The 226,586-nt window shown below is 71.5% G+C and carries 213 protein-coding genes and 6 tRNA genes (2 of these 219 only partly in view); 76 read left to right on the forward strand and 143 right to left on the reverse strand.

The genetic code is table 11. The features are described 5' to 3' along the window. The 4 genes in view from BLT21_RS05420 to BLT21_RS05435 are tightly spaced (at most 53 nt apart) and all read right to left on the reverse strand, a layout consistent with a single transcriptional unit that may run on beyond the window. Positions 1–653, reverse strand: partial view of an SDR family oxidoreductase gene (locus BLT21_RS05420; RefSeq protein WP_091500192.1) — the 5' portion only. The gene continues 244 nt to the left of window position 1, outside the view; the window shows 653 of its 897 coding nt (coding positions 1–653); it begins with the start codon at positions 651–653; the stop codon falls past the left edge of the window. Positions 654–706: 53 nt separating this feature from the next. Next, positions 707–1,591: an SMP-30/gluconolactonase/LRE family protein gene (locus tag BLT21_RS05425; RefSeq protein WP_091500194.1), complete on the reverse strand. Its 885-nt coding sequence runs from the start codon at positions 1,589–1,591 to the stop codon at positions 707–709. Beyond that, positions 1,581–3,371 (reverse strand): glycoside hydrolase family 15 protein, encoded by a 1,791-nt coding sequence (locus tag BLT21_RS05430; RefSeq protein WP_091500197.1) that lies wholly within the window; start codon positions 3,369–3,371, stop codon positions 1,581–1,583. The genes BLT21_RS05425 and BLT21_RS05430 overlap by 11 nt, the downstream gene beginning before the upstream one ends. Beyond that, positions 3,368–3,727 carry a hypothetical protein gene (locus BLT21_RS05435; RefSeq protein ID WP_091500200.1) on the reverse strand — a complete coding sequence of 120 codons (360 nt, stop codon included), beginning with the start codon at positions 3,725–3,727 and terminating at the stop codon, positions 3,368–3,370. Before BLT21_RS05435 ends, BLT21_RS05430 begins: the two co-directional genes overlap by 4 nt. Positions 3,728–3,870: 143 nt before the next feature. Here BLT21_RS05435 and BLT21_RS05440 point away from each other — a divergent pair, with 143 nt between their 5' ends. From BLT21_RS05440 to BLT21_RS05450, 3 genes are all read left to right on the forward strand, one after another. Further along, positions 3,871–4,836 (forward strand): DUF368 domain-containing protein, encoded by a 966-nt coding sequence (locus tag BLT21_RS05440; RefSeq protein WP_091500202.1) that lies wholly within the window; start codon positions 3,871–3,873, stop codon positions 4,834–4,836. 62 nt (positions 4,837–4,898) lie between these two features. Then, positions 4,899–6,218, forward strand: coding sequence for a cytochrome P450 (locus tag BLT21_RS05445; protein ID WP_091500205.1), 1,320 nt, complete (start codon positions 4,899–4,901; stop codon positions 6,216–6,218). A 602-nt stretch (positions 6,219–6,820) separates the two neighbouring features. Next, complete coding sequence (locus tag BLT21_RS05450) at positions 6,821–7,363, forward strand: SRPBCC family protein (protein WP_091500207.1); 543 nt, start codon at positions 6,821–6,823, stop codon at positions 7,361–7,363. Positions 7,364–7,434: 71 nt separating this feature from the next. On the opposite strand, the gene BLT21_RS05455 is transcribed toward BLT21_RS05450, so the two are convergent. The 5 genes from BLT21_RS05455 to BLT21_RS05475 form a co-directional block, all read right to left on the reverse strand. Then, positions 7,435–7,508, reverse strand: a tRNA-Met gene (locus tag BLT21_RS05455). 23 nt (positions 7,509–7,531) lie between these two features. Further along, positions 7,532–7,603, reverse strand: a tRNA-Thr gene (locus BLT21_RS05460). 63 nt (positions 7,604–7,666) lie between these two features. Further along, the gene (locus tag BLT21_RS05465) at positions 7,667–8,863 is read right to left on the reverse strand and encodes a M23 family metallopeptidase (protein WP_256335922.1); all 1,197 of its coding nucleotides are present in this window, start codon (positions 8,861–8,863) and stop codon (positions 7,667–7,669) included. 302 nt (positions 8,864–9,165) lie between these two features. Then, positions 9,166–9,963, reverse strand: a complete 798-nt coding sequence (locus BLT21_RS05470) for an inositol monophosphatase family protein (RefSeq protein WP_176786816.1) — start codon at positions 9,961–9,963, stop codon at positions 9,166–9,168. Positions 9,964–10,008: 45 nt separating this feature from the next. Next, complete coding sequence (locus BLT21_RS05475; RefSeq protein WP_091500212.1) at positions 10,009–10,863, reverse strand: hypothetical protein; 855 nt, start codon at positions 10,861–10,863, stop codon at positions 10,009–10,011. A 173-nt stretch (positions 10,864–11,036) separates the two neighbouring features. Between BLT21_RS05475 and BLT21_RS05480 the strand changes: the two genes are divergently transcribed. After that, positions 11,037–11,705, forward strand: a complete 669-nt coding sequence (locus BLT21_RS05480; protein ID WP_091500215.1) for a response regulator transcription factor — start codon at positions 11,037–11,039, stop codon at positions 11,703–11,705. A gap of 121 nt (positions 11,706–11,826) precedes the next feature. On the opposite strand, the gene BLT21_RS05485 is transcribed toward BLT21_RS05480, so the two are convergent. The 5 genes from BLT21_RS05485 to BLT21_RS05505 all read right to left on the reverse strand — a co-directional run bounded on the left by BLT21_RS05485 (position 11,827) and on the right by BLT21_RS05505 (position 15,576). Then, positions 11,827–11,908 (reverse strand) — tRNA-Tyr (locus BLT21_RS05485). 117 nt (positions 11,909–12,025) lie between these two features. Continuing rightward, a complete protein-coding gene (locus tag BLT21_RS05490; RefSeq protein ID WP_091500218.1) occupies positions 12,026–12,517 on the reverse strand; it encodes an FBP domain-containing protein in 492 nt (163 codons plus the stop codon). A gap of 48 nt (positions 12,518–12,565) precedes the next feature. Beyond that, the gene (locus BLT21_RS05495; RefSeq protein ID WP_091500221.1) at positions 12,566–13,948 is read right to left on the reverse strand and encodes a hypothetical protein; all 1,383 of its coding nucleotides are present in this window, start codon (positions 13,946–13,948) and stop codon (positions 12,566–12,568) included. After that, positions 13,945–15,123, reverse strand: coding sequence for a DUF2510 domain-containing protein (locus tag BLT21_RS05500; RefSeq protein WP_256335923.1), 1,179 nt, complete (start codon positions 15,121–15,123; stop codon positions 13,945–13,947). Before BLT21_RS05500 ends, BLT21_RS05495 begins: the two co-directional genes overlap by 4 nt. A 126-nt stretch (positions 15,124–15,249) precedes the next feature. Further along, positions 15,250–15,576 carry a hypothetical protein gene (locus BLT21_RS05505; protein ID WP_091500223.1) on the reverse strand — a complete coding sequence of 109 codons (327 nt, stop codon included), beginning with the start codon at positions 15,574–15,576 and terminating at the stop codon, positions 15,250–15,252. 55 nt (positions 15,577–15,631) lie between these two features. On the opposite strand from BLT21_RS05505, the gene BLT21_RS05510 reads away from it, so the two are divergent. Continuing rightward, on the forward strand, positions 15,632–16,120 hold the full coding sequence (locus BLT21_RS05510; protein WP_091500226.1) for a YajQ family cyclic di-GMP-binding protein: 489 nt from the start codon (positions 15,632–15,634) through the stop codon (positions 16,118–16,120). 22 nt (positions 16,121–16,142) lie between these two features. On the opposite strand, the gene BLT21_RS05515 is transcribed toward BLT21_RS05510, so the two are convergent. From BLT21_RS05515 to BLT21_RS05540, 6 genes are all read right to left on the reverse strand, one after another. Then, complete coding sequence (locus BLT21_RS05515; RefSeq protein WP_091500228.1) at positions 16,143–17,120, reverse strand: alpha/beta hydrolase; 978 nt, start codon at positions 17,118–17,120, stop codon at positions 16,143–16,145. Between the two features lie 67 nt (positions 17,121–17,187). Then, positions 17,188–17,550: a hypothetical protein gene (locus BLT21_RS05520; protein WP_091500708.1), complete on the reverse strand. Its 363-nt coding sequence runs from the start codon at positions 17,548–17,550 to the stop codon at positions 17,188–17,190. 10 nt (positions 17,551–17,560) lie between these two features. After that, positions 17,561–18,934: an FAD-dependent oxidoreductase gene (locus BLT21_RS05525; RefSeq protein ID WP_091500231.1), complete on the reverse strand. Its 1,374-nt coding sequence runs from the start codon at positions 18,932–18,934 to the stop codon at positions 17,561–17,563. Between the two features lie 53 nt (positions 18,935–18,987). Further along, positions 18,988–20,043: a polyprenyl synthetase family protein gene (locus tag BLT21_RS05530; RefSeq protein WP_256335924.1), complete on the reverse strand. Its 1,056-nt coding sequence runs from the start codon at positions 20,041–20,043 to the stop codon at positions 18,988–18,990. Positions 20,044–20,091: 48 nt separating this feature from the next. Beyond that, the gene (locus tag BLT21_RS05535) at positions 20,092–20,829 is read right to left on the reverse strand and encodes a class I SAM-dependent methyltransferase (protein ID WP_256335925.1); all 738 of its coding nucleotides are present in this window, start codon (positions 20,827–20,829) and stop codon (positions 20,092–20,094) included. An 80-nt stretch (positions 20,830–20,909) separates the two neighbouring features. After that, positions 20,910–21,440: a DUF402 domain-containing protein gene (locus tag BLT21_RS05540; RefSeq protein WP_371113429.1), complete on the reverse strand. Its 531-nt coding sequence runs from the start codon at positions 21,438–21,440 to the stop codon at positions 20,910–20,912. A gap of 28 nt (positions 21,441–21,468) precedes the next feature. On the opposite strand from BLT21_RS05540, the gene BLT21_RS05545 reads away from it, so the two are divergent. Then, positions 21,469–22,758 carry an isochorismate synthase gene (locus BLT21_RS05545; protein WP_256335970.1) on the forward strand — a complete coding sequence of 430 codons (1,290 nt, stop codon included), beginning with the start codon at positions 21,469–21,471 and terminating at the stop codon, positions 22,756–22,758. 49 nt (positions 22,759–22,807) lie between these two features. Here BLT21_RS05545 and menD read toward each other — a convergent pair whose 3' ends face one another. Beyond that, positions 22,808–24,649, reverse strand: coding sequence for a 2-succinyl-5-enolpyruvyl-6-hydroxy-3-cyclohexene-1-carboxylic-acid synthase (gene menD / locus BLT21_RS05550; protein WP_091500235.1), 1,842 nt, complete (start codon positions 24,647–24,649; stop codon positions 22,808–22,810). A 1-nt stretch (position 24,650) separates the two neighbouring features. Further along, positions 24,651–25,055, reverse strand: a complete 405-nt coding sequence (locus tag BLT21_RS05555) for a PLD nuclease N-terminal domain-containing protein (protein WP_091500237.1) — start codon at positions 25,053–25,055, stop codon at positions 24,651–24,653. 53 nt (positions 25,056–25,108) lie between these two features. Between BLT21_RS05555 and BLT21_RS05560 the strand changes: the two genes are divergently transcribed. Next, positions 25,109–25,369: a DUF4229 domain-containing protein gene (locus BLT21_RS05560; protein WP_091500239.1), complete on the forward strand. Its 261-nt coding sequence runs from the start codon at positions 25,109–25,111 to the stop codon at positions 25,367–25,369. A gap of 12 nt (positions 25,370–25,381) precedes the next feature. On the opposite strand, the gene BLT21_RS05565 is transcribed toward BLT21_RS05560, so the two are convergent. Genes BLT21_RS05565 through BLT21_RS05575 form a run of 3 tightly spaced genes read right to left on the reverse strand, consistent with a single transcriptional unit; the run spans position 25,382 to position 28,423 of the window. Beyond that, positions 25,382–26,350, reverse strand: a complete 969-nt coding sequence (locus BLT21_RS05565) for a 1,4-dihydroxy-2-naphthoate polyprenyltransferase (protein ID WP_091500241.1) — start codon at positions 26,348–26,350, stop codon at positions 25,382–25,384. Positions 26,351–26,361: 11 nt separating this feature from the next. Beyond that, positions 26,362–27,522, reverse strand: a complete 1,161-nt coding sequence (locus BLT21_RS05570; protein WP_091500244.1) for an AMP-binding protein — start codon at positions 27,520–27,522, stop codon at positions 26,362–26,364. A gap of 1 nt (position 27,523) precedes the next feature. Beyond that, on the reverse strand, positions 27,524–28,423 hold the full coding sequence (locus tag BLT21_RS05575) for a 1,4-dihydroxy-2-naphthoyl-CoA synthase (RefSeq protein WP_091500247.1): 900 nt from the start codon (positions 28,421–28,423) through the stop codon (positions 27,524–27,526). A gap of 47 nt (positions 28,424–28,470) precedes the next feature. On the opposite strand from BLT21_RS05575, the gene BLT21_RS05580 reads away from it, so the two are divergent. Next, entirely contained in the window at positions 28,471–29,460 is a 990-nt protein-coding gene (locus BLT21_RS05580) for an o-succinylbenzoate synthase (protein WP_091500712.1), read from the forward strand. A 21-nt stretch (positions 29,461–29,481) separates the two neighbouring features. Here BLT21_RS05580 and BLT21_RS05585 read toward each other — a convergent pair whose 3' ends face one another. Beyond that, positions 29,482–30,099: a TetR/AcrR family transcriptional regulator gene (locus tag BLT21_RS05585; protein WP_091500250.1), complete on the reverse strand. Its 618-nt coding sequence runs from the start codon at positions 30,097–30,099 to the stop codon at positions 29,482–29,484. Positions 30,100–30,221: 122 nt separating this feature from the next. Here BLT21_RS05585 and BLT21_RS05590 point away from each other — a divergent pair, with 122 nt between their 5' ends. Continuing rightward, entirely contained in the window at positions 30,222–33,053 is a 2,832-nt protein-coding gene (locus BLT21_RS05590; RefSeq protein WP_091500252.1) for an MMPL family transporter, read from the forward strand. Further along, positions 33,050–35,101 carry a YhgE/Pip family protein gene (locus BLT21_RS05595; RefSeq protein ID WP_091500254.1) on the forward strand — a complete coding sequence of 684 codons (2,052 nt, stop codon included), beginning with the start codon at positions 33,050–33,052 and terminating at the stop codon, positions 35,099–35,101. The genes BLT21_RS05590 and BLT21_RS05595 overlap by 4 nt, the downstream gene beginning before the upstream one ends. A gap of 141 nt (positions 35,102–35,242) precedes the next feature. Here the strand turns inward: BLT21_RS05595 and ccsB are convergent, their stop codons facing one another. The 6 genes from ccsB to BLT21_RS05625 are packed head-to-tail and all read right to left on the reverse strand — an operon-like array spanning position 35,243 to position 40,949. Further along, on the reverse strand, positions 35,243–36,310 hold the full coding sequence (gene ccsB / locus BLT21_RS05600; RefSeq protein WP_091500257.1) for a c-type cytochrome biogenesis protein CcsB: 1,068 nt from the start codon (positions 36,308–36,310) through the stop codon (positions 35,243–35,245). Between the two features lie 5 nt (positions 36,311–36,315). Beyond that, a complete protein-coding gene (locus tag BLT21_RS05605; RefSeq protein ID WP_091500259.1) occupies positions 36,316–38,091 on the reverse strand; it encodes a cytochrome c biogenesis protein ResB in 1,776 nt (591 codons plus the stop codon). Then, positions 38,072–38,932 (reverse strand): cytochrome c biogenesis CcdA family protein, encoded by an 861-nt coding sequence (locus BLT21_RS05610; protein ID WP_091500261.1) that lies wholly within the window; start codon positions 38,930–38,932, stop codon positions 38,072–38,074. Before BLT21_RS05610 ends, BLT21_RS05605 begins: the two co-directional genes overlap by 20 nt. Then, positions 38,929–39,537, reverse strand: a complete 609-nt coding sequence (locus tag BLT21_RS05615) for a TlpA family protein disulfide reductase (protein ID WP_091500264.1) — start codon at positions 39,535–39,537, stop codon at positions 38,929–38,931. The genes BLT21_RS05610 and BLT21_RS05615 overlap by 4 nt, the downstream gene beginning before the upstream one ends. After that, positions 39,537–40,178 carry a histidine phosphatase family protein gene (locus BLT21_RS05620; RefSeq protein ID WP_091500266.1) on the reverse strand — a complete coding sequence of 214 codons (642 nt, stop codon included), beginning with the start codon at positions 40,176–40,178 and terminating at the stop codon, positions 39,537–39,539. The genes BLT21_RS05615 and BLT21_RS05620 overlap by 1 nt, the downstream gene beginning before the upstream one ends. Before the next feature lie 51 nt (positions 40,179–40,229). After that, a complete protein-coding gene (locus BLT21_RS05625) occupies positions 40,230–40,949 on the reverse strand; it encodes a DedA family protein (RefSeq protein WP_091500268.1) in 720 nt (239 codons plus the stop codon). Positions 40,950–41,048: 99 nt separating this feature from the next. On the opposite strand from BLT21_RS05625, the gene aspS reads away from it, so the two are divergent. After that, entirely contained in the window at positions 41,049–42,389 is a 1,341-nt protein-coding gene (gene aspS, locus BLT21_RS05630) for an aspartate--tRNA(Asn) ligase (protein ID WP_091500271.1), read from the forward strand. Positions 42,390–42,479: 90 nt separating this feature from the next. Further along, positions 42,480–43,661 (forward strand): mechanosensitive ion channel family protein, encoded by a 1,182-nt coding sequence (locus BLT21_RS05635; RefSeq protein ID WP_091500274.1) that lies wholly within the window; start codon positions 42,480–42,482, stop codon positions 43,659–43,661. A 30-nt stretch (positions 43,662–43,691) separates the two neighbouring features. On the opposite strand, the gene BLT21_RS05640 is transcribed toward BLT21_RS05635, so the two are convergent. From BLT21_RS05640 to BLT21_RS05665, 6 genes are all read right to left on the reverse strand, one after another. Then, on the reverse strand, positions 43,692–43,994 hold the full coding sequence (locus tag BLT21_RS05640; protein WP_091500277.1) for a Dabb family protein: 303 nt from the start codon (positions 43,992–43,994) through the stop codon (positions 43,692–43,694). Next, positions 43,991–44,278, reverse strand: coding sequence for a glutaredoxin family protein (locus BLT21_RS05645; protein WP_091500280.1), 288 nt, complete (start codon positions 44,276–44,278; stop codon positions 43,991–43,993). Before BLT21_RS05645 ends, BLT21_RS05640 begins: the two co-directional genes overlap by 4 nt. 16 nt (positions 44,279–44,294) lie before the next feature. Beyond that, on the reverse strand, positions 44,295–44,588 hold the full coding sequence (locus tag BLT21_RS05650; RefSeq protein WP_091500283.1) for a rhodanese-like domain-containing protein: 294 nt from the start codon (positions 44,586–44,588) through the stop codon (positions 44,295–44,297). Positions 44,589–44,706: 118 nt separating this feature from the next. Further along, complete coding sequence (locus BLT21_RS05655; RefSeq protein ID WP_003792170.1) at positions 44,707–44,805, reverse strand: 30S ribosomal protein bS22; 99 nt, start codon at positions 44,803–44,805, stop codon at positions 44,707–44,709. 83 nt (positions 44,806–44,888) lie between these two features. Beyond that, positions 44,889–45,080, reverse strand: a complete 192-nt coding sequence (locus BLT21_RS05660) for a helix-turn-helix domain-containing protein (protein ID WP_091500713.1) — start codon at positions 45,078–45,080, stop codon at positions 44,889–44,891. 100 nt (positions 45,081–45,180) lie between these two features. After that, positions 45,181–45,588, reverse strand: coding sequence for an ArsR/SmtB family transcription factor (locus tag BLT21_RS05665; protein WP_091500285.1), 408 nt, complete (start codon positions 45,586–45,588; stop codon positions 45,181–45,183). A gap of 99 nt (positions 45,589–45,687) precedes the next feature. Between BLT21_RS05665 and BLT21_RS05670 the strand changes: the two genes are divergently transcribed. Continuing rightward, positions 45,688–47,130, forward strand: coding sequence for a TrkH family potassium uptake protein (locus tag BLT21_RS05670; protein ID WP_091500288.1), 1,443 nt, complete (start codon positions 45,688–45,690; stop codon positions 47,128–47,130). Next, positions 47,123–47,794, forward strand: a complete 672-nt coding sequence (locus BLT21_RS05675; RefSeq protein WP_091500290.1) for a potassium channel family protein — start codon at positions 47,123–47,125, stop codon at positions 47,792–47,794. Before BLT21_RS05670 ends, BLT21_RS05675 begins: the two co-directional genes overlap by 8 nt. A gap of 26 nt (positions 47,795–47,820) precedes the next feature. Here BLT21_RS05675 and proC read toward each other — a convergent pair whose 3' ends face one another. Beyond that, positions 47,821–48,663 (reverse strand): pyrroline-5-carboxylate reductase, encoded by an 843-nt coding sequence (proC, locus tag BLT21_RS05680; RefSeq protein ID WP_091500293.1) that lies wholly within the window; start codon positions 48,661–48,663, stop codon positions 47,821–47,823. A 114-nt stretch (positions 48,664–48,777) separates the two neighbouring features. On the opposite strand from proC, the gene BLT21_RS05685 reads away from it, so the two are divergent. Further along, the gene (locus BLT21_RS05685) at positions 48,778–49,896 is read left to right on the forward strand and encodes an alpha/beta fold hydrolase (protein ID WP_091500296.1); all 1,119 of its coding nucleotides are present in this window, start codon (positions 48,778–48,780) and stop codon (positions 49,894–49,896) included. A 15-nt stretch (positions 49,897–49,911) separates the two neighbouring features. Here BLT21_RS05685 and BLT21_RS05690 read toward each other — a convergent pair whose 3' ends face one another. Then, positions 49,912–50,343, reverse strand: coding sequence for a nucleoside deaminase (locus BLT21_RS05690; RefSeq protein WP_091500714.1), 432 nt, complete (start codon positions 50,341–50,343; stop codon positions 49,912–49,914). A gap of 86 nt (positions 50,344–50,429) precedes the next feature. Between BLT21_RS05690 and upp the strand changes: the two genes are divergently transcribed. Continuing rightward, positions 50,430–51,065 (forward strand): uracil phosphoribosyltransferase, encoded by a 636-nt coding sequence (gene upp, locus BLT21_RS05695; protein WP_091500299.1) that lies wholly within the window; start codon positions 50,430–50,432, stop codon positions 51,063–51,065. A 15-nt stretch (positions 51,066–51,080) separates the two neighbouring features. Here upp and BLT21_RS05700 read toward each other — a convergent pair whose 3' ends face one another. After that, on the reverse strand, positions 51,081–54,593 hold the full coding sequence (locus tag BLT21_RS05700; RefSeq protein ID WP_091500302.1) for a TM0106 family RecB-like putative nuclease: 3,513 nt from the start codon (positions 54,591–54,593) through the stop codon (positions 51,081–51,083). A gap of 70 nt (positions 54,594–54,663) precedes the next feature. Between BLT21_RS05700 and BLT21_RS05705 the strand changes: the two genes are divergently transcribed. Beyond that, the gene (locus tag BLT21_RS05705; RefSeq protein ID WP_091500305.1) at positions 54,664–56,733 is read left to right on the forward strand and encodes an NAD(+) synthase; all 2,070 of its coding nucleotides are present in this window, start codon (positions 54,664–54,666) and stop codon (positions 56,731–56,733) included. 6 nt (positions 56,734–56,739) lie between these two features. Here BLT21_RS05705 and BLT21_RS05710 read toward each other — a convergent pair whose 3' ends face one another. Next, entirely contained in the window at positions 56,740–57,321 is a 582-nt protein-coding gene (locus tag BLT21_RS05710; protein WP_091500308.1) for a hypothetical protein, read from the reverse strand. 143 nt (positions 57,322–57,464) lie between these two features. On the opposite strand from BLT21_RS05710, the gene BLT21_RS15795 reads away from it, so the two are divergent. Together BLT21_RS15795 and BLT21_RS05715 are read left to right on the forward strand one after the other, a co-directional pair. Then, on the forward strand, positions 57,465–57,596 hold the full coding sequence (locus BLT21_RS15795; protein WP_256335927.1) for a hypothetical protein: 132 nt from the start codon (positions 57,465–57,467) through the stop codon (positions 57,594–57,596). Position 57,597: 1 nt separating this feature from the next. Then, positions 57,598–58,158, forward strand: a complete 561-nt coding sequence (locus tag BLT21_RS05715) for a phosphorylase family protein (RefSeq protein WP_091500311.1) — start codon at positions 57,598–57,600, stop codon at positions 58,156–58,158. Here the strand turns inward: BLT21_RS05715 and BLT21_RS05720 are convergent. The 8 genes from BLT21_RS05720 to BLT21_RS05755 all read right to left on the reverse strand — a co-directional run bounded on the left by BLT21_RS05720 (position 58,146) and on the right by BLT21_RS05755 (position 65,694). Continuing rightward, a complete protein-coding gene (locus BLT21_RS05720) occupies positions 58,146–58,328 on the reverse strand; it encodes a hypothetical protein (RefSeq protein ID WP_091500315.1) in 183 nt (60 codons plus the stop codon). The genes BLT21_RS05715 and BLT21_RS05720 overlap by 13 nt on opposite strands. 9 nt (positions 58,329–58,337) lie before the next feature. Next, positions 58,338–61,340, reverse strand: coding sequence for an AAA family ATPase (locus tag BLT21_RS05725; protein ID WP_091500317.1), 3,003 nt, complete (start codon positions 61,338–61,340; stop codon positions 58,338–58,340). Then, entirely contained in the window at positions 61,337–62,485 is a 1,149-nt protein-coding gene (locus BLT21_RS05730) for an exonuclease SbcCD subunit D (protein ID WP_091500320.1), read from the reverse strand. Before BLT21_RS05730 ends, BLT21_RS05725 begins: the two co-directional genes overlap by 4 nt. Positions 62,486–62,548: 63 nt before the next feature. Next, positions 62,549–64,012 carry an MFS transporter gene (locus tag BLT21_RS05735; protein WP_091500322.1) on the reverse strand — a complete coding sequence of 488 codons (1,464 nt, stop codon included), beginning with the start codon at positions 64,010–64,012 and terminating at the stop codon, positions 62,549–62,551. Positions 64,013–64,145: 133 nt separating this feature from the next. Next, positions 64,146–64,505, reverse strand: coding sequence for a hypothetical protein (locus BLT21_RS15800; protein ID WP_256335928.1), 360 nt, complete (start codon positions 64,503–64,505; stop codon positions 64,146–64,148). After that, the gene (locus BLT21_RS05745) at positions 64,502–64,735 is read right to left on the reverse strand and encodes a hypothetical protein (RefSeq protein ID WP_091500325.1); all 234 of its coding nucleotides are present in this window, start codon (positions 64,733–64,735) and stop codon (positions 64,502–64,504) included. The genes BLT21_RS15800 and BLT21_RS05745 overlap by 4 nt, the downstream gene beginning before the upstream one ends. 101 nt (positions 64,736–64,836) lie before the next feature. Next, complete coding sequence (locus BLT21_RS05750; RefSeq protein ID WP_091500327.1) at positions 64,837–65,130, reverse strand: GNAT family N-acetyltransferase; 294 nt, start codon at positions 65,128–65,130, stop codon at positions 64,837–64,839. Between the two features lie 9 nt (positions 65,131–65,139). Then, the gene (locus tag BLT21_RS05755; protein WP_256335929.1) at positions 65,140–65,694 is read right to left on the reverse strand and encodes a P-loop NTPase family protein; all 555 of its coding nucleotides are present in this window, start codon (positions 65,692–65,694) and stop codon (positions 65,140–65,142) included. A gap of 401 nt (positions 65,695–66,095) precedes the next feature. Between BLT21_RS05755 and BLT21_RS05760 the strand changes: the two genes are divergently transcribed. The 4 genes from BLT21_RS05760 to BLT21_RS05775 all read left to right on the forward strand — a co-directional run bounded on the left by BLT21_RS05760 (position 66,096) and on the right by BLT21_RS05775 (position 69,854). After that, entirely contained in the window at positions 66,096–66,788 is a 693-nt protein-coding gene (locus BLT21_RS05760; RefSeq protein ID WP_091500331.1) for a winged helix-turn-helix domain-containing protein, read from the forward strand. A gap of 67 nt (positions 66,789–66,855) precedes the next feature. After that, positions 66,856–67,836 carry a DNA-3-methyladenine glycosylase family protein gene (locus BLT21_RS05765; protein WP_091500334.1) on the forward strand — a complete coding sequence of 327 codons (981 nt, stop codon included), beginning with the start codon at positions 66,856–66,858 and terminating at the stop codon, positions 67,834–67,836. Positions 67,837–67,881: 45 nt separating this feature from the next. Further along, positions 67,882–68,100, forward strand: coding sequence for a hypothetical protein (locus tag BLT21_RS05770; protein WP_091500336.1), 219 nt, complete (start codon positions 67,882–67,884; stop codon positions 68,098–68,100). A gap of 80 nt (positions 68,101–68,180) precedes the next feature. Further along, positions 68,181–69,854: a cellulase family glycosylhydrolase gene (locus BLT21_RS05775; protein ID WP_091500339.1), complete on the forward strand. Its 1,674-nt coding sequence runs from the start codon at positions 68,181–68,183 to the stop codon at positions 69,852–69,854. A gap of 115 nt (positions 69,855–69,969) precedes the next feature. On the opposite strand, the gene BLT21_RS05780 is transcribed toward BLT21_RS05775, so the two are convergent. Genes BLT21_RS05780 through BLT21_RS05795 form a run of 4 tightly spaced genes read right to left on the reverse strand, consistent with a single transcriptional unit; the run spans position 69,970 to position 73,747 of the window. Next, a complete protein-coding gene (locus BLT21_RS05780) occupies positions 69,970–70,728 on the reverse strand; it encodes an iron ABC transporter ATP-binding protein (RefSeq protein ID WP_091500342.1) in 759 nt (252 codons plus the stop codon). Then, positions 70,725–71,735 (reverse strand): iron chelate uptake ABC transporter family permease subunit, encoded by a 1,011-nt coding sequence (locus tag BLT21_RS05785; RefSeq protein ID WP_256335930.1) that lies wholly within the window; start codon positions 71,733–71,735, stop codon positions 70,725–70,727. The genes BLT21_RS05780 and BLT21_RS05785 overlap by 4 nt, the downstream gene beginning before the upstream one ends. Before the next feature lie 4 nt (positions 71,736–71,739). Then, complete coding sequence (locus BLT21_RS05790) at positions 71,740–72,717, reverse strand: ABC transporter permease (protein WP_091500347.1); 978 nt, start codon at positions 72,715–72,717, stop codon at positions 71,740–71,742. 49 nt (positions 72,718–72,766) lie between these two features. Next, on the reverse strand, positions 72,767–73,747 hold the full coding sequence (locus BLT21_RS05795; RefSeq protein ID WP_091500350.1) for a siderophore ABC transporter substrate-binding protein: 981 nt from the start codon (positions 73,745–73,747) through the stop codon (positions 72,767–72,769). A gap of 99 nt (positions 73,748–73,846) precedes the next feature. Here BLT21_RS05795 and BLT21_RS05800 point away from each other — a divergent pair, with 99 nt between their 5' ends. The 4 genes from BLT21_RS05800 (at position 73,847) to yidC (ending at position 76,389) form a co-directional block, all read left to right on the forward strand. Beyond that, on the forward strand, positions 73,847–74,632 hold the full coding sequence (locus BLT21_RS05800; RefSeq protein WP_091500352.1) for a siderophore-interacting protein: 786 nt from the start codon (positions 73,847–73,849) through the stop codon (positions 74,630–74,632). A 119-nt stretch (positions 74,633–74,751) separates the two neighbouring features. Continuing rightward, entirely contained in the window at positions 74,752–75,291 is a 540-nt protein-coding gene (locus tag BLT21_RS05805) for a DUF805 domain-containing protein (protein ID WP_091500355.1), read from the forward strand. Then, complete coding sequence (locus BLT21_RS05810; protein WP_091500357.1) at positions 75,291–75,575, forward strand: DUF6412 domain-containing protein; 285 nt, start codon at positions 75,291–75,293, stop codon at positions 75,573–75,575. The genes BLT21_RS05805 and BLT21_RS05810 overlap by 1 nt, the downstream gene beginning before the upstream one ends. A gap of 88 nt (positions 75,576–75,663) precedes the next feature. After that, entirely contained in the window at positions 75,664–76,389 is a 726-nt protein-coding gene (gene yidC, locus BLT21_RS05815; protein WP_091500360.1) for a membrane protein insertase YidC, read from the forward strand. Between the two features lie 74 nt (positions 76,390–76,463). Here yidC and BLT21_RS05820 read toward each other — a convergent pair whose 3' ends face one another. The 3 genes from BLT21_RS05820 to BLT21_RS05830 all read right to left on the reverse strand — a co-directional run bounded on the left by BLT21_RS05820 (position 76,464) and on the right by BLT21_RS05830 (position 80,298). Further along, the gene (locus BLT21_RS05820) at positions 76,464–78,542 is read right to left on the reverse strand and encodes a S9 family peptidase (protein ID WP_091500362.1); all 2,079 of its coding nucleotides are present in this window, start codon (positions 78,540–78,542) and stop codon (positions 76,464–76,466) included. Positions 78,543–78,568: 26 nt separating this feature from the next. Further along, on the reverse strand, positions 78,569–79,399 hold the full coding sequence (locus tag BLT21_RS05825) for an aldo/keto reductase (protein WP_091500365.1): 831 nt from the start codon (positions 79,397–79,399) through the stop codon (positions 78,569–78,571). 95 nt (positions 79,400–79,494) lie between these two features. Continuing rightward, positions 79,495–80,298, reverse strand: a complete 804-nt coding sequence (locus BLT21_RS05830; protein ID WP_091500367.1) for a Cof-type HAD-IIB family hydrolase — start codon at positions 80,296–80,298, stop codon at positions 79,495–79,497. Positions 80,299–80,418: 120 nt separating this feature from the next. On the opposite strand from BLT21_RS05830, the gene BLT21_RS05835 reads away from it, so the two are divergent. The 4 genes from BLT21_RS05835 (at position 80,419) to BLT21_RS05850 (ending at position 84,694) form a co-directional block, all read left to right on the forward strand. Further along, positions 80,419–81,687 carry a sensor histidine kinase gene (locus BLT21_RS05835; RefSeq protein WP_143024944.1) on the forward strand — a complete coding sequence of 423 codons (1,269 nt, stop codon included), beginning with the start codon at positions 80,419–80,421 and terminating at the stop codon, positions 81,685–81,687. Further along, positions 81,675–82,352, forward strand: coding sequence for a LuxR C-terminal-related transcriptional regulator (locus tag BLT21_RS05840; RefSeq protein ID WP_091500368.1), 678 nt, complete (start codon positions 81,675–81,677; stop codon positions 82,350–82,352). The genes BLT21_RS05835 and BLT21_RS05840 overlap by 13 nt, the downstream gene beginning before the upstream one ends. Beyond that, on the forward strand, positions 82,349–83,230 hold the full coding sequence (locus BLT21_RS05845) for a hypothetical protein (protein ID WP_091500369.1): 882 nt from the start codon (positions 82,349–82,351) through the stop codon (positions 83,228–83,230). The genes BLT21_RS05840 and BLT21_RS05845 overlap by 4 nt, the downstream gene beginning before the upstream one ends. A gap of 249 nt (positions 83,231–83,479) precedes the next feature. Then, the gene (locus BLT21_RS05850; RefSeq protein WP_256335931.1) at positions 83,480–84,694 is read left to right on the forward strand and encodes an MFS transporter; all 1,215 of its coding nucleotides are present in this window, start codon (positions 83,480–83,482) and stop codon (positions 84,692–84,694) included. On the opposite strand, the gene BLT21_RS05855 is transcribed toward BLT21_RS05850, so the two are convergent. From BLT21_RS05855 to aztB, 6 genes are all read right to left on the reverse strand, one after another. Beyond that, positions 84,666–86,045, reverse strand: a complete 1,380-nt coding sequence (locus BLT21_RS05855; RefSeq protein ID WP_305367298.1) for an MFS transporter — start codon at positions 86,043–86,045, stop codon at positions 84,666–84,668. The two genes, BLT21_RS05850 and BLT21_RS05855, sit on opposite strands and share 29 nt — an antisense overlap. Positions 86,046–86,103: 58 nt before the next feature. Then, the gene (locus BLT21_RS05860; protein WP_143024945.1) at positions 86,104–86,934 is read right to left on the reverse strand and encodes a hypothetical protein; all 831 of its coding nucleotides are present in this window, start codon (positions 86,932–86,934) and stop codon (positions 86,104–86,106) included. 104 nt (positions 86,935–87,038) lie between these two features. Beyond that, positions 87,039–88,223 (reverse strand): zinc metallochaperone AztD, encoded by a 1,185-nt coding sequence (gene aztD / locus BLT21_RS05865; RefSeq protein WP_091500373.1) that lies wholly within the window; start codon positions 88,221–88,223, stop codon positions 87,039–87,041. A gap of 29 nt (positions 88,224–88,252) precedes the next feature. After that, complete coding sequence (locus tag BLT21_RS05870) at positions 88,253–89,161, reverse strand: metal ABC transporter substrate-binding protein (RefSeq protein WP_091500374.1); 909 nt, start codon at positions 89,159–89,161, stop codon at positions 88,253–88,255. After that, complete coding sequence (locus BLT21_RS05875; RefSeq protein ID WP_091500376.1) at positions 89,158–90,393, reverse strand: hypothetical protein; 1,236 nt, start codon at positions 90,391–90,393, stop codon at positions 89,158–89,160. Before BLT21_RS05875 ends, BLT21_RS05870 begins: the two co-directional genes overlap by 4 nt. Next, positions 90,390–91,271 (reverse strand): zinc ABC transporter permease AztB, encoded by an 882-nt coding sequence (gene aztB / locus BLT21_RS05880; RefSeq protein WP_091500378.1) that lies wholly within the window; start codon positions 91,269–91,271, stop codon positions 90,390–90,392. The genes BLT21_RS05875 and aztB overlap by 4 nt, the downstream gene beginning before the upstream one ends. Before the next feature lie 54 nt (positions 91,272–91,325). Here aztB and aztA point away from each other — a divergent pair, with 54 nt between their 5' ends. Together aztA and pgi are read left to right on the forward strand one after the other, a co-directional pair. Then, entirely contained in the window at positions 91,326–92,078 is a 753-nt protein-coding gene (gene aztA / locus BLT21_RS05885) for a zinc ABC transporter ATP-binding protein AztA (protein WP_256335932.1), read from the forward strand. A gap of 4 nt (positions 92,079–92,082) precedes the next feature. Further along, on the forward strand, positions 92,083–93,768 hold the full coding sequence (gene pgi / locus BLT21_RS05890; protein WP_091500719.1) for a glucose-6-phosphate isomerase: 1,686 nt from the start codon (positions 92,083–92,085) through the stop codon (positions 93,766–93,768). A gap of 110 nt (positions 93,769–93,878) precedes the next feature. Here pgi and BLT21_RS05895 read toward each other — a convergent pair whose 3' ends face one another. Then, complete coding sequence (locus BLT21_RS05895) at positions 93,879–94,433, reverse strand: helix-turn-helix domain-containing protein (RefSeq protein ID WP_091500379.1); 555 nt, start codon at positions 94,431–94,433, stop codon at positions 93,879–93,881. A gap of 66 nt (positions 94,434–94,499) precedes the next feature. Between BLT21_RS05895 and BLT21_RS05900 the strand changes: the two genes are divergently transcribed. Next, positions 94,500–96,068, forward strand: a complete 1,569-nt coding sequence (locus BLT21_RS05900; RefSeq protein WP_091500380.1) for a bifunctional NAD(P)/FAD-dependent oxidoreductase/class I SAM-dependent methyltransferase — start codon at positions 94,500–94,502, stop codon at positions 96,066–96,068. Between the two features lie 83 nt (positions 96,069–96,151). Here the strand turns inward: BLT21_RS05900 and BLT21_RS05905 are convergent, their stop codons facing one another. The 4 genes from BLT21_RS05905 to BLT21_RS05920 form a co-directional block, all read right to left on the reverse strand. Next, positions 96,152–98,242 carry a glucose PTS transporter subunit IIA gene (locus tag BLT21_RS05905; protein WP_091500382.1) on the reverse strand — a complete coding sequence of 697 codons (2,091 nt, stop codon included), beginning with the start codon at positions 98,240–98,242 and terminating at the stop codon, positions 96,152–96,154. An 88-nt stretch (positions 98,243–98,330) separates the two neighbouring features. Next, positions 98,331–99,827 carry a PepSY-associated TM helix domain-containing protein gene (locus tag BLT21_RS05910; protein WP_091500384.1) on the reverse strand — a complete coding sequence of 499 codons (1,497 nt, stop codon included), beginning with the start codon at positions 99,825–99,827 and terminating at the stop codon, positions 98,331–98,333. Between the two features lie 78 nt (positions 99,828–99,905). Next, positions 99,906–100,550: a hypothetical protein gene (locus tag BLT21_RS05915; protein ID WP_091500386.1), complete on the reverse strand. Its 645-nt coding sequence runs from the start codon at positions 100,548–100,550 to the stop codon at positions 99,906–99,908. Between the two features lie 20 nt (positions 100,551–100,570). Next, positions 100,571–101,044 (reverse strand): S-ribosylhomocysteine lyase, encoded by a 474-nt coding sequence (locus tag BLT21_RS05920; protein ID WP_091500388.1) that lies wholly within the window; start codon positions 101,042–101,044, stop codon positions 100,571–100,573. A 228-nt stretch (positions 101,045–101,272) separates the two neighbouring features. Here BLT21_RS05920 and BLT21_RS05925 point away from each other — a divergent pair, with 228 nt between their 5' ends. Beyond that, on the forward strand, positions 101,273–102,292 hold the full coding sequence (locus BLT21_RS05925) for an aggregation-promoting factor C-terminal-like domain-containing protein (RefSeq protein ID WP_176786818.1): 1,020 nt from the start codon (positions 101,273–101,275) through the stop codon (positions 102,290–102,292). A 102-nt stretch (positions 102,293–102,394) separates the two neighbouring features. Here the strand turns inward: BLT21_RS05925 and BLT21_RS15610 are convergent, their stop codons facing one another. Further along, the gene (locus BLT21_RS15610; protein WP_176786819.1) at positions 102,395–102,568 is read right to left on the reverse strand and encodes a hypothetical protein; all 174 of its coding nucleotides are present in this window, start codon (positions 102,566–102,568) and stop codon (positions 102,395–102,397) included. 135 nt (positions 102,569–102,703) lie between these two features. Between BLT21_RS15610 and BLT21_RS05930 the strand changes: the two genes are divergently transcribed. The 3 genes from BLT21_RS05930 to BLT21_RS05940 all read left to right on the forward strand — a co-directional run bounded on the left by BLT21_RS05930 (position 102,704) and on the right by BLT21_RS05940 (position 105,534). Then, positions 102,704–103,138: a VOC family protein gene (locus BLT21_RS05930; protein ID WP_091500721.1), complete on the forward strand. Its 435-nt coding sequence runs from the start codon at positions 102,704–102,706 to the stop codon at positions 103,136–103,138. 23 nt (positions 103,139–103,161) lie between these two features. Beyond that, positions 103,162–104,397 carry an amidohydrolase gene (locus BLT21_RS05935; RefSeq protein WP_091500390.1) on the forward strand — a complete coding sequence of 412 codons (1,236 nt, stop codon included), beginning with the start codon at positions 103,162–103,164 and terminating at the stop codon, positions 104,395–104,397. 72 nt (positions 104,398–104,469) lie between these two features. Further along, positions 104,470–105,534 carry a sodium:calcium antiporter gene (locus BLT21_RS05940; RefSeq protein ID WP_091500391.1) on the forward strand — a complete coding sequence of 355 codons (1,065 nt, stop codon included), beginning with the start codon at positions 104,470–104,472 and terminating at the stop codon, positions 105,532–105,534. Between the two features lie 69 nt (positions 105,535–105,603). Here the strand turns inward: BLT21_RS05940 and BLT21_RS05945 are convergent, their stop codons facing one another. Continuing rightward, positions 105,604–105,936: a hypothetical protein gene (locus BLT21_RS05945; protein WP_091500393.1), complete on the reverse strand. Its 333-nt coding sequence runs from the start codon at positions 105,934–105,936 to the stop codon at positions 105,604–105,606. A 354-nt stretch (positions 105,937–106,290) separates the two neighbouring features. On the opposite strand from BLT21_RS05945, the gene BLT21_RS05950 reads away from it, so the two are divergent. Continuing rightward, entirely contained in the window at positions 106,291–106,722 is a 432-nt protein-coding gene (locus tag BLT21_RS05950; protein ID WP_091500396.1) for a MarR family winged helix-turn-helix transcriptional regulator, read from the forward strand. Between the two features lie 220 nt (positions 106,723–106,942). Continuing rightward, positions 106,943–108,217, forward strand: coding sequence for an HNH endonuclease signature motif containing protein (locus BLT21_RS05955; RefSeq protein WP_256335933.1), 1,275 nt, complete (start codon positions 106,943–106,945; stop codon positions 108,215–108,217). Positions 108,218–108,321: 104 nt separating this feature from the next. Here the strand turns inward: BLT21_RS05955 and BLT21_RS05960 are convergent, their stop codons facing one another. Both BLT21_RS05960 and BLT21_RS05965 read right to left on the reverse strand, forming a co-directional pair. Further along, positions 108,322–108,747 carry an Hsp20/alpha crystallin family protein gene (locus BLT21_RS05960; RefSeq protein WP_091500400.1) on the reverse strand — a complete coding sequence of 142 codons (426 nt, stop codon included), beginning with the start codon at positions 108,745–108,747 and terminating at the stop codon, positions 108,322–108,324. Between the two features lie 149 nt (positions 108,748–108,896). Beyond that, positions 108,897–110,297, reverse strand: a complete 1,401-nt coding sequence (locus BLT21_RS05965; protein WP_091500403.1) for an L-serine ammonia-lyase — start codon at positions 110,295–110,297, stop codon at positions 108,897–108,899. Between the two features lie 89 nt (positions 110,298–110,386). Between BLT21_RS05965 and BLT21_RS05970 the strand changes: the two genes are divergently transcribed. Then, on the forward strand, positions 110,387–111,457 hold the full coding sequence (locus tag BLT21_RS05970) for an FUSC family protein (protein ID WP_091500405.1): 1,071 nt from the start codon (positions 110,387–110,389) through the stop codon (positions 111,455–111,457). 242 nt (positions 111,458–111,699) lie between these two features. Here BLT21_RS05970 and BLT21_RS05975 read toward each other — a convergent pair whose 3' ends face one another. The 4 genes from BLT21_RS05975 to BLT21_RS05990 all read right to left on the reverse strand — a co-directional run bounded on the left by BLT21_RS05975 (position 111,700) and on the right by BLT21_RS05990 (position 114,320). Then, a complete protein-coding gene (locus BLT21_RS05975; protein WP_091500407.1) occupies positions 111,700–112,953 on the reverse strand; it encodes an FAD-binding protein in 1,254 nt (417 codons plus the stop codon). 115 nt (positions 112,954–113,068) lie between these two features. Beyond that, positions 113,069–113,141, reverse strand: a tRNA-Arg gene (locus BLT21_RS05980). Positions 113,142–113,228: 87 nt separating this feature from the next. After that, positions 113,229–113,846, reverse strand: a complete 618-nt coding sequence (locus tag BLT21_RS05985; RefSeq protein WP_091500409.1) for an asparagine synthase — start codon at positions 113,844–113,846, stop codon at positions 113,229–113,231. Positions 113,847–113,891: 45 nt separating this feature from the next. After that, positions 113,892–114,320 carry a YdeI/OmpD-associated family protein gene (locus tag BLT21_RS05990; protein WP_091500411.1) on the reverse strand — a complete coding sequence of 143 codons (429 nt, stop codon included), beginning with the start codon at positions 114,318–114,320 and terminating at the stop codon, positions 113,892–113,894. 237 nt (positions 114,321–114,557) lie between these two features. On the opposite strand from BLT21_RS05990, the gene BLT21_RS05995 reads away from it, so the two are divergent. Further along, positions 114,558–114,971: a DUF4383 domain-containing protein gene (locus BLT21_RS05995; protein WP_091500414.1), complete on the forward strand. Its 414-nt coding sequence runs from the start codon at positions 114,558–114,560 to the stop codon at positions 114,969–114,971. Continuing rightward, positions 114,971–115,516 (forward strand): hypothetical protein, encoded by a 546-nt coding sequence (locus tag BLT21_RS06000; RefSeq protein WP_091500416.1) that lies wholly within the window; start codon positions 114,971–114,973, stop codon positions 115,514–115,516. The genes BLT21_RS05995 and BLT21_RS06000 overlap by 1 nt, the downstream gene beginning before the upstream one ends. Positions 115,517–115,586: 70 nt before the next feature. Here BLT21_RS06000 and BLT21_RS06005 read toward each other — a convergent pair whose 3' ends face one another. The 4 genes from BLT21_RS06005 to BLT21_RS06020 form a co-directional block, all read right to left on the reverse strand. After that, positions 115,587–116,522 carry an aldose 1-epimerase family protein gene (locus BLT21_RS06005; protein WP_176786820.1) on the reverse strand — a complete coding sequence of 312 codons (936 nt, stop codon included), beginning with the start codon at positions 116,520–116,522 and terminating at the stop codon, positions 115,587–115,589. A gap of 47 nt (positions 116,523–116,569) precedes the next feature. Then, positions 116,570–118,072, reverse strand: coding sequence for an L-arabinose isomerase (gene araA, locus BLT21_RS06010; protein ID WP_091500422.1), 1,503 nt, complete (start codon positions 118,070–118,072; stop codon positions 116,570–116,572). Positions 118,073–118,116: 44 nt separating this feature from the next. After that, on the reverse strand, positions 118,117–119,730 hold the full coding sequence (locus tag BLT21_RS06015; RefSeq protein ID WP_256335934.1) for a xylulokinase: 1,614 nt from the start codon (positions 119,728–119,730) through the stop codon (positions 118,117–118,119). An 83-nt stretch (positions 119,731–119,813) separates the two neighbouring features. Beyond that, positions 119,814–120,827, reverse strand: a complete 1,014-nt coding sequence (locus BLT21_RS06020) for a LacI family DNA-binding transcriptional regulator (RefSeq protein ID WP_256335935.1) — start codon at positions 120,825–120,827, stop codon at positions 119,814–119,816. Positions 120,828–120,944: 117 nt separating this feature from the next. Here BLT21_RS06020 and BLT21_RS06025 point away from each other — a divergent pair, with 117 nt between their 5' ends. Beyond that, positions 120,945–121,571, forward strand: coding sequence for a hypothetical protein (locus BLT21_RS06025; protein WP_091500427.1), 627 nt, complete (start codon positions 120,945–120,947; stop codon positions 121,569–121,571). A gap of 6 nt (positions 121,572–121,577) precedes the next feature. Here BLT21_RS06025 and BLT21_RS06030 read toward each other — a convergent pair whose 3' ends face one another. Continuing rightward, complete coding sequence (locus tag BLT21_RS06030; RefSeq protein WP_091500429.1) at positions 121,578–122,177, reverse strand: PadR family transcriptional regulator; 600 nt, start codon at positions 122,175–122,177, stop codon at positions 121,578–121,580. Between the two features lie 64 nt (positions 122,178–122,241). Continuing rightward, entirely contained in the window at positions 122,242–123,318 is a 1,077-nt protein-coding gene (locus BLT21_RS06035) for an FUSC family protein (protein ID WP_091500431.1), read from the reverse strand. A gap of 68 nt (positions 123,319–123,386) precedes the next feature. Here BLT21_RS06035 and BLT21_RS06040 point away from each other — a divergent pair, with 68 nt between their 5' ends. Beyond that, a complete protein-coding gene (locus BLT21_RS06040; RefSeq protein ID WP_091500434.1) occupies positions 123,387–123,878 on the forward strand; it encodes a DnaJ family domain-containing protein in 492 nt (163 codons plus the stop codon). A gap of 24 nt (positions 123,879–123,902) precedes the next feature. Here BLT21_RS06040 and BLT21_RS06045 read toward each other — a convergent pair whose 3' ends face one another. From BLT21_RS06045 to BLT21_RS06055, 3 genes are all read right to left on the reverse strand, one after another. Beyond that, positions 123,903–125,057, reverse strand: a complete 1,155-nt coding sequence (locus tag BLT21_RS06045) for a cystathionine gamma-synthase (protein ID WP_091500436.1) — start codon at positions 125,055–125,057, stop codon at positions 123,903–123,905. Then, positions 125,054–126,058, reverse strand: coding sequence for a pyridoxal-phosphate dependent enzyme (locus BLT21_RS06050; RefSeq protein ID WP_091500438.1), 1,005 nt, complete (start codon positions 126,056–126,058; stop codon positions 125,054–125,056). The genes BLT21_RS06045 and BLT21_RS06050 overlap by 4 nt, the downstream gene beginning before the upstream one ends. 144 nt (positions 126,059–126,202) lie before the next feature. Next, positions 126,203–127,021, reverse strand: coding sequence for a nitroreductase family protein (locus tag BLT21_RS06055; protein WP_218125715.1), 819 nt, complete (start codon positions 127,019–127,021; stop codon positions 126,203–126,205). A gap of 98 nt (positions 127,022–127,119) precedes the next feature. On the opposite strand from BLT21_RS06055, the gene BLT21_RS06060 reads away from it, so the two are divergent. Then, the gene (locus BLT21_RS06060; protein WP_371113421.1) at positions 127,120–128,478 is read left to right on the forward strand and encodes an O-acetylhomoserine aminocarboxypropyltransferase/cysteine synthase family protein; all 1,359 of its coding nucleotides are present in this window, start codon (positions 127,120–127,122) and stop codon (positions 128,476–128,478) included. An 80-nt stretch (positions 128,479–128,558) separates the two neighbouring features. Beyond that, positions 128,559–129,128 carry a flavin reductase family protein gene (locus BLT21_RS06065; RefSeq protein WP_091500724.1) on the forward strand — a complete coding sequence of 190 codons (570 nt, stop codon included), beginning with the start codon at positions 128,559–128,561 and terminating at the stop codon, positions 129,126–129,128. Positions 129,129–129,251: 123 nt separating this feature from the next. Here BLT21_RS06065 and BLT21_RS06070 read toward each other — a convergent pair whose 3' ends face one another. Beyond that, positions 129,252–130,109 (reverse strand): sulfurtransferase, encoded by an 858-nt coding sequence (locus BLT21_RS06070; RefSeq protein WP_091500443.1) that lies wholly within the window; start codon positions 130,107–130,109, stop codon positions 129,252–129,254. 150 nt (positions 130,110–130,259) lie between these two features. On the opposite strand from BLT21_RS06070, the gene BLT21_RS06075 reads away from it, so the two are divergent. From BLT21_RS06075 to BLT21_RS06085, 3 genes are all read left to right on the forward strand, one after another. Continuing rightward, positions 130,260–131,618 carry an O-acetylhomoserine aminocarboxypropyltransferase/cysteine synthase family protein gene (locus tag BLT21_RS06075; RefSeq protein WP_091500445.1) on the forward strand — a complete coding sequence of 453 codons (1,359 nt, stop codon included), beginning with the start codon at positions 130,260–130,262 and terminating at the stop codon, positions 131,616–131,618. Further along, positions 131,615–132,940: an NtaA/DmoA family FMN-dependent monooxygenase gene (locus BLT21_RS06080; protein WP_091500446.1), complete on the forward strand. Its 1,326-nt coding sequence runs from the start codon at positions 131,615–131,617 to the stop codon at positions 132,938–132,940. The genes BLT21_RS06075 and BLT21_RS06080 overlap by 4 nt, the downstream gene beginning before the upstream one ends. Positions 132,941–133,011: 71 nt before the next feature. Beyond that, positions 133,012–133,638: a response regulator gene (locus tag BLT21_RS06085; protein ID WP_091500447.1), complete on the forward strand. Its 627-nt coding sequence runs from the start codon at positions 133,012–133,014 to the stop codon at positions 133,636–133,638. An 81-nt stretch (positions 133,639–133,719) separates the two neighbouring features. On the opposite strand, the gene BLT21_RS06090 is transcribed toward BLT21_RS06085, so the two are convergent. Then, positions 133,720–134,310: a DoxX family protein gene (locus tag BLT21_RS06090; RefSeq protein WP_176786821.1), complete on the reverse strand. Its 591-nt coding sequence runs from the start codon at positions 134,308–134,310 to the stop codon at positions 133,720–133,722. Positions 134,311–134,521: 211 nt separating this feature from the next. On the opposite strand from BLT21_RS06090, the gene BLT21_RS06095 reads away from it, so the two are divergent. Next, on the forward strand, positions 134,522–134,977 hold the full coding sequence (locus BLT21_RS06095; protein WP_091500448.1) for a CinA family protein: 456 nt from the start codon (positions 134,522–134,524) through the stop codon (positions 134,975–134,977). Positions 134,978–135,001: 24 nt separating this feature from the next. Here BLT21_RS06095 and BLT21_RS06100 read toward each other — a convergent pair whose 3' ends face one another. From BLT21_RS06100 to BLT21_RS06110, 3 genes are all read right to left on the reverse strand, one after another. Beyond that, positions 135,002–135,295 (reverse strand): hypothetical protein, encoded by a 294-nt coding sequence (locus tag BLT21_RS06100; protein WP_091500449.1) that lies wholly within the window; start codon positions 135,293–135,295, stop codon positions 135,002–135,004. A gap of 81 nt (positions 135,296–135,376) precedes the next feature. Continuing rightward, a complete protein-coding gene (locus BLT21_RS06105) occupies positions 135,377–136,333 on the reverse strand; it encodes a Gfo/Idh/MocA family protein (protein ID WP_091500450.1) in 957 nt (318 codons plus the stop codon). Between the two features lie 56 nt (positions 136,334–136,389). Then, positions 136,390–136,686, reverse strand: a complete 297-nt coding sequence (locus tag BLT21_RS06110) for a hypothetical protein (RefSeq protein WP_091500451.1) — start codon at positions 136,684–136,686, stop codon at positions 136,390–136,392. Positions 136,687–136,860: 174 nt separating this feature from the next. On the opposite strand from BLT21_RS06110, the gene BLT21_RS06115 reads away from it, so the two are divergent. Continuing rightward, positions 136,861–137,160 (forward strand): DUF7882 family protein, encoded by a 300-nt coding sequence (locus tag BLT21_RS06115; RefSeq protein WP_091500452.1) that lies wholly within the window; start codon positions 136,861–136,863, stop codon positions 137,158–137,160. 2 nt (positions 137,161–137,162) lie between these two features. Here BLT21_RS06115 and BLT21_RS06120 read toward each other — a convergent pair whose 3' ends face one another. The 4 genes from BLT21_RS06120 to BLT21_RS06135 form a co-directional block, all read right to left on the reverse strand. Continuing rightward, complete coding sequence (locus BLT21_RS06120) at positions 137,163–137,609, reverse strand: MarR family winged helix-turn-helix transcriptional regulator (RefSeq protein WP_091500453.1); 447 nt, start codon at positions 137,607–137,609, stop codon at positions 137,163–137,165. Between the two features lie 89 nt (positions 137,610–137,698). Next, entirely contained in the window at positions 137,699–139,153 is a 1,455-nt protein-coding gene (locus tag BLT21_RS06125) for a phytoene desaturase family protein (protein ID WP_256335936.1), read from the reverse strand. Next, complete coding sequence (locus BLT21_RS15805) at positions 139,150–139,590, reverse strand: SRPBCC family protein (RefSeq protein ID WP_091500455.1); 441 nt, start codon at positions 139,588–139,590, stop codon at positions 139,150–139,152. The genes BLT21_RS06125 and BLT21_RS15805 overlap by 4 nt, the downstream gene beginning before the upstream one ends. A gap of 51 nt (positions 139,591–139,641) precedes the next feature. Continuing rightward, entirely contained in the window at positions 139,642–139,857 is a 216-nt protein-coding gene (locus tag BLT21_RS06135; protein WP_091500456.1) for a hypothetical protein, read from the reverse strand. Positions 139,858–139,961: 104 nt separating this feature from the next. On the opposite strand from BLT21_RS06135, the gene BLT21_RS15810 reads away from it, so the two are divergent. Next, positions 139,962–140,084 (forward strand): hypothetical protein, encoded by a 123-nt coding sequence (locus tag BLT21_RS15810; protein WP_256335937.1) that lies wholly within the window; start codon positions 139,962–139,964, stop codon positions 140,082–140,084. A gap of 77 nt (positions 140,085–140,161) precedes the next feature. Here the strand turns inward: BLT21_RS15810 and BLT21_RS06140 are convergent, their stop codons facing one another. Further along, positions 140,162–140,671, reverse strand: a complete 510-nt coding sequence (locus tag BLT21_RS06140; RefSeq protein ID WP_091500457.1) for a MarR family winged helix-turn-helix transcriptional regulator — start codon at positions 140,669–140,671, stop codon at positions 140,162–140,164. Between the two features lie 179 nt (positions 140,672–140,850). Between BLT21_RS06140 and BLT21_RS06145 the strand changes: the two genes are divergently transcribed. Then, positions 140,851–141,207, forward strand: a complete 357-nt coding sequence (locus BLT21_RS06145; protein WP_091500458.1) for a DUF7882 family protein — start codon at positions 140,851–140,853, stop codon at positions 141,205–141,207. 82 nt (positions 141,208–141,289) lie between these two features. Here the strand turns inward: BLT21_RS06145 and BLT21_RS06150 are convergent, their stop codons facing one another. From BLT21_RS06150 to BLT21_RS06160, 3 genes are read right to left on the reverse strand one after another with little or no spacing between them, the layout of a single operon-like run. Continuing rightward, the gene (locus BLT21_RS06150) at positions 141,290–142,117 is read right to left on the reverse strand and encodes a PRD domain-containing protein (protein ID WP_091500459.1); all 828 of its coding nucleotides are present in this window, start codon (positions 142,115–142,117) and stop codon (positions 141,290–141,292) included. Between the two features lie 44 nt (positions 142,118–142,161). After that, a complete protein-coding gene (locus BLT21_RS06155) occupies positions 142,162–143,613 on the reverse strand; it encodes a family 1 glycosylhydrolase (protein WP_091500460.1) in 1,452 nt (483 codons plus the stop codon). After that, complete coding sequence (locus BLT21_RS06160) at positions 143,600–145,504, reverse strand: beta-glucoside-specific PTS transporter subunit IIABC (RefSeq protein WP_091500461.1); 1,905 nt, start codon at positions 145,502–145,504, stop codon at positions 143,600–143,602. Before BLT21_RS06160 ends, BLT21_RS06155 begins: the two co-directional genes overlap by 14 nt. 220 nt (positions 145,505–145,724) lie before the next feature. Between BLT21_RS06160 and BLT21_RS06165 the strand changes: the two genes are divergently transcribed. The 4 genes from BLT21_RS06165 (at position 145,725) to BLT21_RS06180 (ending at position 149,512) form a co-directional block, all read left to right on the forward strand. Further along, positions 145,725–146,420, forward strand: a complete 696-nt coding sequence (locus tag BLT21_RS06165; protein ID WP_091500462.1) for an SDR family oxidoreductase — start codon at positions 145,725–145,727, stop codon at positions 146,418–146,420. A gap of 8 nt (positions 146,421–146,428) precedes the next feature. Beyond that, positions 146,429–147,886: a glycosyltransferase gene (locus BLT21_RS06170; protein ID WP_143024946.1), complete on the forward strand. Its 1,458-nt coding sequence runs from the start codon at positions 146,429–146,431 to the stop codon at positions 147,884–147,886. 85 nt (positions 147,887–147,971) lie between these two features. Then, entirely contained in the window at positions 147,972–148,274 is a 303-nt protein-coding gene (locus BLT21_RS06175; RefSeq protein ID WP_091500464.1) for a DUF7882 family protein, read from the forward strand. Continuing rightward, on the forward strand, positions 148,271–149,512 hold the full coding sequence (locus tag BLT21_RS06180) for a glycosyltransferase family 4 protein (protein WP_091500465.1): 1,242 nt from the start codon (positions 148,271–148,273) through the stop codon (positions 149,510–149,512). The genes BLT21_RS06175 and BLT21_RS06180 overlap by 4 nt, the downstream gene beginning before the upstream one ends. Here BLT21_RS06180 and BLT21_RS06185 read toward each other — a convergent pair whose 3' ends face one another. The 4 genes from BLT21_RS06185 to BLT21_RS06200 are packed head-to-tail and all read right to left on the reverse strand — an operon-like array spanning position 149,513 to position 153,571. Then, on the reverse strand, positions 149,513–150,322 hold the full coding sequence (locus tag BLT21_RS06185; RefSeq protein ID WP_218125718.1) for a glycosyltransferase family 2 protein: 810 nt from the start codon (positions 150,320–150,322) through the stop codon (positions 149,513–149,515). It abuts the gene before it with no gap. Then, positions 150,319–151,332 (reverse strand): glycosyltransferase, encoded by a 1,014-nt coding sequence (locus tag BLT21_RS06190; RefSeq protein ID WP_091500467.1) that lies wholly within the window; start codon positions 151,330–151,332, stop codon positions 150,319–150,321. Before BLT21_RS06190 ends, BLT21_RS06185 begins: the two co-directional genes overlap by 4 nt. Beyond that, positions 151,329–152,447, reverse strand: a complete 1,119-nt coding sequence (locus BLT21_RS06195) for a glycosyltransferase (RefSeq protein WP_091500468.1) — start codon at positions 152,445–152,447, stop codon at positions 151,329–151,331. The genes BLT21_RS06190 and BLT21_RS06195 overlap by 4 nt, the downstream gene beginning before the upstream one ends. After that, positions 152,444–153,571 (reverse strand): glycosyltransferase, encoded by a 1,128-nt coding sequence (locus tag BLT21_RS06200; RefSeq protein ID WP_256335938.1) that lies wholly within the window; start codon positions 153,569–153,571, stop codon positions 152,444–152,446. The genes BLT21_RS06195 and BLT21_RS06200 overlap by 4 nt, the downstream gene beginning before the upstream one ends. 116 nt (positions 153,572–153,687) lie before the next feature. On the opposite strand from BLT21_RS06200, the gene BLT21_RS06205 reads away from it, so the two are divergent. Then, entirely contained in the window at positions 153,688–154,728 is a 1,041-nt protein-coding gene (locus BLT21_RS06205) for a glycosyltransferase family protein (RefSeq protein WP_091500469.1), read from the forward strand. Next, positions 154,725–156,008 carry a glycosyltransferase gene (locus tag BLT21_RS06210; protein WP_091500727.1) on the forward strand — a complete coding sequence of 428 codons (1,284 nt, stop codon included), beginning with the start codon at positions 154,725–154,727 and terminating at the stop codon, positions 156,006–156,008. The genes BLT21_RS06205 and BLT21_RS06210 overlap by 4 nt, the downstream gene beginning before the upstream one ends. A 15-nt stretch (positions 156,009–156,023) precedes the next feature. Here BLT21_RS06210 and BLT21_RS06215 read toward each other — a convergent pair whose 3' ends face one another. Both BLT21_RS06215 and BLT21_RS06220 read right to left on the reverse strand, forming a co-directional pair. After that, positions 156,024–156,998 (reverse strand): squalene cyclase, encoded by a 975-nt coding sequence (locus BLT21_RS06215; RefSeq protein ID WP_091500728.1) that lies wholly within the window; start codon positions 156,996–156,998, stop codon positions 156,024–156,026. A 62-nt stretch (positions 156,999–157,060) separates the two neighbouring features. Next, a complete protein-coding gene (locus BLT21_RS06220; RefSeq protein WP_091500470.1) occupies positions 157,061–159,127 on the reverse strand; it encodes a beta-galactosidase in 2,067 nt (688 codons plus the stop codon). A gap of 62 nt (positions 159,128–159,189) precedes the next feature. On the opposite strand from BLT21_RS06220, the gene BLT21_RS06225 reads away from it, so the two are divergent. Together BLT21_RS06225 and BLT21_RS06230 are read left to right on the forward strand one after the other, a co-directional pair. Beyond that, positions 159,190–159,813 carry a TetR/AcrR family transcriptional regulator gene (locus BLT21_RS06225; protein ID WP_091500471.1) on the forward strand — a complete coding sequence of 208 codons (624 nt, stop codon included), beginning with the start codon at positions 159,190–159,192 and terminating at the stop codon, positions 159,811–159,813. 134 nt (positions 159,814–159,947) lie between these two features. Beyond that, entirely contained in the window at positions 159,948–163,031 is a 3,084-nt protein-coding gene (locus BLT21_RS06230; RefSeq protein ID WP_091500472.1) for a chitobiase/beta-hexosaminidase C-terminal domain-containing protein, read from the forward strand. Positions 163,032–163,044: 13 nt separating this feature from the next. Here the strand turns inward: BLT21_RS06230 and BLT21_RS06235 are convergent, their stop codons facing one another. The 4 genes from BLT21_RS06235 to BLT21_RS06250 all read right to left on the reverse strand — a co-directional run bounded on the left by BLT21_RS06235 (position 163,045) and on the right by BLT21_RS06250 (position 166,542). Next, positions 163,045–163,854: a sugar nucleotide-binding protein gene (locus BLT21_RS06235; RefSeq protein WP_091500473.1), complete on the reverse strand. Its 810-nt coding sequence runs from the start codon at positions 163,852–163,854 to the stop codon at positions 163,045–163,047. A 44-nt stretch (positions 163,855–163,898) separates the two neighbouring features. Beyond that, on the reverse strand, positions 163,899–164,975 hold the full coding sequence (locus BLT21_RS06240) for an alanine racemase (RefSeq protein ID WP_091500474.1): 1,077 nt from the start codon (positions 164,973–164,975) through the stop codon (positions 163,899–163,901). 60 nt (positions 164,976–165,035) lie between these two features. Then, positions 165,036–165,124: transfer RNA gene (locus tag BLT21_RS06245), tRNA-Ser, on the reverse strand. A 95-nt stretch (positions 165,125–165,219) separates the two neighbouring features. After that, positions 165,220–166,542, reverse strand: a complete 1,323-nt coding sequence (locus tag BLT21_RS06250) for an LCP family protein (protein WP_256335939.1) — start codon at positions 166,540–166,542, stop codon at positions 165,220–165,222. Between the two features lie 365 nt (positions 166,543–166,907). On the opposite strand from BLT21_RS06250, the gene BLT21_RS06255 reads away from it, so the two are divergent. Beyond that, the gene (locus tag BLT21_RS06255; protein WP_176786822.1) at positions 166,908–168,569 is read left to right on the forward strand and encodes a helix-turn-helix transcriptional regulator; all 1,662 of its coding nucleotides are present in this window, start codon (positions 166,908–166,910) and stop codon (positions 168,567–168,569) included. Here the strand turns inward: BLT21_RS06255 and BLT21_RS06260 are convergent. After that, on the reverse strand, positions 168,512–170,143 hold the full coding sequence (locus BLT21_RS06260) for a RecQ family ATP-dependent DNA helicase (RefSeq protein WP_371113422.1): 1,632 nt from the start codon (positions 170,141–170,143) through the stop codon (positions 168,512–168,514). The genes BLT21_RS06255 and BLT21_RS06260 overlap by 58 nt on opposite strands. A 202-nt stretch (positions 170,144–170,345) precedes the next feature. Between BLT21_RS06260 and BLT21_RS06265 the strand changes: the two genes are divergently transcribed. After that, on the forward strand, positions 170,346–172,814 hold the full coding sequence (locus tag BLT21_RS06265; RefSeq protein WP_091500478.1) for an acyltransferase family protein: 2,469 nt from the start codon (positions 170,346–170,348) through the stop codon (positions 172,812–172,814). Positions 172,815–172,865: 51 nt separating this feature from the next. On the opposite strand, the gene BLT21_RS06270 is transcribed toward BLT21_RS06265, so the two are convergent. The 3 genes from BLT21_RS06270 to serS form a co-directional block, all read right to left on the reverse strand. After that, a tRNA-Ser gene (locus BLT21_RS06270) sits at positions 172,866–172,953 on the reverse strand. A 48-nt stretch (positions 172,954–173,001) separates the two neighbouring features. Next, positions 173,002–173,946, reverse strand: a complete 945-nt coding sequence (locus tag BLT21_RS06275) for an HAD family hydrolase (protein ID WP_091500479.1) — start codon at positions 173,944–173,946, stop codon at positions 173,002–173,004. Next, positions 173,943–175,208 (reverse strand): serine--tRNA ligase, encoded by a 1,266-nt coding sequence (gene serS, locus BLT21_RS06280; protein WP_091500480.1) that lies wholly within the window; start codon positions 175,206–175,208, stop codon positions 173,943–173,945. The genes BLT21_RS06275 and serS overlap by 4 nt, the downstream gene beginning before the upstream one ends. A 329-nt stretch (positions 175,209–175,537) precedes the next feature. Here serS and BLT21_RS06285 point away from each other — a divergent pair, with 329 nt between their 5' ends. The 3 genes from BLT21_RS06285 (at position 175,538) to BLT21_RS06295 (ending at position 179,180) form a co-directional block, all read left to right on the forward strand. Continuing rightward, a complete protein-coding gene (locus BLT21_RS06285) occupies positions 175,538–176,539 on the forward strand; it encodes a diacylglycerol/lipid kinase family protein (RefSeq protein WP_256335972.1) in 1,002 nt (333 codons plus the stop codon). Positions 176,540–176,717: 178 nt separating this feature from the next. Beyond that, positions 176,718–178,082 carry a cryptochrome/photolyase family protein gene (locus tag BLT21_RS06290; protein WP_091500481.1) on the forward strand — a complete coding sequence of 455 codons (1,365 nt, stop codon included), beginning with the start codon at positions 176,718–176,720 and terminating at the stop codon, positions 178,080–178,082. Between the two features lie 51 nt (positions 178,083–178,133). Beyond that, positions 178,134–179,180, forward strand: a complete 1,047-nt coding sequence (locus BLT21_RS06295; RefSeq protein WP_091500482.1) for an LLM class flavin-dependent oxidoreductase — start codon at positions 178,134–178,136, stop codon at positions 179,178–179,180. Between the two features lie 216 nt (positions 179,181–179,396). On the opposite strand, the gene BLT21_RS06300 is transcribed toward BLT21_RS06295, so the two are convergent. From BLT21_RS06300 to BLT21_RS06310, 3 genes are all read right to left on the reverse strand, one after another. Next, the gene (locus BLT21_RS06300) at positions 179,397–180,785 is read right to left on the reverse strand and encodes a pyridoxal phosphate-dependent decarboxylase family protein (protein WP_091500730.1); all 1,389 of its coding nucleotides are present in this window, start codon (positions 180,783–180,785) and stop codon (positions 179,397–179,399) included. Between the two features lie 201 nt (positions 180,786–180,986). After that, positions 180,987–181,949 (reverse strand): prephenate dehydratase, encoded by a 963-nt coding sequence (gene pheA, locus BLT21_RS06305; RefSeq protein ID WP_091500483.1) that lies wholly within the window; start codon positions 181,947–181,949, stop codon positions 180,987–180,989. Continuing rightward, the gene (locus tag BLT21_RS06310; RefSeq protein WP_091500484.1) at positions 181,946–182,842 is read right to left on the reverse strand and encodes an EamA family transporter; all 897 of its coding nucleotides are present in this window, start codon (positions 182,840–182,842) and stop codon (positions 181,946–181,948) included. The genes pheA and BLT21_RS06310 overlap by 4 nt, the downstream gene beginning before the upstream one ends. A gap of 72 nt (positions 182,843–182,914) precedes the next feature. On the opposite strand from BLT21_RS06310, the gene BLT21_RS06315 reads away from it, so the two are divergent. Both BLT21_RS06315 and pgm read left to right on the forward strand, forming a co-directional pair. Then, on the forward strand, positions 182,915–183,835 hold the full coding sequence (locus tag BLT21_RS06315; RefSeq protein WP_091500485.1) for a LysR family transcriptional regulator: 921 nt from the start codon (positions 182,915–182,917) through the stop codon (positions 183,833–183,835). Positions 183,836–183,968: 133 nt separating this feature from the next. Next, positions 183,969–185,609 (forward strand): phosphoglucomutase (alpha-D-glucose-1,6-bisphosphate-dependent), encoded by a 1,641-nt coding sequence (pgm, locus tag BLT21_RS06320; RefSeq protein ID WP_091500486.1) that lies wholly within the window; start codon positions 183,969–183,971, stop codon positions 185,607–185,609. Positions 185,610–185,732: 123 nt separating this feature from the next. On the opposite strand, the gene BLT21_RS06325 is transcribed toward pgm, so the two are convergent. Continuing rightward, positions 185,733–186,227, reverse strand: coding sequence for a MarR family winged helix-turn-helix transcriptional regulator (locus BLT21_RS06325; protein WP_091500487.1), 495 nt, complete (start codon positions 186,225–186,227; stop codon positions 185,733–185,735). Positions 186,228–186,321: 94 nt separating this feature from the next. Here BLT21_RS06325 and BLT21_RS06330 point away from each other — a divergent pair, with 94 nt between their 5' ends. Next, on the forward strand, positions 186,322–187,251 hold the full coding sequence (locus BLT21_RS06330) for an NADP-dependent oxidoreductase (RefSeq protein WP_091500488.1): 930 nt from the start codon (positions 186,322–186,324) through the stop codon (positions 187,249–187,251). 151 nt (positions 187,252–187,402) lie between these two features. Here BLT21_RS06330 and BLT21_RS06335 read toward each other — a convergent pair whose 3' ends face one another. From BLT21_RS06335 to BLT21_RS06385, 11 genes are all read right to left on the reverse strand, one after another. After that, entirely contained in the window at positions 187,403–188,038 is a 636-nt protein-coding gene (locus BLT21_RS06335) for a bifunctional 4-hydroxy-2-oxoglutarate aldolase/2-dehydro-3-deoxy-phosphogluconate aldolase (protein ID WP_091500489.1), read from the reverse strand. After that, positions 188,035–188,973 carry a sugar kinase gene (locus tag BLT21_RS06340; protein ID WP_256335940.1) on the reverse strand — a complete coding sequence of 313 codons (939 nt, stop codon included), beginning with the start codon at positions 188,971–188,973 and terminating at the stop codon, positions 188,035–188,037. Before BLT21_RS06340 ends, BLT21_RS06335 begins: the two co-directional genes overlap by 4 nt. Then, positions 188,970–189,806 carry a 5-dehydro-4-deoxy-D-glucuronate isomerase gene (gene kduI / locus BLT21_RS06345; RefSeq protein ID WP_091500490.1) on the reverse strand — a complete coding sequence of 279 codons (837 nt, stop codon included), beginning with the start codon at positions 189,804–189,806 and terminating at the stop codon, positions 188,970–188,972. Before kduI ends, BLT21_RS06340 begins: the two co-directional genes overlap by 4 nt. Positions 189,807–189,865: 59 nt before the next feature. Further along, positions 189,866–190,630, reverse strand: a complete 765-nt coding sequence (gene kduD / locus BLT21_RS06350; RefSeq protein ID WP_218125719.1) for a 2-dehydro-3-deoxy-D-gluconate 5-dehydrogenase KduD — start codon at positions 190,628–190,630, stop codon at positions 189,866–189,868. Next, entirely contained in the window at positions 190,627–191,481 is an 855-nt protein-coding gene (locus BLT21_RS06355; RefSeq protein ID WP_256335941.1) for a fumarylacetoacetate hydrolase family protein, read from the reverse strand. Before BLT21_RS06355 ends, kduD begins: the two co-directional genes overlap by 4 nt. Then, positions 191,478–192,722, reverse strand: a complete 1,245-nt coding sequence (locus BLT21_RS06360) for a glycoside hydrolase family 88 protein (protein ID WP_091500491.1) — start codon at positions 192,720–192,722, stop codon at positions 191,478–191,480. The genes BLT21_RS06355 and BLT21_RS06360 overlap by 4 nt, the downstream gene beginning before the upstream one ends. A gap of 19 nt (positions 192,723–192,741) precedes the next feature. Continuing rightward, a complete protein-coding gene (locus tag BLT21_RS06365; RefSeq protein WP_091500492.1) occupies positions 192,742–193,413 on the reverse strand; it encodes a DUF624 domain-containing protein in 672 nt (223 codons plus the stop codon). 4 nt (positions 193,414–193,417) lie between these two features. Continuing rightward, on the reverse strand, positions 193,418–194,338 hold the full coding sequence (locus BLT21_RS06370) for a carbohydrate ABC transporter permease (protein WP_091500493.1): 921 nt from the start codon (positions 194,336–194,338) through the stop codon (positions 193,418–193,420). Then, positions 194,338–195,273, reverse strand: a complete 936-nt coding sequence (locus BLT21_RS06375) for a carbohydrate ABC transporter permease (RefSeq protein WP_091500494.1) — start codon at positions 195,271–195,273, stop codon at positions 194,338–194,340. The genes BLT21_RS06370 and BLT21_RS06375 overlap by 1 nt, the downstream gene beginning before the upstream one ends. 93 nt (positions 195,274–195,366) lie before the next feature. Beyond that, positions 195,367–196,650: an ABC transporter substrate-binding protein gene (locus BLT21_RS06380; RefSeq protein WP_091500495.1), complete on the reverse strand. Its 1,284-nt coding sequence runs from the start codon at positions 196,648–196,650 to the stop codon at positions 195,367–195,369. Further along, complete coding sequence (locus tag BLT21_RS06385; RefSeq protein ID WP_256335942.1) at positions 196,647–198,665, reverse strand: DUF2264 domain-containing protein; 2,019 nt, start codon at positions 198,663–198,665, stop codon at positions 196,647–196,649. Before BLT21_RS06385 ends, BLT21_RS06380 begins: the two co-directional genes overlap by 4 nt. A 149-nt stretch (positions 198,666–198,814) precedes the next feature. Between BLT21_RS06385 and BLT21_RS06390 the strand changes: the two genes are divergently transcribed. Genes BLT21_RS06390 through BLT21_RS06400 form a run of 3 tightly spaced genes read left to right on the forward strand, consistent with a single transcriptional unit; the run spans position 198,815 to position 203,495 of the window. After that, the gene (locus BLT21_RS06390; RefSeq protein ID WP_091500497.1) at positions 198,815–200,734 is read left to right on the forward strand and encodes a heparinase II/III domain-containing protein; all 1,920 of its coding nucleotides are present in this window, start codon (positions 198,815–198,817) and stop codon (positions 200,732–200,734) included. Further along, complete coding sequence (locus tag BLT21_RS15740; protein WP_091500498.1) at positions 200,731–201,846, forward strand: substrate-binding domain-containing protein; 1,116 nt, start codon at positions 200,731–200,733, stop codon at positions 201,844–201,846. The genes BLT21_RS06390 and BLT21_RS15740 overlap by 4 nt, the downstream gene beginning before the upstream one ends. Then, positions 201,843–203,495, forward strand: coding sequence for an acyltransferase (locus BLT21_RS06400; protein WP_091500499.1), 1,653 nt, complete (start codon positions 201,843–201,845; stop codon positions 203,493–203,495). The genes BLT21_RS15740 and BLT21_RS06400 overlap by 4 nt, the downstream gene beginning before the upstream one ends. Before the next feature lie 58 nt (positions 203,496–203,553). Here BLT21_RS06400 and BLT21_RS06405 read toward each other — a convergent pair whose 3' ends face one another. From BLT21_RS06405 to BLT21_RS06470, 14 genes are all read right to left on the reverse strand, one after another. Further along, complete coding sequence (locus tag BLT21_RS06405; protein WP_091500500.1) at positions 203,554–204,681, reverse strand: glycerate kinase; 1,128 nt, start codon at positions 204,679–204,681, stop codon at positions 203,554–203,556. Between the two features lies 1 nt (position 204,682). After that, positions 204,683–205,717, reverse strand: a complete 1,035-nt coding sequence (locus tag BLT21_RS06410; RefSeq protein ID WP_256335943.1) for a LacI family DNA-binding transcriptional regulator — start codon at positions 205,715–205,717, stop codon at positions 204,683–204,685. Between the two features lie 9 nt (positions 205,718–205,726). Next, positions 205,727–206,611, reverse strand: a complete 885-nt coding sequence (locus BLT21_RS06415) for a sugar phosphate isomerase/epimerase family protein (protein ID WP_091500502.1) — start codon at positions 206,609–206,611, stop codon at positions 205,727–205,729. Further along, positions 206,608–207,810 (reverse strand): dihydrodipicolinate synthase family protein, encoded by a 1,203-nt coding sequence (locus BLT21_RS06420; protein WP_091500503.1) that lies wholly within the window; start codon positions 207,808–207,810, stop codon positions 206,608–206,610. Before BLT21_RS06420 ends, BLT21_RS06415 begins: the two co-directional genes overlap by 4 nt. 10 nt (positions 207,811–207,820) lie before the next feature. Next, positions 207,821–208,945: a Gfo/Idh/MocA family protein gene (locus BLT21_RS06425; RefSeq protein ID WP_091500734.1), complete on the reverse strand. Its 1,125-nt coding sequence runs from the start codon at positions 208,943–208,945 to the stop codon at positions 207,821–207,823. 187 nt (positions 208,946–209,132) lie between these two features. Then, on the reverse strand, positions 209,133–210,653 hold the full coding sequence (locus BLT21_RS06430) for an arabinosylfuranosidase ArfA (protein ID WP_091500504.1): 1,521 nt from the start codon (positions 210,651–210,653) through the stop codon (positions 209,133–209,135). Positions 210,654–210,716: 63 nt separating this feature from the next. Beyond that, a complete protein-coding gene (locus tag BLT21_RS06435; protein WP_091500505.1) occupies positions 210,717–211,997 on the reverse strand; it encodes an ABC transporter substrate-binding protein in 1,281 nt (426 codons plus the stop codon). Between the two features lie 71 nt (positions 211,998–212,068). Next, entirely contained in the window at positions 212,069–212,737 is a 669-nt protein-coding gene (locus BLT21_RS06440) for a hypothetical protein (RefSeq protein ID WP_091500506.1), read from the reverse strand. Positions 212,738–212,739: 2 nt separating this feature from the next. Then, positions 212,740–213,666, reverse strand: coding sequence for a carbohydrate ABC transporter permease (locus BLT21_RS06445; RefSeq protein ID WP_091500507.1), 927 nt, complete (start codon positions 213,664–213,666; stop codon positions 212,740–212,742). After that, on the reverse strand, positions 213,663–214,655 hold the full coding sequence (locus BLT21_RS06450; RefSeq protein WP_091500508.1) for a carbohydrate ABC transporter permease: 993 nt from the start codon (positions 214,653–214,655) through the stop codon (positions 213,663–213,665). The genes BLT21_RS06445 and BLT21_RS06450 overlap by 4 nt, the downstream gene beginning before the upstream one ends. Before the next feature lie 70 nt (positions 214,656–214,725). Further along, positions 214,726–216,024, reverse strand: a complete 1,299-nt coding sequence (locus BLT21_RS06455) for an ABC transporter substrate-binding protein (RefSeq protein ID WP_091500509.1) — start codon at positions 216,022–216,024, stop codon at positions 214,726–214,728. Positions 216,025–216,206: 182 nt separating this feature from the next. After that, entirely contained in the window at positions 216,207–217,229 is a 1,023-nt protein-coding gene (locus BLT21_RS06460) for a glycoside hydrolase family protein (protein ID WP_091500510.1), read from the reverse strand. 99 nt (positions 217,230–217,328) lie between these two features. After that, the gene (locus BLT21_RS06465) at positions 217,329–219,095 is read right to left on the reverse strand and encodes an ABC transporter ATP-binding protein (protein WP_091500511.1); all 1,767 of its coding nucleotides are present in this window, start codon (positions 219,093–219,095) and stop codon (positions 217,329–217,331) included. An 80-nt stretch (positions 219,096–219,175) separates the two neighbouring features. After that, positions 219,176–219,928 (reverse strand): hypothetical protein, encoded by a 753-nt coding sequence (locus BLT21_RS06470; protein WP_091500512.1) that lies wholly within the window; start codon positions 219,926–219,928, stop codon positions 219,176–219,178. Positions 219,929–220,117: 189 nt separating this feature from the next. Here BLT21_RS06470 and BLT21_RS06475 point away from each other — a divergent pair, with 189 nt between their 5' ends. Then, positions 220,118–222,139 (forward strand): DUF6807 family protein, encoded by a 2,022-nt coding sequence (locus BLT21_RS06475; protein WP_091500513.1) that lies wholly within the window; start codon positions 220,118–220,120, stop codon positions 222,137–222,139. 85 nt (positions 222,140–222,224) lie between these two features. Here the strand turns inward: BLT21_RS06475 and BLT21_RS06480 are convergent, their stop codons facing one another. Both BLT21_RS06480 and BLT21_RS06485 read right to left on the reverse strand, forming a co-directional pair. Continuing rightward, the gene (locus BLT21_RS06480) at positions 222,225–223,142 is read right to left on the reverse strand and encodes a carbohydrate ABC transporter permease (protein WP_091500514.1); all 918 of its coding nucleotides are present in this window, start codon (positions 223,140–223,142) and stop codon (positions 222,225–222,227) included. Continuing rightward, on the reverse strand, positions 223,132–224,064 hold the full coding sequence (locus BLT21_RS06485; RefSeq protein ID WP_091500515.1) for a carbohydrate ABC transporter permease: 933 nt from the start codon (positions 224,062–224,064) through the stop codon (positions 223,132–223,134). The genes BLT21_RS06480 and BLT21_RS06485 overlap by 11 nt, the downstream gene beginning before the upstream one ends. Positions 224,065–224,186: 122 nt before the next feature. On the opposite strand from BLT21_RS06485, the gene BLT21_RS06490 reads away from it, so the two are divergent. Both BLT21_RS06490 and BLT21_RS06495 read left to right on the forward strand, forming a co-directional pair. Next, positions 224,187–225,344, forward strand: a complete 1,158-nt coding sequence (locus BLT21_RS06490) for an acetylxylan esterase (RefSeq protein ID WP_091500516.1) — start codon at positions 224,187–224,189, stop codon at positions 225,342–225,344. A gap of 152 nt (positions 225,345–225,496) precedes the next feature. Beyond that, on the forward strand, positions 225,497–226,586 hold the 5' portion of the coding sequence (locus tag BLT21_RS06495) for an ABC transporter substrate-binding protein (RefSeq protein WP_091500517.1). The gene runs 191 nt beyond the window's last position; 1,090 of the gene's 1,281 nt are visible here — the first part of the coding sequence; its start codon is at positions 225,497–225,499; its stop codon lies beyond the right edge, outside the window.

The following is a 226,586-nucleotide window of genomic DNA, read 5'->3' on the forward strand; positions in this document are numbered from 1 at the left end:
GCGAGCGCCTTGGTGAAGGCGTTGATGGTCGCCTTGGTCGAGGCGTAGTCGACCAGCGTCTCCGACGGCGAGTAGGCCTGGATCGAGGTCGTGTTGATGATCGTCGCACCGGCAGGGAGGTGCGCGAGCGCGGCCTTCGTGATCCAGAACATCGCGTAGACGTTCGTCTTGAAGGTGTCGTCGAACTGCTCGTCGGTGATGTCGGCCAACTCGTACTGGAAGATCTGCTTGCCGCCGTTGTTGACGAGGATGTCGATGCCGCCCAGCGCCGACACGGCGTCGGTCACGAGCGAACGGCAGTACTCCGGGTCGCGCAGGTCGCCCGGCAGAGTCGCCACCGTCACGCCCGCATCCTTCAGGATGCCGGCGATGCGCTGCGCATCCTGCTCCTCCTCGGGCAGATACGAGATCGCGACGTCGGCGCCCTCGCGTGCGAACGCGATCGCCGTCGCCGCGCCGATGCCGGAGTCGCCGCCGGTGATGAGGGCCTTGCGGCCGGTCAGTCGACCGCTGCCGCGGTAGCTCTCCTCGCCGAGGTCCGCCTTCGGCGTGAGATCGGCGTCGAGACCCGGCTCATCCATCTGCTGCTTCTCGGGCTCGATGTCCGAGTAGAGCTCGGCGGGGTTGACGAAGGTGTACTGGTCGCGGGACATGGTGTCTCCTTGTATCGGTATTCCTTGTGGGTGGTGTGGTGCCGCGGCGCCGGTCATGAGACCGACGCGCTGCCGAACGTGTGGACGCCGCGGCCGGTGGCCTCGGGAGAGAGCCGCAAGATGCCGCCCGACAGCGGATGCTGCTGCAGCTGCTCCTCCGTGAGGTTCTCGCGCGCAGATCCGACCAGCAGCACGTCGAGCCGGGTGCCGACGAATGCGACCGAGGTGATGTTGGGCGCGGGCATCACGATCTCGTCGACGATGCTTCCGGCGGCATCCCACCGGACGACCGCCCCCTCGCCGTAGAGGCCGTTGAAGAACGACCCATCGGCGGCGCGGACGAGACCGTCGCTCGATCGCCCCACGAGGAACGGCTCGAGCTCGCCGAGCTCGCCGGTCGGGCCGTATGCGCCGCGATAGACCGTCGAGGTCGCGGTGTCGGTGATGTACATGGTGCGGCCGTCGTCCGACCATTCCATGCCGTTGGCCACGCCGTATCCCCCTCCGAGCACCCGGACCGCGCCGCCGTGGTCGACCGACCACACCGAGGCGTCGGCGTCGTCGGTGGTCAGCTCCATCGCGCCGACGATGAAGCGGCCGAACGGATCGACCTTCCCCTCGTTCAGGCGCATCCCCTGGTGGCGGTGCCGCAGCGGGGCGAGGTCGCGTTCGATGCGGCCGTCCGCGTCGAGCAGCACGACCCGGTCCTTGAGCGCAGCGACATAACCTCCGCCGACGGCGGGCTGCACCGACGAGAGAGGCGGCGGCAGCTCGACGACGCGATCGTCGCTGCCGTCGACGGCTCCCTCGAGGGGCCCCCGGTGCAGCAGGCCGGCGGTGATGTCGACCCACACGACCTCGTCCGTGCGCTCGTCCCACCAGATGCTCTCGACGAGCACGGCACGGGTGTCTCGGAACACCTCGACCTCACTTGCCACGGAGGGCCTCCTCGGGAACGACGTCGCGGATGGTCAGGACGGTCGCAAGGAACGCGAGGTGACTGAGGGCCTGCGGGGTGTTTCCCCATGCGGTGCCATCGTCGGCGTCGATCATCTCGGCGTAGATCCCGACGTCGTTCGCGAGGGCGACGAGCTGGTCGACCAGCTCGAGCGCTTCGTCGTGACGGCCGACGCAGGCGAGCGCCTCGGCCCGCCAGAAGGCGCAGGCGACGAAGGTCTTCTCCTCCGCCGAGACGCCGCTGTAGCGGTAGACCAGCGGTCCCGCGCCGAGTCCCGTCGTGATGGCGTCGATCGTCGTCGACATCCGTTCGCCGCGGTCGAACCCGGTCGGCGCGTGCAGCAGCACGGAGGCGTCCAGATCCTCGCTGCCGGCATAGAAGACGTAGGCCGACTGTGCTTCGGACCAGCAGTTCTCATCGACCCAGAGTCGGATGCGCTCGCGCTCCGCCTTCCACCGCTCGGCGCTGCCGGGGATCGCTCCGCTCTCGGCGAGCGCGACGGCGTCGTCGAGGGCCTTCCAGCAGCCCATCTTCGACGAGGTGTAGTGCCGCTCCTCCGGGAGCTCCCACATGCCCGAGTCGGGGTTGCGCCAGAGATCGCACGTGCGGTCGGCGACGCCGGCGAGCATGCGGGCCGTGCCGATGTCGAGGACGTTGCCGGCGTCGACGTACGTGCGGCAGATCGCCATGAGGTCGCCGTAGACGCCGAGCTGCAGCTGTTCGCGCGCAGGGTTGCCGGTGACCACCGGGCCGATCTCCTGCCACCCGGGAACGTGGTACTCGTGCGCATCGGGCACGAGCTCGCCGCCCAGGGTGTACATGACGTGCAGCTCCGGCCCGTGCTCGCGGATCGTGCGCAGCATCCACGACAGCGCGGCATGCGTCTCTTCGCGCAGGCCGAAGCGAACGAGCGCGTGAGCGGTGTATGCGAGGTCGCGCACCCAGGCGTAGCGGTAGTCCCAGTTCTTGCCGCCCGCCGGGTTTTCAGGCAGCGAGGTCGTCGCAGCAGCGGCGATCGCTCCGGTGGGGCTGAAGATGAGCAGCTTCAACGCGAGCGCGCTGCGCTGGATGCGCTCCTGCCAGGGGCCGTCGTACGAGAAGACCTCCGACCAGTGCTTCCAGTTCTCGATGGTGCGATCGATGCCGATGTCGACGTTGTAGGGATCGGGGAGGTGCAGGGGCTCGTCGTGGGTGGCGGCGATCGCGATGAGGTGACGTGAGCCGGCGGAGGTGCTGAACGAGCCCGTCAGGCGTGGGCCGCTCGTCCCGTCGGGGTCGGGTGCGTCGGGACCATGCTCGAAGCCCACCACGACCATCGCCGTCTTGCCGCTGCGGATGACGTCGCCGTGCTGCGTCCGCTCGATCCAGGGAGCGGCGGTCCGCAGCGATGTCCCCGGGTGGATGCGCCAGGCCATGGACACGTTGCCCTCGACGCCGTCGATCCGACGAGCGAGCTCGGCCCACGGCATCCGCCCCGCGACTCCCGACACCATCGCGTCGGTGACCGTCACCGAGCCGCCGGCAGTCGTGAACGTCGTCTCGAGGACGTTGGTGTCCGGGATGTAGCGGCGGGTGGTCTCGAACTCGTCGGTGGGGGCGAGTTCGAGGCATCCTCCGGTCTCGGGGTCGAGCAACCGTGCGAAGACAGGGGTCGAGGTCAGGTCGGGCAGCGGCAGCCAGTCGATGCTGCCGTCGAGGCCGATGAGCGCGACGGTACGGCCGTCGCCGATCGGAGCGTACGACTCGATCCCGGCGGTCACAGACCCTCGTCGGTGATGTCGCCTTCGCCGTCTTCGCCGAGCTCGGCCATGACGGGATCGTCGCCCTGGGTCTCGGGCTGCGCGTACTCCGTCGGCAGGTCCTCGGCGGGGATCTCGTCGTCGTCCGAGGGGATGTGAGCCGGGTCGTCGCTGGTTGCGGTCGCGGTGTCGAGCTCAGCGGGATCGACTCCGGCGTCGAGCGCCTCGTCGATCGCGTCGGTGCGGTCCCACTCGCGCTGCGCGGGGTCGAGCGAGGGGTCGGCCTCGCTGGTCGCATCACCGTCGCGCAGCGGCTGGATGCCGGCGTCCTCGGCAGCGGCGGGGCGGGCGAGGTCGTCGTTGAATGCGTTGGACATGACTCCACGATGCGCTCGGCGACCGAATCCGTCGAGCCACTTGCAACCGGCTCGGGGGCGCGGTAACGCGCCTCCATCACAGGTCGCTCAGGGGACGCCGGGTAGCCTGGGACGCTCCGTCGTCGTCATCTCGGAGGTCTGCCATGCCCGTTGCCCGCATGCTCGTCGATGCCGGTCGCGGCGCTCTGATCGGCACGGTCGAGATCATCCCGGGGGTCAGCGGCGGGACCGTCGCCCTCATCGTCGGCGTCTACGAGACCCTCATCGACTCGGCCGGGCACCTCGCCCGCGGCACGGCCTACACGGTCGCCGATGTGGCACGGGGTCGGGGCCTCGCCCGTGCACGGCGCGAGTACGGCGCGGTGCGCTGGTCCGTCGTGCTGCCCGTCGGCGTCGGGATGATCACGGCGGTGCTCGTCGCTTCGGCCGTGCTCGCCCCGCTCATCGAGGCCGAGCCCGTCGCCTCGCGCGCTCTCTTCGCGGGGCTCATCCTCGCGTCGCTCGTCGTCCCGATCCGGATGGTCGGCGGCCGATGGCGCGCGCGCGAGTACGGCGTCGCCGCACTCGGCGTCGTCGTCGGGTTCGCGCTCACGAGCCTTCCCCAGGTCGATCCGCTCGAGCCGCCGCTCCCGGTCGTGGCCCTGGCCGCGGCGTTCGCGGTGTGCGCCCTCGTCGTGCCGGGCGTCTCGGGGTCGTTCATCCTGCTCGCCGTCGGCATGTACGCACCGACGCTGGCCGCAGTGAACGAGCGCGATCTCGTCTACCTCGGTGTCTTCATCCTGGGCGCCATGCTCGGTCTCGGACTCTTCGTCTCGGTCCTGCAGTGGCTGCTCACGCATCGGCGCCGCATCATGCTCGCCACCATGACGGGGCTGATGATCGGTTCCCTCCGCGCGTTGTGGCCGTGGCAGGACGGCGGGAACGTCGAAGCGCCCGGGCCCGATCTCGTCCCCGTCCTCATGCTGGTCGCCCTCGGTGCGGGCGCGGTCGGCGGCGTGCTGCTGATCGAGTCGGCGATTCTCCGTCGGGCGGGCCGGCGCCTGGCGGCCGGCGCCGCGGGCGGCAGCCCCACAGCGCCCGACGGCCGGGACACTCCGCGCGAGGACTAGCACAGGCCGTTCCCTTCCGCCTCCCCCTCGGCTCAGACCAGCCGACGTGTGAGCGTGGACACATGGCTTCGTCGATCCGCGCCGCTGTCCGCACACTGAGCGATGACTCGCCGCAGCTCCTCCTGCGCGGATACGGCTTCGGCGACCGCATCTGGAAGCGGGTGCACGCCGGCGCCCGATCGGCGCCCATGGGGCTGCTGGGGGATCCGACGATCTTCGTGCGGGGCGCGGAAGGCGTCGATGTCTTCTATGACGAGACGCGGGTGCGCCGGCACGGCGCCATGCCGGGCATCATCCAGGAGACGCTCTTCGGTCACGGCTCGGTGCACAGCCTCGACGGCGACGAGCATCGGCATCGGAAGGCAACGTTCGTCGACGTCGCTTACGAAGATGCTCAGGTCGAGCGACTGCGCCCGCTGCTCGCGGACCAGTGGCAGATCGAGCTCGACGGGTGGCGCGATGGCGGCGGGCGGTCGGCGTACGACGCCGCCGTCGGCGCTTTCGGACGCGCCGTCATGCGATGGGCCGGCCTGCCCGGGACGGCCGCCGCTCAGACCCGATGGGCCGACCGTCTCGCGCAGATCGTCGACGGGTTCGGCGTGCCCTACTCCCCCGAGTACGCGCTCGCCTGGCTGAATCGTCGCTGGTCGGACCGCCACGCGCAGCACCTCATCGAGGCGGTGCGCGATGGCGACCTGCATCCGGAGGCCCAGACGGCCCTGCACTCCTGGGCGTGGCACCGCGATCGCGAGGGAGTGCTGCTGTCGTCGCGCCTCGCCGGCATCGAGCTGCAGAACAGCATGCGGCCCATGGTCGCTGTGGCCCGCTTCGTGGCGTTCGCGGCGAAGGAACTGCACGACCGACCGGAATGGCGCGAGCGCATCGCCGCCGAGGCGGCCGAGCGCGGGACGCTCGACGGCGGCCCCCTCGCCGTCGCGTTCGCGCAGGAGATCCGCCGCACCGCTCCGTTCGTGCCGATGCTGCCCGGCCGGGTCGTGGCCGACATCGAGCTCGACGGTCAACGCGTCGCCGAGGGAGGCCGCATCGCTCTCGACATCCTGGGCACGAACCTCGACGAGCGATCCTGGGAGCGGGCCGACTCGTTCGCTCCGGAGCGCTTCGTCGGCGTGGACGACTACGAGGCGCTCCCGGCCTTCGTGCCGCATGGTGGGGCGGGCGTCGCGACCGGCCATCGGTGCCCCGGTGAGAAGCTCGCGATCGCGGGCCTGGCGACCGCGGTCACCGCGCTCAGCCACCCCGATGTCACGATCCTCGGCGACGGGCTCGACGTAGACCGGCGGCGGCTGCCGACCAAGCCGGCCTCCGGCGGTCGGGTGCGCGGCACCGGCGAGGGCGCACGCTGTCCCTTCCACCGCCGCTGAGAGCGAGGCGGGCGACGCGCGGAGTGTGGGTCGCGAGCGTCGCGCGGGTCAGACGCCCGGCGACGCGCACCGTGTCCCCCGAAGAGCCGACTCGACGCGTGCGCGACGGCCCCGTAGCGTCGATCCCACAGTCGACGATCTCCCCCGGATCACAACGCGCCCCTCATCCTCGGATGACGGGGCGCGTTGGCATTTCAGGATGGCCACGCCCCGTCGGCGGGTGCGATCTCATCCGATCGGATGAAGTCTGCGAACGGATTGCCGGGCGACGCCACCCCCGCACGCGGTGGAGAACCGGCCCTTTCAGGCCCGTGACCGGCTTTTTTACCTCACATCGACCGGGCGCATCGCGCGAAGCGCTTTCCTGCCAACCGCGGCATGATCGAGGCGTCGGGCGCGATCCGGCGCTGCTGGGGAGCAGGGCGGGCCTGCTCGATCCCACGGCCGCGAGAAGGTCCTCGTTTCGCGTCCGACCTGCGCCCGGGGCTCTGGAGGGGCCCCGGGCGCCCTTTCATGCCGAAGACGGCTCGTGAGCGCAAGCACTGGTTTTCGTTGCGCGCAGGATGTCTTCTGGAAGCCTGCGACGACGAAAGAGGTCTTCGATGGCTGCCCGCAACTCCCGCCGCATGCGTTGCACTCCCGACGACGTCTTCGCGGTCCTCTCCGACGGCTGGCTGTACCCGGTGTGGGTCGTCGGGGCGACCCGCATGCGTGGCGTCGACCCGGGCTTCCCCCGTGTGGGCACTCGGATCCACCACTCCCTCGGCGTCTGGCCCGTCATGCTCCACGACGAGACCGAGATCGTCGAGTGGACCGCACCGCACCGCGTGCGACTCCGACCGAGCGCCAGTCTGCTCGGTCGCGGGGTCATCCGCATCGATGTGCGCCCGTACGGCGCCGACACCGCTGTCTCGATGATCGAGGAACCCGTGTCCGGTCTCGCGGCACTCCTCCCCCGATGGCTCTGGGCACCGGCGCTGCGTGTGCGCAACCACGAGTGCCTCGACCGGCTCGCCTTTCTCGCCGAGGGACGGGCCGCCGAGCGCGCTTCCGGCGAGCCCGCGTACCGCGCTTCCCTCATCGATCCCGAGGACGGCGTTGCGTCGAAGCAGGCACGCGAGGACGTCCACGAGAGCGGCATCTGAGCGTCGCGCGCTCGCGTCGAGCACGAACCAGAAGAGCCCCGGTGGAGACCGGGGCTCTTCTGAGATATCTGTAGCAGGAGCGGGGCTTGAACCCGCGACCTCACGATTATGAGTCGTGCGCTCTCACCAACTGAGCTACCCTGCCGCAACGCATCCGAAGATGCTGCGAGCCCCGAGTCAGGATTGAACTGACGACCCCTTCCTTACCATGGAAGTGCTCTGCCACTGAGCTATCGGGGCGTGCTGTCCGCGAGCGGGCAACTAGAAGAGGATACCATCTCGGCGGCCTCACATCGAACCGGGTCAGCTCTTCGTGTGCTCCTCGAGCCAGGCGATCGGGTCGGTCTGGGTGGTACCGCCCAGCAGCACCTCGAGGTGCAGATGCGCGCCCGTGGACTTGCCCGTGCTGCCCACCTTGCCGACGATCTGACCGGGCTCCACGGTGTCGCCGACCTCCACCTGCAGCGAGCCGTACTGCATGTGGCCGTAGCGGGTGGAGACGAGCTCGCCGTCGATGTTGTGATCGATGACGACCGTCACACCGTAGTCGCCGCCGGCCTCGGTCGCGATGCGGACCGTGCCCCCGGCGACCGCGTGGATCTCGGCCCCCGCGCCCGGCGTGAGGTCGACACCGCGGTGCGGGCGCGAGAACTGCGAGAGGTACGAGACGGACCCGAACTGGGCCGAGATCGGCACACCGACCGGGAAGGGCCACTGAATGGCCGCATTCGGATCGTTGACCCAGGTTCCGGCGAAGTTCGTCACACCCGAGTCCGCCGCGATCTCGGCGACGGACGTGACGTCGAAGCTGTCACTGCGATCGAAGGTGACGCCGGATGCCGACGACGAGACGTAGGCCTGGATCTCTTCGGGTTCGATGCTCGACGCGGCCCGCGGAGCATCGGCGGTGATGTCACGTCCGGTGTCGCCCGAAGCGAAGACGGCGGCGGCGGGGCTGGTCAGGCCGACAGCCAGCAGCCCCACAGCCGCGACGGCGCTCATCGAGACCGATGCGGCGGCAAACCGCTTGCCGACGCGTCGCAGACGGTTCGTGCGCGGAACGCCGACCTCGCGCGTGCGCTGGTGCTCGACGATCGCCTCGGCGGGCAGCTGGACGGGCGTCTGCGCGGTGAACGAGAACAGGCGAGCGGCGAACTCGAACTCGTCGACGTGCGGATCGTCCGAGTGCTTCCGGCCGTTATCGGCGATGGGCTCACTGACGGGGACCTCTCCCGCACCCGCGGCTGCGCTCGCGGCGGCAGGACCGAACGACTCGCCGTGCGGCGGCATGGGCTCAGCCTCGGGCTGCGGCCGGCGTCGACGCGACGGTGTGACGAGGTCGGGACCGGCGAAGGCATCGCCGTCCACGACGGTCAGGACCAGCTCGTCGTCCGGAGCGGACGCGTCGGCCGCGGCGATGCCATCCGCGGCGGCGGTGGGCTCGGGACCGACCGATGCGGGCTGCGGCTCCTCGCCCTCGGAACCATCGGCGTCATCCACCGTCGCCACGTCCGTTGCCGGAACGGCGGCGACCTTGGCCGCCAGCTCGGCTTCGGCGGCGAGACGCCGCCACTGCGCCCGTGTGAGACCCGTCGCCGAAGCGGAAGAAGAGCCCCCGGCCGAGGGTCGCGAGGACGCGGCCTCAGTGGGGATGGTCTCAGAAGTCAAATCGCAGGCTCTCGAAAACAGCGCGCGCGTACGCGGCGGATACATTCCGGGTGTCGTTCGAACCTCGGCTCGGGTTCCGAAGATAACGAACGGGTAAACACTAACGACTCCCGGCTGAGAATGCGATCCACGCGTCAGCTTTCGTGGACAACCCGTTCCGCGAGGCGGCTGTGGAGCGCCGGCGAGGCGGCGATGGTCATCGTCCGTCCAGGCCGTTCACCGGGCAGTCCCGTGACGACTCCCCCGGCTTCGGTGACGAGCAGGGCACCGGCGGCGTGGTCCCACGGCTGCAAACCTCGCTCCACGTAACCGTCGAGACGACCGGCCGCGACGTACGCGAGGTCGAGCGACGCGGCGCCGGCACGGCGGATGTCGCGCGCGATGGGCATGATCCGCCCGAGACGGGCCAGATCGCCCGCGTGAGTGGCGGGGTCGTAGCCGAACCCTGTGGCCAGCAGCGCCCCGGCATCCGTCGTCTCCGAAACGGCGAGGCGGGTGTCACCCAGCCATGCCCCGCTCCCGGCCGTCGCCCGGAACATCTCGTCGACGGCGGGCGAGAAGACCGCCCCGACCACCGCTTCCCACGCCTGCGGGTCGGGCTCACCCTCGACGACGGCGATGCTGACGGCGTAGTGCGGGATGCCGTAGGCGTAGTTCACCGTGCCATCGATCGGATCGACGACCCAGGTCAGTCCGCTGGCGCCGCGCTCGGCCCCCGATTCCTCACCGAGGAAGCCGTCGTCAGGTCGAGCGGCGGCGATGCGGTCGCGGATGAGCAGTTCCACCTCGCGATCGGCTTCGGTCACGATGTCGGCCAGCGCCGACTTCGTCGCGGCGATCGCGACGCCCTCGCTACGACGCCGACGTGCCAGATCACCGGCCTCCCGGGCGATCTCGACGGCCAGGTCTGTGAGCTCTCGGGCATCCACCATGCCCCCACGCTACGGGGTCGTCGGACATCCGCAGCGTGGGGACGTTCAGCGCGGGGCGACCGGACCGTCGGGCAGCGGCGGGGGCGGCGGGTAATCCTGGTAGCCGGGCTGGACCGGGCCGGTGGTCTGCGGAGCCGGCTGCTGCGACGAGTACGCGTACGCCTGCGGGTAGGTCGGTCGACCGGTGTAGTACGCCTGCCAGTCGGGCGATCCGTCGGCGAGCGCGGGCAGCGGGGTGCGACCGTCCGCGTAGGTCGGCCAGGCCGGCGCGGCCTGCTTGAGCGGCCGGGGCATGAGCAGCGCGTTGACGAGCGGCACGAGCGCGGTGCCGACAGCCGCGAGAATCGCGAGGGCGACGACGACGCGCCAGTAGATGGGGAGGAACGAGAACCACTCGCCGCCGACCAGCGGAACGATGAGCATCACGGCGACGATGCCGACGAAGGCGATCGTCACGTAGGTCACGATCGAGAGGAAGGTCGTCGGGTTGCGCAGGTAGGCCTTGGTGAACAGACGGAGGTGCAGCAGCGCGAGCTGGAGGATCAGCACGATCAGCAGGAACTTCATGAATCGCTCGTAGCCCCATCCGAACGACTCGTACGGGGTGGGCAGCCAGATCATCACGGCACCGACGAGGAGGGCGATGACCCACGTCACTATGCTGGTCAGCGAGAACCAGGCGGGGCGGCGCCCGGCCAGGTGCGACTCGAGGATGGCGATGCCGGCGAACCCGGCGAGCAGGAGCACCGTCATGAACGCACGGGCGACGATCCCGGTGCCCGAACCGATCAGCACCCACACGACGCACACGATCGCGGCGGCGATGAGCGCTCCGATCGCCACCCAGATGGCGGCGCGCAGCAGCTTGTTCGATTCCGGAGACGTGATGGGCTGACTCATCGACAGAGTTCCTTCCGCGGTGGATGCCCCCTCATCCTGGCACGCAAGGAGACGGCGCGCCCGGGGAGAAGGGGCGCTGTGGACGAGCCGCGGGGTCGAGCGCGATCGCGCCGGGCGCGGCACACTGTTCGCAGAGCCGACGCAACGACCGGTTCCTGGCAAGGAGAAACGGCATGAACCGTCCGACCGAACGCATCCGCGTTCTGATCGCCGACGACAACCGCGTCGTGCGGCGCGGTCTGCGGCTCCAGCTGGAGGGCGCCCCCGGCATCCACGTCGTCGGCGAAGTCGCCAACGGAGTGGATGCGGTCCGCATCGCGCGCGCGGAACGGGCCGACGTCGTGCTGATGGACATCCAGATGCCCGAGCTGTCGGGCATCGCCGCGACCCGTCTCCTCGCTCGCCCCGACGACGGGAGCACCGCGGTCTCGGTCATCGTCATGACCAGCTTCGCCGTCGAGGACTACGTCCGCGACGCCCTGGACGCCGGCGCCATCGGCTACCTCCTCAAGAGCCACGACTCCGATCAGCTGCTCGGCGCCGTCTACGCGGCCTCACGCGGTGAGGCGATCGTGTCGTCGCGGGTGACCGCGCCGCTGTTGCGCGAGTTCGTGCGACGGGGCGGCGAGGTCGAGGACCCCGAGGCGCAAGCGCGCCTCACCGCAGCCGAGCGTCGCGTCATCTCGGCGCTCGCCGGCGGGGTGACCAGTAACGAGGGCATCGCGGAGTCTCTGCAGGTCTCGGTTCACACGGTGCGGTCTCACCTGCATTCCGCGCTGCGCAAGCTCGAGCTCGCCGACCGTACCCAGCTCGCACTGTGGGGCGCTCGCAACCGCGTCTGACGCACGACGCGCTCATCCGTTCGGCTGAATTGCGGCGTCCGATTCAGCTGACCGCCGGACCCGCGCGGCGATCACGGGAGACGACGAGAGCCCCCGCTATGCGGGGGCTCTCGAGTCGCTGTGGCGAGTGAGGGATTCGAACCCCCGAATGCGATGCAGTCTGATTTACAGTCAGATCCCTTTGGCCGCTTGGGTAACTCGCCAGTGCGCACCTGCCCGGCTTGTGCAGTCGACCAGAGGCGCGAGAACCCATATTACCCCCCGTGAACCCGTGCTCCGAACCATGCCTGCGGGCTGAACGCCGGGCCGGGCGGAGGGCCTCAGGCCTCGGCGCTGACGACGCGCTCGACGAAGGCCTCGGCCCGGTGGCGCGTCCCGTCGATGCGTCGATCGACGCTCGCCCTCATCTCGCTCGGAGCGAGCGGCGCGGCGATACGGACGTTCTCGTGACAGCCCAGGTCGGAACAGAGGTAGGTGCCGACGGCGTCGCCCCGGTCGCCGGCATCCCCCGCTTTGCGCGCGGTGAAGAGCGCGACCTGGTCGCCCGGCTGCATCGTGTGGCAGATGTTGCACATCGCCGCACGCGCGCCGCTGCGCCCGTCGGCGCGACGCAGCACGATGCCTCGCGGCTCACCATCGAGCTCGGCCACGACGTACGCGCGCCCGCGCGTGCGGGGGTCGGGCCACGCGAGGAAGTCGAGATGATCCCACTCGACGATCGGGAAGTCGTGCGGGAGGGCGAGCTGTCGCACCTCGTCGGCAGCGGCGTTGACGAACACCGTGCGCACCTGGTCCTCAGTCAGAGCCTGCATGAATTCCAGTCTACGAAGGGGACGACGGCCACGGGCCGGCGGTCGTGATCACTGCTCGGCGACCCAGGCCTGCCAATCCGCCTCGGAGAAATCGACGCTGTCGTTGAAGAATCCCAAGGCCGAGACGGAGTCGACCGCCACGGTCCACACGTTGCCGTCGCGCGCATCGGTATAGGCGTAGAACGATCCTGCCGCGTCATACGCGAGGTTCGCGCCCGCGCTTCGCAACGCCTCGTCCGAGAAGGCACCCATTCCCTGCGCGGCGATCGCCTGCTTCACCTCGGGGCGGAGATAGCCGGGCTCCGAGCTGCCGGACTTCCACTCCACGAACCGGGCGAATCCTTCTTTGACGGCGATCGGCGGTGTGCCGAACGAACCCGGCGCGGCCGTGTTGTGCAGCGCGTGCGCGAACTCGTGGACGAACACGGTCTCCCGGCCCGATGTGCTGTCGGGCCCCATGACCACGAGTGTCCCCGACGTGTCGGACCCGGTCGCGATCGTCGGGTCGATCCACCGCTGCGCCATCTGCGGTCGCAGCGTGGGTCGCGCATAGCCGGCGACATCCATGTCCCAGGGCGTCCCCTTGCCGTACTGCCATCGCTCGAAGCGCACGCCGTCGTCGGTGATCGCGGAGAGGAAGCCATCCTGCGTCGGCTCACCGCCGAGGGCCCGGATCGTGTCGAGCGCGGTCACCGCCGACCGCTCCGCCGCATCGGCGTTCTGCTCGACGAGCTCCGCCTCGTCTGCCATGCCGAAGAGGACGACGTGATCGCGCTTGGCGACGTGGATCTCGCCTTCATCCCAAGGATTCGGCTCGCGCGCCGGCACGATCGAGGTGATCATGGCGGGCTCGGGCGGCTCGGTCTGCTCGTAACGGTCGAACGAACGGGTCGGTTCACTGCCGGGCTCGAACGTCACGGTATACGCGAAGCCCTGGATCAGATCGAGGCCCGCGTCCCTGTCGCCGTCCCCGCGCTCCGGCCTCGCCGCGAACCCGTACTGCGCCCCGAGGACCACCTCCATCGTCCCGGCTTCGTCGACATCGAAATCGGTCGGCGCGATCGCGGCGACATCCCACCCGATCGCCTCCGAGTTGTCCCACCACAAGGCGAGCTGCGCGGCCGCGTCGCCGGTGGCGTAGGCCAGGAACCTGTCGCGGTCCTTCTCGCGCATCGCGGCGTTCATCTCGGCGAACGTCGCGCTGGCGGGGGTGGCGAGCTCGTTGTCCGCCCACGGCGCCCATCCCACCGGCACGTCGGCGGTCGGGCCGGTCTCGGGCGTCCGCGGCCACAGGACCACGCCCGACGCCACGGTCAGCAGGAGCGCGCCGACACCGATCGAGGCGACGACGATCTGCATCGTGCGCGCCGCGCGGTTGCGGGGCTTCGCGCCGGCCGGCTTCGCGTCCGGCGCCTCTGTCGTGCCGGTCATCGGGTCTCCGCCTTCTCGATGAGGATGATGCGCCGTTCGGAGTCATTCGACAGCTCGCCCCCGACGCCGGTGGCTGCCAGCACGAAGACGTACTCCGTGTCACCCGAGGTCAGGCGATACTGCTCGAGCGGTGCGGGCGCATTGGGGTCGTTCTGCCACCCCATGAGGTCGGTGGCCATCGACTGCCGGGGGACGACGGGGAAGTCGGCGGCGAGCGCGTCGATGTCGATGTCGTCTCCGAAGCTCGTCGAGTCGCCACCGCTGAGGCAGACGGCCGCCAGGACGCCCCGGGTCCGCGCGATGTCGGACAGCTGCGAGAGCACCGCCTCGGAGTCATAGCAGGCCTGGTCGAGGCGCGGAGGCTCGAACGACGTGGTCGCGACGGCATCCTCTTCGTACGTCGCCGTCGGCGCCGCACCGGTGACGCGCCACGGTCCGATCGCCGTCGGCGTCTCGCCCGGCCGTACCGCCGACGGCACATCGTCTCCGTAGTAGTAGGGACGAGTCAGCCAGAGTTCACGCGTCGCCGTCGTCGTCTGCGGCGTCCCGTCGACGGTGAAGGTGTAGGTCATGTCGACGAGGGCCTTCGCGGCATCCGCCCCGCCGGGCGATTCCTCGCCCGCGGTCCCCTGCACGCCGTAGAGGATGTCGCGCGTCTCGTAGGTGATGGCGAGGTCGAGCGACGCGGCCGCGCGCGCGTCGCCGTACAGGGGCGTGGCCGGCCCCGAGACGGCGATGTAGCCGGGCGACGCGTATTCGGTCCAGCTCGGATCGTCGGCGGTGGCCGCCGCGAGAAAGTCCTCGACGACGTCGGGGGCCTCCGAGGTGACCGCGGCGTTGGCCGAGATCACGTTCCAGCCGACGAAACCCGCGGCCCCGCCGACGACGAGGACGGTCGCGGCCAGCACGATCCAGGTCCCACGCGTCATGACCTTCTGGCCCGGCTCGCAAGGGACGGGGGCTGCGTGTGGCATGGCCGACGGCTGCGACGCCTGCGGGCGAGCGGTGGCCGGAGCGGTCCCACCCTCGCCGTTCGCCTCGTGGCCCGCCTCGGGGTAGGGCGAGACGTGGTCGGTCCACTGCTGGCCGTCCCAGTACCGCAGCTGATGCTGACCCGAGGGGTCCGGATGCCAGCCGGCAGGCGCCGTCGGAACAGATTCCGGCACGTCGTTCACAAGCCCTCCTCGCCCGGCGGCGAGCACCGCCGGTGCGTGACGATGCTATTGGCTCGCGCGATATGGCTCGCAGACCTGTGTTCCGGCGTGTGATCTGCTATTGCCGGACGGTGCACCCGCCGCGGCTCAGACGAGCCAGCCGTCGAGCCATCCGTTCGCGACGACGACCTGCACGGCACCCAGCACGAGACCCGCGGCGGGCCACGCATATCCCCCGCCGTCGCTGCGTGCGACGACCAGCCCGATGATCCCGAGCACGCCGCCGACGGCGCCCGCGCCGATCGAGAACGGCAGTGCGACGAACAGCATCCATCCCCACAGCGGATCGACCGTGGCCGCCAGGAAGAACACCAGAACGATGGGGAGGATGCCGATGCTCGCGACGATCGTGGCGATGACACCCCATGCGCGACCACGGCGGCGCGGGCGCGGGCGGGAGACGTCGGCTGTCATGCGGGGAGCCTAGCTCCCCCGGCATCCGTCGACAGGCGCCGCTAGAGTATTCGGCATGGCAGATTCCTCGTTCGACATCGTCAGCAAGATCGATCGCCAGGAGGCCGACAACGCACTCAACCAGGCGCGCAAAGAGGTCGAGCAGCGCTACGACTTCAAGGGCACGGACGCCTCGATCGAGTGGTCCGGCGAGTCGATCCTCATCAAGGCGAACTCCGAAGAACGTGCCAAAGCCGTGCTCGACGTCTTCCAGACGAAGCTCATCAAGCGGGGCATCTCGCTCAAGAGCCTCGACTCGGGCGAGCCCACCGCCTCCGGCCGTGAGTACCGCATCGTGTCGACTCTGAAGGAGGGCATCTCGTCGGAGGATGCCAAGAAGATCAGCAAGATGATCCGCGACGAGGGCCCTAAGTCGGTCAAATCGCAGATCCAGGGGGACGAGCTGCGTGTCCAGTCGAAGTCGCGCGACGACCTGCAGGAGATCCAGCGGATGCTGAAGGCGGCCGACCTCGACGTCGACCTCCAGTTCGTCAACTACCGCTGACACTCTTCCGATCAGAGGCCGCTCAGCGGTCGAGGCCGCCCACGAACGACTCCAGCCGGTCGGCGGCCTCGGCCCGGGCGGCCTCTGCCGAGAGGAAGACGTCGTGCAGGGCGCCGTCGATCCGAGCGATCGTGACGGTCGCCGCGATGCGGGTGGCCGCCCGGGCGATGTCGTCGACGACGAGCACCGAGTCGGTCGAGGTCATGGTGTCGTTCCACCGCAGCGGCGAAGTCGACCGCGCCGAGAGCAGCACCAGCGTCGGCGCCCCGACGTCGACTCCCGCCGCAACCCGGGCGTGACCGGCGATCACCGCCGCGAGCCAGGCCGGGTGCGTCGGGAATCCTCGTTCCGGCCGCCACCCGTCCGGAGAGTCGGGAAGGCTTCCGACCTCTCTCTGGGCCCGAGAGTAGAAGCCGAGGTCGACGACCGGATGATTGCCGCGCGGATCGAACCGGGCGCGCACCTCGACCAGTGGCGCCACCGCCTGGCGACCGAGCGGCCCGAGCTGCAGTTCGAGCCACGGACTGTTCAGCACCACTGCGGCCGCACGACCCGGATGCCGCGCCGCCCAGAGCGTCACGGTCAGACCGCCGGTGCTGTGTCCGATCAGGACGAGCCGTCGCCCCTGACCCTCGGTACCCATCGCGTCGAGCGCCGCCGCGATGTCGTCGTCGTACACATCGAGGGAGGTGACGTAGCCGCGGGCCTGTCCCGGTCGGATGCTGCGCCCGTACTTGCGCAGATCCAGGGCATGGAAACGTGCGCCGCGATCGGTGAACAGCCGCGCGAGGTCCTTCTGGAAGAAGTAGTCCGACCATCCGTGGACGTAGAGCACGTCGACATCCCGCCACGCTCCGAACAGGCGCAACCCCGGATGGGGCACGGACCGCACCAGAGTCGCGACGACCTCGCCCTCGTCGTCCTGGCCGAGCGGCAGCGTCGTCTGCTCGAAGCCGGGACCCAGCACGTCCGGACCCCACGTCACCTCGTCCGCCCGCATGCCCCCACCCTAGGATGCGACACGCGCACGCGACCTCCGAGGATCCTGTGCCGCTGCGGGCGCGGCGTCAGTCCGGACGAAGCTCGTCGGCGTCGGCGGGGTCCTCGCCGACGAAGGCATGCGACTTGGTCTCGAGGAACGCGCAGAGCGCCGAGACCATCGCGAGCTCGGTCGAGAGTGCCAGAGCCCCGCCCGCGCCGAGACGCAGGTCGGTGTCGCGAGACTCGAACGTGATGCGCCACGTGTTGCCGCCGGGCACGTCGGGCTCGATGTAGGTCACCGTCTGGGCGTTCATCATCGTGATGCCGACGAGGCCGGTGTCACGCCCGAGGCTGCCGTCCTGGGGGATGACCTTGACCACGAGCGGGTAGCCGAATTGCTGGAACTCCTCGATCCACGCGTCGAGCGTCTCCTTGCTGCGGAAGGTCATCGTCGACGCCTCACTCACCGCGCGAGACGGCGACCATCTCGTCGCGATCGACGACCTTGACGCGCGCGCGCTCGGCCGGTGCACCCAGCGCGATCTCGTGCTCGTCGAGACGGTGCCAGCCGTCGAGATCGGTCCAGACCACGCCGCGCCCGGCGAGAAGATCGACGACCCCCTGCTCGGAGGGATCGGCCGGCTGCCACCACGAGCCCTGGTCGTTGATGACGTGACGCACGGTCTCCATGGCATCCGACTTGGTATGGCCGATGAGCCCGACCGGTCCGCGCTTGATCCAGCCCGTCGCATAGACGCCCGGGACACGCTCGTTCGAGTCCGCGTGCAGCACCTGGCCCTCGTGGTTGGGGATGACGCCGTGCGTGTCGTCGAAGGGCACCCCCGGCAGCGGCGACCCGAAGTAGCCGACCGCCCGATAGAGGCCCTGCAGCGGCACCTCGCGCAGCTCGCCGGTGCCCTCGACGCCGCCCACGCCGTCGGGACGCGTGCGCTCGTAGACGAGCGCGGCGACACGGCCGTCGGCATCCTGCTTCACCTCGACCGGCTTCGCGTAGAAGTGCAGGTGCAGCCGGCGCGACGCCTCTCCCCCGGCGCCGTTGACGCCCGGGCGCTGACGCCATGACTGCAGCACGCGATCGATGACCATGACCTGCTTGTTCGACGCGATGGCCGCCTTCGACGCCTCGTCGTAGTCGAAATCCTCGTCGTGGACCACGAGGTCGACGTCGCGCAGCTCACCGAGCTCGCGCAGCTCGAGGGGCGTGAACTTGACCTGCGCGGGGCCGCGCCGCCCGAAGACGTGGACATCGGTCACGGCCGAGGACCGCAGGCCCTGGTACACGTTGTCGGGGATCTCGGTCACGAGCAGGTCGTCGGCGTGCTTGGCGAGCACCCGCGCGACGTCGAGGGCGACGTTGCCGTTCCCGATGACGCCGACGGATGCCGCGTCGAGCGGCCACTCGCGCGGGAAGTCGGGGTGTCCGTCGTACCAGCTGACGAAGTCTGCCGCGCCGTAGGAGCCCTCCGCGTCGATGCCCGGGATGTCGAGCGCCGCGTCGCGCACGGCACCGGTGGCGAAGATGACGGCGTTGTAGTGGTGCTTGAGGTCGTCGAGGGTGATGTCCTCGCCGAAGCGCACGTTGCCGAACAGCCGGATGTGGCCGCTGTCGATGACGTCGCGGAGCGCGTTGATGATGCCCTTGATGCGGGGGTGATCGGGAGCGACGCCGTAGCGGACGAGACCGTAGGGCGCGGGAAGGTGATCGAAGAGATCGATCGAGACGTCGAACTTGCGCTCGGCCTTCAGCAGCAGATCCGCGGCGTAGATGCCAGCGGGTCCGGCTCCGACGATGGCCAGCCTCAGCTTGGTCATGGGTGTTCCTCGTTCCTGGTCGCGCCCGAGCGCGGGCGCAGCGGGGGTCTGTGTCAGCTCGCGCGGTCGACGACGACCTCGGCGAACCGGGTCAGCGCGTCGCGCACGGCGCCGGCGGGAAGCGGCGCGAGGGCCGCGACCGCGTCGTCGGCCCATTTCTCGGCGAGGCGGCGCGTCTCGGCGGTGACGGCGTGGTCGCGGAGGCGCGCGAGCGGCTCGTCGAGGATCGCGGGGTCGGCGCCCTCGGCGATCTCGGCGACACCGCGGTCGATCGTCTCGGCGAGCTCGCGCGAGGCGTCGTCGCTCGCGCGCGTGAGAAGCAGGTACGGCATGGTCGGAACGCCGGCGCGCAGATCGGTGCCCGGCACCTTGCCCGTCGCCTCGGGGTCGGCCGACAGGTCGATGACGTCGTCGAGCAGTTGGAACGCGACGCCGGCCTTCTCGCCGAACGACAGCAGCGAGTCGGCGTACTCCTCGGGCCCGCCCGAGAACAGCACGCCCACCTGAGCCGCAGCGGCGATGAGCGAGCCGGTCTTGTCGGCGAGCACCTGGATGTAGAACTCGACGGGATCGTCACCCGACTGGGCGCCGAGCGTCTCGTGCATCTGACCGAGAACGAGGCGTTCGAAGGTGTCGGCCTGGACGCGGATCGCCCGCTCTCCGATGCGCGCCATGAGCTGGCTGGCCCGGGAGAACAAGAGATCACCGGTGAGGATCGCGACGTTGTTGCCCCACACCTCGTGCGCACTGGGCACCCCGCGGCGCTTGTCCGCGCCGTCCATGACGTCGTCGTGGTAGAGCGATCCGAGATGCGTCAGCTCGAGGGCGGCGGCACCGGCGATCACGTCGTCGGTCGCGCCGTTGCCGAGCTGAGCGGTCAGCAGTGCGAGCATCGGTCGCAGCCGTTTGCCACCCGCCTCGTAGAGGTACCGCGTCTTCGCATCGACCAGGGAGTCGCTGACGGTGAGCTCATCGCCGAGGCGCTCCTCGACGCGCTCGAGCCCGGCTTCGACGGTCGCGAGCAGCTTGCGGGTCCGAGGACCGGCGAAGATGCGCTCGGTCATGCCGAGGTGCTTCGCCAGCCGCGGCGCGGAGGGGCTCGATGTCACGGGTCCAGCCTACCGGCCGGGCGACGGCGTCGATCCTCGCGAGCCGCTTCAGGCAGCAGGCTTGACAGCGCGGTGCAGAGCGACGATCCCGAACGACAGGTCGCGATGGGCCACGCCGTCCCAACCGGCGTCGCGGATCCACGCCGACAAGGTCCGCTGGTCGGGCCAGTCGCGGATCGACTCGTTGAGGTAGTCGTACGCCTCGGCGTTGGAGCTCACGAACCGGGCGACGACCGGCAGCACGCGGTCGTTGTAGAACCGGTACAGCCCGCCGAACGCGCGCGAGGGCGGCTGCGAGAACTCGCTGATCAGCAGGCGCCCACCGGGCTTGGTGACCCGGAGCATCTCGGCGAGCGCCTTCTTGGGCTCGTTGACGTTGCGCAGCCCGAACGAGATCGTGACGACGTCGAACTCGGCGTCTCCGAAGGGCAGGTCCGTCGCATCCGCTTCGACGAACGAGAGGTTCGGGATGCCGCCACCCGCGGCCCGCGGTCCGTACCGGCGCACGCCCTCGGCGATCATCCCCGGCGAGAAGTCGGCGGCCACGACCTCGGCACCGCTGCGGGCGAGCGAGACGGAGCTCGCCCCGGTCCCCGCGGCGAGGTCGAGGATACGCTCGCCCGGCTGCGGGTCGATCGCGCGCGTCGCCGCGATGCGCCAGAGCCGGTCCTGGCCGAGGCTCAGGACGTCGTTGGTGCGGTCGTAGGCGCCCGCGACCTGGTCGAACATGCCGCTGACGCGCGACGGATCCTTGCCGAGGTCGGCGCGGTTGGGCTCGCTGGTCACGGGTTCGAGTCTAGGCGCGAGCGGGCCCCCAGGCTCGCGTGCGGCCTCGGGCGGCGGGCGCGGGGCGCTCGGCGATCCGATCAGGCCGGCAGCGCGGCGAGGACGCCGAGCCAGTGGGCGGCCGTGGCCTCGTCGAAGGGCGGGCGGTGCGCGGTGACGGCGGTCTCGAGGTCGACGGCGAGCGCCTCGAGCTCGGCGACGACGTCGGCTGGGTAGCCGTAGGCCACGCGGTGCTCGTCCCACTCGTCGCGATCGTCGATCCAGATGCCGCGCGTGGCCGAGTCGACGACGTCCAGGTCCATGTCGACGGCCGTCGGCTCGCCGCCCGCGTCCCACCGGGCATCCCAGGCGATGTCGATGTAGACGCGGGTCGGGTGCGGCGGTGCGTTCATCGTCAGCACCCACTCGCCGACGGGCGGAAGCAGCATGATGCTCGGGTGCGCGACGACGAAGTCGCGCCCGGGACGGCTGCTGCGGTCGCCGGGCCGCTGGCCGAACCAGTCGCCGTGCTCGTCGCTCCCGAGGTAGATGCAGGCGTGCACCCAGTGCGTTCCGCCGTCCCACTTGCGCCAGCGGAAGGTCACCGGAGTTCCCGGCGCGGGACGGAGCATCACGCGCCGAGTCTAGGCTGGTCTGGTGATCGATTCTGCGCCCGCCGTCCGGCTGCGCGTTGTCACCCGCGAGATCGAGTCGGTCGACGAGATGCTCGTCTTCGCCGATCCCCACGACCCGACGGTCTGGTCTCGCCGCGGCGACGTCCTCGTCGCACGGGGCACCGCCGCCGCGTTCGTCGCGCCCGAGTCGGACACCGGGCCCGATGCGGTCGCCGCCTGGTGGCGCCGGACGATCTCGAGTGCCGAGATCGACGACCCCGTGCAGCTCCCGGGATCCGGGCTCGTCGCCTTCGGCGCCCTGCCGTTCGACCCCCACCGCCTCGGCACCGCCGATCCGTCGACCCCGCGCCTGCACTTCGCCGTACCGCAGGTCATCGTCGGTCGGCGTGGCTCCCGCTCGTGGGTCACCGCGATCACGGCGGACGGACGGACGCCGTCGGCGGACCTCCCCGAGACCACCGGGTTCGGGCCGCACTGGTCGGCCACGACCGGCCCCGGCGCTCTGACTCCAGATGGCTATCAGCGCATCGTCCGGGCCGGCGTCGAGGCCATCCGAGGCGGCGAGATCGAGAAGGTCGTCCTCGCGCGTGATCTCGCCGGCACCGTCCCGGCCGACGCCGATCTGCGCCGTCTCGTGCGTGCGCTCGCGTCCGCCTATCCCGACACGTGGGCCTTCGCTGTCGACGGCCTCATCGGGGCGAGCCCCGAAACCCTCGTGACGGTCTCGAAGGGCACCGTGACGGCCCGTGTCCTCGCGGGCACGATCGCCCGCGGCGCGGACGCGGACGCCGACACCGCGGCATCGCTCGCCCTCGCGACCAGCACGAAGGATCTCGACGAGCACGGGTACGCCGTGCGCAGCGTGCTCGACGCCCTCCGTCCCTCCACGTCATCCCTGGTTGCGGGCGAACAGCCGTTCATGCTGAAGCTGCCCAACGTCTGGCACCTCGCCACCGACGTCGAGGGCGAGCTCGCCGGCGACGCCTCGGCGCTCGACCTCGTCGCGGCGCTGCATCCCACCGCGGCCGTCGCAGGCACCCCGACGCCCGCGGCGCTGGATGCCATCCGGCGTCTCGAGCCCTTCAACCGCGGTCGCTACGCGGGACCGGTGGGGTGGATCGACGCGAACGGCGACGGCGAATGGGCGATCGCGCTCCGCTGCGCGCAGTTCCGTCCGCGTGACCGCCCCGCCGACGACGCGCCCATCCCGTTCACCGCATACGCGGGCGCGGGCATCGTCGGAGCCAGTGATCCGGAGTCGGAGATGCTGGAGACGCGCGTGAAGTTCCGTCCCATCATCGACGCGCTCGCCTGAGCGACCCGCCCGTCATCCCGGACGGCGCCGCGGATGCCGCATCCGTGCGTCAGCGCGTGAGCGGCACTTCGATGAGCTGCCGCCCGCCCACCGGCGAGGTCAGCGCCTGGTCGAGGGCCGACCTCGTCGTCACGCGCCGGTACTCCCACCCGTAGGCGAGGGCGAGCTGCTCGAGCCGCGTCTGATGAGGGGTGAACAGCACGCGGTCCGCGTCCTCTCGCGGCGCGGTGCGAGCGACCTCGAGACCGTCGAAGATCGTGCCGCCTCCGTCGTTCCCGACGATGACCTGGATGCGCGGCTCGTGCTCGGCGCCGGGCAGCAGCAGCGCCCCGACGTCGTGCAGCAGCGACAGGTCGCCGGTGAGCACACGGGTGACGCCCGCGCGGGCTTCGTCCTGGCTGGCGATCGCGATGCCGGTGCCCGTCGCGACGATGCCGTCGATGCCGGCGAGCCCGCGGTTCGCGTGCACCGGGATCTTCTTGCCGCCGAGCACCGCATCGGCGACCCGCACGAGTCGCGATGAGGCGAACAGCAGCCGGTCGTGAGGCCAGCTCGCTCGCCAGACGGCGTCGACGAGCGACGCACGATCGAGCGGGGCACGCAGCACGGCCATCTCGGCAGAGATCGCGTCGAGCCGCTCCCGCGGCACGTCCGACGCGAGGCCGTCGGCATCGGGAGCGGCGGGGCTGAGGTCGACGGATGCATCGCGCGACGCGCGCAGCCACGCGGCGAGCCATGTCCGATCGGTTTCACCGTCGTCGACGACGACCGTCGCCGCCGCGGTCGTGGCGCCGTTGAGGTTGAGCGGCTCACCCGGGCCGCGCACCGCGATGACCTCGAGCTCGGGACGCGCCAGCAGGGCGGCCACCTCCCGGCTGAGCGTCGGATGCCCGAACACCACGACCCGCTCGATGGCGTCGACGAGCTCGGCACGGCCCAGCACCTCCCGGTAGCCGTGCACGAGGTGGCGCCCGAAGCGCGCTCCGCTCACGATCTCGGCGACGAGCGGCCAGCCGCCCCGGTGCGCGAGGTCCTCGGCGGCGGGTCCGGCGTCGGCGCCCGCGACGACGAGGGTGCGCGGTCCGCGTGCGAGCCGCGTCGGCGCGATGTCGGCTGCGGGGTCCTCGGCCTCGCCGATGCCTCCACCGCCTTGATAGTGGGCGCCCGACGCCGTCGGGCCACCGGCGGCATCCGCCTCGTCGGCGGCGCCCGTTCCGGCCTGGCCGGCCGCGGTGGCGTCGCCCGGGGAAGCAGCGTCGGCCGTCTCGACGAGCCACGCCGGCAGCGCCCCCGACAGGGGATCGCGGTACGGCAGGTTCAGATGCACCGGGCCGGCGGCACGCGCCAGGTCGCCACGCGCCGCGGCCACGGCGTCCGCGGCGATGCCTGCGAGCTCGGCAGCCTGCGGGGCTCCCGGATCGGGGTCGACCGACTCCGGCGTGGGGGCGTCGAGCTCGAGCCGCACGAACCCCGCGAAGAGACCCGGTTGACGGGTCGCCTGGTTCGCACCGATACCCCGCAGCTCCGGCGGCCGGTCGGCCGTCAGCAGCAGCATCGGCACTCCGGCGTGATGGGCTTCGAGAACGGCCGGCATGAGATTCGCGACCGCGGTGCCCGAGGTGCAGACGACCGCGGCGGGGAGGCCGGTCTCACGACCGATCCCCAGAGCGGTGAATCCCGCGACGCGCTCGTCGATCCTCACGTGCAGACGGATGACGCCTCGTCGCTCGAGCTCCGCCGCCACGAGCGCGAGCGCCTGCGACCGCGATCCCGGGCTGAGGACCACATGCCGCACACCGCACGCGACGAGCGCACCGAGCAGAGCCGCGGCGGCGTCGGTCGCGGGGGCCCGGTCCACCGATCCGGCGCCGGCGTCGTCGACGACGCTCATGTCAGGCGAGAGGGCCGCGCGAGCCGGCCGGTCCCTCGGCGTCGTCGTCGCTCTGCGACGAGCGCGTCGGCGGAACGTCGCGGGGGTCGTCGGCCTCGGCGTCGAGAGCAGCGAGCTCTTCCTCGAGACGCCGGATGCGATCGTCTTGGTCTCGGGTCGATCCGAGGCTGCCGAGGAAGTCGGGATCGTCGTCCGGCGCACGTCGCACCGGAGCGGCCGAGCGTCGCGCGCGTCCGACGACGAACCAGAGGATGCCGCCGAGCACGGGCAGCAGGACCACGATGAGGATCCAGACGGGCTTGCTCACACCGCGATGACGGGTCGCATCCTGCAGCGCGCAGTCCACGATGCTGTACACCCAGAAGGCGAGTGCCAGCAGCACACCGATGAGCAGGAGCCGCGCCATCCTCCCATCCTAGGCGTCCGGCGGGCCGCCCGGCCCGGACGTAGACTGACGGGATGAATGCCCGCTCGGCCGTCCTCTACTCGGTGCTGCGGCTGCTCGCCTTCCTCGTTCCATTCGGGATCATGATGCTCATCCCGATCATGCGCGAGTACTACTGGCTGTCGGCGATCTTCGCCGCCCTCATCGGCCTCAGCCTGTCGATGATCTTCCTGCGCCGCCCGCTCGACGACGTCGCGACAGGACTGGCGGCGCGACGCACCCGGCGCAGCTCCGGCGAACAGGCCGATGCCGACGCCGAGGACGCTGCGTCCTGAGCGCCCGGGCGCTCAGCCCACGAAGGCCCAGAGCAGGAATGCTCCGAAGGCCACCGATGTCAGCGACGTGAGCGCCAGGGCGACGACCAGCTCGCGCGGCTGACGGTAGGTCCACACGATCAGGATGGCCGACAGCGCCGGCAGCAGTGCGAAGAGGGTGAGCCACGCGATCGGGTAGACGAGCGCGAGCAGGACGGCGATCGCGAACGGCGCCAGCACGAAGAGCGTGAAGACGATGCGCGTCGCCGTGCGGCCGATGAGCACGGACAATGTGCGCTTGCCCGCGATGCGATCCTGATCGATGTCGCGCAGATTGTTCGCCAACAGCACGGCACAGGCCAGCAGGCCCGCGCCGACGGCGCCGAACCAGGCCTCCTGAGGCACCGAGCCCGCCTGCACGAACGTCGTACCGACGGTTGCGACGAGACCGAAGAAGACGAAGACGAACAGCTCCCCGAGCCCCGCGTACCCGTAAGGGCGCTTGCCGCCCGTATAGAACCACGCCGCCACAACGCACGCAGCGCCCACGATCAGCATCCACCAGTGCCCGGTGCGTACGACGATGGCGACGCCTGCCGCCGCGGCGAGGCCGAAGAAGGCGAGCGCGACGATGAGCACCGTCCGGGGACGCGCGAGCCGCCCTCCGGTGAGGCGCGCCGGACCGACACGCACGTCGTCGGTGCCCCGGATGCCGTCGCTGTAGTCGTTGGCGTAGTTGACGCCGATCTGCAGCGCGACCGCGACCACGAGGCAGCACAGGGCGATGACCCAGTGCAGTTCGCGGTCGACGAGCATCGCCGCTCCGGTGCCGATGAGGACGGGCGTGATCGCGAGCGGCAGGGTCCGCAGCCGCGCGGCGCCGATCCAGTCGCGCGCGGTCGCCGTGCGCGGCGGCGGCGCGGCGACGAGGCCGCGCTTGGCGGGGTTGCCGCCACGGGACGCGGGACGGGACGATTTGGGAGAACCGGACGAACGAGCCACGAGGGATCAGTTTAGATCGCGAGCATGCGTCGGACGGCCGCGCGGTCGGGTTTGCCGCTCTCGAGCACCGGCATCCGCTCGACGGTGACGATACGGGCGGGGCGTGCGGGCTTGCCGAGACGGTCGGCGACCGCCTCACGCGCACCGGCGAGAAGCCGATCGGCATCGCCCCCGGTACCCGAGAGGGCCGCACGCGCGACGACGATCGCCGACGCCTGGCCCCACCGCTCGTCGGCGATCGGGACGACGACGGCCGCCTCGCAGCCGCGCTGCTCACGGACGACGGCCTCGACGCGGTCGAGCGAGACGTTCACCCCGCCCGAGACGATGACGTTGTCGATGCGCCCCGTCACCCGCAGTCCCGAGCCGTCGAACTCCCCGGCGTCGCCCGTGCGGTACCAGCGCGTGCCGCCGTCGACGACGAACGCCGTCGCGGTGCGCTCGGGCTCACCGCGGTACCCGTCCGCGAGCACAGGCCCCGACAGCTGCACCTCCCCGTCGGCGATGCGGACGCCGACGCCGTCGAGCGGGACGCCGTCGTAGACGCATCCGCCGCTCGTCTCGGTCGACCCGTAGGTACGCACGATCCGCGCTCCCGCGGCATCGGCCCGCTCCCGCTGCGCGACGGGCAGCGACTGCCCCCCCACCAGGATGGCCTCGTACGCCCGCAGCGCTCGTGCGACGGCGGCATCCGTCTCGGCGGCGTCGAGCAGGTCGGAGAGCTGGGCGGGCACGAGGGAGGTGAACATCGGCACCCGGTGCCCGCCGACGCTCGAGTGCATCGAGGCCGTCACGGCGGCGAAGGCCGTCGGCGAGAACGACCCCGCGAGGACCGCGGGCTCATGCCCCGCCAGCAGTCCGCGGACGATGACCTGCAGGCCCGCGACGTAGCCGGGGGCGAGGGCGAGCAGCCACCGCCCCTCCCCGATGCGGGCAGCCGTCGCCGTCGCGCTGGCGATCAGCGCCGACCGGCTGAGGACGACGCTCTTGGGCACTCCGGTCGAGCCCGAGGTCGTCACGACCGCGGCCGTCCCCGCCGGGGCCGTCGCTCCGGGAGCGGGCGCCGTCGCGGCACCGAGGGCGAGGGCGGGGCCGGCGCCGTCGAGGGTGAGCCGGAGCGCCCGGAGCACGTCGCGCGGCTCCGGGCCGACCGGCACCAGATCCACCGGCATGTCAGAAGTGGTACGGGTAGGGCGACCAGTCGGGATCGCGCTTCTGCAGGAACGCGTCGCGCCCCTCGACCGCCTCGTCGGTGCCGTAGGCCAGCCGGGTCGCCTCGCCTGCGAACACCTGCTGACCGACCATGCCGTCGTCGATCGCGTTGAAGGCGAACTTGAGCATCCGGATCGCGGTGGGCGACTTGCCGAGGATCGTCCGCGCCATCGCGATCGCCTCGCGTTCGAGCTCGTCGTGCGGAACGACCCGATTGACCGCGCCCATCTCGTAGGCGCGCGCGGCGGAGTACTCCTCGGCGAGGAAGAACACCTCGCGGGCGACCTTCTGCCCGACCTGGCGCGCCATGTAGGCCGAGCCGTAGCCGGCGTCGAAGGAGCCGACATCCGCATCGGTCTGCTTGAAGCGGCCGTGCTCGGCCGAGGCGATCGACAGATCGCACACGATGTGCAGCGAGTGGCCACCGCCGGCCGCCCACCCGGGGATGACCGCGATGACGACCTTCGGCATGAACCGGATGAGACGCTGCACCTCGAGGATGTGCAGGCGGCCTGCGCGGGCCGGGTCGGCCACGGCGCTCTCGTCGTCGCTGTACTTGTAGCCGTCGCGCCCGCGGATGCGCTGGTCGCCTCCCGAGCAGAACGCCCAGCCGCCGTCCTTCGCGCTCGGGCCGTTGCCCGTGAGCAGCACCACGCCGATCCTCGGGTCTTGACGAGCCGTGTCGAGGGCGCGGTACAGCTCATCGACCGTGTGCGGCCGGAAGGCGTTGCGCACCTCTGGGCGATCGAAGGCGATGCGGGCGATCCGTCCGTCGCGCGAGACGTGGGCGGTGATGTCGGTGTACGCGTCCGCTCCGGGGGCGAGCGACCATTCCGCGGGATCGAACAGTTCCGAGACCATGCCGCCAGCCTATGCCGCGGTGGCAGGATGAACGCGTGGACGACGCCCTGCCCCTACCCGCCCTGGCCGACCTGCTCGACCGGGCGCACGTCGTGGCGCTGCCGCTGACCACCCGCTTCCGCGGCATCGACGTGCGCGAGGCCCTGCTCCTCGAGGGGCCGCACGGATGGACGGAGTTCTCACCGTTCGTCGAGTACGACGACGACGAGGCGTCGACGTGGCTGTCGGCCGCGCTCGAGTTCGGGTGGTCTGCTCCCCCGGCGCCGCTCCGCGACACCGTGGCGGTGAACGCGACCGTGCCCGCCGTCGACGCCGGTCGTGTGGCCGCCGTGCTCGCCCGATTCGACGGATGCCGCACGGTCAAGGTCAAGGTCGCCGAGCGCGGCCAGGTGCTCGCGGACGATGTCGCGCGCGTCCACGCGGTGCGTGACGCACTCGGGCCGGAGGGACGCATCCGCGTCGATGCGAACGGCGGATGGAACCTCGACGAGGCCGAGCACGCGCTGCACGCCCTCGCGGAGTTCGACCTCGAGTACGCGGAGCAGCCCTGCGCGAGCGTGCCGGAGCTGGCCGAGCTGCGCCGACGGGTGCACTACATGGGCATCCCGATCGCGGCCGACGAGAGTGTCCGCAAGGCCGCCGATCCGCTCGCCGTGGCGCGGGCGGGTGCGGCCGACCTGCTCGTGATCAAGGCGCAGCCCCTCGGCGGGGTGCGCCGAGCCCTCGCGATCGTCGCGGAAGCCGGACTCCCCGCCGTCGTGTCGAGCGCCCTCGACACGAGCGTGGGGCTGTCGATGGGGGTCGCGCTCGCGGCATCCCTCCCCGATCTCGACTTCGACTGCGGGCTCGGCACGGCGTCGCTCCTCGAGCGCGACGTCGCCGCCTCGCCGCTGCGACCGGCCGCCGGCGCCCTGCCGGTCGGCCGAATACAGGTCGATCGCGCCGCCCTCGACGAGAGCGCCGCCCCGTCCGACCGCCGTCGATGGTGGCTCGACCGGCTCGGACGTTGCCACGCCCTGCTCGCGCAGGCCCGCTGAACGCCCGCGCGTCGAGCGCGCTCAGTCGACGAGCAGGGCGGTCGCGAGCTGCCCGATGCGCTCGTGCAGCCGCCGCGTGGTCTCCGCCTCGTCAGCGCCCTCGATGGCCGAGCGCTCGCACGTCGCGTCGGCGAGATCGACCATGAGGCGGGCGACTTCCACCGCAGGGATGCGGAACCGCAGCTCGTACACGGCCGTGATGTCGTCGACGATGCGGCGGACCCGTTCGACGATGCCGTCCTGCAGGGTCAGGTATGCGGCGGCGATCCGCTCGTCGCGGATGGCCTGCGCGCGCAGCTCCGACACGAGCCGGGGCTCCATCCCCGCCAGCGAGACTCCGACGATCTCGGGGACGAGGGATGCCGGGTCGGGCTGTGCCGAGCGGTCGAGAGCCCGCACCCGGTCGGCGACCGCGTCGAGCTTCTCGCCCGACGAGCGCTCGACGAGGGCGAGGAACAGCTCGCCCTTCGACGCGAAGTTCGAGTAGAAGGCGCCGCGCGAGAATCCCGCGCGGTCGCAGACGGCCTCGACCGAGGCGGCATCCAAGCCGACCTCGGCGAAGACCTCGGCAGCGGCATCCAGCAGCCGGGTGCGCGTGTTCTCGCGGCTGCGGGTGGCCGGGCGGGCCTCGGCGTCCATGGTGCTCCTCGGGTTCACATCGATCATCCAGGGTGATCGCGGGGGAATGAACCTAGGATACATTGGTGTATCGGATACAGCGCTGTATCGAAACCCTCTGACGATCATCCTCTGGAGCGCCCGTGTCCACACTCCTCTTCACCCTGGGACGTTGGTCGTTCCGCCACCCCTGGCGGGTGCTCGTGTCGTGGCTCCTGATCCTCGTCATCGCCGGCGGCGGCGCCCTCCTGCTGAACAAGGGCACCGACAACTCGTTCACGATCCCCGGCACCGAGGCTCAGGAAGGCCTCGAGCTGCTGAGCCGCACCTTCCCGCAGGCGAGCGGCACGAGCGCGCAGCTCGTCATCGTCGCGCCCGAGGGCGACAGCGTGCGCGACGAGCCGTTCGCGGGAGACATCGCCGACGCCGTCGCCGACTTCGAGGGCCTCGGCGACGACGTCGCCGCCGTGACCGACCCGTTCGACGAGACGGTGTCGGGTCTGGTGTCGGAGGACGATCGGGCGGCGATCGTGCGCGTCCAGTTCGACGGCGAGGCGACCGCCGTGAGCAGCGACACGACGGAGGCGCTCAGCGCCGTCGCCGAGCAGCTGCGTTCCGACCTGCCGGCCGGAACGCAGATCGCTCTCGGCGGCGACCTGTTCTCGACGTCGATCCCCGCCCTGTCGATCGTCGAGGTCATCGGCGTGCTCATCGCGCTGTTCGTCCTGATCATCACCTTCCGCTCTTTCGCGGTGTCGTGGTTCCCGCTCGTGAGCGCGCTCATCGGCGTCGCCCTCGCCACCGCGATGATCTTCGTCGCGACCCAGTTCGCCTCCGTCTCGTCGACGACCCCGCTCCTCTCGGTGATGCTCGGCCTCGCCGTCGGCATCGACTACTCGCTCTTCATCGCGGCGCGGCATCAGGATCAGGTGCGCGCCGGCATGGACCCCGAGGAGTCGGCCGCCCGCTCGACCGGTACCGCCGGGTCGTCGGTCGCGTTCGCCGGCGTCACGGTGCTCATCGCGCTCGTCGGTCTGAGCTTCGCCGGCATCCCGTTCCTGACGACCATGGGCATCGCCGCGGCCGTCGCCGTCGCGATCGCGGTCGTCGTGGCCGTCACCCTCACCCCTGCCCTGCTCGGCTTCGCCGGCGCGCGGGTCGCCGGCTGGCCGCGCCGCACGAAGCGCTCGCGGAAGACGGCACCCGCGGCACGTCGCTCGTTCGCCGAGCGCTGGGTCCGCGGCGTCACGCGGCATCCGCTCGTGACGACCGTCGCCGTCGTGGTCGGACTCGGTGTGGTCGCCATACCCTCGGCGAGCCTCACTCTCGCGCTCCCCAACGCCGGCGTGCAGCCGCCGTCGAGCGAGGCGCGACAGGCCTACGACCTGACGGCCGAGCACTTCGGCCCGGGTGCGAACGGCCCGCTCATCATGACCGGCACGATCGTGACCTCGACCGATCCGCTCGCCCTCATGCAGGACATCGGCGACGACATCGCATCCCTCCCCGGCGTGAAGGAGGTCGCCCTCGCGACGCCGAACGAGACGGCCGATACCGGGCTCGTCCAGATCGTCCCCGAGACCGCGCCGGACTCCCCCGAGACGGCCGACCTCGTGCGCGAACTGCGGGCACAGCACGACCGTCTCCTCGACGAGTACGGGGTCGACCTCAAAGTCACGGGCTTCACCGCGGTGGGCATCGACATCTCCGACCGCCTCGGCGCCGCACTCCTGCCGTTCGGCATCTTCGTCGTCGGCCTCTCGCTCATCCTGCTGACGATCGTGTTCCGGTCGATCTGGGTCCCGATCAAGGCCGCGCTGGGCTACCTGCTCTCGGTGCTCGCCGCGTTCGGCGTCGTCGCCGCGGTCTTCGAGTGGGGCTGGTTCGCCGACCTCCTCCACGTCACCCGCGAGGGACCGGTCATCAGCTTCATGCCGATCATCCTCATGGGCGTGCTGTTCGGCCTCGCGATGGACTACGAGGTCTTCCTCGTATCGCGTATGCGCGAGGACTACGTGCACGGTCGGCGCGATCGTGGCGGCCGCGCCGACCGCCACACCGCCGTCGGCGCCGTCCGCAGCGGATTCACCTCGTCGGCCCGCGTCGTCACCGCGGCGGCCGTCATCATGTTCGCCGTGTTCGCGGCCTTCGTGCCCGAGGGCGACTCGTCGATCAAGCCCATCGCGCTCGGCCTGGCGGTCGGCATCGCCGTCGACGCCTTCCTCATCCGGATGACGCTCGTGCCCGCGGTGATGGCGCTGCTCGGCGAGAAGGCGTGGTGGATGCCCCGCTGGCTCGACCGCATCCTCCCCCACTTCGACATCGAAGGCGAGGCGGTCGAACGCGAGCTGTCGCTGCGCGACTGGCCCGAGCGCAACACGTCCGCCGCCGTCGTCGGAGACGACGTCGCGGTCTACGCCGACGAGGACGGCCGCTCGGCGGTCTTCGCGGGCGCGACCTTCCGCCTCGAGCCCGGCGACACGCTCGTCGCCTCGCACCCGGACCCGCGGGTGGGGCGCGCGTTCGCCCTCGCCGTCTCCGGGCGCCTCCGGGTCGAGGGAGGCCGGCTGCGCGTCGGCGGGCACCTGCTGCCCGAGCGTGCGCCGTGGGTGCGTTCGCACGTCGGTCTCGCCCTCCTCGACACCGCCGGCGACCCCATCGCCGAACTGCGGCGGGCCGTCGCCGGGAGCACCACGATCGTGGTCGTCGACGGCCTCGACGCGGTGACCGGCGCCGAACGGGACCAGGTCGCGGCAGTGCTCCGAGACGCTGCTGCCTCTCTCGGCGACCGGAACGCCGGCGCGCGCGCCGGTGCGCTCACGGTCGTGGTCGTCGCGCGCCGCGAACAGGGCGTCCTCGACGTGCTCGCCGACGCCCACCGCACCGCTCCCCAGTCCCTCCCCCTCCACGACGGCTCCGCACCGGCGCCCGCGCCCCAGCCGTCGAACCCGACCTCCGAGGTGGTCTCGTCATGACTCTCCCCATCGAACGCGCCCGCTCGCGCCGACCCGTCACGTGGCTCACGATCGTCGGCGTCATCCTGCTGCCCGTCCTCATCGGCGGGGTGCTCGTCGCGGCGCTGTACAACCCCGTCGAGCGGCTCGACAACATGCGTGCGGCGATCGTCAACGACGACCAGGCGGTCGAGATCGATGGACAGCTGGTCCCCCTCGGCCGGCAGCTGACAGCGGGTCTCGTCGCCGGCTCCGACGACGTTCCGAGCAACCTCGACTGGGTCATCTCGAACGACGACGACGCTCGCACGGGTCTGGCGGACGGGACCTACGACGCCGTCGTGACGATCCCCAGCGGCTTCTCCGCGGCGGCGACGTCGACCGCCCCGGGCGGCACCCCCGAGAGAGCCACGATCCGAGTCGACACGGCACCCGACGGGCTCGTCGTCGATGATGCGATCACCGCTCAGATCACCCAGGCGGCCACCTCGCTCATGGGCTCGCAACTCTCGACGGTGTACCTCGAGAACGTGTTCCTCGGCTTCACGACGCTCGGCGACCAGCTCGGCGACGCCGCGAACGGCGCGCACCAGCTCGCCGACGGCGGTCGCACGGCCGCCGACGGCGCGACGCAGCTCGCCGACGGCGCGGGACAGCTCCAGACCGGCGCGGCAGCCCTGTCGGACGGCGTCGGGCAACTCGCCGGCGGCGCATCGCAGCTCGCCGACGGTGCCGGTGCGACGCAGTCGGGCCTGACGACCTGGGCGCAGGGAGCGCGCGAGCTCGCCGGCGGGACCGAGCAGTGGGCGACGGGCCTGTCGCAATCGCTGAGCGGCGTGACCGTGCCCGAGATCCCCGCCGATGCGGTGGCCGGGGCGCAGTACCTCGCTGAGAACTCCGACCGCATCGCCACGGGCGTGACCCAGGCCGCGCAGGAGCTCGCCGCGGTCGCCGCCAGCTGCGAAGCCGACGGCGGCACCCCGGAGGTCTGCGACGCGCTGCGCGCCGTCTCCGATCGCACGCAGACGGCACTGCCCGAGGTCACGGGCGTGATCGGCCAGTCCGGGCAGATCGCCGGGCAGATCTCCGGTCTGGCGACCTCGGCGCCCGCCCTCGTCTCGGGTCTGCAGCAGGCGGCGGACGCTGCCACGCGACTCTCGAACGGCATGACCGAGCTTGCGAACGGCGCCGATGCGCTGGCTGCCGGCGGCGGTCAGCTCGCCTCCGGTGCCTCGGCCCTCGCACCCGGGGCGTCCACTGCGGCCGATGGTGCCGCCCAGCTCTCGAGCGGCGCCGGCGACCTCGCGGGTGGTGCGGGCGAGCTGGCATCCGGCGTCGGCACGCTCGCCGACGGCACCGGCACCCTCGCCGACGGTCTCGACACCGCGACCGCGGCCCTCCCCTCGTACACGGATCAGCAGGCGACCGACCTCGCGAGCGTCGTCGCCGCGCCGGTCGGCGCCGAGGGACTGGGCTCCGAGCTGTTCGGCGCTTCGGCGATCCCGCTGCTGACCGGCCTCGCGCTCTGGCTCGGCGCGATCGGATCGTTCGTGGCTCTGCAGGCGGTTCCGCGCGGCGCACTGACCTCGCGGCGTCCATCGTTCCTGCTCGCACTGCGCGCCTTCCTGCCCGCCGCCGTCGTGGGCCTGGTCCAGGGCGTGCTGGTCGCCGTCGTCGTGCAGCTCGCGGCCTCGTACGACCCGTGGACGTGGGCCGCGTTCGCCGGGCTGTCGGCCCTGGCCGGCGTCGCCTTCGCGGCCGTGAACCAGGCGCTCGTCGCGCTGCTCGGGGGCGCCGGCCGCTGGGTGGCGGCCGGAGTCGCTGTGCTGGCCGTCGCGACGGGCGTCGTCTCGACGGTGCCCGGGGTGCTCTCGCAGATCGCTTCGCTCCTGCCGACCGCGTCGGCCTACCGCGGCCTGCTGTCGGTGCTCACCTCCGCCGGCGGCGGTGGTGCCGCCGTCGCGGGGCTGGTGATCTGGACCCTGCTCTCGCTCTTCATCACCGTCGTGGTCATCGCCCGCGCGCGCACGACCTCTGTGCGCGCCGTGCTCCATCCCGCATCCGCCTGAGGCGCACGCGTCGTCGCCGACCCTCACGCGCGAGGGTTCAGCTGGCAGCTCACGCCGCCTCGCGCGTCTGGAACGGGCGATTGCTGCCAGGCGAAGCAGGCGAAGGCCACGCCCGCCACGCCGCGCGAGCGCGGCGCGCGGTCAGCTCAGGCCGCTGTAGGCGTGCAGACCCTTGAAGAACTGGTTGACGATGATGAAATTGAACAGCACCGCCGAGAACCCGACGATCGAAAGCCACGCGCTGCGGTTGCCTCGCCAGCCGCGCGTCGCACGGGCGTGGATGTAGCCCGCGTAGAGCACCCAGATGACGAAGGTCCAGACTTCCTTCGTGTCGAAGCCCCAGTACCGCCCCCACGCGTCGTTTGCCCAGATGGCGCCGGCGATGAGGGTGAACGTCCAGAAGATGAAGCCGATGATCGCGAAGCGGTAGGCCAGCGACTCGAGCGCCTCGGCGCTCGGCAGCGTACGAAGGAATTGCGGCCCCTCACGCGGAGCACGCGGCGCCGGCGCGTCGTCGCCCGTCGCGCTGTCGGCGCCGACGCGGGCGATCGCGCGCACCTCGCGTCGCGCTTGCATGAGCTGGACGATCGACAGGGCGAACGCCAGGGCGAGGAACGCCGACGCCAGCGACGCGACGAACACGTGGATGACGAGCCAGACCGACTTCAGCGGATCAGCGAGCGGCACGACCACGACGTAGAAGCTGGTGGCGGCGCCACCGAGGAGCACCACGGTCAGTCCCGTGATGAAGGTGCCGAGGAAGCGGAGGTCGTAGCGGAAGAGCACGACGAGGTAGACCATGACGACGAGCAGGGTGCCGGTCATCGCGAACTCGTACATGTTCGACCACGGCACCCGTTCGGCGGCGATGCCACGCAGCACGGTCGCCGCCACGTGGAACAGGAAGCCGATCCACGCCAGCGCCGTGCCGATGCGCGCCCAGAGCAGGCGCGGGCGGTCGGCGGGTCGGGCGTTGAGGGCGAGCTCGGCCTCGGCCTCGGCCGCACGGATCTGCCCGATGGTCTGTCCGCCGGCAGCCACGAGGGCCGGCGCCGCGACGGCCGCGGGGGCGGCGTCCTTCGCTTTGAGCGCGAGGTCGGACCGGCGCGCCAGGTCGACGGCGTAGGCGATGAAGGACAGCGCATAGACAGCGACGGCCGTCCACACGAGCAGGACCGAGACGGCATCCAGCGACAGGTCTTCGGGCATGGTCCTCAGTCTACGTCGGGCGTGTGCACGCGGGCGGGGCGGGCTCGGCGGGGGCGTTCGACCTCCGGGGGCAGGTCGACCTCGTCGCGGCCGAGGGCGGCGAGGTGGGTGCGCGAGATGTCGGAGACCGCCTGCGCGATGGCCGGGTCCTCACCGCGGGCGAGGCCGGCGTACTCGAGGCGCAGCGCGCCGTCGACGGGGGTCGCCTTGACCCACAGCCGCCGGCGCGGCACGAACAGTCCCGCGAGCAGCCCGAGGGTCGCGAGGATCGCGAACACGAGCACGAACGGCGCGCCGATGTCGCGGTGGATCGACAGCGAGACGTAGCGCTTGACGGACTCGTCGGCTCCCGCGGCTCGCTGATCCTCGAAGGTCACGGTGCCGAGGCCGTTCGGGAGGTCGACGGTCTGACCGGGCTCGAGTTCGAGCGAGGCGAGGCCGGAGTCGCCGCCGGCGATCTGCTCCATACCGGTCGGGTCGAGCGTGTAGACCGAACGGGGCGTGCCGTCGTCGATGCCGAGGTCGCCCTCGTACACCCAGAACGTCACGAGCGGGTTCGTCAGGTCGCCGTAGGCCGAGCCGATCGCACCCGTGTTGAGGGTCGCAGCGGTCGGATAGAAGAATCCGACGAGCCCGAGCTGATCCGGCATACCGTCGGCGATCTTCACGACGCCCTGCGAGGTCATGTTGTTGTCCTGCGGCAGGAACGGCACGTCCTCGCTGAAGACCACGCCGCCGCTCGCGTCGCGCACCGTGATGGTCGGCGCGTAGCCGTTGCCCATCAGATAGATGCGGTCGCCCTCGATCTCGTAGGGATGGTTGACCCGCACCTCGCCGTTACGCGATTCCTGGCCCGGCTCCGCGACGGTGAGGTGGGCGAGGAAGTCGCCCGCCATCCCGTGGCCGGCCTCGCCGGTGAATGCGCCGTACGAGACGTCGAACTTGTCGAGGGTCAGCGAGTACGGCGGCATCTCGTCGGTGTCGACGAAACGTCCCGGGTTGAACGAGGTGTATCCGAGGCCGAGCGAGTTGACGAAGGTGTCGCCTTCGACGATGACGGTCTGGCCCGTGTAGGTCATGCCGCCGCCGATGCCGACCGAGAGCAGCACCCCGACGAGCGCGCCGTGGAAGACGAGGTTGCCCGTCTCGCGCAGGTAGCCGCGCTCGGCCGAGACCGACGCCGTTCCGCCCGTGTCGTACCGCTCGACCCGGTAGCCGGACTTGCGCAGCTGGCGCTGGGCCTCGTCGACGGCGGTCGCGGCCGCAGCCGCGGCATCCTCGTCTTCGGCGAGCGCCACGCCGACGGACCGATGGTCGGCGAGCCGCGACAACCGCGCGGGCGTGCGGGGCGGGCGCGACTTCAGCGCCTGCCAGTGGTGCTTCGTCCGCGGGATGACGCAGCCGATGAGCGAGACGAACAGGAGGATGTAGATCGCCGAGAACCACACCGAGGTGTAGACGTCGAACATCTGCAGCGCGTCGAGCACGGGGTAGAGGTCGGGGTTGTCGGCCCGCCACTGCGTCACGCCGTTCGGGTCGGCCCCGCGCTGCGGCACGATAGAGCCCGGGATCGCGGCGATCGCGAGCAGGAGCAGCAGCACGAGCGCCGTGCGCATGCTGGTGAGCTGACGCCAGCCCCATCGCAGCCAGCCCACGACGCCGAGCTGCGGTTGGACGATCGCACGGTCGGCGTCCGGACCCGTGGTGTCGGGTGCGTCGGAATGGTCTCCCGGTCGCAGCGGCGCCGAGGGGTCGGCCTGGTCAGAGGAAGGTCGGGACACCGGCCACCACTCCTTGGAAGACGGACATGATCGCGGTCCAGACGCCGGTGACCATCAGGACACCGAGGAGAACGAGCAGCACGCCGCCCGCGATGTTCACGACGCGGATGTGCCGGCGGACGAACGCGACCGAGCGGGTGGCCCAGCTCGCTCCGAGCGCCAGCAGGACGAACGGGATGCCGAGCCCGAGCGAGTACGCGACGGCGAGGATGCCGGCACGCGTCGGATCGGCTTGGCTGAGGGCGATGGAGAGGATGGCGGCGAGGGTGGGACCGATGCAAGGCGCCCAGCCGATGCCCATCGCGATGCCGAGCAGCGGGGCGCCGGCGATGCCCAGGTTCTGCCGCAGCTGCGGACGGTAGATGCGCTGCGCGAATCCGAAGAGACCCACGAAGACGAGCCCGAGGACGATCACGACGGCGCCGAGGACGCGGGTGATGACCTCCTGGTACTCGAGGAAGACCCGGCCGATCGTCCCGGCGAACACACCGAGGGTGAGGAAGACCAGGGTGAAGCCGGCGATGAAGAGGCCGACGCCCAGCAGCAGCCGTCCGCGGCCGGGACCTGCCGGCGCGCTCGGCGCGGCCGTGGTCGTCGCCGTCGGCGAGTCGACCGAGACGCGGACCGCTCCCCCCGCATCCTCCGAGGTGCGTGCGATCGCCCGAGAGCGGTCGCGCGCGGCGGCGGGCTCGCGCGGCGTGACCGCGCTGCCGAGGAAGCCGAGGTAGCCGGGGACGAGCGGGAGCACGCACGGCGAGAGGAACGAGACGAGGCCCGCGAGGACGGCGATCGGCACCGCGAGCCACAGCGCGCCGCCGAAGACGATCTCGCCCGGGTTCACGACGATCCCGCGCCGGCGTTCGCGGCATCCTCGACGAGGGTGCGCAGGATGCCGGCATCGCGCAGCTGTCCGACGATGCGCGCGGCGACGCGACCCTCCGTGTCGAGCACGAGCGTCGTGGGAGCCGCCTGCACGGAGGCGGATGCGGCGAGCGCGAGCTTCAGGTCGCCGTCGCCCTGCATCAGCAGCGAGGGGTAGCTGATGCCGTAGGTCTGCTCGAACGAGCCCGCCTGCTCGGGGCCGTCGTAGATGTTGATGCCGAGGAAGTCGGCCCCCACCGCCTGCGTGTCGGTGTAGACCTCTTCGAGGAGCGGCGCCTCGGCCCGGCACGGGCCGCACTGGGCGTACCAGAAGTTCAGGACCACCGGCTGGCCGACGTAGTCGGCGCTCGAGATGGTCGAGCCGTCGACGGCGGTGCCGGTGAACTCCAGCGACGCGCCCCGCTCCGACTCGGGGATCTCGGTGACGGTGCCGTCACCGGAGATGAAACCCTTGTTGTCGCCGTCGCGGTACTGGCCCGCGAGATCGTCGTTGGGGCTCGTGCAGGCGGCGAGCCCCGCCACCAGACCGAGGGCGAGGGCGGCGGCCATCAGGCGGCGCTTCATCAGACGGCTCCGACATCGACGGCGCCCGCGGTGGATGCGGGCTCGGCGTATGCGACCTCGCGCCAGACGGCGTCGTCTCCCCCGTCGCCGAGCTCGAAGCTCGTGACGCTCGACAGTGCGCAGCGACGGCGGCGCGGGTCATGCCGCAGCGGCTCGCCCGCGATCGCGAGGTGCGTGATCCAGATGGGCAGCTGGTGCGAGACGATCACGGCATCGCCAGACTCCGTGGCGTGCCACAGCTCGCGCATCGCGGCATCCATGCGCGCGACGATCTCGACGTAGGGCTCACCCCAGCTCGGGGTCGCCGGCGTGCGCAGATGCCGCCAGTTCCACGGGTTGACGAGGGCCTGGCGCATCCGGCGCCCCTCGAAGACGTTATGCGGCTCGATGACCCGCTCGTCGGTGACGGGCTGCACGCCGAACAGCTCGGTGAACGGCTCGGAAGACTCGCGCGTGCGCTGCAGGGGCGACGAGACGAGCGCCGTCACGGGGCGTTCGAGCGACGCGACGTGCTCGGCGGCCGAGCGGGCCATGCGCCGGCCGTCCTCGCTCAGACCGAAGTGCGGCAGCCGTCCGTAGAGCACGCGCCGGGGATTGTGGACCTCCCCGTGGCGCACGAGATGAAGACGGGCTGCAGGCACGGTCTCCAGTCTACGGCGACCACTCCTATGCGGACCCTGAGCGCGCGACGCTCACGGGCCCTCGACCGTGGGCTCCGGCGCACCGGCTCCCCCGGAACGCCGTTCGCGCCGTGCCGATCGCACGCGCGAGACCACGAACCAGACGATCAGCGCCACCACGACGACGATGACGATCGTCTGGAAGATCTCGGCGTACTGCTCGACGATGTGCCAGTTCTCGCCCAACAGGAAGCCCGCCATCACGAAGATGGAGTTCCAGATGAGGCTGCCCGCTGTCGTCAGCAGCCCGAACTTCCACCAGTGCATACGCGCGACCCCCGCGGGGATCGAGATGAGGCTGCGGAAGAGCGGGACCATGCGCCCGAAGAACACGGCGATCGACCCGTGCTTCTCGAACCACTGGACCGACCTCACCACGTCGTCGCCGGTGACCAGCGGCATCCGGTCGGCGATGCGGCGCAGCCGGTCGGCACCGAGCCACCGCCCGAGGAAGTAGAGGATGTACGCGCCGAACACCGACCCGAAGGTCGTCCACAGGATCGCCTCGGCGAGCGTGAACGAGCCGCGCGACGCCGCGAGCCCGGCCATCGGCAGCACGACCTCGCTGGGGATCGGCGGGAACAGATTGTCCATCCCCACCGCGATCGCCGCGCCCGCGGGACCGATCGTGTCCATGAGCGATACGGTCCAGTCGGCGAGGGTCGTCAGCCACGACCCGCCGTCCTCGGCGGACGCCCCGGACGCGAGGGCGGTGCGGGTCAGTTCGGTCATCGGGTGCCTTCGCGCTCGGTGATCGGATGCCCGAGCGGGCCCCGCGCACAGCCTAGGGCCGCAACGTCGGAGATGGCTGGACGCGTAGACTCTCCCCTCGTGAGTGAACGCGTTCTCGTCCAGCAGCTGCAGGCCCGCCCCGACGGCCCCGTGTCGGTGTCCGGATGGGTCGAGACCGTCCGCGATCAGAAGAAGGTGCAGTTCGTCATCCTGCGCGATGAGACCGGCGCCGTGCAGCTGGTCAACCCGGCGACGCGGCCCGCCGAGGACGGTACCGAGCAGGATGCCGCGGCCCTCGCGCTGACCGACCTCATCTCGAACCTCTCGACCGGCACCTTCCTCACCGTCACGGGTGAGCTCAAGCACGACGAGCGCGTCAAGCTCGGTGGCGTCGAGATCAAGATCGGCGACCTCTCCGTCGCCGCGGCGGCCCTCCCCGAGACCCCCATCGCCGCCGACTCCGGCCTCGACAAGCGCATGGACTGGCGCTTCCTCGACCTGCGTCAGCGCCGCAACAACCTGATCTTCCGCGTGCAGACGACGCTCGAGCACGCGATGCGCACCTACTGGATCGAGCGCGACTACATCGAGATCCACTCGCCCAAGCTCATGGCGTCGGCGTCGGAATCCGCCGCCGAGCTGTTCGAGGTTCCCTACTTCGAGGACAAGACCGCCTACCTCGCGCAGAGCCCCCAGTTCTTCAAGCAGATGGCGCAGTCGGCCGGGTTCGGCAAGATCTTCGAGATCGGCGATGTCTTCCGCGCCGACCCGTCGTTCACGTCGCGCCACGCGACCGAGTTCACCTCGATCGACGCCGAGATCAGCTGGATCGACTCGCACGAGGACGTCGCCGTCATGCAGGAGGAGCTGCTGCAGTTCGCCTTCCAGGCGGTCAAGGACAAGCACGGCTCCGAGATCTCGGAGCTCTTCGGTGTCGAGGTGCAGGTTCCGCAGACCCCGTTCCCGCGCATCCCGCTCGCCGAGGCCCGGGAGATCGTCGCGGCCCGCGGCTACGACATCCCGCGCACGGACGGAGACCTCGACCCCGAGGGTGAGCGCCAGATCTCGGCACACGTCCTCGAGACCTCCGGGCACCAGTTCGTCTTCATCACCGACTACCACCCCGAGATCCGCGCGTTCTATCACATGCGCGACGAGGAGACCGGGCTCACGAAGTCGTACGACCTGCTCTTCAACGGCGTCGAGATCACGACCGGCGCACAGCGCGAGCATCGCGTCGACGTGCTGATCGAGCAGGCGAAGGAGAAGGGGCTCGAGCCCGAGCACCTCGACTTCTACCTCGACTTCTTCCGCTACGGCGCCCCGCCGCACGGCGGCTTCGGCATGGGCCTCGCCCGCGTGCTGATGCTGCTGCTCGGCGAGTCGTCGATCCGCGAGGTCACCTACCTCTTCCGCGGACCGACGCGCCTGGCTCCGTAACACACGACCCCGCGCACCCGGCAAGTCCTCAGCGTCAGTCGCCCGTCGCCCGTATCGTGGCTCCTTCCGTGACGGACAGGAGCGAAGCGTATGTGGGACGGGTGGATGGATTTCGCCATCGCGGTGCTGGTGGGACTCGGGGTCGCGGCGGTCGTCGCCGTCGTCGCGCATCTCTCGCTGCGGATCGCGGCGAGACGGCAGCGATGGTCCGAGGTGCTCAGTCGGCGCTCCCGCGCGCCCTTCCGTTCCCTCCTCATCGCCGTCGCGCTCTGGGCGGCCGTCCAGACGGCCTTCCCCGATGAGCTGTGGCGATCGGTCATCGGCCAGATCCTGACGATCGCCATCATCGCGGCGAGCGCGTGGCTGCTCGCCTCTCTCGTGCTCGTCGTCACCGACGTCGCGCTGGGCCGGTACCGCATCGACGTTCCCGACAACCGCGTGGCCCGCCGCATCCGCACGCAGATGCTCGTCGTGCGCCGTCTCGCGGTCGCGATCATCATCGTGATCGGCATCGGCGCGGTGCTGCTGACGTTCGACTCGGTGCGCGCCGTCGGCGCGAGCGTGCTCGCATCGGCGGGCATCGCATCGGTCGTCGCCGGTCTCGCCGCGCAGTCGGTGCTGGCGAACGTCTTCGCGGGCCTGCAGATCGTCTTCAGCGACGCGCTGCGCGTCGACGACGTCGTCGTCGCGGACGGCGAATGGGGACGCGTCGGCGAGATCACCCTCAGCTACGTCGTGCTCGATCTGTGGGACGACCGCCGCCTGGTGCTGCCGTGCACCTACTTCACGACGACCCCGTTCGAGAACTGGACGCGGCGCGGCTCGGAGCTGCTCGGCGCCGTCGAGATGGACCTCGACTGGAACGTGTCGCCCGCCGCCATGCGGACCCACCTGCACGACGTCCTCGAGCAGACCGGCCTCTGGGACCGGCGTGCCTCGGTGCTGCAGGTCACGGATGCCGTCGCCGGCTACGTGCGGGTGCGCATCCTCGTCACGGCGAAGGACGCACCCACCCTGTTCGATCTGCGCTGCCTCGTGCGCGAGGCCATGGTCACGTGGGTGCAGCGGACGATGCCGCAGGCCGTCCCGGTGCAGCGCATCGTCATGTCCGACGCGACGGCCGCGAGCGCCGAGCGCCACATCACCCACGATCCGACCCCCACCAACGACGGACTGTTCACGGGGAGCGCCGAGGCCGAACGGCGCGCGAGCACCTTCACCAACGCCATCCCGATCGTGCGGACGGACGAGGGCGACGAGCGCCGCGACTGATCGAGCGCGCCCGTGGCGGTCGGACCCGGCTCAGACCTCGAAGTCGACGGCGATGCGGTCGGCCACGACGCTGCGGACGTAGGCCGCGACCTCCTGGTGGGCCGGGTGCACCTGGTACTCGTCGAGTCCGGCGAGGTCGTCGAAGTCGGCGACGACGGCCACATCGCCGTTCACCTCGGGATAGGCCGTGTTCGGCCCGATGCTCAGTGCGCGGATCGAGGGGACGACGCCCACGAGACCCTGGATACGGCGCGAGACTTCGGCGGCGTGCTCGGCGCGGGTCTCGACATCCTGGGCGGCGAGCTTCCAGGCGACGACGTGGCGGATGGTCATGCGGACTCCTCGGTCGGGGTGTTTCGGTCGGGGGCTTCGGTGAGGGCGGTGCGCAGCCGTTCCGCCGACAGGCGCCAGTGAGCGTGCAGACGGTCGTCGATGAGCACGACCGGGATCTTCTCCCACCACTGCTCGTAGAGCGTGGCGTCGTCGAGGATGGATCGCTCGACGACCTCGACGTCACCGCTTCCTTCGGGCAGGTCGGCGACGACAGCATCGACGATCTCGCGCGCGACGTCGCAGAGGTGGCAGTCGGGCTTGGAGATGAGTGTGAGCGTCGTCATGGTCGGACGCCGAGCCTCAGCGCTCGAGCTCGAAGCCGCGATCCGCCCACTCGCCGGTGCCGCCGGCGACGTTCGTGGCGTCGTACCCGCGGGCCTCCAGGGCGGCGACGACCTGCGCCGAGCGCCCCCCGGCCTGGCAGATGACATCGAATGCACCGTCGGGCAGCTCACCGATGCGGTCGCCGAGCTGCGACATCGGGATGCTGATCGCACCGGGCACACGGCCCGCGGCGAACTCGTGGTCCTCACGGACGTCGATGAGGGGGATGTCGCGGCCCGCGCGGAGCTCGTCGATCGTGATGGTGTTCATACTCGTGCCTCCCCCACCAGCCTAGGCCGCGGCCGGACCGCCGGGGCATCCGCGTCCGGAAAGCACGAAGCGCCCCTCGGCCGAAGCCGAACGGGGCGCTCAGTGACGTCGCCGCGACTTACTTCTTGTTGCGGCGCTGGTGGCGAGTCTTGCGAAGCAGCTTGCGGTGCTTCTTCTTCGCCATGCGCTTGCGGCGCTTCTTGATGACAGAACCCACGGAAAACCTCACTATGTCAGGGTCTGGACGCATCTCTTCTGCGTCCGGGAACAGGCACCTCGCGAAAAATGCCTCGGATCAGTCTAGCCGACGTCGGCGATCGGCCGTTGCACGACCTCGCGCACCGCCGACTCGAGCACGCGGTAGCTGCGACCGAAGCGGACGGCGGGCAGGTCGCCCGAGTGCACGAGGCGATACACCGTCATCTTCGACACCCGCATGATCTCGGCCACCTCCGCGACAGTCAGGAAGCGCACATCGGGCAGCTCGGCCATCGTCATCCCTTTCCCCGGACTGCGATCACTCTAGGGGTCGGGCGTGACGCGTGTAAACCGGTGTGACCGGTGTTGCGAACCGCCCCCGCGACCCCCACGGTCACCGCGCGGCGCGTTTGCCGAAGACGCTCGTGACCGCGTGCTTCGCGGATGCGGCGGCACGGCCGACCAGCTCTGCGGCGGCGACGGCCTGCTCGGGCAGGGCCGCGGCGGGCTCGTCGTCGTACGCTTCGGCCGTCAGGAACGGCACGAGCCAGTCGTCGACGGCGTCGAGAGGCTCCGGCGAGAGGCTGTAGTAGCGATGCTGACCCTCTTCGCGCACCGTGACGAGCTCCGCCTCGCGCAGCACCTTCAGGTGCTTCGAGATCGTCGGCTGGCTCACGCCGAGCTCACTCACGATCTGCGAGACGCTCGTCCCGGACGAGCGCGGGTCGGAGTCGCGATCGAGGAGAAGACGCAGGATGTCCCGACGGGTACCGTCGGCGATCACGTCGAAGATGTCCGCCATGCAATCAGGTTAGTCGCCGCGCGCGCCCGAGTACCATGACATCGGCGCCGACCTACTGCGGCGCCGTGAGCAAGAGCGGCATCGTGGGGAGGCACACGCATGGCGGATCGGTCCGTCGGCGCGATCGCCCTCCACCACCTGGGTGGCTTCGGTCGCAGCGCGTGGGATGCCGGACGGGATCTGGCCACCGCGTCGCCGTCGCGCTTCGCGGTGCTGATCTTCTCGACCCTCATCCTCGTCTTCACGACGCTGTTCTCGCTGCCCGCCGCGGCTGCATCGGGACGGGCCACCCCCTTCGCCGATGCACTCTTCACCGCCGTGTCGACCATCTGCGTCGCCGGCCTCGCGACCGTCGACATGGCCACGCACTGGTCGCCCTTCGGGCACGTGCTCATCTACATCGGGGTCAACGTCGGCGCCCTCGGCGTGCTCACGCTGGCGTCGATCCTCGGGCTCGTGATCTCCAAGCGTCTCGGACTGCGCGCCAAGCTCATCGCGGCCGGCGACAGCAACCCCATGCGCGCCCACGGGGGGCCCGTCAACGAGGGCCAGGCCGTCCGCCTCGGCGAGGTCGGCCTGCTGCTGCGCACCGTCGCCCTGTCGACACTCGTCATCGAAGCGGGGCTCGCGGTGCTCCTCTACCCCTCGCTGCTCATCGGCGGCGTCGACCCGCTGACGGCGCTGTGGGAGGCGCCCTACTACGCCGCGATGGCGTTCACCAACACGGGCTTCTCACCCAACGCCGAGGGGCTGCAGCCGTTCGCCCAGGATTACGTGATGCTGACGGTCCTCATGGCCGGGGTGTTCCTCGGCTCGATCGGCTTCCCCGTGATCTTCACGCTGTGGCGCCACCACTGGCACGTGCGCGCCTGGTCGCTCCACGCCAAGCTGACCATCATCACGACGATCGTGCTGTTCTTCGCCGGCGCGGCGATCTTCCTCCTCCTCGAATACGACAACCCCGCCACCTTCGGCTCGATGGAGGCGTGGGACACGACGTTCCAGGCGTTCTTCGTCTCGGCCATGACCCGTTCCGGCGGATTCTCAATCATCGACATGGGAGAGATGCACGGGTCCTCCCTCATCGTCGGCTCCATGCTCATGTTCGTCGGGGGCGGTTCCGCTTCCACCGCCGGGGGCATCAAGGTCACAACGCTCGCGGTGCTGGCTCTCGCCGTGTGGTCCGAGGCGAAGGGCCGCCCCTCGGTGCAGGCGTTCGGCCGCCGCATCCCGAGCGACGTCCAGCGCGTCGCCCTCTCGGTCGTCGCCTGGAGCGCGACCATCGTCGCCATCGGCACCGTGACGATCGCGCAGATCACGAAGGCCCCGGTCGACGAGGTGCTCTTCGACGTCATCTCGGGCTTCGCGACCGTCGGCCTCTCGACGGGTCTGACCGCCGAGCTGCCCGAGCCCGCCGTCTACGTCATGGCGCTCGTGATGTTCATGGGGCGCGTTGGTACAGTGACTCTCGCTGCGGCCGTGGCCGCGACATCCCGTTCGCAGTTGTACGCCCTGCCCGTCGAAAGGCCGATCGTTGGTTGAGCAGATCCGCGGAGACGCGCCCGTCCTCGTCATCGGGCTGGGCCGCTTCGGCGCGGCCTGCGCCGGCGAGCTCGACCGCCTCGACCGCGAGGTGCTCGCGATCGACGACAGCCTCGAGCTGGTTCAGAAATGGTCGGAACGCGTCACCCACGCGGTGCAGGCCGACGCCCGCAATCTCGACGCGCTGAAGCAGATCGGCGCGCAGGACTTCCAGGTCGCCGTCGTCGCGGTCGGCTCCTCGATCGAGGCCTCGGTGCTCATCACCGCGAACCTCGTCGACCTGAAGGTGCCGCAGATCTGGGCGAAGGCGGTCTCGCAGTCGCACGGCAAGATCCTCGCCCGCGTCGGCGCGAACCACGTCGTCTACCCCGAGCGCGAAGCCGGCGAACGTGTCGCGCACCTCGTCAGCGGGCGCATGCTCGACTTCATCCGCTTCGACGACGACTTCGTGCTCGCGAAGATGTACCCGCCGAAGTTCATCCGCGGCGTCGGGCTCAACGAATCCGGTGTCCGTACGAAGTACCACGTCACTGTCGTGGGCGTGAAGAGCCCCGGCAAGCCGTTCCGCTACGCCGAGGCCAACACCGTCGTGACCAACCACGACCTCATCATCGTCTCGGGCACGAACTCCGACATCGAGCGCTTCGCCTCCCTCGACCGCTGAGGCGTGACCGTCGCGGGCGGCGCCGGTCAGGCGCCGGCGGCGAGCTCGCGGGCACGGGCGAGGGCGGCGTCGGTCGCGCGGGCGAAGACGTCGTCGAGGCGCGCCTCCTGCAGCACGGCGACCGCCCGTTCGGTCGTGCCCTTCGGGCTCGTGACGCGGCGGCGGAGCTCCGCCGGGTCTTCGCCCGAGGCGTCGAGCAGGGCGGCCGCCCCGATGAAGGTCTGCTCGGCCATCAGGCGCGCCTCGGCGTCGCTGAAACCCTTGCCGATCGCCGCGCGGGTGAGCTCCTCGATGAGAAGGAAGACGTAGGCGGGGCCCGACCCCGAGATCGTCGAGAGGGCGTCGATCTGGTCCTCGGCGACTTCGACGACCGCGCCGCACGTCTCGAACAGCGCGCGTACGGTCGCGAGGTCGTCGGCGGACGCCGCGGGCCCCGCCGCCAGCCCCGTCACGGCCTTGCCGACGACGGCCGGGGTGTTCGGCATCGACCGGACGACCGCGACGTCGTCGCCGAGGATGCCCGCGAACGTCGCGATGGTGACGCCCGCCGCGAGGCTGACGACCACCGCCCCCGGGCGGAGCACGGGCGCGATCTCGCGGAGCAGGTCGGTCACCATCCCGGGCTTCACTCCGATGAGGACGACGTCGGCCACGGCGGCGGCATCCGTATTGCCCGAAGGCGTGTCGGCGAGCGTGAGGCTCGTGACCCCCGGCAGTTCGGCGAGAGAGGCGGCCTTCTCGGCGGTGCGGTTCGTGACGGTGACTCCACCCGCCGCGGCGCCCGACGCGACGAGGCCCGAGAGGATCGCACCGCCCATCGAGCCGGCTCCGAGGATGGCGATCGGGGGAAGCGTGACGGCGTCGGACATGCCGCCATCTTAAGTCCGGCCGTTTCCCAGCGGAGGGAACAGCCGCGAGGTAGAGTCGAAGCGTCCGCGGGCGCGGAGGCGCTCGCCGCGCAGAGCAGAGCGAAGGATCCCGCCATGCCCCTCTTCGACGGCATCACGCCACGCATCATCGAGACGTCGCGCCTGGCGGTGAACATTCTCGAACGCCCCGTCGACGACCCCGCGACACCGGCCGAGCGGACCATCGTGCTGCTGCACGCAGCCCCTGGATCGAGCCTGTTCTGGCAGGAGATCATCGAGGATCTGCCGGGCGACGTGCGCCCGATCGCGATCGACCTGCGCGGCTTCGGCGCAACCGAGCACCTGCCCGTCGATGCGACGCGCGGGGTGCGCGACTTCGCCGACGACGTCCGGGCGACGCTCGCCGAGCTCGACCTCGACGTCGTCCACATCGTGGGATGGGGGCTCGGTGCTGCCGTCGCGATGCAGTACGCCCTCGACCACGGCGCCCTCTCGCTGAGCCTGCTCTCGCCCATCTCGCCCTATGGCTTCGGCGGCACGCGCCTCGACGGCTCGCGGCTGACCGCCGACGATGCCGGATGCGGCGGCGGCGCCGTCAGCCGCGCCGTGATCGAGAGCATCACCGCCCGTGACGCCGGCGACGGCGAGGGGACGGCACGATCGGTCTTCCGCCAGACCTTCGTCTCGCCCGACTACGAGTCCGAGAACGAGGACACCTGGGTCGAGGCCATGCTCACGACGTCGACGGCCGAGGGCAACTACCCCGGAGACAGCGTGGCGAGCGAGAACTGGCCCGGCTTCGCGGCCGGGCGCCTGGGCGTGCAGAACGCGCTGGCACCGTCGAACTTCGACGTCTCGTCGATCGTCGGACTGGCGGCGGGATACGACGCGCCGCCCATCCTGTGGGTGCGGGGCGAGGCGGACGTGATCGTGGCCGACGGTTCGTTCGCCGATGCCGCTCATCTCGGTGAGATCGGTGCGCTCCCGGGGTGGCCGGGCGTCGAGGCCGCCCCCGCGCAGCAGATGGTCGCGCAGACCCGCGCGGTGCTGGATCGGTACCGCGAAGCTGGGGGGCAGGTGACGGAGGTCGTCATCGAGGGCGTCGGCCACGCGGTGCATCTCGAACGGCCGGGCAAGGTGCGCACCGCCATCCTGTCGACGATCGGCTACCTCGGCACGCCGCTCTCGCCCGCTCCCCCGACCGAGGCGATCATCCTCAGCTCCTGGGACTGACTCGTCGCGGAGAGGTCAGCGCTGCGCGGCGAAGAACGCCCGGAGGAGAGCGATCGACTGCTCGGACCGGACGCCCGCGACCACTTCGGCGCGCACCGGCAACCGTCGGTCGCGCACGAGGTCGTACTGCGACCCGACCGCACCCGCCTTCTCGTCCCAGGCCCCGAACACGACGCGTGAGACGTGCGCCTGCAGGATCGCACCCGCGCACATGATGCACGGCTCGAGGGTAACCGTCAGAGTGCACCCGGTGAGGTTCCACGACCCCGTCGCGGCCGCGGCGGCGCGCAGCGCCACGACCTCGGCATGCGCCGTCGGGTCGCCGGTCGCCTCGCGCAGATTCCGCCCCTCGCCGAGGACAGTGCCCGCGCCATCCGTCACGAGGGCTCCGACGGGGATCTCACCGGCGGCGGCGGCCGCCGCCGCGAGCTCGAGCGCTCGCGTCATGCTGCGGATGTCGCCAGCGGATGCCGTGAGGGTCACGACACCAGCGTAGGCCGAGGCGGTACGGGCCGTCCGCGTAGGATCATCACATGCGTGTTCACGTCGCCGACCACCCCCTGATCACCCACAAGCTCTCGGTGCTGCGCGACAAGAACACCTCGTCGCCGGTGTTCCGCCAGCTGACCGAGGAGCTCGTGACATTGCTCGCCTACGAGGCGACCCGGAACGTGCGCACCGTCGAGGTCGAGATCGAGACCCCGGTCACGCGGACGACCGGTCTCGCCATCGCGCGGCCGCGTCCCCTCGTCGTGCCCATCCTGCGCGCCGGACTCGGCATGCTCGAGGGCATGACGAAGCTCCTCCCGACCGCCGAGGTGGGCTTCCTCGGCATGGCCCGCAACGAGGTCACCTTCGAGCCGACCACGTACGCCGAGCGCCTTCCCGACGACCTCAGCGATCGTCAGTGCTTCGTGCTCGATCCCATGCTCGCGACGGGCGGCTCGCTCGGGGCCGCGATCGACTTCCTCTTCGCCCGCGGGGCGCAGGACGTCACGGCCATCTGCATCCTCGGTGCACCCGAGGGCCTCGCGGCGATCGAGAAGCAGGTGGGCGACCGTGACGTCACGCTCGTCCTCGGGTCGCTCGACGAGCGTCTCGACGAGCGCGGCTACATCGTGCCGGGTCTCGGCGACGCCGGCGACCGCCTCTACGGCACCGTCGACTGACGCCTCCGGCGAAGCTCAGACGGCCCGCACGAGACGGGCGAACGCGCTCATCCGCGCGACGCCCTCGGGCGTGCGGGGAAGGTCGTCGAGGATGCCGGTTCCGTAGACGATGTACGCCGTGTGCTGCGCGCGCGAGACGGCGACGTTGAGACGGTTCTGCAGGAGCAGGAACTCGAGCCCCCGTGGGGCGTCGCGACCCGAGGATGCCGCGAGCGACACGATCGCCACCGCCGCCTCCTGGCCCTGGAAGCGGTCGACCGTGCCGACCGGCACGTCGCCGAAGCCGGCCCCGGCGAGGGCCTCTTCGACGAGGACCTGCTGCGCGTTGTAAGGCGTCACCACGATGATGTCGCGCTGCCCCAGCGGACGCGCCGCGGCCGCCGGGTCGGGCAGCCACGCGCGACCGAGGAGGTCGGAGACGAGGCGCACGACGACCTCGCCCTCTTCGGGCGAGGCGGTGGCGTTCCGCCGATGGGCGACCGGCACCGGCACGACGCCCGCAGTGACGCCGTCGAGCTCGCGTTCCGCGGTCGAGGGGTGGGCGGCGAGCCTGCCGTCGTACGCCAGCACCGAGACCGGCTCTGCGACCTCCGGCCTCATTCGCCGGGTCTCGGCGAGGAAGTAGCCGCGGTCGTCCGAGATGACGTGCGCGCCGGCCATGATCCAGCCCAGCGCCGAGGTGTCGACGGGCTCGGGGTGCGTGCCCTGGCTGACCTGGGGCAGCTGTTGCGGGTCGCCCAGCAGCAGCAGCCGGGACGCCGCGACCGAGACCGCGATCGTCGAGGCGAGCGAGAACTGGCCGGCCTCGTCGATGACGAGAAGGTCGAGACTGCCGCGCGGGATGCGCCCGGCGTGGGTGAGATCCCATGCGGTCCCTCCGATGACGTACCCGTCGGGGTGCGCAGCCGTGAACTCGGCCACGCCGTTCTTCGGGATGACCGTGAAGGGCTCCTCCCCCGTCGGGTCGCCTTTCACGGCCTTCGCGATCCGATCGCGCGGCACTCCGGCCGCGGCGATGCGGTCGAGCATGTTCTCGACGACGGCGTGCGATTGGGCGACCACGCCGACGCGGTACCCGCGCTCACGGACGAGCCGAGCGACGACATGCGACCCGACATAGGTCTTGCCGGTTCCCGGGGGGCCCTGTACGGCGAGGTAGCTGCGGTCGAGGTCGGCGATCGCGCGGGCGATGTCGGCGACCGCATCCTCGCCGTCGCCGGCGAGCGTGCCCGACACCGTGCGCGGCGGTCGGCGCAGCAGCAGGTCGGTGGCGGGGTCGGCGGGCAACGCGGGCGCCGCCGCGATGACGCCGTCGGCCCAGGCCTCGATGGCCGCCTGTTGACTGCCGGCCTGCGGCGGCGCTGACGGCGTCAGGGCGATGGGGAGTTCCGACCACATGAACGCGCCGGACGCCAGCTCTTCGACGACCGCTCCGTCGTCGAGCACCTCGACCACCCGTACCCGACGGTCGGCGTGGATGAATCGCGGACGAGGCTCGACGGGGAACGGCGCTGGCGCCTCATAGATCGCGAACGGGGAGGAATCGACGCTCAGCCGCGTGCCCGGGGCGACGTCGCCGCGGAGCTCGATCAGCCGGCGGTCGGTGCGCGCCCCCTCGGGTCGGTGCCAGTCCTCGATGATCCGGCTGCGGTCGTGGGAGACCGCGACGACGTCACGGGTGTCCTCCCAGATCGAGAGCGGCTCTCGCAGGCGCAGGAAGTGCGCGGCCCAGAACGACTTCGCCTCGCGGGGGTAGTAGTCGATGGCCGCGGCTCCGAGGCGCAGGGCGGTCGCGGCGGGATCGTCGGCACCGGCGGACGCGTCGTCGGCCAGCGCGTTGGCGAGGCGCGTCAACGTGACCGCTCGGACGGACGGCTCGTACGCCCGCTCCTCCGGCTCGACGTCGGCCGACGGCCGCAGCTGAGCCTCGCGCGCCCGGTCGACGAGCCAGTCGCGCAGGCGCCGCGTCGAGACGCAGTCGTAGCGGTTGTAGTCCGCGAGGTCGGCCAGGATCGCGGCGGCGGCGTCCGCGTCACCGCCGTCGGCGAGCGCTCGAGCCTCGACGTAGCGGACGATCGAGTCGTCGCCCTTCTGGACATCGCTCGTGCGGACGTCGGCGCCCATGTACAGCGGTTCGAGCTTCTTGATCGAGTACGACCGCGATCCCACGCGCAGGGCCCGGCGGACGACCGGATAGAGGTCGACGAAGACGCCGTCGCGGAGCAGACGATCGACCTCGGCCTCACCGACCCCGTATCGCGCTGCCATCGCGAGCAGATGCGTGGGCTCGTAGGGGGCGTAGTGGTAGATGTGCATCCCCGGGTGCGCCGCGCGCTGGGCGGCGACGACCCGCAGGAACGTCTCGAACGCCCGTTTCTCCTCATCGAACGAGTGCGCCCAGATCGCGGAGTACTGCTCGCTCAGATCGACCCACCCGAAGAGGTAGTCGATGCCCCACTGCCCCGAGGCACCCTCGGTGTAGAGCGGGTCGCCTTCGAAGTCGAAGAACAGGTCGCCGAGATCGGGCCGCGGCAGTGCGGCGAGGGCCTTCGGGAAGACCACCTCGAAGGTGGGCACGGGGGCGGCGCCGGATGCTGAGCCGTCCGGACCGGCGACCCCCACGCCGCCGGCAGGGCTTTCGAGCTGGAGGCGGGCCTGCGTGCGGAGGCCCGCGAAGGTGTCCCACGACATGCGCGACGGGGCCTCGCGAGCTGCAGTCAGCTCATCGATGGTCGTCACGCCGGCCGCGCGCAGCCGTTCGCGCTGGATGGGTCGCATGCCCGCGACGAGAAGGAGGTCGCGCGCCGCGACGACCTCGAGGTCGCACGTGGCGCATCGCCCGCACGCGACGACCCGCAGCTCGCCGCGGTCGTCTCCCCAGGCGATGGCCGCGCCCGCCGCTGCGGCCGGTACGTCGCGATCGGCGATGAGGGAGCGCAGGCGCTCGCGGCGGAGCACGAAGACGGGGGCGATGTCGGCGCGGGCGTGCCGCGACACCGTGCCGTCGCCGAGGAGCAGCTCGACGTGATCCGCCACGTGCGCTCCAGCGCGATCGAGCTGCACCGCGTAGGCCTCGAGCTGCATCAGGGCCGTCACTCGAGCGCGTCGCGCGAGCTTGGTGTCCTGCACGATCCACCGACCGTCGTCGTCGCGCAGCAGGAAGTCGGCGAACCCGACGAAGTCGGTGTCGACGAACGCGGCCTGATAGATCACCTGCGCGTCGGACGCGAGAGCCTCGCGCGTGAGGGCCACGGCCCGGGCCAGCCCCGCGGCGTCCGACGATCGGGTCTCGGGGATCTCGACGACACGGTCGCCGAACCCTGCTCGATACGTCTCGAGCTGGCGCTGCTCGTGACGGTCGCCGAGACGGCCCGCCCGCTCGAGCGTGGGATCGTCGGGCTCATCGACCGCGTCGACACGGCCGAGCTTGGCGTCGATCGCGCGCAGCCAGGCGAACTCGCACTCGGCCGCCGCCTTCAGGTCGCTCGCGCTCCAGACGATCCGGCCTTCGTCCTCGATGTATCGCATGATCCCCTTCCGCTCAATGACCCTAACGGCGGGGTGCGACACCGCCGACGCCGATGCCAGACTGGGGAGGGTGAACGAGCCGCTCCCCTTCGCCAGCGCGTACGCCCACGGCTTCGCGCGGATCGCCGCCTGCACCGTGCCGGTCGCGATCGCCGACCCCGCGGCCAACGCCGACGCCGTGCTCGCCGAAGCGCGCACGTGCGATGCCGACGCGGTGGCGGTCGCGGTCTTCCCCGAGCTCTGCCTCACCGGCTACGCGATCGACGACCTCGTGCTGCAGGATGTCGTCCTCGATGCCGTCGACACCGCGATCGAGCGCATCGTCGCCGCATCCGTCGATTTGATGCCCGTGCTCGTCGTCGGCGCCCCGCTGCGGCATCGCAGCCGCCTGTACAACTGCGCCGTCGTGATCCACCGCGGCGAGATCCTGGGGGTGGCGCCGAAGGCCTACCTGCCGACGTACCGCGAGTTCTACGAGCGCCGCTGGTATGCGCCGGGCGAGGCGTGGGACGGCGAGAGCATCCGCATCGGCGAGCATGAGACGGTGTTCGGGACGAACCTGCTGTTCGACGTCCGCGACGTGCCCGGGCTCGTCCTGCACGCCGAGGTGTGCGAGGACATGTGGGTTCCGGTGCCTCCGTCGTCGCGGGCGGCCCTGGCCGGCGCGACGGTGCTTGTGAACCTCTCGGGCTCGCCCATCACCATCGGACGTGCCGACGATCGGCGCGCCCTCGTGCAGTCGCAGTCGCTGCGCTGCCTCGCCGCCTACGCGTATGCGGCGGCTGGTCTGGGCGAGTCGACCAACGACGTGTCGTGGGACGGTCAGACCATGATCTACGAGGGGGGCTCGCTGCTCGCCGAGACCGAGCGGTTCCCCGACGGACCGCGGCGCAGCGTCGCCGACGTAGACCTCGATCGTCTCCGCCAGGACCGGTACCGGCAGGGCACCTTCGACGACAACCGGCGCGACGTCGGGACCGACTTCCTGACCGTCGAGACGTTCCTGCGTCCCCCGGCCGAGGACATCGGACTGCGACGCACCCTCGATCGGTTCCCGTTCGTCCCCGACGACCCGGCCCGCCTCGATCAGGACTGCTACGAGGCATTCAACATCCAGGTGTCCGGTCTCGAGCAGCGGATGCGCGCGATCGGCGGCCCTCGCCCGGTCATCGGCGTATCGGGCGGGCTGGACTCCACCCATGCGCTGCTCGTGGTGGCGCGGGCGATGGATCGGATGGGGCGCCCGCGCAGCGACATCCTCGCGTACACGATGCCCGGGTTCGCGACGAGCGACCACACCAAATCGAACGCGGTCGCCCTCGCCGAGGCGATCGGCGCGACGATCGAGACCATCGACATCCGTCCCGCCGCGAACGAGCTGCTCCGCGGCATCGGCCACCCGTACGCGTCGGGCGAGCCGGTCTACGACGTGACGTTCGAGAACGTGCAGGCGGGAGTGCGTACCGACTTCCTCTTCCGGCTCGCGAACCGGCTGAACGGCATCGTCATCGGCACCTCCGACCTGTCCGAGCTCGCGCTCGGCTGGGCCACGTACGGGGTCGGCGACCACATGAGCCACTATGCGGTGAACGTCGGCGTACCGAAGACGCTCATGCAGCACCTCATCCGGTGGGTCATCGCGCACCGCGAGGGGACGGGCACCGATCTCACCGACGAGGCGGTGCGCGTGCTGCAGTCGGTGCTCGACACCGAGATCAGCCCCGAGCTCGTCCCCGCGGGCGAGGACGGCAAGGTGCAGTCGACCGAATCGACGATCGGGCCCTACGCGCTGCACGACTTCGCGCTGCATCACGTGCTGCGGTACGGGTTCCGCCCCTCGAAGATCGCCTTCCTCGCGCAGCACGCATGGTCGGACGCCGACGCCGGCGACTGGCCCGCCGGGTTCCCCCGCGACAGCCGCTATGCGTACGACCTCGCCGAGATCGCGCACTGGCTGCAGGTGTTCATCAAGCGGTTCTTCGGGTTCGCGCAGTTCAAGCGCAGCGCGATCCCGAACGGTCCCAAGGTCGCCGCGGCCGGATCGCTGTCGCCGCGCGGTGACTGGCGCGCGCCGTCCGACGGCAACCCCGCGGCTTGGCTGGCCGAGCTGCGCCGGGCACTCCCCGACCTCGTCGACTGACGTCGTTCAGACGGTGGGCAATGTGCCGTAGGCGAGCGTGATCAGCCAGCCGTCGCGCGAGACGTCGACGAGGCTGTACTTCATGTTGCGGTCGGGGATCCATCCCCGGTGACGGCCCGGGTCGAGACGGACCTGTTCCGGAGCGACCCGCACTCCGCGCCCGTCGGCCTCGAGGACGGCCTGCACGTGCACCCAGTGGTCGATGAGATCGAGCGTGTCGCCCGACGAGAACAGGCGCGAGTGCTTCCGCATCCGAGCGAGGTCGGCGGGCTCGGGATGCGCATCGCGGATGTCGATGCCGATCGGCAAGCCGGGATCGCTCACGGCGACGACGGTCGCGGCGCGGAAGCTCGCCGTGGTGATCGCCAGCGGCACCTCCACCCCGTCGCGCGAGGCGACGAGGCGCGTGTGATAGCCGAAGCCGCGGGGCGCCTCGCGCTCGATGCGGATGTCCTTCTCGTCGCAGCGCAGCACCTGAGCGACGACCTCGCGCGCGATCGTCCGGCGGCGCTGGTGCACCGTGATGGCGGGGTCCCAGCCGAGACGGGCGGTGATGCCCGCCGGTGTGTCGAGAAGTACCGTCTGCATGCCGCCGCTCCCGCCTGTCGATGGTCTGACCTCGGCCCGAGTCTAGCGAGCGGCGCACGCCGCACCAGAGGGGACCGCCGGGCTTAACCCGCCCGGCGACCGGGATCACGGCGCCGCGCGCACGCCTCGCCTAGGCTGGCGGGATGAGCCTCGACAACGGCGACGACAAGCGTCCGTCCTCGGCCCGCATCGCGATCTGGGTGGTGGTCGGCGGCATCGGCGCGTACCTGCTGATCTCCGGGGTCTTGGGCATCCTGGCCGGCGGCGGTGCCTGACATGCGCCGTCTCCTCGTCGTCGCGCACCGCGACGAGCTCACCGGGTTCCCCGACCACATCCCGGGGTTCGATATCCTGCTGACCGGTCCGGGAAAGCTGCCCGCCGCGCACGAGCTGACCCGCGCGCTCGACCGCTCTCCCTACGACGAGGTCGTCGTCGTCGGCACCGCGGGCGCCGTGGCAGGCGCCGTCGGTCCGGGCATCTACGAGATCGCGGATGCAGTGCAGCACGACGTCTTCGACCTCGCCGGTGTGCGCGGTCGCCACCTCTCCATGCCCGAGCGTGTCGAGACCGGCCGGGAGGGCGTCCGCATCGCAACGGGCGACGTGTTCGTCGACGACGCCGACGCCGTCGCCGTCATCCGCTCGCTCGGCGCTCAGCTGGTCGACATGGAGACGTACGTGTACATCTGGGTCGCCGAACGGTTCGGCGTTCCGATCCGCGTGCTCAAGGCGGTGTCGGACGACGCGCAGGACGGCGCGACGACCGGTTGGGACGACGCCGTCGCGGCGTGCAGCGCCGCGCTGTACGCGCGGATCCGCGCGGACTACGGCGTCTGATCGTCGCTGCGGACGAACAGCCGGCGCAGCAGCAGGAACACGACGACCGCGACGACCGCGACGAGCCCGAGCTTGACGGCGAAGACGGCGAGCCGCAGCACGACGTCGACGACCACCCATGCGATGAATATCGCGGCGATCACCCCGACGACGGTCCAGAAAGTCCTCACGCCTCCACCCTAATCGCGCCGGCTGTGGGCGTCCTGGCGGATCACGCTCGGCCCTTCGCGCGTGGCCTCGACGACGATCTGCGCCGCGAGCTGCTCCTTCATCCCCTCGACGTGGCTGATGACGCCCACGATGCGTCCGCCGACGCGCAGTTCGTCGAGCGTGCGCATCGCGAGCTCGAGGGTCTCGGGGTCGAGCGACCCGAAGCCCTCGTCGACGAAGAGGGTGTCGAGACGGATGCCGCCGGCGCGGCCCGTGACGACCTCGGCGAGTCCGAGCGCGAGCGCGAGCGAGGCGAGGAACGTCTCGCCGCCGGAGAGCGACTGCGGCGAGCGCAGGCGGCCCGTGTGCGCGTCGAGGACCTCGAGACCGAGACCTGAGGCGGCCCCCCGTGCCTGCAGCGCGTCGCTGTGGTGCAGCGTGTAACGACCGGACGACATGTCGCGCAGACGCAGGTTCGCCGCCGCGACGATCTCCTCGAGCTCGGCCGCCAGCACGAACGTCTCGAGATCCATCTTCCGCGTGTTGGGGGCGCGGCCGGCGACGGTGTCGGCGAGGCGCGTGACGATCGTCGCGCGGTCGGCGAGACCGGAGACCGCGGAGAACGCGTCGTCGATGCGGACGGTCAGCTCGTACAGCCGCTCGGCCGCGTTCACGGCGTCGCGGTGCGAGGCGATCGCCGAGGTGCGCGCGGCGTCGCCGGCGGCGACGGCGGCGGCCGAGGCGTCGAGGTCGGGAGCCTCGTCGGAGAGTCCCGCCGCGACGAGCTCGAGTTCGAGCAGCCGGGACCGTGTGGCCGACACTTCTGCCGCGTGCGCAGCGACACGACGGGCCGAAGCGGTCCGCTCCGCCTCAGGCAGCAGCGCGTCGTGCACCGCGGCGACGTCGGGGAACGCGGACGCGACGACGCGGGCATCACGGTCGGCGAGGGCGTCGAGGACGACAGCCTCGGCCTCGCGGAGCACCGCACGGGCGTCGAGCAGGGCGCGGGCACGATCGCGCCGTTCCGTCAGAGCGGCGATGCGATCGGCGACGGCGTCGAACGTCGCGCGGGCAGCCGCGACCTCGCGCTCGAGACGCGCGTGCTCCGTCGCGGCGACGGCCGACCGCTCCCGCGCGGTCGCGAGTGCAGCGTCGAGCCGGGCGCGCTCTCGGGCGGCATCCGCATCGAGGCTCTCGAGGGCATCACGCTGCCCGGTCAGCTCGACGACGAGCTCGATCGCGCGCTCTGCCGACGTCGACTCCTCGCGAGCGGTGCCCAGCAGCGCGGCGAGCTCGTCGCTGTCGCGTCCGCCGGCTCGGGCGGCCGTCGCCGCATGCTCGACGCGGAGCCCGGCGGCACGCTCACCCGCCTCCCGGGCGGCGAGGGCGGTGGCGTCGCGGGCGGACTCCGCGGCGACCAGGTGGTCGTCGCTCACACCGTCGTCGGCCGCGGGCGCCGGGTGCGGGTGCTCGAGCGAGCCGCAGACGGGGCATGGATCACCGTCGACGAGGTCGGCCGCGAGCTCTCCGGCGCGCCCCGCGACCCGGCGCCGGAGAAGGTCGGTCACCGCGACGGCGGCGGTGTCGGCGGCAGCACTCGCCCGAAGGTACTCGTCATCGGCCGCGGCCAGCGCGCGAGCCGTACGCTCGGCCTCGACCGCCGCGCTCGCCTGAGCGGCGAGCTCGCTCACGCGCTCTCGCAGGCCGTCGGCGCGCGCCGCCTCGGCCGCCGCCGCCGCGAGGGCCGTATCCAGCCGCTCGCGCTCGACCGGCAGGAGCGCGTGCTGCTCGGCGAGAGCGCGCGCCTCATCGGTCAGCCGCGCAATGTCGGCGGCGATCGCATCGCGCTCCGCGGCCGTGCGCGACAGTTGACGCTCGCGCTCGAGGGCATCCGAGAGGCGGGCGAGATCACCGGTCATCACCTCGACGACGCCCGCGATGTCGTCACCGTCGGAGCCGCCCACCGCCTGCCAGCGCGCCTCGGCGACGTCGGCGGCGCGGCGCGCTGTGCGTACCGCCTCGTCGGCGCGGTCGGCGCGCTCGAGCGTGGCACGCAGCGTCTCGGCGGCGCGGGCTCGATCGAGCCGCTGTTCCTCCTCGCGCGCCCCCGCGGCGGCGTCGTCGAGCTCGGCCAGTCGTCGCCGCGCGGTTACGAGCTCGTCGAGGACGCGCGCGCGTTCGACGAGCTCGGCGTGGGCGGCGATGAGTGCGGTATGACGCTCCTCAGCCTGCTGCCGCAGTTCGTGGGCCTGTTCGACGCGGTACTCGGCGCGGCGCAGCGCACGGTCGACCATCTCACGGCGTCCGCCGAGATCGGCTGCCGGCGGGGCCGCGTCGGTAGCCGTCTGCGTCTCGGGCTGACTGCGCATCGCCGCCGCCTCGGCGAGGTCGAGCAGCGTACGCACCTGCTCGGCGCCGGCATCGAGCTCGCGCTGCACCGATCGGCGGCGCTCCTCGAGGTCGTCCTTGTACTGCTCGAACCGCTTCGTGTCGAACAGCGTCCGCAGCAGCTGCTGTCGTTCGTCGTTGCGGGCGAGCAAAAAGCGCGAGAACTTGTTCTGGGCCAGCAGTATCACCTGCTGGAACTGCTGCGCGTTCAACCCGAGCACCTCGTCGAGGAGCAGAGCGGCCTCGCGGGGCTTCGCCGCGCGCCCGACCCAGTCGCCGTCGACGAACTGCTCGACCTCGGCTCGCGCGACCTCCGTCGTGAGCTTGTCGCCGCGCTTGGCCGGGCGCTCGTACTCCGGCGCGCGGGTGACGCGCCAGCGCTCGCCCCCGACGGTGAACTCGAGTCTGACCTGGGTGGGATCGCCGAGGAAGCTGTGGTCGCTGCGCAGCCGGCGCTCTCCGTTGTCGTACCGCGGAACCGAGCCGTAGAGCGCGAAGCTGACGCCGTCGAGGATGCTCGACTTGCCGGCGCCCGTGCGTCCCGAGATGAGGAACACCCCGTCGCGGTCGAAGGCGTCGAAATCGACGGTCTGGGTCTCGCGGAACGGCCCGAAGCCCGTCAGCTCGAGGCGATGCAGCTTCACGCGAGAGCCTCGACGCGCACCCGCTCGTCGAGGACGTCGGCGAGCAGGTCGCGCTCGCGCTCGTCGGCGCCCGCGCCGTCGCGGACGTGGACGAGGAAGGCCTCGACCAGCTCGGCGTCGCTGCGCGCCGCCCGCACCCGCTCCACGTAGGTCCGGCCGTCGCGCTCCCCCGTGATGGCAGGCGCGTGGACGACTTTGGCGCAGAAGGCGAAGCGCTCCTGCAACCGACGCATCGGGTCGCGTTCGGGCAGCGGGTCGGTGTATTCGACGCAGACCCAGGACTGCTCGTGCTCGACGAGTGCCGCGTCGGCGAGGACCTCGGCGAGGGGCCCGCGCAGCGTCACCACACGGCGGGGCACGGGCAGGTCGAGCCATGTGGTGTCGACGGATCCGTCGGGGGCGAGCTGTACGAGCCAGGAGCCCCGCGGCTTGTCGCCCTCGCCGAAGCTGTAGTGCAGCGGCGCCCCCGCGTAACGCACGGACGGGGCGAGCTGCTGGCGCCCATGGATGTGGCCGAGCGCCATGTAGTCGACCCCGGCGAACGTCGACAGGGGCACGACATCGAGGCCGCCCTGCTGGATGTCGCGCTCGAGATGCGGCGTCGGCTCGACGCCCGCCGCGAAGCAGTGGGCTACGGCGACAGCGCGTCCACCCCGCTCCGCGAGGTCGGCGCGCACGAGGTCCATCGCCCGCCCGAGCACTGCCGCCTGCGAGCGCGCCTCGGGCCACAGGTGGCGCAGCAGCGCCGGCTCGAGGTAGGGGATGCCGTAGAAGTGGACGGGTCCGTCGGCGTCGGAGATCGTCACCGGCGTGCCCACCGCGGCGGGGTCGGTCAGCACGTGGATGCCGTCGCGCAGCAGGCCGGCCTGGAAGCCGAGGCGCGCCGCCGAGTCGTGGTTGCCGCTCGTGACGATCACCCGCGCTCCGGCGTCGGCGATACCGAGGAGGACGTCGGAGAGGAGCGCGTAGCAGCCGGCGGCGGGAGCCGCGGAGTCGAACACGTCGCCCGCGACCACGACGACGTCGACCTCGTGCTCGCGCACCTGATCGACGAGCGTGCCGAGCACACCTCGCAGCGCGTCGAGCGTGGAGTGACCGTGGAAGGTCCGCCCGATGTGCCAGTCGGAGGTGTGGAGGATCCGCATGCCGACCAGGGTAGGAGGCGGCTCGGACATCGCCCGTGCGCCCCGCGGGGAAGCGACGAGACTCTAAGCGCGACGCGCGCGCCGGCGCCGTGACGACAGGTCGGTGACGCCGAGCACGAGGGCCACGGCGAGGAAGAGCCCCACCGAGATCATCCCGAGAGCGTAGGCGTCGTGGTACACGTCGATCGCCGGCGTTGCGCCGTCGTCCTCCCGGTACACCGTCGAGTAGAACAACGACAGGGCGACCGCCGTGCCGATCGCGGTGCCGATGCGCTGCACGAGCTGCCCGACCGATCCGGCCAGACCTCCCTGCTTCACCGGGATGTCGGCCAGGGTCAGGGTCTGGTTCGGCGAGATCACCAGGCCGCCGCCGAAGCCGCCCACGGTGAGCACCGCGGCCATGGCGAACTCCACGATCCCCGGCGGCACGAAGTAGGCCACGAGAGCGAGGGCGATGACCGCCGAGAGCATGATCACCAGGCCCCACACCACGAGCGGGCGGCCCACCCGGGTCACGATCCGGCCGCCCACGTAGGAGGCTCCCGCACTCGCGATGGCGAACCCGATCGACACCATCCCGGCGAACACGGGCGCGAGCCCGACCCCGAGCTGCAGGAACAGCGTCGTGAGCAGGAACATGGCCGGCAGCGCCATGAAGTAGACCGCCTGGATGAGGGTGCCGTTGCGATACGACGAGATCGCGAACAGGTCCAGAGGCACGAGGGGATGCTTGCCGGATGCCGCGTAACGACGCTCCCACCAGACGAACGCGGCCGTGAAGACGGCGAACACCACGAGCAGCCACCAGCGCTGCGGATCGTCGTCGGGCGAGCCGGTCGTGAGCAGGAAGGGCGCCATGAGGGCGACCACGACGAGCCCGAAGAGCAACAGCCCCACCGGGTCGAGCTGCAGTCTGGCCGGTCTCGACTCGCGCGTCTTCGGCAGGAGCCAGAGGACACCGGCGAGCACCACGATCGTCAACGGCACGTTCATCCAGAAGATGTACCGCCACCCGTCGTCGGCCCCGCCCAGGGCGATCATCAGACCGCCGAGGGTCGGCCCGAAGGCGGTCGAGATGCCGATCGTCGCGCCGAACAGCCCGAACGCCTTGCCGCGCTCCGCCCCCTGGAACATCTCCTGGGCGAGGCCGATCACCTGCGGCATCTGGATGCCGGCCGCGACGCCCTGCACGAGCCGCGCGGCGAGGAGGGTGCCGGTGTCGGGAGCGAGCGCGCACACGATGCTCGTCACGGTGAACAGCGACAGCCCGATGACGAAGAGCGCGCGTCGCGATCGCTGGTCGCCGATGCGGCCCGCCGGCACGAGCGTGAGACCGAACGTCAGCACGTAGCCCGAGACGATCAGCTGCAGCTCGGTCGAGCCGGCCCCGAAGGCCTGCTCGATCGACGGCAGGGCGACGTTGACCTTGGTCAGGTCGAGGATGGTCAGCGCGGCCACGGCGACGCAGACCCAGAAGGCCCGCCACCGTTGGTGCACCGACAGCGGGATGGTTGCCGTGTCGCTCATCGAGGTTCAGAGTATGCCTGCCGAGAGAGCACGGACTCGCTCTTGCGTTCGGCCCCTGCCCGCCGTACGTGTCGTCGGAGCCGGACGTGCGGATGCCCCGGGGAGTCGGGCCCCGGGGCATACGCACGACTCGTCAGCCCGCGGCGATGTCGTCCACGATCTCCGCGATGTCGCCGTCGTCGAGCGTCAGTCCGACCTGCGAGAGGCGCTGACGCACGCCGTGCTCGACGGTCGCACGGTTCTCGCCCGACAGATCGGCGCGCAGCTGCGCGACGAGTCCGTCGAGGCGCTCACGATCCGTCGTGTCGTGCATCGCGAGCGCGGGGCCGTCTTGCACGCCGGGAGGCGAGACCGGGGTGTCCGCGTGGGGCGGCGTCACGTCGCCCTCGGTCCCGGGGGATGCCGCCCGCGTTCCGCCGCGACCCGTCTCGGGGGCATCTTGCGTCGCGGGATCCGAGACGCTCGAGTCGATCTCGTCTGCGTCGCCGCTCATCGCGACTCCTCCTCGTCGGCCTGCTCGTCCGTGACGAGATCGGGGTCGAGCCCCTGCTGGATCTCGGCGCTCTCGACGAAGCCGTCGGGAGCATCGCCATCGGGCGCCGGCGCGGCGTCCGTGGGAGTGTCGGCATCGCGTACGGCGGCGTCCTCGGCCTCGCTCGCGGCGAGCGAGGTGGCGCCGGCGCCATCGGGGTCGACGACCCCCTCGGGAAGATCGCGGTTCATGACTGTCTCCTTCGATCGGTCGACCCAGTCTGGCCTCGCGGCCGTCCCACCATCACCGTCTTGACAGCCGCGCCCGGCCCGGCTTATCCGCGGCGCCGGGGTCACCCGCGTGACTGCAGAATGCCCGCACGCTCGGGGTGGGCCTCGAACCAGTCGGCGACGTACCAGCAGACGGGGCTGATCGACCGGTCACCGAGCGCCTCGATCTCGGTCACGGCGCGCTCGACGACCACCGCGGCGTAGCCGTGCCCGCGGAAGGTGGGGATCGTGTACGCACGGGTCAGCGCGACCGTCCGGCCGTCGTCGCGATAGTCGAGCACGCTGACGAGGTCGTCGCCGCGATGCAGCACGTAGCGGGAGGCGTCCTTCTCGTCGGTGAATGTCAGTTCGCTCATGCGCTCACGCTACGCCCGGCGCGGCGGCAGTGAGGCCACCCATCGATCGATCTCGGAGCGATCCCGCAGACGGACGATCCGCTCGCCCGCCGCGATGCGCTCGAGCATGCCCTCGCGCACGACGTGATGGTTCGTCCAGGCCCAGCGCACGATGTTCTTCTCGGGATGCCACCGGAGGAGATTGGCGGCGCGCTCGCGGTTGCCGTGCCAGAGCTCCTCGCGCCGCACGACCCGTCGGAGGGTGCGCCCGACGACCTGCCGCATGACACGGCGCCGCGGCAGGTCCAGCCACACGACGGTGTCCGCACCGCCGGGCGTGCCCGGATCGAGAATGTCGCCGAGACGCGACGTCCAGTTCCCGTCGGCCACCCAGCCCTGCGGGTGGTCGCGCACGAACGCGCGCACCCGGTCGCGCGCCTGGTCGAGGTCGCGCATGCGCCAGCCCTCGTCCCAGAAGACCGCGTCGAGCTCGAGCCGCGGCAGTCCCGTGTGCGCGGAGACCCGGTCGGCGAGCACGCTCTTCCCCGAGCCGGAGGTGCCGACGATGCGGATGCGCGATGCCACGATCGAGCACCGTACTGACGATTGAGCAATCTGTCACATTTCGTCATCGGACGACGCGGATCACCGACCTGTTTGACACATCGGGACACGGATCGTCATAATCGACCCCATGACTGACTTCGCACGCACTCTGTCCGCCCGGGAGGCGAACGGACCTGCTGACATCATGATGATGTCGGCGCGTGCTGTCATGTGTTGCCGAATGTGCCGCTGACAGGTGAACCCCGCCTGATCTGCCGCCGCTTCTGAACGCGGCCGCGGATCTCCGAGTTCCGATCGCCGGCCCACAACGCCGACATCCGGGTGCTCGCTCACCGGCCCCCGCTGGGCCTCACGCAACACACACCCGAACCCGCCTCCGGCCGAGCGCCCCGGGTTCACGTTCCGAGGACGAACCTCCCATGTCGAACACCGCTCTTCTCACCCCCGTCGCCCCCGCCCGCCACCTCCGCGCCGTCGAGAACCCTCCGGCCGCCCCCGCGCCCGCGACCTCCACCGCCCCCCGCGGCTTCGCCCTGTACGTCGGCATCGACGAGGCGAAGGCCGCGGCCGACGGCGTCTCGCTCTCGACTCTGGTCGAGGCACTGCGCCGTACGCTCGGCGAGCTCGCCCCGCACGCCGAGACGTACGCGACCGTCGCCCTCGCGCCCGTCGGCGCCGGAGGCCGTGACGTCGACGTCGTCCGACTCGCGCTGCACGAGCCCAGCGCCGTCGCGCGGACCAAGCAGGACGCCCCGGCCGAGGACCACGTGCCCGGAGGCGTGACCGTCGACATCTCGCGCAAGCGCGTCTTCATCGATGGCGAGTCGGCCGCCTTCACCTTCAAGGAGTTCGAGCTGCTGCAGTACCTCGTACTCCGGGAGGGGCGCACGATCGAGCGCTCCGAGCTCGTCGACTCGCTCTGGAGCAGCGGTTCCGACGACGAGGCTCCCGGCGAGCGCACCATCGACGTCCACGTCCGCAGGCTGCGCGCGAAGCTCGGCCGGTACGAGGACATCGTCCGCACCGTGCGGGGCGTGGGCTACCGTTTCGACCGGCACGCCGACGTCGTCATCCGCTACGGTCACGGCACGCCGTCGCCCGACCGCTTCTGACCCCGTCCGCTGGGGCGTTCGGCGCCGCCCCGACGTCGTGTCGGTGGTTCCGACGTAGGGTGTCGGCATGAGCGCGGTGACGACGGGACGCACGCCGGGTCGCCGCCGCGCGACACGCGATCTCCCCACGCCGACGACGACGCGTCCGATCGAAACGGAGTACCGTCCGAGCGCTCCGATCGACGCGGCACGGGCCGTGCTCCACCAGCAGCACGGCGCCCACGATCCGACGATGACGGTCGCGGGAGAGGTGATCTGGCGGGTCAGCCGCACCCCGCACGGCATCGCCACACTCGCACTGCGCATCGGCCGATCGGTCGTGCGGGCCGCGGCGTGGGGCCCCGGCGCCGAGTGGGCCCTCGATCAGCTGCCCCGTCTGTGCGGCGGCCAGGACGACCCCGAGGGCTTCGACGCCTCACGGCATCCGCTGATCGCCGACATCCACCACCGTCATCCCGACATCAGACTGGGCGCGACCGATCTCGTGTTCGATGACCTGGCGAGCGCGATCTTCGAGCAGAAGGTCACGGGCCTGCAGGCGTTCGGCGCCTGGCGCGCGATCGTCACCTGGTACGGCGAGCGGGCACCCGGCCCCACGCCCCGCCCCCTGTTCGCGACGCCCGCCGAGTGGCACCTCATCCCCAGCTGGGCGTGGCATCGGGCCGGCCTCGAGCCGCCGCAGTCACGCACGGTCGTGGCCGCCGCACGTCGGCGGCCGTCCATCGAACGCGCGGTCGACGCCGCGTCGCACGGAGAGGAGCACGAGCGCATCCTCACGTCGCTGCCGGGAATCGGACCCTGGACCTCGGCCGAGACCCGCATCCGCGCCTTCGGTGATCCGGACGCCGTCAGTGTCGGCGACTACCACCTGTGCCACACCGTCGGCTACGCCCTCACCGGGCATCGGGTCGACGACGACGCGATGCTCGAACTGCTGGAGCCGTGGCGCGGACACCGGCAGCGGGTCATCCGGCTCATCTACGCGGGGGGCGTGTTCGAGCCGCGCCGGGGGCCGCGGCTGCATCCCGAAGACCATCGCGACCGCTGACGCAAGCCCGGACGCACGTCACCCGCGGCGCCGTAGGCTCGACGCATGGCGGATCGAGGATGGCGGAGAGGTCACACGTATTGGGCGCTGGGCGCGGCCCTCGTCTTCCTGCTGGGGATCGTGTTCGGCCTGGTCATGAACAACGTCTGGTTGGGCGTCGTCCTGGCCGCGGCGATCTCGGTCGGCTGGCTCATCGCGTACGAGTCGCGTCGGGGCCGCAACGAGGGCGTGTACGACCGCGACGACGACGGGGCGCAGCTCTGAACGATCTCTCCGAGCGCCCTCGGCGCCCCGGAGCCTCGCGGCACCGCTAGCATGAGCCGACGACTGACCGAGGGGTGTCGATGGGCGGATTGTGGCGGCGCGGACGGACGCGCTGGATGGCGGTCGCGGCCGCCCTCGGACTCGTGCTCGCCGGTGGGCTGACGTCATCGGCGGCATCGGCCGCCGCATCCCCCACGGTCGTCGGCTGGCTCTCGACGAAGGGGTCGTCGATCGTCACTGCGGCGGGCAAGCCGTATACGATCAAGGCGGTCTCGTGGTTCGGGATGGAGACGTCGAACTGCGCGCCCCACGGGCTGTGGACCATCTCGCTCGACACCGGCCTCGATGACATCGCGGCGATGGGCTTCAACACCATCCGTCTGCCCTTCTCGAACGAGTGCCTCGCGGCGCGCACGACGAACTCGATCGATGCCAACGCCAACCCCGGCCTCGTCTCGCTCACGCCGCTGCAGCTCATGGACACCGTGATCGCGCGGGCGAAGGCTCGGGGCCTCTCCGTGATCCTCGACCGGCATCGGCCCGGGTCCGATGCGCAGAGCGAGCTCTGGTACACCGCCCGGTACAGCGAGCAGCGGTGGATCGACGATTGGAAGATGCTCGCCACCCGCTACAAGAACGAGTCCGCGGTCATCGGCGTCGACCTCCACAACGAGCCCCACGGGCCCGCCTGCTGGAACTGCGGCGACCAGTCGCGTGATTGGCGCGCTGCGGCGACCCGGGCGGGCAACGCGGTCCTGTCGGTGAACCCGCGCCTGCTCGTCGTCGTCGAGGGTGTCGAGCGCCAGGGAGACGGCACCGCGACGTGGTGGGGCGGCGGGCTGCGCGACGTCCGCAGCGCGCCGGTGCGACTCTCGGTCGCGAATCGAGTCGTCTACTCGCCGCACGAGTATCCGGCGTCGATCTTCGCCCAGACCTGGTTCGGCGCGCGCGATTACCCCGCGAATCTGCCCGGCATCTGGGATGCCAACTGGGGCTACATCGCGAAGGAGGGCATCGCACCGGTGCTCGTCGGGGAGTTCGGCACCAAGCTCGAGACCGACAGCGACCGGAAGTGGCTCACAACCCTCGTCTCCTATCTCGGCACGAGCGGAATGAGCTTCGCCTACTGGTCCTACAACCCCAATAGCGGCGACACCGGCGGACTGCTCGCCGACGACTGGCGCACACGTCAGCAGGCGAAGCTGGATGCACTGCGCCCCATCCTGACCCCGGTCGCGAAGCCGAGCCCGAAGCCCACAGCGACGCCGAAGCCCACAGCGACGCCGAAACCGACCGCGACGCCGAAACCGACCGCGACGCCGAAGCCCACGCCCAAGCCGACCACGACGCCGAAACCGACCGCGACTCCCAAGCCGACCGCGACACCCAAACCGACCGCCACGCCGAAGCCCACGGCCACGCCCAAGCCGACAGCGACCCCTCATCCCACGCCGGCGCGGGCGCCGTCGGCGGCCTGGATCCTGCAGAGCTCGTGGGGCGAGGGGTACGTCGCCGAGTTCGAGGTGACGGCGGCCTCGAGTACACGTGGGTGGACGGTGTCGTGGGAGTCCCCCGGCGCGACCGCGGTGCCCAACGCCTGGGGCATGACGTGCGCCCTCGCGGGCTCCACCGTCACGTGCAGCGGTCTCGACTGGGCGGCGGCGCTCTCCCCCGGCCAGACCGTGCGCGTCGGATTGCAGGTCAGCGCGCCTCGAGCCCCGGCGAAGCCGAAGCTCTCCGTCACGGCATCCTGACCCCGCCGCCGAGTCCGACCGCGTGCCGCCCACCTGGCAGTTCGCGCCCTCTCCGGCGCGAGGTCACGACAACTTCTGCCGTGTCGACGACCGACGGCCGACGCATGCGGGCCAGTCAGCGGAAGTAGACCGCGAGGGGGTAGTCGCCGTCGTCGCGCACCGCGATAGGTGTCTCGAAGACGCTCTCGAGAACCTCCGGGCGCATGATCTCCCGCGGCGTGCCCGCGCACGCGAGAGTGCCACCGGTGAGTGCGACGATGCGATCGGCGTACGCCGCCGCGAAGTTGATGTCGTGGATGACGACGACCACGGTCTTGCCGAGCTCGTCCGCGGCGCGCCGCAGCTGGCGCATCATCCCGACCGCGTGCCGCATGTCGAGGTTGTTCAGCGGTTCGTCGAGCAGGATGCAGTCGGTGTCCTGCGCGAGCACCATCGCGACGTAGGCGCGCTGGCGCTGACCGCCCGAGAGCTGGTCGAGGTATCGGTGCGACAGGTCTTCGAGATCGAGGAACCGCAACGCCTCGTCGACGTGGCGGCGGTCGTCGTCGGTGAGCCGCCCGCCCGAATGCGGGAACCGGCCGAAGCCGACGAGGTCGCGCACCGTGAGACGGGTGACGAAGTGGTTCTCCTGGCGCAGGATCGACACGACGCGGGCGAGATCGCGGCTCGGCGTCCGCGCGACGTCGAGTCCTCCCACGGTCACCGTGCCCGTCGTCGGCTCGGTCAACCGCCCCACGATCGTCAGGAGCGTCGACTTGCCGGCCCCGTTCGGTCCGACGAGGGCCGTCACTCCGCCCGCGGGGATGTGCAGGTCGATCGGTCCGAGCACGCGCAGTCCGCCGTACGACTTGGTGACATCGGTCAGGGTGATCACAGGGCGCCCTTTCGCAGCAGGTAGACGATGAAGAAGAGCCCGCCGACGAACTCGATGATCACGGTGAGCATGCCGGCGGCGTAGAACACGTGCCGCAGCACGAAGTAGCCGCCGAGGAGCGTGGCCATCCCCAGCAGCGCGGCGAACGGCAGGATCACGGCGTGGCGCGACGAGCCCGCCAGCTGGTAGCTGAGGGTCGCGACGATGAAGCCGAAGAAGGTCATCGGCCCCACGAGCGTCGTCGACACCGAGATGAGCACCGCGACGAGGATGAGGAGCACGGTGACCTCGCGCTTGTAGGAGATCCCGAGATTCGTCGAGACGTCGCGACCGAGGCTCAGCACGTCGAGGCGCCGGCGACGACGCCACACGACGGCAGAAACGATCGCGACGATGCCGGCCGCCCACGGCAGATACTCCGGGTTCGAGTTCGACAGGTTGCCGAACAGCCGCGCCGACAGCAGGTCGAAGTCGCTCGGCGTGAGCAGCCGCTGCATGACGGTCGAGAGCGAGCTGAAGCCGACGCCCAGCACGATGCCGATCAGCAGCATGATGTGGAGGTTGCCGCGCTTGCCCGCGAACAGCCAGCCGTAGAGCAGGGTCGCGAAGCCCACCATCAGCAGGCTCTGCAGCGCGACCTTGGCCAGACCGTCGGTCGCGGCGAGCGCGGCGCCGCCGAAGAAGAACACCAGAGCGGTCTGCATGACGACGTACAGCGCGTCGAAGCCCATGATCGAGGGCGTCAGGATGCGGTTGCCCGTCGCGGTCTGGAAGAGGACCGTGGCCACCGCCTGGCAGCACGCGACCACCGCGACGGTCGCGACGGTCGTCACGCGCAGGTCGACCGCGAGCCAGTATCCGCGTTGTCCCGGGTCGAGGGGGATGTTCCAGGTCAGGAGCAGCGTCGCGGCGACGACGACGACCACGGCCAGCACCGCGAAGCGGAGCCACACCCGCGCGGCTCGCGGGCGATCGGTCGCGGTCGCGGCCGCTCCGAGAGTGCGCACCGCCTCAGCCATGAGCGCGCTGCCGCAGGAGAAGGGTGACGAAGACGGCGGCGCCGAGCACCCCGAGGATCATCGAGACGGGCACCTCGAACGGCATCCGGACGACGCGGCCCACGATGTCGCAGACCACGATGATCGCCACACCCCCCAGGCACACCCAGGGCAGGTTCGCGCGCAGGTTGTCGCCCCGCCACATCGAGACGAGGTTCGGCACGATGAGACCGAGGAAGGGCAGGAACCCGACCACGACCGTCGTCACGCCCGTGGCCACCGCGACGAGCGCCGTGCCCAGCAGCAGCACGCGGTCGTAGTTCACGCCGAGCGTGGTGGCGACGTCCTTGCCCAGGCTGGCCGCCGTGAGCCGGTCGGCGAAGAGAGCCACGAGCACGACGACGATGCCCACGATCCACAGCACCTCGTAGCGTCCGCGGACGACGGCGGTGAAGCTGCCCATGAACCACGTGCCCAGCATCTGCAGCGAGTTCGTGCTGACGGCGAGGTATGTCGTGAACGACGAGACGACGGCGCCCAGCATGATGCCGATCAGCGGCACGATGAGCGAGGTCCGCAGCTGGATGCGACGGAGGATCGCCAAGAAGACCATCGTGCCGACGAATGCCGCGACGCTGGCGAACAGCATCCGCACGACCAGGGGCGACTCGGGCACGAGGAGCACGGTGGCGAGCAGACCGAGAGCGGCCCACTCGGTGGTTCCTGTCGTGGTGGGCTCGACGAACCTGTTCTGAGTCAGCAGCTGCATGACGAGGCCGGAGACGGCCATGGCGCACCCGGCGAGGACGAGCGCGAGGGTGCGCGGCACGCGGGTGATCCAGAGCATCTCGGCACCCAGACCGTCGGCGGCGAGATCGTAGACGCCGACGAAGAGGGAGCAGACGACGAGACCGACCACGACGAGGATGGCGGCGGGCAGGGCCAGGCGGTGCCGGGCACGGGCGGGGGCGGTGGCGGGGAGCGCGGTCATGATGCGAGGCGGTGCCCCGGCCTCGCGGACCGGGGCACCTCCCGAGCGGTCAGTTCGCCGAGGCGAACGCCGCCGCGATGTCGCTGTAGAGCTTCGTGTAGGCCTGGATGCCCTCGTCGAGGTAGAAGCTCGGGGAGAGGTAGACGATCTGGCCCTTCTGGACGGCGGGGACGTTCTGCAGGGCCTCGGAACCTTCGATCAGCTCGGCCGCCGAGACGTAACCGTCCTCGCCGAACATCGCGTCGCGGTCGAGCACGATGAGCCACTCGGGGTTGGCGGCGGCGATCGCCTCGACGCTGATGTCGTCGCCGTGCGACGCGTCCTCAGCGCCCTGATCGATACCGGGGACCAGGTCGAGCGTCGGGAAGACGGCACCCACGCCGCGTCCTTCGCCGGGGGCCGCGAACGAGATCTTGCCGCCGGAGGTCAGGAGGCCGACCACCGTGTCGGTGCCGTTGTAGGCCGACTTCGCATCGGCGACGGCGGTGTCGAGGGCGTCCGCGAGCTTCTTCGCGTCGTCCTCCCGGTCGAACACCTGGCCGAGGATCTCGACCTGGCGCTTGAGCTCGCCGATCTGCTCCTCGCCGTCGCGGGCGCTCGTCTCGATGGTGGCGGGCTGAATCGAGGCCAGGTCGTCGTAGATGTCGCGGAAACGGTATCCGCCGACGATCAGGTCGGGCTGGGCGGCGATGACCGCCTCGAGGTCGGGCTCGCGGTGGAGGCCGACATCGAGCACATCGTCGCCCCCGGACAGGTTGGGCCAGAGGTCGTACATGAGCGGCTTCGGGGCTGCGACGAGATCGATGTCCCAGTCGCTCAGGGTCTGGAACGTGGTGTTGTCGAGGGCGACGACCCGCTCGGGGGCGACCGGCACCTCGATCTCGCCGTGGTTGTCGGTGATGGTCACCGTGGTCGCGGCGGCGGCGGTCTCTTCGCTCGACGGGCTCGCGGACGAGGCGCAGCCGGCGAGGCCGAGAGCGGCCACGAGGGCCAACGAGAGGAGCGCGGGGCGGCGGTGTGCATGGGTCACGTGACGTATCTCCTGGTGCGGTGTCGAACGGATGCCACCTGGGGCGGCGGATGCCGCGGGCCATGGCTCGCGGCGGCTGTGTAGGTTAGCCTAACCTTCATGTCCGCTCCGACCGCAACCCCATCGTTCCGGATCGATCGCCGCGCGCTCGATCTGCACTTCCGGTCCGTCCGCCTGGTGGCGCGGCAGTGGCTGACGCCCGGCTACGTCCGCGTGCGCCTCGAGGGGGTCGACCTGCGCGGATTCGACTCCCCCGGGTGCGACGACCACATCCGCGTGTTCTTCCCGGAGGTGCCGCCGGACAGCATCGACGAGATGCGCGCCGCACCCAGCCGGGAGTACACCCCGTTGGCCTGGGATCCCGACGACTGCTGGCTCGACCTGGAGTTCGCCCTGCACGGCGGCGGAGTCGCGGCCGCGTGGGCGGCGAACGCCGAACTCGGGTCGACGGTCGGGATCGGCGGACCGCGGGGGTCCGCCGTGCTGACGGGACGCCCCGACGGCTGGCTGCTCGCGGGCGACGAGACGGCTGTGCCCGCCATCCGGCGCTTCGTGCACCTCATGGATGCCGACGCGGTCGGCCGGGTGCTCGTCGAGGTCGACGACCGCGATCACGAGCTGCCCATCGCCCCTCCCCCGGGTGTCGTCGTCGAGCAGGTCCACCGCGGCGCGGCGAGCGCGGGGACGCCGCTGGCGGCCCGGCTCGAGACCTTGGTGGCGGCCGACAGGCCGGCGGGCGCCGTGTTCGCCTTCGTCGCCGCCGAGCAGTCGATCGTACGTCCGGCGCGGCGGCTGCTCCTCGACCGCTGGGGGCTCGAACCCGATCAGATGACGGTCAAGGGGTATTGGAAGCGCGGCGAGCCCGAGTACCACGCGCCGCACTGACCGGGCGTCCGTGTGCCCGCGCTCACTGGGCAGCTCCAGCCCCTTCCGCGGCTCGGACGGGGCCGCGACCGCCAGCTGAGAGCCTGCACGGCGCGGCACCCGTGAGCTAGCATCGCGGCATGGAGGCCCTCTCGACAGCACCGCTGCCGCACGCCTCGCCGAGTGCGGCGCTGCGGCGGTTCGTCGCGCATGCCTTCCGGCTGCGCGGTCGCGCGAGCCGCAGCGAGTACTGGTGGTGGATGGCCGTCGGCTTCGCGGCGGCCGCCCTGCTGCTGTTGGTCGTTCCTCGGATGCTGTCGGGGCGCTGGCCGCGGCTCGACCTGTGGCTGCACCCGTTCGGCTGGTGGGGATGGCGCGGCGTCGAGCTCCTCGGTCCGATCCAACCGACCGATCCGCTGTCGACTCTGGTGGCGGCGTACCTGTGGTTGTCGGCGGTATGGGTGATGGTGACCTTCATCCCCGGTTTCACCGTCGCGGTACGGCGGCTCCACGACTCGAACCTGTCGGGCTGGTGGGTGCTGCTGAACCTTCTGCCGATCGGCGGTCTGATCCTGCTCCTCATGGCGCTGCGCCGTTCGCGGTCCGAGGGCGCACGGTTCGACGGCGACGCAGCGCTGCTCGAACGTGCGGCTGGCTGGACCTCTCGCGAGGCGGTCTGATGCCCACGCTGTCGGTGATCCCGTTGCTGCTGTCCGTCGTGGGCGCCCTGTCGCTCGGCGACTCGGGTTCGCTCGCGGCAGCGGCGACGGCGGTCGCGCTGGTGACGCTTGCCATCGCCGTCGTGTCGGTCGCCCGCGATGGGGGCGCGACCGCGTCGGCAGGCTCGCGCCGGCCGCATCCGCAACGATCGATCTCCCCCTCTACTCTCCTCGCGCAGAGCGATCCCGATGCTCCCGGTCGGCGCCGCCCGCGCGCGCCGGGGCTCGCGGCATCGGCCGCGTAGCCACGCCCGCGACTGCCCGCGCTCCGCGGGCCGTTCGGCGTCCCTTCGCGGCTGACCTCCGTGTCCAGCCTCGACGATCGGACCCTTCGTGGACCCCTTCTCCCTCCCACCCCTCGCCGCCGCACTCGATGCCGTGGCCTCGATCCTCGCCGCGCTGACCGCGGCGCTCGCACCCGCTCTTGGCGACCTCGCCGCCGCGGCATCCGTCATCCTCATCACCGTCCTCGTGCGCGCCGCTCTCATCCCCGCGGGTGTCGCCCAGGCGCGCGCGGACCGCGCTCGGGCGCGGCTGGCACCTCGGCTGCGCGAGCTGCAGCGGCAGCACCGCGCCGACCGCGAGAGGCTGCAGCGTGAGACGCTGAAGCTCTATCGCGACGAGAACGTCTCGCCGACCGCGGGGTGCCTGCCGATACTCGTCCAGGTGCCGATCGTCGGCCTGCTGTACGGGGCGTTCATCCACCCGTCCATCGCGGGACACGCGAACGCCCTGCTCGCGCAGACCCTCGCCGGCGTGCCGCTCGGATCGAGTCTCGCCGGCACGCTCGCCGCGGGCTCGCTCACCCTCGAGACCGCGCTCGTGTTCGGCGCGGTGATCGCCGTGATCGCCGTCGTCGGTGAGCTGACCCGGCGCCTCTTCCGCGTCCGCGACGCTCCCGCCGCTGTCGCGGGGCTGCTCGGCGCGGCGCAGTTCGCGACGGCCGTGGTCGCCGCGTTCGTGCCGCTGGCCGCAGGGCTGTATCTCGTGGTAACCGTCGCCTGGTCCCTCGCGCAACGCCTCGTCCTGCGCCATCTCATCCCGGCCGCGCCCGCCTGAACGCCTTCGACGGACGGGAATGGCCCCTTCCCGCGCAGAGAAGGGGCCATTCCTGACCAGCGAGCAGGGCTTCGTCAGCCGCGCGGCGGCAGCTTCTCATCGAGGAAGGCGAAGACCGTCTCGTACCAGACGCGCGCGTTCTGCGGCGAGAGGATCCAGTGGTTCTCGTCGGGGTAGTACAGGAACCGGTGCGGGCTCGTACCGTCCTCGGCGGCGTGGTGCTCGTTGAGGTCGGCCCACAGCCGCAGCCCCTCTCCGATCGGTACGCGGTAGTCCCGGTCTCCGTGGATCACGAGCATCGGGGTGCGGATGTCGCGGACGAAGCGGTGCGGCGAATTGGCGACCGCGCCCTCGGGGCTGAAGATGCTCTGCCAGTACGGCGCGAAGTCGGTCGTGCCGCTGAACTGATCGAACGCCCACAGACTCGCGTGTGTGACGATGGCGTCGAAGCGATCGGTGTGGCCCGCGACCCAGTTCGCCATGTATCCGCCGAACGAGCCGCCCATCGCCGCGGTCCGAGACTCGTCGATGTCGTCTCGCGCCACGACGGCGTCCGTGATCGACATGAGGTCGGTGTACGGCGCCGCACCCCAGGCATCCCAGCCGCGCGCGATGAAGTCGAGTCCGTAGCCGGTCGACAGCGCCGGGTCGGGCAGCAGCACCGCGTAGCCGCGTGCCGCGGCCAGCAGCGGGCTCCACCGCCAGCTCCAGGCGTTCCAGCTGTTGAGCGGGCCACCGTGGATCCACAGCAGCAGCGGTGCCGGCGCTGCGGCATCGGCTGCCGCGGGCAGCACGAGCCAGCCGCGCACCCGGGCGCCGTCCTCGGCCCGGGTCTCGACCTCGACCATCGACGCGGTCGTCGACGGCGCGGGGGCGGGGTTGGCGAGGGGCGTCACCGCGCCGTCGGCGGCGACCCGCACCGGGTGCGGCGGCGTCAGCCAGTTCGAGCGGAGCGCGATGACGTCGCCCGTGCCGGCGACCGTCTCGACGTGGGTGTAGGCGAAGTCGTCGTGCGTCGTCTGCACTGCCGCGCCGCCGTCGAGCGGCAGGCGGAAGAGGGGGCCTCGGCCGTCGTGGTCGGCGGTGGCGATGAGCGCGGTGTCGTCGTCGGCGAACCGGATGCTGCTGGGCCAGCGGTCCCAGCCGGCCGCGAGCCTGCGTGCGGACTCGCCGTCGCCGTCGAGGTCGCCGGCCCAGATCTCCTGATCGGTGGGGCCTGCGGGCGTCGGCTTCTCAGATCGGACGTAGGCGAGGCGGGCGCCGTCATGACTGAGCACCGGCATCCCGAAGTCGACGTCGACCTCGTCGCGGATGACGCGCTGCTCGCCCGTCGACGTGGCAACGGTCACGAGACGGTACCGGGCGTCGCGACCCTGAGGTTCGGGCATCGAGGCGACGAGCCTCTCACCGTCGGGAGTCAGTGCCATCCCGGCCGTGCCGGCGGTGCGACCGCGCACGAGGATGCGGGGGCGAGGCAGCCCCGCGGGGTACGGTTCGTCTGCGGCATCCGCCTCTCCCGCCGCGCCGGCGACCTCGTCGACGGCGGCATCGACGGTCGCCACGACGGTGGGCGCGTCAGCCAGCTCGGCGAGGTCGAGCGTCAGGAGCACGGGCTCGTGCGGCCCGAGGTCGTGGTCCCAGTAGCGCACGGGGTAGGTGTCGTGGATGATCGCCGAGACCTTGAGCTTCTTGCGCTCCGCGCGAAGCTTCGCATCGGCCTCGATCGTGGCGGCCTCGGGCAGCATCGTCGAGGCGACGACGATCCGGTCGGACGCCGTCGCGGCGACGACCGCCGAGACGCCGCCCGCGAGCCGCGTGACCGGCCGCGCCTCACCACCGGCCGCCGGGAGCAGCCACAGCTGCGCCGGCGCTCCGTCGGAGGCGTCGTTGTCCGGGCGGGCCGAAACGAACAGCAGGTCGCCGGCCGCGGTGAAGACCGCACCCGACTCGCCCGTCGTCGAGCGGGTGAGACGGCGTGGGGCACCGCTGCCGTCGGCGGGGACGGTCCACAGCGAGCGCTCGTACCCGGTGCGATCCTTGGTCAAGGTCGCAACCGTCAGCACGACACGTGTGCCGTCGGGTGAAGTCGCCGCGGCATCGATGCGCGGGAGGGCGTAGTAGTCGTCGAGTGAGTCGAACGGAGTCGTCGGCATGACTCCACGCTATCCGGCGCGCGTCGTCACATCTCCTCGTGCGTATCGGGATCGCCGTCCCAGAGCCGTCCGCGCTCGAGGGCGCTGATGGCTGCGAGTTCCTCGCCGGTCAGCACGAAGCCGAAGACGTCCGCGTTCTCACGCTGACGTGCCGCATCTGCCGACTTGGGGATGGGCGTCGAGGAGAGCTGGGTGTGCCAGCGGAGCACGACCTGAGTGCCCGAGACGCCGTGCGCCGCCGCGATGTCGGCGATGACCTGTTCGCTCAGCAGCTCGCTGCGGCGTGCGAGCGGGCTCCAGCTCTCGGTGCGGATGCCGTTCGCGGCGTGGAACGCACGCAGCCCCGCCTGCGGGAAGTAGGGGTGCATCTCGACCTGGTTCACCGCGGGTGCGACGCCGGTCTCGTCGATCAGACGGGCGAGCATCGGCTCGGTGAAGTTCGAGACGCCGACCGAACCGACCTGCCCCTCGTCGCGGAGCGCGAGCATGGCGCGGTAGGTCTCGAGCCACTTGCCCTGACTCGGATTGGGCCAGTGGATGAGGTAGAGGTCGATCCGCTCGACGCCCAGGCGCCCGAGCGATGCCTCCGCGCTGCGGATGGTCTCGTCGAAGCCGTGGTCGCGACCGGGCACCTTCGTCGTGATGACGAGCTGGTCGCGGATGCCGCTCCGACGCACCGCCTCACCGACCTCCGACTCGTTCTCGTAGTTCACGGCCGTGTCGAGCAGGCGGTAGCCCGAGTCGATCGCCGACGAGACGGCGTCGATGCCCGCGTCGCCGCGGAGGTTGTAGGTGCCGAGGCCGAGCTCGGGGAAGTCGGCGCCGTCGTTGAGCGAGACCGTGGGAATCGTGACCATGCGCGACACGCTACGCCGTGACCCCGTCTCACGTCGCGGGGCTTGCGTCGGCCGGTCCGAACCCGTCCGGCCGACCCCGGTCTCGCCTGCCCGCCTCAGCGGGCCAGGAATTCCTCGATGACGGTGAGCACGCCCGCCTCGGTGTGAGAGGGCGCGCTGTACCGGGCGACGGCGGCGATGTCGGGATGCGCCTCCGCCATCGCGTACGAGAAACGCGCCTGCTGCAGCAGCTCGAGGTCGTTCAGGTAGTCGCCGAACGCCATCGTCTGGTCGGGACCGATGCCGAGCTCATGCTGCAACCGCGACAGAGCCCGTCCCTTGTTCACGCCGGGATTCATGATGTCGACCCAGTGCTGTCCCGAAACGACGACCTGGTGGGTCTCCCGCAGATCGAGCAGGGCGGGGGCGACCGACTGCTCGGCGGACGCGAAGTCGAACACCGCCAGCTTGAGGATCTCGTCGTCGACCCGCGTGAGATCGTCGACGACCGCTAGCTCGGCGTAGTACTTGTCGGCTTCGGCGAAGAAGGCCTGGTCGGCGCGCTCGATGTACGCCGACCTCTTGCCACAGACGACGAGACCGACATCGAGGTCGTCGAAGTCTCGGACGCGCCGCACGACGGATGCCGCGAAGTCGGGAGCGAGGGCATCCGAGCTCACCTCGACACCGCCCCGCACGACGTACGCGCCGTTCTCGGCGATGTAGTCGAGCTCGACCGGGGCTGACGCGAACTGACGCCGCAGCGTGGCCAGTTGCCGACCGCTGGCCGGAGCGAAGGCGATGCCCCGGTCGTGCAGCCGGGGCAGCAGCCGCCAGAGGCCGTCGAGGATGAGCCCGTCCGCGTCGAGGAGCGTGCCGTCCATGTCGACGGCGATGAGGCGGATGTCGGGAGCGGTCACCCACCCATCCTCGCCGACCCGGGCGGCCGACGCCGACGGCGCCGGCCGGGGGTTAACCCGAACGGGAGTCTCCGGGCCGCTCACCTGCGCGAGCGGGGAGCGCGGTCCTAGCGTGGAGGCATGACCACCGCCGTAGCCCGCACCGCTCCCCCCTCCCGCGCCGCGCGCTGGCTCCGACCGCTCGGCGCGATCGCTCAGCTCGCCGCCCTCGGCTTCGCCGGTACGGGCGTGTTCACGGTCATCCTCACCCTCATGGCCGTCGGGATCGGCCTGACGCCCGCGCTGGGGCTGGGCCTCCCGCTGCTCGTGGGGTTCGTGTACGCGCTCTGGCTCACCGGCTGGCTCGAGCACGCCCGCGTCGACGGCCTGTACGGCTGGGGGCTTCCCCCTCTCGCGGCGCGCAACAGCGGCCGACCGGGCTTCGGCGGCTGGCTGCGCTCCGTCTGGCTGCAGTTCACCGACGGCCGCATGTGGCGCGGTGTCGCGCACGCCGCGATCTCGACCGTCCTCGGACTCGTGGTCCTGACTCTCGTCGGCGTCGTGGCGTCCGGCGCGGCGCTCATCTTCGCGCCGCTGTACGCCGAGCGCCCACTCGCGGTGGCGTCGACCTGGATCAGCGTGCCCGTCGACGCCGCACCGATCGCCGGAGTGCTGGTCGTCCTCGTCGCCGCCGCGCTGATCGTCGGCATCGCCCTGCTCCACGGCATCGTCGCGCACGCCGTCCTCGTCCCCTCGCGGGAGGCGCAACTGCTCGAGGCGGCGCGGACCGCGGGCATGCAGCGCGAAGGCGCGGTCCGCGCCGGAGAGCTCGAACGCACCCGCATCGAACGCGATCTACACGACGGCGTTCAGCCCCGGCTCGTATCGGTCGGTATGACGCTGGGACTGGCGCAGCAGAAGATCGACGACGACCCGGACGCCGCCAAGCAGCTGCTCGCCGAGGCGCACACCTCGACCAAGGCGGCCATCACCGAGCTGCGTCAGCTCGCACGCGGCATCCATGCCTCCGTGCTCGACGACCGCGGGCTCGACGCCGCGCTCTCCGCTCTGGCCGCTCGGTCGCACGTGCCGGTGACCCTCGACGTCCGCGTCGACGAACGGTGCAGCAGGACGGCCGAGGCGGCGGTCTACTTCGCGATCGCAGAGTCTCTCACCAACGCGGCCAAGCACTCCCGCGCCGGCGAATGCCGGGTCGTCGTCCGACACCGCGACGATCATGCCCTCTGGGCACGCGTCGAGGACAACGGCGTCGGCGGGGCGCGCGTCATCGCGGGCGGCGGTCTCGACGGCATCATCAACCGAATCACGGCCGCCGGAGGCACGACGCGACTCGACAGCCCGGCCGGCGGCCCCACGGCCCTGGAGGTGAACGTCCCGTGCGCATCCTGATCTGCGAGGACTCCACGCTGTTGCGCGAGGGGCTCGTGCGTCTCCTGGCCGACGCCGGTCACGAGATCGTCGCGGCCCTCGTCGATGCAGACGGCATCGGCGAACGGGTCGCGGATGCCCGGCCCGACATCTGCATTCTCGACGTGCGACTGCCTCCAAGCTTCACCGACGAGGGCATCCGCGCCGCACTCGCGTTGCGCGCCCAGAACCCGGAGCTGCCGATCCTCGTCCTGAGCCAGTACGTCGAGGAGCGCTACGCGAGCGAGCTGATCACCTCGCAGGGCGCTGCGCTCGGATATCTCCTGAAGGATCGCGTCGCCGACGTCGGCGAATTCCTCGCGACCGTCGCCCGCATCGGAGACGGCGCGACCGTGCTCGATCCCGAGGTGGTCGCCCAGCTGCTCACGCGCCGCTCGCGCGACGAACGGATGTCGCGGCTGAGCGAGCGCGAGCGCACGGTGCTCGCCCTCATCGCCGAGGGCCGGAGCAATCAGGCGATCGCGGCAGCGATGTTCCTGAGCGAGGCGAGCGTCGAGAAGTACATCACCTCGCTCTTCCAGAAACTCGACCTCGAGCAGGACGAGCACGGCAACCGCCGTGTGCTCGCGGCGCTCGTCCATCTCGAACACGGCGGCTCGCAGCCGCAGAACGGAGCAGTCCGATGAGCACCACCCTGACGCCGCCCCCCGCCACCCCGCCGGGTCCGCCCGCGGAGCCCGCGGGTGCGCGCGACCCCGGTTCGGCCCGACCCGCCGCTCCGTCGTCGGCCGCGCGCGCCGTGGCCGGTCTGACCGTGGCCGCCGGCGCGGCGGTCATCCTCTTCACCGCGGGAACCGGCGTGGTCTCGACGGTCGCCAGCGGCGGAGCGGCGACGTCGACCCTCACGGCACCGGTCGACGGGGTGGGAGCGATCGAGCTCGACGCCGCGGCGTCCGACGTCGAGGTGTCGTTCGGCGACGTCGACGAGGCGACGCTCACCGTGACCGGCACGGGCGGCGCCGACGCCTGGGAGCTGAACCGGACGGATGACCGCCTCGTGGTCGACTCCGACCGCGACTGGTGGAGCGGCTGGCGGCTGTGGGGCGGCTCCTCGCGGGCGACGCTCGTCCTGCCCGTCGACCTCGCCGGGGTCGATGCCGACCTTCGGGTCGGTGCCGGTTCGCTGCGCGCCGACGGCGAGTTCGGTGCGCTCGGGGTGAGGGCCGAGGCCGGCTCGGTCGATGCCGCCGGCACCGCTGAGAGCTTGACGGCGCGGGTGTCCGCCGGCCGGGTCGCGGTCGACCTCGACGGCGTCCGCACCGCGACGGTCGATGTGAGCGCGGGCCGCCTGTCGGGCACCCTGGCCGGATCGCCGCCCGCCTCGCTCACGGTCTCCGCCGAGGCCGGCGGCGTCGACCTCACCCTCCCCCGCGGCGGGTACGCCGTCAGCTCGACCGAGGAGGCCGGGTCGTTCATCAGCGAGCTGACGGACGACCCCTCGTCGCGGAACACCGTCCACGTGCGCGTCTCGGCCGGTTCGGTGACCCTGCGGGAGTCGCGCTGACCGCGCGCTCCGGCTCATCCGGCGAGCCTTCTCTGGAAGATCCCTATGCAGCGGTGATGAAGACGGCGGTCCGATTGCATCTCGTTACCTGGCCGTTATAACTTCGTTTCACGCAGTTCCCCCCAACTGCGCGGTGTGATCTCTGGTGCAAGGGATGACAGGGCCGGTCGACCATTCTGAGTCGACCGGCCCTTCTCACGCCCGGGGTCCGTGTCCCGCGCGAGCGCGAGCCGGTCGTAGGCTGGGCCGGTGCGTGCGTTCACCGGTCACCTCCCCGGTTCGCCCGCCTATCGCCGCCTCATCGCGGGACTCTTCTTCGCCGGCGTGGCCACGTTCGCGCAGCTGTACTCGCCCCAGGCGGTGCTGCCCTTCATCGGCGAGGAGTTCGACGTCGAGCCCGCGACGGCGGCGCTCGCGGTGTCGGTGTCGACGCTGGGTCTCGCCGTCAGCGTCATCCCGTGGTCGGTCGTCGCCGATCGGATCGGGCGGGTGCCCGCCATGGCCATCGGCGTCATCGCCGCCACCGTGCTCGGTCTGCTCGCGCCGCTCGCCCCCACGCTGTCCCTGCTCCTGACCGCGCGCCTGCTCGAGGGCGCCGCCCTCGGCGCGGTGCCCGCGATCGCGCTCGCCTACCTCTCGGAGGAGGTCGACGCCGCGCACACGGCGACCGCGGCCGGCAGCTACATCGCGGGCACGACCATCGGCGGTCTGCTCGGGAGGCTCGTGGCGGGGCCGTTCGGCGACCTCGGACTCTGGCGCGGCGGGGTGTTCGCCGTCGCCGCCGTGTGCGCCGCCTCGGCCGCGCTCTTCCTCTGGCTGACCCCGCCGTCGCGCGGTTTCATCCCCTCACGGGCCAGCACGTCCGCGGGCCCGTCCCTCGTCGCCCGGATCGCGACCAACCTGCGTGACCGGCGTCAGCTGTCGCTCTACGCGCAGGGGTTCCTGCTCATGGGCGGGTTCGTCGCGGTCTACAACTACCTCGGCTTCCACCTCGTCGCGCCGCCCTACGCCCTCCCCCTCTGGGTCGTGAGCTTCCTGTTCCTGGCCTATCTCGCCGGCACGGTCACGTCGCCGTGGGCGGGAGCGCTGGCCGGGCGCTTCGGGCGGCTCCGCGTGCTCATCGCCTCCCTCGCCGTCATGGCGGCGGGTGTCGTCGTGACGGCGATCCCCGATGTCATCGCCGTCCTCGTCGGACTGCTCGTGCTGACCGCCGGATTCTTCGCCGCCCACGCAATCGCGTCGGGGTGGGCGCCCGCCGCGGCGACGGCCCAGACGCGCGCGCAGGCCGCGTCGTTGTACTACCTCGGCTACTACGGCGGCTCGAGCCTGTTCGGTTGGCTGCTCGGCTACGCGTTCCACGACCTCGGCTGGGTGGGGGTGGCCGGATGCGTCTTCGTGATGGTCGTCGCGGCGACGGTGATCGCCGTACTGGGCCTCAGGTCGCCGTCGCCTCGTCGCGCGTGATGGCGGGTGTCGGCGCGGCCGGCGTTTCCGCGTAAGCCCGGCTCAGGCGGCGGTACGGCGCCGAGGCGAACGCGAGCAGCACCGCCACGAGCATGAGCGCGCTCGCGGCCACGAACGCGAGCGCGATGCCGCGCGCCTCACCGCCACCGAGCAACCAGCCGAACGCGCGGTCGCCCGCATCCGTCCGCATGAACGGGATGAGCCCGAACTGCGCGAGCGGCCCGATCAGGTAAGCCGAGATGGGCGAAGCGGCCGATTCGACGGATGCCGCGAACCCGAAGACCCGACCCTGCGTCTCGAACGGCACGACGCGCTGGATGATGGTCTGCTCTGCGGCCTCGGCCACGGGCATGAGCATCATGAAGAGGAAGATCCCGAGCGCGTACAGCCACCACCATTCGCGGATCGCGAACGTCATCCCGAGGACCGCGACCCCGACGTTCACGAGCAGCAGGGTGCGGACCGGGTTGCGGCCGAGACCGCGGGCGGCGACGAGCGCTCCACCGACGATGAACCCGGTGCCGGTCACGGCCAGGACGACGCCCCACACCTCGACGGTGAACAGGGTGAGGCCGTAGGGGTCCATGAGAGCCATGAACACGCCCCCGACGAGATTGTTCAGCGTCGTGAAGAGAATGAGCGCGAGCAGGCCGGGCACCGCGCGGATCGCCGGGATGACCCCCCGGAACGTGAAGGCGGGCGTGGCGGAGCCGCCCGCTGCGACGACACCGCGCTCGGGGATGGACACGGTCATGAGGTGCGCGAGCGCGAGAGCGGTCGCGGCGATCGCGATGACGACCGTCCATCCCATGCCCAGGAGCCCGACGGAGAGTCCCGAGAACACGCTCGTGACGATGAAGGCGACACCCTGGACGGTTCCGACCAGACCGTTGGCGCGGTCGCGGCGATCGGCCGGCACGAGCAGGGTGACGGTGGTCGAGAGGGCAATGTTGCGAAGGTTCTCGACCACGCCGCCGATGAGGATCAGGGCGGCGAAGACCCAGAACCACGGGCGCCCCCAGTCGACGAGGACCGACTCGGGGAACATCAGGTACACGCCTCCTGCGCCGAGGTAGGCCGCGAGCGTGATGGTGCTCGAGAGCACCATCACCGCCTTCTTCTTCATGTGGTCGACGAGCGCGCCGAAGAGCACGCCGAACACCGCGACGAGCAGCATGTACGACCCGCCGATGATCGATGTGGCGAGCACGTTCTCCGTCGCCAGGTAGGCCCAGAAGGTGAGGGCGAACCAGAGGAAGCTCGAGGTGACGTTCGCGAGCAGCGTGTTGCCGAGCACCAGATGGAACGCGCGCATGCGCGACGTCTCCAGCGGGCTGAGCGGGGTGGTCATGCGACGAAGAGTAGACCTCCCCGCCGACACCCAGAAGAGCGAGTGCGGGATGCGACGCTCAGGCGCGGAGCGAGGGGTCGGCGAGCGACCACTTCTGAGCGGTCTGCATCATCCAGAAGACGACGAAGAGCGTCAGTGCGACCACCTCGCCGACGAGGACGACGGGGAGATCGGCGAGGAGTCCGAGCACGAAGGTCGCCGCGAGATCCGCCGCCAGCGCCACGGCGACGACGAGATACCCCGCGCGCATCCGACGCCCCGGCGGATGCTCGCCGGGGGGACACACCGCCTCGGCCAGTGCGACGAGGGCGATGCTGCCGAAGAAGCCCACCGCGGCGGCCACGTGCCCGGCGGCCACGAGCAGTTCCGGCACGAGCGACCACACGGCGGCGACGAGCACCAGCACGGCCGCGGCGACGGCGAGGGTCGGGCCCGAGTCGCGGAGGGAGATGTCGCCCCGTCGCGCGAGGATGAGCCCGACGGAGACCACGATCGCCCCGACCGAGAGGTAGGTCGCGATCGCGTTGTCGAGGTCGTCGATGAATGCGGCGGGCACGCACGGCGCCGCGCAGTCGACGACGACCCCGGGGACCTCACCGGCCGACACGGGGGTCGGGACGATCGCGACGAGCGGGGCGAGGAGCGCAGCGACGTCGAGCAGAACGCGTTGCGGTCCACGTCCCGAGAGCGCGAGCAGGCACGCCGAGGCCGCGACGAGGGCGGCCGAGAAGACCGTGCGCGCCGACGTGTAGAAGTAGTGGCTCACGCTCGGCAGCACGCCGACGTCGGGCATCGCGAAGAGGACCGAGAGCAGCAGGGCGACGGGCGCTCCGGCGAGCGCAAGGCGCAGGTAGCGGTAGGTGCGCTGCGAAGTCGAGACGTCCGGCACCACGACAGGCTAGCCGCGCGGGGCGCGGCGGGGCCGCGTCCGCTCCCCGCCCGGCCCGCCACGGAGGCGGGTGCGCGAGGAACGGACGCGGCCGACGGGGACCGTCAGGCGATCGCGGCGATCTCGTTCGGGACCTGCGGCAGCTTCACCGTCTGTGCAACCTCTCCCGTCGTCAGGTCGACGGCGACGAGCTCGCTGTCGGCCGGGTCGGTGACGTACGCGATGTCGCCCGCGACCTTGACGGCGGGGTGGGGAGCCTGCCACTCGGCCGGGCCCTCCCACGCGTCGATGACCGGGAGCGACTTCGTGATGCCGCCGGTGGCCGGGTCGATCCAGTGCAGCGACCCGTCCGTTCCGATGAGCACGGCCTCCGCGGCGGGGCCGCGCGCGATACCGCGGAACGTGTACTCCACGCCGGCCGGCAGCGCGACCTTGGTCAGCGACTTCGCCTCCGTGTCGACGAGGGCGATGTTGCGCAGCAGGTAGCCCTCCGCGTCAGGGTCGTCCTTGTAGTCCATGACCACGAGCGGGCTGTCCTCGGCGACGTACGCGTTGCCGATGCGGCCGTAGGCGTCGGGCGAGGTGACCTTCGTGATCTCGCCGCCGTCGTAGACGAGCGCGCCGTTCTCGCAGCCGAACACGACCCGCTCACCCTCCGCGGTGCCTTCACCGTGGACGCCGGGGCAGTCCGCATTCGCGGCGATCTCGGCACGGTCGGCGTCCAGGACGCGGATGCCGGTGCGTCCCGCCTCGCCACCGACGGTCGTCAGCAGCGTGCCGTCCTCCAGCTCGACCGAGACGCCGTGGTGGGCCTCGACACCGGGGATGACCTCCGATTCCGGGAGGGCGGCGTCCAGCTCGGCGAGGTCGGAGGTCGCGAAGATCGTCGTGTCGCTCGTCGCGTCGTCGTAGAGGACGGTCCGGCCACCGTGGACGACGACGTGCCCGGCCGTCGCGGCGGGGACCACGAAGTCGGTCAGCTCGGGCTGCTGCACGTCGAGCAGCTGGAAGCCCTCCGACGTCGTGACCATGACATGTCGGCCGTCGCCGGCGGAATTGAGCCGGATGAAGTCCTCGGAGGCGAAGTCGCCGATCACCTCGAGCTCGTCGCCGCCGAGCACGAGCACGCCGCCCTCGTAGCCGAGCGCGACGCGAGGGCCATCGGGGACGGACGCCTCGGCCGACGTGTCGCCCGACGGGCTCGACGCCGGGGAGGGGGACGACGAGCATCCCGCCAGCACCAGGGCTGCGGCTCCGGCGAGGGCGCCGAACTGCAGGGTTCTCTTCATGGGGTGGGTTTCCTTTCCAGGGAAATGCCTCATCGGGTGAGGCCGTCGGTGATGCGCTGGAGGTTCTGGCGCATCATGTCGAGGTAGGTGTCGCCGGGCTGCCCGTCCGGCGCGAGCGACTCCGTCAGCAGCGGCACGACCGACACGTCGCGCCCCGCCTCGTCGGCGAGCACGCGCATCAGTCGGTCGGGTTGCGACGAGTCGGCGAAGATCGTCCGCACCCCGGCCTCGTCGATCGCCGCGACGAGCTCCTGCAGATCGGACGCGCTCGGAGCGGCGAGGGTCGTGCCGCCCGGCACGGCGGCGCCGAGGATGCGGACGTCGTAGCGTCGGGCCAGGTAGCCGAAGACGTGGTGGTTCGTGACCAGCGCACGATGCTCTGCGGGGATCGAGCCCAGCCCGGCGGCCAGGTCGGCGTCGACCGTCTCCAGTTCGGCGAGGTAAGCATCGGCGGCATCCGTGACCCGCTGCGCGCCGTCGCCCGACAGCTCGGCGAGCATCGGCGCGAGCGCGTCGACCACGCGCGCGGTCTGCGTCGGGTCGGTCCAGAAGTGCGGGTCGACGGCGTCGGAGTCGAGGTACTCGAGGGTCTCGACGTGGTCGCCCGCGACGAACTGCGCGACCCCGTCGCCGGCGGAGGCGTCGACGTGATGCTGCACCCCTTCCTCGAGACCGAGCCCGTTCGAGACCACGAGGTCGGCGGCGCGCAGAGCAGCCGCGTCCTGAGCGGACAGCTCGAACGAGTGCGGGTCGGCGTCGCGCGGCATGAAGGTCACGACGTCGAGGTGGTCACCCGCGATGGTCTCGACGATGTCGCCGAGGATGTTGGTCGTGACGACGACGGAGGGCCTGTCGCTCGCCGCCGGTCCGCAGCCGGCGAGCGCGAGCACGCTCGAGACGGCGGCGACGACGCCGAGCGACCGGGCGGCGCGCCTCATCGTCCCGTCTCCGTGAAGAGCATCGGAGCGTGGTCGACGGCGAAGGTCCGGGCGACGCGCCCACCGTCGGCGGGGTCGAGCTCGAAGAGCGTCCTCTCCGCCGGGCCGTTGAGGTAGGTGCGACGCTGATCCGCGACGAGGTCGACGCCGCGGGCGAGGACGGCATCGGCGAGCGAGGCGGCGACCAGCGGGGCGCTGCGGGCAAGGATCCCGCCCGTCGCGCCCGAGATGACGAGGACCGAGCCGTCGGCCGCGAGCGCGACGACGGTCTCATCGGCGTCGTCGACGGCGGTCACCCGCACGAGCGGCTCGCCCGCGTCGTGCGCCGTCCACGTCCGTGCGCGCGTGTCGAGCAGCCAGAACGCCGACGAGCCGGTGAGCCCGGCCACCGTGGGGCGTCCCTCGCGGTTGGCGAACGACAGCGCGCGGCCGGGAGCATCGGCGGGGTAGGGGATGCGCTCGAACGAGGTTCCCGAGGAATCCGTGACGGCGAGCAGGGCGCCATCGGCGCAACCGACGACCACGCCGACGTTCGTCGCGATGGCGCCAGCGGGCTCGGCGCACGTCGTCGTTGCGCGCTCCGCACCAGAGGCGTCGACCTGCCGGACCTCCCCCGCACCGGCGTCGGCGATCAGCGCGCCCGACGGGAGAGGGACGACGAGCGACCCGGGAGCGTCGAGCTCGAGACGGAAGCTCTCGACGATGTCGCCCTCCTTGAGGGCGTCGAGGTCGAGCAGCACGGCCTCTCCACCTCGGTCGCCGCCGTCGAAGTGCACGCCGACTCCCACGTCGCTCGCGACGGTACGGGGCGTGCCCGGACCCGTGAGCTCGCCGAGGATGCGGGCCGGGGCCTCGTAGTAGTGGAAGTGATCGATGTGGTTCCAGGTCCAGACGCCGCTATCGATGATCGAGACCGCGCCGTCGCGTCCGGCGAAGAGGAAGCGCCCCTCGGTGTCGAGGGTGTCGGCCGGGGCGATGTCGCCGAGCGACTCGGACTGCTCGTCGATCAGGTCGAGGTGATGCACGGCGCCGTCGGGCGCGACGCTCGTGAGGTGCAGGGCGGGCTCGGCGAGCTCGCGCGCACCGGCGATCGCGCCGTGCCCGTCGCCGAGCGCGCTCGTGTCGCCGCCCGGAGAGGGCGCGGACGTCGCGGACGGGGTGGCCTGGCAGCCCGCGAGCAGAGCGACGCCTGCCGTCAGGGAGATGAGCGAGAGAGGGACGCGGTTCCTCATGCGGTCCTTTCCGGTGTGTTCGGGATGACGGATCCTGGTGCGCGGCCGCCCCCGTGACGGGCGACGGCGCGCACGAGCGCGCGGACGCCGGTCGAGACGGCGCCGGAGCAGATGGCGGTGAAGGCGACCGTCGCGCCCGCGGCCGTGGCCGCATGCCACGACACGAGCAGTCCCACACCGACCGACAGGACGCCGATCGCGGCGGCGAGCACCATGGTGGGGACGATGCGCCGAGTCCACTGGCCGGCGGCGACCGCGGGGCCGAGCAGCATCCCGACCACGAGGAGCGAGCCCACCGCCTGGTAGGCGGAGACGACGGCGAGGGTCACGAGGCCGACGAGCACGATGTGGGCGGTACGCGGCCGCAGCCCGAGCAGGTGCGCCTGGCGGGGATCGACCGTGACGGCGACGAAGGAACGGTGTCCGAGGGCCGCGACCACGACCGTGGCGGCGAGGGCGACGGTGAGCGCGACGAGCTCGGCCGAGCCGATGGCCAGGATGTCGCCGAAGAGGATCGCCGACGCGTCGGTGGCGAAGCTCCGCGACGCGGAGATCACGATGACCCCCAACGACAGGCTGGCGACGAACAGCAGTCCGATGCTCGTGTCGGCCGACAGGCGTCCGCGACGCTGCAGCGCTCCCACGCCGAGCGACATGACCGCGGCGCTGAGAGCGGCGCCCGCCATCGGCGGGAACCCGGTGAGCGTCGCGACGGCGACCCCCGGCAGCATCCCGTGGGCCATCGCCTCGCCGAGGAAGGCCATACCGCGCAGCACCACCCAGGTGCCGACGATGCCGCACACGATCGCGACGAGCGCCCCGCCGATGAGAGCGCGCTGCACGAAGGCGACGGCGAACGGGTCGAGCAGGAAGGACATGGTCGTCGACCTTACATGAAAGTGAGAACGGTTTTCATTAGCGATAATGAGTGGATGTCACACACGAGCACCGACGCCTCCCCCCACGACCTCGTCGTCGAGCTGCGCGCGGTGACCGTCGACTTCGACGGTCACGCGGCGCTTCGCGGTATCGACCTCACGGTGACCCGTGGCGAGATCCGCGCCGTTGTCGGGGCCAACGGTTCGGGCAAGTCGACGCTGCTCGCGGTCACAGCGGGGCTCCTCGCCCCGTCGTCGGGAAGCGTCCGCCGCCCAGACTCCACACGCATCGCACTCGTGTCGCAGACCTCGAACGACGGCGCCCGCCTGCCGCTGACCGTCGCCGACCTCGTCGCGATGGGACGGTGGCGCGAGCGTGGGCCGTTCCTGCCCCTGCGGCGCAGTGATCGCGACCGGATCGCCGCCGCGATCGAGACCGTCGGCCTCACGCCTCTGGCCCGCCGGTCGCTCGGTCTCCTGTCCGGCGGGCAGCGGCAGCGCGCGCACATCGCGCAGGCGCTGGCGCAGGACGCCGACCTGCTGCTGCTCGACGAACCGATGAGCGGACTCGACACGGCATCCCGAGACGCCGTGGCATCCGCCCTGCGGGCGGTCGCGCGGGAGGGTGTCGCGGTCGTGGCGGTGACGCACGACCTCGGCGAGCTCGGCGCCGTCGACGCGGTCTGCCGGCTCGTGGACGGGCGCCTCTCGGAGGGGGCGGGGTCCTCGTCCGAACCCGCGACCACAGCGGACTCGGCTTCTCCCGCCGTGCCGCGTGGACGGGGTCCGACACCGCGACTACCGTGAGAGCGTGACCGCTGCTCCCATCGATGCCACCACCACCGCCGCCTGGAACGACCTCGAGTCGCTGAAGGACGGCTTCACCCCCGACCTCCGCGGCTGGTTCGACGAGGACCCCGGGCGCGTCGAGCGCCTGAGCCTGCCGCTGGCCGACCTGCACGTCGACCTGTCGAAGAACCTCGTCACGGACGAGATCGTCGCCGCCCTCGTGCGACTCGCCGAGCAGACCGGAGTCGCCGAGCGTTACGCCGCGATGGTCTCGGGCGAGCACATCAACACGAGCGAGGACCGAGCTGTGCTCCACACCGCGCTCCGCCGCCCCGCGGGAGCGTCACCCGAGCTCGTCGTCGACGGTCAGGACATCGACACCGACGTCCAGGCCGTCCTCGAGAAGATGTCGGCATTCGCCGACCGCGTCCGCTCCGGCGAGTGGACGGGCATCACCGGCAAGAAGGTCACCCACGTCGTCAACATCGGCATCGGCGGCTCCGACCTGGGCCCGGTCATGATCTCCGAGGCGCTGCGCCCCTACGCGACCGCAGGCATCCAGGCGCGCTTCGTGTCGAACATCGACCCGTTCGACATCGCGGACAAGACCGCCGACCTCGACCCCGAGACGACGCTGTTCATCGTCGCGTCCAAGACGTTCACGACCCTCGAGACCCTGACGAACGCGCGGCTCGCGCGCGACTGGCTGTGGGCGGGCCTGCAGACGGTCGACGCCATCGACGACAGCGAGGGCAAGAAGACGGATGCCGTCGCGCACCACTTCGTCGCCGTCTCGACCGCACTCGACAAGGTCGAGGCCTTCGGCATCGACCCCGCCAACGCCTTCGGCTTCTGGGACTGGGTCGGCGGCCGCTACTCCGTCGACTCGGCGATCGGCCTGTCACTCGTCATCGAGCTCGGACCCGATGCGTTCCGCGACCTGCTCGCCGGCTTCCACGCGGTCGACGAGCACGTCGCATCCACCCCGCTCGCGCAGAACGTCCCCGTGCTCATGGGGCTTCTCAACGTCTGGTACGCGAACTTCCTCGGCGCGCAGACCCACGCCGTGCTGCCCTACGCGCAGCAGCTGCACCGCTTCGCCGCGTACCTGCAGCAGCTCACGATGGAGTCCAACGGCAAGTCGGTGCGGTGGGACGGCACCCCCGTCACCTCCGACACCGGCGAGGTCTTCTGGGGCGAGCCCGGCACGAACGGACAGCACGCGTTCTACCAGCTGATCCACCAGGGGACGCGGCTCATCCCGGCCGACTTCATCGCCTTCGTCAACCCCGCGCACCCGCTCACCGACGGCGGGCGCGACGTGCACGGGCTGTTCCTCGCGAACTTCCTGGCCCAGACGAAGGCGCTGGCCTTCGGCAAGACGGCCGACGAGGTCGAGGCCGAGGGCACGACCGGCGCGCTCGTCGCCGCACGCACGTTCGCGGGCAACCGGCCGACGACCTCGATCTTCGCTCCGGCGCTGACCCCGAAGGTGCTCGGCGAGCTCATCGCGCTCTACGAGCACATCACCTTCACGCAGGGCACGATCTGGGGCATCAACTCCTTCGACCAGTGGGGTGTCGAGCTCGGCAAGCAGCTGGCCCTGCAGATCGCGCCCGCGATCGAGGGCGATGCCGACGCGCTCGCCGCGCAGGACCCCTCCACGCAGGCCCTCCTCGCCTACTACCAGGCGCACCGCCGGGCCTGACCCCTTCCCCCTCCTTCCCCCCATCGACTCGCCGAGAAGTGCGGATGCCGGCATCCCGGGATCCGCACTCTCTGGCGAGTCGACGGGGAGGGGAGAGGAGGGGAGGTGGGTCAGTCGGGGGCGGTCAGCGTGTGCATGCGCTCCCCCGCAGCGTTGAAGATGCTGATCACCTCGGCAGGACGAGCACCCACAGCGCTGATCGAGTGCGGGATGCGGGTGTCGAACTCGGCCGCCTCGCCGCGGCCGAGCACGAGCTCGCGGTCGTCGAGCACGAGCCTGACCCGTCCGCTCAGCACGTAGAACCACTCGAACCCGTCGTGGATCCGCGGCGCGGGCGCGGCATCCGACGGCGGATACGTCACCTTGTAGGTCTGCACGGGTGAACTCTCGCGCGTCAGCGGCGCGATGACATGACCGTGCCGCGTCGTCGCCGGGCGCCGCACGCGCGGGTCGGGCTGCTCGGCGGGAACGAGGTCGTCGATGCGGATGCCGAGGTGCCGCGTCAGCGGTACGAGCAGCTCGAGACTCGCCTGGCGTTTGCCCGATTCGAGCCGCGAGAGCGTGCTGGTCGACATCCCCGCGCGACCGGCGAGCTCGTCGAGAGTGAGGCCGCGGTCCTGTCGCGCCGCCCGCAACCGCGGGCCTATCTGTTCGAGTCCGGTCATGTCCTCAGTTTGCCATTTCCGCAAACGCGTTTGCCAGTTTACACTGAAGCGACGGATGCTGTGGGCATGGACAACCTGGATCATGACGTCGTCATCGTCGGAGCGGGCCCCGCGGGCCTCAGCGCCGCGCAGATGCTCGGTCGCGCCGGCCGCCGCACCCTCGTGCTCGACTCCGACAGTCCCCGCAACCGCTTCGCGGAGCACATGCATGCCGTCGTCGGCTTCGACGGCGTCTCGCCCGCCGAGCTCCGACGCCGCGGACGGGCGGAGGCCGAGGCCTACGGCGTGCGTTTCCGCACCGCGCTGGTCGAGCGGGTGGACGAGACCGACGGCGGACTCGAGATCGCCCTCGCCGACGGCGCCGAGCCGGTCACGACGCGGGCACTCATCGTGGCGACGGGCGTGTCCGACCGACTGCCCGATGTCGCCGGCCTGGCCGAGCGCTGGGGCCGCACGGTGCTCCACTGCCCGTACTGCCACGGGTGGGAGGTGCGCGGCCGTCGGATCGGCGTGCTGGCGACCTCGCCGATGAGCCTGCACCAGATCGAGCTCCTCCGGCAGTGGACCCCCGACGTCGTCGCCTTCACGGGAGCACTCGGCGAGATCGGCGACGACATCCGTGAACGGCTGGCCGCCCGCGGCATCCGGCTGATCCCCTCCCCGGTGGTCGCTCTCGAGGCACCCGAGGGCCGGGACCGCGACGGAGCCGAGATCGGCGCGGTCGTCACCGCGGACGGGCGACGGACCCCCGTCGACGCCATCTTCACCGGCGGTCGCCTCGACCCGCACGACGGGTTCCTCGCCGACCTCGACCTCACTCGGACCGACGGCCCCGCCGGATCATTCATCGCTGTCGACTTCGCCGGGGCGACGAGCCACCCGCTCGTATGGGCCGCGGGCAACGTCGTGGCCCCGATGGCGAACGTGCCGGTGTCGATGGGCGCGGGATCGATGGCGGGTGCCGCCGTCAACGGGGCGCTCGTGGCCCTCGATACGGCGGCGGCGGTCGCTCGCCGGCGGGGCCACGCGGCCGACTGGGAGGCGCGGTACGCCGAGACCGACCGCGTCTGGTCGGGGCGGGTCAACGAGACGACGTCGACGCTGGTCGCCGAGCTCGAAGCCGCCGGCACGCTCGCCCCCGGCACTGCACTCGACCTGGGCTGCGGCGAGGGCGGCGACGCCCTCTGGCTCGCGGCGCGCGGATGGTCGGTCACGGGCGTCGACCTGTCCCCCACCGCCGTGTCGCGCGCCCAGGCCGCGGCTCGCGCCGCACAGCTCGATGCGACATTCGTCGTCGCCGAGATCGACTCGGTCGGTCTCGGCGCTTTCGACCTGGTGACGACGAGCTTCCTGCATTCCTGGGACCCGGAGTTCTCGCGCATCCCCCTCCTGCGCGCCGCGCTCCGGCACGTCGCTCCCGGGGGCCGACTGCTCGTCGTGTCGCACGTCGGCGCGCCGCCGGCCGATCAGGCCCACGACCATCCGCCGCTCGCGACCCCCGCAGAGGAGCGCGCCGCGCTCGAGCTCGACCCGGCGAAGTGGACGGTCGAGCGCGAGGAGGTCCGCGACCGGCACGTCCCGTCGCCCGGCCACCACGTCGCCGACGGCATCCTGCTGCTCCGTCGCCGCCCCTGAAACAGAGCGTCGACTCGCCAGAATCTGCGGATGCCGGGAGACCGGCATCCGCGATTCTTGGCGAGTCGACGCTCGGAGGGGGGTTACTTCTCCAGGATCAGGAGCGGCGAGCCGGCGGTCGTCGCGCCGAGACCCACGGGATCGACGGTGGCGAACGCGTCACCATTGAGGACGATGACCGGCGTGATGAGCGGGTAGCCTGCCTTCTCGATCACCGCGCGGTCGAAGGTGACCAGCGGGGTGCCCTGCTCGACGCGGTCGCCGGCCTTGACGTGCACCTCGAAGCCCTCGCCCTTCAGGTTCACGGTGTCGATGCCGACGTGGATCAACAGCTCCACGCCGTTGTCGAGCTCGAGCCCGAACGCGTGCCCCGTCGGCTGAGCGGCGGCCACAGTTCCCGCGCCCGGCGAGACCACCGTGTTGCCGGTGGGCTCGATCGCGACGCCCGGCCCCATGACCCCGCCGCCGAAGACCGGGTCGGGCACCTCCGACAGCGCCACGGCCGTGCCGTCGAGCGGAGACGCGATCTCGAACGCGGCCGACACCTCGTCGGTGGCGCCCGGCTTGTCGAGGGTCGCGGTGGCCGTGCCCCGCCGCGTCTCGGCCGGAGCCGCGGTCGACGATCCCGATGCCGCGGTCGCGGTCGCAGCTGCGACGACCGGCGCTGCGGCCTGAGCCGTCGCCTCGGCCTTGTCGCGCTGGGCCTCGAACTCGGCACGCTGCTCGGGCGTCCGGTAGTCGCTGATGATGACGAGCGCCATCGCGACGACGAACGACGCGAGCACGGCGATGCCGTACAGGACGACGGAGTCGAAGGCGGGAATCGTCAGCAGCGAGGTGAAGACGAAGGCCTGGGTCCGGACGCCGCCGCCGATGCCGATGATCAGGCCGCCGACGAGGCAGCCGACCAGCATCCGCGGGTAGATGCGCTTGAAGCGCAGGTGGATGCCGTACAGCGACGGCTCCGAGATGCCGCCGAGGAGTCCGGCCGCGAGCGCTCCGGTCGCCGTCTGGCGCATCTGCTTGTCACGCGCGCGCCACGAGATCCAGAGCACACCGGCGGTGGCTCCGAAGCACGCGAAGTTCCATGCCCCCATCGGGCCCTGGATGAAGTCGTAGCCGAGGGTCTGGATGTTCAGCAGCATGATCGCGTTGATCGGCCAGTGCAGACCGAGCGGCACCATGAAGGGGTAGGCCAGCGGGATGACGATCGCGAAGATGAACGGCGAGAAGTCGTTGATCGAGCTCAGGAGATTCGCGAGACCTGCACCGGCGTAGACGCCGATGGGGCCGATGAGGAACGCCGTGAGCGGGATCATGATCAGCATCGCCAGGAACGGGACGAAGATCAGCTGGATGTTCTCGGGGATGACCTTGCGCAGCCCCTTCCACAGCAGGCCGAGCGCGCCCGCCATCAGCAGCGGCGGGAACACCTGCGAGCTGTAGTCGAAGATCGTCAGCGGCATACCGAACACCGAGATCGTCGTGATGTCCGAGCCGAGGAACGTGATCTGCTGCGCGCCCTCCTGGTCGGCCAGCCCCGTGAAGCCCGGGAGCATGACGACGGCCATGATCGCGAAGCCGACCCACGGGTCGGCACCGACCTTCTTGGCCGCGTTGTAGGCGACCATCAGCGGCAGGAAGATGAAGACGCACTGCCACATCAGGTTGACGAACTGCCACGAGGGCTCGAGCGTCACGCCCGGCGCGTTCCACGCCGGGATGACCCCGAGCGTCGCCATCAACGCCATGAAGGTGATGAACAGCGATGCGCCGAGGAGGGCGCCGAGGATGGGGCGGAACGAGTCCGAGAGGAACTCGAACAGGGAGTCGAGCCAGGCGACCTTGCCGCGCGGACCCTTGGCGCGCTCGCGCGCCTTCACGGAGTCCATGTCGTCCTCGTCCACGGCACCGCCGCCGGTCCCCGACATGGCGGGCAGAGCGTTGATGTCGTTGTAGACGTTCTGGACGGCACCGCCGATCACGACCTGGAAGCGGTCCCCTGCCTGCGGCACGGCGCCCATGACGCCGGGGATCGCCTCGACCGTCGACGGGTCGACGTTCGAGGCGTCGCGCAGTTGGAACCGCAGGCGCGTCGCACAGTGGGTCAGACTCTCGATGTTTCCGGGACCGCCGACGGCGTCGACGATCGATTCTGCGGGGCTTGTCGCCATGGCTCTTCTCCTGTTCCCCGGCTGATGGCCGAAGTTCTCGCCCGGAACTCTACCCTGAGAGTTGACCGGGAACGAGGGGCTTGGCCCGTTATGGCCTGACCACAGTGCCTTCCGCTCCCCCGGAGGAACGCCTCCTCGCGCGACGGACGCGCCACGACTGCACGACCGCATCGCCGATGACGAACGCCGCGAGTGGCAGCCCGACGAGCGGAAGGAAGAAGCCGACGCCGATGGCGACGACGACCACGAGCGCGATGCCCCACACGGGCGCCTGCGGCAGCGCATCCCGGGGTGCCGCTCCGACGCGTCGGGCGGGATCGCGCGTCGGACGACGCCGCCACCACATGAGGTAGCCGAGGACGACCATCGCGGCGATGCCGAGCGCCACGGCGAACAGCACGAGCTGATTGACGATGCCGAACATCGAGCCCATGTGGATGTCGACCGCCCACCGTGCGAGCTTCGCCATGACGGGATAGTCGGCGAAATCCACCCGGTCGACGACCGCGAGGCTGTCACCGTCGATCGCGACGGCGTCGACCTCCGTCGGGAAGCTCCGCTGGATCTCCTGCACGACCCAGGCCTGGCCGGCCGCCGCCGGGGGCCGGATCTCGACGAGCCCGACGTCGACGTTCTCGGTGCGGGCCACGGCGAGGACATCGTCGAAGGTGTCGGGCGAGACGGCGGCCGTCGGCGCTGCGACGACGCCGTGGTCGGCGTGCGGGTCGGCGGCGTCCGAACTCTCGCCGAGGGTGGTCTCGAGGGCGGGGTTCTGCCACGACAGCGCGGCGCGCAACGACGAGACGTTCGCACCCCCGTACGTCGACCACGTGATGCCGGATGCCGAGAGAAAGAGCGCCCCCACGACGAGCCAGATCCCGAGCGAGGCGTGCCATCCGAAGAGGCGTCGATAGCCCGTCGCGCCGCGTTGGGGTCGCAACAGGTCCTTCTTGCGTCGCGCCCTGCGCAGGCGCACGACCCACAGGCCCAGTCCCGCCACGACGACGATGCCGAGCCACGAGGCGGCGAGCTCGCTGTAGAGGCGGCCCGGCTCGCCGAGGTGCAGGTTGCGATGCAGGTCGCTCACCCAGGCGCGGAGGGGCAATGCGCCGCTCGTGCCGTAGACCGTGAGGTCACCCCGGATCTCGCCCGTCCCGGGGTCGATGAAGACTGCGCGGGTCTGGCTGGGGCCGAGCCCGTCCTGGGCAAACATGACGCGGGTGGTGTCCCCCGGACCGGGTGCCGGACGCACCGCGGCGAGCGAGGCCGCGTCGCCGATGTACCCCTGGGCGACGCGGACCTGGTCGCCCAGCGGGAGCGTATGCGCGCTCTCGGGCACGCTGAGTTCCTGCGCGTAGACGACCCGCTCGAGCTGGGGAGTCACGACGTAGAGGGCACCGCTGATCGCGGCGATGAGGATGAACGGGCCGACGAGGATGCCGGCGAAGAAATGGATGCGCAGCAGCAGCGGAACCGCCCAGGCGCGTGCGGTCCGCGCCGGGACATGCTCACGCGGCGCTGACCCGCCGGAATCGGGGGCCGTCGGTGCGCCGTCGTCGGACGGTCGCGATCGGGTGATGGACATGGGTCTCCTCGGTCGTCGGGGTCCGCGCGCGCATCGGCGAAGCGCGCGCGCGGGAACGCCCCGACGGGCGTCGGGACGTCAGAACGCGAGGAGGACCGGGGGACCGCGGCGGGCGGGCGCGGCGACGAGGGGACGGGGGTGCCGCACACGCACCTCGCCGGCGCCGGAGCGCGCGCGGGTCGGCGTACGGACGGGCGGCACGACGTCGCGGGCGACGGCACGGATGCGAACCGCGATGCGCTGCGCGAGCGCACCGAGCCCGGCCACCAGATGCTCGCCGCGGTGCAGCACGAGCGTCGTGAGGACGGCCGCGACGACGTGGGCCGCGAGCATGGCGGCATCCGGCACGACCGCCGAGAAGCCCGCCGGTGACGCGACGGATGCCGACAGCGACATATGTGCCGCGAACAGGTTGTGCGCGGCGTGGCCACCCCCAGTAACGGTTGCGGACCCCGCTGAACCTGCGGACGGCACGACCCCGAGCGCGAACATGGCGTGGAAAACGACCTGAGCGGTCGCGACGGCGGTTCCGAGCCGCGCGAGCGAGAGCCGGCGCCCGACGATGAGCAGCGCGATCAGCAGCGACAGCGCCCACGGCAGGAGCACGCCCAGCACCGATGGCGGAGCGCCGCCGGCCGCGACGTGCGAGAGGAGGGCGACGAACGTCGCCAGGCTCGCGGCCGCGCCGGCGCGCAGGGAGCGCTGCTGACGGGGCGAGGGCATCGGAGAGTCGCGGTCGGACGTCAGACGCCGACGCGCGCGAAGGCGTCGAGGCTGATGCCCTGGTCGAGGACGGTCTTCGACCACTCCCGGGCCGAGTGCAGCGAGTGGTCGCGGTAGTTGCCGCATTCCAGCGCCGAAACGCCGGGGATGTCGGCCTCGACGGCTTCGTCCGCGATGAAGCGCAGGCTGCCGGTCAGCGCGGCGACCACGTCGGCGACCTCGGGCTCGCCCCACATGAGCAGGTGGAAGCCGGTGCGGCATCCGAACGGCGAGATGTCGATGACGCCGTCGATGCGATCGCGGAGCAGGCCGGCCAGCATGTGCTCGATCGTGTGGATCCCCGCGGTCGGGATCTCGCCGGCATTAGGCTGCACGAAGCGGACATCGAAGTTCGTGATGGTGCCGCCACCGGGTCCGTGCTCGACGCCGATCCGGCGGACGTACGGCGCGAGGACGGCGGTGTGGTCCAGCGTGAAGCTCTCGATCTCGGCCATGGGATCCTCCTCGGTGCGGACAGGCGGAACGGGCTGTGTGCACCCGTCGGGCCCAGATTAGCCCGCCCTCGCCGGCTCACGGCGCCGAGCGGCTCCCAGGTTACGTTCAGGTGCTGTCCGGGACTCGTCCAGGCTCGCAGCGCAGACTCGGGGAGTTTTGTGCGTCTGCCCGAGACGCCCGCCGCCTTCTCGCGGTGTCCGCAACATCGAAGGACCGCCCCTGTTCGTATGACTTCTTCGTCGAGCCAGCCCACCCGTCGCGACCTGCGGCGCTCCACCCCCGCATCCCGTCGCGCATTCCGTCCGGTCGCCCTCACCCTCGGACTGGCCCTCGGCCTGACCGCGGTGGTGGGCACGACGGCCTCGGCGGCGGTTCCGACGGCCGCCGGATCATCGGCTCCGGTGATGCAGCGCGCAGCACTCGTGACGGCATCGGTGACGTCCACGGCCGAGCCGCTGAGCGAGATCGAGCAGGCCACGAGCGACGCGGTCCTCGCAGCCGAAGCGTCCGTCATCGAGGCGGCGACCCTGACCGGAGACGTCTCCGCCGCGGCGCTCCCCATCGACGGCGCGACGGCGATCGACACCGCTCCGCTGCGTGAGCGCATCGCGGGTCTGCAGGACACCGACGTCATCCCGACGCTGCTGCTCCCCGACCTGACCGACAAGCTCGCCGACGCGACGGACGAGGTTCAGGCAGCGACCGCCGACCTGCGCGGGCGTCTCGAGGCGGCACAGGCGAAGAAGGCTGCCGAGGAGGAAGCCGCCCGCAAGGCGGCGGAGGAGGCCGCAGCCGCCGAGGCCGCCGCTCAGGCGGAAGCCGAGGCCCAGGCTGCCGCGGAGGAGGCCGCGGCGTCGCAGCGTTCGAGCGGATCCCGCTCGTCGTCGACGTCGTCGACGCCCGCTCCGACGGCATCCGCGGTCGCCTCCACGGGCGACAACTCCCCCGGCGCCGCGCAGCAGGCCGCGAGCAACATGCTCGGCGACTTCGGCTGGGGTCAGGATCAGTTCGGATGCCTCGTCTCGCTCTGGAACAAGGAGTCGGGCTGGAACTACCAGGCCTACAACAGCGGCAGCGGCGCCTACGGAATCCCGCAGGCGCTCCCCGGCAGCAAGATGTCGTCGGCCGGCGGTGACTGGCAGACGAACGCCGTCACGCAGGTGCGCTGGGGCCTCGGATACATCTCCGGCCGCTACGGCTCGCCGTGCGGCGCGTGGGACCACTCCCAGTCGGTCGGCTGGTACTGACGCCAGGCATCGCCATCGCCCGCTGAAAGCGCGCGTTCGCCCGATCCGCTCCAGCGGAACGCGGGCGGACGCGCGCTTTCGCCGTCAGCGCGACCCGCGACGTCAGGCTTCGTCCGACTGCGTCGCGGCGTGGTCGGCGTCGATGCTCGACACCTGGTCGTCGTCGACGTCTTCGTCGAGCACGTCCTGACCGTCGACCTCGAGCGTGGGGGCCTCGTCGACCGGATCGACGGGCAGCGCGCCCGGGGCGACGAAGGGCACGTTTCCGTTGCTCATGATGGATTCCTCCCTGTGTTCGGTGGAGGGACCACGCTAGGCCGCCGACCGTCCGCGGTCAGGCCCGTTGCCGGGCATCGGCAGGCGGTGTACGACGTCGGAGGACCGGAGTACGGTCGCGACGAGGAGGCCACCATGAACAGACTCGGCAACATCACCTTCTACGCGGACGATCCACGCGCCCTCTCGCATTTCTGGGCCGACGTGTTCGGGTACCCGCGCCTGGACTGGCCCGACGACATCCGGGCGCAGCAGCACGACGCCGGGCTCACCGATGACGACCTCGACCGGCGCGGTCTCGCGGAAGACCCGGACGGGCGCGGACCGCGACTGTACTTCCACCACGCCGACGGTGCGAAAGACGGGCGCAACCGGCTGCACATCGATGTCTCCGTCGCCCCCGACGACGGCCAGCACCGCGCATCCCCCGCGGCCGTCGACGCCGAGAAGGATCGGCTCGTCGCCCTCGGCGCGAGCGTCGTCCGGCTCGTCGAGCAGCAGTGGGGCGCCTGGCCGGAACGTTACTGGCAGATGCGCGACCCCGAGGGGAACGAGTTCTGCCTGCAGTGACGGCCCGGCATAGGCTCGACGGCATGTCCCGCACCCTCGCCGTCGTGAACGGCCGCATCGTCCCCGTGTCCGCACCCGTGATCGAGGGCGGCACCGTCGTCGTCACCGACGGCGTCATCACGGCGGTCGGCGGGTCCGACACCGCGGTGCCCGACGGCGCGGAGATCGTGGACGCTGCGGGCCGCTGGGTGCTGCCGGGCTTCGTCGAGGCGCACGGCCACCTGGGCGTCCACGAGGACGGCGAAGGGTGGTCGGGCAACGACACGAACGAGATGACCGACCCGAACGGCGCTCGCTTCCGCGCGCTCGACGGCATCGACATCGACGAGGTCGGGTTCCGCGACGCGCTGCGCGGAGGAGTCACGTCGGTCGTCGTCAAGCCGGGCTCGGGCAACCCGATCGGCGGTCGGACCGTCGCGATCAAGACCTGGGGCGGGCGCACCGTCGACGAGCAGGTGATCGCCGCGAACGTATCGGTGAAATCCGCTCTCGGCGAGAACCCGAAGCGCGTGTACGGCGACAAGAAGCAGACGCCCTCGACGCGCCTCGGCGTCGCTTCGGTGCTGCGCGACGCGTTCGTCGGCGCACAGAACTACGTCGCGAAGCGGGATGCCGCGGCCGCCAAGGGCGAGCCCTTCGAGCGCGATCTCGGCAAGGAGACGCTCGCCGACGTGCTCGACGGCACACTCCTGTGGGACCAGCACAGCCACCGCCACGACGACATCGTCACCGCGATCCGCCTCGCGGAGGAGTTCGGATACCGTCTCGTGGTCAATCACGGCACCGAGGGGCACAAGATCGCCGACGTCCTCGCCGAGAAGGGCATCCCCGTCATCTTCGGGCCCATGCTCACCTCGCGCTCGAAGGTCGAGCTCCGCGACCGCGCGATCGGGGCGCTCGCCCTGATCGCCGCAGCGGGAGTGACCGTCGCGATCACGACGGACCACCCCGTCGTCCCGATCGACCAGATCCGGCTGCAGGCGATCCTCGCCGTTCGCGAGGGCCTCCCCGCCGACGTCGCGCTCGAAGCACTGACGACGAATCCGGCCGCGATCCTGCGACTCGATGATCGCGTCGGGGCGATCGAGAAAGGGCGCGACGGCGACCTGGTGCTGTGGTCGGGCGACCCGCTCACGGTCGAGTCGCGGGTCCAGCACGTCGTCATCGGCGGCACGACCGTGCTCGAGACAGCCGAGGACGGCGATGTCCGCATCGTCGAGCGCTGGGAGCGCTTCGGCCGCTCCAGCTGGCTGCGCTGATCGCCTCAGACTCTTCCGCGGCGCGAGCGCAAGAGGTGCGCGCGACGGCGCATCCGGGTGTGCACTGAGGACATGTCGTCCCTGCCCCTCTGGCTGCTCGTCGTGATGTTCGCCGGCGCCGCGGCCGTCGTCTGGGTCGCCGGCATCCAGCTGTCGAAATCGACCGATGTGCTCGATGCGCGTTGGCATATCGGCAGCGCGTTCGGCGGCCTCATCGTCCTCGCCGTCGCGACGAACCTCCCCGAGATCGCCATCACGGTCAGCGCCGCCGTGTCGGGCAACCTCGAGGTCGCGGTCGGCAACATCCTCGGCGGGATCGCCCTCCAGACGGTCGTACTGGTGATCCTCGACGTGTTCGGCAAGCGCGGGCGCGGCGTGAAGCCGCTGACGTATCGCGCCGCCTCGCTCGTCCTCGTGCTCGAGGCCGTCGTGGTGGTCGCGGTACTGGCCGTCGTGATGGCAGGAAGCCAGCTGCCGGGCGATCTCATCGTGGCGCGACTCACACCTGACGTCGTCCTGATCGCCGCGCTGTGGCTGGCCGGTCTCTTCCTCGTGCAGCGTGCCGGCACGCATCTGCCGTGGCACGGGAACGGCACGTCGCCCGGCGCGAGTCCGCACACCCCGGGACATCGCCGCGCACAGCCTCGGCATCCGCACCACGGGATGCGCACCGTGACGGTCGTGGCGATCTTCTCGGGATCTGCGCTCGCGACCCTCGGGGCCGGCGTCGTGCTCGAGCGGGTCGGCGACGCGATCGCCGACGAGATCGGGCTGTCCGGCGTCCTGTTCGGCGCGACGGTGCTCGCGCTCGCGACGGCGTTGCCGGAGATCTCGACGGGGCTGCAAGCGATCCGACAGGGCGACGACAACCTCGCGATGAGCGACATCTTCGGCGGGAACGCGTTCTTGCCCGTGCTCTTCCTCGTGGCGACGCTGATCTCGGGCCAGGCGGTGCTGCCACAGGCGAACGGCGCAGACATCTACCTCACCGCTCTGGCCGCTCTGCTGACGCTCGTCTACGCCGTGGGGTTGATCTTCCGGCCCTCCCGTCGCGTCGCGGGGATGGGCGTCGACTCGCTGACCGTGCTCATCCTGTACGGCGCGGGCGTGGCAGGGCTCTTCGCCGTCGCCGGCTGACCTGGCGGGCTCGATGTTGCGCGGACTGGGCGTCGCGCGGGTCCGGTCGGAGCTGCACCGATGCGACCCTCAGACCTCGTCCGCACGTGGCGGCCGGACCGTCCATCCCACACGACGGAGGGCGTCGGCCAGTCGCGCCGCCTCGGTCGCGGCGACATCCCAGGACACGTCCGAGCAGACGTCGACGGCGAGCGGCGGCGGATCCGCGAACCGGGGGATCTGAACCTCCGCCCACACGTCGCGGCTCAGCCCGACGCGCGGGTAGGCGGTTCCGGGGTTCTCGATCACCCCGTCGGAGACGAACGCGATGACTTCGAGTGCATCGGGCTTCGCGATCGGAAGGTCCACGACCAGGGTCACCACGAAGGGACCGCTGGCGGTGTCTCGACCATGGGCGTGCACGCGCTCATCCTGACAGACGGGGACCGTCGACAGGGCCGGTCACGGATGCTGCCCCTGCGTCGGCGCAGCGTTTCCGATGATTACGAAGAGATAACGGAAAACCCTTGCTCATCGTTACCTCGCCGTTATAGAGTGCTCGCACGGTAGCTGTTTTGCTGTGGCAGCCACCGGCATGTGATTGCAGGAAACTCTTGGTGCAAAGGGACGAGGGTCCGACCGAATGCCTCTTCGGTCGGACCCTCAACTGCGTCTGCGGCACCGCGCGCGGCCGGGTCGACGGGGCCGACATCGGACCCCCGGACGCACGCCGGACCGGAGGCCGAGCGCGCCGAGCAGAGCAGTAAAGTTGTCGCCATGAGTGATCGTCGTCGCGCCGTCGCCGCATGGGAGAGCCTCTTCCGCGCGCAGCACGAGATCTTCGACGACATCAGCAACGATTTCGCGGGAGACGAGCTCACTCAGGCGGAGTACGACGTGCTGCTCACCGTCACGCGCGGCTCCGGGCATCGAGCCCGACTGCGCGACGTGACCGCGAACATGCTCATCAGCCAGCCGAGCGTCTCGCGCCTGGTCGACAAGATGGTCGCCCGCGGACTCATCACGAAGTGCGGCGACCCCACCGACGGCCGCGGGGCGATGCTCACCGCGACCGCCGACGGCGTCTCCGCGTTCCGCCGCCTGGCCGCCGCGCACGGTCGATCCATCGCCGAACGGATGTCAGTGCTGTCCACGGACGAGCTCGAACAGCTCGAGCACCTGACGACGAAGCTGCGACGCACGCCCTGACGTCGCGGGCATCCGCTCCTCCCCCGGAGCGGCGTCGTTCGATCTACTCCGAGTAGAACATATCTTCGACTTCGATGTCGGATGATGGTGCCACGATGGGAACATGACGACGATACGGAACAGCGGGCACCCCGATGACGGTGCACCCGCGTCGTATGTTCCGATCTTGGCGCGCTACTCGGACGCGCTCGACGCAGCGCATGCAGCCCAGGTTCAGACGATGAGAGCACTTGCCGACCTCGGACACGCGGCGTTGCGCGAGGCGCGGCAGGGTGGGGTGCGCGGGATGGCGTCGGACATGGAGCTGCGGTCGGTCGCTGCCGAGGCCGCGGGGATGGCGCGGTCCACGGACCGGCGGGTGCAGCGTGAGATCGATCACGCGATGACGGTGGTCGATGACTACCCGGCGGTGTTCGCCGCGTGGGTGGACCGGCGCATCGAGCGCGGACATGTGGATGCGGTCGTGCGGGCCGGGGCGGGTGTGCCGGCGGAGGTGCGCGGGGAGTTCGAGCGGGCCGCGATCGAGGTGTGCGAGGGGGATGTGCCCTCCCGGGTGCGGGGCGCGTTGGAGGTCCTGGCGGCGCGGGTGCATCCGCGGACGTTCACGGAACGGCACCGGGCCGCGGCGGCCGAGCGGTGCGTGCGGGTGTTCCCCGGCGCCGATGGAATGTCGAACCTGGTGGCGACGCTGCCGACGGTGATCGCTGCGGGCATGTTCGACCGGCTCACGCAGATGGGTCATGCGGTGAAGGACGCCGGGGCGGATGCGGATGCTGCGGCGGCAGATGCCGCAGCGGATGCCGCGGCGGAGCCCGATCCGCGGACGCTGGACCAGATCCGCGCCGACATCCTCGGCGACCTCGTCCTCGCCGGGGCGCCCGTCGTCGACCTCACCACCGGCAGCGACCGGTCCGGAGGCCTGGGCGCGATCCGCGCGCGGGTCCAGGTCGCGATCACCGCGGAAACGCTCGCCGGCTCGGACGAGCACCCGGCCGAGGTCGTCGGGGCAGGGCTGATCGACGCCGACACCGCCCGCCTCCTCGCCGGACAGACCCGCGAATGGGACCGACTGTTCATCGACCCGATCACCCGCACACCTCTCGAGGTCGACACGTACCGGCCGACCGCGGCGATGGCGAAGCTCCTGAAGGCCCGGGACCAGCACTGCCGGTTCCCCGGATGCCGCCTCGCCGCCATCCGCTGCGAGATCGACCACACCCGCGACTACGCCCTCAGCGGTCACACCCACCTCGCCAACCTCGCCCACCTGTGCCAGAGACACCACTCCATGAAGCAATTCACTAGCTGGCACGTCCGACAGGTCGGCGGGGGCGTCCTGGAGTGGACCTCACCGGGCGGCCGGATCTACCGCGAAGACGTCCCAATGCCGGCCGTCTGCTTCACCACCGGCACGGTCACCATGATCGACACGACCGACCCGCCGGCGGGACCCCGCGGTGCCGGTTCTCCGCCGTCCACCGTGCCGCCTTTCTGAGCGACGCGGGGAGTCGCGCACGCCCGCAACAGCGACGAGTGGCCGCAGCCCGCTCGGAGCTGCGACCACTCGTCGTGTCGCGCGGCCGGAGCCGCGGCGTGCGATCAGTTCTCGATCGGTACGACCGGGGTCGCGGCGTCGGTCGAGACCTCGATCTTGCGCGGCTTCGCCTTCTCGCTGACCGGGATCGTGACGGTGAGCACGCCGTTGTTGTAGGTCGCGGCGATGCCCTCGGTGTCGACGCCCTGACCCAGGTTGAGCTGGCGCAGGAAGCTGGCAGCCTCACGCTCGCGCGTGATCCACTTCACGCCTTCGCCGCTGGCGAGCGTGCGCTCGGCGCGGATCGTCAACAGCTGACCATCGACGTCGATGTCGACCGAGCCCGGGTCGATGCCCGGCAGGTCGGCGGTCATCACGTAGTGGTCGCCATCACGGTAGAGGTCCATCGGCATACGGCGGGGACCGCGGCGCGTGTCGAAGAGGCTCGAGGCGATGCGGTCGAGGTCGCGGAACGGGTCGTGGGTAGCCATCGATGTTTCCCTTCTGTCGTTGTTCGTGTTGAGATCTGAAAGTTGAGCCCTATCGGCTCAACTGAGTTCAGGTTAGCACTCTACCCATGAGAGTGCCAACGGTTCTCGCACGGCGAACACCGCCCTTCTCGAGGGCTTCGGGAGCGCGATCAGCACTCGACGACGTTCACAGCGAGACCGCCCTCGCTCGTCTCCTTGTACTTGTGCGACATGTCGATACCGGTCTGCCGCATCGTCTCGACCACAGCGTCCAACGAGACGTAATGGCGCCCGTCGCCCCGAAGCGCGAGACGCGCGGCCGTCACCGCCGTCGATGCCGCGATCGCGTTCCGCTCGATGCACGGGATCTGCACGAGGCCGCCGACGGGATCGCACGTCAGACCCAGGTGGTGCTCCATCGCGATCTCGGCGGCGTTCTCGATCTGCGCGTTGGTGCCGCCCATGACGGCCGTGAGTCCCCCCGCCGCCATCGCGCACGCGGACCCGACCTCGGCCTGGCATCCGCCCTCCGCTCCGGAGATCGACGCGTTGGCCTTGAAGAGCGACCCGAGCGCCGTCGCCGTCAGAAGGAATCTCCGGATGCCGCGCCGCCGGTCCAGGTCCTCGGGAGCCAGGAGCGACTCGGCTGCGAACCGCCACCAGTACATCGCCACCGCCGGCAGGATCCCGGCAGCCCCGTTCGTCGGCGCGGTCACCACGCGCCCGCCCGACGCATTCTCCTCGTTCACCGCCAGCGCGAACGCTCCGAGCCACTCCCCCGGCAACTCGCGCCCGCCCGCGGCCTCGGCCGCCTCGAGCTGAGCGCGCATCGCGCCCGCACGTCGCCGCACCCGCAGCATGCCCGGCAAGGTGCCATCCGCGCGCAACCCCGCCTCGACGCACGCGCTCATCGCGTCCCAGATGGCGTCGAGGCCCGCGGCGACTTGCACCTCGGGACGGCGGGCCTCCTCGTTCCGGCGTGCCAGCGCGGCGATCGAAAGCTGCTCCCGCTCACAGAGGTCGAGCAGCTCCGCGGCGCTGTCGAACCGGTATGGCCACGCCTCGCCGCGGTCGCCCGCCGATTCGGACGGCTGCCCGCCCTCACGTCGGATGAAGCCGCCGCCGACCGAGAAGTACGTCTGGCGCGCGACGAGCGACCCCGCGGCATCCCACGCGCTCAAGGTCATGGCGTTCGGATGCTGCGGCAGGCGGGTCCGCGGCTCGAAGGCGACATCGCTCCGCGAGAAAGGCACCGGGCGCACACCGCTGAGGAGCAGCGGCTCGCCGTCCACCCACCTCGACCACGCCGCCCGCACCGTGTCCGGGTCCACCGTCTCGGGCTGGTGACCCTGCAACCCGGCGACAACGGCGTCCGGCGTGCCGTGTCCGATACCGGTCGCGCCGAGCGAGCCGTAGAGGACGCAACCGATCCGCGCGACGGAACCGATCCGACCATCGTCCCGCAGCGCGCCGGCGAAGGCCCGGGCCGCGCGCAGCGGTCCGACCGTGTGGGAGCTCGAGGGTCCTACACCGATGGAGAACAACTCGAACGCCGAGACGTATGCGCTCACACCCCCAGGCTACGTCAGCGCCTGCCGCACCCGCTCGGTGCCGTCAAGGGCCTGGGGGCGGTCACCGGCTGCGCCTAACGTGACGGACGATGAACCCCGCACCTCACCCCCGGCTGGCGTCCCTCGCGGCGACCGCGCGGACGGCGAGTGGCGAGGCCTTCGCCGTCTCACGGCTGCTGCTCGCCGGCAAGGCCGCCCTCGCCGCGGCGATCGCCTGGTACCTCGCCCCCTACGTCCCCTTCGCCGACGACGAATACTCGTACTACGCGCCCCTCGGCGTGCTCGTGAGCATGTACCCGACGATCGCCGACTCGGCCAAGGCAGGCCTGCAGGCGGTCGGCGGACTGGCGATCGGCATCGCCATCGGGCTCGCGGGGCTATGGATCGTCTCGGGGCCGAGCCCCCGCATCCTGGGGGTGGCGATCGTCGTCGCCGTGGGTGTCGCGATCGGCGGCATCCGCGCCGTAGGCACGGGCCGCGACTGGATCGCGATCGCCGCACTGTTCGTCCTTCTCCTGGGGGCGAACGATGCCGGAGGGTTCTCGGTGTCGTACCTCGTGACGATGGCCTTCGGCGTCGTGATCGGGGTCGCGGTCAACCTCGCCATCGTGCCGCCGCTGTACCTCCGGCGCGCGTCGACCCGGCTGACGCAGCTGCGCGACGCCGTCTCGGACCGCCTCGAGATGCTCGCGGCCTCGGTGTCGGACGGCACGCCCGCCGACGCCACAGCGCAGCGCTATCTCGAGGAGATCCTCGACGCCGTCTCCTCCGATGTCCGCGAAGCGGCCCGCAGCCGGAAGGCTCATCCGCTCGCGCGCCGACGCCGCGGAGCCGAGCAGGAGAACGACGGCCGCCTGCGGGCGCTGCACGAGACCGTCCGGCAGACGATCGAGCTCGCGGAGGGCATCGACGCGCTGCCCGTCGGTCCCGACGCCGCCCGCCTGCGAGAGGCGCTCTCCGAAGCGGTCATTGCCACCGCGCGGGCCGTTCGGGTCCCCCTCGGCGATCCGGATGCCGCGACCATCGTCTCCGACGCGGAAGCAGCGCTCGCCCGCGTCGTCGAGGCGGTGCCGGCCCGGAACGACGGACGGATATCGCCCTGGATACGCACGGCGGTCGACCTCGGGCGGATCATCGAGGCGGCCCGGCCGCTCGAATGAACCACTCGAGCGGATCGACCGACTCACGCTCACAGGGTTCTCACACCGGAATCACCCAATCCGCCGCCGCTCTCACTCCGGATATCCCACCGTGCCGCTGGTGCGCGTGCCCTCACGAACGTCCCGACGGTTCTTGGGGACCGGTTCCGTCCGCTGGGGAGCAGACGTGACAACGGGATTGCCGCGCGGCTCGGGTGGAGCGTGCGTACCAGCGGCCCTGCCCCTCCGCCCGACCGGAGCGCTCAGGAGAGGGGAAGGCCGAGCACGCGCTCGAGGTAGGGGCCTCGGAACTTCCCGCCCGGATCGACCCGCTCGGCGAGTGCCCGGAAGTCGGCGAGATGCGGCAGCGAGTCGCCGACCGGCATCGAGAACACCTTGCCCCAGTGCGGACGCGGGTCGAAGGGTGCGAGGGCACGTTCCACGTGCGCGATCGCATCGCGTACAGCATCCGGCTCGTTCTTCCAGGTGAAGTGGATGCAGACGCTGTCACGCCCGAACCCCGGCGAGAGCCACAGGTCGTCCGCCGCGACGGTGCGCAGCTCGGTGACCAGGAGAGCGGGCTCGACCCGGTCGGCTATGGCACGGACGGCGGAGATCGCCTCGACGGCTCGCGTCCGGTCGACCCAGAACTCCGTCTGGATCTCATCGCCGTTCGAGGGTGTCGCATCGATGCGGAAGTGCGGCAACCGGTCGCACCAGTCCCCCGCGACGCCGCCCTGCTCGGTCGTGTTGTCGACGCCGTCAGCCGCGGGCGAGTCCGCTTTGGCCGCCACCCGGCGCGCGCTGAGCAGTCGATCCGGCATGTCGGGTGCGGAATCGTCGTCGAGCCGCTCCTTGACCCAGACCTCGCCGACATCCGGGGTGTTCCAGCGCGTGAAGACGCTCACGCTGTACCCGGATGCGGTCACCTCGTCGAAGCGCTCGAAGAGGTCGTCCCAGGTCAGACCCGTGTACGTGTCCTGGCGCACCCGGTAGGTCGGCTCGACCGCGAGCGTGATGCGCGTGACCGGCCCCAGTGCGCCGAGATGGACGACGCTCCCGGCGAAGTCCGCGTCGCCCGCCGAGACGCGCCGCAGGCCACCGTCGGGCGCGATGAACTCGACACCCCGCACCGCGGTAGCCAACGACCCGTTGCGATCGCCCGAGCCGTGCGTCGACGTCGCCGTCGCCCCGCCCACCGAGATGTGGGGCAACGACCCCATGTTGTGCAGAGCCCAACCGTGATCGGCGAGATGGCGGGCGACGACGGCATATCGCGTCCCGGCGCCGACGGTGACGGTGCGGGCATCATCATCGATGACGATGTCGGGGTCGATCGCGGTCAGATCTAGCAGCACACCGTCGCCGTCGGCGAGGTCGTTGAACGAGTGGCGCGTGCCGATCGATCGGATGCGGTCGTGCTCGGCGACGAGTCGCTGCGCTTCGGCGATCGTGGCGGGCCGCACGATGTCTTCGGCGGCGAAGGTGTGGGTTCCGGCCCAGTTGTGTTCGGTCACGGGGACACGCTACGCGAGGCCGATGACGAATGTGCGCTGACACAACAATCCGGCGACGGGAAACAAAGAAGCCTCCGCAGAGCGGAGGCTTCTCGTTCACTGTCTCAACACAGTGTGCGCCCGAAGGGACTCGAACCCCTAACCTTCTGATCCGTAGTCAGATGCTCTATCCATTGAGCTACGGGCGCATGGCCGGGAATCTCTCCCGGGCCGTCGTCAAGCATAGCCCGCTCACGCGGAAAGAGCGAATCGAGGCGGAGACCGCGGGAAAGCGATCAGTCGATGATCGGCGCGGCGGTGGAATCCGCCGCCTCCTCGCGCTCGGCCGCCTGTCTCTGCGCGCTCCGTCGCTGCGAACGGAGCCGCGGGAGATCGACCATCCGCAGCGCCTGCATCCGCGCCGTGCGCATGCGGTCGTAGTCGGGCTCGAGATCGGGCCGCGCCGCCTCGATGCGCAGCGTGCGATCGATGTTGCCCGCGACCTCGCCCCACGCAGCCTCGCGTGCGTCCGCGATGAGCTTGCGCAACTCGTCCTCGTCCGCGGCGCGCTCCCGCAGCTCCTTCGCGATGCGGAGGGACTGCTTGCGTCGGCGCCGGAGGTTCGAGACGTCGCGGCTGCGATAATCGTGCGTGCCGCCGGAATCGCTGTACCGCCCGCTCGCGGCCTTGCGTTCCCGTCGCGTGCGCTCGGCATCGGCCTCGGCCTCGTCGGCGAGCGACAGCAGGGCGTCGCGCGCGTCGTCGAGGAAGCGATCGGCCTCGAAATCCTGCCCGGCGGCGAGGATGTCGACGAGGATGGCGTTCTTGAGGGCCAGGCGAGTAGCCGCGGAGGCGATGTAGAGCCCCTCGGCGACGATCTCCGAACTCTTGATACGCGCTTGACGGGTGGCCAACGCTGCCCCTCCTCACCTCACCCCAATCCTACGGGGCGGGCCCGGTCAGCCGAGCTGGGCGACGATCGCGGCGATCCGACGCGCGCGGGTCTCCGGAGCCTTCGCGGACTCGACGTTCGCGATATGCGCCTTGCGGGCGCTGGGGGCGAGGCGATCGAAGGCGGCGCGGGCGCCGACATCGTCCAGCGCCGCGCCCAGGTCGGCGGGTACCTCGACGTCGCGTGGCGCCTCGTCCAGGTCGATGTCGACGACGATCGCATCGCCGCCGGCCAGGCCGCTCTCGCGCCGCCGCTCCGCCGACAACGGCACGAGCGCGAGCCCGCGCATCGCACCGACCGTGCTGCGGAAGGCATAGCCGTTCACGACCACCGTGACCGCCGGGCGCCGTCCCCCGCCGAGGGCGTCGAGCACCGAGGCCGGCACCTCGATGCCGGTGTTGTTGCCGAACTGCGACAGGGTCGTCTCGAATCGCACGCTCCTCCATACCACCGGAACGGATGCGCGGACAAGGCCTGTGAGCCGTGAACTCCCTGACCGTAGCCTCGCGTCAGCCGGGAAATTTCCTCATCGAGATCGACACCCATCCGACGACGACAGAACCAGCACCGCGAAGGCGCCCGGATCGGCTCATCCCGGGACCAAACCGATCCGAGGCCTTCACCGAACAACCGAAGCACCGCGACATCCGTCGCCCTATGGGAGGGAACCCTCATGCGTACATCACCGAACCGCCTCGTGGCGATCATCTTCGGCGCCGTCTACATCCTGGTCGGCCTGCTCGGCTTCACCGTGACCGCCGGCGTCGACTTCATCGCCACCGAGGGTGGCCTGCTGCTGGGCATCTTCGAGGTGAACCCGCTGCACAACATCGCGCACCTCCTCATCGGAGCGGCCCTGCTCATCGGCGGCCTGTCGGGCGTCCGCGCCGCGAAGGGCGTCAACACCACCGTGGGCGCCGCATACCTGCTGCTCGGCATCGTCGGCTTCTTCATCCAGGACAGCGCAGCCAACGTGCTCGCCCTGAACACCGCCGACCACTTCCTGCACCTCGCCAGCGCGCTCGTGCTCCTCGGTGTCGGCCTGGGCACCGACCGCGCCGTCGCGCCCCGCTCGGCCACGGTCTGATGAACGCCGCCGCGCTCACCCGCTCCTGGCCCACGCTCGCCGCGTGGGGGGCTGGTCTGCTCCAGCTCGGCGTGGGCGCGGGCATGGTCACCCAGGGCACCGGCGCCGCTGACCGCGGCGTCGGTGTCGTGGCGGTCGTCGTCGGGGTGGCCGCGCTGGGGTGGGGTGTCGCCGCACTCACCCGCGGCCGCCTCGTCGCCCCCCGCATCGCGATGGCGATCGCCGTCGCCGGCACGGTGGCATCCGGGGCCGCACTCCTGGTGGACCCCGCGCGCATCAGCGTGCACGCCATCGGCGTCACCGCGCTCCTGCACGTCGCGTACGGCGTGGCCGCTGCGGCGGTCGTGCGCAGCGCGCGCTCATCGTCCGGCGACGCTCGCTCCGCCGACGACCGCACCGTTCCGCGGACGAGCGTCGTCGGACTCGTCGCCGGCTGCATCATCGTCGCCGGTCTCGTCACGCCCGCGCTGGGCGCGACGGAGGCCGGACGTGCCGCGCCGAGCCACTCCGACCACCCGCTCTTCTCGACCGAGCACAGCCACTGAAGCGCTCTTTCGACACCGCGAAGGGCCCGGACAGCATCGCTGCCGGGCCCTTCGTGTGCGGTCGGTGCGATCAGATCGCGCTGATCCGCCAGGACGCCTCCGCCGTGTCCGACGGATCGATGAACGCGAGGCCGGTGTCGTAGTCGTAGCGCGCGTCGTTGAACGCATCCGGCGCGCACGTCATCGGCTCGACCGCGAGCCCCGCGCGGTGCCCAGGCTGGTCGGGTCCGCCGGGCAGGTCGGCCGTATGCACCTGCACCCAGGCGCAGGAGGCACCCCACGAGATCTCGACGCCCGTCCCCGACGGGTCGGTCACGCGGACGGCCGCCTCCCCCTCCCCGTCCCGCGACACCCCGGTGAAGGCGTGGTCGATCTCGACGGCGCCCAGGGTGCGCGGCCGGCGGAAGTCGAAGGCGGGAACGTCGGCGACGTCCGCGAGCCCGACCGGCGCGAGACGGTCGGGGGTGACCTCGAGAACCCGATCGGCCGGCAGCTCGAGCGTCCACTCGTCGAGCGGTGCGGGGCCGGCGACGAGATACGGGTGCGGGCCCGTGCCGAACGGCGCCGCGCTCTCGCTCTCGTTCGTCGCGCGCACCGTCTGCGTGAGGCCGTCCGCGCCGAGACGGTAGGTCGTCTCGACCCGCAGCGTCCACGGGTACGCCGTCTGCGCGACCACCGTGGTTCCGAGAGTCACGTGGTCGGCGGCGACGAGGACGGGCTCGAAGTCGAGCCAGGCGACGAGGCCGTGCAGCGCATGATGCCGCTCCGGTTCGGTGAGGGCGAGTCGGTAGCCCGTGCCGTCGACCTCGTACCGTCCGTCGACGACGCGGTTGGGCCACGGAGCCAGGGTCGCGCCGCGATAGCCCGGGCGCACCTCGTCCTCGCCGTAGGAGACGACGAGGTCGCGGCCCGCCACCCGGTAGGAGCGCAGCGACGCCCCCACACTGGCCACGATCGCCTCGGCGTCGCCGAATCGCAGCGTGTACGACGTTCCGGATGCCGCCACGGGCGTCCCCTCTCGTTCCTGGTCGTCGGAGCTTCGACGCGGTTCGGTCACAGCCCGCGGGCCAGGCGGTAGTAGGCCTGGTTCCAGCGGAGCTCCTTCTGGAATCCTCGCACCGTCGTGTCGTCGTCGATGACCACGAGTTCGGTTCCCGCGATCTCGGCGAAGTCACGGAACACCTCGATGCCCACCGCCGTCGTCATGACGGTGTGGTGTGCCGCACCCGCGGCGAGCCAGCACGCGGCGGAGGTCGCGAAGTCGGGGGCGGGCTTCCAGATCGCACGCCCCACGGGCAGCTTCGGCAGGTCGGGGGCCTCGACGTTCTCGACCACGTTCGCCGTCAGGCGGAATCGGTCGCGCATGTCACTCATCGCGACGACGAGGGCGGGACCGGGATCTGCGGTGAAGACGAGACGCACGGGGTCGTCCTTGCCGCCGATGCCGAGCGGGTGGATCTCCAGACGCGGCTTGGCGGTCGTGAGCGACGGCGAGACCTCGAGCATGTGAGCGCCGAGGATCCGCTCGGACCCCGGCACGAGGTCATAGGTGTAGTCCTCCATGAGACTCGCCCCACCCGGCAGACCCGCGCCCATGACGTTCGCGACGCGCACGAGGATCGCGGTCTTCCAGTCGCCCTCGGCTCCGAAGCCGTAGCCTTCCGCCATCAGCCGCTGCACGGCGAGACCGGGCAGCTGTGTGAGTTCGCCGAGGTCTTCGAACGACGTCGTGAACGCACCGAACCCGCCGGCCTCGAGGAACGAGCGCAGCCCGATCTCGATCGCCGCACCGTCGCGCAGCGACTGGTGACGGTCAGCCCCCGGGAGCAGCTCGTCGGCGACGTCGTACTGCGCGAGGTAGACCTCGACGAGCGCGTCGACATCCGCGTCGGACGCCGTCGCGACGGCATCCGCCAGCTCGTTGACGCCCCAGGTGTTCACCTGGACGCCGAACTGCAGCTCGGCCTCTGTCTTGTCGCCCTCGGTGACGGCCACATACCGCATGTTGTCGCCGAACCGCGCGAGCTTGAGCGTGCGGGCGGCCTGCCACCCTGCGGCGGCGCGCTGCCAGTCCTCGATCTGACGCGTGACCTCGGGGTTCGAGACGTGTCCGACGACCGTCTTGCGAGAGACCCCGAGCCGCGTCTGGATGTAGCCGAACTCGCGGTCGCCGTGAGCAGCCTGGTTCAGGTTCATGAAGTCGAAGTCGATGTCGGCCCACGGCAGCTCGACGTTCGCCTGCGTGTGCAGGTGCAGGAGGGGCTTGCGGAGCGCGTCGAGCCCGGTGATCCACATCTTCGCGGGGCTGAAGGTGTGCATCCACGCGATCACGCCGATGACGGAGTCGTCGGCGTTCGCGTCGAGGGCCAGTCGGCGGATGGCGTCGGAGTCCTTGAGCACCGGCTTCCACTCGACGCGCACGGGCAGGCCGCCGAGGCCTGCGACGACCTGCTGCGACTGCTCGGCGACCTGGCGCAGGGTCTCCTCGCCGTAGAGGTTCTGGCTGCCCGTGACGAACCAGACGGTGTACTGCTCGAGAGAGGTGGAGAGGGTCATTGTTCTTCTTCCGGTGTGGTCGGGGGTGTTCGGGAAGTCTGCGGTCAGGAGAGCGCGGTGACCGCGGCCCGCTCGACGGCGAGGCCGGCGTCATAGCGCTCGAGGTAGGTCGCGAAGCCGGCGACGTCGGCCGGATCGGGCTCGGCGACGTCCGCGGACGCGGCCGCGAACACCCGCTCCCGCAGGTACGCGTCGAGATCGAGGTCGGCACTGTGGGCGAGGTAGTCCGCGAGCACGGCGATGCCCCACGCGCCGCCCTCCGAGGCCGTCTCGCCGACGGCGACCGGTGCTCCGAGGGCCGCGGCGAGGAAGCGCTGCGCGACCCCGGCGGTGCGGAACATGCCCCCGTGCGCGAACATCCGGTCGAGTTCCACCCCTTCGCCGTCGAGCACGCGCATGCCGAGGGCGAGCGTCCCGAACACGCCGTACAGCTGCGCACGGATGGCGTTGCCGAGGGTGAGACGGCTGTCGGGCGTGCGGACGAACAGCGGGCGGCCCTCGTCGGTACCGGTGATCGGTTCGCCGGCCAGATGGTTGTAGGCGAGAAGGCCGCCGGCGTCGGGCTCGCCGGCGAGCGCCTCCCGGAACAGCAGGTCGTACACCGCGTCGGCGCTGAGCGCCGCGCCGGACAGCGACGCGAAGCGCTCGAACATCCCCACCCAGGCGGCGAGCTCGCTGGCTCCGTTGTTGCAGTGGACCATCGCGACGAGGTCGCCGGCGGGCGTCGTCACGACGTCGATCTCGTGATGCATGCTCTCGAGCGGACGCTCGAGGACCACCATGGCGAAGATGCTCGTACCGGCACTGACGTTGCCCGAACGCGGCGCGACCGCCGCGGTCGCGACCATCCCGGTGCCCGCATCACCCTCCGGCGGGCAGAACGGCGCGCCCGCACGCAGACGGCCGGTGGGGTCGAGCAGCCTCGCGCCGGCTTCCGTGAGCGAGCCCGCGACCTGACCCGCGACCCGGACCTCGGGCAGCAGCGCGCGCAGGCCCGTGGGGAGACGGCCCGCGACGTGGTCGTCGTACAGACCGACGCGGCGCTGGTCGTAGTCGCGTGTGACCGGGTCGATCGGGAACATCCCCGACGCATCCCCGACGCCGAGCACGCGCTCCCCCGTCAGCCGCGCGTGCACATAACCGGCGAGGGTCGTGACGTGGTGGATGTCGGCGACGTGAGGCTCGTCGTCGAGCACCGCCTGGTGCAGGTGCGCGATCGACCAGCGCATGGGGATGTTGATGCCCAGCAGGTCGGAGAGCTCGGCGGCCGCGGGGCCCGTGCTCGTGTTCCGCCAGGTGCGGAACGGCACGAGCAGCTCGTCGTCGGCGTCGAAGGCGAGGTAGCCGTGCATCATCGCCGAGACTCCGATCGCGCCGACGGTCTCGGGCACGACGCCGTACCGATCTGCGACCGCCGCCACGAGGTCGGCGTACGCCGCTTGCACCCCCGACCACACGTCGTCGAGTGCATAGGTCCAGCGGCGGTCCTCGAAGCGGTTCTCCCACGCGTGCGAGCCGGTCGCGATGACGTCGGCGGGGTCGGACCCGACGAGGCACGCCTTGATGCGGGTCGAGCCGAACTCGATGCCGAGGCACGTCCGGCCGGCGAGGATGTCGTCGCGCGCCGAAGCCGGTTCGCTCGTTGCGGTGTGGGTCACGGTTGCCTCCATTGGTCGTGCCGCGGTGGATTCATGTTACCGGTAACAAAGCGGACGCGCGAGGGATCGGGGCAGCGGCGGGTTCAGACCGGGCGCGTGGACGCCCGTACGACCAGCTGCGGCGCCGCGGGTTGCGGCGGATGCTCGTCACCGAGCAACACCCGCACGCACCGCCACGCCTCCCCCGCCACGTCGAGCCGCACGGTCGTCAGGGACGGAAGGTAGAACGCTGCGTCGGGGTGGTCGTCGAATCCGACGATGCTCACGTCGCGCGGTACGCTCACGCCCAGCTGAGCCAGGCCCGAGATGAGACCGAGAGCCATCTGGTCGTTGGCGACGACGACGGCGGTCGGGCCGTCGTCCGCATCCAGCGCGCCGGCGATCTCGTGCGCGAGAGCCGAGCCCGACCCGGCCGACCAGTCGCCGCGCCAGCGCGCGGTCAGCTCGAGCCCCCGGGCCGCCAGCGCGGACTCGGCGCCGACGTCGCGCGCGACGGCCTCGAGCCACGCCGCCGGCCCCGCGAGCTGCGCGATGCGCCGGTGCCCCGCATCGACGAGGTGCTCGACGGCGAGCGCCGCACCCGCAGCGCCGCGATCGGGCTCGCCGGTTCCGTCCGCCGCTTCGACGCGAGCATGGAGCGTGACGACCGGCACCCCGGGATCGGCGCTCGCCAGCGCATCGAGCGCGGCCGTATGCGGCGCGACGACGACGATGCCGTCGACCCCCTGGGCGAGGAGGTGGTCGGCGGCCGCGGCCACGCTCGCGGCGTCCGCCCCGTCGGCGTACGCGGTCGCGATCCACCGCCCGGCCGACCGGGCCGCACGCTCGAGCGCTCCGATCCCCGCGGCCGGTCCATAGAGATCGGTGTCGGAGGCGATGACACCGATCGTGCGCGTCGTCGCAGTGCCGAGCGCCCGTGCCGCGTTGTTGACGCGATAGCCGAGCTCGGCCATCGCCGCGACGACCCGGTCGCGGGTCTCCGGGCGGATGTGCGGGTGATCGTTGATGACGCGCGACACCGTCTGCGTCGACACGCCCGCCGCCGCGGCGACGTCCCGCACACCGACGCGTGCTCGTCCCGGAATGCCTTCGCTCACTGCGCCAGGCTAGCCGCGAGAGGCGCACCCGTCGTCGACACGCTTCTGTCGGAGATCCCGGTGCGCCGCCGCAGAGACGGCCCAGAGCGACCTGTCGGGGGCCATAGGCTCACAGCCATGGACGTCGAGCTCGCCGATCGGTCGGACACGACGTGGGAGGATCTGCGCCCGAGATTCCGGGTCTTCATCTATCCCGCGCCGGACGAGCCAGCGCGCATCCTGGACTTCGTCGACGTGTCGATCGACGCCGTGCTCCACGAGGTGGGCACCCTCGCCGACGACGACCGCCACCTCTGGTCACTGGCGCTGGTCCGCGGCATCGGGGTGGAGCGTGGCCTCGTCTGGCTGTCGGGCTACGACTACGACGACACGCCGACCGACGCCGTCGAATGGCAGCGCCGGGGCGAGATGCAGGCCCGCTACCTCATGGCGCGCGCCCGCCGCGGCGAGCCGGTCGTGCTGCCGGACGGCCGCCGCGTGATCCGGATGTTCTCCGGCCACGCCTCCAGCCCGCTGTGGGAGAGCTTCACCGACGGATACGTCGTCGATCCACACAGCCTCGGCCTGAATGGCGACCTCGTCCGTGACCTCGTCGCCTGGGACGAGGCCATCCAGGATTCGGGCCCGGAAGGCGAACCACCGGAAGGCTGGCTCGAAGCCGGCCTTCACATCTGGCGGCGTCTCCGCGACGAACTCGCGCCCGTGGCCGAGGTCCGCCCGGAGTTCTGGCGCGTCGCGGGCTGAATGACCTCACACCGTCGTCGGCACCTTCACGGGCCGGCCACGCTTGGGCTTCTCGGTCGACAGCTCGATCGCCATCGCGTGCTGCGGACGCTGCGACAGCCGCGTCTCGACGTGGTCGAGCCATCGGACCTCGGCCTCGGCGGCGAAGACCATCGAGTCGACGACGAGCGACCACGCGAGCTCCTCGGGCCCACCGGCATCGACGCCGGTAAAAGCGGCCGCACGGAGTTCATGCAGCTGTGCGAGCGACGCCTGACGCTGCGCCCGGATCACCGCGGCCACATCGACGCCCGGCAGGGTCGCGGCGACGGCGAGCTTGATCGCGAGCTCGTCCCGGGTGCCCGCCGCGCGCTCGACGGGCGAGCTCAGCCATGCGGCGACCTCGGCCCGCCCGGGGTCGGTGATCTGCCAGTAGACGTGCCCTTGCGCGTCGACCGCACCCTTCTCGACCAGACCGTCGCGCTCGAGGCGGTCGAGCGTGTTGTATATCTGGCCGACGTTGAGGGGCCAGGTCGACCCGGTGCGGCGGTCGAACTCCGCCCGCAGCTGGTACCCGTAGCAGGGCCCCTGGTCGAGGATCGCCAGCAGGCTGAGTCGTACCGACACGGCCGTCCTTTCGCATACCGGGTATCTGGTTTGCGAGTATATGCATACCCGGTATGACATCGGACTACCGGCGCGACCGCACCACGATGAGGCTGCTCACGGTACCCAGCGCCGCTCCGACCACGGTGTCGATCACGCGCTCCACCGCGAGCTCCGGCCCTCCCGCGCCCGCGGCGCTCAGGATCAGGAGAACGAGCGGCGTGATGAAGACGAGCGCGAGCGCGTAGTGACGCACGACGACGAGCTCGATGACGAACTGGAGCACGCCCAGCACGAGGCCGAGTGCGACGCCGCCGACGGGCACGACGGAGATCACGAGGTATACGGCGGCGCCGGCGGCGGTGCCGAGCGCGCGATGGATGCCGCGCGAGAGCGCGACGCGACGGCTCGCACTGACACCGAGCACGGCGACGCCCGCACCGACGATCCAGTAGGCCCGCTCGGGGTCGACGAGGAGCGAGACCGCCGTGCCGACGACGGCGATCGCCGCGGTCCGGACGATCAGCGTCCGTGTCGTGGCCTCGGCGAACGCCGAGGGGAAGAGCGCGCTCAGCGGTCGCGGTCGGGCACCGCGGTGCGAGCGGCGCACGAGCGGCGCGGCGGTGACCAGCCAGGCGAAGGCCAGCGACGCCGCGAGCACGCCCAGGTACAGCACCGGCTCGACCGCGTGCGCCGCCTCCGGCGCCGTCACGTGCGCCGAGAGACCGTAGATGAGCACGATGAACAGCGGCCCCGGGGGGCCGACCGAGCGCCCGAACACGAGGACGGATGCCGCGACTGCGACCACGACGAGGCCGACGGCGATCGCGATCGGGCCGACTGCCGCGGCGACGACACCGAGGGCCGCTGACGACCACAGCACCCCGGCGACGACCGGGACGAACCCCACGCGCTCGCGCGGGGTGAGCCGTCCGCCGTAGAGCGTCGCGAACGCGCCGGTCGCCGCGAGCAGGGCGATGCCCTCGAGACCCACCGCGGAGAGCACGACGACGGGCACCGCCATCGCGATCGCCGCCTGCAGCCCGAGGTGCCAGCGCGGCCCCGGCGACGGGCCGAACCGCGTCAGACTCCGGCCCAGCTCCCCCGCCTCGCGCCGCCATCGGCCGGAGTTCTCGGGCGACGACGGGGGCGAAAGCGGCATTGCCCCATTGTCTCGCGATATCGGTACGGCCTCGCGCGTCGGCCCCTACCCTGGAAGCGGAGGACGATATGAGCGACGATCCCCCCGCATCCCCGACGCCCGACACCGCGGCGCCCGGCGCGCGCGAGCGGGCCGCCTACATCGAGACCGCCATCCAGCAGGCGATCCGACGCGGTGAGTTCGACGACCTGCCCGGAGCCGGCAAGCCCATCGCCGATCTCGGCGCGCAGCACGACCCGGACTGGTGGATCAAGCGCAAGATCCGCGAGGAGCAGCTCACCGGGCTCGGCCCGCCCGCGCTGACCCTGCGCATCGAGCACGCCGAGTTCGCGGATCGCGTCGACGCGCTCGGGCGAGAGGCCGACGTCCGCGAATACGTCGCCGACTTCAACCGCCGCGTCGTCGAGGCCCGCCGTCAGCTGCAGGGCGGACCGCCCGTCGTCACCCCGACCCGCGACGTGGAGACCGAGGTCGCCGGATGGCGCGAGCGTCGCGCCATCGCGGCATCCGCCGCTCCCCCGAGCCCGCCGACGCGGCGCCGACGGCTCTTCCGACGCTGATCTCGTTCCGTCGCCGGCCCGCGCTCAGCGCAGCGCCTGCTCCACGTCGGCCAGGAGATCGTCGACCGACTCGATGCCCACCGACAGCCGCACGATCTCGACAGGGACGGCCGCCTCGGTACCCCGGACGGAGGCGTGCGTCATCGCGTCGGGGTAGTTGACGAGCGACTCGACGCCGCCGAGGGACTCGGCCAGCTGGAACAGCTTCGTCGACTCCGCGAAACGGCGCGCCGCCTCTCCCGACTCGAGGGCGAGCGAGAGCATGCCGCCGAATCGCGTCATCTGCGATGCCGCGAGCTCGTGCCCGGGGTGCGAGGCCAGGCCCGGATAGAACACCCGGGCCACCCGCTCGTGCCCGTCGAGGAACGCGGCGATCGCGCCCGCGTTCTCGCTGTGCCGCTGCATGCGGACATCGAGGGTCTTGATGCCGCGTGTCGTCAGCCAGGCGTCCATCGGCCCCGAGACGGCGCCGGCCGCGAACTGCAGGAACCCGATCTTCTCGGCGAGCGCGTCGTCATCGAGCACGAGCGCTCCGCCCACGACATCGGAGTGACCGCCCAGATACTTCGTCGTCGAGTGCACGACCACGTCGGCGCCGAGCTCGAGCGGACGCTGCAGCGCGGGCGTGGCGAACGTGTTGTCGACCACCACGAGCGAACCGGCCTCGTGGCCGATCGCGGCGAGACCGGCGATGTCGGTGATGCGCATGAGCGGGTTCGAGGGGGTCTCGACCCACAGCACCCGCGGCGCGCGCTCGGCGACGGCCGCGCGCACGGCGGCGAGGTCGCTCATGTCGACCACGCGCAGCTTGACGCCCCAGGGCGCGAGCACGCGGGCGATGAGCCGGTGCGTGCCGCCGTAGACGTCGTTGCCGAGCAGCACCTCGTCGCCGGGTTCGAGTGCCGCACGCAGCAGCACATCCTCGGCCGCGAGGCCCGACGCGAACGAGTAGCCGTGGGCGCCGCCCTCGAGCGCCGCGAGCTGCACCTGCAGCGCCGTGCGCGTCGGGTTGCCCGAACGTCCGTACTCGTAGCCGCCGCGCAGCCCGCCGATGCCGTCCTGTGCGTACGTCGTGGAGAAGTGGACCGGCGGGATGACGGCTCCCGTCGTGGGGTCGAACTCCTGGCCGGCGTGGACGGCGAGGCTCGCCAGGCCGCGGGCGGAATCGTGGGTGCTCATGCGTCGCTCCGGGTGTCGTGGGTCGTGCGGGGATCGGTCGTGTCGACGAGGTCCGCGAAGCCGTGGGACCGCATCCAGTCGTCGTCGAAGATCTTCGAGAGGTAGCCGCGGCCGTGGTCGGGCAGGACCACCACGACGACGTCGTCGGGCCCGAGGTCGCGGGCGGTGCGGAGCGCGGCGACGACGGCCATCCCCGACGAGCCGCCGACGAGCAGCCCCTCCTCGCGAGCGAGCCGGCGGGTCATGGCGAAGGACTCGCGATCACCGACGCGCTCGTAGCGGTCGACGACCGAGGGATCGAAGGTCTCGGGCCAGAAATCCTCGCCCACACCCTCGACGAGGTACGAACCGACCGCGCCGCTGTAGATCGACCCGTCCGGGTCGGCGCCGACGATCGTGACCGCGCCGCCGGAGGCCTCGCGCAGGTAGCGGCCGGTGCCGGTGATGGTCCCGCCCGTTCCCACGCCCGCGACGAGGTGGGTCACCCGGCCGGCGGTGTCGCGCCAGATCTCCGGGCCGGTCGTCTCGTAGTGCGAGCGCGGGCCGGCGGCGTTGGCGAACTGGTTCGGCTTGAAGGCGCCGGGGATCTCGCGGGCGAGCCGGTCCGAGACGCTGTAATACGAGTCGGGATGCTCCGGAGGCACGCTCGTCGGAGTCATCACGATCTCGGCGCCGTAGGCCTTCAGCACCGCGACCTTCTCGCCCGCGAACTTGTCGGGCACGACGAAGACCATGCGGTACCCGCGCTGCTGGGCGACGAGCGCCAAGCCGACACCGGTGTTGCCGCTGGTCGGCTCGACGATGGTTCCGCCGGGGCGCAACAGGCCGTCGCGCTCGGCCGCGTCGATGATGCGGGCGGCGATGCGGTCCTTCGACGAGCTCCCGGGGTTGAAGTACTCGACCTTCGCGAGCACGGTGGCGCGGGTGGCTGCGGCGACGCGGTGCAGGCGCACGAGCGGGGTGTTGCCTACGAGTTCGGCGATGTTCTCTGCGTAACGCACGAGGATGTCCTCACGGTGTCCGCGCGCTCAGAGGCGCGGGTGCTGTCGGGGTCGTCTGAGGTGAGCGCGGCGGCGCTCAGCGACAACAACGACAGGTCTGCACGCGTCCACCCTAAGCCAGGTGCCCGCCGGTGTCGAGCGGGCTCAGCGAGACGACAGTCCGCGCCGTTCGAGCGAGGCGCGCATGGTGTGCCGGCCGTGCAGGCTGGCGGCATCCCGCACGCGCGCGATCGCGCCGCGCAGCCATCCGCGCGGCTCGCCCTGCGTGCGGTAGTACTCCGTCACCGCCCGGTCGTACCGTGCGACCGCGTCCGCATCGGGCAGCCGATACACCTCGCGGTGCCGCACGACGCCCTGGGGCAGGCGGGGCTTGACCCCCGCGGGGTCCGCCGGATCCGGGTGCCCCAGCACCACGCCGAACGCCGGGAAGGCGCCGTCGGGCAGCTCGAGCAGGTCGGCGATCCGCTCCGGGTTGTTGCGCACCGAGCCGACGTAGACGGCCCCGAGGCCGAGCGACTCCGCCGCGACGACGGCGTTCTGCGCCGCGAGGGCGGCGTCGACGAAGCCGACGAGCGTGCTCTCGATGTAGCCGACCGCCTCGGCAGGCTCACCGATCCGACGCGCCAGCTCGGCGGCGCGGGCCCAGTCGGCGACGAAGACGAGGAACACGCCGCCCCGGCGGATGAAGTCCTGATCGCCGGCGAGGTGCGCGAGTGCGTCGAGGCGGTCGGGATCCCGCACCTCGACGACGGACCAGGCCTGCAGGTTCGAGCTCGTCGACGCGGACTGCGCTGCGGCGACGATCGCCGTCACGGTCGCGTCGTCGATCTCGCCGGGCACGAACCGACGTACCGAACGGTGGCGGTAGAGCAGGTCCAGCACCGCGTTGCGGGGCAGTTCGGCGTCGGGCGCGGCCGTGCCGTACCGGCGGACCCAGGCCTGCTGGTCATCGGTCGTCGTCACGGGTGCCTCCTCGGGGTCGACGATCATCGTACGCACGCCACGGAATCTGTCGGCGTGTGACGGACGGATCGGATACCGCGCCCGCGGCGCCCTAGCCTGTGTCCGTGAGCCTGCAGCCCGAGAACACCACCCACGAGATCCTGCCGCCCCGATACGACTGGCACGGCTTCGGCTTCGACACGCGGCAGGTGCACGCGGGCGAGGCCGACGAACCAGCGCACGGCGCCCGGATCACCCCGATCTATCTGACGGCGGCGTACCGGTTCGACTCGTTCGCGCAGGCCGAGGCGCGCTTCACGGGCGCCGACGAGGGGCAGCTCTACTCGCGGAACCTCAATCCCACGCACCAGGTCGCCGAACGACGCATCGCGTCGCTCGAGGGCGGATCGGGCGCGATCGTCGTGGGTTCGGGTCAGGCCGCGATCACCGCCGTGCTCCTCGGGCTGGCGGGAGCCGGCGAGCGCATCGTGTCGACGGCGAGCATCTACAGCGGCACACGGATCCTCTTCGACCGCACCTTCGCACGACTCGGCATCTCGAGCGACTACGTCCGCGACGCTCGCGACGAGGCCGAGTGGGACGCGGCGATCGGCCCCGACACGAAGGCGATCTTCGTCGAGACCATCCCGAACCCCAAGAACGACCTCGTCGACGTCGTGGCGGTCGCGCAGATCGCCCGGCGGCACGGCATCCCCCTGATCGTCGACAACACCGTCGCGACGCCGTACCTCATCCGGCCGCTCGAGCTCGGCGCCGACATCGTCGTCCACTCCTCGACCAAGTTCCTCTCGGGGCACGGCGCGGCCCTCTCGGGCGCGATCGTCGACGGCGGTCGTTTCGACTGGACCGGGTCGTCCCGCTCATTCCCCGGCCTGACCGAGCCAATCGCGCCGGGCAAGCCCTCGTTCGTGACGGCCTACGGCGAGCGCGCCTTCGAGGCCTACCTGCGATTCGGCATCGTCAACGACCTCGGCGCGGCACTGTCGCCGGTCAACTCATTCCTGCTGCAGCAGGGCATCGAGACGCTGTCGCTGCGGATGGAGCGTCACCTGGCGAACGCCGCGGCGGTCGCGGCATGGCTCGACGTGCATCCCGCGGTCGAGAGCGTCGACTTCGCGGGCCTGCCGAACAACCCGTTCCACGACATCGCGCAGGCGCGCTTCGGCGGTCATGCCGGCTCGGTGTTCGCATTCACGGTGCGAGGCGGCCGGCCCGCGGCCGAGGCGTTCTTCGACGCGCTGCGGATCGTCAGCCGCATGACCAACATCGGAGACGTCCGCTCGATGGCGCTGCACCCGGCGACGACGACCCACGTCTCGTTCTCCCCCGAGGAGCGCAGCCGTCTCGGCATCGGCGACGGACTCATCCGCCTGTCGATCGGAATCGAGACCGCGGCCGACCTCATCGCCGACCTCGGTGACGCCCTGGACGCCGCGACGCGGCGCATCGCCGGCTGATCGCGTCACACGGGGTCATCGACCGTCTCCGAACGACACGGAACATGTGCGAGGGCTCCGGGGTTACTAACGTCGTGATCATGTCGCAGCCGAATCTCGACCCCTCCGCAGAGCACCCGTCCCGTCACCTGGGCGCATCGCTCTCCGCCGACGAGTTCAAAGCGCTCTTCCGCGGCCACCCCGGCGGCGTCGCCGTCATCACCGCCGACGCGGGAGAGGGGCCCGTCGCCCTCACTGCGACGTCCGTGGCGTCGGTGAGTGCGGAGCCGCCGCTCCTGATCTTCTCGGTCTCGGCGCAGTCCTCGGCGTCGGCCGTGCTGGCTTCGGCCGAGACCGTCGTCGTCCACCTGCTCGACGCCGACGACCTCGCGCTCGCCAAGCTCGGCGCGACGAGCGGCGTCGACCGGTTCGCCGACACCTCCGCCTGGTCGCGCCTGACCACCGGCGAGCCCGTCTACCGCGGCGTCCGCGCATGGGTGCGCTGCGCCGTCGTCTCGCGCATGGACGCGGGCGGTTCGGTCGTCATCGCGGGCCACGCCCTGCAGTCGCACGTCGAGCGCGACGTCGAGCCCGGCGGCCACGGCGACGCCCTGGTGTACCACAACCGCACCTGGCACCGGCTCAACGAGCACTCCGCGCTCGAGGGCTGAACGCGCCCGACAGCCACGACCGCCCGCCGGTGCCGCCCAGCACCGAGCGGGCGGTTCTGCGTCTCGATCCGGCGGCGCCGGTTCCGGGCGTGCCGCTCGACGCGCACCGCTTCGCGCGGGTCCTCAGACCACGCTGATCGCGGCCGAGGGGCTGGGCCCGGTCGCGACCGGGCGGCCCGGGTCACGCGACCACTGGCTCCACGAGCCGGCGAACACCCGGACCCGCGGGTATCCCGCGACGGTGAACGCGAGCGCGGTGTGCGCCGAGGCGATGCCCGAGCTGCACGAGACGACGACATCGGTGTCGCGCCCGATTCCCACCGTCGCCAGCGCGGCGCGGATCTCCTCCGCGCCGCGCATGAGCCCGGTCGGCGCGATGTGGGTGACCGTCGGCAGATTGACCGCGCCGGGGATGTGCCCGCTCACGGGGTCGGCCCCGGCGATCTGCCCCCGGTAGTGCTGCGGAGCCCGCACGTCGAGCACGATGCCGCGCGAAGGGGCGACCGCGGCTTCGTCGATGTCGGCCAGCCCGCCCACGCCCTCGGCGAGCTCGATGTCACCCGGCGCCGCCGCCCGATCGCTGCGCTCGAGCCGGCGCCCCGATGCCACCCAGGCCCGGAACCCGCCGTCGAGCACGCGCACGTCGAGGCCGTGGCGACGCAGCAGCCACCACGCGCGCGCCGCTGCGACCCCGTCGTTGTCGTCGTACGCGACGAGACGGTCGCCGGCTCTCACGCCCCAGCGGCGGACGGCGACCTCGAGGTCGGCGCGGTCGGGAACCGGATGCCGTCCCTGCTCGGGACGGCCCGGGCGTGCCAGCTCGCGCTCGAGATCCACGTAGACCGCCCCGGGCAGGTGGCCGGAGAGGTACTCCGGACGGCCCTCGGCGCGGTCCAGGCGCCACCGGACGTCGAGCAGACGCACGGGCGCGTCCGCGGCGATCTCGGCGGCGAGGTCGTCGACGCTCACCAGGGGGGACATGACCCCATGCTCGCGAGCGCCCCCGAGGGTCGCCGGGCACGTCGAAACACTCGGAAACGCGGGAACACACGGCGACACACAGCGTCCCGACCGTGACACCGCATGACGCCGTACGCGCGCACGCCGCGGCGGTCGCCGTACTGTTCCCCCATGTCCGCTCCCGAGACCCGCGACGAACCCCTCGCCTTCGCAACGCGTCAGCTGCACGCCGGAGCCCGCGGCTTCGACGTCCACGGCTCGCGTGCGACCCCGATCTACCTGACGGCGGGCTTCGAGTTCGACGACATCGCCGACGGCGAGGGCCGCTTCGCCGACCCCGACACGGGCTTCAGCTACACGCGCGTCGGCAACCCGACCGCCGCTGCGGCCGAGCGACGCATCGCAGCCCTCGAGGGCGGCGCCGGCGCGCTGCTCGTCGGCAGTGGACAGGCCGCGACGTCCACGGCGCTGCTGACGATCCTCGAGGCGGGAGACCACATCGTCGCGGCATCGGCGATCTACGAGGGCACGCGCGAGCTCCTCCGGTCCGACCTCGGCCGGCTCGGCATCACGACCGACTTCGTCGACGACCCCCGTGACCCCGCCGCGTGGGAGGCGGCGATCGGCCCCCGCACGCGCGCACTGGTCGCCGAGTCGATCGCGAACCCACGCGGCGGCGTCCTCGACATCCCAGCGGTCGCGGCGATCGCCCACCGTCACGGCATCCCGCTCGTCGTCGACTCGACCCTCGCGACGCCGTATCTGCTGCGCCCGCTGGAGCTCGGCGCCGACATCGTCGTGCACTCCGCCTCGAAGTTCCTCTCGGGCCACGGCACCGCTCTGGGCGGCGTCATCGTCGACGGCGGCCGGTTCGCGTGGGACGCCGTCCCGGGCCGCTTCCGGCAGATCGCGGTCGAGACCGGGCCCGACGGCCGCACATTCGTGGAGCGGTCGGGCGAACGGGCCTTCCTCGACGCGGCCCGACGCGTCGCCATGCGCTTCGGCCCCTCGCCCTCTCCCCTGAACGCGTTCCTCCTGCTGCAGGGGGTCGAGACCCTGTCGCTGCGGGTCGAGCGCCAGTCGCAGACCGCAGCGCGGCTCGCCGCCTGGCTCGAGGCGCGCCCCGAGGTCGCCGGCGTCGACTACAGCGGGCTCGCCTCGCACCCGGATCACGACCTCGCCGGGCAGCTGCTCCCCGACGGGCAGGGGGCACTGTTCTCCTTCACCCTCACGGGAGGCCGCGCGGCCGCCGAGGCGTTCACCGCGCACGTCCGCCTCTTCACGCCCATGACCCACCTGGGCGACGTGCGTTCGCTCGTGCTGCATCCCGCGACGACGACGCACGCGCACCGCAGCGACGCCGATCTCGACCGCATCGGCGTCGGCCCCGGCCTGCTGCGCCTCTCGGTCGGGCTCGAGGACGCCCGCGACCTCATCGCCGACCTCGAGCGCGGGCTGACCGCCGCCACGGCGGCGACCGCGGGCACGGCGGCTCTGCGGCGAACCGAACCCGAGGCGGTGTCGGCATGACGCGCACCCAACACTTCGGCTGGTTCCTCTCGCGCGGCTTCGGCCCGCACGGATGGGCGCGGCCCTACCAGCGATGGAACTGGGCCTGGCAGAAGCCCGACCTCTACCAGCACTCGGCACGCGAACTCGAGCAGGCCGGGTTCGATTTCGTCCTCATCGAGGACGCGCTGTCGGTCGGCATCACGCCCGAGACGCTCAACCTGCGCGTCCGCAAGGCCTACGGCGGCCCGAAGCACGACCCCTGGACGCTCGCACCGTACCTGTTCGCGGCGACGCAGCACCTCGGGGTCATCCCGACGGTGAATCCCGCGGCCTGGCCCCCTTACCTCGCCGCGCGGCAGTTCGCGTCGCTGCAGCACCTCAGCGGCAGCAGGCTCGGCCTCAACGTCGTCACCGACGTCGGCTCGGCACACCACTTCGGCACGGAGCGCCTCGGGCACGACGCCGCCTACGACCGCGCGCAGGAGTGGCTCGACGCCCTGCGCCTGCTCTGGCACAGCTGGGACGACGACGCGCTCATCGCCGATCCCGACACGCAGATCTACGCCGACGGGTCGAAGATCCACGCGGTGCAGCACCGCGGCGAGTACTTCTCGTTCGACGGTCCGCTCAACGCCGAACCGCTGCCCGCGGGCGACCCCGTCGTCGCCTCACCCGGAGGGTCGCCCCGCGGCATCGGATTCGCCGGCGCGAACTCCGAGATCCAGCTCGCACTGTCGAACCTCGATCCCGCGAGCATCCGCGCCTACCGGGCACGCGTGCGCGAGGCTGCGACGGCCGCCGGCCGGGACGCCGACGCCATTCAGACCTTCTTCGTCTTCAAGCCGATCGTCGCGAGCTCGGTCGACGAGGCCGACCGCATCGTCGAAGCGTCACGGCACCCCGATGACGCAACCCTCGTCGAGGTCGCCGAGGCGTGGTCGAGCGATCTCGAGACCGACCTCACGGCGCTCGACCTCGACCGTCCGCTCGATCCCGCGATTTTCGGCGACCACGTCTCGAAGGGGACGATCCGGGGCCTGCTCGGGCGCTTCTCCGACTTCTCCGAGGCACCGCTCCGCGAGATCCTGGCCGGGAAGGCACGACTCGGCCGGGTGACCGACGGTGCCGGCGGCACGGTCGGTACCGCCGAGGAGATCGCCGACGTCATCCAGGCGCTCGGCGACGACGCCGACAACGACGGCCTCATCTTCTCGGGCGACCTGCACCCGGTCACCATCCACCGCGCGCTCGACGAGCTCGTGCCTGTGCTGCGCCGACGCGGCATCCTGCGCACCGAGCACACGGGCCGGGGCCTGCGCGCCGACCTCACCGCGTTCTGAGTCCGCGCGGGCGCGCGCGCCCGGCACCGGAGGAACGGGCTGAGCGACCGGTCGGACGGTACGGTGGGGCCATGCTCGCGGTGCTCGTCCTCGACGGCCACGACCTGGTCCGCCGGGGCGTCGCCGACCTCATCGACGCCGCAACGGGGATGACGGTCGTGGCGGAGGCGACGACCGCGCGCCAGGCCATCTCTCGCGCGGCGGCCACCGCGCCGGATGTCGCGGTCGTGGGCTACGACCTCGTCGACGGGACCGGTGCCGACGTCTGCGCGACGCTCCGGGCCGCTCACCCCGCACTGCGGTGCCTCGTGTTGAGCGCGGTCGACGACGACGACGCCCGACGGGCGAGCGCGGCCGCGGGTGCGGACGGCTTCCTCGTCGAGGACCTCGCCGCGAGCGAGCTCATCGACGCCGTGCGTCGCGTCGCCGGCGGGCACACGCTGAGCGCGACGCTGCGCGCTCCCGCCGCGTCACCCACCGACGGCGGCGACGCGTCGGTCTCGGTCGCAGCGCTGCCCCACCGTCAGCGCGAGGTGCTGGCGCTCGTGGCACGCGGGCTGTCGAACCGCGAGATCGCGGGGCGGCTGGGACTCGCCGAGAAGACCGTCAAGAACAACCTGACCGGGATCCTTCGTACGCTCGGCGTCACGAGCCGGACGCAGGCCGCGCTCCTCGCGGCGCACTCCGACCTCGACTGACCGGATCGCCCGGGCCGGACACGACGAGAAGGCGTGGACCCCGCAGGGTCCACGCCTTCGGCGGGGCGACTCGACTCGGTGTCAGACGAGCCACGGGAGGCGCCGCACCAGCGGCAGCCTCTTCCAGGTGGCGCCGAGGCCCCACGTGTCGCCGGCGTGCAGCACGGCGATCACGATCAGCGCGAGCGCGTAGACGATGTGGTAATCGACGAGAGGGTTGGTAGACGCCGCACCCCAGGCGAACGGCCATTCGGCCAGGTACATCAGCAGCATGACCAGGCTCCCGGCGACGGCCGCGACCCGCAGGCCGATCCCCGACATCACCGCGATGCCGATGGCGAGCATGCCGCCCATGAACAGGACGTCGGCGACCGGGCTCGCCATGCCCTGGAACCAGGGCTGGAGGGGGCCGCTCACCGCCGGGCTCGTGAGGAAACCCTGGGCGGGGGTGCCGCCGTTGATCCACGCCCGCTCGAACGGCGTCGAGAACCCGAGGCCGAGGAGCTTGTCGAGGAACGCCCACAGGAAGACGAACCCGGTGGCGTAGCGGAGCGCCGCGAGGGTGCGGCGTCCGGCGACCGAGGTCACGATCTCGTCCTGTCGGGCGATGGCCCGAGTACCGGTCCGAGCCTCCGTGCGAGGGACGGCTGCGTGGACCGCGTGCGTGGTCATTTCGATCTCCTTGCTGCTCGGTCGTCATCGCGATCGAGCTGTTCGTATGTGGTCTGACCACATAACGATCTCGCAGACGAGACGTCGGGGGAAGGGACCAAAGTCCCGATCGGTCGCGGTGGCCGCCCGCGATACCACCCGGGGGTCGTCGGGAGCAATCCCCGTCCGAGCGACCCGTGATCGTGCGTATGGTCGCGCCCCAGGAGGAGACATGTCAGACATCGAGGAACTCGCTCGCCGGGCCCAGCGGACCGACACCGTCGTCGCCGTCGCGGAATCGCTCACAGCGGGCAACCTGGCCGCGACGATCGGCGCCGCCGAGGGGGCCGGAGAGTGGTTCGCGGGCGGGGTCGTCGCCTACCGGCTCGAGACGAAGCATCGCGTGCTCGGCCTCGCCGAGGGTGTCGACCCCTGCTCGGCCGCCTGCGCGGAGCAGCTGGCGCGCGCGGTGCGCGACCTCACCGCCGCCGATCTTGCCGTGTCGGTCACCGGGGTCGGCGGGCCCGCCCCGCAGGACGGCCACGACGCGGGCACGGTCTACCTGGGGTGGAGCGACTCCGACGCGACCGGCCACATCCTGCTGAAATACGACGGCGAACCGGAAGAGGTCATCGACGCGAGCGTCTCCGCCGCGGTGGGGCTGCTCCTCGACCGGATGCCGCACTGACGGGTGGACCGCTGCGCCGAGGCCTCAGGCCGGCGACAGGGGCGGCCGGTGCGCGATCGGCACCGGCTTCGTCGCGAGCGGCGAGCCCGAGCGGCGCGAGGCCGCATGCCGCTCTGAGACCGCGCAGGCCGCCGTGGCCAGATCGGCGTAGGTCTCGGTCCCCGCCGGCCCGCACAGCCACACGACCTCGTGGACACCGTCCCTGCGGCGCTCCACGTAGGCGACGACGGCATCGGCATCCGACGACGGACGGGACGGGTCGCAGACCCTCCAGGCGTCCTCGGCGATCTCGTCCCAGCGCAGTCCTCGGTGGTGCATGCCTCGAGCCTGCGCGGAGCCCGCCCGAAACCCCAGGCCCTTGACAGCGGGGCACGCGAGTGCGTGCGGCGCGCCCGCCGGTCAGCGCACGGCGGCGCGGATGTGCTCGAGGGTGCGGAGCGTCGCCGCGGTCCGCTCCTGGTCCTCGTCCGGGGTCGCAGACCCCGAGACGACCTCGACGAAACGGGCCACCTCGCCGTCGAGAGCATCCACCGGCGCAGCCGACGTCCACACGGTCTCGGTTCCGTCGGAGGCCACGCGCGTCACACGGCGCGGGCTCGCCAGGTGGTCGATGAGCAGCGTCGCCTCCTCGCCCTGGATCTCGCTCGGACGGGTCGAGGTCGTGATCTTGGAATAGCCGACGTCGACCACGAGCCCGGCGTACTCCAGCACGGCGATCCCCGCGCCGTCCGCTCCCGTGACGATCGGCACGGAGGAGGCCGCTACCCGCGCGGGCTCGCCGAACAGGAGCACGGCGGCGTGCACGCCGTAGACGCCGAGGTCGGCGAGGGCTCCCCCGCCCATGGCCGGATCGAAGATGTTGGGGACGTCTCCGGCGAGCACGGCGTCGTATCGAGACGACCGCTTGGCGTAGTGGAAGGAGGCCCGGCGGATCACTCCGAGACCGTCGAGCCGCTCGCCCACGGCAGCGATCCCGGGGTCGTAGGCCGTGCGCATCGCCTCGATCAGCACGACGCCGCGACGCCGCGCCCGCGCGACGAGATCGTCCCACTCCGTCGCGGATGCGACGGCGGGCTTCTCGACCAGCACGTGCTTGCCGGCATCGATCGCCGCCGCGACCTGCCCACCGTGCGCGGAGTTGGGCGAGCCGATGTACACGGCGTCGATGTCGTCCGCGGCGAGGAGCGCGTCGAGACCGCCGTAGGCCCTCGCGACCCCGACGCGATCGGCGTAGGCGCGGGCCTTGCTCTCATCCCTCGACGAGACGGCGGACGCCTCGATGCCCGCGGTGCGCGAGACGGCTCCGATGAAGGCATCGGTGATGACGCTGGTACCCACGGTCGCGATCCGGATCATGCGTCCAGCCTAGGCAGAGCCGCCGCGGAGGCGGGACGCATCCCGGGATGTGGCGCTCAGTGGCGGCGCGAGGAGCGCAGCGTCTGGATCGCCTCGTCGAAGCGCAGGGTCTGCCGCAGTTCCACCGCGGCGGCGTACCACGGCCCGCCGAGCACGACGAAGACGGCTCCGACGACGTCGACGTAGCCGAGCACGACCTCGCCCTCGCGGACCTCGTAGCGGTCGACGTCGACGATCTCCCAGCGGACGTCCGCTTCGGTGCTCGGCGCTGCGGGGCGACGGGGAGGCAGCTGGCGGAGGGCGCCCGAGGTGGCCAGTCGCACGGCACTGGGCTTGCGGGCGATCGGCGACATATCCAACACCATGACGACTCCCAACGCTCTCCTCTGAGCATCGTCCGATCGGGTCACGCATCCCAGGCGCTTGACAGACGTCGCCGCGGGGCGTACGGGGCCGTCGGACCGCTAGCTAGTTCCTCTAACTAACCGGAATTAGTTAGTCGCAACCCCGCCGTTACCCTCTCGTCCGTGGGAACACTCGTTTACGGAAGCCAGGGGCGGACGTTCGACATCGAAGACCGTCTGCTCGCGCATCTGCGGGTCGTCTTCATGAACAAACTGCGCCGCAATGAGCCCTTCATGTTCCACCGATCGATCGACAGCGGGCTCTTCAGCGTGTGGGTGCACCCGGCCGTGCCGATCGTCTTCCACTTCAGCGGCAGTCGGCCGCCGACCATCAACCGGCACTGGGTCGAGGAGCTCATGCTCGAGGCGGGCGGAGCCAATGGTCTGCGTGTCGTGCCGGAGCCCGCGTCCGCCGAAGCCTGAGGTCAGCGGCACTCCTCGTCGACCGCATCCGCGATCGCGTCGAGCAGCAGCGTCAGCTTCGCGGCCATGTCATCGTCGAGCCCGCGGGCGATGTCGCGCACCCGCTGCGTCAGCGGATCGACACCCTCCACATCGGCGTTGCGGTCCGTCGGGACGACGTACTTGCTGCGCCCGTCATCGGGGTTGCGCTCGAACGCCACCAGTCCGCCGTCATGCAGTCGCTTGAGCATCGTCGTGGCCGTGGGCGTCGAGATGCCGAGGGACGCTGCGATGTCGGTCGGTGTGACGCGCTTCCCCACGTCTGCGCTGTCGTACACGACGCGCATGGCGGCACGCGCGGTCTCGCTCGGACCGCAGTCGCTCTGACGCCGTCGCGACAGGCTCGCCTCGGCGAGGCGCAGTCTCTCGACGGCGCGCGCCACGGATTCGGGCTCGGACGGATCGGACACCAGGAGACCTCCCGCAGACGGCGTAATGCGTCCACTGTAGGAGCGCGCACGAGAGTCGATCGGAGGCTTGACTCAGAGAGCCGTCGCACTTACGCGCGCGGCGACAGATCCGGCCGGGTGAGGACCCCGAACTCGTGGCGGAGGGCGCTGAGGGCCGCCCACCAGCCGCCGAGCCCGTGAACGCCCGGCCCGGGGCTCGTCGACGACGAGCACAGGTACACGCCGTCCATCGGTGTCCGCCACGGATCGAGCGCGAGCACGGGCCGCGCGATGAGCTGATCGAGCGAGGGGACCCCGGCCGAGATATCGCCACGAGGGTAGTTCAGGTTGCGCGCGGCGACCTGCTGCGCGGTCTCCGACGCCGTCGCGAGGATCGTGTCCCGGAAGCCCGGGGCGAAGCGCTCGATCTGACGGACGATCGCCTCGGTGCGGTCCACGTCGCTGCCGGCGGGCACGTGCGTGTAGGCCCAGAGCGTGTGATTCTCGCCGGGCGCCCGCCCGGCGTCGAACAGCGACGGCTGCGCGACGAGGACGTAGGGCGCGTCGGGCAGCCGGCCGCTGCGCACCGCGTTCTCCGACGCGGCGATCTCGGCGCGCGTTCCGCCCACGTGCACCGTGCCGCTGCGAGCGATCTCCGCGTCGCGCCAGGGGACGGGGGACGACAGCGCGAAGTCGACCTTGGCGACGGCATCGCCGTAGCGGAAGCGCTCGAGACGACGGCGGTAGCGCTGCGGCATCCGGTCGCCGGACATCCCGATGAGAGACCGCGGCGTGACGTCGAGCAGGACGGCACGGGCGGAGGGCAGCTCGTCGAGCGAGCGGATGCGGCGACCGGTGAACAGGTGACCGCCGTGCGCGCGGATGTCGTCGACCATGGCGGCGACGATGGCGCCGCTGCCGCCGACCGGGATGGGCCACCCGCGAGCGTGCCCGTAGGTGGCCAGCGCGAGCCCGCCGCCGGCGGCGGCGAGGCTGGGCAGCCCGAGGATCGTGTGCGCGGCGACGCCCGAGATGAGCGCCGGGGCGGCCTGCTCGCGGAACCGGGCGCCCCACGCCGGCGTTCCCTGCTCGAGCGTGCGCAGCGCGAACCACATCGCCGCCACGGGGTCACCCGGGACCCGCAGCAGGGAGCCGCCCGTGAGATCGGCCACGCCCCGCACACGATCGACGAGCGGCGACATCAGGCGCGCATAGGCACGACCGTCAGTCCCGAGCCCCGCGGCGGTGCGGTCGAGATCGCGGTACGCCAGGACGGCGCGATCGTCGAGAGGGTGCGCATACGAGGCCTCCGGTACGACGAAGTCGACGCGGCGGCGCAGACCGAACTCGCGGAAGAACGCCGATTCGAAGGCGAGCGGATGCACCGCCGAGCAGAGGTCGTGGAGATAGCCGGGCAGCGTGATCTCCCCCGTGGCCGCCCCGCCGCCGAAGTGATCCTCGGCCTCGAAGACCGCGACCGTCAGCCCGGCGCGCGCCAGTGTCACGGCGGCCGCCAGACCGTTCGGCCCCGAGCCGACGACGACGGCGTCGTAATCGGTCGTCACCGGCCCGCGCCACCCTCCGCCAGGTGCGCCAGGCGCCGGAGCGTCTCGGCGTTCCGCACCCGCAGCGGCAGATCCAGCAGCTGTTGCGGGATCAGCGATCCCGGTCCCTCCGCCGCCACCTCCTGCAGCCGCACGACGCATCCCGCGCCCCGCGGCTTGACATCGAGCGTGACACGGGCCTCCCCCACCGGCCAGCCGCGCGCCTGCAGCACCATCCGATGCGGCGGGTCGAACTCGAGTACCGACGTGCTGTCGTCGATCAGCAGCGGCCACACCCCGAAGGAGTGGTGCAGACGTGATCCTTCGCGTGGCCAGTCGGACGCGACGTCGCGCATGCGCGAGGCGCCGACCACCCAGCTGGGGAAGAGCCAGCCGTCATTGAGCACCGCGAACACGTCTTCGGGGGCGCAGCGCATGACCCGTACATTACGCGCCATGATCGCCGCTCCGACGCACGATCGGGGCGGCGCGGCCGGGTGTCGACGGCGTCACGACGCTCCCGGATCGTCGCCGTCCGCCTCGGGCGTGCCGGGGCCGGGGCCCGGACGGACCGCGGCGGTGTCGGCGATGTCGATGCGCGTGACGCCGTCGTGCTGCGTGGTCTCGATACGGGGCGCCGCGTCGGCCTCGGTCGAGCCGCCGGCGCGCAGCAGCTCCTCGCGCCGGGCGTCTTCGTCGGACAGGGGTTCGCGTGAGTCGGACATGCGGCGACCGTAAGCACAAGCGCGCGGGACCCACGAGGGGATGGCGACAGCCGTACGGGCATGGTACTCAGGGCGGAGCACCGCCGCCACGAAAGGAACAGATCATGGCACGAGACGACGCGAAGCCCAGCCAGGCCGAGGGCGCGGATCCCGAACACCCCGACACCGGCGAAGCACCGGAAGGGGCGACCGGTCACCCCTCGCAGGCCGAGGGCGAAGACAGCTGACGAGACGACGGACGGGGCCGGCTCCCACCCACGGGTGAGGAGCCGGCCCCGTCTCCTGTCGGCGGACCGCGCCGGAGTCAGACGGCGCCAGCGGCCACGTCGTCGAGAGCGGCGGCGATGCGATCGATGACCTCGGCCGCGATGGCCGCGCGCTCTGGATCGAGTTCATCGATCACCGAGACGACGGCGCGGTGATGGGCGGCGAACGCCTCGTCCACGCGCGCGACGGCGGACTCCGTCGGCACGAGGTAGTGGGCGCGGCGGTCGCTCGGATGCTGGATGCGCTCGACCAGCCCCTTCGAGGCCAGACGCTCGACGACGTTGGTCACCGTCGCGCTCGACGTGGCGAGCATGACGATGAGGTCCTTGGGCCCGAGATCGCGACCCTCGCGGTGTCCCTGCACGAGGTAGCGCAGAGCGGTCAGGTCGATCGCGGAGAGCTCGGACGCGCGCACGGCGAGCCCGGCCTGCACCTGCTCCGCGCGACGCAGTCGCAGCACGGCATCACTCAGCTGCTGACCCACCTCGGCGCGCGGTTGCTCCGCGTAGAGATGAAGTCCTTCATGACGGACGACGTTCTGAGGCATCGGCTTGCCACCTCCCTGCCAACAGCATCCTAGAACACTAGACCAGCTTGACAGATGCTGTCTTTCACAGATGCCGAGATACTTAGGCATAGGAATTGACAGAAAGTGTCTTGTCTGGCTAGATACTTACCGAGGGAACGAACAGTTCGCTCACCATCCGATGATCTCAGGAGGACAGCATGGGACAGCTCCACTACGGAAACTCCGACACCCGAATCGAGATCCCGGACCGCCTGCTCGCGCACTTGAAGGTGGTCATCGCGACCAAGCTGCGTCGCAACGAGAGCTTCATGATGTCGTGGACGACGGCCGAGGGCCGATCGTCGATCTGGCTGCAGCCGTCGATCCCGCTGCGCTTCGTCTTCGGGACCGCCGACATGGAGGTCCTCAACCCTGTCACGGTCCGCGACATGGCCAACGCCGCCACGTCGTCGGCCGGCCTCGTGGTCGCCCTCGATCAGGAGATCCCCGACGCTCCGCAGCGCGAGTTGCGTCCCGTCACCGCGGGGGTACCGCGCCTGAAGGTGCCCGCCTGACCCGCATCCCGCGCAACGCCGCCGTCGGCCGTTCCCCCCGGAACGTCCGACGGCGCTGTCGTTCGCGGGCCTGAGCCCGAGGTCAACCCGGAACCGCTCGGGCGATGTGCAGCGCGAGATAGGCGACCTCTTCGTCGGAGATCTCGATGTCGTGCTGTGCCCGCACCAGTGCGCGGACGCGCTCGGCGGTCGCTGTGGCGCGCGGATGCCGCCCGCTCATGCTCTCGAAGAGGAATCCGTCGTCGCTGTCGAGCATGCGCCCCGAGAACACCCGTTCGGCGAAGAACTGCAGATGCACGAGGAAGCGCGAGGAGTGCAGGTCGTCCCCGAAGACGATCCCCGTCGTGTTCGAGACGATCGTGGTGGTCGCCGAGATGAGCCGGACGACGTGCATCGTGTCGGCTCCCGCGCGTCCGTTGGCGGCGTTCGCGAGGTGGAACGCGATGTTCGCGGCCTCCTCGTCGGGAACCTCCACCCGCATCCTCGCTCGCAGCAGATCGACGCCGCGCCGCCCGACCGCGTACTCGTCGGGGTACACGGTGCGCAGCTCCCACGCCAGCCGGTTCACGACCACGAGACCGCGACGGTGCCGCTCGACAGCGAAATGCAGATGGTCGGTGAGCGTGAGGTAGACGTGCGGATCGAGATCGAGGCCCGAGGCCACCGCGTCACGCACGATCTCCCGGGTGAGCTCGACGAACTCACCCGGGATCTGCGCGAGCAGCTCGACGAGGTTGCGCTGGTCGGCGTCGTCGAGCGCGACGAACACCCGGTCCGTGGCCCCCTCGTCGACGACGTCGCCCGGTTTGGCGCCGAAGCCGATGCCCTTGCCCAGCAGCACCCGCTCGACGCCGCGCCCGTCGTCGACCAGGACGACGCTCGAGTTGAGCACCTTCTTGATGATCTGCATGCCCGTCCTCATCGACCCGGCCTCACGCTCGTGGAGCAGTGGAGTCACCCGAGATCTGCGCCGTTCGTGGCGATCACCCGCTGGTACCACCAGAACGAATCCTTGCGTCGACGCTCACCGCTCCCCCGCCCGAGGTCGTCGAGATCGACGTGAATGAAACCGTATCGCTTCGAGATCTGCGACGACGACGCGCTGATGATGTCGATCGGCGCCCAGCTCGTGTATCCCATCAGCTCCACGCCCTCGTCGACCGCGCGGATCATCTCGCGGAAGTGGGCGCGGAAGTAGTCCATGCGGTAGGGGTCGTGGATGCGGCCCTCAGCGGTCAGCTCGTCGCGCATGCCGAGCCCGTTCTCGACGATGAACAGCGGCTTGCCGTAGCGGTCGTACAGGTCGATCAGGGAGATGCGCAGCCCCACCGGGTCGATCTGCCAGCCCCATTCGCTGGACTCGAGATGGGGGTTCTTGACGCCGAGCACCGTGTTGCCGGGCGTGCGCTCGGCGTCCGGGTCGACCGACTCGGCCAGCGTCATGTAGTACGACAGCGAGATGAAGTCGACCGGGTGCTCGCGCAACAGCTCGACGTCTCCCGGGGCGAACGGGATCTCGACGCCCTGCCGGGCGAGGGCGTTCAGCGCGAGGCGGGGGTACGCGCCGCCGGCCTGCACATCGGTGCAGAGGTAGAGCAGCCGATCCTTCGCCTGCGTCGCGGCGATGTCGTCGGGATGGCACGTCAGCGGATACGTCTTCAGCATCGTCAGCATGCAGCCCATCTGCGACTCGGGCCACATCTCGTGCAGCATCCGCGTCACCGAGGCGGAGGCCACGAACTGGTGGTGGAGGGCCGTGTAGCAGGCCTGCAGGACGTCGCCCTCGACCGTCTCCTCGATGATGCCCCCCGAGGTGAGCGGGTGCCGCACGATGCCGTCGATCTCGTTGAACGACAGCCACATCCTCACGAGGTGCCCGAAGCGCTCGAAGCACGTGCGGGCGAAGCGCTCGAAGAGGGCGATCGTGCCGCGATCGACCCAGCAGTTGTTCTTCAGTGCGAGAGCGAGCGGCGGGTCGTAGTGCGAGAGCGTGACGAGCGGCTCGATGCCCAGGCGCCGCATCTCGGTGAACAGCCCGTCGTAGAAGGCGATGCCCTCCTCGTTCGGCTCGGTCTCCTCACCCGTCGGATACAGACGCGTCCACGCGATCGACACGCGCAGCACCGTGAAGCCCATCTCGGCGAACAGCGCGAGGTCCTCCGGGTACCGGTGGTAGAAGTCGATGCCGCGGCGCTTGGGGTAGTAGGTCTCGTCGTCGTCGGCCATCGCCGCGGTGATGCTCTCGACCGTGTGGGCGTGATGGATCGCATACTCGCGAGGATCGACGTTCGGACGGTATCTGGCGATGTCCGAGACCGCGGGCCCACGCCCCCCGGCGCGCCATGCGCCCTCGGCTTGGTTGGCGGCGAGCGCGCCGCCCCAGAGGAACGAATCAGACAGTGCCACGAGCGGCCTCCTTGGTGCTTACGGTGAAGATGCCGGTGCCCGCCTCGACGGGACCGGTGAGGGCTTCGACGACGTCGAACGCGTCGCCGTTGAGGACGACGACCGGCGTGATCGTGTCGAAGCCCGCGCGGTGGATCGCCTCGAGATCAGCCTCGAGGATGAGCTGCCCGCGTTCGACGCGGTCGCCCTGGGCGACGTGCGCGACGAAGGGGCCGCCGTCGAGCTTGACGGTGTCGAGTCCGACGTGGACGAGGATCTCGACGCCGTCGTCGCCCGTGATGCCGAAGGCGTGCTTCGACGGCAGCAGGCTCGAGACGACTCCGGCGAGCGGGGCGTAGACGGAGCCGGCGCTCGGGCGGATCGCGACGCCGTCACCGAGGATGCCGCCGGCGAACACCGGATCGTCGACGCGATCCAGCGGCACCACCTCGCCCGCGACGGGTGCGACGAGCCGGCCGTCGGCAGCCGGCGCGACCTCGATCTCGCCCGAGCCCGCTGCCTGCGCCTCCAGCGCGCGGATCGTGCCCGAGTCGGAGTCCTTCCAGATCACGAGGGACACGACGAAGGCGGTCGCGAAGGCGACGAGCGCGCCGATGACGGCGTGGATCAGGTTCCACGGGTTCAGGACGTCGATGAACATCGAGATGCTGGCGGCACCGGGGCTGACGAGAGCGAAAGCGCCGACCGCGGCGATGCCGAGGTAGGCACCGCCGGTGAGCGAGCCGGCGAGCACCGCGAACAGCGCGCGCCGGTTCTGCAGGGTCACGCCGTAGAGCGCGGGCTCGGTGATGCCGAAGAAGGCCGAGATGCCCGACGAGATCGCCGTGCCGCGCAGCGTCTTGTTGCGGGTGCGGACGGCGACGGCCAGGCTCGAGCCCGACTCGGCGATGTTGTGGGCGAGCGACGCGACGAGGTAGAAGGGATCGCGTCCCTGCTGGGCGACGGTGGCGATGGTGGGCGGGATGAACGCCTTGTGCATGCCGACCGAAATGATGAAGGGCAGCACGACGGCGAGGAGCGCGATGGCGACCCAGCCGAGGGTGCCGTAGAGCCACAGCATCCCCCCGGTCAGGAGCGAGCCGAGTCCGTAGCCGAGCGGTCCGAGGCCGAAGATCATGATCGGCGATACGACGATGAAGCACAGCAGCGGCACGAAGAAGGTGCGGATGGGCCCCGGCGTGATGCGGGTCGCGAGCTTCTCGACCGGCCACAACAGCAGCACCGCGAGGATGGGCGGGAACACCTGCGCGTTGTAGGCGATCGCCGGGATCGGCAGACCGAAGAGCGCGACGCCGCCCTCCTGGGCCAGCAGCCCCGAGAACGTCGGGAACACCAGCAGACCGACGATGCCGAGGGCGAGGGGGATGTTGACGCCGAGCTTCTTGGCGGCCGTGTAGGTGACCAGCAGGGGCAGGAAGAAGAAAACGGCGTCGGGGATGGCCGAGAGCACCTGGTAGCTGGGATCGGTGGTCTGCATCCACCCCAGGGCCGAGGCGAGGATGAGGAACGACTTGAAGATGCCGGCGCCGGCGATGGCCGGGATGATCGGGGTGAACACCCCGACGACGAAGTCCATGATCGCCGCGCCGGCGCGCTTCCACGTCAGCTTCTGCGGGGTCTGCGCCGCGGCTCGTGATGCCGCGCGGCCGCCGCGGAGCTTCTCGATCTCGGTGAAGTAGTCCCCCACCTTCGACCCGACGATGATCTGGGTCTGCGGTCCGCGGACCACGCCGATCACACCGGGCACCGCCTTCAGCGCGGCCTCGTCGGCACGGGCGTCGTCGACGAGGTTGAACCTCAGCCGCGTCGAGCAGTGCTGCAGTGCGGCGATGTTCTCGGGCCCGCCGACGTGCTCGAGGATCGCGCCCGCGGCATCCTTCGTGGTGGTCATGTTCGTTTTCCTCCTGTGGAATCCCGGACCGTGCCGCCGGAGCGGCTCCGCTCCGGACCCGGCCGGAGGCAATAAAAAAAGGACCCGACCGCCGTGCGATGCACGAACGTTCGGATCCTGCCTGCATGACCAGTCACATGTCCGCGACGATCGTCGCACGTTCCGCGTCCGTCCGCAAACGCCCCGCACCCGGGCACCGCACGGATGGGACGATGGAGGCATGACGCAGACGCATCTCATCACCGGGGCGGGGTCCGGCATCGGACTCGCGGTCGCCCGGCGCCTCGCAGCTCGCGGCGACCGGCTCGTGCTCGTGGCGCGGAACCCCGAGCGCGCCGACGAGCTCGCCGCGCTCGTCCCCGGCGCTGTCGCCCTCGCCGCCGACCTGCGCCATCCCGGCTCGCTCGCCGAGGCGCTCGCGGGCGACGTTCTGCCCGACCGCATCGACACGGTCGTCCACGGGGCCGGGATCGTCGAGCTCGGGCCGGTCGCCGATCTGCCGGTGACCGCGTGGACCGAACAGCTCACCGTCAACCTGGTGTCGGCGGCGGAGCTGACGCGTCTCGCGCTGCCGGCCGTCCGCACCGCTCGCGGGCAGATCCTGTTCGTCAACTCGGGCGCCGGCCTCACCGCGCACCCGGGATGGAGCGCGTACGCCGCGTCGAAGCACGGGCTGAAGGCTCTCGCCGACGCGCTGCGCGGCGAGGAGGGCGTTCACGGCGTCCGCGTCACGAGCGTGTACCCCGGCCGCACCGCCACGCCGATGCAGGAAGAGGTGCACCGCCAGGAGGGACGCGACTACGACGCCGCGGCCTTCATCGACCCGGAGTCGGTCGCGACGACCGTGCTGGCGGCCCTCGACCTGCCGCGTGACGCCCTCGTCCCCGACGTGTCGGTCCGGCCGGGACCGCGGTGACGGTGCGCATGGCCGGACCCGACCTGCCACACGGGCGACACCTCGCCCTGACGTGGGGCATCGCCGCGCCCTACGGGGGGATGACGACCGCACTGCTCGATCGCAGCCGTCTGTTCGCCGCCGCCGGCACCTCCGTGGACGTGCTCACCCTCGACGACCGCGCCTGGCCGCTCGACCCCGTGGCCGTGCCGGGCGCCGCCGGCGTGCGGATCCGGAACCTGTACGACTGGGCTCGCTTCGGAACCGTCGCTCCGGCGGGCACGCCGCCCGACGCACCGGCACCGCTCGACCCCGCGGACGACGACGTGCTGGTGGACGCCGCCGACGGCGTGGAACTGCGGCGGCTGCGTCTCGCCGACGACGGCAAGCCACGCGACATCGACCACCTGCGAGCCGACGGGACGATCGCGCTGTCGGAACGTCGCGTCGGCAAGCGCGGCCGGACCCTGCTGGCACGCGACACGACCGGGCGCCCGGTACGGTCGTGGCGCCGCCGCTACGATCTCTACGCCGATTGGCTCGACGACCTCATCGGCGGCGACGAGGCGTTCCTCATCGTCGACAGCAAGACCGTCGCGCCCTTCGCGGCGGGGTACCACCGCCGTCGGGTGACGACGGTGCACGTCGTCCACGGTTCGCACCGCGGACCGACCCCGGGCTCGGTCCGCGCCTCGCGGCAACCGGTGTTCTCGCGGCTGACCGACTTCGACGCCGTCGCCTTCGCCACCGAGGCGCAGGCGGTAGACGTCCGCGCGATCGTCGGCCCCGGACCGTTCCTGACCAACGTCGCCCACCCGGTACGGACGATCGATCCCGCGGCACTGCCCGCCGACACCGACCGCGGCGGGGCCGTGGTCATCGCACGGCTCGAGCCGATCAAACGGATCGAGGACGCGGTCGCGGCGATGCTCGAGGTGCATGGCACGGCGGCAGCCGACATCCCCCTGGACGTGTACGGCACGGGCTCGCGCGCCGGCGAGCTGGCAGCGCTCGCCTCGGACGACCCCCTGATCCGCTTCCACGGTCACACGGACGACCCCGCGGGCGCGCTGGGCGCGGCCGGTGTGCTGCTGCTGACCAGCAGATCCGAGGCCTTCGGCCTCGTGCTGCTCGAGGCGATGGCCGCAGGATGCCTGCCGATCGCCTACGACATCGCGTACGGTCCGGCCGAGCTCATCCGCCACGGTGTGAACGGATGGCTCGTGCCCGAGGGCGACGTCGCAGCGCTCGCCGACGCCGTCCGCGCCGCCGCCGCGCTCGAACCCGCGCGACGGGCGGGGATGCGCGAGCAGGCGAGGGCAACGGCGGCCGAGTACGACGACGTCCGCATCCGCCGGCGCTGGGCGGCCGTGCTGCGCGCCGCGCGCCGTCGACGGCGGGTGCGCGGCGGGGCGCGGCGTGTACTCGCCGCCGCGCGCAGGATCGCGGCGGCCGCGAAGCGACGGGTGCCGCGCCCGCGCCGATAACCCTCGCTGCCCCGGCTCGTCAAGGGGCAGCCCGAACGCCCGCCGTCGGGTGCACCCTGTCGGGGCACGAGGGAGGCGGGTGCCGATGGGAAGACTCCGATACGGATCGAATCACTCCGCCGTCGCCATGCCCGATGACCTGCTGGCCCACCTCCAGCTCGTCATCGCCACGAAGCTCGGCGAGGGCGAGGGCTTCACGGTGAGCTGGTCGCACGGCGACGGACGCGGGCGGACGATCATCTGGCTCGAGCGGTCCATTCCGCTGCGGTTCGACTTCACCTCACCGCGTCCCGTGCCCACCGACCCGCGACGCATCCGCACCATGCTGACCGAGGCCAATTCGGTCGGCGGGCTCGCGCTCGGCACCCTCCCGATCGACATCTCATGACCGGCGAGACCGCTCAGACCGCGCAGCGTTGGCTCGTCGCGACCCCCGAGTACGCCGGAATCACCGGGTACACCGGCGGCATCGGCCGCCACTACGCCGCCCTCCTGCCCGCACTCGTCCGTCAGGGGGTCGCGGTGGATCTCGCTCTCGAGCCGGACGCCGGGTCGGACATCGGCGTCGATCGACCGTCCGCCGACCCCGGCCACGGTGTGCGGCTGGTCGACGACGGCGGGGCGGCGCGGCACCGTCGGGGCGACCACGGCGCGCGGCGGGTACGACGCGCGTACCTCGCCGGCGGCGGGTACGACGTCGTCTTCGCGCCCGAGTGGGCGGGACTCGCCGCGAGTCTGCCCCGATCCGCCCCGCTGCTGACGAACCTCGCGACCGGCGTCCGGCTCGCCGACGAGGTGTCGGGCCTCTCCCCCGAGAGGATGCCCCTCGCGACGCGTCTCCCGCGTGCGCGCCAGGCTGCCGCGGAACGGCGGCAGCTGTACCGGTCGACCGGACTGATCGCGATCTCGTCGGCGATGCTCGCGCGGACCAGCGCCCTGTATCCCGGGCTGCCGCCGGCGCGCGTCGTCCGCAACTGCATCGACGTCGAGGCCGTCGCGACCGCGGCGGTGCGCGCCGACACGCCGGCAGCGTGGCCGGAGCCCGATGGCCCGATCGTGCTGTTCGTCGGCCGCAGCGAGCGACGTAAGGGCGTGGAGGACGCCTTCGCCGCGTTCGCGACGGTGCACCGCGACCTTCCCCGCGCCCGACTCGTGCTGGTCGGCGCCGGTGCCGACGCGCGCTACGAGCCGACGCGCGCGGCTCTGCTCGAGAAGCTGCCCCCGTCGGCCCGCGACCGGGTCGTGTGGCTCGGGCACGTCGGGGGCGACGAGCTGTACGGCGCGATCGCGCGGGCGGATGTCGCGCTGTGCCCGTCGCGCTGGGAGGGCTTCGGCAACGCGGCTCTCGAGGTCAAGGCCGCCGGCACTCCGCTGATCGTGACCTCGGGCAGCGGCTACGACGACTTCTGCACCGACGGCCGGGACTGTCAGAGCGTGCCGCCCGCCGACCCCGATCGCCTCGCCGCCGCGATCACCGTGGCGCTGCGGCATCCGTCCTGGGCGCGGACGCTGGCCGAGCACGCGCGGGCCCAGGTCGCGGAGTTCGCCCCCGACCCGGTGGCGGCCGATCTGTTGGCCGCGGCGAGCGGACTCCTGCCGTCGCGTCGGGTGCCCGCCCGCGTCTGATCAGACGGGAACGCGGCGCCAGCCGCCGCCCTCGGCGGATGCGTCGCGTTCGATCGCCCCGCCGGCCGCGAACGCCTCGAGCCAACCGGTCATCGGCCACTCGCCCCACTTGCGCGCGAACAGGGCGCCGTTGCGCAGGATGTCGTCGAGGTGCTGCCACGGCGGCGACGACGTCTCGTGGTACTGGTGGTACGCGTCGGCGCCGCCTACCCACATCATCGGCACGCCCCCGGCGCGGAGCGAGAACGCGAAGTCGGTGTCCTCTCCCCCGTATCCCTCGTACGCCTCGTCGAAGCCGCCGATCTGCCGCCACACATCGGATGCGGTCGCGAACGACAGCGACCAGAACAGCGGATAGTCCGCCGGCGCGGCTGGCTGCACGACGCCCGGCTCCGGGGCCGGGCGGGCGGCGTGGGGCGCGGTCGCCGCGCGCAGGGACGCCGGATCGAGTCCGGCTCCCGCGGCGAGGTAGGTGACGGGACCGCACAGCACGGCCATCGGATGAGACGCCGCCGCGCTGCGGTAGCGCTCGATGAGCTCGGGGCCGGGGACGCAGTCGGCGTCGAGGAAGACGAGCAGACGCGCGCCCAGCGCCTCGGCGGCTCGGGCACCGGCGTTGCGCGCGGCCGCGAGCCGGAGCCCGTCGGCACCCGGAGGAACGTGGACGACGCACTCGGCGTCGAGGTCGGGCGCCTCGTCGTCGCCGATCCACACCACCACGCGCGGCACTCCCGCGGTCGCGCGCAGCTGGTTGCGCAGGTGGGCCAGCCGCGGCGCGGAGCAGAGCGTGACGACGGCGACCTCGTTCATGATCGGCCCCCCGCGCCGGTCTCCGCGAGGATAACCTCGGCCGCGCGCTCCGCGGCTCCGTCGATCCGCCATACGCCCCAGTCGTCACCGAGGGCGGCTGCCGCGTCGAGGAGCCCGGGCCACCGCTCCGCGGCGGGCCAGGTGTCCACCGTGACGGCCAGCCCCGCATGCCCCAGGGCTCGGGCCGTGGCGCGCTGCTCCGCGAACGGCCGATCCTGGGGGATCACGATCGCGGGCGCCGCGGCGGCGGCGAGATCGGCGACGGCGTTCTGACCGCACCACGACACGACGACGGATGCCGTCGTCAGCGCGTCCCAGGGGTCGGCACTCCACTGCGCCCCGCCGGCGCCGAGCGTGCGCCAGGGCCGTGCGGTCGCGCGCTCGGCGTCGGCGATGTCCGCCTCGGACACGTCGCTCCCGCCCCCGCCCCCGAGCAGGACGACCGTGCCGTCGGAACCGCGCGAGGCGGGCCGTGGGCGTCCCGCGAACCGTGAGATGCCGCCGACGAAGACGACGCGGTCGCCCAGAGCCGTCAGGTGCGCGGGCGCGTAGACACCGTCGGGCCACGGCGCGACGACCCGGTTGGCGGCGGCGAACGCGAGGCGATGCGGCTCGTCGACGCGGTCACCGGGCTGGGTGATGATGACGACCGGCACGCCGAGCAGGCGCAGGAACAGGGTGACCTCGGCCGAGACGTCGACCACCACGGCCCCGATGCGGCCCGTCGCGACCGCCGCCGCCATCGCGGCGAGCCGCGCACGATGGCCCTCGTGCCGCAGCGGAGCCCAGTGCAGGAGGCCGCCGGCCGTGGGGTCGTCGGCGGGAAGGGTCGGCTGCGGGTCGTCATCGCGCGGCAGCGCCACCCACGAGACGTTCGCCGGCAGCCCGGTCGGCTCGGCGAGCGAGCTGAAGCAGACGACGTCGAGGGGCAGGTGCGCGGCGATCGCGAGCATCCGGGTGAGGTGCCCGCGCCCGTGATGGTGGACGTACCAGCCGAGGCGATCCGTCATGCCGGGAGCTCGGCGGGCGCGGCCTCCGCGCTCAGCGCGCCGAAGACCTCTTCGAGCGCCGTCGTCCGGGCGTCCAGCGAGAAGCACTCGACGGCACGGGCCCGGACAGCGGCGCGGAACAGCGGGTCGCCGGCCCGGTCCCAGACCTCCTCCACGGCCTCCGCCATCGCCGCGACGTCGCCGGCGCCGACCAGCCTCATCCCCACGCTCGCCGCCGCGATCTCGGGGACCCCGCCGACGGCGAAGCCGACGACCGGGGTGCCGCACATGAGAGCCTCCGGCCCGACCAGTCCGAACGGCTCGGCCCAGGCCGGAGTGGCGAGCGCGACGGCCGACCGTCCCACGAGCTCGGCGAGACCCGACGGGTCGAGCTCGCCGACGAAGGTGATGTCATCACCCAGCAGCGGCCCGAAGACCTCCTCGGCGTACGCGCGGTCGCCGACCCGACCGGCGATCGTGAGACGCCGTCCCAGGGCGCGCGCGACGGCGATCGCGAGGTGCGGCGCCTTCTCCGGCACGATGCGGCCGAACCAGACGAGCTCGTCGCCGCCGGGGCCCGCCGCCCACACCCGGGGATCGACGCCGTTCGACAGGAGCGCAGACGCGACGCCGGCGTGCTGCCATTCGCGCCGGGTGTGCTCGCTCACCGAGAGGAAGATGCTGCCGCGACCCGCTGCCGCATGGTGGGCGCGCACGAAATCGTCGTCGACGGGGGTGTGCAGGGTCGTCACCATCGGCACATCGAGCTGCGGGGCCATCTGCAGGGGCAGCGCGTGCAAGCAGTGGTTGGAGATGACGTCGAAGTCGCCGGCCCGCGCGCCGATCGTCTCGAGTGCCCGGCGCAGCATGGGCACGCTCAGCGTCTCGTACGCGGGCGGATAGGTCTTGTCCGTGCGTGCCGCACCGGCGTCCCACGCCAGCTCGGGCATCTCCCACACGCTGCCGCTCTCGACGTGCTCCGAGCCCGTGACCGCGACGACGGTCACCTCATGGCCGCGCGCCCGCAGCGCCTCGACCTCCGACCACACCGCAGCCTCGAGACCGCCCGCGTGCGGCCGGCGGATGGGGAACCGCAGCGGGGCGATCACGGCGATGCGCAGCACGGAGCCGCTCACGAGGCGCGCTCGCTGCGGAGTCGGCGGTACAGCGCGGCGTGCGCGGTGGCCGTCGCCGCGTCCTGTTCGCGCCGGTGCGCCCGACGCGCCTCGATGATCTCGGCGCGGGCGATCGACCCGGGCCGGGCGGCCTCGTGACGCGACAGCAGCGCGTGCAGCGCCTCGGTCAGCGTGTCGACGTCGCCGGGATGGAAGCTGGCCGTCGACGCGTCGTCGTGCTGATCGGAGAAGTGGCCGACATCCGGCGCTGCGACGGGCACCCCGAGATCCCAGCACAGTTCGAGCCAGCCCGAGTGGCTGCCGTAGCGGTACGGCAGGACGCACACGTCGAGCCCGCCCAACGCCGCGTTCAGCGCCGCGTCGGGGAGACGGCCCTGCTCGACGAGCACCGCGTACGGGTGACCCGCCACGGCGGCGCGGACCTCGTCGCGGGCGATCTCGTCGCGCACCGACCGGTGCATGCGGATCTCCGCTACGGCGTGCCGCCCCTGCTCCCGCAGCCGCTCGACGGCGGCGACGAGGGTGCGGGCGCTCTCCGGACCGTCGGTCCCGGGACGGAGGTCCTTCAGATGCATCCCGACGCGGAGGTCCTCGCTCAGCGCGACGACCGTCGGCGACGCGCCCTCGCGCAGGATGGCGGGGTGCGGCAGCACGACCGCCTCGCGTCCCCACCGTTCGCGCACCTCGGCGGCGGCGCCCGTCGTGAGGGTGATCAGGGCGTCCGCGCAAGGGACGAGTTCGTCGAGCTGCGCGGCGTAGGGGCGCTGGTCGACGAGCTGGGGATGCGTGAGGTCGTGCACGGTGAAGACGACGACCCAGCCCGCCGCGTGCGCCGCCTCGACGCACGCGGTGAGGTGCCCGGCCGCGAACGACTCGGTGCCGAAGTGAACGTGCAGGACGTCGGCCCGGTCGCCGTTCGCGCGGATCCAGTCGGGATCGAGGGCCACGGGCGGCCACCAGACGCCCTCGGCCGCGCCCGGCACCGGCGGGTCGGGGAGCAGCGCGATGCCCGCGGCATCCGTGACGCGCTGGACGTAGGGATGGCCGGCCGGAACCGCGACGACACGCACGTCGGGCGCGCCGGACATCTCGTCCCGGGGCGCGCTGGCGGTCAGGATGGTCACGGCTCTCCTTGCTGGACTCCCTCGGATGAGGGGGTCTCCGAGTCGGACGCTAGCGGAGCGCGGACCCCCGCGACGTGTACTTGCGCGAAGCACAGGCGAACGGTAACGATGACCGGATGCCCACCGATGCCCCAACGCTCTGCCTCGTCTGGGGCCCCGCCGGCCATGGGGTGACCGACTACGGCGCAGACGTCGCCGCCGCCGCGCACCGCCTCGACGCGAGCACGCGCGTCGTGGCGGTCACCGACCTCGAAGCGGCCCTGCGCGCGGTCGGGGACGGCGAGCGCGTCCACCTGCACGCCACGGACCGGCTGCTGGGCTCGAGCCTCGAGGATGCCGCCGACGCGGTCGAGACCCTCTCGCGCTCGTGTCGGTTGTCGCTGACGCTCCACGACCTGCCGCAGCACTCGGACGGTGACAAGTACGACCGACGGGTCGCGGCCTACCGCCGGTTCTTCCACGCCGTGACGGCTGTCGCGGTCAACAGCGCGCACGAGCTGTCGCTCGTCGCCGAGCACCTCGACCCCGGACTGCGGCCCGCCGTCATCCCGCTCGGCACGCGCGTGCCCGTCGCCCCCGACAGCCCCGCCGCGACCGCCCCGGCCGATCTGATCGTGCTGATCGCCGGGTTCGTCTATCCGGGCAAGGGCCACGAAGTCGCGCTGCGCGCGGCTGCGGCCGCCGTCACCTCGCTCCGCGCCGGCGGGCACCCCGTGGGCGACGCCGTCGTCCGAGCCCTCGGGTCGGCGTCGCCGGGTCACGACGGAGACGTCGACGCCCTCGAGCGCCTGGCCGACGACCTCGGGGCGAGGTTCGAGATCAGCGGCTTCCTCGACGACGACGAGTTCGCCCGCCGGCTTCGCGACCCCGGCATCCCCGTTGCCGCGCACGAGCACGTGTCGGCGTCGCGGTCGATGCTCGACTGGATGGAGGCCGGCCGTCGCCCGCTCATCGTCCGGTCGCGTTACAGCGACGAGATGGACCGGTTGCGCCCCGGCACGTCCACGCTGTTCGATCCGCCCGAGTTGGCCGATCGCCTCACGGCCGCGTGGCGCGACCCCCGGACAACACGTTTGGCGCCGGGACACCCACTGCGGCCGGATCTCACCGATACGGCAGCGTCGTACCTCACCTGGTGGCGCGGGATGTCGCGATGACGCCGGCCCCGCCCCGGGGAATGGCGCTTCCCGGCAACCGCTGGGACCTCCTCGACGGGCGATGGCCGGACGAGGCGCCGTCCGTCTCGGTGATCGTCGCGCACTACCGCCAGCCCGAGCAGCTCGCGCTGACCCTGGGTGCGCTGCGGCTGCAGGATCACCCCGCCGACCGGCTGCAGGTCATCGTCGCCGACGACGGATCGCCCGAGCCTCCCGTCGTGCCCGACGGGGTCGAGCTCGTGCGCCACGACGATCGCGGGTTCCGGCTGGCCGCGGTCCGCAACCTCGGCGCCGCTGCGGCGCGCGGGGATGTGCTGGTGTTCCTCGATGCCGACACGGCACCCGAGCCCTCCTTCGTCCGCGAGCTGACCCGTCTGCCCGCCCTCGCCCCCGACTGCGTGTCGGTCGGGAGACGCCGGCACGCCGCCCTCGCCGGCGTCTCCGCCGAGCGGCTCGCCGCCGACGCCGCCCGGCGGGCGTTGCCGGAGCCGACCTGGCTCGCCGACGAGTACCGGCGGAGCGAGAACCTGCTGCATGCCGACGACCGAAGCTACCGGCACGTCATCGGTGCCGTCATCGCCTGCTCACGCGTCATGTTCGACGCGGCGGGCGGGTTCGACGAGACGTTCACGACCTACGGCGGCGAAGACTGGGAATGGACCTACCGTGCGTGGCTGCGGGGCGCGCTGCTCGCCCACGTGCCGGCTGCCGTCGCCTGGCATGACGGACCCGACGCCGCCGGCCGCGACGAGGGCGCCGTCGCGCGGCGGAACGCCGAGACCATCCGACTGAGCGATCTCATCCCCGTCTCCGGCTCCGCCGGGAGGGGTATTCGCCCCGCGCATGCCGACATCGAGGTCGTCCCCCCGCCGGGGGCGAGTGCCGGGCAGCGATTCCTCGCGGTCGACAGCACGCTCGCCGCGCTCGACGCTTCGGCGGTCCGCGCGGCGACGCGCCTCGAGCCGAACGGGCCCGACGCCGGCGTGGCGTTCGATCGCGTGCGGCTCGTCGTCGAGCTGCTGCGGCCGATCCGGGTGGCCGCCGAGAGCGACGTCCTCACGTCGGCGGTCGCGCGCCTGGAGCGGGAACGGCTGGGCGGGATCACCCTCACCTCGCCCACCGGCCAGCCGCTCGTGCGCGTCGTCTCCGCGCGCGCCCGCGCGCGCGCCGAGCGCTGGCAGCGTTCCGACCTCTTCCCGGCGGCGTCGGTGTCGACGACGGACATCGGGATCGTCGACGACGAGCCCGACCTCGCCGCCTACCTGGGCGGGTGGGGCTGAGTCCCGCGTTGCCGGTCAGCGCGCCGCAGCCGCGTCCCACCAACGCAGCACGCGCAGCGCGAGGAACGTCAGCCACGGCGACGGCTCGCCCGCGGCGACGTCGATCTCGAACCAGACGCGGCCCGCGAGCGGCGTGCCCTGATGCCACGCGCCATCGTCGCGACGCGCCCTGCGCACGATCGCCACGGCGTCGGCGAGTCGCGGGTCGGGAGGCGTGCCATCGTGCAGCGACGCCGCCCGGAAGTGGTCGAGCGCGGCGAGCACGCTGTAGCGGTGCCGACCCGGGTAGACGAGGTCGGTAACGAAGTCTCCCACCGGCTCGCCGGTCGAGGCCCGGAAGGCGAGACGCCGGGCCAGCAGATACTCCTCGCCCCGATGCCGGCTGGCGCGCAGGTCCGCGTCGCCGGTGGTCTGCTCCCACGCGAGCATGCCCCGCAGCGCGTTGAGGGTCGAGTGGAACGATCCGCGCGTCGAGCGGCCTTCCTCGGCCTCGCAGTTCCAGCCTCCGTCGGCGAGCTGATGCTCCGGGAACCACGCCACCAGTCGCGCCACGTCGGCTCCGAGCCACGCTCCTGTCGCCAGCGTGTACGCGTTGATGCAGACGTCGATCTCGCCGTCCCAGTACGGCAGATCGTCGTACTCCCAGCGGCTGTTGCGCCGCAGCCGCTCCGCCGTGTCGCCGAGCGCAGCGGCATCCGCTCCCCACTCGCGCAGGTCCTTCAGCGTCCAGGTGGTCGCGGTCCACGGCTGCCCGGGTGCGGCCGCCTCAGGACTGTCGAAGAAGCCCGCCGGGAAGTAGGCGCCGCCCTCCCACTGGCCGTCCTCGCCCTGCTGCGCGAGCAGCCGGGCGCCGTTGCCCTCGGTCGCGACACGCCGCCGCGTGGCCTGCCACACGGTCGGCGGAGCGTCTGCCAGGTCGCGCTCGACCTGCCAGCGCAGCGACGGATCGGAGTCGAGCAGCCACGGCACGACACGGTCGAGGTCGGTCATGCGCACCATTGTGACGGCGCGGATGCGGGAGCGACAGCCCGTCTGCGTCGCTCCCGCGACGGTCACGCCGGCAGGGCGTCCCGCGTCTGGGCCACGACCGCGACGCCGCGCGGCGCGACCACGAGGGCGTCGTCTCGGTCGCGGCGGGCAGCCCCGGCGATCAGGTCGCCCGCCGCCGCCACGGCCACCTCGTCGTCGGTCCGGTTGGCGAGGAAGACGTACCGGCCGCCCCGGCCCGTCCGCACGATGACGTCGACGGAGCCCCCGGCTGCGAGCGGGTCCGGAGTCAGCGCCGGGATGTCGCGTCCGAGGTCGTGCAGCAGCTCCTTGGCGGCCCTGCGGTCGATCGCCGCCGACACGTACGTCGCGCTGCCACCGGCCAGCCCGGCCCGGCGGCGCGTGATGGCGGGCGCACCGTCGAGATCGCCGCCCCGGTACGAGGCCACGACCTCGACATCGGGTTCGATGCGCGCGATGCGCTCGCTCCAGTCGCGCACCTCGGCCCCCGTCGAGAGCGCCCCCCTTTCGTCGGGGAGCATCGGAGCGAACTCCTCGACCGTGATCCCGAGCAGGCTGCGCAGCGCGCCCGGGTAGCCGCCGAGCCACACCCGGTCGTGCTCGTCGACGACGCCCGAGAAGAAGGTCGTGACGAGGTGTCCCCCGGCCTCGACGAATCCGGTCAGCCGGTCGCGCAGCGCCGCCGGCACGACGTGGAGGAGGGGGGCGAGCACCAGCTCGTAACCGTCGAGGTCGGTGGACACGGGCACGACGTCGACGCGGACACCGAGGTCGAGGAGGGCGCGGTACCACCGCAGCGTCTCGACGTCGTAGGCGGGCGACTCCGACGGATGCGAGTCGCGTCCGCTGACCCACCACGACTCGTAGTCGAAGACGAGCGCGATGCGCGCGCGCTCGCGACGGCTCCCGGTGACGACGGCGAGATCGCGCAGCTGCGTGCCGAGGTCGACGACGTCGCGGAAGACCCGGCTGTCGGCGCCCGCGTGCGGCAGCATCCCCGAGTGGTAGCGCTCACCGCCCGCGCGCGACTGCCGCCATTGGAAGTAGCAGACCGCGTCGGCCCCGTGTCCGACGTGCGTCAGGGCGTCGCGCACGAGCTCGCCCGGGCGCTTGGGCGGGTTGACCGCCCGCCAGTTGACCGCGCTCGTGGCGTGCTCCATGAGGAACCACGGCCGGCCGCCCGAGAGGTTGCCGGTGAGGTTGGCCCAGAACGAGAGGTCGTCGCGCCCCTGTTCGCCCGGACGCAGGTAGTGGTCGTTCGAGACGAAGTCGACATCGTCGACCCACGACGCGTAGTCGATGTCGCGGACGTTCTGCGCCACCATGAAGTTCGTCGTTCGCGGCACGCCCGGGGTGACCTCGGCGAGCACCGCGTTCTCGGCGCGCAGGTGGTCGCGGACGGCGTCGGACGAGAAGCGTTCGAAGTCGAGCTGCTGTCCGGGGTTGCGCTGCGTCGGCGCGGCGCGCGGCGGCAGGATCTCGTCCCATTCGCCGTAGTGCTGCGACCAGAAGGCGGTCCCCCACACCTCGTTGAGCGCATCGAGATCGGCGTACCGGTCCTGGAGCCACACCCGGAACGCGCGCGCCGCGTCGTCGGAGAAGTCGTAGAGGTTGTGGCACCCGAGCTCGTTCGAGATGTGCCACGCGACGAGCGCGGGGTGATCGGCGTACCGCTCGGCGAGCGCGCGCGTCAGCCGCAGGGCGTGCGCGCGGAAGACCGGCGACGTCGGACGCCAGTGCTGACGGGAACCGGGCCAGAGCGTCGTGCCGTCGATCGTCTGCGGCAGGATCTCGGGATGCCGCTTCGCGAGCCACGGCGGCGGCGATGCGGTGGCGGTCGCGAGGTCGACGTCGATGCCGTTCGCGTGCAACAGGTCCATCACGTCGTCGAGCCACCCGAAGTCCCACTCGCCCGGGCGGGGTTCGAGGAGCGCCCACGAGAAGATCCCGAGCGAGACGATGTTGACCCCCGCCTCGCGCATGAGCCGGACGTCCTCCTGCCACACCTCGCGGGGCCACTGCTCGGGGTTGTAGTCGGCGCCGTAGCGCATCCTCCCCGGGCCGAGAGCCCCGTCCTTCACCCAGCGATACGTCGTGTCGTCCGTTGCCATGCGATCAGCGTAGACCCAAAAACGTGCATCTGCACGGGTTTGATGTGCTCTACGCTCGGGACATGCCGCCAGAGACCCCCGCTCACCCGCGCGGGCCGTATGCGAAGAGCGCCGCACGCCGCGCCGAGATCGTCGCGTCGGCGACCCTCGTCTTCGGGACGCACGGCTACCGGGGCGGCTCGTTGCGTCAGATCGCCAAGCAGCTCGACCTCGGCCTGACGACGGTCATGCACCATTTCCCGACGAAGGTGTCGCTCCTGGCCGCGGTCCTCGAACAGGAGGACGCCGCCGACACCGACTTCGCCGAGCGCGCCGCCCGCGACGGCTTCATCCCGAGCGTGCTCGCCATCGTCGAGCGGAATCTGGCGCGGCGAGAGCTCGTGCGCATGTTCTCGATCGTCTCCGCCGAGGCGACGCACCCCGAGCATGAGGCGCATGCCTGGCTCCGCGAGCGCTACCGCGCGGTCACCGAGACGTACGCCACCGCGATCGCCGACGATCGTGAACGCGGACGCCTGGACACCCACGACGATCCGCGCGCGCTGGCGGAGCTCGTCATCAGCGGGTGGGAGGGCATCCAGATCCGCTGGCTCACCGACGACACCGACCCCGTCGCCTCGATGCGGCTGCTGCTCGCGCGCCTGCTCGAGCCCGATTCAGCGCTCGCGCCATCGCCCAGAACGTAGCCTGACTACCGCGAACCTAAAAAACAGCCCCCTTGTGGGCGAGCAGTCCCTGCTTTACGCTCCCATCCAGGCGCTCCGTAGTAGTTTCACTACTTCCTGCGCTCATCCGGTCCCTCGATGACGATGGAGCACGCATGCCCTCCCCCCGCACCCCGCGCCGCTGGACGGCGCTCACGATCGTCGGGGCGGTGGTCGCGGCCTCCGCCGTCGCGGGCACCGTCTCGCCCGCCTCCGCCGCCGACGCCGCGACCATCACGATCGACACCGACGCCGTCGTGCAGGAGGACTTCCTGGGCATCGGCGTCAACGTCATCCCTTCGAGCCTCATGGAGCGCTCCCGCGGATTCGGCTACACCGAAGCGGACTGGGCCGTCGACGCCGAACGCATCGCGACCGTCCGACCCAAGGTCGCCCGCGTCTGGTTCCAGACCGACTGGATGGAGCAGGAGAAGGGCGTCTACACCTGGACGAGCGACCGCATGCAGGCGTTCTACCGCTACGTCGACGCCTTCCAGGCCGCCGGCACCGACATCGAGCTCAACTTCGGCTGGAAGGTCGGCTCGGCCGTGCACGACTGGTTCTCGATCCCGGGCATCGACCCGTGGACGAGCGCGCCCGCCGACGTCGACGCGTTCGCGGCCTCCGCATCCGCCCTCATCGACCAGCTCAAGAACGTCCGCGGATACGACAACGTCCGGTATCTGACCTACTACAACGAGCCCAACGGCAGCTGGGACTTCGAGGCCCCGGGCGACCAGCAGGCGTACTACGTCGACATGGCGCGGGCGGTGCACGAACGACTCGTGGCCGACGGACTGCGTGACGAGGTCGAGATCTGGGGACCGGAGGAGACCGGGGCACCCGCCTGGACGACGTACATGGCCCAGAACGGCGGTGACGCGTTCGACCAGTACAGCTTCCACACCTACGGCGACTCGTACGCCTCCGTCCCCGCGAGCATCAACGCCCGCAGAAGCGTCGCGGGCGGCAAGCCCGTGAACATGTCGGAGTTCGGCTGGTCGGCCGACGACGCCAGCGGCTGGAACTCGGGATACGCGAACTACGTCATCGCCGGCGCGAACCTGGGGTTGCACTCGATGCTCGTCTGGCAGCTCAACGGCACGTGGACGGTCGACCCCGACGGCGACACCAACGGCACCTACAACATGTGGGACTCCGTCGTCCTCGGTCTCGAGCCGCGACGGACCTTCCTGTCGGCGGGGCTGCTCAACCGCTACATCCCGGCGCACAGCGACGTGCTGCAGTCCACGTCGAGCTCGTCCGACGTCCGGACGGCGGCCTTCCGCGACAGTGCGGGCGACTACACGGTGCTCGTGGAGTCGAAGGGCGCCGCTCCGACCGACCTGACGGTCGACTTCGGCGGGACGGCCATCGACGCGGACTTCCACCGCGTCGTCTACTCCGATGACCTCGTTCCCGACGAGAACGCCCTGCTGCCCGCCGTCTCGGCCACGATCCCCGCCGGCACGTCGTTCGAGGACGACCTCGACGAGGGCTACTCGTTCGCGATCTACACGACGGCCGACCCCGCGGTGCAGGTGCGTCTCGGCGACGCCGACCCGACGGTCGCCTCGGGGTCGACGCTGCAGCTCTCGGCCGACGTGCTCGACGGCGCCGCCGGCGTCACGTGGTCGGTCGAGGGAGCGGGCAACGGCGCCGTCTCGAGCGCGGGCGTCTACACCCCGCCCGCAGTGGACTCCGAGCGCAAGGTCGCCGTTCGCGCGACGAGCACCGCAGACCCGACGTCGTCGGGCATCGCGCTCGTCACCGTGACGCCGCAGCTCTCGGCGACGCGCGTCGACCCCGTGCAGTTCGACCTCGAGAGCGGCGTCTACCCGGGCGCCGAGGTGCTGACCCTGACCACGTCGACGCCGGGCGCGCAGATCCGGTTCACGACCGACGGGTCGGCCCCCACCGCGGCCTCGACGCTCTACGAACGCCCCATCATCCTGGCCGAGAGCTCGACCCGGCTGTATCGTGCCGCGGCGTTCGCGAGCGGCCTGCAGACCTCTGGCATCACGAGCCGCCTGTTCAAGGTCGGCGGCGTCTCGCAGGGGCCGGACGGGTACACCCTCTGCGCGAACGAGGGGGGCACCTGCTCCTTCTCCGGCCAGCAGAGCGTCGCCTTCGGCGGCGACGGGCTGTTCACCTACCAGGCGAAGACCGGGCCGGTCTCGTGCGACGCGGCGACCCTCGGCGACCCGAACCCCACGGGCACGCAGCGCTGCTACGTGAGCCCCGAGCTGCCGGGGTCGTATCCGCTCGTCACGCTGAACAACGCTGGTTTCGAGAAGCCCGCGGGCACGCGCTCGCGCACCGGTCCGTTCACCAACGGCTGGACGTTCGACACCCGCTCGGGCATCCAGAACGCCCAGGGGCCGCTCGGCCCTCCCGCGCCCGTCGAGGGGCAGCAGGTCGGCTACCTGAAGACGGATGCCGGAGTGCAGGGGACGATCTCGCAGCAGGTCGCCTTCCCAGCGGGCGAGTACCAGGTCGTGTTCGCCCTCTCGGGACGGTCTGGCTATCCCGCCCAGAGCTTCGACGTGCTCTACGACGACACGGTCGTCGGATCGTTCACGGTGGGGTCGACCAGCTCGTACACGACCGAGCGCACGAACGCCTTCACCTCGGACGGCGGTCGCCACACGGTCACGTTCCGTGCCACGGCACCCTCGGGAGACCGCACGGCCTTCCTCGACGCGGTCCGCATCGAGGCCCCCGTGGCGCCGGAGCCCGCACAGCTGGCGAACACGGGTTTCGAGGCACCGGCCACGACCGGCGTGAAGTCGGCGCCGTTCACCGAGGGCTGGTCGTTCACGGGCCGGTCGGGCATCCAGCGCAACGGCAGCGCGTTCGGCGCCCCTACCGCACCCGAGGGCCTGCAGACGGCGCTGCTCCAATCGCGCAACGGCGAGCACGGTGCGTTCTCGCAGACCATCGACCTGGCCGCGGGCGACTACACCCTCAGTTACCAGGCATCGCGCCGGCCCGGCTACAGCGCCGTGCAGACGGTGCAGGTGCTCGTCGACGGGGTCGTCGTCGACAGCTTCGCTCCCCCGGGCAACGCCTTCACGGCTCATACCTCCGCGGTGTTCTCGGTCGGCGCGGGCGACCGGCAGATCACGTTCCGCGGGTCGGCGGCTACCGGCGACGCGACCGCCTTCGTCGACGCCGTGACCCTGACCCCCGTCGAGTGACCCCGGCCCGGGATCAGCCCCGGTCGTCGATCATGCGGCCGTAGCCCTCGACATAGGTCGGGAACTCGAGCTCGCCGACGAGCGCCGCGAGACGCGAACCGTCGAGCACCTTGCCGCGATCGGCGCCGGGGCGCGGCTCCGCCCGCGGCGGGGCGGCGACCGCGAGGCGCTCGGCGAGGAACTCGACCACCTCGCCGAGCGTCGACGGGCGACGGTCCACGCCGTGCAGCAGGGCCGGGGGCTCGGCGACCGCGAGCAGACGGATGATCGCCCGGACGAGGTCCGCCTCGTGGATGCGGTTCGTGCGACGGTCGTAGTCGACGGGGTCGCCGGCGAGCACCTGACGGATGAGGCGCTCGCGCCCCGGCCCATAGATGCCGGCGGGCCGCAGGATGACGGCACCGAACAGCTCCGACGCGGCCCGCTCACCGTCGACGAGCTCGTCGCCCCGCGGACCGGCGGGGCGCGGCTCGTCGTCCTCGTCGAGTGGACGGTCGACGTCCCACCCCTCGAACACCCGCGTCGACGAGACGAACACCGTGCGCGCAGGGGTCTTCGGCAGAGCCTGCGCGATGCGCTCGAGGGCCGTCCGGTAGAAGCCCCGGTGATCTCCGGGCGGCAGCGTGACGACCATCGCGTCCACCGCCGGCAGGGCGGTATCGAGCGGTGCCGACAGGTCGGCGACGATCGGGATGAAGTCGGGGCGGATGCCGTCGGCGCTCCGCCGGATCGCCACGACCTCCTCCCCCGCGTCGACCAGGCTCGCGCCGAGCCGCGTGCCGACCTTGCCGGAACCGACCAGGAGCGTCCGTCGAGCAGTCATCTCCTCATCCTCCCAGCGCCCGGACCGTCCGGGGTCGGTCGGCGTCAGGAGTTCCGGCCCCGCGCCGACACCGGCCAGCGCTCCTCCGCGCCGTCGGGCGAGACGGCCACGACCTCGTCGACGAGGTTGAGGACGAGGCAGACGTGGTTCGGGACGAGCGCCACCACGTCACCGAGATCGGGGAGCGCACGCCCGGCCGGCCAGGCGACGGTCGCGTGGTGCTCGGAGAGCGCGACGACGACCGCGCCCGGGAGGCCGTCGACCGCTCCGAATCCCTCGAGCCACGCGGGCCGATCGCTGCCGAGGATCTTGCTGCCCGCGTCGAGCACCACGCGGGCGCCGCCGTCCTCAGCCGCATGCCGGCTCACGACCGTCGCCGCGACGGTGAGTGCGATGTCCGCGGGCTCGCAGCGCCCGAGCGCGAGCTGCTGGGCATCGCCGAAGACGTAGACGCCGGGTCGCACCTCCGTGGCCCCGCCGTCGGCGGTGAGCAGCGCGCTCGGCGTCGACCCGCCGCTGCGTCGTCCGACCTCGAACCCCGCGGCCTCGAGAGCGTCGGACGCGGTGAGCAGCGCCGTCCGCTCCTGCTCGGCGGCCGTCGCCGCCGCACCCGGCGCGTAGCTGTGGCCGGGAAAGGTGAAGACGCCGGCCACCCGCAGCCCGCCGTCTCGCGCGGCTTCGGCGACGGCGACCGCAGCCTCGGGCCGTACCCCGCTGCGATGGTGCCCGCTGTCGATCTCGACGAGCACCTCGACATCGGCCGCGGCCGCGCGCAGCAGCGCGGCCGCGTGCGCCGCTGATTCCGGGGAGTCGACGCCGAAGGCGACGTGCGCCGATGCGCCGAGGACCGCCAGGCGCTCCGCCCGGCTCGGCGTCAGCCACAGCGGGTAGGCGATGAACACGTCGTCGGCACCGTGCGCGACGAACACCTCGGCCTCGCCGATCGTCGCCACCGTCAGCCCGACGGCTCCCGCGGCGAGCTGCATCTGCGCGATGCGCGGGATCTTGTGCGTCTTCACATGGGGTCGCAGCGCGAGGCCCCGCGCGCGCACGGCATCCGCCATCCGGTCGATGTTGCGGCGCAGCACGGCCGCATCGATCCGCACGTAGGGGGTGTCCATGCCGTCAGGCTAACCCCCAGGAACGACGAAAGCCCCGGCGGACCGGGGCTTCTGTCAGTGCGGAGACGGAGGGATTTGAACCCTCGGTCCCCTTACGGGGACTCCACCTTAGCAGGGTGGTGCACTAGGCCTGACTATGCGACGTCTCCACGGCATCCGACGCGAGACGGCGCGGATGCACCCGGCAATCATAGCCCGGTCTGAGGCAGGCTCCGAATCGAGGGCCGCCCCCGGTTCGGGTCTCCTACTGCTCGGCGACCGTGCACGTGACCTGTGCGGCGCTCGAGCCCGAGATGTCGCTCGGCAGCTCGACGTACTCGGTCGGCGTCTCCGGCTGGCCGGTCGCGTTCGGATCGGCCACCTCGCCCTCGCCCTCCGGCGGGGTCGTCGCCGCCGGGTCGGGGGTCGCACCGGGCTGCCCGGCCTCGCCGACCACCTCGACGCCGTAGCCCTGGCTCGGATCGCCGGTCAGCTGGATCGCGCGGTTCTCGGCGAGCGCGTCGAAGAGAACGTCGGCCGACGTGGTGTTCGGCAGCACGCGCAGACCATCCGAGGCGTAGGTCGTGGGGTACTGCAGGAAGTTGATGTCGGAGAAGGGCACGTCCTTCACGGCCATGGCGATCTGCACCATGCGCGTCGGGCTGGCGAGGGTCTCGCTGAGCTGCAGCTGCTTGCTGTTGACCTGCTGCAGCGCCGTGGTGGCGATGCTGAACAGGGCCTGCGGGTTGGCGAGCACGGCGTCGGACTGCAGCTTGCGCACCATCGAGCTCATGAACTGCTGCTGGTTCGAGATGCGGGCGAGGTCGGAGCCGTCGCCGATGCCGTGTCGCATGCGCAGGAACTGCAGGGCCTCGGCACCCACGAGGGTGTGCGTGCCGGCGCTGAGGTCGAGTCCGGTGTGCCGGTCGCTCACGTCCTGCGAAAGACACACGTCGACGCCGCCGATCGCGTCGGACATGTTGATGACGCCGGTCCACCGGATGGACGCCGCGAACTGGATGTCGATACCGGTCAGTTCCTCGACCGTCAGCACGGTGCACGGCAGGCCGCCGTAGCCGAACGAGGCGTTGATCATCTGCGCGCTCATCGCGGGGTGCCGCCCGCCCTGGCCGTCCGGGCACGAGGGGATCGGCACGATCATGTCGCGGGGGAACGAGACCACGGTGACCCGTCGGGGCTCGTCGCTGATGTGGACGAGCATCGTGACGTCGTTGCGTTCGCCGCCGTCGTCGTCGATGCCGCACCGGGGGAAGAGCGCCAGGTCCTGCCCCTCGCACGAGTCGGTGCCCGCGATCAGCATGTTCACGCCGCCCTCGATCTCACCGATCGTCGGCGGCAGCTGCTCGAGGTCGTCGCCGTCGAGCGCGACGCTGTTGTCGGCGACCGATCGTGCGGCATCCCAGACGGCGAAGCCGCCGACGGCGAGGCCGCTCACGACGACGACGGCCACCATCACCCCGAGGACGGCGAGGATCTGCGTGAACGGGTTGGGCGAGCTCAGCTGCCCGTGCCGTGCGACGGGACGACGGCGACGACGCGACGCCTTCGCATCGGAACGTGCGCTCACGGGTGTCCTCTCGACGGGCAGACGAGGAGTGCGTTCGGGTGTCACGACGTCGACCATCGCAAGAGCGCACTCCCGGTGACCGACTCATCATAGGGACGGATGCCTGGAAAGTCCGTGAGCGCTCCCGTGCATACCAGGTGGTGACGCCCCCCAGTCGGTCGCCACCACCCGACATGCCCTGCCGCGCTTCCACCGACGCTAATGAACCCGCGCGGTGGCGACCGACCGATCGCAGCGAAACTGGTAGCCGATCCCAGGGTCAGGGCCGCGCGACTGGTAATCCGATGCGGCGGAGCGCCGTATGCCACCATGGACCAACCGCGAGCGGCGTCCCGCCGGCCGGACGCCCCGCCGAGGAGGTGCGCATGCGCGACGGCATCGATGATCTCTTCGCCTTCGCCGCCGAGTGGGGCGATCCGCGTCTCATCGCGCGGCTGCTGGCCGCGGACCTCGAGATGTCGACCGCGCCGGAGCTCCCGTCGTACGCCGCGGAGCTCGCGTCCCTCCCGCCCGGGGCGATGCGCGACGCGGCGCTGGCGTTCGTCTCGCTCCACACCGACGCAGACAACGAACGGATCGTCGCCTCGGCGCGCGCCGCCGTGTCGGCGCTCGAGCGGGAGGACGACCTGCTCGCGTCGGCGCTGGCGTCGGTCGCCGCACTCTTCCTCATGGATCGCGCCCGATGGGTCGACGCGGCGTGGTTCGTCGACGCCGCCGAACGGGCGACGGCCCACGCCCGCGCCCGCGAGGGCGACACCGACGCGGTCGCCGCATCGTGGTTCCGGATGATGGCGCCGGCCGTGCTCATCGAATGGAACACGTACGACGGGACGACGCGCCTCGACGCGCTCTCGGCCGCCCTCACCGTGCCGCGCGCCCGCAACCTGCTGCGCTCGCACCACGGCCCCGCGCTCGTCGCGATGGGTCAGGTGCTCGCCGCGCGCGGCGAGTTCGGGGCCGGTGCCGTCAGCATCGCTCGCGGCATCCCGCTCTTCCCGCCGCGCTCCCACCTGCGGGCGTCCGCGCAGGCCCGCCTGGCATACGTGAAGTACCGGCAGGGCGACTGGATCGGCGCGCGACGGGCGACGCGTCTCGTCCGCGAGGGACTGCAGCCCACGACCGTCTGGAGCAGTGCGCTGCTCGCGGCGATCGAGACGCTCGAGCCGGCCACGGGCGGGGATCTCGCGACCGCCGTCACGCGCATCGAGGAGGCGACCCGGGCCCTCGCGACGCAGCCGAGCGTGCAGGCGGAGATGGTGCTGCTGCACGCGAGACTCGCCGTCGCGATCGGCGCGAACGACTGGCTCGCGATGAACCGACTGCTCGACGACGCCGACGAGCCGGGGTGGCGGCGGGTGTTCACCGAGCACGAGTGGCGGGCGCTGCGAGGCATGGCGCTGCGCAACCTCGGCCGCACGGCCCGCTATCGCGAGCTCGTCGAGAGCTGGGCGGACGAGCCGGGCGCCGACGAGAGCTCGTACTACTGGGCCCACGTGGCGCTGCTGGCGCACTCCGGCGGCGACATCGACGCCGCCCTGCGTGCCGCCTATCGCTCCCGCGAGCTCGTCAGCGACGGCGACGATCCGCTCGGTCGCACGTGGGTGCGCATCGTCATCGGCACCATCGTCTCGCTCCTCGGCGACGCGACCGACGGGATGGGGTCGTACGAGGCGGCGCGGGCCGAGCTCGCGGCGATCGGCGCCAACGGGTTCGTGCGGTTGTGCACCCGCATCATCGAGGACGTCGCGACGCAGCTGACCCGGTCGAGCGGCGATGCCCTCGCCGCGCTGACGGCACAGCAGCGCCGCGTGGCCGAGCTCGTCGCCGAAGGCTTCACGAGCGCCGAGATCGCCGAGATCCTCTACCTGTCGAAGAAGACCATCGACTTCCACGTCGCGAACATCCTGTCCCGGCTCGGGCTGCCGAGCAGGCGCGAGCTGGTGCGCTGGATGGGCCGCGTCCAGGAGACTCAGGCGGAAGCCAGCAGGCCCCGCTCGGCCACGAGCTCGGTCGACAGCACCTTGTAGCCCTGGGACTCGAAGAAGACGGTCACGCGGTCGTCCTCGACGGCCATCACCGTGCCCTCGCCCCATTCGTGGTGGCAGACGACCTCGTCGACGTGGAACGGAGCGTCGGCCCGTGGCTCGTCGTCCTCGGCCCGCGCCGCCCGGTCGGTCGCGGACGCCGCGCACGTGTCGCAGTTCTCGCACGGCTCGACGTAGTCCTGGCCGAAGTAGCCCAGCAGCGTCGCGCGGCGACAGCGCCGCGTCTCGGCGTACCCGCGGAGCATCTCGATGCGCGACGCATCGATCCGCTCCCGCTCCTCCGAGCGCTCGAGCGCCGCGTCGACCGCGCGCTCGACGGTCATCCCGCGCCGCAGGGCGACGCCGTCGCGGCCGGTGCGCACCGCGCCGGCGTCGACGAGCACCGTCAGCAGCGCCGTGACGCGCCGCGACGACAGACCGCCGGCCGCCGCCAGCTCGGCGCGCGAGCGCGTCGCTCCGGCGATCGCCGACACGAGCCGCTTCAGCTCGCCCCGCTTGGGCGCGGAAGCGGCGAAGAACCGTCGCAGCGAGAGGTCCTCCGGTCGGTAGTGCAGGGTCGCGGTGGCGGGCTCGCCGTCGCGTCCGGCGCGTCCGAGTTCCTGGTAGTAGGCGTCGATCGAGTCGGGGATGTCGGCGTGCACGACGAACCGCACATCGGCCTTGTCGATGCCCATCCCGAACGCCGAGGTCGCCACGACCACGTCGACCGTGCCGTCATGGAAGGCCTCGTGCACGTCGCTCCGCTCCTTCGCCGAGAGCCCCGCGTGGTAGGCGACGGCGTTCACCCCGCGCTCGTGCAGGGCGTCGGCGTACTCCTCCGCGCCACGGCGCGTGGCGGTGTAGAGCAGACCGGGCATCGGCAGCCCGGCGACCTCGTCGAGGACGGCATCCCGTTTGCCCGACTTCTCGCTGTGGCGACGGACGTTCATCTCGATGTTCGGACGGTCGACGTCGCCCACGAGGATGGCGGGGTCGTCCATGCCGAGGCGCTCGATGATCTCGGTGCGCACGGGGCTCGTCGCCGTCGCCGTCAGAGCGAGCACGGGTGGGCGGCCGAGGCGCTCGATGACCTCGCCGAGCATCAGGTAGTCGGGGCGGAAGTCGTGGCCCCAGGCCGCGATGCAGTGCGCCTCGTCGACGACCAGCAGCGAGACGCCCGCTTCCGCGAGGTCGGCGACCACGTCGTCCTTGGCGAGCTGCTCGGGTGCGAGCAGCACGTACGACGCCTCGCCCGACCGGATCTTGTCCCAGGCCTCGTGCCGCGCCTTGACCCCGTGGCTGGAGTTCAGGGCGACGCCCTCCGGGGCGTCCGGCGCGTCCTCGATGCGGGCGAGCTGATCCTCCTGCAGGGCGATGAGCGGCGACACGATGGCGGTCAGCCCCGGACGGAGGGCGGCCGTCACCTGGTACACGGCCGACTTCCCGGCACCTGTCGCCCAGACCACCAGCACGTCGCGTCCCGCGACGGCCGCTTCGATGGCTTCGAGCTGCTGCGGTCGCAGCTCCTCGATGCCGAAGGACTCTCGGGCGACACGGGCGATCTCATCGGCTTGCACGGCACCAGTCCATCGCGGGCGCCGCGCCCTCGCATGCCGCTTGCAATATATGGCGACCTGTGCGCGCCTCCCCCCGACCCCTCGACTCGCCAACATCTGCGGATGCGGCGACCCTCGCACCCGCAGATTCTGGCGAGTCGACGGTTGCTCGCGCGGATGAGACCGCTCCCACTACACTCGTTCTGCCCTTCCGGACTCGTATGTGAACAGCCCGACTCCCCCGCACCCGACCCCGCGACGCGACATCCAAGGCCTCCGCGCCCTGGCCGTTCTCGCGGTCATCGGCGCGCACGCGGCTGGGTGGCCCCGCGGCGGGTTCGTCGGGGTCGACGTGTTCTTCGTCGTCTCGGGCTTCCTGATCACCGGCGCGCTGCTGCGCGAGGTCGAGGCGACGGGCGGCATCCGGCTCGGCGCCTTCGCCGTGCGCCGCGCCCGCCGCATCCTGCCGCTCGCGCTCGTCGTCCTGATCACGACCGCGGGCCTCGCCTTCGCGGTCTTCCACCGCACGAGGGCGGACCAGACCCTCGTCGACGCCCTGTGGTCCGCAGGTCTCGCGGCGAACTGGCGCTTCGCGGCGGTCGGAACGGACTACTTCCACGCCGACGACGCGGTCTCGCCGCTGCAGCACTTCTGGTCGCTCGCGGTCGAGGAGCAGTTCTACCTCGTATGGCCACTGGTGCTGCTGGCCGTCGTCTCGCTGCTTCCCGCCGCCGCTCGGCGCGGCCGACGCGCGGCGGTCGCGGTCGGCCTCCTCGCGGCCGCGCTCGTGCTCGCGTCGTTCGCATGGGCGCTCGTGCAGAGCGCGGATGCCGCCGCGCCGGCGTACTTCTCGACCTTCACGCGCGCGTGGGAACTCGGCGTCGGTGCGCTCCTGGCCGCCGTTGCACCGATTCTGCGGCGTCTCCCGGCCGCCGCCGGCGGCATCCTGTCGTGGGTCGGCGTCGCCGGACTCGTCGCCGCGTTCGCCGTGATCGACCCGGAGGCGCCGGGCTTCCCCGCCCCGTGGGCCGCACTCCCCGTCGCGGCCACAGCGCTCGTTCTCGCCGGCGGCATGTCAGGCGACCCGCGGCACCGGCACCTCTTCCCGCTGACGAACCCGGTGAGCGTCGCGATCGGCGACGTGTCGTACTCGCTCTATCTCTGGCACTTCCCCGTGGTCGTGTTCGCGGCCGTGCTGCTGCCCGCCCGGGATGCGACCGTCGTGCTCGTCCTCGCGGTCACCGCGATCCTCGCCGTGGCCTCGTACCACCTCGTCGAGCAGCCGTTCCGGTTCGCGCCGTACCGGCTCGGCGCCGACACGTCCGGACGAGTCGCGATCGCGGAGCGCGATGCGGCACCGTCCGACGACCAACGTCTCCGGGCCCCGACCGGACCTGCGACGCCCCCAGCAGCCGTACCAGCACCCGTCCCGCGGGTGCTGAGCAGCCGTCCCGCAGGGTGGACGCCGGGCACCCGCTACTACCCGGGGATGCCACGGGCCGGAGCCGCGGACGCGCCGAGTGAGCCTGCCGCCGTGCCGCCACCCGCCACCCTGGCCGTCGCGCCGTCCCTGGCCCCCGCGGCTGCCGCGCCAGCCGCGCCCGTTGAGCCCGCGGAGCCCGCGAAGCCCGCGGATGCGCACCCCGCCGCGTCGCCCTGGACGGTGTGGCGGGCGCGCTTCGGGCCACCCGCCTTCCTCGCGGCGTCCGGTCTCGGCATCGCTGCGCTGTGCGTCGTGCTCGTCGTGCAGAACGTCTTCGGCGGCCTCGTCGCCTCGCCCGTGGCTCGTCCGCCGGCCGAGGTGGCGGACGGTGCCGCCGACGCTGCGGATGCCGCGTCCGACGACCCCGGCGACCCCGTCGCGGCACTGCAGGCCGAGCTCGCCGCGGCGGCGACGGCGACCGCCTGGCCCGACCTGCATCCCTCCCTCGACGAGGTCATCGCCCGCTCGTCGGCGAGCAACCCCGCGCGCGACTGCTTCGCCCCCGAGGCGACCCCGGACGCCGCGGCCTGCAGCACCGGGAGCGTCGACGCGCCCGCGCACATCTACCTCGTCGGCGACTCGACGGCGATGGCCTATGCCCCGGCGTTCCGCAAGCTCGCCGACGACAGCCGCGGCGGCATCCGGGTCACGACGGTCGGGCTCTACGGATGCCGGTTCACCGACGTCGCCGTGCAGAACGACGGCGCCGGCGTCATGGCAGCGTGCCCGCAGCGCAAGGCCGACGTGCGCGCCATGATCCTCGCCGATGCGCCGACGCTCGTCGTGGTGTCGAACGCGTACACACTCGGCCACACGCCCGACGGCGCCGATCTGTCGGCCGACGCGCTGCTCGCCGGGCAGGAGGCCGAAGCCGAGACCTATGGTCTGCCGGGGCGCATCGTGCACCTCGCGCCTCCGCCCGAGGGCGCCGACCTGGGCCGCTGCTACGCCCCCGCGAGCTCGCCCTACGGCTGCGCCGCAGGTGTCTCGAGCACGTGGGCGCAGATGGAGGCCGCCGCCGAGCAGGTCGCCGCGGCGTCCGGCAACCAGGCCGTCAGCTCACTGCCGTTTACCTGCTGGGAGCTCGTCTGCCCGGCTTTCGCCGGCGACATCCCCACGCGCTACGACCGCACGCACCTGACCGTCGCGTACGCCGAGCACATCGCCCCGGCGCTGCGAGCCGAGTTCGCCGCACGCGGACTGCTGTAGGTGTTCCGGCCCGCGTCGAATTGTTCGCGGGGCCGTCGCGTAACCGCCTGATGGCGGAGGGTGTGGGATTCGAACCCACGGGACATTGCTGCCCACCAGTTTTCAAGACTGGATCCTTCGGCCGCTCGGACAACCCTCCCAGCGGCGCGAACCGCTGAGCTTCGATCCTAGCCGCCGCGCGGCGGCGTCAGAGTGCGCGCAGGATCGCGGCGACGCCGCCCTCCTGCACCGAGACCGTGGTCTCGGACGCCTCGGCCAGCAGCTCCGCGGCCCCCTGCGCCATCGCGATGGCCCGGCCGCCGTGGTCGCGGGCCCAGCGGAACATGCCGATGTCGTTGCGGCCGTCGCCCATGACCAGGACGTCGGTCGACGGGATGTCCAGCCAGCCGCGCACGCGTTCGAGCGCCGTGGACTTGTCGACGCCCTGCGGGGCGATGTCGAGCCAGGCCGACCAGCCGACCGCGTACGACACCTCGTTGAGGCCGATCCGCTCGACGAGCTCGACGAAGTCGGAGTCGGTCTCGTCGGGCGAGACGACGACGACACGGCAGACCTCCTGCGCCGAGAGCTGCTCGAACGCGACCTTGTCGGCGTCGTGCAGGTTCCAGTCGTGCAGCTCCTCCGTGTAGAGCCGCCGACCGTCGGGCAGTTCCACCATGTAGCGGGCGTGCGGCAGGTGCTCGCGCAGCAGCCCCAGGACCTCGCTCGGGTCGAAGGTCTCGATGTAGAAGCGCTCGTACGCGAGCGCGTCAGCGAAGTCGTCGTCGACGCGCTTGAGGATGACGGCGCCGTTCGAGCACACGACGTAGTCGGGGTTCAGGGCGAGAGCGCCGAGGATGCCGTGCGTGCCCTCCCACGAACGCCCCGTGGCGAGCATGACCTCGTGGCCGGCCGCGTGGGCGTCGGCCACGGCGTCGACGACACCGGGGCTCAGCGTCTCGTCCTCGAGCAGAACCGTGCCGTCGATGTCGAGGACGATCAGCAGACGCGGGGCGCCGGCGGCGACCGGCATCCCCTCGGCGACGTCCTCGACGATCTCCGCCGCATCCCGCGGGGCGACGACCTCGAGGCCGCCTTCCTCGGGAAGCGCGTCGGGCACCTGCGTGCCGAGACCGTCCGCGCCGCCGGTCATGCGACGGGCTCCGCGACCTCGAGGCCGCCGAGGTAGGGCCGCAGCGCCTCGGGGATCACGACCGAGCCGTCGGCGCGCTGATGCGTCTCGAGCAGGGCGACGATCCACCGTGTCGTGGCGAGCGTGCCGTTGAGGGTCGCGACCGGCTCGGTCTTGCCCCCGTCGGGACGGTGACGGATGTCGAGCCGGCGCGCCTGATAGGTCGTGCAGTTCGAGGTCGACGTCAGCTCGCGGTAGGCGCCCTGGGTCGGCACCCACGCCTCGATGTCGTACTTGCGGGCGGCGCTCGAGCCGAGGTCGCCGGCGGCGACGTCGATGACGCGGTACGACAGGCCCAGGTCCTGCAGCATCCGCTCCTGCATCTCGACGAGACGCAGGTGCTCGGCCTCGGCGTCCTGAGGCGTCGTGTAGACGAACATCTCGAGCTTGTTGAACTGGTGCACGCGGATGATGCCGCGGGTGTCCTTGCCGTACGACCCGGCCTCGCGCCGATAGCACGTCGACCAGCCGGCGTAGCGCTTCGCGCCGCGTCCGAGGTCGAGGATCTCGTCCATGTGGTAGCCCGCGAGCGGCACCTCGCTCGTTCCCACGAGATAGACGTCGTCCTCTTCGAGGTGGTAGACCTCGTCGGCGTGCTGGCCGAGGAAGCCGGTGCCGCGCATCACCTCGGGACGCACGAGCGTCGGCGGGATGAGCGGCGTGAAGCCCGCGGCGAGGGCGCGGTCGAGACCGAGCGTCATGAGGGCCAGCTCGAGACGCGCGCCGATACCGCTGAGGAAGTAGAAGCGGCTGCCCGACACCTTCGTGCCGCGCTCCATGTCGATGGCGCCGAGCTTTTCGCCGAGCGCGAGATGGTCGAGCGGCTCGAAGTCGAACGACGGCGGCTCGCCGTGGGTGCGCAGCGTGACGAAATCGGCCTCGCCGCCGGCGGGGACGTCGTCGATGACGATGTTCTCGATGCGGCCGAGCGCGGCATCCGCAGACTCCTCGGCGGCGGTCACGGCCTGCTGCGCGCGCTTCACGCGCTCGCTCAGCTCCTTCGCCTCGGCGACGAGCGTGGCCTTCTCGTCCTTCGGCGCCTGTGCGACCTTCTTGCCGTGGGCGTTCTGCTCGGCGCGCAGCCGCTCGAACGTCGTGATCGCCTCGCGGCGCTCGCGGTCGGCTGCCACGGCGGCGTCGACGGTGTCGGCCGACTCGCCGCGCTTCACCTGCGAGATCTTGACCAGGTCGGGCTGTTCACGGAGGAGTGCGAGGTCGATCACGCGTCAAGTCTATGGTCGCGCGCACCGGCGTCGTCGGTCGCGCCCGCACGACGACCCGCTGCGCGCCCGGGCGCAAGGGGCAATCCCGCACCGGCGGGCACCCCTATGGTGTAGCCATGGCGACCGACTCCGACGACACCTCTTCGCAGAAGCACTCCGACGAGCCCACCTCCGCGAACCCCGGCGGGGCGGATGCCGCGACCCCCGACCCCGAGCAGGCGGCCGCGCCCGACGACGTCATCCGCGAGCCCGACGACATCGCTCCCGACACCACCGAGGGCGAGACCGGCGAAGCCCGTCGCGTCGGCCCCGAGGGTGACACCGAGCCCATGGCGGGGGGCGCCGAGAAGCCCAACCCGAAGGCGGCGCTGGTCTACAACCCCATCAAGGTCGACGGCGACGCGCTGCGCGAGCAGGTGCTGCGCGCCGCGGAGGAGGCCGGGTGGGAGGAGCCCCTCTTCTACGAGACGACCGTCGACGACCTCGGTGACGACGTCACCCGCCAGGCCCTCGAGGCCGGCGTGAGCGCAGTGCTCGTGGCCGGCGGCGACGGCACGGTGCGCGCGGTGTCGGGCGAGATGAGCGGCAGCGGGGTGCCACTCGCGATCGTGCCGAGCGGCACGGGCAACCTGCTCGCCCGCAACCTCGGGCTGCCGCTCAGCGAACCCGAGACCATGATCCGCGCGGCCTTCACCGGCGACCGCACCCCGATCGACGTCGGCTGGGCACGGCTGACCCGCGACGGCGGCGAGGTCGAGGAGCACGCGTTCGTCGTGATGGGCGGCATGGGGCTCGACGCGGCGATGATCGCCAACACCAACCCGCAGCTGAAGAAGTCGGTCGGCTGGGTGGCCTACGTCGACGGCGCGACGCGCTCGCTCGTCAAGGCGAAGCCGTTCCGCGTCGTCTACCAGCTCGACGGCCACCGGATGCACGCCGCCCGCGTGCAGAGCGTGCTCTTCGCCAACTGCGGCTCGCTGCAGGCGGGCATCGCGCTCATCCCCGAGGCCTCCATCACCGACGGCCAGCTCGACGTGGTCATCATGCAGCCCAAGGGCTTCTGGGGGTGGATCCTCGTCTGGCGCCGGGTGGCCTGGGACAACAGCTTCCTGCGGAAGTTCCGGGCCGGACGCCGCGTGCTCTCGCTGCGGACGAAGGACAACGCCGTCGTCTACTCGCGCGGCCGCGGCGTCGCCCTGGCCCCGCAGGAGCCGCACCCCGTGCAGCTCGACGGCGACGAGTTCGGCGAGGCCACGCACGTGCAGACCCGCGTCGACGCCCGCGGCCTCGTCGTCGCCGTGCCCGCCGGGCACACGCTGCCCGAAGACTGAGCGCGCCCGCGGCGCCGTAACTCCTCAGATTCGGCAGCCGTGCCGAGCGTCGTCGCGGCGACGCGGCGGATGGCGGTGCACGACGTTGCGGTTCTGAGGAGTTGGCGCGGAGCCGCACGGGGCACGCCCGCTCTGTCAACCGTTCGCCGTCACCCCGACGGGCCGACAGGATGACGACATGAGCTCGCCCTCCATCGTCTGGTTCCGCGACGACCTGCGCCTGGCCGACCACCCCGCGCTGCGCGCCGCGCTCGACCGCGGCGAACCGGTGGTCGGGCTGTACGTGCTCGACGAGGAGTCCGAGGGCATCCGACCGCTCGGCGGTGCCGCGCGGTGGTGGCTGCACCACTCGCTCGTCTCGCTCGCGGACGACCTCCGGGAGCGCGGTTCGCACCTGGTGCTGCGGCGGGGACCGGCGGCATCCGTCGTCCGCTCGGTCGTCGACGACACCGGCGCGGGGGCCGTCTACTGGAACCGCCGCTACGGCGGAGCGGAGCGCGCGATCGACACCGAGCTGAAGGACGGCCTGCGCGACGACGGCATCCGGGTCGAGTCGTTCGCCGCCAACGTGCTGTTCGAGCCGTGGACGGTCAAGACCGGCAGCGGCACCCCGTTCTCGGTGTTCACGCCGTTCTGGAACGCCGCGCGCAATCTGCCGGCACCGCGCGAACCGCTCCCCCGCCCTCGCGAGGTCCCCGGCCTGCGCTCGGCCCCCGCGAGCGACGAACTCGACGCGTGGGGGCTGCTGCCCACCCGGCCCGACTGGGCCGGCGGCCTACGCGAACGCTGGCAGCCCGGCGAGACGGCCGCCCGCGCGCGGCTGCGCGAGTTCCTCGATGACGACCTCGGCTCGTACGACGCCGCCCGCGACGAACCCAGCGCCGGCGCGACCTCGTTGCTGTCGCCGCGCCTGCGCTGGGGCGAGCTCAGCCCCCACGCGGTGTGGCACGCCGGCGTCGAGACCGGCGGCGGGGCGGGCAAGCACGCGACGTCCGCCTCGCGCTTCCTGTCCGAGCTCGGCTGGCGCGAGTTCGCCTGGCACACGCTCTACCACTTCCCCGATCTCGCGACGAAGAACTGGCGCAAAGGATTCGACGCCTTCCCGTGGCCGCGCCTGCAGCCGTCGCACCTCACCGCGTGGGAGAAAGGCGAGACCGGCGTGCCGATGGTCGACGCCGGCATGCGGGAGCTGTGGGAGACCGGCTACATGCACAACCGGGTGCGGATGGTCACGGCATCCTTCCTCACCAAGAACCTGCTCATCGACTGGCGCCTCGGCGAGCAGTGGTTCTGGGACACCCTGGTCGACGCCGACGGCGCCAGCAACGCCTTCAACTGGCAATGGATCGCGGGATCGGGGGCCGACGCGTCGCCGTACTTCCGCATCTTCAACCCCGAGCGGCAGGCCGAGAAGTTCGACCCGAAAGGCCTCTACATCGGCCAGTGGGCACCCGACAGTGCCGACCGCGAGCCGATCGTCGACCTCGCCGAGACGCGCAAGGCCGCCCTGCAGGCCTACGAGGCGGTCAAGAACGCGCGGTGACGGGTCCGCTCGGGGAATGCCGACGGATGCTGCGGGGTTCACAGAAGGGTTATGAGTGATGCAGCCCGCCCCGCCCTGTCCGTGCTCGACCTCGTGCCCGTGCGCACGGGACAGACCAGTGCGCAGGCGATCGCGGCGTCGCTGACCGTCGCGCAACGGGCTGACGAACTCGGCTACCGGCGGTACTGGTTCGCCGAGCACCACAACATGCCGGCCGTGGCGTCGACGACCCCGCCCGTGCTCATCGCAGCCGCGGCGTCGCGCACCTCGCGCATCCGCGTCGGGTCCGGCGGTGTCATGCTCCCCAACCACTCGCCGCTCGTCGTCGCCGAGCAGTTCGCCGCGCTCGAGGCCATCGCGCCGGGACGCGTCGACCTCGGCATCGGGCGCGCCCCCGGCAGCGACCCCGTCATCACGCAGCTCCTGCGGCAGTCGGGCACGACGAGCGACGTCGACCGGTTCCCCGACAACATCCGCGACATCCTCGCGCTCGTGTCGGGCGACGGCGCGACCGTGCGCTTCACCTCGGGCGGAACCTACGACGTGCACGCCACCCCATCGGCCACGTCGACCCCCGACGTCTGGCTGCTCGGGTCGAGCGACTACTCCGCTCAGCTCGCCGCCGCCCTCGGACTGCCCTACGTCTTCGCGAACCACTTCTCGGGCGAGGGACTCGACCGCGCCGTGGGGCTCTACCGCGACCAGTTCCGTCCGTCCGAGACGCTCGACGCACCCCGCACGTTCCTCACGGCCAACGCCGTGGTCGCCGACACCGACGCCGAGGCGGAAGCGCTCATGCTGCCCCAGGCCCGCATGATGGCGCGACTGCGCGGCAACCGGCCGCTCATCGCCCTCGAGACCGTCGAGGAGGCAGCGGCCGCCGAGGCCACCGACCACCTCGCGACACCCATGCTCGACGCGCTGCGCTCGCGCTGGTTCGTCGGCACCGGGCCCGACACCCGCGCGGCCCTCACGGCGTTCGCCGCGCAGCACGGCGTCGACGAGGTCATGGTCTCGCCGGTGTCCGCGGCGTACGACGGCGAGCAGCCCGACGCGGCGCCCGCCCGCATCCGCACCCTCGAGCTCCTCGCCGCCTGACCGGGGCTTCCCGCGGCCGCGGGAGGCTCTGTCGCGGTCCGGTCGGCTCTACCCGCGGTCCGGTCGGCGCTGTCGCGCCCCGGGCGTGTGCCGTCTGCAGGCCGAGCCCCGGCACTCACCGCCGCTGGGACCCGACACCACCGCTCAGCCTGGTGACGGCACGCCGCAACCCCGCGCCACACCCGCGGTAGCTGGCGACCCGACGAGCGGCTCGGATCAGCGGGGGCGGGTCTCGCCGTCTCGAAGCGACCGCAGCAGCTCGACGAGGGCATCGGCGTCTTCGGGGCGGGTTCGCCACGACGAGACCGAGATCCGGAAGGCGGGTTCGCCGCGCCAGACGGTGGCGCCGAACCAGGTCGCCCCGCTCGCCTGCGCCGCCGCGACGATCCGCTGCGTCTCCTCGGGCGACCCGGCGCGCACGAGCACCTGGTTCAGCACGACGCGGTTGACCACCGTGTAGCCGGCGGACCGGAGTCCCGCGGCGATGCGGGTCGCGGTGTCGGTCGCGTTCTCGACGAGCTCCGCCACGCCGTCCCGGCCCAGGGTGCGGAGTGCCGCCCAGATCGGGATGCCGCGGGCACGCCGCGAGAACTCGAGGGTGAGGTCCTTCTGCGCATCGCCTGTGGATGTCGAGTAGGCGGCGTCCGAGTGCAGCGCGGATGCCGCGGCATCCCGGTCGCGGATGATCGTGACGGCGCTGTCGTACGGGGTGTTGAGCCACTTGTGCCCGTCGACCGTCCACGAGTCCGCGAGCTCGATCCCGGAGGTCAGGGCTCGATGGCGCGAGGCGCGGGCCCACAGCCCGAACGCCCCGTCGACGTGGATCCACCCGGCGTCGGCGCGGACGCGCGACATCACCTCGTCGAACGGGTCGAACTCTCCCGTGTTGACCTCTCCGGCCTGCAGGATCACGATCGTCGAGGAATCCACCACGGGCAGGGATGCCGGATCGATGCGCCCGTGTTCGTCTGTCGTGACCCACTCGACCGTGTCGAGCCCGAAGCCCAGGACGCGCAGCGCCTTGCGGACGACGACGTGGGCCAGCTCGCTCGCGACCACCCGCACGCGCGGAGCGCCGAAGAGGCCGTCTCGTGAGACGTCCCAGCCGAGCGTGGCGAGCACATGCTGCCGCGCGCTCGCGAGGGCGGCGACGGTTCCGGCGCCCGCGCTGGTCGAGAATCCCACGGCGCTGTCGCGCGGCAGGTCGAGGACATCGAGCATCCACCGCGCCGCGACGGATTCGATCGCCGCCGTCGCCGGTGACCCGAGCGGGGCGGATGCGCTGTTGTCCCAGGCGAGAGCGATCCGGTCGGCGGCCGCCGCGGCGGGCAGCGTCGCCCCGACGACGTAGCCGAAGTAGCGTCCGCCGTTGGATTCGACCGCGGCCGCCGATCCGAGCTCGTCGAGCATCGAGATCGTCGCCGCGGCATCCTGCCCGTGTTGCGGGAGGGACTCGTCGAAGCCGGCGAGCGCGGCGACATCCTCGGGTGCCGGGTAGACGGCCCGCGTGCCGATGCGTTCGACGTAGTCGCGGGCCCGGCGGTCGGCGTCACGGAGGAGGGCGAGTTCTTCGGCGCGACCGGCGTCGCCTCGGGAGGGGAGCATCCGTCGATGCTCGCGCACCCGCCCCGTCGTGCGCGACGGCCAATCCGACTCGCGTGGCCCGCCCGCCCCGCGCGTCGACTCGCCACGAAACGCGGATCCGGCCGGCTCCGCACCCGCAGTTCCTGGCGACTCGACGGGCGGAACCGGGAACCCGGAACCCGGAACCCCGCACCGGCCCGACGCACCGGGGGCGAAGCGGGGTCAGGCCTCGGGCTCGCCGGAGATCAGGGCGCGCAGCCAGTCGCGCGCCTCGACGAAGACGTCGTCGGAGTACCGCTGCGGGTACCGGACGATCGCCCGGTCGGCGCGCGGATACGACCCGAGGAACAGCACCTTGGGGCTGAATCGGCGCACGCCCATGAGGGCGTCGGCCATCCGTTCGTCCGAGACGTGTCCGTCGGCGTCGATGACGAAGCGGTAGCGGCCGAGCGCGTCACCGATCGGGCGGGACTCGATGAGCGACAGGTTGATGCCGCGCGTCGAGAACTGCTCGAGCAGCTCGAGCAGCGCACCGGGGTGGTCGTCGGGCAGCTCCGCGATGAGGGACGTCTTGTCGGCGCCCGTCGGCGACGGCGGCGCCACCGTGCGGCTCACCAGCACGAACCGGGTCACGGCGTGCTCGTTGTCGCCGATGTCGGACGCCAGGAGCTCGAGATCGTGGTGCTCGAGGATGCCGGGGGGCGCGATCGCCGCGTCGGCGTCGCTGGCCCCGTCGAGCAGCCCCACCGCGGCGGCGACGTTGCTCGCGGCCGGCAGGTGGGCGTGTTCGGGGCGTGCCTTCAGCAGCCACTGCAGGCACTGCGCGTAGGCGACGGGGTGCGCGGCGATGAGCGATACGTCCTCGATGCGCGTGCCCGGGCGTGCCACCAGCACGAAGTTCACGGGCACGAGGTACTCGCCGACGATGCGGAGGCCCGGCATCGTCGCCAGCGCGTCCTGCGCCGTCGAGACCCCGCCGTCGACCGAGTTCTCGATCGCGATCATCGCGGCATCCGAGCGGCCGTCCACGACATCCGCGAGGGCTTCCCCGACGTTGCGCACCGAGCGCCAGATCTGGTCGCGCGCCTCGGGCACCTGGGCGAGCGCGGCCTCGGTGAAGGTCCCCGCCGGCCCGAGATAGCTGTAGGTGCGGCGGGCGGGCTGGTCGTCGTGCTCGGGCGTCACGCAATGAGCCTAGACCGACGCACCCACGGCACACGCACGGTCGTCACGAGCACGCCCACCACGAGCACGGCTCCGCCGATGATCTCGGCGGGCGCCGGCACCTGGCCGAGCAGCACCGCCGCCGCGCTCATCGCCACGACGGGAGCCAGCAGCACCCACGGCACGACGGCGGCCGACGGGTTGCGTGCGAGCAGGGAGTTGAAGATCGCGTAGCCGACCAGGGTGCAGAGCCCGGCGGTGTAGATCGTCGAGACGAGGGCCGGGATGCCGAAGCCGGCGAGCCCGCCGCCGATCGCCTGCGGCCCCTCGAACACCAGCGCCAACCCGAGTGCCGGGACCGGCACGACGAGCGCCGACCAGACGGTGAGCGAGAGGGCGCCGAGCGGCCCGCGGCCCGTGACGACGCCCGCCCGCCGCGAGATCACGTTGCCGACGGCCCACGAGAGCGCGGCGGCGAGGGCCAGGATGACGGCCAGCGCGGGGGCGGTTCCGCCGCGCCCGACCGCGACTGCGGCGAGTCCTGCGATGCCGAGCGCGACGCCGATGGCCTGTCCGCGGGTCGGACGCTCGCGCAGCACGCCCGCCGCGATCAGGACGGTGAACACCGCCTGAGCCTGCAGGAGCAGGGCCGCGAGTCCCGGCTGCAGACCGAGCGAGAGGGCGATGTAGAGGAGACCGAACTGACCGAGGCTCATGAACAGGCCGACGCCGACGACGGCGGTCCATCGCGCTCGCGGAGGCGGCACGACGACCACGAACGCCGCCACCACCGCGAACCGGATCGCCACGAAGAGCAGCGGCGGGATACCGGCCATCCCCCATTCGATGACGAGGAAGTTGAACCCCCAGAGGGTCGCCACCGTAGCGGCGAGGATCATGTCGCGTCGACTCACGGGCTCAGTCCATCGCGGCGGACGATGAACGACAAGCGATGCTTTCTGCGCTCGATTCGGTAAAATTCCTTCATGATCGATCTGGATGCCGTGCACTCCCTCCGGACTGTCGCGCGGGAGGGCAGCGTGGCGTCGGCGGCATCCGCTCTGGGGTTCACGCCTTCGGCGGTGTCGCAGCAGATCAAGCGCCTCGAACGCGAGACCGGGGTCGCGCTGCTCGAACGGGTCGGTCGCGGCGTCGCGCTCACCGCAGCGGGCTCGCAGCTCGTCGTCGGCTCGACGCCGATCCTCGCCGACCTCGAAAGACTGCGCGCAGACCTGCACGCGGGAGCCGGCGAGAACGGTCGGGTGACGGGCGAGCTCCGCATCGCCGCCTTCTCGACCGTCGTACGCGGCCTGCTCGCATCCGTGCTCGTCGAGCTGGCCGCCGCGCACCCGGATCTGCGGCTGCCGGTGCGCGAGAGCGAGCCCTGGGAGACCGTGGCGCTCGTCGCCTCGGGCCAGCGCGACCTCGGCATCGTGCATCAGTGGGGCGGCGTCGCCCTCGCGATCCCCGAAAACCTCGTCGTCACCCCGCTCTTCACGGATGTCGCCGACATCATCCTGCACCGCGACCACCCGCTCGCACACCGCGAGGTGCTGCATCCGGCCGACCTCGCCGATCAGCGGTGGGTCGCGACCTTCGAGACGACGATCTGCCGTCAATGGCTGCGCCGGCTCTTCGACGGGATCGGCGGGGCGCCGCGGGTGCTCTACGAGTCGATGGAGTTCGAGAACCACATCGCGCTCGCCCGCACCGGGGCCGTCGTCGCGCTCGTGCCGCGCCTGGGGCGCGGCGATCTCGGTCCGGACCTCGTCGCCGTGCCGACCGTCGAGCCGGCATCGACGCGCGACATCGTCGCCGTGCACCGCCGATCGCAGGCCGACTCACCCGGCCTGCGGGCGACGCTGGCCGCCCTCCTCGCCCACAGCGGTGCTCACGGCGGCGAGTGAACCGGCCGCCGCCGCTCGGCGACCGCTCAGGCGGCGGGCCCGCGGGGCCGTGAGTGCCAGCCGCGTGCCGTGAGTGTCGTGAGTGCCGTGTCAATCCGCCACCGGCGGGCGCGGAAACGGGCAGACTGTCACCATGAGCCGTGCAGGAGCGCCCGCAGAAGCATCCGACCTCATCGACATCGATGAGCTGATCGCCGCCTATTACGACCGCAAGCCGGATGCCGGAGTGCCCGGGCAGCGCGTCGCGTTCGGAACGAGCGGCCACCGCGGATCGTCGCTGTCGACGAGCTTCAACGAGGACCACATCCTCGCCACGACCCAGGCCATCGTCGACTACCGGCGCGCGCAGGGCATCGAGGGACCGCTCTTCCTCGGGCGCGACACCCACGGACTCTCCCTCCCGGCCGAGCGCAGCGCCATCGAGGTGCTCGTCGCGAACGACGTCGACGTCCGTGTCGACTCACGCGACTCGTGGGTGCCGACGCCCGCGCTGAGCCACGCGATCCTGACGTACAACCGCGGCCGCGCACTCGACGACGCGGCCCGCGCCGACGGCATCGTCGTCACCCCGTCGCACAACCCGCCGCGCGACGGCGGCTTCAAGTACAACCCCCCGCACGGCGGACCCGCCGACACCGACGCGACCTCATGGATCGCGAACCGGGCCAACGAGCTGATCGCCGCCGGTCTCGAGGGCGTGCACCGCACCCGTCACGCCGACATCGACCTCGACGCACTCGGCCAGTACGACTTCCGCGACGCCTACGTGCGCGACCTGGCCACGATCATCGACATCGACGCGATCAAGACGTCGGGCGTTCGCATCGGGGCCGACCCGCTCGGCGGCGCGTCGGTGGAGTACTGGGCGCTCATCGCCGAGGTGTACGGCCTCGACCTGACCGTCGTGAACCCCGAGGTCGACCCGACCTGGAAGTTCATGACGCTCGACTGGGACGAGAAGATCCGCATGGATCCGTCGTCGCCGTCGGCGATGGCCGCCCTCGTGGCGCGGCGCGATGAGTACGACATCCTCACCGGGAACGACGCCGACGCCGACCGTCACGGCATCGTGACACCCGACGCCGGGCTCATGAACCCGAACCACTACCTCGCCGTCGCGATCGATTACCTGTTCGCGAACCGTCCGGGCTGGCCGGCGGATGCCGCCGTGGGCAAGACCCTCGTCTCGTCGATGATCATCGACCGGGTCGCGGCGTCGCTCGGGCGGGAGCTGCTCGAGGTGCCCGTGGGCTTCAAGTGGTTCGTTCCGGGCCTGCTCGACGGATCTGTCGCCTTCGGCGGTGAGGAGTCGGCGGGGGCCTCGTTCCTCCGCACAGACGGCAGCGTGTGGACGACCGACAAGGACGGCATCCTGCTGTGCCTGCTCGCCGCCGAGATCCTCGCGGTCACCGGCAAGACGCCGTCGCAGCGGTACGCCGAACTCGAGGCCGAGTTCGGGTCGTCGGCCTACCAGCGCGTCGACGCCGCGGCCACGCCCGAGCAGAAGGCTGCACTCGGCAAGCTCTCGGGCGACGCCGTCTCGGCCACCGAGCTGGCCGGCGAGCCGATCACGGCCAAGCTCTCGCATGCGCCCGGCAACGGTGCGGCGATCGGCGGACTCAAGGTGCAGACCGAGCACGCCTGGTTCGCCGCCCGCCCCTCCGGCACCGAGGACGTCTACAAGCTCTATGCCGAGAGCCTGCGCGGTCCCGAGCACCTCGCCGAGGTGCAGGCCGAGGCCCGCGCCGTGGTCTCGGCCGCGCTCGGCGCCTAACGCGCCCACGGCATCCTCGCATCACGCCCCGTGCACGGCCGAGCGCCGAGTGCACGACCTTCGAGCGCGAGCAGGCCGTGCGCTCGCGGCGAAGCCGTGCGCTCGCGCGAGCGCGGCAGGCAGTCAGGCCTGACGACGCCGGGACGCCGAACGCGGTGGCGCCGAGCGCAGGTGCGTCGTCACACTGCCGAGGATGCGCGCGAGGTCGGCGGCATCCGCGTCCGACAGCGGCGCGAACAGCAGCCGGTGCACCGTCTCGATGTGACCGGGGAACACGGCGGCCAGCACCTCGCGCCCCGCACCCGTGAGGGCGACCACCGTGCTGCGCTCGTCCTCGACGGACGGTGACCGCGTGACGTATCCGCGCTGCTCGAGCAGCGTGGCCTGGTAGGTCAGTCCGCTGCGGCTGTACACCACGCCGTCGGCGAGGTCGGTCATGCGCAGGCTGCCGCCCGGGGCGTCGTTCAGCCGCGCCAGCAGCTGGAACTGCACGTAGCTCAGGCCGCCGGCATCCTTCAGCTGCGTCTCGACGGCGGGGCGCAGCAGGCTGCCCACCTCCGTGAAGGCGAGGTAGGCCTCCAGCTGCGTCGACGTCAGGGAGCGTGGCGCGTTCGTCATGGGCTCGATCCTACCTTTTGCTTCACATTCGAAGTAGTGTTACGTTCCTCGTGTCGCTTCGAATTCGAAGCACCTGAGCGCGAAGGATCACATCATGAATGCAGTGCAGTTCTCCCGGACCGGTGGCCCCGAGGTCCTCGAGATCGTCGACATCGCCCGCCCCGAGCCGGCCACCGGGCAGGTCCGCATCCGCGTCGCCGCGTCCGCGTACAACGCGGCGGACGGCGGGATGCGCGCGGGCGTCCTCCCCATCCCGATCGATCTGCCCCATGTGCCCGGGTACGACGTCTCGGGGCACGTCGACGCGGTCGGCGCGGACGTGACCGGCCTCGCGGTGGGCGACGCGGTGATCGCGTTCCTCCCCATGGAGCACGACGGTGGGGCGGCGGAGTTCGTGCTGGCCCCCGCCGACGCCGTGGTCGCCGCGCCCACGAGCGTTCCCCTCGCCGATGCCGCCGCGTCGCCCTCCGTCGCGCTGACCGCGCGGCAGGCCCTCTTCGACGACGGTCGCCTCGAGTCGGGCCAGCGGGTGCTGATCGTCGGCGCCGGCGGCGTCGTCGGGAAGTACGCCGTCCAGCTCGCCGAGCGCGCCGGCATCCACGTCATCGCCACCGCGAGCCCCCGCAGCATCGACGCCGTCCGCGCCGCCGGAGCAGACCAGATCATCGATCACACCGCGACCGATGTGCTGGGCGCGATCGACGGACCGGTCGACGTGCTGCTGAACCTCGCCCCGATCGAACCCGAGCTGTTCGAGACCTACGTCGGGGCCGTCGCCGACGGCGGCGCGGTCGTCAGCACGACGGCGTTCATGGCCACCCCGGGCGACGAGGCGCGCGGCGTCCGTGCCGCGACGGTGTTCGTCCGCCGCGATCGCGACCGGCTCGCCGAGCTGGTCCGCCTCGTCGACGAGGGCGCGCTCACCGTCGAGGTCACGCGGCGCATCCCCCTGGCTGAGCTCCCGGCGCTGCACGCTGAGGCGGCTGAGAGAGGCATCGCGGGCAAGGTCATCATCCTCCCCTGAGCCGCGTCATGCGAACCCGCCACGTCAAGCCGAGCTCCCACCCCGCGTCACACCCAATGCACGGCCGAGCGCCGAGTGCACGGCCTTCGAGCGCGAGCAGGCCGTGCGCTCGCGGCGAAGCCGTACGCTCGGGGCCGTCCGCTCGCGCGAGTCAGCGCGCGAGCAGCTCGGCCAGGCGCGGCAGCTGCGACTCGTCCTCCAGGGCGGAGCCGACCGCGACGACACGCACCCCGGCATCGAGGAAGTCGGCGGCGTTGGCGGCGTCCATGCCGCCGGTCGCGACGAACCTCACGCCGGGGAACGGACCGCGGATGTGCCGGAACCAGTCCGCGCCGAGCCACTGCGCGGGAAAGGCCTTCAGCCAGGTCAGCCCCATCCCGACCGCCTGCTGCACCTCGCTCGGCGTGGCGACGCCGGGCAGGATCGGGATGCCGCGCTCCTGGGCGGCCCGGACGACGTCGGGGTCGAGGCCCGGCGACACGATGTACGCCGTGCCGGCGTCGGCGGCGACGGCGACCTGCGCCGGCGTCAGGATCGTGCCGGCACCCACGGCCTTACCCCTCTCGGCGCCGAGACGCGCAACCTCGCGCAGCGCCCGCTCGTCCTCCGCGGTCTGCAGCGGAACCTCGACGGAGTCGATGCCGAGATCCCAGGCGGTCGTCGCGAGGCGCACCGAGCGCTCGAGTCCCATGCCCCGGAGGATCGCCATCAGCGGTGCGCCCGCGAAGACGGCATCGAGAGCGGCGGCCTGGCCGGTGGTCGCGTGGTCGACGGACGACGTGGTCATGGGGAGGTCCTTTCGAAGGGGATGTCGGCGACGGGTGACCCCGCCGCGTCGTCGGGGAAGTCCCCGGTGGTGGCCATCGTGAGCGCCGCGCGCTCGTGCCCGGACCGCAGGCGCTGCCGCGGCGAGGCGCCGGCGAGCAGTGCGGCGAGGTAGCCGCCGGCGAAGGCGTCACCGGCCCCCACGGGCTCGACGACGTCGACGACGAGAGCCGGCTCGAAGACCGCGTCGTCGTGCGCGAACAGCGTGGCGCCAACGGCACCGTCCTTGACGATGAGCTGCGGGGCGTCCGGCAGCAGGGCACGCACCGCGCCCGGGTCCGCCGCGCCCCAGAGCGTCTCGGCCTCGTCGCGGCCGACGAACACGACGTCGGCCGACCTCGCCAGCTCGAGCAGCGGGCCGGATGCCGCCGACGCGGCCCACAGCGGCGTGCGGTGGTTCACGTCGACGCTCACGGGCACCCCCGCTCCTCGCGCGCGGGCGACGAGATGCCGGAGGAACGCGGGCGCGGTGCCGCCGAGCGCGACGGTGATGCCCGAGACGTGCAGCATCGCGACGCCCGCCCAGGAGAGCTCGTCGGCGTCGGCGACGGAGAGGTGGGCGGCGGCCGATCCGGTCCGGTAGTAGGCGACGCCGTGGCCGGGGTCCTTCACGTACAGGCCGGTGGGGTGGGCGCCGTCGACGACGACCCGCGTGACGTCGACGCCCCGCGAAGCCACCCGCGCGACGACGCGCCGGCCGAGGGCATCGTCTCCGACGCGCGAGAACCACGCGGCGGCCCGGCCGAGGGCGGCCGCGTGCGCCGCGACGTTGGACTCCGCTCCCCCGGCGTCGACGCGGAACACGTCGGCGTGCTCGAGGCGTTCCGCCGACACCGGCGCGACCATCGCCATGGTCTCGCCGGCCGTCAGCAGCACGCCGCCCACCGGATCGCTCACTTCAGGGTCGTGACGGGTGCGGCATCCATGTCGTCGAATGCCTGGTTCTCGCCCGCCATCGCCCAGATGAACGAGTACGCCGCGGTACCCACTCCGGAGTGCAACGACCAGCTCGGCGAGATGATCGCCTGCCGGTCGGCGACGACGAGGTGCCGGGTCTCCTCGCGCTCACCCAGCAGGTGGATGACGCGCGCGTCGTCGGGCACGTCGAAGTACAGGTAGCACTCGGTGCGGCGGTCGTGGGTGTGGGCGGGCATCGTGTTCCACATCGAGCCCTCGTGCAGCGTCGTCACGCCCATGACGATCTGGCAGCTCTTCACGCCGTTCTCGTGGATGTACTGGTTGAGTGTGCGGCGGTTGCTCGTGGCCTGGTCGCCGAGCTCGCGCACCGTCCCCTCGCCCGGCGACACGAGCGCGGCGGGGTAGGCGGTGTGCGCCGGGGCCGAGAACAGGTAGAACTGCGCGCCGCCGCCCGAACCGTCACCCGCGTCCGCGAATACGACGTCGCGGATGCCGCGGCCGAGGTACAGGCACGCCCCCTTCACGAGGGTGTGGACCTCGCCGTCGGCGGTCACGGTGCCGGTGCCCCCGACGTTGATGATGCCCACCTCGCGGTGCTCGAGGAAGTAGTCGCTCCGGATCTCGGGGTAACCCGGCAGCACCAGCTCGCGCCCGGCCGGAACGGCGCCGCCGAGGACGATGCGGTCGTGGTGGGTGTAGACGACGGTGATCTCGCCGGGCACGAACACCTCGGGCACGAGGTACTGCTCGCGCAGGTCGGCGGTGGTCATGCCGGGGATCTGCGCGGGGTTGGTCGCGTAGCGCTGCTGCATGGGGTTCCTTTCGGGAGCGTGTCGGCGCGGGGCCGATGACGGGTGTCGGTGGCGGCGGGTCAGCGGACGAGCCAGCCCCCGTCGACCGGCACGATCGCGCCGGTGACGTAGGCCGCGGCATCCGAGGCGAGGAAGACGAACGCGCCCTGGAGGTCGCCGGGCGTGCCCCACCGGCCGGCGGGGATGCGGGCGACGATCGAGGCCTCGCGGTCGGCGTCGGCGCGGATCGGCGCGGTGTTGTCGGTGGCCATGTAGCCGGGCGCGACCGCGTTGACGGTGACTCCGGACGCTGCCCACTCGTTCGCGAGCGCCTTGGTCAGGCCGGCCACGGCGTGCTTGGAGGCGGCGTAGCCCGGCACGAGGACGCCGCCCTGGAACGACAGCATCGACGCGACGTTGATGATGCGCCCGGAGCCCTGCGCGATCATCCGGCGCCCGGCGGCCTGCGACAGGTGGAAGACGGCGTCGAGGTTGACGGCGAGCACGTCGTTCCAGTCGGCGACCGGATGCTCCGCCGCCGGTGCCCGCCGGATGGTCCCGGCGTTGTTGACGAGGATGTCGATGCCGCCGAGCTCGGTGACGGTCTCGGCGACCGCGTCGGCGAGCTGCTCGGGCGCGGCGGTGCCGAGGTCGAGACGGATGCGGTGGGCGCGGCGTCCGAGCGCCGTGATGGCCGCCGCGGTCTCGGCGGCGTCGCCGCGGTCGAGCAGCGCGACGTCGGCACCCGCTTCGGCGAGCGCAAGGGCGGCGCCCTGTCCCAGGCCGCGGGTCGACCCGGTGACGAGGGCGATGCGACCGTCGAGACGGAAGGAGTCGAGGATCATGCGGGGCCTCCGATGAAGGTGGTGGTCAGTTCGCCGAGACGCGAGATGCGCACCGTGACGGCATCGCCGTCACGCAGCGGCCGGTGGGCGGCCTGCGCGTCGGGCAGCTTCTGCGGGGTGCCGGTCGAGATGACGTCGCCGGGCTCCAGCGTCATGACGCGGCTGAGGTACGACACGACGTACGCGACCGAGAAGATCGTGGTCGCCGTGGACTGCGAGACGGTCACGACGCCGTCGCGGACGACCTCGACGAGCATGTCCTGCGGGTCGCCCGCCTCGTCGGGTGTGACGAGCCACGGCCCGAGCGGCGCGAAGCCGTCGAAGCACTTGCCCATCGCCCATTGGCTCTGCCGGCGCTGCCATGAGCGATCGGACACGTCGTTGAGGATCGTGTAGCCCGCGACGTGCGAGAGCGCCGTCGCCTCGTCGATGTCCTTCGCGCGGCGCCCGATGACGACGGCGATCTCGCCCTCGTAGTCGACGTCGGCGGCGACGGTCGGCACCACGACGGCGTCGGCCGGTCCGCGGAGGGTGTTCGGGGTCTTGACGAACACATCCGGGAATTCCGGGTCGTCCGCGGTCGGGTCGACGCCGTCGGGCACGTGACCGCGGTAGTTGTAGCCGAGGCAGAGGATCTTGCCCGGACGCACCGGCGCCTCAAGCTGTACCGACGACAGCTCGGGGTGGGTGATGTCGGCGCGGGCGACGGCCCCGTCGAGGGCGTCGCCCCCGGCGGCGACGAGATCGGTCAGCGCCGCCGGGCCGAGGTCGACGACACGGTCGACCTCGTCCACCGTCACGACGACGCCCGACCGGGTGCCGCCCTCGGTCGAGTATCGGACGAGCCTCACCAGTACGGCTTCCAGTCGGGGCGCGCAGCGCGCACGAGAGCCTCGAGGTAGAAGTAGTCGCCCCACAGGGTGCCCTCGTCGACGCCGACCGACTTCGGCAGGTCGTAGACGCTGTGCAGGAGCACGGCGTCGGCCGCCTCCGGGCTCTCGGGCGTGTAGTTCTCGATGAGCGAGGCGAGGATCTCGTGAGCCGCCGCCCGGTAGCGGGAGGCGGCATCGGGGTCGGTTTCCGCCCCCTCGTCGAGCACACCGGCGAGCTCGAACAGCCCCGACACCGCGATCGCGGCCGAGGAGCTGTCGCGGGGCGCGTCGGCGCCGTCGGTGTAGACCATGTCCCAGAACGGGACGCGGTCGCTCGGGAGGTGCGAGAGGAACCGTTCGGCGCAGCGACGCGAGGCATCGAGCAGGGCCGGGTCGCCGGTCGCTCGGTGGTTCATCGCGAAGCCGTAGATGCCCCACGCCTGTCCGCGCGCCCAGCACGAGTCGTCGAACGCGCCCTGCTCCGTCGCGCCGCGCAGCGGCTCGCCGGTCTCGGGGTCCCAGTAGAAGGTGTGGAAGGTCGTGTCGTCATCGCGCAGGATGTGCGTGCGCAGCTGCGTCGTGTGGCGGCGCACCGCGTCGGCGAAGCGCTCTTCGCCGGTCTGCTCGCCCGCCCACGTGAGCAGCGGCATGTTCATGAGGCTGTCGACGATCGTGCGTCCGCGCTGCGCGGGGTCGGAGAGATCTCCCCACGCTTGGATGATGCCGGCGGGTTCGAGGAAGCGACGCATGAGGTGATCGGCGGCCGACAGGGCGGTCTGACGGGCGTCCTCGTCGCCGAGGAGCCGGGAGGGCGCGACCGAGGCGAGGCTGTAGAGGAACCCGAGGTCGTGCGTGTCGAGGTCGTCCTCATCGCGGATGCGGCGTGCGAAGTCCGCCGCGTGGGCCAGCGCGGCGTCGCGGAAGAAGGCGTCGCCCGTGATCTCCCACGCGATCCACATCATCCCCGGCCAGAAGCTCGTCGTCCACCCGCGGTTGGCTCCCGCAGGGAACCCCCCGGCTGCGGGGCGGATCGGATACCGGTCGCCGCGGGTCGTGTCATCGGGGTAGTTCGGGCCGAACGTCTGGATGTTGCGACGCAGTGTGCTCAGGGCGGCGCCGATCGCCGCCTCGATCACGGCGGCGTCGACGACGGGAGGCGCGCCCGCTGCGGACGTCGCGCCCGCGCGCACGCCGAGATCGGTTCCGGGGAGGGATGTCATGTCGAGGGGTTCCTTCGGGTCAGACGGCCTGGGGCTCGGGATCGCCGAGCACCGGGCGGAGGATGTAGCGGGCATTGGCCCATGCGAGGTAGAGGGCGGGCGCCGCGGTGAGTCCGATCGCGACGGCCGGCATCGAGACGAACAGTCCTGCCTGCAGCGCGATGACCGCGAGCGAGACGAGACTCAGCCACCACCGGCGCACGCTCAGGAACACCGCGGCTCGGGCGATCGAGCGCAGCGACGCATCGGGCTCCTCGGCGAGGGCTGCGAAGGCGACGAGGCCCGCCGCGAGCAGGAGCACCGTGAGCACTCCGAGCACGGGCACGACGGCGACGCCCGCCTGCAGCGGCGCGAAGAAGCGGACGTCGACGAGCACGACGACGAGGGCGGCGACGACCACCGCGCCCAGCACGGGAGCCGTGCGCCAGGAGCGCTTCCAGCTGCGGACGAACACGCGCACGACCCGGGTCTCTCCCCCGCCGTGGGCTCGGAAGGTCGCGAACGCCGCCGTGATGCCCGGTGCGCACAGCGGCGCGACCAGGGCGAGCATCGGCCACGACAGCGCCGGGTCGGTGATCACGAGCAGCACGACGAGCGGCAGGCACGACGCGAGCAGCAGCAGGTTGGTCATGAGCCCGAGGTAGACGACGCCGAAGACGGTCGCGTACGTGTTGTGCGAGATGCGCTTCACGGCCTCACCCCTTCATCCCGCTCGTCGCGATGCCCTCGACGAAGTACTTCTGCCCGACGAGGAAGATGACGGCGATCGGCACCACCGAGATGACGAGTCCGGCGAACAGCAGGGCGTAGTTCGTGTCGTAGAGGTTGCTCACGAAGCTCTTGAGGCCGAGCTGGATGGTCCAGAGGTCGGGGTTGCGCAGGTAGATGAGCGGCCCGAGGTAGTCGTTCCAGGTGTTGACGAACGTCAGGAGCGTGAGGCTCGCGAGCGCCGGCACCGACAGCGGCAGCATGATGCGGCGCCAGATGCCGTACTCGCTCAGGCCGTCGAGACGCGCGGCCTCGGACAGCTCCTCGGGGATGGTCTCGTAGAACTGCTTCATGAGGAACACCCCGAAGGCGCCGAACGCCTGGATCAGGATGATGGCCCACAGCGTGTTCGAGACCTTGACGTTCGAGAGCAGGATGAACTGCGGGATCATGTACGACTGCCACGGCACCGCGATGGTGCCGATGTAGAGCAGGAACAGCACGTCGCGGCCGGGGAAGCGGATGCGCGCGAAGCCGTACGCCGCGAACGAGCCGGTGAGCACCTGCAGGAAGGTGACCACGACGGCGAGCACGAGAGTGTTGCGGATCCAGGTCAGCATCCCCGACTGCGACCAGATGTCGACGTAGTTCTGCCAGACGAAGACCTCGGGGATCCACTGGATCGGCACCGAGAAGACCTCGTTGGCCGACTTCAGCGAGCTCATGATCATCCAGAAGAACGGCAGCAGCAGGGCCGCGGCCGCGATGATCAGCGCGATGTATCCGGCGATGCGACCGATGCGGCGCAACGGCGTGATGCTGTCGGGGCGATGGCCTTCGGGCAGACCGTCGGCCGCGATCTTGCGCAGCGCCCGGCGGTCGTCCTGGGGCACGAGAAGATTCGTCATCAGACGTTCCTCCGCTTGTTCCAGATGAACTGGAGGATGGTCACGAGGATGCAGAGGAAGAAGAGCGCCACGGCGGCCGCGGAGGCGTAGCCGAACTGGTTCTCCTCGAACCCCTTGCGGTAGATGAATTGCGAGATGACGAGCGTCGACTGACCCGGCCCGCCCTCGGTCATCACGAGGATGAGGTCGAAGATCTTGAACGAGTTGATCGTGAGCATCACGGTGACGAAGAACATCGTCGGCCGCAGGCACGGGAGAGTGACGTTCACGAACCGCTCCCAGGCGTTCGCGCCGTCCATGCGGGCGGCCTCGTAGAGCTCTCGAGGCACGGTCTGGAGCCCGGCGAGGAAGAGGATCATGTAGTAGCCCATGTCGCGCCACGTGCTGACGACGACCACGGCGGGCATCGCCCACTCCGACGAGGTGAGCCACCCGGGCGGGTTGGCGATGCCGACCGCGCGGAGTATCTCGTTGATGGGGCCGTACTCGGGGCTGAAGAGCAGGTTCCACACCACGGCGATCGCGACGATCGAGGTGATGTAGGGGAAGAACGCCGCGGTGCGGAAGAACGCGACCCCCCGCAGCTTGTTGTTCAGCAGCAGCGCGAGACCGAGCGAGGCGATGATCGTCAGCGGGATGTGCAGCGCGGCGTAATAGAGGGTGTTGACGAACGAGATGCGGAAGCTGCCGTCGCCGAGCAGCCGCTCGAAGTTGGCGAGCCCGACCCAGTTCGCCGTACCGAAGATGTTCCAGTTCGTCAGCGACATGTAGAAGAGCGTGACGACCGGCACGAGCGTCAGCAGGGCGAAGCCGACGAAGTTGGGCAGGATGAAGCTCCAACCCAGCAGCGTGTTGCGCACGGTCAGCTTCGAACGTCTGCGTCGCTGCGTCGGCTCGGAGCGGCGCGCCTTCGGAGAGGCGGCGGTGGTGGTCATGGTGTCTCCTGGGGAGGACGGCGGGGGATGCGGCCGGCGCGGGTACGCCGCGCCGGCCGCGGGGTACCGTCGACGAGGCGACGGCACGCGGGGTCAGTCGAGACCGACCTCGTTGGCGACGCGATCCTCGGCCTCGCTGATGGCCTGCTCGACCGGGGTCGAGCCCGACAGGATCGCGCTGTGCATGTCGTTGAGGATGTTCTGGATCGACGCGGTCTTGTTCGACGTCGGGTTCTCGGGGTGGACGTCGCCCGTCGACCACGCGAACTTCGACAGGTCGTCGGTCGGCGCGCCGTCGACGGCGAAGTACGCCTCGGTCACGGCGTCGTTCGACGCGGCCGGGGTGATGCCGATCTTCGCCAGCTCCTCGGCGGCCTCGAGGCTCGCGGCGTAGGCGAGGAAGTCCTTCGCCGCCTGCACCTTGGCGCCGTCGATGTTGGCGTTGATCGAGAAGCCGGTGGGGTCGCCGAAGGTCACCGGGGTGCCGTCCGTGCCGGTGGTCGACGAGTCGAGCTGCGGGATCGGCGCGATGCCCCACTCGAAGTCGTTCGCCTCGCCCGAGGCCTGCTGCGAGATCAGGGTGGCGACGTACCACGTGCCCATCGGCAGCATGGCCGCCTTCTGCGTGCCGAACTCGCCCTGGTAGGTGAGCTGGTTGGCCGTCGAGGTGTTGAAGTCGACCTGGGCGCCGGCGTCCTGCAGGCCGAGGACGCGGTCGTAGTAGTCGGCGAAGTATCCGTAGTCGCCCGAGAGCACGTCGGTGTCCTCCTGCGCCGACGCGAAGCCCTGCACGGTCGACTGCCAGCGGTGCTGGTATGTGCCATTCGCGACCCCCGCCGTGGTGATCGCCTCGGCCGCGGTGTCGTAGTCCTCCCACGTCCACGAGCCGTCGGGGTACTCCTGGCCCGCGGCGTCGAAGAGCGCCTTGTTGTAGAACAGGACCCAGCGGTCCTGGCGGTACGGGACGCCGTACGCCGTGCCGTCGACCTCGTACGACGAGGCGCCGCCGACACCGTCGGGCAGCTCGACGTCGGAGACGTCCATGAGCTGGCCGCCCTCCTGGAACGTCGTGACGAACTTCACCTCTTTCTGGGTGATGATGTCGGGTCCGACGCCCGCGGCCAGGTCTGCGGTGACCAGCGTGTTGTACTCGGCGGCGTCGTACTGCTTGAGCTCGACGGTGACCTCGGGGTTCTTCTCGTGGAAGGCGTCGGCGAGCACCTGGAACTCGGGCGTCGTGTCGAGGCTCCACCCCGAAAGGGTGAGGGTGACGGGGCCGTCGGCGGTCTGGGCGGGCTCGGATCCCCCGCCGCAGGCGGCGAGCGACAGGGTGGCGACGACCGCCATCCCCGCTGCGGCTGCGAACTTGCGCTTCATGCGTGCTGCTCCTTTGCGATTGCGTGCGAGGTCCCACGTCGGACCTCGTGGTGCCGAAGCGCCGGGGCGGGCGATTCGGAGTCGGTGAGACGGCTCACGGTGCGGACGCCGTCGGGCCAGGTGACCGTGACCGTCGCGCCGTCGACGTCGACGGCGGCGGACGGCGCGCTGCGCTGTCCCCCGGCGAGATCGAGCAGGGTGACGACGGGCTCCCCGACGCGCACCGCGTGCTCGATGGTGGGCACGAGGGTGCGGACGCCGAGCGGGTCGGCGTCGGCCCGCGAGACGAGTCCGGCGACGCCGTGCGGGGTGATCGAGCGGATGCCGCTGCTGAGACCCCGCGATGACACCCATGAACCGGTGTCATCGGTGCCGCCGACGACTTCGTCGCCCGAGAGCGGCCAGCCGCCCAGGCGGAGACGCAGCGCGTCGGCGTCCCGACCGGGGGCGAGGTCGCCGACGACGACGATGCGCACCTCGGACGCGCCGCGGACGATCGAGGTGGTCGTGACGGTGCCCACCGTCGTGACCTCCCCGGCCAGGCCCGACCCGTGGCGATGGGTCGCGGGAGCCGGCGTCACGAGGTGCGCGTCCCAGGTCGACGCGCCGATGCCGACGCGCCCGTCCGCGTCGTCCTGGAGTCGCACGCTCAGCAGTGTCATGGCCGTGCGGTGGGTCGCGCGTCCGTCGGCCTCGACGAGCGCCACGGACTGCTCGAGCGGCTCGACCCAGCCGCGTTCGTCGAGGATCGGCGAGGTCGCGGTCGAATAGCCGAGGCGCGCGTAGAGCGGGGAGTCGGCCGTGCGCGCCTCGGGGAAGGCGTGGTCGGTGCCATGGTTGACGACACGGACGATGCCGTCGGCAGCGGTGGCCGAGACGATCCAGCCGGGAGAGACGATCGCCCGGAGAACGTTGCCTTCTTCGACCGGCAGGGGCTCGGCGACGGCGCTCCACACCGGGTGGTCGGCGGGCAGCAGCAGCCCGAGGAATCCCTTGACCGCCCAGTAGGGGGAGCCCGGACCCGAGTACGACTGCGCCAGCGCGCGCCACGTGCCGTGCCAGCCCATCGTGAGAATGCCGTCGGCATCCGGGGCGCCCCGGCCGGCGAAGTGCATCACGAGTCGATCAGCGGCGTGGCGGAGGCGGCCCGGGCTGTGCGAGGGCACGTCCGCGATGACGCCGGCCCAGAACGGGGCGGCCGCCGCGAAACGGTAGATGAGGCTACGACCCTGGATGAGGGGTGAGCCGTCACCGCCGACGAGAGCGAGCGCGTCGTGGAGGAATGCGTCGAGACGCGCGATGTCCGCACCCGTGCGGCCCGCCGCGAGGTCGGCGGCGCCCGACATCCGGGACCACAGGATCGGGTAGACGTGCAACGCCCAGCCGACGTAGTGGTCGTACGAGCGCTCCGCGCCGTCGGAGAGCCACCCGCCCTCGCGCACGAACGAGTCGTGGCGGGCGAGGTCGGCGGCGATGTCGTCGGCCGACCACGGACCGCCGACCGACCGCAGGAAGGTCTGGACGACGATGCGGAACCACACCCAGTTGGTCTGCGGGTAGGTGTCGTCTCCGACGACCGGCGCGAGGTAGTCCACGACGCGCTGCTGCGTGACGGCATCGAGCCGGTCCCAGATCCAGGGGCGGGTGAGATCGAGGACGAGGGCGATCGAGGCGGCCTCGACCTTCGCCTGAGCGTGCTCGTCCATGCGGACCCAGCGGTCGGGCGCCTCCGGATCGACCCCGCACACGATGCCGCGGGCGTAGTGCGCGATGAGCTCGTCGACGCCCTCGCCGCGTGCTCCGGCGATGCGGAATCCCGCGAGCAGGAAGGTGCGGGCGAACCCCTCGAGGCCGTCGACGGCGCGACCGTAGCCGCCCTCGGCGCCGGGGAAGTGGATGCGGCCGCCACCGGGCGACGCGTGGCGGCGGGCGGAGTCGAGCAGAACGTCGGCGCGGGCGAGCCATGCAGCGCGGACCGTCTCGCCGTGGGGCGGGCTCGGGTGCTCGGAAGTCACCGGTTCTCCTTCGAAGGGCTTCTCGGTCGTCATCGTCGATCGCGACCGATTCGGAGGTTAGCAACCTGATTCGATCATTGCAAGATCTTCTTCGTTTCCTTATGATCGATTCTGATCGTTTCTCGAGATGGCAACACGCACCGTTCGAGATGCCTGACATCGTCGAAGGAGGCCTCGTGCAGTGGGACACCGACCGTTTCCGCGGTCCCCTCGCCGCCGTCTGCGCGGGCGTGGCAGCCGAGCTGCGACCCCCGTCGCGGGCGCTTCCGGTGCCGAGCGCCGCGCCCGGGTGGGGCGCGGCCATTCCGGCCGAAGTGCTCGATCCTCTGCGAGCACGCGCCGCCGCCGACCTCCGCGCACCCTGGCCGCATGTGCTCGCGAGCTCCGCCGTGCGCGTGCACCGCGACGGCGATCGCGACGGGTACGAGCAGGCCGTCTTCGCCCGCCAGCGACGGCTGAGCCGCGCCGCGGTGCTCGCGGCGGTCGACGACGACCCCGCCTGGCTCGACGAGGTCGCAGACGGCGTCTGGCTCCTCGCCGAGCAGTCGTCGTGGTGTTGGCCCGCGCACGACGACTCGCACGCGCGGCGCGGCGCGGTCCTGTCCACGGTGACCGACCCGTTCCTCGACCTCGGAGCCGGCGAGGTCGTCGCGCAGCTCGCCTGGATCGACCACCTGCTCGGAGACCGACTCGACGGAACGTATCCGGGCCTCCGCGCCCGCATCCGCCACGAGGCCGAGACGCGCGTCATCGACCCCTTCCTGCGGCGGCGAGACTGGCACTGGATCGGGCTCGACGGACACGTGCACAACTGGAATCCCTGGATCCACGGCAACGTGCTCGTCGCTGCGCTCGCGCTGCTCGACGCCGGGCCGCGCCGCGACCGCGTCGTCATGCTCGCGGCCGAGGGGATCGACCGTTACGTCGCCGCGCTGCCCGAGGACGGCGCGATCGACGAGGGCTACGCCTACTGGTGGAACGGCGCCTGCCGCGCGCTGGAGGCGCTCGACCTGCTCGCCCACGCGACCGACGGCGCCTGGAACCCGGCGCCCCTCGTGTCCGCCCTGCGCGAGACCGTCGCCTTCCCTCACCGCTCCCATTTGGGCGGGCGGTGGTACGTCAACCTGGCCGACGGCCCCGCGCGTCCCCCGACGGACCAGCCCTGGCACGCCCTGCACCGCGCCGCTCGCGTCGTCGGCGACGACGACGCCCGCCGCCACGCCGCAGCCCAGGCGGCCGATGCCGGCACGCGCGCGACGGAGGACGCCGGGCTCGGCCGGCTGCTGCGAGCGGTCACCGACGGCGAGTGGCTGAGCGCCGGCGCGGCATCCGCGCCCCTCCCCCGTGATGTGTGGCTGCCCTCGACGCAGGTGGCACTCGCACGGCCGAGCCGCGGGTCGACCACGGGCCTGACGCTCGTAATCAAGGGCGGACACAACGACGAGAACCACAACCACAACGACGTCGGATCGATCATCGTCGCCTCGGACGGCGTGCCCGTCGTGGTCGACGCGGGCCGGCCCACTTACACGGCGCAGACGTTCGGTCCCGACCGCTACGCGATCTGGACGATGCAGAGCGAGTGGCACAGCGTTCCCCGCGTATCGGGCGAGACACAGCCTGCCGGGGCGGGCTTCCGCGCGAGCGACGCACGCATCATCCGATCGGACGAGTCGTCGGGCCTCGACATCGAGATCGGCGGCGCCTACCCCGTCGGAGCCGTCGACACCTGGCGCCGCCGGGCGACGCTCGACCGCACGACCGGCCGCGTGGAGGTCGACGACCGCTGGGCGGGCGCTCGCACCGGCACTCGCGTACGGTTGCTGCTCGCGGGCACCGTCACCTGCGGACCGGGATGGGCGCGCATCGTGCCGGTCGACGCTGCGCGGGCAGTCCGCGTCTCATGGCCCGCCGACGCGCCGTACGAGGTGGACATCCGGCCGCTGGCGGATCCGATGCTGTCGGATGTGTGGGGGCCGCGGCTCACGAGACTCGATATCGGCGTCGATGATCGCACCGACCTGCGTGTCACGGTAGAACAGGAACGGAACGAGGACGAGCGACCATGACCGACCCCACACCGGCGCTGCTGGCTGCCGAACGACGCGCGCACATCCTCGCGGCGATGGAGCGCGAGGGCGCGGTGCGCATCTCGCAGCTGACCGACGAGCTCGGCGCCGCGACCGTGACCCTGCGCCGCGATCTCGCTCAGATGGAGCAGGAGGGACTGCTGCAGCGCGTGCACGGCGGGGCGATCCCCACGAGCGGGCAGCAGGGGCACACCGCCGGCTCGCCGGCCACGGTCGAGACGTCCGCGGGATCGATCGCCGTCCTCGTGCCCTCGCTGAACTTCTACTGGCCGGGGGTCGTGCGCGGCATGGAGACCGCGGCGCGCCGGCACGGCCTCAAGGTCCAGCTGCGCGGGGCGTCGTACGAGCTGCAGGACGAGCGACCGGTGCTCGAGCGCCTCGTCGCGAGCGGCGACATCCGCGGCCTGATCGTCGCGCCCAACACCGACACGCCGCACTCGCAGGACGTGGTCCAGTGGCTCGCCGAGTGCGGCACCCCGAGCGTGCTCGTCGAACGCGAAGCGATCGTGCAGCCCGCCGGCGTGCCCGTCGAAGCGGTCACGACCGACCACGCGCTCGGCGCCGTCCTCGCGGCGCGCCACCTCGCGTCGCTCGGTCACCGCAAGGTCGGGCTCGTGCTCTCGCGCAACTCGCCGACCTCCCGCAAGATCGCCGCCGGATGGCAGGCGGCCTGCGAGGAGCTGGGACTCACCCCCGCGCAGCACATCGAGACCACGCTTCCCGATCGGGCGAGCCCGGAGTTCTCGGCCGCGGTCGACACGACGCTCGACCGGGCGCTCGGCAGCGGCGTCACCGCCTTGCTGGTCCACTCCGACCCCGAGGCGATGGCGTTCGTCGACCTCGCGCTCAACCGCGGCATCTCGGTGCCCGCCGACCTGTCGATCGTCGCCTACGACGACGAGGTCGCCGAGCTGTTCACCCCCGCGCTCACCGCTATCGCACCCCCGCGTGTGAGCGTCGGCGAGACGGCGGTCGAGCTGCTCGTGTCGCGCATGGCCGACCCCGGGCGCCCCACCCGCCGGGTGATGCTCAACCCCACGCTCGTGGTCCGCGAGTCGACGGTCGCGCCGCGGACGGAAGACCCCGCGTGATCGATCGTCACGACTATTCGCCGTGGGACTTCTGGTCCACGGCATCCGATGAGAGCCGTCGACGCCAGCACGAGCACCAGGCGGCTCTCGTCGACGAGAACGCGGGGTGGACGATCGGCGCCGAGTGCTTCGTCTCGGAGCTCGCGGCGCTCGATGCCGAGACGCTCGCGCTCGGTGACCGCTCGTACGTCGCCGCCGGGGCGTACCTCACCGGAACCGTGCGGATCGGTGCGGACTGCTCGGTGAATCCCGCGACCGTCGTCCGCGGCGACGTGGTCTTCGGCGATGGCGTGCGGATGGGCGCGCACAGCTCGGTGCTCGGGTTCAATCACTCGATGGAGCCGGGCACGCCCGTGTTCCGGCAGCCGCTCACGAGCCGCGGCATCCGCATCGGCGACGACGTCTGGATCGGCTCGCACGTCGTCGTGCTCGACGGGGTCACCGTGGGCGCCTCGGCCGTGCTCGCAGCGGGAGCCGTCGTCACCAAGGACGTGCCCGCGGGCGCCATCGTCGGCGGCAACCCCGCCCGTCTGCTGCGGTGGCGGGTGCCGCCCGTCGACGCCGCACCCGACGCGGAGGGGCTGCACGCGCGCGTGTCCGCCTTCGCGGACCGCGCCCGCGCCGACGCGGAGGCCGTGCTGGGGCGCTCGCACGATGCGGCGTCGGGTCTGTACGTCGACCATCCGGGCGCCCGGCCCACGGTGCGCGCGCAGGGCGACGCGGTCGAGGTCGCCGATCTTCTGCTGGGGACGGTGCCGCCCGGAAGCGATCCTGCGGAGCTCGCGGCCCGGCTGCGCGGCTGGCAGGACCCGGCGACGGGCGCCGTACCGCCTCTCGACGCACGAGACCACCCGGGCTGGGACGACGGTGACACGGCCTATCACGTGCTCTCGACCGGGTACGCGCTCGACCTGTTGGGGTCGGAGTTCGCCGACCCCGTCGGGCTGATCACCGAGGCCACGGCCGACTCGGTCATCGCGAGGCTCGAGGCCCTGCCCTGGGACACCGATCCCTGGAATGCCGGCCACCACGTCGATGCGATGGGCACGGCTCTGCTCTGGGCGCGACGGCGAGGCGACCGGGTCGCGCCGGGCGTGCCCGAGGCCCTCTTCGGATGGCTCGTGACGCGTGCGGATGCCGTGAGCGGCATGTGGGGCCAGCCCTCCGCCGACCGCGGTCTGCTGCTCGTCGTCAACGGCTTCTACCGGGCCTCGCGGGGCACGTTCGCGCAGCACGGCGTCCCGGTGCCGCATCCGGACGCGGTCGTCGACACGGTGCTCCGCCACGCGCGCGACGACCGCTGGTTCGCGCCGTCGCGGCTCGATGCCTGCAACGTGCTCGACGTCGCGCATCCCCTGTGGCTCACCCGCGCGAGCGGCTACCGCCGCGCCGAGGTCGAGGAGCTCGCGGCACGTCTGCTCGGGCAGGCCCTCGACGGATGGCGAGCGGGCGCGGGCATGAGCTTCCGGCTCGCCGACACGGAGCCGGGCCTGCAGGGAACCGAGATGTGGCTCGCGATCGTCTGGTACCTCGCCGACCTCCTCGGCGTCTCGGACGCGCTCGGCTACCGCCCGCGCGGCGTCCACCGCCCCGAGCCCGCCCCGGCGTCCTCGCATCATTCACTCAATGCACGGCCAAGCGCCCGGTGAACGACCTTCCCGCGTGAGCAAGCCGTGCGCTCGCGGCGAACCCGTTCACTCGGGCTAGTCACCGCGCGAGCGCTGCGCCGGCCGCGCGGAGCCAGCGGGCGGGGTCGCCGAGCGACGCCGCGGCGGAACCCGCCAGGTCGGTGAGTGAGACGGATGCCACGAACGCCGCGGTGTCGGCGTCGGGGGCGATGCGTCCCGCGACGAGCGCCACCGCCACCCCGGCCTGCGCGGCGAGCTCGGCGACATACGCGGGAACCTTGCCCGCCGCGGACTGGCCGTCGAACGCGCCCTCGCCCGTGACGACGAGGTCGGCGTCGGCGATGGCGTCGGCGAGGCCGATGAGCGACGAGACCTCGCGCGCGCCCGGCGCGAGGCGCGCGCCCCAGACCAGTAGCCCGAACCCGGTCCCGCCCGCTGCCCCCGCGCCGGGTGCGACGGCGTGCGACCCGCCCGCGGGCACGAGGTCGGCGAGCCGGCTCAGCCCCGCATCGGCGGCTGCCACCTCCGCGGTGTCGAGCCCCTTCTGCGGACCGAACACGGCGGCGGCCCCGGCCGCGCCGAGCAACGGGTTCGAGACGTCGGTGAGCACGTCGACACCGCCCGCGGGCAGCGGTCGCAGGCCCGACAGGTCGACATGCGCGATGTCGGCCAGGCCCCGGGCACCGGGAGCGACGTCGCGGCCGGCCGCGTCCGTGAACCGCGCGCCGAGCGCGCGCAGCATCCCGATTCCGCCGTCGGTCGACGAGCTCGAGCCGATGCCGAGCACGAGCCGATCGACGCCCGCGTCGAGGGCGGCGGCGATCGCCTGGCCGAAACCGGTCGTGTCGGCGTCCAGGCCGCGGCGCTGCTCGCCCAGCAGCTCGATCCCCGACGTCGACGCGAGCTCGACCACGCCCACCGGCCCACCGGGCCGGCCCGGGGATCGTCCGTCGCCCGCCGGCAGCCTCAGCCAGGATGCGGCGACCGGCGTCCCCGCGGGTCCGGTCACGGTCACCGGCACCCGTCGGGTGTCCGAGACGGCGGTGGCGAACGCGTCGAGGGTGCCCTCGCCGCCGTCGGCCATCGGGCGCAGTTCGAGACGCGCGGCGTCGTCGACCGTCGCCCATCCGTCGGCGAGTGCGCGAGCGGCGGCGGCGGCCGAGATCGACCCCTTGAAGCTGTCGATCGCGACGACGACGTGCGTCACGTCACGAGCTCCGGGGCGGCGTGCTCTCGCGCACGAGCACCTCGAGCGGCAGGGCGGCCGCAGCGTCGTCGTCGCCGTCGACCGCCGCGCGCAGGGCACGGTATCCGACCTCGGGCAGCGGCACGCGCACGGTCGTGAGCGGCGGGGTGACGTCGCGTCCCGTGGGGATGTCGTCGAAGCCGGCGAGTGCGATGTCGGCGCCGGGCTCGCGACCGGCGGCACGTACGGCGGTGAGCGCTCCGATCGCGACGACGTCGCTGATGCCGAACACGACGGTGCCGGGTTCGACGCCGTCGGCGAGGGCGGCGTCCATGGCCTCGGACCCGGACTCGCGACTGAAGCCCCCGCGGTACACACGCGGCTCCGCTCCCCCGCCGCCGGTGAAGCCCTCGCGGAAACCGTCGAGGCGGTCGTCGCTCGTCACGACGCCGTCGGCGGCGGCGAGCACGATCGCCGAGCGGTAGCCGCGCTCCGCGAGCGCGGCGCCGAGCTCGCGGGCGCCGCCGCGGTTGTCGATGGCGACGCTCCGGATGCCGGGGGCTCCCGGTCCCAGCGCGACGACGGTGCCGCCGCTCGCGGCGATGAGGTCGAGCTCGGTGCGCAGCTCGTCCGACATCTCGCGCGAAGTGCGCGAGGCTGCCAGGATGATGCCGCGGGGGCGCTGGCCCCGCAGGGCGCGGACGAGCCGCAGCTCGCGCGCGGGGTCGCGTTCGGTGATGGCGACGGTGACGACGAGGCCCGCTTCGTCGGCGCCGCGGGCGACGCCCGCCGCCAGCTGCCCGAAGTACGGGTCGGCGATGTCGGCCACCAGCAGCGCCACGATCGCGGACGTGCCGCGGGCCGTCGCCTGCGCCGACAGGTTGGCGGTGTAGCCGAGCCGTGCCGCGGCCGCCTCGACGCGTTCGCGGTAGGCATCGGCGACCTTACGGGTCGAGCCGTTCAGCGCGCGCGAGGCGGTCGCGAGCGACACCCCGGCCTCCCTCGCCACATCGTGCAGCGTGGCCGAGCCACGCGGCGACATCCCGGTCTGTCCCACGAGCCGAGTCTATGCGGTGAGGGTCCGCGCGCCCGAGAGGTGCGGTGCGACGGCGTCGCCGAACGCCTCGGCGGTGCGGCGCACCACGGCGGCCGGATCGGCGGCCCAGATGTCGGCGTTGAAGATCTCGACCTCGATGTCGCGGTCGTAGCCCGTGGCTTCCACCGCCCGGGTCAGCGCCGCGAAGTCGATCACCCCGTCGCCGGGGTAGTGCCGGCTCAGGAGCACGTCGGCGGGAAGCGGCGTCCTCCAGTCGCAGACCTGGTAGGTCGCGATACGCCCCTCGCGTCCGGCGCGCTCGATCGCGGGCAGCACGTCGGGGTCCCAGAAGATGTGGAACGTGTCGACGGTCGCGCCGACGACAGCGGGCTCGAAACCGGCGGCGATGTCGAGGGCCTGTCCGAGCGTCGAGACGACGCAGCGATCGGAGGCGAACATCGGATGCAGCGGCTCGATCGCCAGCGTCACCCCCGCGGCCTTGGCGTGCGGCGCGAGTTCGCCGATGGCGTCGCGGACGCGCTCCCGCGCCCCGACGATGTCGCGCGAGCCCTCGGGCAGCCCGCCCGCGACGAGCACCAGGATCGCGGTCGAACCCGGTGCACCGGCGGCGGCGAGCACGGCCGCCTCCTCGATCGCGACGCGGTTGTCGTCGATCGAGGAACGCCGGGCGGGGCCCTCCGGCATCGTGAAGAAGCCGGCCCGGCAGTGGGTGGTGAACCGCAGGCCCGAGTCGGTCAGCATGGCGGCCGCCGTCGCGAGGCCGACCTCCTGCACGGGCTCGCGCCACAGTCCGATCGCCTCGATCCCGGCATCAGCGGTGACGCGGAGGGCGGTGGCGAGGTCAGCGTGCTTGATGGTGGCCTGGTTGATCGACAACCGCGGATCGACGCTCATGCCTCGACCCCGTTCAGACGCAGCATCGCGTGCCAGCGGTCGGCGGCGAGCTCCGGCTGCTCGAGGGCGTGGGCGGCGTTGGCGAGCTCGACGATGCGCGAGAGGTGCGGCAGGCTGCGCGCCGAGTGCAGACCGCCCACCATCTGGAACGCCGCCTGGTGGCCGTTCAGCCACGACAGGAAGGCCACACCGGTCTTGTAGTAGAACGTCGGGGCCGCGAAGACCTGCCGGCTGAGCTCCTCGGTGGGCCCGAGGATCGCGAGGTACCGGTCGGGGTCGCCCGCATCGAGGGCCTGGATCGCGGCCGATGCGACGGGCGTGATCGCGGCGAACGCGCCGAGCAGCGCGTCCGAGTGCTGCCGCGTCGAGGCCGGGTCGCGCTCGGGCTGGGTCGCCTCCGGCACGTCAGCGCCCCCGATGAGGCCGACGTAGTTGAAGTCGTCGCCCGTGAACATGCGCACGCCCTCGGGCAGACGCTCGCGCACCGAGACCTCCGACGACGCGTCGAGCAGGCTCATCTTCACGCCCGCGACTCTGTCGGAGTTCTCACCGATGATCTCGACGAGGACGTCGGATGCCGCGCGCCAGTCGGGCGACCCGAAGTAGCCCGCGAGGCTGGGGTCGAAGGCGGTTCCGAGCCAATGCAGGACGACGGGTCCCGATGCCGCGGCGAGTACTTCGCGATACACGCGGCGGTAGTCATCGGCCGACGACGCCGCTCGGGCGAGGTGCCGCGACGCCATGAGGACCGGGCCCGCGCCCTGGTCCTCGGTGAAGGCGAGCTGGCTCTTGTAGGCGTCGACGACCTGGTCGAGCGAGATGTGCTCGTCGTCGACGTGGTCGGTGTTGACGCCGACGACGACCGAGCCGCCCTCCTCGCGCGCGACCTCCGCCGAGCGGGCGATGAGCTCGCGCGTGGCCTGGGCATCCAGCCCCATGTTGCGCTGCGCGGTGTCCATGGCGTCGGCGACGCCGAGCCCCCAGGAGTACACGGCGCGGCGGAAGCCGAGGGTGGCGTCCCAGTCGATCTGCGCCGGCCGGCCGGGGGTGTTGTCGGCCGAGACGACGGGGACGACGTGCGCCGCAGCGTATGCGACGCGACTGCGCAGCGCGGTCTCCGGCCGGGCGAAGCCGGGGGCCTCGGCGAGGGGGACGGAGGTGACGGCGCCGTCGGCGCCGAGGAGGGTGAGCCGGGTCATCGTGCGGCGCTCAGATGTCGAGAGCCGGCAGCTCGACCTTGCGGCCCTCGCGGCTCGACTGCAGCCCCGCCGCGGCGAGCTGCACGCCCCGGGCGCCGGCGAGCAGGTCGAACTCGTAGGGCGTCTCCGTCACGTAGGAGACGAGGAACTCCTCCCACTGCTGGCGGAAGCCGTTGAGGAAGACGTCGTTGGTGGGCACGTTCTGCCAGTCGGCGTCGTAGTCGTGCGTGTCTTCGAGATCGGGGTTCCACACCGGCTTCGGGGTGGCGTTGCGCGGCTGGATCTTCGCGCCGAAAAGACCCACGACGGCCGAGCCGTGCGTGCCGTCGACGTGGAACTCGACGAGCTCGTCGCGATTGACGCGGACGGTCCACGACGAGTTGATCTGCGCGACGACGCCGCCCTCGAGCTCGAAGACGCCGTAGGCGGCATCCTCCGCCGTCGCGGTGTAGTGCTCGCCCTTCTCGTCCCAGCGGTCCGCGATGTGGACGGCGGCCTGGGCGTAGACGGTCTTGACCCCGCCGAAGAGGTTCTCGAGCACGTAGTTCCAGTGCGGGAACATGTCGACGATGATGCCTCCGCCGTCCTCGGCGCGGTAGTTCCAGCTCGGGCGCTGCGCGGGCTGCCAGTCGCCCTCGAACACCCAGTAGCCGAATTCGCCGCGCACCGAGAGGATGCGGCCGAAGAAGCCGGAGTCGATGAGGCGCTTGAGCTTCTGCAGACCCGGCAGGTAGAGCTTGTCGTGAACGACGCCGGTCTTGACGCCCGCCTCGGCGGCGAGCTTGGCCAGCTCGAGCGCCTCGTCGACGGACTCGGCGGTGGGCTTCTCGGTGTAGATCGTCTTGCCGGCGGCGATCGCCTTGCGCAGCGCGGACGCGCGAGCCTTCGTGACGAGGAAGTCGGCGTAGATCTCCCAGCGCGGATCGGCGAGGGCGGCGTCGAGATCGGTCGTGTAGTCCTCGATGTCGTGCTTGGCCGCGAGGTCGGCGAGCTTGGCCGCGCTGCGTCCGACGAGGAGCGGCTTCACCGTCACCTTCGTGCCGTCGGCCAGCTCGATGCCGCCCTGGTCACGGATCGCGAGGATCGAGCGGACGAGGTGCTGGCGATAGCCCATGCGGCCGGAGACGCCGTTCATGATGATGCCGATCTCGCGGACCTGCGGGGCGGTCGCCGTCTCCGGCGCGGGGCTGAGGGTGGTCGTCTCTGACACGGGCGTTCCTTTGCTTCATCCGCTCACCGGATCAGGTGGTAAGCGCTTTCCCATACTGTAGATGCCCGCCGTCCGCGGACGCAAGCCTGAGCCCGACGGATGCCGGGCCGCGTCACCCCAGCCGCACGGCCGCCCACGAGATCGGCGGCAGAGACAGCGACAGGACGCCGTCCTCGACGGAGATCCCCGGCACCGGGACCACCCCGACGCGCTCGGGCTCGTCGAGCGTGTTCGCGGCGTATCGGTCGTCGTCGTGCAGCAGGTGCGACTCGATGACGGACACGCCCGCGCCCGCCGCTGCGAGTGCCGACACGTCGATGCGGAGGTCCTCGCCGTCGCCCGTCGACCGGTTCACGACGAACAGCGTCGCGCCCGCGTCGTCGACGGTGGCCACGGCATTGACGTTGGGCACCGTGCCGAAGCGCTCGCTCTCGAACGACCCCGAGAGCACGGGCACCGAGATCGCGCGCTCCCCCGCCAGCCGCGAGGTGAGCGAGAAGGGGTGGAAGGTCGTCTGCCGCCACGCGGGTCCGCCCGGCTCGGTCATCACCGGGGCGATGACGTTGACGAGCTGCGCGAGCGACGCCGACCGCACGCGGTCGCTGTGCTGGAGCAGCGTGATGAGCAGATCGCCGAACACGACCGCATCGAGCGCGCTGTACCGGTCTTCGAGCAGGCGCGGAGCCACGGGCCAGCCCGGCTCGCGCGGCTTGTCGTCCTGGCCGCCCTCGTCGTTGTGGAGGTACCAGACGTTCCACTCGTCGAAGGAGATCATGATGCGCTTGTCGCTCTTCTTCGTCGCCGCGACCGCGTCGGCGATCGAGACGACCGAGGCGATGAAGCGCGACATGTCGACGCCCGACGCGAGGAACTCCTGGGCGTTCCCGAAACGCTCCTGGTAGTACGAGTGGCAGGAGATGAAGTCGACGTCGTCGAACGTGTGCTCCAGCACCGTGCGCTCCCACGACCCGAAGGTCGGCATCCCGCTGCCGGACGAGCCGCAGACGACCAGCTCGATGTCGGGGTCGAGCATCCGCATGGCCTTCGCCGTACGCGACGCGAGCTTGCCGTAGTCGTCGGCGTTGCGGTGACCCAGCTGCCACGGCCCGTCCATCTCGTTGCCGAGACACCACATGCGCACCGCGAAGGGGTCGCGACGACCGTTCGCGGCGCGCTGGCGGGTCCACGACGTGTCGGCGTCGGAGTTGACGTACTCGAGGAGATCGATCGCCTCCTGCGTGCCCCGCGTGCCGAGGTTGACCGCGAGCATGAGGTCGCTCCCGACGAGCTCGAGCCAGCGCGCGAACTCGTGCAGGCCCACCTCGTTCGTCTCGGTGGAGTGCCACGCGAGGTCGAGGCGGCGCGGGCGCTCGTCGTGCGGTCCCACGCCGTCCTCCCACCGGTAGCCCGAGACGAAGTTGCCGCCGGGGTAGCGGATGGTCGACACCCCGAGCTCGCGGACGAGCTCGACGACATCCGCTCGGAACCCGTCGGCATCCGCTGCCGGATGACCGGGTTCGTGGATGCCGTCGTAGATGTGACGTCCGAGGTGCTCCACGAACCCGCCGAAGATGCGGCGGTCGATGCGGGAGATCTCGAAGCGGGGGTCGATGGCGGCGTTCGTCGGCGTCATGTCTTTCCTCGGGTCAGCGGGGATGCCGCGCATCCGCGCGCGGCATCCCCGACGGGGTCGGCCTCAGCCCAGGACGACCTCGGCTTCGGAGAAGAACTGGTCCACAGCCTGGTCCACCGAGGTGGTTCCGAGGCCCAGCGACTTGCCGAGCTCCCAGAACGTCTGCTCGAGCGAGCCGTATCCGGCGACGGGCACGGGCGGAGCGTCGCCGATGCGGTCGGCCGCCGACTCGATGTAGTCGGCGACCTGCTTGTCCGGTCCCTCGAGGGTCGCGCCGGCGAGCTTCGAGGTCGAGGCCGGGAAGCCGAGCGTGGTGCCGAAGATCTCGCCCGCCGCCTCGGAGTTCACGACGAAGTCGAGGAAGAGCGCAGCCGCCTGCGGGTGCTCGGTCTTGGCCGAGATCGCCACCTGGAGTCCGGCCTGACGGTAGAGGTCCTTCGAACCGTCCTTCGCCGTCGGCGGCGCCACGATCGAGATCGACGACGCGCCCGAGTCGGCCAGATACCCGCCCAGGAAGTTGCTCCAGCTCATCTCGCTCGCCGTGAGCGCGGCACCGAAGCCCGACTTGGGCGACAGCTCCTCGAGACGCTGCTGCGGTACGGCGACGCCGCCGCGGAGCGTGTCGCCGCTCTCCCAGAACTCGCGCAACTGGTCCTTCGTGAAACCGAGCTCCCCGTCGTCGGTGTACAGGTTGCCGCCGTCGGCGCGCAGCGCCAGCTCGAAGACCTGGATGCGCTGGGTGTAGTCGGTGCCGCCGTACACGGCACCGCTGGTCGCGTCGGTGACCTCGGCCATCCAATCGTCGAACGCGCCGAAGTCGGTGCCGCCCTCGGGGGCCTCGACACCCGCCTGGGCGACGAGATCATCGTTGACGAAGTTCGCCCACAGGCTGTAGCCGGTCGGCAGCGAGTACTGCGTGCCGTCGAGGGCACCCGTCCCGAGCAGACCGTCGTCGAAGGTGGTCATGTCGATCTGGTCGGCGACCTGAGCGAGATCGAGCAGATTGCCCGACTCTCCGTACTGACGCAGGTAGCTGTCGGAGAACTGGAAGACGTCCGGCAGCCCGCCGCCCGCCGCCTCGGTCTGCCGCTTCTCCCAGTAGCTCGGGAAGTCGGTGAAGCTGACGTTGACGGTGATGTTGGGGTATTCCTCGTTGAACGCCGCGATCAGCTCGTCGTAGCGCGTCGCGCGGTCGTCGTTGCCCCAGAACGCGTAGGTGAGCGTGACCTTCTCGTCGGGGTCGAACGCGGCGGCGGTCGGCGTCTGAGCGCCGCCGCATCCGCTCAGGGCCAGCGCACCGGCGGCGACGATGCCGATCGATGCGAGCAGGCGGGTTGCCTTCATCGGAGTCCTTTCTTCGGGAGCGGCCCGGGGGGACGGGTCTGGTGGGGATGCCGCAGCGCGGGCATCCGGGATCAGGTGCGGCGCGGGCGTGCCGGGATCGCCACGACCGCGAGGGCGGCGCAGCCGATGCCGGCGACGAACAGCGGCGGAAGGGCCCACGTGACCACGACGACGAAGGCCGCGGTGGCCCCGAGGTAGGCGACGCCGACCACGTCGCCGCGAGCGGCGTCCGGGATCGCACGGATCGCGGCCCGCCAGCCGAGCTCGGGGCTCCAGGCCCCGGCGGCGAGGAGCAGGGCGACGGCGAGCGCGGCGAGCCCCGTCCAGCCGACCGCCTCGACCACGGCACCGCCCGGGAGGAAGCCCGAACGGGCCAGGTCGATGTCGAGCAGCAGCACGAGGGTCGCGCCGAGCACCCCCAGCCCGACGGCCGCTCCCGGCACCAGACCGGCACGCACGTCCGCCCAGAACAGGGCGAGGCGCGAGTCGTCGGCGGCGACATAGCGTCGCAGGTGCCGTACTCCGGCCGCGAGCGCGATCGGGAGCGTGACGACGGTGAGCGAGACGACGCCGATGAGGAGCCCGATCAGCAGTACCTCGCCGAGCAGGGCGAACGCCCCGGCGGCACCGGGATGCCGCAGCTGCGGACGCGCGTCGAGGGTCGGACCGCTGCCCGAACGGTCGGCGCGGGCTGCCGCACGCTCCTCGCGTCGTGTGCGCGGCCGCTCGTCGGTCGACACCGCTAGCCCTTCAGACCCTGGGTGGCGACGCCGTCGACCAGGAACTTCTGGAAGACGATGAAGAACAGCAGGATCGGCACCAGCGCGATGAACGACGCCGTGACCGTCGCGCCGTAGTCGCTCGACGAGGTCTGGTCGTTGTAGAGCCGCAGTGCGATCGGCAGCGGATAGTTCTCCGGGCTCGTGAGATAGAGCAGCGGCCCGAGGAAGTCGTTCCACGCCCAGATGAAGCTGAAGATCGCGCAGGTGATGAGCGCGGGCTTGATGAGGGGCAGGATGATCGACCAGAAGATGCGGAGGTGACCCGCCCCGTCGATCTTCGCGGCCTCGTCCATGTCGCGGGGCATCTGCCGGATGAACTGGACGAGCAGGAAGACGAAGAACGCCTCGGTCGCGAGGAACTTCGGCAGCAGGAGGGGCCAGTAGGTGTCGACCATCCCCAGATTGTTGAAGATGATGTACTGCGGGATGATCACGACGTGGAACGGCAGCAGCAGCGTGCCGATCATGGCGGCGAACAGGATGCCGAGTCCCTTGAACTGCAGCCGCGCGAAGGCGTAGGCCGCGAGGGCCGACGACAGCACCGTTCCGATGACCGAGACGCCGGCGATGAGCAGCGAGTTGGCGAAGAAGCGCCACATGGGCACACCCGCGATCCCCTCGCCGACCTTGATGTAGTTCTCGATCGTGGGGGCGTTCGGCAGCAGGCCCATGTTCTGGCCGAACTCGCTGTTGGGCTTGAAGGTCGACAGCAGCAGCCAGACCAGCGGGTAGAGCACGACCGCCGTGATGACGATCAGCACGGCGAACCACACGATGGTCTGCCAGGTCTTGCGCTTGACTCTGCGTCGCGCGGGCGGCATCGGCGTGCTCTGCTGCTCGGCGAAGATGGCTTCGCTCGTGAGCGGTGAGGTGGGTGACGTGGTCATCGGTTGTCTCCCGAGTAGTGCACCCACGACTTCTGGGTGCGGAAGAGGATGAGGGCGATGATGGCGACGACGACGAGCAGGACCCAGGCGATCGCGGCGGCGTAGCCCATGCGGCCGTCGGCGAAGCCGGTCTTGTAGAGGTAGACCGTGATGAAGTTGGTCATGCCGGCGGGGCCGCCGGTGCCGTTGGAGATGATGTAGGCCGATCCGAACACCTGGAACGCGCCGATGAGGCCGAGCAGCAGGTTGAAGAAGATGACCGGCGACAGCATCGGCACCGTGACGGCACGGAAGCGGCGCAGGGCATTGGCCCCGTCCATCTCGGCCGCCTCGTACAGCTCCTTCGGGATCTGCTTGAGGCCGGCGAGGAAGATGACCATCGTCGCGCCGAACTGCCAGACCGCGAGCAGGATCATCATGGGCAGGATGAGGCCGGGGTTTCCGATCCAGCCGCCGAGGTCGATGCCGAAGACGTTCAGGCCGTTGTCGACGGGGCCGTTCGTGGCGAACATCGCGCGCCACACGATCGCGACCGAGACCGAGGCGCCGATCAGCGACGGGGCGTAGAAGGCAGACCGGAAGAATGCCGCGCCCTTGTCGCGGTAGTTGAGCAGCAGGGCGATGAGCAGCGCCGCGATGAGCGAGATCGGGGTCCCCACGAGCACATAGATCAGGGTGATCTGCGCGGACTGCATGAAGCTCGGGTCGTTGGTGAAGAGCCGGACGTAGTTGTCGAAGCCGATCCACTTGGGCGGCGAGAAGATGTTGTAGCTCGTGAACGACAGGTACAGCGAGTACGCCATCGGCACGAGGGTGAGGCCGAAGAACCCGACGAGCCACGGCAGGAGGAAGCCGTATCCCGCGATGTTCTCGCGGACGGCCCGCTTGCGGGCCCCGGGGCGGTCGAGGTGTTCGGGACGCTGCTTGCGGACGAGGCCGCGACGCGACGAGTCCTTGGTGACGATCACCCGTGTGGCGGTAGTGGTCACGATGCTCCTGAGGATGCGGGGAGGAAGCGGGTCCGTGGGCCGGCGACGAGCACCGGCCCACGGGTGCGGGTCATCCGTTGAGGGTGATGTCCATCTGCGAGAAGAAGCGGTCGACGGCGTCATCGACCGTGATGGTGCCGAAGGCGAGCTCGGTGCCGAGCTTGCGGAACTCCTCCTCGATCGTGCCGTAGCCGACGATCGGCACGGGCGGGGCATCGCCGAGGCGGTCGGCGATCGACTCCTCGTACTCCTTGACCTGCTGGCTCAGCGGGTCGAGGTCGGCGGCGTCGAGGGCGGTCTGCGAGGCCGGGAGACCGCGGTTCGTGCCGAAGATCTCACCCGACTGCGGCGAGTTGACGAGGAAGTCGACGAGCGTCGCCGCCGCCGCCGGATGCTCGGTCTTCGCCGAGATCGTGTGGAGCATCGAGGGCTTGAGGTACAGATCCTTCGCCCCTTCCTCGGTGACGGGCGGGGCGACGAGGCCGAGCTCGGTGTAGCCCTCGCCCAGGTTGCCGAGGTAGCCTCCTCCGAAGTTGTCCCACGTGAGCTCGCTCGCCGTCAGGGCGGCGTCGAAGCCCGAGAGCGGCAGGGCCTCTTCGAGGCGCTGCTGGCCGATCACGGCGCCGCTCTCGCGCAGCTCGGCACCGTCCTCCCAGAACTCGGTGAGCCGCTCCTCGTCGAAGCCGGGCTCGCCGTCCTCGCTGAAGAGCTGCGAGCCCTCGGCACGCAGCTGGAGCTCGAAGTTCTGGATGCGGCCGGCGTAGTCGGTCCCGCCCCAGTACGCGCCGCCCGAGGCGTCGGTGACGCTCGCCATCCAGTCGGCATAGTCGTCCCAGGAGCCGCCCGCGAAGTCCTCGACTCCGGCCTGCTCGAGGAGCTTCGGGTTGGTGAACATGCCCCAGGCGTTCGTCGAGGTCGCGATGCCGTAGGTCGTGTCGCCGACGACGCCGATGTCGAGGATGTTCTGCGGCAGGGCGTCGGTCGCGATGATGTCGCCGAGGTAGGGCTCGAGGTCGAGCAGGAGGTTGTTCTCGGAGTACTGGCGCAGGTACGAGTAATCGAACTGCATGACGTCCGGCAGACCGCCGCCCGCCGCCTCGGTCTGACGCTTCTCCCAGAACTCGGGGAAGGTCAGGAAGGTCGCGTTGACCGTGATGTTCGGGTACTCCTCGTTGAACGCCTCGATCGCCTCGTTGTAGAGCTGTGCGCGAACGTCGTTGCCCCAGAAGGCGAGGTTCAGGGTGACCTTCTCGTCGGGGTCGAACGTGGCGTCGGCGGCCGGGGCCTCGCCACCGGCGCAGCCTGCCAGGGTGAGCGCGGCGCCCGTCGCGATGGCGATCGTGGCCAGTGCCCGCTTTCTGCTGAACATCGTTGTCCTCTCTGCCGAACGTCGTCGTCTCGGTGCGCGCGAACGTCCATTGTCCGTGTGTGCAGGTCAGCGCCACCCGGGTTGGGAAAGCGCTTGCCCGCAACCGTACTACGCCATGAAACGTTTCGCAAGAACGTCTGCGGAACCGGTCCGCACCCGTGATCCCGCGACTGTTACCGGTCTCAGTTCGGCATTTCAGCCTCGCACATCAACCGGCCGCCGTCGACACGCAGACGCACGCGGTACACAGCGCATCGGCGGGCGTCGACATCGCATGCCGATGCGCCGTCGCCGCCGGCGTCCGGGGTGGTCGCCGGCTGTGCGAAGAAGTAGTACCAGAGGTCGCGGCCGTCGCGCACGGGCGATCCGTGGTGCCCGAATCCTCTGCCCGGGACCGAGCCCGCGCCGAGGACGACGTCGTCGGGCCCGCCCTGCCGTCGCCAGGCGATCCCGTCGGGCGACGAGTGCACGCCCATCCCCCGCCACTCGTCGACGATCATCCACCACCGGCCGCCGAGCTCGAAGACGCTGGGCCCCTCGTGCGGCCGACCGCCGATCGCGATGCCGGCATCCGCCCACGACTCGAGGTCGTTCGAGACGGCGACGCGGGTGATCGAGTCGGCGGCCTCGTCCTTGTACCAGAGCCGCCAGCGACCGTCGGGGGTCCGCGCGACGCCGGCATCGATCACGCGGTCGCTCGCGAGGGCGAGCGGCCCGACGCGGCGCCACGACAGCAGGTCGTCCGACACGTAGGCGACGATCGTCCGACTGTGCCCCGGCCAGCGATCGGGGACGCCGTCGATCTCGGTGAGGAACATGCGCCAGACCGTGCCGTCGAACACGACCTCCGGCGCCCAGTGCGTGCGGTCGACCTCCGACGGCGGCGCGCCCGGCGTCAGAGCCAGGCCCGCGGCATCCGGCTCGAGGGTGCCGGCATAGGTCCAGCTGACGCCGTCGCTCGAGCGTGCGACCCCGATCCGCGAGCCGTGCACCCAGGCGACGCCCGGGCCGGGTGCAGGATGCGTCGCGCGCCGCTGCGTGTAGAACATCCACCAGCTGACGTCGCCCCGGCCCTCGCCCTCGCCGTCGCCGTCGCCGTCGCCGTCGCCGTCGCTTCCGACGTCCCGCGTCCGAGCGCGGTCGATGACCACGACCGGGTCGGTCGCCCCGTCGTAGACCGGGTCGCGGTAGATCTCCCTGAGCATCGGTCTCTCCTTCTCTCCCCCGTCGACTCGCCAGGTTCTGCGGATGTGGGCGCACTGGCACCCACGCTTTGTGGCGACTCGACGGGTGGTTGGGGTGGGTCAGGCCTGGGTGGCGTGGAGGTGCGCGTAGCGCCCCGACGCCGCCAGCAGATCGTCGTGCGACCCCTGCTCGACGATGCGGCCGCGCTCGAGCACCACGATGCGGTCGGCCTGCCGGATGGTCGACAGCCGGTGCGCGACGACGAGCGTCGTCCGCCCCGCCATCAGCCGGCCGAGCGCCTCCTTCACGAGCTCCTCCGACTCGGGATCGAGCGCCGAGGTCGCCTCGTCGAGCAGCAGGATGCGGGGGTCGCGCACGAGAGCCCGCGCGATCGCGAGCCGCTGGCGCTGCCCGCCCGACAGCCGCGCCCCGCGCTCGCCCACCACGGTGTCCCAGCCGTCGGGCTGCTCGCGCACGAACTGCCACGCGTTGGCATCACGGAGCGCCTGCTCGATGCGCTCGTCGGTGACGTCGGGCAGCCCGTACGCCACGTTCTCGCGGATGGTCCCCTCGAAGAGCACCGACTCCTGCGGCACGACCGAGACCGAACGCCGCACCGTGCGCAGGTCGAGCTCCTGCACATCCGCCCCATCGATCGTGAGACGCCCGTCCGTCGCGCGGACGAAGCCCAGCACGAGGTTGAGGAGCGTGGATTTGCCCGACCCCGACGATCCGACGAACGCGTACGTCCGGCCGGCCGGAATGTGCAGGTCGATCTCGTTCAGCGCGTCGTCGGCCGCGCCGGCGTAGCGGTGGCTCGCGTGCTCGAGCCGGATGTCGCCGACCACGCGGTCGACGCGGCGCTTGCCCTCGTTCTGCTCCAGGTCGGGCTCCTGCAGCACCTCGGCGATGGAGCGGACCGACTCGAGGCCCCGCGCCCCGACGGGGATGAGCATGAGCAGCTGCGTCAGCCCCTGCGTGAGCAGGGTGAAGTAGGTCGAGAGCAGCACCACCTCGCCGGGCGAGATGGGCAGCACGCCGGTGAGCGAGAAGACCGCCGCGAGCACGAGGCATCCGACCCCCAGCAGCTGCATCGCGACCCATGAGATCGAGGCGACGTGACCGTTCAGCATGTCGAGGTGGAGGCCCGCGCGACGGACGCCCTCGGCCCCGTGCGTCACGCGGGTGACGGCGGTCTCCTCGAGCCCGTGCGCGCGGGTCACGGGGATGAGCGACGCCATCTCGCCCACCCGTGCCGAGAAGACCTCCACCTCACGGCGGAAGACCGCATTGCGCTCGCGCGAGCGGTTGCGCATGCCGTACCGGATGCCGATCGCGATCGGCACGGCCAGCGCGTACACCGGGAGGAACTGCGGCACGGCGATCGCGGTCATCGCCAGAGCGCCGATCATGACCATCGTCGCCGAGAGCAGCGGATGCGTGACCTGCTGCAGCATCAGCTCGACGTTCTCGACGTCGCGCACGACCTTGGTCTGCACGATCGAGGAGCTGACCCGCGAGTGGTATCCGATCGAGAGGCTCTGCAGTCGGGCGGCGAGGGCGTTCCGCAGGTCGGCGCCGGTGTCGCGGACCACGGTCATGAAGCTGCGCGTGTACAGGATGTGGTTCGGGTAGTTCTGCAGCAGCAGGGCCGCCGCGACGAGGAACCACCCCACCACGGCGGAGACGTCACCCCCGCCCGCGACGATGTCGATGATCGCCGCGGTGATGACCGGCAGGAACCACAGCGGGATCTCCTTGACCGCGAATGCGCCGATCGCGACGCTCATCCGTCCCGGGCGTCGGGCGAGAAGCCGCAGGACGGATCGCGCGGGTCGAGCCCCGTCGATCAGGTCCGCGGGTCGGGAAAGCGGTTTCCTTGCCACGTGTCCATGCTAGACGCCGCTCCCCGCCCCGCACAGCCCCGCGCGGCGGATCCGTCCGCACGCGGCGGATGTCGTCGCGCTCAGCCTGCCGCCTGTGCGATGCGGTCGACGAAGAGCTGCGTCGCCTGCGGCACGTAGTCGGCGCTGGTCTCCGGGTCCCACCCGACGAGGGCGAGCGCGTTCTGGCCGACCCGCACCGTGGCCCCCACGAGCGTGAAGGGCGAGCCGCCGACATCACCCGTCACGCGCCATCCCTGCACCGCGTCCGCCCCGGTGACCGCGAGGTCGAACGGAGCGACCGAGGTCGTGATCGGCACGCCCTGCATCGCGAAGAGCTCCTGACCGTCGGCGCAGGTCGCGATCGCGCCGTCGGCCTGCGCGACGAGATCCTCCGCCGTGGCCTCGTCCGCCGCCGACGCCACGACCGCGGTCATCGAGCGGTCGTTGCTCGTGCCGTACTCGACCGCGGCGTCGGCCGACTCCCAGCCGGCGCCGAACGGAGCGAGGCACGCGGCATCCGACACCGTCAGCCCGGGATAGATCGACTCGAGCATGGCCGCCGTCGAGTCGTACTCGCCGGGCCGGAACTGGATGCCGCTGAACAGGTCGGAGAGCGCCGCCGCGTCGAGCGCCCCCGTGGACGCTTCCGACGCCGACGCCGACGGCGCCGGCGAGGAATCGACGGGCGCCGTGGTCGCGGGCGCGGCCGTCGTCGCGGCGCCGCCGTCGGAGGCGGCGGGGGTGCACCCCGTCAGCGCGGCCAGGCCGATGGCGGCGATGATCACGCCGGCACGGAGGCGGAGAACGGCGGTGCGGGATGTGTGATGTGCCATAACGGCTCTCCTCGGGTCGGCGATACGCCCGACAGTAGCGGGCCGGTGGCGCGCGTGACGCGGGGAGCGCTCCCCATCGACGGCACGACCCGCGCTGCCGTAGGGTGACGATCCGATCGCCCTCATTTCCCGCGGATCGCTTCGGGAAAGCGCTTGCTGGCATGATGGAGTCGACGTCAGGAGATTCGGATGACCCGCACCACCACCATCGCCCTCGTCGGCGTCCACGGCTACGGAACCGTGCACCTCGAGAACCTCCGCCGGCTGGGCGACCGTGTGCGACTCGTCGCCGTGGCGGACCCCCGCCCGCCCGCCGTCGGCGCCCTGCCCGACGAGACCCGGGTCCATCCCGACCTCGCCGAGCTGCTGGCCGCGAGCGACGACATCGACGTCGTCATCGTCGCGACGCCCCTGCACACGCACCTCGAACTGGCGCGCACCGTCGTCGACCGCGGCATCGACCTCTATCTCGAGAAGCCGCCCGTGCTCACCCTCGCCGACCTCCGCGTGCTCGAGGAGGCCTCCGCCCGTTCCGGCGCGCGCGTGCAGGTGGGTTTCCAGAGCCTCGGCTCGCGAGCGCTCCGCGCCTTCGCCGAGGATCGCTTCGACCTCGGGCCCGTCCGGGCCGTCGGCGCCGTCGGCCTGTGGGCGCGCGACCGGGCCTACTGGGAGCGCAGCCGGTGGGCCGGACGCCGCGAGCTCGACGGCGTCGCCGTCGTCGACGGCGTCACGACGAACCCCCTCGCCCACGCCACGGCCACCGCACTCGCCCTCGCGGGGACGACCGCGCGGGCCGACATCACGCAGGTCACCGCCGACCTCTACCGCGCGAACGCCATCGAAGGCGATGACACCAGCCTGCTGCGGGTATCGACGACCCGCGGAATCCGGGTCACCGCCGGCCTGACGCTCTGCGCCGACGAGCAGGTCGATCCCTACGTCGAGGTGCACGGCCGACGCGGGACGGCGCGCTTCTTCTACACCGAGGACGTCGTCGAGGTCGACGGCCGCAGCGAGCGCTTCGAGCGCGACGACCTGCTCGAGAACCTGCTCGACCACCGAGACCACGGCACCCCGCTGCTGTCGCCACTGTCGGCCGCCGGCGCTTTCGTCGCCGTCATCGACGCCGTGGGCCGCACGGCCCCGCATCCGATCGACCCCGCCTTCGTGACCGCACGCGGCGAGGGCGCCGCCCGGCGCCTCGTCGTCGACGGGATCGAGGACGCCGTCGTCCGCGCCGTCGATGCCGAGGCGACCTTCGGCGAGCTGCGACTGCCGTGGGCACGTCACACGGCTCCCGAGGTCGTGCTGACGCTGCCGGGTACGGGGGCGCGAACGGGTGCGCCGCTGGCCGAGCTCGTCTCCGGTGCGGACACGGCGCGATCGTCGAGCCCCCGGCCGTATCTGCATCCCGTGCGCACGCCGGGCGGCATCGTCGTCACCGACCACCATCCTGCCGATCACGACTGGCATCTCGGGATCAGCGTCGCGCTGCAGGATGTCGACGGCACGAACTTCTGGGGAGGCCGCACCTACACACGCGGCGAGGACTACATCTGGCGCGACGATCACGGCCGCATCGAGATCGCGGCGGTCGGGCAGACCGCCGACGGCGCGGTGCTCGACCTGCGATGGATCGGCCCCGACGGCGCAGCCGTGCTCGCGGAACGCCGCGAACTGCGCGTGGCCCACCGTGATGACCGCGCGACCATCGTCTCGATGTCGTTCGAGCTCTCGCCGATCGGCGAGCGCACGGTGATGCTCGGAAGCCCGGGCAGCAACGGCCGCGCCGGCGGCGGCTACGGCGGTCTCGCGTGGCGCCTGCCGGCGTGCACCGAGATCGACGTGCGCACCCCGCGGGACCGCGGCGAGGAGGCCGTGCACGGGACCGTCGCCCCGTGGCTGGCGTGGTCCGCCCGCTTCGCTCCCTCCGGTGATGCCGGGGCGGTGGCGGATGCCGGCGGCGTCGGTGATGGCGTCGGTGTTGGCGCCGGCGCTGAGGCGACCGTGGCCCTGGCTCCGGCCGACGACGTCTCGGCGGCCGACCCGTGGTTCGTGCGGGCCGCGGGCTATCCCGGGATCGGTGCCGCGCTCGCGTGGGACTGCGCGGTCGCGGCATCCCCCGCTCGTCCGGTGCGCCGCGCCTACCGCCTGCTCGTGGCCGACGGCCGCCTCAGCGACGCCGAGGTCACCGCGCTGCTCGCCCCCTGACCCGCCGCATCCTCACCCCGCCCGTCGCCGCGAGCCGCCCCGCACCCGCGGGTGGGCTCGCGCTCGACGCGCGAGGACCAGCTTCTTACTTGATGCCGGTGGTGGCGATGCCGCGGATGAGGAAGCGCTGACCGAAGAGGAACGCCAGGAAGACCGGCACGAGCGAGACCACCGACATCGCGAACATCCCGCCGAAGTTCGAGGCCCCCTGCGCCGACATGAACTGGCGGAGCGCGAGCGGCACGGTGAACAGGTCGGGGTTGTTGAGGTAGATGAGCGCTCCGAAGAAGTCGTTCCACACCCACACGAAGGTGAAGATCGCGGTCGTGGCCAAGGCCGGAGTCATCATCGGCAGCAGGATCTGCAGGAAGATGCGGGCGTGCCCGGCGCCGTCGATGCGCGCGGCCTCGTCGAGTTCACGAGGGATGCCGCGGATGAACTGCACCATCAGGAAGATGAAGAACGCATCGGTCGCGAGGGCTTTCGGCAGGATGAGCGGCCAGAAGGTGTTCACGAGTCCGAGCTGGCTGAACATGATGTACTGCGGCACGATCACGATGTGCACGGGCAGCATGATCGTCACGAGCATGATCGCGAACAGCGTGCGCTTGAAGTGGAAGTTCAGGCGGGCGAAGGCGTAGGCGGCCATCGTGCACGACACGAGGTTGCCGATGATGGACCCCGCGACGACGACGAGCGAGTTCCACAGGTAGGTGCCGAACGACGGCGAGAGGGCGTTCCACCCCTGGATGTAGTTGTCGACCTCGAACGAGAGCGGCCACAAGCCCGGCAGCCGGAAGATCTCGTCGTTGGGCCGGAGCGAGCTGACGATCATCCACAGCAACGGATAGAGCATCAGCAGCGACGTCGCGATGAGGAAGATGTGGCGCACGAGGGCGCCCGCGCGGCTGCGACGGCCGAGGCCGAGCTCCTCCCGCCGACGCGCGCGCTGACGCTCGCGGGCGTCCTTGCGGTCGGCGGTCGTGATCAGTTCAGTCGTCATAGAACACCCACAGCTTCGAGAGAGCGAAGTTCACGGCGGTGAAGCCCGCGATGATGGCCACCAGCAGCCAGGCCATGGCCGAGGCGTAGCCCATGTCGAACGCGGTGAACCCCTTCTGGTAGAGGTACAGCGTGTAGAACAGCGTCGAGTCGGAGGGCCCGCCCGATCCGTTCGAGATGATGAAGGCCTGCGTGAAGGCCTGGAACGCGCCGATCATGGACAGCACCAGGTTGAAGAACACGATCGGGCTCAGCAGCGGGAGCGTGATCGAGAAGAACTGCCGGGCCGGCCCCGCGCCGTCCATCGCCGCGGCCTCGTAGTACATCACCGGGATCTGGCGCAGGCCCGCGAGGAAGATGACCATGGGTGCGCCGAAGCCCCATACGCTCAACAGGATGATGGTCGACAGCGCCGTGTCGGGGTTGGAGATCCAGCCGGGGCCTTCGATGCCGAAGATCGCGAGGAACTGGTTCACTAGTCCGTCGACACCGAAGATCTGCTTCCAGAGGATCGCGACGGCCACGGACGAGCCGAGCAGCGAGGGCAGGTAGAACATCGAACGGTAGAAGGCGAGGCCGCGCAGACCCTTGTCGAGCAGCAGCGCGATGCCCAGGGCCGCGCCCATGGCGAGGGGCACGCCGACGAGGACGTACACGAAGGTGACGCCGAGCGACGCCGCGAGCCGCGGGTCCTGCGCCATGCGCACGTAGTTGTCGATGCCGATGAACTCGGGAGCGTTGAACAGGTCGTACTTGGTGAACGACAGATAGAGGGATGCCGCGATCGGCAGCACCGTGACGAGCACGAGCCCGAGCAGCCACGGGGCGAGGAAGACCATCGCCGCCTTCGTGTCGCGCGGTTTCTCCCGCGCAGCCCGCCCTGCGGGACGCCGCAGCCGGGACAGCTCGCCGATGGCGCTCATCCGGTCCTCCTCGACACATCCATCGCTTCGTCGTCGAGCGATGCACCGCGCTCAGAAAGCGCTTTCTGTGAAGATACACTATCGGCGAGGACGCACAAGCGTCCCGCTCGATCGGAGCCACGATGACGTCGCCTGACCCCTCCCCCGCTGTCTCCCGGACCGATGATGCGGACCGGCCGGCACGACCCCTCGGACCGCTCGCGCGCTACGGCGACTGGCCGGCCTACCTCGCGGAGACCGCGCCGCACGAACCCGGCGACGAACGGGGCGACGCGCTCGCGCGGACGCTGGGGGCGCGGCGGCCGGTCGTCGTCGACATCCGCGTCGAGCGCACGTGGACGACGGGCGGCGTCGACGGCGCGGAATTGAGCTGGCAGCTCCCCTACGGCCCGCGGACCCGCGCCTGGATGCTGCGTCCCGCGGGCGTCCGCGACCCGCTGCCCGGCCTCCTCGCCCTGCACTGCCACGGCGGCGTCCGCTCGGTCGGCGCCGAACAGCTGCTCGAGACCGATCGCGCTCCGCATCCCACCGCCGCGCGGCTGCGCCGCGACATCTACGACGGGCGGGCGCCGGCGAACGACCTCGCCCGCGCTGGCTTCGCGGTCCTCGCGCACGACACGTTCTCGTGGGGCAGCCGCGCGTTCGATCTGTCGCGGCCGACACCCCGTCTCGCCGAGCACATGGCGGCCCGCGAGGCGCTGTGGCGCGAGCGGGGCGAGGAGCCGGACGACCACGACCGGTTCGACGCGTTCTCGACGCTCCATGAGGACTCGTTGGCGAAGGCCGCCGGCATGCTGGGCACGAGTCTCGCCGGAGCCGTCGCGAGCGACGACCTCGCGGCGCTCGACGTGCTGGCCGGGATGCCGGGGGTCGACGCGGCACGTCTCGGCGCGTTCGGCCTCTCGGGCGGCGGCGGACGCGCCGTGCTCGCGGCGGCGCTCGACCGACGCGTGTCGGCGACCGTGGTCACGTGCATGATGGCCACGTTCGCGTCGCTCGTCCCCGCCGAGATCGACACCCATTCGTGGCTGCTGCACAGCCCCGGCATCCGCTCGGTCGGCGACTGGCCCGATCTCGCCCGCCCCGGCACCGGCCAGACGGCGCTCGTGCAGTACGGCCGCCGCGATCCGCTGTTCCCGCCCGAGGGGATGCGGGCGGCGGACGCGGCGCTCGCCGAATCGCCGGGCTACACCGGATCGTTCCACGACGCGGGGCACGTGTCGTCGGGCTCGATGCAGGACGAGGCGCGCGCGTTCCTCGCCGGACGACTGCGCGCGTGAGAGCCGTCGGCGCGTCGTTGACATTGCCGGTGGCGAGCGTTAACGTCCGTCAGTAAGCGTTTTCTCACGGTCGAGGGACGCTGTAGAGAAAACGCTTCCGCGGATCGTCGACGTCGACTGTCCGCGCGGCACCCGCCCGAGAGGACCCTCCCATGAACAACCGACGACTCCTCGCCCTCGCCGCCGCCGGCGTCGCGATCGCCGTCTCGCTCTCCGGCTGCGCCGCCGGTGACGGCGCCGGATCCGACGAGCAGATCACCCTGCGCTTCGCCTGGTGGGGAAGCGACGAGCTCAACGCGATCAAAGACGAGCAGATCGCGCTCTTCGAGAAGGCGCATCCGAACATCACCGTCGCGGGCGAGCCCAGCGAGTACAACGGCTACTACGACAAGCTCGCGACCCAGGTCGCCGGAGGCGGCGCACCCGACGCCCTGCAGATCACCTACGACGCCCTCCCCCTGTACGTGGCGAAGAACGCCATCGCCGACATCTCCTCCGACGTCGACCAGGACTCGTTCACGCCCGGGTCGCTCGACGCGGGCGTCATCGACGGCAAGCTCTACGCGCTGCCGACCGGTGTCGGATCGCGCGGCATCATCGTCAACCCCGCGGTGTTCGAGGCGGCCGGAGTCGCGCTGCCCGACGACTCCGACTGGACCTGGGACGACTACATCGACATCGCCACGCAGATCTCCGAGAAGGGCGGCGACGGGGTCTACGGCTCCGCGCAGATCGCGAACGACCAGTCCCTCATGGCGTTCGCCCGCCAGCGCGGCGAGGACCTGTACACCGCGGACGGCGAGTTCGGCGTGAGCGAGGACACCGCCGAGCAGTTCTTCACCTTCGCGAAGGAGCTCCAGTCGAGCGGCGGTTCGCCCGACGCGTCGACGGCGGCCGAGGACGCGTCCGCATCGCTCGAGCAGAGCCTGATGGGCCAAGGGAAGATCGGCATGACGTTCGCGCCGCTCAACTTCATCAGCATCTACGCGACGGCATCCGGCCAGGATCTGCAGATCCTGAACGTCCCCGGAGACAGCGCCGGCAAGGTGGGCCTGGTGATCCAGCCGACGGTCCAGTACGCCGTCTCGTCGAAGTCGAAGCACCCCCGCGAGGCAGCCATGCTCATCGACTTCCTGCTGAACAGCGACGAGGCCGGACCCCTCAACAAGCTCACGCTCGGCATCCCCGCGACCCCGGCGGTGCTCGAGGCGATCACTCCGGAGTTCACCGACTCCGAGAAGG

Origin of the sequence: Microbacterium sp. cf332 (genome assembly GCF_900102175.1) — a bacterium.
Classification (GTDB): Bacteria; Actinomycetota; Actinomycetes; order Actinomycetales; family Microbacteriaceae; genus Microbacterium.

Coding starts and splice junctions, on each gene's coding strand:
- BLT21_RS05435 (WP_091500200.1), bottom strand. CDS start 3,727: ATGTCCAACGCATTCAACGACGACCTCGCCCGCCCCGCCGCTGCCGAG.
- BLT21_RS05440 (WP_091500202.1), top strand. CDS start 3,871: ATGCCCGTTGCCCGCATGCTCGTCGATGCCGGTCGCGGCGCTCTGATC.
- BLT21_RS05445 (WP_091500205.1), top strand. CDS start 4,899: ATGGCTTCGTCGATCCGCGCCGCTGTCCGCACACTGAGCGATGACTCG.
- BLT21_RS05450 (WP_091500207.1), top strand. CDS start 6,821: ATGGCTGCCCGCAACTCCCGCCGCATGCGTTGCACTCCCGACGACGTC.
- BLT21_RS05470 (WP_176786816.1), bottom strand. CDS start 9,963: ATGGTGGATGCCCGAGAGCTCACAGACCTGGCCGTCGAGATCGCCCGG.
- BLT21_RS05475 (WP_091500212.1), bottom strand. CDS start 10,863: ATGAGTCAGCCCATCACGTCTCCGGAATCGAACAAGCTGCTGCGCGCC.
- BLT21_RS05480 (WP_091500215.1), top strand. CDS start 11,037: ATGAACCGTCCGACCGAACGCATCCGCGTTCTGATCGCCGACGACAAC.
- BLT21_RS05490 (WP_091500218.1), bottom strand. CDS start 12,517: ATGCAGGCTCTGACTGAGGACCAGGTGCGCACGGTGTTCGTCAACGCC.
- BLT21_RS05495 (WP_091500221.1), bottom strand. CDS start 13,948: ATGACCGGCACGACAGAGGCGCCGGACGCGAAGCCGGCCGGCGCGAAG.
- BLT21_RS05505 (WP_091500223.1), bottom strand. CDS start 15,576: ATGACAGCCGACGTCTCCCGCCCGCGCCCGCGCCGCCGTGGTCGCGCA.
- BLT21_RS05510 (WP_091500226.1), top strand. CDS start 15,632: ATGGCAGATTCCTCGTTCGACATCGTCAGCAAGATCGATCGCCAGGAG.
- BLT21_RS05515 (WP_091500228.1), bottom strand. CDS start 17,120: ATGCGGGCGGACGAGGTGACGTGGGGTCCGGACGTGCTGGGTCCCGGC.
- BLT21_RS05520 (WP_091500708.1), bottom strand. CDS start 17,550: ATGACCTTCCGCAGCAAGGAGACGCTCGACGCGTGGATCGAGGAGTTC.
- BLT21_RS05525 (WP_091500231.1), bottom strand. CDS start 18,934: ATGACCAAGCTGAGGCTGGCCATCGTCGGAGCCGGACCCGCTGGCATC.
- BLT21_RS05540 (WP_371113429.1), bottom strand. CDS start 21,440: ATGCTCCGTCCCGCGCCGGGAACTCCGGTGACCTTCCGCTGGCGCAAG.
- menD (WP_091500235.1), bottom strand. CDS start 24,649: ATGAGCGTCGTCGACGACGCCGGCGCCGGATCGGTGGACCGGGCCCCC.
- BLT21_RS05555 (WP_091500237.1), bottom strand. CDS start 25,055: ATGGCGCGGCTCCTGCTCATCGGTGTGCTGCTGGCACTCGCCTTCTGG.
- BLT21_RS05560 (WP_091500239.1), top strand. CDS start 25,109: ATGAATGCCCGCTCGGCCGTCCTCTACTCGGTGCTGCGGCTGCTCGCC.
- BLT21_RS05570 (WP_091500244.1), bottom strand. CDS start 27,522: ATGCCGGTGGATCTGGTGCCGGTCGGCCCGGAGCCGCGCGACGTGCTC.
- BLT21_RS05575 (WP_091500247.1), bottom strand. CDS start 28,423: ATGGTCTCGGAACTGTTCGATCCCGCGGAATGGTCGCTCGCCCCCGGA.
- BLT21_RS05585 (WP_091500250.1), bottom strand. CDS start 30,099: ATGGACGCCGAGGCCCGCCCGGCCACCCGCAGCCGCGAGAACACGCGC.
- BLT21_RS05595 (WP_091500254.1), top strand. CDS start 33,050: ATGACTCTCCCCATCGAACGCGCCCGCTCGCGCCGACCCGTCACGTGG.
- ccsB (WP_091500257.1), bottom strand. CDS start 36,310: ATGCCCGAAGACCTGTCGCTGGATGCCGTCTCGGTCCTGCTCGTGTGG.
- BLT21_RS05615 (WP_091500264.1), bottom strand. CDS start 39,537: ATGAAGCGCCGCCTGATGGCCGCCGCCCTCGCCCTCGGTCTGGTGGCG.
- BLT21_RS05625 (WP_091500268.1), bottom strand. CDS start 40,949: ATGACCGAACTGACCCGCACCGCCCTCGCGTCCGGGGCGTCCGCCGAG.
- BLT21_RS05635 (WP_091500274.1), top strand. CDS start 42,480: ATGTGGGACGGGTGGATGGATTTCGCCATCGCGGTGCTGGTGGGACTC.
- BLT21_RS05640 (WP_091500277.1), bottom strand. CDS start 43,994: ATGACCATCCGCCACGTCGTCGCCTGGAAGCTCGCCGCCCAGGATGTC.
- BLT21_RS05645 (WP_091500280.1), bottom strand. CDS start 44,278: ATGACGACGCTCACACTCATCTCCAAGCCCGACTGCCACCTCTGCGAC.
- BLT21_RS05650 (WP_091500283.1), bottom strand. CDS start 44,588: ATGAACACCATCACGATCGACGAGCTCCGCGCGGGCCGCGACATCCCC.
- BLT21_RS05660 (WP_091500713.1), bottom strand. CDS start 45,080: ATGGCCGAGCTGCCCGATGTGCGCTTCCTGACTGTCGCGGAGGTGGCC.
- BLT21_RS05665 (WP_091500285.1), bottom strand. CDS start 45,588: ATGGCGGACATCTTCGACGTGATCGCCGACGGTACCCGTCGGGACATC.
- BLT21_RS05670 (WP_091500288.1), top strand. CDS start 45,688: ATGGCGGATCGGTCCGTCGGCGCGATCGCCCTCCACCACCTGGGTGGC.
- proC (WP_091500293.1), bottom strand. CDS start 48,663: ATGTCCGACGCCGTCACGCTTCCCCCGATCGCCATCCTCGGAGCCGGC.
- BLT21_RS05685 (WP_091500296.1), top strand. CDS start 48,778: ATGCCCCTCTTCGACGGCATCACGCCACGCATCATCGAGACGTCGCGC.
- BLT21_RS05690 (WP_091500714.1), bottom strand. CDS start 50,343: ATGACGCGAGCGCTCGAGCTCGCGGCGGCGGCCGCCGCCGCCGGTGAG.
- upp (WP_091500299.1), top strand. CDS start 50,430: ATGCGTGTTCACGTCGCCGACCACCCCCTGATCACCCACAAGCTCTCG.
- BLT21_RS05700 (WP_091500302.1), bottom strand. CDS start 54,593: ATGCGATACATCGAGGACGAAGGCCGGATCGTCTGGAGCGCGAGCGAC.
- BLT21_RS05710 (WP_091500308.1), bottom strand. CDS start 57,321: ATGCAGACGGTACTTCTCGACACACCGGCGGGCATCACCGCCCGTCTC.
- BLT21_RS15795 (WP_256335927.1), top strand. CDS start 57,465: ATGAGCCTCGACAACGGCGACGACAAGCGTCCGTCCTCGGCCCGCATC.
- BLT21_RS05715 (WP_091500311.1), top strand. CDS start 57,598: ATGCGCCGTCTCCTCGTCGTCGCGCACCGCGACGAGCTCACCGGGTTC.
- BLT21_RS05730 (WP_091500320.1), bottom strand. CDS start 62,485: ATGCGGATCCTCCACACCTCCGACTGGCACATCGGGCGGACCTTCCAC.
- BLT21_RS05735 (WP_091500322.1), bottom strand. CDS start 64,012: ATGAGCGACACGGCAACCATCCCGCTGTCGGTGCACCAACGGTGGCGG.
- BLT21_RS15800 (WP_256335928.1), bottom strand. CDS start 64,505: ATGAGCGGCGACGCAGACGAGATCGACTCGAGCGTCTCGGATCCCGCG.
- BLT21_RS05745 (WP_091500325.1), bottom strand. CDS start 64,735: ATGAACCGCGATCTTCCCGAGGGGGTCGTCGACCCCGATGGCGCCGGC.
- BLT21_RS05750 (WP_091500327.1), bottom strand. CDS start 65,130: ATGAGCGAACTGACATTCACCGACGAGAAGGACGCCTCCCGCTACGTG.
- BLT21_RS05760 (WP_091500331.1), top strand. CDS start 66,096: ATGTCGAACACCGCTCTTCTCACCCCCGTCGCCCCCGCCCGCCACCTC.
- BLT21_RS05765 (WP_091500334.1), top strand. CDS start 66,856: ATGAGCGCGGTGACGACGGGACGCACGCCGGGTCGCCGCCGCGCGACA.
- BLT21_RS05770 (WP_091500336.1), top strand. CDS start 67,882: ATGGCGGATCGAGGATGGCGGAGAGGTCACACGTATTGGGCGCTGGGC.
- BLT21_RS05775 (WP_091500339.1), top strand. CDS start 68,181: ATGGGCGGATTGTGGCGGCGCGGACGGACGCGCTGGATGGCGGTCGCG.
- BLT21_RS05790 (WP_091500347.1), bottom strand. CDS start 72,717: ATGACCGCGCTCCCCGCCACCGCCCCCGCCCGTGCCCGGCACCGCCTG.
- BLT21_RS05800 (WP_091500352.1), top strand. CDS start 73,847: ATGTCCGCTCCGACCGCAACCCCATCGTTCCGGATCGATCGCCGCGCG.
- BLT21_RS05805 (WP_091500355.1), top strand. CDS start 74,752: ATGGAGGCCCTCTCGACAGCACCGCTGCCGCACGCCTCGCCGAGTGCG.
- BLT21_RS05810 (WP_091500357.1), top strand. CDS start 75,291: ATGCCCACGCTGTCGGTGATCCCGTTGCTGCTGTCCGTCGTGGGCGCC.
- BLT21_RS05820 (WP_091500362.1), bottom strand. CDS start 78,542: ATGCCGACGACTCCGTTCGACTCACTCGACGACTACTACGCCCTCCCG.
- BLT21_RS05825 (WP_091500365.1), bottom strand. CDS start 79,399: ATGGTCACGATTCCCACGGTCTCGCTCAACGACGGCGCCGACTTCCCC.
- BLT21_RS05835 (WP_143024944.1), top strand. CDS start 80,419: ATGACCACCGCCGTAGCCCGCACCGCTCCCCCCTCCCGCGCCGCGCGC.
- BLT21_RS05845 (WP_091500369.1), top strand. CDS start 82,349: ATGAGCACCACCCTGACGCCGCCCCCCGCCACCCCGCCGGGTCCGCCC.
- BLT21_RS05855 (WP_305367298.1), bottom strand. CDS start 86,045: ATGACCACCCCGCTCAGCCCGCTGGAGACGTCGCGCATGCGCGCGTTC.
- aztD (WP_091500373.1), bottom strand. CDS start 88,223: ATGAAGAGAACCCTGCAGTTCGGCGCCCTCGCCGGAGCCGCAGCCCTG.
- BLT21_RS05870 (WP_091500374.1), bottom strand. CDS start 89,161: ATGAGGCGCGCCGCCCGGTCGCTCGGCGTCGTCGCCGCCGTCTCGAGC.
- BLT21_RS05875 (WP_091500376.1), bottom strand. CDS start 90,393: ATGAGGAACCGCGTCCCTCTCTCGCTCATCTCCCTGACGGCAGGCGTC.
- aztB (WP_091500378.1), bottom strand. CDS start 91,271: ATGTCCTTCCTGCTCGACCCGTTCGCCGTCGCCTTCGTGCAGCGCGCT.
- aztA (WP_256335932.1), top strand. CDS start 91,326: ATGTCACACACGAGCACCGACGCCTCCCCCCACGACCTCGTCGTCGAG.
- BLT21_RS05895 (WP_091500379.1), bottom strand. CDS start 94,433: ATGACCGGACTCGAACAGATAGGCCCGCGGTTGCGGGCGGCGCGACAG.
- BLT21_RS05900 (WP_091500380.1), top strand. CDS start 94,500: ATGGACAACCTGGATCATGACGTCGTCATCGTCGGAGCGGGCCCCGCG.
- BLT21_RS05905 (WP_091500382.1), bottom strand. CDS start 98,242: ATGGCGACAAGCCCCGCAGAATCGATCGTCGACGCCGTCGGCGGTCCC.
- BLT21_RS05910 (WP_091500384.1), bottom strand. CDS start 99,827: ATGTCCATCACCCGATCGCGACCGTCCGACGACGGCGCACCGACGGCC.
- BLT21_RS05915 (WP_091500386.1), bottom strand. CDS start 100,550: ATGCCCTCGCCCCGTCAGCAGCGCTCCCTGCGCGCCGGCGCGGCCGCG.
- BLT21_RS05920 (WP_091500388.1), bottom strand. CDS start 101,044: ATGGCCGAGATCGAGAGCTTCACGCTGGACCACACCGCCGTCCTCGCG.
- BLT21_RS05925 (WP_176786818.1), top strand. CDS start 101,273: ATGACTTCTTCGTCGAGCCAGCCCACCCGTCGCGACCTGCGGCGCTCC.
- BLT21_RS15610 (WP_176786819.1), bottom strand. CDS start 102,568: ATGAGCAACGGAAACGTGCCCTTCGTCGCCCCGGGCGCGCTGCCCGTC.
- BLT21_RS05930 (WP_091500721.1), top strand. CDS start 102,704: ATGAACAGACTCGGCAACATCACCTTCTACGCGGACGATCCACGCGCC.
- BLT21_RS05935 (WP_091500390.1), top strand. CDS start 103,162: ATGTCCCGCACCCTCGCCGTCGTGAACGGCCGCATCGTCCCCGTGTCC.
- BLT21_RS05940 (WP_091500391.1), top strand. CDS start 104,470: ATGTCGTCCCTGCCCCTCTGGCTGCTCGTCGTGATGTTCGCCGGCGCC.
- BLT21_RS05950 (WP_091500396.1), top strand. CDS start 106,291: ATGAGTGATCGTCGTCGCGCCGTCGCCGCATGGGAGAGCCTCTTCCGC.
- BLT21_RS05955 (WP_256335933.1), top strand. CDS start 106,943: ATGAGAGCACTTGCCGACCTCGGACACGCGGCGTTGCGCGAGGCGCGG.
- BLT21_RS05960 (WP_091500400.1), bottom strand. CDS start 108,747: ATGGCTACCCACGACCCGTTCCGCGACCTCGACCGCATCGCCTCGAGC.
- BLT21_RS05970 (WP_091500405.1), top strand. CDS start 110,387: ATGAACCCCGCACCTCACCCCCGGCTGGCGTCCCTCGCGGCGACCGCG.
- BLT21_RS05995 (WP_091500414.1), top strand. CDS start 114,558: ATGCGTACATCACCGAACCGCCTCGTGGCGATCATCTTCGGCGCCGTC.
- BLT21_RS06000 (WP_091500416.1), top strand. CDS start 114,971: ATGAACGCCGCCGCGCTCACCCGCTCCTGGCCCACGCTCGCCGCGTGG.
- araA (WP_091500422.1), bottom strand. CDS start 118,072: ATGACCCTCTCCACCTCTCTCGAGCAGTACACCGTCTGGTTCGTCACG.
- BLT21_RS06025 (WP_091500427.1), top strand. CDS start 120,945: ATGGACGTCGAGCTCGCCGATCGGTCGGACACGACGTGGGAGGATCTG.
- BLT21_RS06035 (WP_091500431.1), bottom strand. CDS start 123,318: ATGCCGCTTTCGCCCCCGTCGTCGCCCGAGAACTCCGGCCGATGGCGG.
- BLT21_RS06040 (WP_091500434.1), top strand. CDS start 123,387: ATGAGCGACGATCCCCCCGCATCCCCGACGCCCGACACCGCGGCGCCC.
- BLT21_RS06045 (WP_091500436.1), bottom strand. CDS start 125,057: ATGAGCACCCACGATTCCGCCCGCGGCCTGGCGAGCCTCGCCGTCCAC.
- BLT21_RS06065 (WP_091500724.1), top strand. CDS start 128,559: ATGTCGCAGCCGAATCTCGACCCCTCCGCAGAGCACCCGTCCCGTCAC.
- BLT21_RS06070 (WP_091500443.1), bottom strand. CDS start 130,109: ATGTCCCCCCTGGTGAGCGTCGACGACCTCGCCGCCGAGATCGCCGCG.
- BLT21_RS06075 (WP_091500445.1), top strand. CDS start 130,260: ATGTCCGCTCCCGAGACCCGCGACGAACCCCTCGCCTTCGCAACGCGT.
- BLT21_RS06080 (WP_091500446.1), top strand. CDS start 131,615: ATGACGCGCACCCAACACTTCGGCTGGTTCCTCTCGCGCGGCTTCGGC.
- BLT21_RS06085 (WP_091500447.1), top strand. CDS start 133,012: ATGCTCGCGGTGCTCGTCCTCGACGGCCACGACCTGGTCCGCCGGGGC.
- BLT21_RS06090 (WP_176786821.1), bottom strand. CDS start 134,310: ATGACCACGCACGCGGTCCACGCAGCCGTCCCTCGCACGGAGGCTCGG.
- BLT21_RS06095 (WP_091500448.1), top strand. CDS start 134,522: ATGTCAGACATCGAGGAACTCGCTCGCCGGGCCCAGCGGACCGACACC.
- BLT21_RS06100 (WP_091500449.1), bottom strand. CDS start 135,295: ATGCACCACCGAGGACTGCGCTGGGACGAGATCGCCGAGGACGCCTGG.
- BLT21_RS06105 (WP_091500450.1), bottom strand. CDS start 136,333: ATGATCCGGATCGCGACCGTGGGTACCAGCGTCATCACCGATGCCTTC.
- BLT21_RS06110 (WP_091500451.1), bottom strand. CDS start 136,686: ATGTCGCCGATCGCCCGCAAGCCCAGTGCCGTGCGACTGGCCACCTCG.
- BLT21_RS15805 (WP_091500455.1), bottom strand. CDS start 139,590: ATGGCGCGTAATGTACGGGTCATGCGCTGCGCCCCCGAAGACGTGTTC.
- BLT21_RS06135 (WP_091500456.1), bottom strand. CDS start 139,857: ATGTCCGACTCACGCGAACCCCTGTCCGACGAAGACGCCCGGCGCGAG.
- BLT21_RS15810 (WP_256335937.1), top strand. CDS start 139,962: ATGGCACGAGACGACGCGAAGCCCAGCCAGGCCGAGGGCGCGGATCCC.
- BLT21_RS06140 (WP_091500457.1), bottom strand. CDS start 140,671: ATGCCTCAGAACGTCGTCCGTCATGAAGGACTTCATCTCTACGCGGAG.
- BLT21_RS06145 (WP_091500458.1), top strand. CDS start 140,851: ATGGGACAGCTCCACTACGGAAACTCCGACACCCGAATCGAGATCCCG.
- BLT21_RS06150 (WP_091500459.1), bottom strand. CDS start 142,117: ATGCAGATCATCAAGAAGGTGCTCAACTCGAGCGTCGTCCTGGTCGAC.
- BLT21_RS06160 (WP_091500461.1), bottom strand. CDS start 145,504: ATGACCACCACGAAGGATGCCGCGGGCGCGATCCTCGAGCACGTCGGC.
- BLT21_RS06165 (WP_091500462.1), top strand. CDS start 145,725: ATGACGCAGACGCATCTCATCACCGGGGCGGGGTCCGGCATCGGACTC.
- BLT21_RS06170 (WP_143024946.1), top strand. CDS start 146,429: ATGGCCGGACCCGACCTGCCACACGGGCGACACCTCGCCCTGACGTGG.
- BLT21_RS06175 (WP_091500464.1), top strand. CDS start 147,972: ATGGGAAGACTCCGATACGGATCGAATCACTCCGCCGTCGCCATGCCC.
- BLT21_RS06180 (WP_091500465.1), top strand. CDS start 148,271: ATGACCGGCGAGACCGCTCAGACCGCGCAGCGTTGGCTCGTCGCGACC.
- BLT21_RS06185 (WP_218125718.1), bottom strand. CDS start 150,322: ATGAACGAGGTCGCCGTCGTCACGCTCTGCTCCGCGCCGCGGCTGGCC.
- BLT21_RS06190 (WP_091500467.1), bottom strand. CDS start 151,332: ATGACGGATCGCCTCGGCTGGTACGTCCACCATCACGGGCGCGGGCAC.
- BLT21_RS06205 (WP_091500469.1), top strand. CDS start 153,688: ATGCCCACCGATGCCCCAACGCTCTGCCTCGTCTGGGGCCCCGCCGGC.
- BLT21_RS06210 (WP_091500727.1), top strand. CDS start 154,725: ATGACGCCGGCCCCGCCCCGGGGAATGGCGCTTCCCGGCAACCGCTGG.
- BLT21_RS06215 (WP_091500728.1), bottom strand. CDS start 156,998: ATGACCGACCTCGACCGTGTCGTGCCGTGGCTGCTCGACTCCGATCCG.
- BLT21_RS06220 (WP_091500470.1), bottom strand. CDS start 159,127: ATGGCAACGGACGACACGACGTATCGCTGGGTGAAGGACGGGGCTCTC.
- BLT21_RS06225 (WP_091500471.1), top strand. CDS start 159,190: ATGCCGCCAGAGACCCCCGCTCACCCGCGCGGGCCGTATGCGAAGAGC.
- BLT21_RS06230 (WP_091500472.1), top strand. CDS start 159,948: ATGCCCTCCCCCCGCACCCCGCGCCGCTGGACGGCGCTCACGATCGTC.
- BLT21_RS06235 (WP_091500473.1), bottom strand. CDS start 163,854: ATGACTGCTCGACGGACGCTCCTGGTCGGTTCCGGCAAGGTCGGCACG.
- BLT21_RS06240 (WP_091500474.1), bottom strand. CDS start 164,975: ATGGACACCCCCTACGTGCGGATCGATGCGGCCGTGCTGCGCCGCAAC.
- BLT21_RS06255 (WP_176786822.1), top strand. CDS start 166,908: ATGCGCGACGGCATCGATGATCTCTTCGCCTTCGCCGCCGAGTGGGGC.
- BLT21_RS06275 (WP_091500479.1), bottom strand. CDS start 173,946: ATGACCGGCGGCGCGGACGGTCTCGGCACGCAGGTGCCCGACGCGCTT.
- BLT21_RS06285 (WP_256335972.1), top strand. CDS start 175,538: ATGGCGGGGGGCGCCGAGAAGCCCAACCCGAAGGCGGCGCTGGTCTAC.
- BLT21_RS06290 (WP_091500481.1), top strand. CDS start 176,718: ATGAGCTCGCCCTCCATCGTCTGGTTCCGCGACGACCTGCGCCTGGCC.
- BLT21_RS06295 (WP_091500482.1), top strand. CDS start 178,134: ATGAGTGATGCAGCCCGCCCCGCCCTGTCCGTGCTCGACCTCGTGCCC.
- BLT21_RS06300 (WP_091500730.1), bottom strand. CDS start 180,785: ATGCTCCCCTCCCGAGGCGACGCCGGTCGCGCCGAAGAACTCGCCCTC.
- BLT21_RS06315 (WP_091500485.1), top strand. CDS start 182,915: ATGATCGATCTGGATGCCGTGCACTCCCTCCGGACTGTCGCGCGGGAG.
- pgm (WP_091500486.1), top strand. CDS start 183,969: ATGAGCCGTGCAGGAGCGCCCGCAGAAGCATCCGACCTCATCGACATC.
- BLT21_RS06325 (WP_091500487.1), bottom strand. CDS start 186,227: ATGACGAACGCGCCACGCTCCCTGACGTCGACGCAGCTGGAGGCCTAC.
- BLT21_RS06330 (WP_091500488.1), top strand. CDS start 186,322: ATGAATGCAGTGCAGTTCTCCCGGACCGGTGGCCCCGAGGTCCTCGAG.
- BLT21_RS06335 (WP_091500489.1), bottom strand. CDS start 188,038: ATGACCACGTCGTCCGTCGACCACGCGACCACCGGCCAGGCCGCCGCT.
- kduI (WP_091500490.1), bottom strand. CDS start 189,806: ATGCAGCAGCGCTACGCGACCAACCCCGCGCAGATCCCCGGCATGACC.
- kduD (WP_218125719.1), bottom strand. CDS start 190,630: ATGATCCTCGACTCCTTCCGTCTCGACGGTCGCATCGCCCTCGTCACC.
- BLT21_RS06360 (WP_091500491.1), bottom strand. CDS start 192,722: ATGACATCCCTCCCCGGAACCGATCTCGGCGTGCGCGCGGGCGCGACG.
- BLT21_RS06370 (WP_091500493.1), bottom strand. CDS start 194,338: ATGACGAATCTTCTCGTGCCCCAGGACGACCGCCGGGCGCTGCGCAAG.
- BLT21_RS06375 (WP_091500494.1), bottom strand. CDS start 195,273: ATGACCACCACCGCCGCCTCTCCGAAGGCGCGCCGCTCCGAGCCGACG.
- BLT21_RS06380 (WP_091500495.1), bottom strand. CDS start 196,650: ATGAAGCGCAAGTTCGCAGCCGCAGCGGGGATGGCGGTCGTCGCCACC.
- BLT21_RS06390 (WP_091500497.1), top strand. CDS start 198,815: ATGCCTGACATCGTCGAAGGAGGCCTCGTGCAGTGGGACACCGACCGT.
- BLT21_RS15740 (WP_091500498.1), top strand. CDS start 200,731: ATGACCGACCCCACACCGGCGCTGCTGGCTGCCGAACGACGCGCGCAC.
- BLT21_RS06415 (WP_091500502.1), bottom strand. CDS start 206,611: ATGAGCGTCGATCCGCGGTTGTCGATCAACCAGGCCACCATCAAGCAC.
- BLT21_RS06420 (WP_091500503.1), bottom strand. CDS start 207,810: ATGACCCGGCTCACCCTCCTCGGCGCCGACGGCGCCGTCACCTCCGTC.
- BLT21_RS06425 (WP_091500734.1), bottom strand. CDS start 208,945: ATGAACGGCGTCTCCGGCCGCATGGGCTATCGCCAGCACCTCGTCCGC.
- BLT21_RS06430 (WP_091500504.1), bottom strand. CDS start 210,653: ATGACGCCGACGAACGCCGCCATCGACCCCCGCTTCGAGATCTCCCGC.
- BLT21_RS06435 (WP_091500505.1), bottom strand. CDS start 211,997: ATGAAGGCAACCCGCCTGCTCGCATCGATCGGCATCGTCGCCGCCGGT.
- BLT21_RS06445 (WP_091500507.1), bottom strand. CDS start 213,666: ATGACCACGTCACCCACCTCACCGCTCACGAGCGAAGCCATCTTCGCC.
- BLT21_RS06455 (WP_091500509.1), bottom strand. CDS start 216,024: ATGTTCAGCAGAAAGCGGGCACTGGCCACGATCGCCATCGCGACGGGC.
- BLT21_RS06460 (WP_091500510.1), bottom strand. CDS start 217,229: ATGCTCAGGGAGATCTACCGCGACCCGGTCTACGACGGGGCGACCGAC.
- BLT21_RS06470 (WP_091500512.1), bottom strand. CDS start 219,928: ATGGCACATCACACATCCCGCACCGCCGTTCTCCGCCTCCGTGCCGGC.
- BLT21_RS06475 (WP_091500513.1), top strand. CDS start 220,118: ATGACCCGCACCACCACCATCGCCCTCGTCGGCGTCCACGGCTACGGA.
- BLT21_RS06480 (WP_091500514.1), bottom strand. CDS start 223,142: ATGACGACTGAACTGATCACGACCGCCGACCGCAAGGACGCCCGCGAG.
- BLT21_RS06485 (WP_091500515.1), bottom strand. CDS start 224,064: ATGAGCGCCATCGGCGAGCTGTCCCGGCTGCGGCGTCCCGCAGGGCGG.
- BLT21_RS06490 (WP_091500516.1), top strand. CDS start 224,187: ATGACGTCGCCTGACCCCTCCCCCGCTGTCTCCCGGACCGATGATGCG.